This window comes from Pseudomonas sp. St290 (genome assembly GCF_018325805.1).
Classification (GTDB): domain Bacteria; phylum Pseudomonadota; class Gammaproteobacteria; order Pseudomonadales; family Pseudomonadaceae; genus Aquipseudomonas; species Aquipseudomonas bijieensis.
The window spans coordinates 287,291-517,976 of the sequence record NZ_AP014703.1; the positions used below are offsets into that span (position 1 = coordinate 287,291).

Below are 230,686 nucleotides of genomic sequence, written 5' to 3' on the forward strand. Positions count from 1 at the left end.
GCGCCCGCGGCGATGGTGATCGTCTTGCCGCTTTCCAACGTCACAGTCACCGGACCGTTTTGCGCCGTGACCGGTTTGCCGTCGGCACCGGTCAGGGTGGCGGTGTAAGTGATGGTGCCGTTTTCGTTCACGGTCGGATTGGCGGTCAATGTCACCGTGGTGGTGTCGTTGACGTCGCTGACGACGGTGCTGACTGGCGCAGTATTTGGAGCAATGGCTTCCAAGTTGCCGCCGGATGCATCTTTGATCGACTCAGTAACCGTCGTTGGGCCTTGGTAAACATCGTTGCCGACCGCGACATCCAACACGCCCGAACTTGCACCGGCGGCGATGGTGATGGTTTTGCCGCTTTCCAACGTCACAGTCACCGGACCGTTTTGCGCCGTGACCGGTTTGCCGTCGGCACCGGTCAGGGTGGCGGTGTAAGTGATGGTGCCGTTTTCATTTACGGTCGGATTGGCGGTCAATGTCACCGTGGTGGTGTCGTTGACATCGCTGACGACGGTGCTGACTGGCGCCGTGTTTGGTGCGATGGCTTCGAGGTTGCCGCCACTGGCGGTACTGATGCTTTCGGTGACGGTAGTCGGACCTTGGTAAACGTCGTTGCCGACAGCCACATCCAGCACACCCGAGCTCGCGCCCGCCGCGATGGTGATGGTTTTACCGCTGTCCAATGTCACGGTCACAGGACCATTTTGCGCCGTGACCGGGTTGCCATTGGCGTCGGTCAGCGTGGCGGTATAAGTGATCGTGCCGTTTTCATTCACGGTTGGCGTAGCAGTCAACGTCACGGTAGTGGTGTCTACCGAATCGGTAATCGTGGTGACCGCAGGCGCAGTGCTCGGCACCAGGTTTTCGAAATTACCGCCGGTGGCACCGGTGATGGTGGTACTGACTGTGCTGCCGTTGTTATAGACGTCATTGGCCGGTGTCTCGACGTTGACGGTCCCAGTCGTCTGGCCTGCAGCGATGTTGATCACCGCGCCATTGCTCAAGGTCACGGTCACCGGAGTCTGAGCCGGGTTGGTCAGTGTCGCGGTGTAGGTGATCTGACCGCCTTCGGTGATGGTGTTGCTGGCGGTCAGGGTCAGGCCGGTGGTGTCGGCCGAATCGGTAATCGTAGTAACGGCAGGTGCGGTGCTCGGCACCAGATTCTCAAAGTTGCCACCTGTCGCACCGGTAATGGTGGTGCTGACCGTACTGCCGTTGTTGTAGACGTCATTAGCCGGCGTCTCGACGTTGACGGACCCGGAAGTCTGGCCCGCAGCGATGGTGATGACCGAGCCATTGCTCAAGGTCACGGTGACCGGAGTTTGGGCCGGGTTGGTCAGCGTCGCGGTGTAAACAATCGAACCGCCTTCGGTGATGGTGTTGCTGGCGGTCAGGGTCAGGCCAGTGGTATCCGCCGAATCGGTAATCGTGGTGACAGCAGGCGCAGTGCTCGGTACCAGATTTTCAAAGTTGCCGCCGGTTGCGCCCGTAATGGTGGTGTTGACCGTGCTGCCATTGTTGTAGACGTCATTAGCCTGCGTCTCGACGTCGACGGACCCGGAAGTCTGGCCAGCAGCGATGGTGATGACTGAGCCGTTGCTCAAGGTCACGGTCACAGGAGTCTGAGCCGGATTAGTCAGCGTCGCGGTGTAAACGATCGAACCGCCTTCGGTGATGGTGTTGCTGGCGGTCAAGGTCAGGCCGGTGGTGTCAGCCGAATCGGTAATCGTGGTGACAGCAGGCGCAGTGCTCGGTACCAGATTCTCAAAGTTGCCACCCGTTGCGCCGGTGATGGTGGTGCTGACCGTACTGCCGTTGTTGTAGACATCATTGGTCGGAGTATCGACCGCAACGCTGCCGGTGGTCTGGCCAGCAGCAATGGTGATGACCGAGCCGTTGCTCAAGGTCACGGTCACCGGAGTCTGGGCCGGGTTGGTCAAGGTGGCGGTGTAGGTGATCTGGCCGCCTTCGGTCACGGTGTTGCCCGCCGTCAGGGTGACGGTGGTGGTGTCGATGGTGTCGGTTATCTGAGTCACGGCCGGGGTGGTCGGTACGGTCACGGCGATGCCGGTACCGCCGGTGGTGCCAGTGACGGTCACGCTGATTTGGTTGGCGTCGTTATAAACGGTGTCGTTCGGTGCCAGCGGCACGTTGACGCTGCCGGTGGTTTGTCCGGCAGCAATCACGATCACAGAGCCGTTGGACAGGGTCACGGTCAGATCGGTCTGGGGCGCCTGGGTGACGGTCGCGGTATACACCAGCACGCCACCGGCCTCGGTCAAGGTCGGGGTGGCGCTCAGGGTCATCGTTGCATTGAGCACGGCGTTGGCGGTCGTATCCGTGGTGTCGCCACCCAGAATGTTGTTGTCGGTGGCGGCAGCCGCAGTGAGGCCTTCGGTTGGGAAGCCAACGGTAGGGTCGACGCTGCCAGCGGTGGCATCCAGCACCACAAAGCTGTGGCCGCCACCGGCGGCACCACCAGTCCCCGCGGCGGTGGCGCCGGCGGCGGTGGCTTCCAGGGCGGTCGTCGGGTCGACGCCAGCGGCGATGGCTTGCTGCAGTTCTTCTACCGACGGTGCGGCCTGGGCAGTGGCTTGTGCCAGGTCAGTGGAAGAGTCCGGAGCATTGGCGCTCCACTGAGTGTCGCGACCCAGGTCCAGGGTGCGGCCATCGGCCAATTCCAGTGTGACGGCGCCAGCAGGCCCGGTGTCCAATTGGTCGCCTACGTTCAGGCGATCACCTTCAATGAGTACGCGCCGGATGCCCTCGGGGGATACGACGAAAACCTGACCAACAATGCTTTTGACAACGGCAATAACACTGCTCATTGAAGACTCTCCGGGTGCCACGCTCAGTAGACTTCCATGGACCCGGCAGCTTGTAGGCGGCAGCGGTCTGGACGTTCATGTTCACAAAGTAAGGTTATTTGACGCTTTCAAATGTCAATATTTTGGCTCTTATTTTTCAATTATTTTGTTTGTGCCAAACTATTGACCTTATGCCAGCCATCCTAAACAATCATTGGCGTAATGTCACATTGATATTTAAGCGGCGACCTGTTCTTTCGGTGCGTGTTCCAGCTCCTGTTTTGAACTTTCCGACATACGGTCATTCCGGTTGCCATCATCCGATGCAGCGCCACGTTTCGCTGTGATTCAAGACAAGAGTTTCGGGAATAATCCAACCATGCGTTCGCACCTGCTCAAGGCTTTACCCTTCGCCCTCGCCGCCAGTTTCGTACAAGCACAAACCTTGCCGCAGGCCATGCAACAGGCGCTGGACGTCCATCCTGAAATCCAGGCCGGTGTGAACAGTCGCCTCGCGGCCGATTACCAACTCAAGGCCGCCAAGGGCGGCTACCTGCCTAGAGTGGACCTTGCAGCCGGATACGGCCGTGAAGGCACCGACAGCGTCACCACCCGTTCAGGCGGTAACAATCATTGGGAAACCCTGAACCGCAGCGAGTCGAGCCTGCGTCTGTCGCAAATGGTTTTTGACGGTTTTGCGACGTCCAGCGAAGTGGGGCGTCAACAAGCCACCGTCAATGCCCGTGCCTACTCGCTGCTGGACGCATCCGAGCGCACCGGGTTGACGGTGGCCCAGGTCTACCTGGACGTGCTGACCCGTCGCGAGTTCGTGCGCTTGGCCGAGGAAAACCTCAAGAGCCACGAGCGTATCTTCGACCAGATCAAGTTGCGCACTTCCCGTGGCGTGGGCAGCGGCGCCGACCTGGACCAGGCCGAAGCGCGCATGGCCCAGGCCCGCAACAACCTGATCACCGAACAGACCAACCTGGCCGATGCCGAGACCAACTACCTCAGCGCCGTCGGCCAACTGCCCGATCAACTGGAACGTCCTGCCGACTTTATGGCGCTGTTGCCGGCCAACCTGACCGAAGCCCGCGCCCAGATGCTGGAAAACAGCCCGGTATTGCGTTCGGCCGAAGCTGACATCGCCGCTGCCGAGCAACAGTACGAAGCCGCCAAGTCGAGCTTCTACCCACGCTTCGACGCCGAGTTGGGTCGCACGGCCGACAACGACCTGGACGGCCAGAACGGCCACAACAATGAATGGCAGGCCATGCTGCGCATGCGTTTCAACCTGTATGCCGGCGGCAGCAACAAGGCGGACCTGGAGTCCAAGTCGTACCTGTCCAACCAGGCCCTGGACATCCGCAACAACGCGCTGCGCCAGTTGAACGAAGAGCTGGGCCTGGCCTGGAACGCCTTGAACAACGCCAACGCTCAGGTGCCGGTCGCCCAGCAATATGTGGATCGCAGCGCCAACGTGCGCACCGCCTACCAGAAGCAGTTCAGCCTCGGCGAGCGGACCCTGCTCGACTTGCTCGACAGCGAAAACGAGCTGTTCAGCGCATCCCGGCGCCTGGCGGAAATCAAAAACGTGCAGCTGTTCACCCAGTACCGGATCAAGGCAACCATGGGGCAGTTGTTGAAAAGCCAGGGTGTGGTCGCACCGTTGGCATCGGTTGTGCAGAACGACATGAAACCCAAGGTTCAGTTGCCTGGGATGAATTGAGTCTACAACCCGTTTTAATCAGTCAGAGTGCAGAGCGTGGAATCAGAAGTCAGTCCAGTCGAACTCGTTCATGACCCGCGCACGCTGCACGACGACCCGTTGCTGGACGGTCTGTTGGCGCTCTGCATGCTGCATCAGAAGCCGGCCAGCGCGGCGATGCTCACCACCGGCCTGCCGCTGCCCAAGCAACGGCTGAGCGTCGAATTATTGTCGCGTGCCGCCGCCCGTGCCGGTCTGCAGGGCCGGGTGCTGCAACGCAAGCTCGAGCAAATTCCACCCATCGCCATGCCAGCGCTGTTGCTGCTCAAAGACGGTCGCAGCGCCGTGCTGCTGGGCTGGGTCGGTGACGACCAGGCACGACTGCTGCTCAGCGAAAGCGACGGCGGTGAGGTGACCATCAGCCGCGAACTGCTGGCCGATGACTACAGCGGCAAGGTGTTCTTCGCCCAACCGCAGCATAAATTTGACGTCAACCACGGCACGCTCATTCCCCGGGCGCGTTCGTGGTTTCGTGACACCCTCAAACGGTCCCGCTGGCTGTACGCCGATGCCATCGCAGCCAGCTTGCTGATCAACATCATCGCCATGGCCGCGCCACTGTTCGTGATGAACGTCTACGACCGCGTGGTGCCGAACCAGGCTGAATCGACCCTGTGGGTACTGGCCGTTGGTATCACTGGCGCCTATGTGTTCGACCTGATCCTCAAGATGCTGCGCAGCCTGTGTCTGGACCTGGCGGGCAAGAAAACCGACCTGATCATCTCGGCGACGCTGTTCGAGCGCATCGTCGGCATGTCCATGAAGTACCGCCCGGCGCGGGTCGGCAGTTTTGCCCAGAACATCCATGAGTTCCAGAGCCTGCGGGACTTCCTCGCCTCGCTGACCCTCACCAGCCTGATCGACCTGCCGTTCACCCTGCTGATTTTCATGGTCATCGCGATTATCGGCGGGCACCTGGTGTGGATTCCGGTGCTGGCGTTCCCGATTGCCCTGCTGATTGGCTATGCCTTGCAGAAGCCTCTGGTAGCGACTATGGAGCGCACCATGGCCCTGGGTGCCGAACGCCAATCCAGCCTGATCGAGACCCTGGCCGGCCTGGACGCAGTGAAGGTCAACAACGCCGAGAGCGAGCGTCAGTACCAGTGGGAACAGACCATCGGTACCCTCAGTCGCCTCGAACTGCGGGTGAAGATGCTCTCCGGCCTGGCGATGAACATCACCTTGCTGATCCAGCAACTGGCCGGCGTGATCATGATCGTCTTTGGCGTTTACCTGATCATCGCTGGCAACCTGAGCATGGGTGGGCTGGTTGCCTGCTACATGCTCAGCGGCCGCGCCCTCAGCCCGTTGGCCTCGTTGTCGGGCCTGCTGACCCGCTACCAGCAGGCGCGGGTGACCATGACCTCGGTCGACCAGATGATGGAGCTGCCCCAGGAACGCAATTTCGACGAGCGTCCGCTGAGCCGCAAGGTATTGCAGGGTGCTGTCGAATGCCGTCAGTTGAATTTCACTTACCCGGGCCAGCAGAACGCCGCGCTGAAGAACATCAACCTGGTGATCAAGCCGGGCGAGAAAATCGGCATCATTGGCCGCAGCGGTTCGGGCAAGAGCTCCCTGGCCAAGTTGCTGGTGGGCCTGTACCAGCCGGACGACGGCGCGTTGCTGGTGGACGGCGTGGACATCCGCCAGATCGACGTCAGCGAGCTGCGCTACAACATTGGCTATGTGCCCCAGGACATCCAGTTGCTGGCCGGCACCCTGCGAGACAACCTGACCTCCGGCGCCCGTTACGTCGAAGACGAGTTGGTGCTCCAGGCCGCCGAGCTGGCGGGCGTGCATGAGTTCGCGCGGCTGCATCCGCAAGGCTATGAACTGCAGGTCGGTGAGCGCGGGCAGAACCTGTCCGGTGGCCAGCGCCAGAACGTCGCCCTGGCCCGCGCGCTGCTGCTCAACCCGCCCATCCTGTTGCTGGACGAACCCACCAGCGCCATGGACAACACCGGTGAAGAACGCTTGAAGCAGCGCCTGGCCGCCGTGGTGGAAAACAAGACCGTGCTGCTGGTGACGCACCGGGCCTCCTTGCTGTCGCTGGTGGATCGCCTGCTGGTGATCGACCGTGGACAGATTCTCGCCGACGGCCCGAAAGCCGCTGTCATGGAAGCGTTGAAGAAGGGGCAGATCAGTGTTGCTTAAATCCGGTTTGAAGGGTGCCGTGGGCCGCTATTTCAAAGGCTCCGACTCGCTGCACGGGCAACCGCTGCCCGAGGTCAACAAAGCCCTGATCGAGGATGCTCCGCGGGTGGTGCGGTTGACGATCTGGGGCATCATCGGCTTCTTTGTGTTCCTGGTGCTGTGGGCCAATTTCGCCGAGATCGACGAAGTGACCAAGGGCGACGGCAAGGCGATCCCATCGTCCAAGATCCAGAAGATCCAGAACCTGGAAGGCGGCATCGTCGCTGAGCTGTTCGTCAAGGAAGGGCAGATTGTCGACGCCGGCGCGTCGCTGATTCGCCTGGATGACACGCGGTTTGTTTCCAACGTCGGCGAAACCGAGGCTGATCGTCTGTCCATGCTGTTGCGGGTCGAACGCCTGAGTGCCGAGGTCGATGACCGGCCGCTGAACTTCCCGGCCGATGTGCTCAAGGCCGTGCCGGGCCAGGCTGCCAGCGAAGAGTCGCTGTACATCAGCCGTCGCCAGCAGTTGCACGATGAAATCGGCGGCTTGCAGGAGCAGTTGATCCAGCGCCAGCAGGAACTGCGCGAGTTCGTCTCCAAGCAGGCGCAGTATCGCTCCGGCCTGGCGCTGCAGCGCCAGGAAATCAACATGTCCGAGCCGTTGGTGGCCCAGGGCGCGGTGTCGCCGGTGGAAGTGCTGCGGCTCAAGCGCGCCGAAGTCGAGACCCGTGGGCAACTGGACGCTACCACGCTGGCGATCCCCCGCGCCGAATCGGCGATCAAGGAAGTGCAGCGCAAGATCGACGAGACTCGCGGCAAATTCCGCAGCGAAGCCCTGACCCAGCTCAACGAAGCCCGCACTGATCTGAATAAGGCCCAGGCCACCGGCAAGGCCCTGGAAGACCGGGTGAGCCGGACCCTGGTGACATCGCCGGTGCGGGGTATCGTCAACAAGTTGCTCGTGAATACCATCGGCGGGGTGATCCAGCCCGGCAGTGACCTGGTGGAAATCGTGCCGCTGGACGACACCATCCTGGTGGAAGCGAAAATCCGTCCCCAGGACATCGCCTTCCTGCACCCCGGCCAGGACGCCACGGTGAAATTCACCGCCTACGACTACACCATCTACGGCGGGATGAAAGCCAAGCTGGAACAGATCGGCGCCGACACCATCACCGATGAAGACAAGAAAACCACCTACTACATCATCAAGCTGCGCACCGAACGCAGCCACCTGGGCACGCCTGAAAAGCCCTTGCTGATCATCCCAGGGATGGTGGCCTCGGTGGACATCATCACCGGCAAGAAAACCGTGCTCAGCTACCTGCTCAAGCCCATCATCAAGGCCCGGTCCGAGGCGTTGCACGAGCGCTAGCACCCAGGTCTGATTCCCCAAACTGCTGATCCATGGTTTGGGGAGTTTGGCTTGCTTGGAAGCCTTTGTGGCGAGGGGATTTATCCCCGCTGGGCTGCGCAGCAGCCCCCAAACCAGGCAACGCGGTGTGCCAGGAAGATTGAGTTAACTGCTTTAGGGCTGCTGCGCAGCCCAGCGGGGATAAATCCCCTCGCCACAGGATCAGAGTTGCTCCCACAGGTTCTGCCATATGGTTATGCATTTTTAATATTTAAATTAACTTTCTTATACCTTTAAAGTCATCCTCCTGCGTACCTGCCGACCAATCGGCGCGCCGCACGACACAAATCGACACGGGACCTCCGTGAGTTTTTGATCGACACGCGCCTGTAAAGCGCGCTGTGCGTGGGAGTGATGTATGCCAGCCGTCTCTTTTTCTCCAGATTCAAATGCCGCGAACATTGCGCCGCAGTCGTTCGAAATCCGTCCGTTCCCCGATGCCGTCGGCGCCGAGATCGTCGGGCTGGACCTGTCCCGGCCGATCAATGACCAGGATTTCGCCCGCATCCATCGTGCGCACCTGGACTATCACGTTGTGGTGTTCCGCGACCAGCGCATCACTCCTGAACAACAGATCGCCTTCAGCCGCCGTTTCGGCGTGCTGCAAATCCATGTGCTCAAGCAGTTCCTGCTGGCCGGGCATCCGGAAATCCTCATCGTCTCCAACATCATCGAAAACGGCCAATCCATCGGCCTGGGGGATGCGGGCAAGTTCTGGCATTCGGACCTTTCCTACAAAGAGCTGCCCAGCCTCGGCTCAATGCTCCACGCCCAGGAGCTGCCGAGCGAAGGTGGTGACACGCTGTTCGCCGACATGCACAAGGCCTGGGAGGGCTTGCCCGAAGCCTTGCGTAAAGCGGTTGAAGGCCGTTCGGCGGCGCATTCCTACACGGCGCGCTACAGCGAAACCAAATTCGAAGGCAACTGGCGCCCGACGCTTACCCCAGAGCAATTGGCCCAGGTCGCGGAAGTGGTGCATCCGATCGTGCGCACCCACCCGGAAACCGGGCGCAAGGCGTTGTTCGTCAGCGAAGGCTTCACCACCCGCATCGTCGGCCTGCCGGAGGACGAGAGCAACGCACTGCTGGCCGAGCTGTATGCCCACAGCGTGCTGCCGCAGAACATCTATCGCCATCAATGGCAGCCCCATGACCTGGTGTTCTGGGACAACCGTTCGCTGATCCATCTGGCCGCCGGTTGCCCGAGTCATCTGCGCCGCAAGCTGTATCGCACCACCATCCAGGGCGACGCCCCTTTCTGATCGGCTGCGCAGCGCGCAAAGAGCCCGGAGACTCACCATGTCCAAACGCATTGCTTTTGCACCGCTGGCCGCCGCCGTCGGCCTGGGGTTCAGTTTACTGGCCGGCAGCCTGGTCGCGCCCGCCAGTGCCCACGCCGAGGGCGAGATTCGTATCGCCGAGCAGTTCGGCATCGTTTACCTGTTACTCAACGTGGTTCGCGATCAACAACTGATCGAGAAGCATGGCAAGCAGGAAGGTATCGACATCAAGGTCGACTGGACCCAGTTGTCCGGCGGCGCGGCAGTCAACGATGCGTTGCTGTCGGGCTCCATCGACATTGCCGGGGCCGGCGTCGGGCCGTTGTTGACGGTCTGGGACCGCACCCGTGGCAAGCAGAACGTCAAGGCCGTGGCCTCCCTGGGCAACTTTCCCTATTACCTGTTGAGCAACAACCCCAAGGTCAAGACCATCGCCGACTTCACCGAGCAGGACCGCATCGCGGTGCCGGCGGTGGGTGTTTCGGTGCAGTCACGGTTCCTGCAATACGCCGCCGCGAAGCAGTGGGGCGACAAGGACTTCAATCGCCTCGACAAGTACACCCTGGCGGTTCCGCACCCGGACGCCACGGCGGCGTTGATTGCCGGTGGCACCGAGTTGACCGGGCATTTCTCCAACCCGCCGTTCCAGGACCAGGCGCTGCAAAACCCCAACGTCCACGTGGTGCTCAACTCCTATGACGTGCTGGGGCCGAACTCGCCCACGGTGCTGTTCGCCACCGAGAAATTCCGCGATGAAAACCCGAAGACCTACAAGGCGTTCGTCGAGGCGTTGACCGAAGCGGCCGAGTTCGCCCAGAACGACAAGGGCGCGGCGGCGGACACCTACCTGCGGGTGACCAAGGCCAAGATCGACCGGGCGACCTTGCTGAAGATCATCGATAACCCGCAGATCGAATTCACTGTCACGCCGAAAAACACCTACCCGCTGGCCGAATTCCTCTACCGCGTCGGCGCGATCAAGAACAAACCCGCGTCATGGGAAGACTATTTCTTCCAGGACGCCAAACCGTTGCAGGGGAGCTGATCGTCATGAACGCGCGTTTGCAAGGCCACGCGGCCAGCAACCCCACTTCCACCGGCACCGCGTTGTTGTCGGTGGATAACGTCAGCCTGGAGTACCGCACGCCGCAGCGGGTGGTGCGGGCCACCCATCAAGTGAGTTTCGAAGTCGACCCGGCGGATCGTTTTGTGCTGCTCGGCCCGTCCGGTTGCGGCAAGTCCACCTTGCTCAAGGCCATTGGAGGTTTCATCGCTCCTTGTGAAGGCGAGATTCGTTTGCAAGGCCAAACCGTCAGTGCGCCGGGGCCGGACCGGATCGTGGTGTTCCAGGAATTCGATCAACTGCCGCCGTGGAAAACCGTGAAGCAGAACGTGATGTTCGCGCTGTTGGCGTCCCACACCCTCAAACGCCGCGAGGCCGAGGAACGGGCACTGCATTATCTGGACAAGGTCGGCCTGGCGGCGTTTGCCGATGCCTATCCCCACACCTTGTCCGGTGGCATGAAGGCCCGCGTCGCGATTGCCCGGGCATTGGCGATGCAGCCGAAAATCCTCTTGATGGACGAACCCTTCGCCGCTCTCGATGCCCTGACCCGGCGCAAGATGCAGGAAGAATTGCTGCTGCTCTGGGAGGAGGTGCGCTTTACCTTGCTGTTCGTCACTCACTCCATCGAAGAGGCGTTGGTGGTGGGCAATCGCATCCTGCTGCTGTCTCCGCACCCGGGGCGGGTACGCGCGGAAATCCACAGCCATCAATACGATTTGCACAGCCTTGGTGGCGTGGGGTTCCAGCATACGGCGCGGCGGATCCATGGATTGCTGTTCAATGAAGGTCAGCCGCCTGAAACCGAGCGTGAGCTGGATTTCACTGATATTCGTATCGCGTACTAAGGGGAACCTCCATGAGCCATTTATCGCCCGTGCGCGAAGAATACGAAGTCGATCTGCAACCCCTGACCCACGTGCCGCTGGAGCGCGAGTTGCCCCTGGGTCAGCGCCTCTGGCAACAGGGCTGGCTGCGCAAAAGCCTGATCCTGTTGCTGCTGGCGCTGCTTTGGGAGGGTGTGGCGCGCTATCAGAACAATGACCTGTTGCTGCCCGGTTTCCTGCAAACCGCCAGCGCCTTGTACGACGGCTTACTCAGCGGCGAGCTGCTGGGCAAGGTGTGGATTTCCCTGGTGGTGCTGATCAAGGGCTACCTGCTGGGCATCGTTTTGGCGTTTGGCCTGACCACGCTGGCCGTGTCGACCCAGTTCGGTCGCGATGTGCTCAGTACCCTGACGTCGATGTTCAACCCGTTGCCGGCCATCGCCCTGTTGCCGCTGGCGCTGCTGTGGTTCGGCCTGGGGCAGAACAGCCTGATTTTCGTGCTGGTGCATTCGGTGCTGTGGGCGCTGGCGTTGAACATGTATGCGGGTTTTCTCGGTGTGTCCGAAACCCTGCGCATGGCTGGGCGCAACTATGGGCTCAAGGGGCTGCGCTTTGTGCTGTTCATCCTGATCCCGGCGGCGCTGCCGTCGATCCTCGCCGGGTTGAAAATCGGCTGGGCGTTTGCCTGGCGCACGCTGATCGCCGCTGAGCTGGTGTTCGGTGCCACCAGCGGCAAGGGCGGCCTGGGCTGGTACATCTTTCAGAATCGTAATGAGCTGTACACCGACAAAGTCTTTGCCGGGTTGGCGGTGGTGATTTTGATTGGGTTGTTGGTGGAGAACCTGGTGTTTGATTCGCTGGAGCGGGTGACGGTGAAGCGTTGGGGGATGCAGCGTTGAGCATTCCCGGTTGTCTGGGCTGACGCCTTCGCGAGCAAGCCCGCTCCCACAGTTGATCGGTGTTGATCTCGATATTTCGGTTCTACATAGATCCAGTGTGGGAGCGGGCTTGCTCGCGAAGGCGGTCTTCAATCCACCACAGGCACATCAGCCCGCCGCTTGCACTCGAATGCACCATAAATGGCCGGAGGCATTATAGGTTGGGTTTCTACCCGGACTTGCACGTCCGTGTCACCGTTTTTTCAGTGACAAACCCAGACTAGCGGTGGGCCCGAAGCTGGACAAGTTCACCAACATCGCCGCAGCTCGAAGGAAATCTCCTAGGACTCTGCTGAAGCGGTACACAGAACCTGTGGCGAGGGGATTTATCCCCGCTGGGCTGCGCAGCAGCCCCCCAGATGGCTGAAGACCAACAACCTGACACACCGAGGCGGCTGGTTTTAGGGCTGCTACGCAGCCCAGCGGGGATAAATCCCCTCGCCACAACTGTGTTCGGCTTGGGTGCGGGGCGCAGGTTTCAAGCGCTCCAGGCGGCGGATTTTATTTATCGCTGCCCAGCCCATTAGCCAAGTAAAGCCCCGTCCATTTCCTTTAGACTGGCCGCCCTCAAGCAAGCCTTCAGGACATGGAATGCCAACCCCTCCCAGCACCCTTCGCAAAGCCCTGGTCGTTTGGTTATATGCCGCCGCCCTGATGCATCTGCTCGCCGGCGTTACGCTGACTTGGGCCGGCCATTCGGGCTTGCTCGACGGTTATCTGCAGAACATCGAGCAGGCTTTCTGGGGCGCCGACGCGGTGGTGCCCGCGACGGCCCGCACGCAGCAAGTCTGGTGGCTGGCCTTGTTCGGCGCCACGTTGCAAAGCTATGGGCTGTACATGCTTGCCCTCGTGCACATAGGCAGTCGTCTGAAGTGCGCCATGCCTTGGGGCTGGTTGATCGCTGGCATCATGCTCTGGGCGCCCCAGGACATGTTGATCTCTGCCCAGGCCCGGGTCTGGTCGCACCTGTGGCTAGACAGCATCGCATTGCTCGTATTATTGCCGCCGCTGTTGTGGCTCTATCGCCACGACCGCCGCATATCCCTGACTGACAACGCGTCGAGTGATTCAAACCATGCCTGACTTTTCACTGCTGGACTGGGCCATCACGCTGTTGATTGCCCAGGCGATCCTCGGTGCGCTGGACACCCTGTATCACCACGAACTCACCGTCGCCTTGCCCTATCGCCACAGTGCCCGGTTGGAATTGTCCATCCATGCCTTGCGTTCGTGCTTCTACGGGATCCTGTTCCTGGGCATTGCGCATTTGGCCTTCGAAGGCACGTGGGCGATTGTCATCGCCTTGCTGTTCGCCTTGGAGATCGGCCTGACGCTCTGGGACTTCGTGGTCGAAGACCGGAGCCGCAAGCTGCCGCCCATCGAACGCATCATGCACACGGTGCTGGCGGTCAACGGCGGTGCCTTCTTCGCGTTGTACGGTGTGCAACTGGCGCAGTGGGCGAGTTTGCCCACCGGCCTGAGCGGGATCGACCTGGGCTGGCGCGGTTGGTTGCTGACCTTGTTCGCCATCGGCGTCACGGCCTCGGGGATTCGCGACGGCTTGGCGGCCTTGCGCATGCAACGCGCGGGCAAGCCCGCCAACCCGTTTGCCGGTGGCGGCTACAAGCGCGTGTTGGTCACCGGTGGCACCGGGTTTATCGGCGAAACCCTGGTCAACCAACTGCTCGACGCCGGGCACACGGTCAGCGTATTGGCTCGCGATCCATTGAAGGCGGCCTACCTGTTCGATGGCCGCGCCCGTTGCCTGCGTTCGCTGGGCAAGCTGGGCCATGACGAAACCTTCGATGTGGTGATCAACCTGGCGGGCGCACCGGTTGCCGGCCCACGCTGGAGCCCCAAGCGTCAGGCGCAACTCATCGCCAGCCGGGTCAATACCACCGAGGCATTGATGGCTTGGCTGAACAACGCCCGGCACAAGCCAGCGCTGTGGATTCAAGCTTCTGCCATCGGCTTCTACGGCGTGCGTGATGCCAGTGAGAGCCTCGATGAAAGCGCTGCCCGGGGCGATGGTTTCATGGCCGAACTCTGTGCGCGCTGGGAAGCCTCGGCGTTGCCCGCCACCGAGCTGGGCGTGCGCCAGGTGGTGATGCGCCTGGGTGTGGTGTTCGGTCCGGGCGGTGCGTTGCTGCCGTTGCTGATTCCGTTTCGCCTGGGGTTCGGCGGGCGGATGGGCGATGGTCGGCAAATCATGAGTTGGGTGCACCGCGACGACGTGATTGCCGTCATCGCCCGCGCCTTCGATGACGAAAACCTGAGCGGCACCTACAACCTGGTGGCACCAGAAACAGTCAGTCAGGCGCTGTTCGCCGAAAGCGTCGGCAAGGTGCTCAAGCGCCCGGTGTGGTTCCACATTCCCGCCGCGCCGGTGCGCGCCCTGGCCGGCGAAATGGCGCAGTTGTTTTTCGACGGCCAGCGTGTGCTGCCGAGCCGTCTCGTCGAGGCGGGTTATACGTTCCGTTACCCGACGCTCGACGCTGCCCTGCGCGACCTGGCCTGAGGAGCATCCATGAGCAAGCCGTGGATGTACCTGCTGGCCGGCAACGGTAGCGCCGCCGATTGGTGGGACGATGCGTTGCCGCACTTTCAACACTACGACGTGGTGCCGCTGGAACTGCCCGGCTTCGGCAGCAACCCTCAGGCTCCCTGCGAAGACCTGACGGCCTACGCCCAAGCGTTGCTGGCGGCAACGGACAAGGGCTGCGCGATCATGGCGGTCGGGGTCAACGCTTTGCTGGTGCTCCACGCGCTGCAACGCGAGCCGGGGCACTTTTGCCGCAGTGTGTTGCTGGCGCCGGTGGGCGCGTTTTTGTGGCAGCGGCGGTTGCCGGCGTTGATGTCACCGCTGCCAATCCGCAAGACCATTCACTGGCTGCTGGCGAACAAGCCGACGCTGTTCGCCCACAAGTTCTCCCGCCAGACCTGGACGTCCGCGCAGTACCAACGCATGGGCGCCGGGTACGCCCGCTGCCGAGCCTTTGTGCCGCACTGGGATCTGGTGCGCGCGGACACCGCGTTGCCGTTATTGGAGTGGATCACCGACCCGGTCGAACTGGTGTGGGGCGATCAGGACAAGGTACTGGGCGTAGCCCAAGCGGCGGCATGGTCGGCCATTCTTGCCCGTGCCGATTTGACCATCAGCCTGAAACCCGGTTGGGGCCACTACCCGTGGATCGACTCACCCGCTGAGTTCGCGGCGTGGCTGGAATCGGGCGAACGTGGCTTCGTCGCGCATACCAAGGGCGGTCGCTTGCGGCTGGCGGCACTGGCTGGGCAGCCGGTGCCTGCGGCGCTGTCACTCAACGATTGCCACGACCCGCGCTTGCCGAGCTTGCTGGACAGCCTGCCGGACGCGATCTGGGCCGTGCGCTCCTCCAGTTATGGAGAGGATCAGGCCGATGCGGCGAATGCCGGCTTGAGCACCACGTTCCTGCGGGAACCGACATCCAACGTGCCGGCGCGTATCGACGAACTAACGGCGGCGGGAGTCGAAGAGGTTGTGGTGCAGCGCTTCATCGCGCCGCGACTGTCCGGGATCGCGTTCGTGCGTCACTTGTCAGTCGAACTGGAATGGGTCGAAGGTCACCTGGAGTCCTTGGCAGACGGTCACGTGAGCCCCGAGCGGGCGATCATTTCCCGTCTCGGCGAGTCATGGAGCAGCGGTGCATTCAAGCCAGCCCATGGCCTCACCGCCGAAGCGTTATGGCGGTTTCTCCAAGGCGTATTGCGGGTCTTTCACTACGTGCCCGGCGACGTCGAATGGGCCTGGGACGGCACGCAACTCTGGCTGCTGCAGTACCGGCCGATCAGCGACTACGGCTGGCGCCGCCACCTGACTGCCGCCAACATCGCCGAGATCCTGCCGCCGCAGCCCAGCGTGTTGGTGGAGTACGCCCAGCGCCGCGCGGCGGCGAGCATCCCGGCGATCATGGCCCGTTGGGACTCAAGGGTGTTGCAGGACAACGAGCCCTTCACGGCGGTGTTTGGCGGCGCTTCCTATATCAACAACGACCTGTTTCTCGCCCGACTGGCCGACTGGGGCATCAGTGCCAGCAACTACGCCGGTGAGGTCGGTGGCGCCACCCCGCATTTACCTTGGCGGCCCCTACGCCTGCTCCGTTCGCTGCCATTGTTTCTGCGTATGCAGCGCATTGCGCGTGGCCATTTGCTGACGCTGGAAAACGGCTTGCAACGCTTCGACCGAGAGCTGCATGAACTGACCGTCCAAGGCGCTGGCGGCCAACAACTGGCTGACTGGTTCACCCGGTTCTATGTGTTCGTGGTGCAGGGCAATCTATGCATCGCGACCGCGTTGGCCAGCAGCGGCGGCGATCTGCTGGGACGACCGCCGACCGCCTATGACAACCTTGAACACAGCCCCCATCGACTGCCGTGGGAAACCGACCCGGCGACGCCACGCCCGACCCCGACCGAGCTGCCACTGCAGGTATTCCCCCAATGGCCCCTGGCGATTCGCCTGGCTCACGGCGCTGGTCTGCCGGGTTTGCGCGGTTACTACCTGCAAGTGCGCGAATGGTATCGCGACAACCTGATGCGGATTTTCTTTCGCCTGCACCACGCTATGCCGACGATGGACCGGGCGCATTGGTTCGCGCCGCACCCGGACATCCGCAGCCGCGACGGCAGCTTCTGGCAGGACGGTCGTGAAGGCACCGAGCAGGCGAGTGGCTTCCTGATCTACCCGGGTCAAGCCCAAGGCATTTTGGGCGAGGACATTCTGCTGGAAGACACCCTCGACCCCGGCCGCCACGCCCACTATCAAAGCGCCCGGGCGGTGATTGCACGCATGGGTGGGCGTTTGTCCCACGGCTCGACGCTACTGCGTGAACTGCGCAAACCCTCGGCGGTATTGCCTCAGGTCGATGTGGCTTGGTTGGGGCGTGAGGTGGTGTATTGCGATGGTGAGTTGAGGTTGGTGGAGTAGGCCTGCGCGATGCCTGTCGATCACAGAACCTGTGGCGAGGGAGCTTGCTCCCGCTGGACTGCGCAGCAGTCCCAAACCCTAGCGCCTCGGTGTGTCAGGCTGATCGCATTTAAATTGCTTGGGGTCGCTGCGCAACCCAGCGGGAGCAAGCTCCCTCGCCACAGGGAGTGCGTTCAGCTCAGGGGCTGTTCTCAATCCTCAGAAACGAAAAAACCGGCCGAGGCCGGTTTTTTCACCCCAACGGCCAGAGAACTTAATCTCTGCGTACGGGGTTGAGTGGGGTCATCCTAAGTGGAAGAGGCCGTGGGGTCAACGCTATAAGTGCTGATGTTAATCGACCTGTGGCGAGGGGATTTATCCCCGCTGGACTGCGCAGCAGTCCCGAAACCTGACACCTCTTTGAACCAGGGAAATTGAATAAATCGCTTTGGGTCTGCTGCGCAGCCCAGCGGGGATAAATCCCCTCGCCACAGAGCGTGTATGACCATCAGATTTCTCACCTCTCACAGCTCCTCCCTTGACGCCTCTCACCGCTGTCGTAGACTCCGCCCATCCGTCAGGGAGTAACGGTCATGCGGCGTTTGAGTAGTTGGGTTGTGGGATTGGCCTTTGTAACGTGCGGTGTCCAGGCGCAAACACCTGTAGCAGACGATCCATTGCTTGAGAGCAACGTCTCGGCCAGTGCGTCTGGCAACGAGGCGCGAGGGGTGCTTCGGGCACGGGATCAGGCGGTGCTGGCCAGCGAGTTGGCCGGGCGTATCGTCGAGTTGCCGTTCAGTGAGGGCGAGTCGTTCAAGAAGGGCGACACCCTGGCGCGTTTCGACTGCTCGGCGTATCAGGCCCAGCTCAACGCGGCCCAGGCGGCCAGCCGTGGTGCCGGTGAAGAACTGGCGCATAACCGGCAGTTGGCGGCCTTGAAATCAGTCGGGCGGTTTGAAGTGTCGCGGGCCGAGGCCCGGCTCAGCGAGACTCAGGCGCAGTCCCAGGTGTATCAGGTCCAGGTCAAGCGCTGCAGCGTGATCGCACCGTTCGACGGGCAAGTGGTGGCGCGCAAGGTCCAGCGTTATGAAAGCGTGGCGGCCGGTGCGCCGTTGCTGGATGTGGTCGACAACCGCACCCTGGAGATCCATCTGCTGGTGCCTTCGCGTTGGATGGACCGGCTCAAGCCCGGTCAACCTTTCACCTTTGTCCCCGATGAAACCGGCAAGCCGTTGCAGGCGACGGTCAAGCGCCTGGGTGCGCGCATCGATGAGGGCAGCCAAACCTTGCTGCTGGTGGCGAGCGTGCCGGATGCCAGCGGCTTGCTGTCCGGCATGAGTGGTACCGCGCGTTTCGCGGAGCCCAAGTGAACGCGCCGATAACGGGCAGCGCCGAACAGGTGTTCGCCCGCTTCCTCGACCTGGAACGCCAGACGCGGGCTGCGCGTACGCCGGCGCAGTTGAGCTACAGCCTGGTCAACGACGGCCAGGCCCTGTTCGGCTTTCGCCACGCCGCGTTATTGATCGCTGGCAAGGTTCAGGCCGTGACCGGTGTCAGTGCCGTGGAGCCGAACGCGCCATTTGTGGCGTTCGTCGAGCAGGCGGTGGCGCAGTTGTTCAAACAGGGAGTGTTGAACCAGGCTCGGGTGATTAGCGCCGATCTGGTCAGCGAATCCATCCGGGCAGACTGGCGAAGCCTGTCGGCCGGCCAAGTCTTCTGGCTGCCATTGATCGATCATCAGGGCCAGGTGTTTGGCGGTTTGTGGCTGGCCCGCGACCTGCCATGGACCCCGCCCGAGCAAGTGCTGCTGTCGCAACTGGGCGACACCTACAGCCACGCCTGGCTGGCGCTGCAACCGCGCAAGCCGTGGCGCCTGCGCTGGACACGCAAGCGCCAGGTCGCCCTGGTGGCAGTGCTGTTATTGGGTTTGTTGATTCCGGTGCGTCAGTCCGTGTTGGCCCCGGCCGAAGTGGTGCCGTTGGGCGGGCAGGTGGTGGCGGCGCCTTTGGACGGGGTGATCGCCGAGTTCCTGGTCAAGCCTAACCAGACCGTCAAGAACGGTGACCTGCTGCTGCGTTTCGAAAGCACCAGCCTCAAGGCCCAGGCCGATGTCGCCGAGCGTGCGTTGGGCGTGGCCGAGGCGGAACTCAAGGCCAATTCCCAGCGCTCGTTTGCCGACGCAGAGTCGAGTTCGAAAATTGATTTGCTGGCCGCCCGTGTCGAACAGAAACGCGCCGAACGCAACTACGCGCTTGAACTGCTCAAGCGCAGCGAAGTCCGCGCCGAACGCGATGGTATTGCAGTGTTCGCCGATGCCGAACGCTGGCTCGGCAAACCGGTGCAGACTGGCGAGCGATTGATGGAAATCGCCGATCCGAACCAGGCCGAGTTGCGCATTGAATTGGCGGTAGGCGACGCGATTGCCTTGGAGCCCGGTGCGCAAGTGGCGTTGTTTCTCGACAGTGATCCGTTGCAGCGACACCTGGCCTGGCTGGAGCGTTCAGCCTATGAAGCGCAGCCTACCGCCGCCGGGCAACTGGCGTATCGGTTGGATGCGCGTTTCGATGCGGCCGCGCCGCGCATCGGCCTGCGGGGCACAGCGAAGGTCTTCGGCGACCGTGCGCCGCTGGCGTTATACCTGTTGCGTCGGCCACTGGCCGGCCTGCGCCAGAGCGTAGGCCTGTAGCATGGACCTGCCGAGCCTGCGGCCGGACCTGCAATTGTCCCCGGCAGCCCCGGACCCGGATGGTTCGCCCCAATGGACCCTGGCCGATCCGGTGCGCGGGCGTTATTTCAAGCTTGGCGCAGCGGCGATGCGCATGCTGCGGCACTGGTCCCTGGGTGATCCGGAGCAAGTGCTGCAAGCCGCAAACCGCGAGCCGGGCCTGCCGCTCAATGGTGAATCCCTGGAGCAACTGCTGGGCTTTTTGCGCGGCCACGATCTGATCAGCGCGATGGACCCGCAACAGCGCGACAGCTATCAATTCAAGACCGCCGCCCAGCGCCAGACCCTGTGGCAGATCCTGCTGCATCAATACCTGTTTTTTCGCATTCCGCTGTGGCGCCCGGACGCCTTTCTCAATCGTGCCTGGCCCTGGTTGGCGCGGTTCGGCCCCGGGATCCTGCGCTATGGCCTGCCGCTGACCCTGGGCCTGGGTATCTTCCTGGTTTCACGGGATTGGCAGCGCTTCGTCGCGACCTTTCCGCACCTGTTCAGCCTGGGCGGTGCGTTGGCCTTCGGGACGGCGTTGCTCTTCGCCAAGCTGTGTCACGAATTCGGTCATGCCTTCATGGCCAAGCGCGCCGGTTGTCGTGTGCAAAGCATGGGCGTGGCGTTCATGGTGCTGTTGCCGATGTTCTACACCGACGTCAGCGACGCCTGGCGGATCAATGATCGTCGCGCGCGGTTGCTGATTGGTGCCGGCGGGGTCCTGGCCGAGCTGCTGCTGGCGTGCATTGCGTTGCTGGCCTGGTCGCTGTTGCCCGACGGGCCGGCGCGCACGGCGGCGTTCATGCTGGCCAGTGCCACGTGGATCACCACGTTGATTATCAACCTGAACCCCTTCATGCGTTTTGACGGGTATTTCCTGCTCAGTGATTTCTGGGCGGTGGATAACCTTCAGGGGCGAGCGTTCGCCCTGTGCCGCTGGCGCCTGCGCGAAGCCTTGTTCGGTTATGGCGCGGCGGCCCCGGAACCCTGGTCGCCGAAGATGCGTCGCCGTTTGCTGGTGTGGGGCTATGGTTCCTGGTTATGGCGGGCGTTGTTGTTTTTCGGGATTGCCCTGGCGGTCTATCACCTGTTCTTCAAGGTGCTGGGCATTTTTCTGATGATGGTGGAATTGGTGTGGTTCATTTTTATGCCCATCGTGAATGAGTGGCGGCAATGGTGGAGTCACCGCGAGCAGGCCCATGGTGCTCGGGTGTTCCTGAGCGCCCTGGTACTGCTGGTGTTGGTCTTGGCGTTGTTGCTGCCCTGGCGCAGCGCTGTGGAAGTGCCGGCCATGCTCGAGGCCGGGCGTGCCAGTGCCTTGCACGCGCCGGTGGCGGCGCGGGTCAAGCAGGTGAATGTGCGCGACGGCCAGACCGTGGCCCAGGGCGATGTGCTGATCGAGCTGGAATCGCCGGACATGGCCTCGCGCCTGACCATCGTGCGTCGGGAAATCGAGATCCAGCAGTTGCAGATGCGTCGCCAGGCCGGGCGCAGCGAAACCGCCGCCGATGCCGGCATCATCGAACAGCAACTGGCCGAAGCGGTGGCCGAGTACCGGGGCCTGGTCGCCCAGCGTGAACGCCTGTTGTTGCGTGCGCCCCATGCCGGCCAGGTGCGCGACTTGTTGCCACAACTCCCGGTCGGGCGCTGGTTGTCGCCCACGCAGGTGCTGGCGCGGGTGGTGCAGACCGATTCGCGGTTACGCGGATACCTGACCGAAGCCGAGCTTTGGCGGGTCGGACCGGGTGCCACGGGACGCTTCATCGCTGACGATCCGATGCACGCCTCGATTGCCGTGCAGTTGAATGAAATCGACACCAACGGCGTGGCCTGGGTCGAACAGCAAGCGTTGACGTCCGACCATCACGGGCCGATTGCCGTGCGTCGCGATTCGCAGCAACGGGCCGAGCCCGTGCAGGCGCAATATGGCGTGCGCCTGAGTGCGATCGATGACGCGTCGGCTCCGCTGCAACCGTTGCGCGGCGTGGCGGTGTTGCAGGGCAAGGGCGAGTCGGTATTGGGCGCGGCCTGGCGTCGGTTGGCGGCGTTGGGGGTCAGGGAAAGCGGGTTTTAAGGAGCGGGCATGGATTCAGTGGCGGCAGAGGGATTGGTGGTGCGTCCATCGCGGGTCAGCGACGGGCCGTTCTTGCAGAGCCTGTACCAGGCGGCGCGGCCGGACCTGCAATGGATCGACGGTGAGCATGAGCAGGTGCGACAGGTGATTGCCCAGCAGTTCCAGGTGCAGGAGCAAGGGTTGGGCGAGCATTTCCCCAACGCCATGCATTACGTCGTGGAAAAACTCGGCACCGCTATCGGCGCGTTGAGTACGGATTTTGGCCCCAATGAAATCCGTGTGTTGTACCTGGCGTTCATTCCCCAGGCGCGTGGGCAGGGGTATGGCCGGACGGTGTTGCAAGGGGTGCAGAAAGCCGCGCAACAGATCCGCTGCCCGGTGGCGACGGTGGTCTGGGCCAGCAACCTCCACGCGCGCCAGCACTATCTGGCTCTGGGTTTCGAGGTGCAGGAGCGCAGCCCGGCGGCGGAGCGGCTGGTCTGGTATCCGAAAGGCAACTGACCCAATCTTGCAGACGCCATAAATCCCTGTGGGAGCGGGCTTGCTCGCGAAGGCGGTGGGTCAGTAATAAATTTGCCAACTGATACACCGCCTTCGCGAGCAAGCCCGCTCCCAAAATAGGTTTGTTGTGAACTCAAGTTTTGTGCGATCAGTTAAATGCGATGTAGAAATACCCCAGCGTCGGATCCCGTCCCATGGGCGGGATCCGCGATACGAACACCCCTTCGAGCCTGCCCAGTTCAGGCACTTCCAGGGCGCATAACCCATCCACGAAATCGGTGCTTTCCAGGCTGTTGAATTCCACACTGAACGGCATGCGTTCGCTGTTGGGCAACTTCGACCGGGGTGTTTGCGCGAGGCTCTCGATCCGCACCGGCAAAGAGCTGCCGTCGGGCAGGGTCAGGCTGCTGGTCTGGCCCAGCAGTGGTTGGAAATGGTGGCTGTGAACCTGTTGCAGCATATCGACTCTCCAACAGTCGGAGGGCCGAAGCCCTCCGACGATTGATCAGTTGCGGGACGGGAAGAGACCGTTCAAGGCGATGCTGAAGTTGATCGCCAGGAACGGGTTCATGATCGCCAGCGGCAAGCCGTTGCCCGTCGGGGAGATCGTGCCGTCGATGGTGGTGCTCACGCCCTTGACCGGTATCGGCGAGGCACCTAGCTGGTCGGAATAGATATTGGCCGCGCCCGGGCCGGTGCCCGAGGTGCCGATGAACGAATTGGTGGACGTTGGTGTGTTCACCGGGTTGCTGGCCGGGTTCGCCAGTTGCAGAGTGGTGGAGGCGGTGAGTCCCGCCATGGTGTGAGAGTGGGTGGGCAGGTTGTTGATCGTCGGGGTGACGTTTTCAGTGCCGGCGACTTCGCCGATGACACGCGGAGTCAGGCCCAGGCCGTTGCCTTGTCCCAAGAGCGTGCGGCCTTGCAGATTGGGGAGCATGAAGTTGGTGGTGCCGTTGCCTCCGTAGTACGTGCCGAGCAGGGAGAACAACGCCTGGTATTGGGAAATGCCGAGTGTCTGCCCGCTGCACAGCGCCCACCCATTGGGGGCGAAGTTAAAGGCAAACGGCTGGATGGTGCCCATAAATACTTCCATAGATTCCTCATCCCTTCAGATTGTTTATTTGGCAATGCCGACAGGGTCCGAGGGAGAGGATTGCGATCAGCCCGACTTCTTCACTCCCTGGCCTGGTCACGCACGGCTGAGCGTAGACCGGGATGTTTGATTCTGCAGGCTGCAAGGGCGGAAAAATGCTGTCGATTGGCTTAAACGATTCAGGTTCGTATTGCGCCTATACCGTCCATCTTTTTTACGGACCTGGATGAATTTGATATCAAAGTACTACTAGGCGGCGATTATTTCCTCGGCTACGCTTGCGTACAAAAGGACTACAAACAAGGTGAAGGGATTGCCGCAGTTTCACTTTATCTCCGGTCTACCGCGCTCGGGCTCGACCCTGCTTTCTGCCATTTTGCTGCAGAACCCGCGCTTCCATGCCGGCATGACCAGCCCCGTCGGTTCGCTGTTCAGCAGCGTCCTGCAGCAATGCAGTGCCGGCAGTGAGTTCGGCTCGGTGATCGACACCGACCTGCGTCGCCGCCTATTGCGCGGACTCTTCGATTCCTACTACGCCGACAAAGCCGATAAACCTGTCATCTTCGATACAAACCGCCAATGGTGCGCGCGCCTGCCGGCCCTGCAGGATCTGTTCCCCCAAGCCAAGACCATCGGCTGTGTGCGCAACGTCGCCTGGGTACTCGACAGCCTGGAGCGGCTCTACCGCGCCAACCCGTTCGAGAACACCAAGCTGTTCAACGACGATGACGAGCGCAATACCGTCTACAGCCGCTGCGAAACCCTGGCCCAGCGCAATCGCCTGGTAGGGTTTGCCTGGACGGCGCTCAAAGAGGCCTATTACGGCGAAAACGCCGAGTCGCTGCTGATTGTCGATTACGACCTGCTGAGCCAGGCCCCGGAGCGGGTCATGCGGCTGGTGTACGAGTTCATCGGCGAGCCCTGGTTCGAACACGATTTCAATCACTTGACCTACGACGCACCGGCCTTTGACCAGGCCCTGGGTGTTGCCGGCCTGCACAAGGTCAAGCCCAAGGTCGCGCCGCAAGCCCGGCGGACCTTGCTGCCGCCGGATCTGTTTGAAAAGTATGCCGAGTTGTCGTTCTGGCGCGATGGTTCCGCCAGCGCTGCCAATGTCATTCGTATGAAAACCGACGCCGCGACCAGCTGATCGCGGTTTTTTTCATTTGCGTGTTCAAGAAGTTCGAGTCCAGGTGATCGTCATGTGGTGGAGCAAAGCTAAGTCGCGGGTAACCGAGGGGGCACAGGCCCTGGCATCGCCAATGATCATGTCCCTGGAGCCGCGAATGCTGTTCGACGGCGCGGTGGCCGCTACCGTGGCCGATGCCGCGCAACCGGACGCCCAGCCCACCGCCGAGGCGGCCAAGACACCCACGGCCGACCAGGCTTCAGACACCCATGCACCGCAGGGGCAGGTCGATGCCACCCAGGCCGCCGTGCCGGGCAAGTCCGTGGTGTTCGTCGATTCACGGGTCAAGGATTCCGCCAGCCTGCTCGAAGGCGTGGCGCCCGGTACCCAGGTGGTGCAACTGGACGCCACCAAGGACGGCTTGCAGCAGATCGCCGATTACCTGGACACCCACCAGGGCATCAGCTCGGTGCAGATCATCGCCCACGGTAACGCCGGTGATCTGTGGCTGGGCAACAGCTACCTCTCGGCGGATAACGTCCAGGCCCGCAGCGAAGTGCTGGCGCAGATCGGCCAGGACATGAACGTCGGTGGCGATATCCTGATCTACGGCTGCTACACCGCCGAAGGCGATCGCGGCCTGAGCCTGGTCGATTCATTGGCGCAGTTGACCGGCCGCGATGTAGCGGCGTCCAACGACCGTACCGGCCTTGGCGGTGACTGGGACCTGGAAATCGCCACCGGCAACATCGAAAGCGCCAATGTGCTCTCGGCCAGCGCCATGAGCGACTACCAATGGGGCCTGGCCACCTGGACCGCCACCAACAACCTCAATTCGGGTGTCGGGTCTTTGCGCGCAGCCCTGGCCTCGGCGCAGAACGGCGACATTGTCACCTTCAATACCGGCATGACCGTCGCGCTGACCCAGGTGTTGGACGTCAATAGAAACGTCACCATCGATGGTGATCTCAACAACGATAACGTGGCCGACGTCACCCTCGACGGACAATACCGTACCCAGATCATCAACGTGACAGCCGGGACGACGGCGACCCTCGATGGGCTGGTGATCACTCGGGGCATGACGGCGGGCAACGGCGGCAACGGTGGCGACGATGCGCTCGTCGCCAAGGGTGGTGGTATCTACAACGCCGGCACCTTGACCCTGCGCAACGTGACGGTGACCGCGAACGCCGCTTCGGGTGGTGGTGGCGGTGGTGGTGTGACGCCGCAATACGCCGGCGGTGGCGGTGGCGGCGGCGGCGCGATCACCGGCGGTACTGGCGGCAAGGGCGGCGACACCCTCAATGCCACGGGTTCCAACGGCTCGGCTGGGCAGGGCGGTGCCGGTGGTGGCTTCTTCAACATGGGCGGGCGTGGCGGTTCCTCCACCGGTGGGGCTGGCGGCTCCGCCTATCCGGGCTATAGCACCGGCTCCGCGGGCGGTACGGCCGTCAGCGGTGCGCTGTCCATCGGCGGCGGTGGCGGTGGCGATGGTTATAACGACATCGGTGGTGCTGGTGGCGGGGCGGTCGGCGGTATCTACAACGACACCGGCGCGACCCTGCGGATCATCGGCAACACGGTGATTTCCAACAACGTCGGCGCAGGCGGCGGTGGTGGTGGCGGTGGCGCCGGTGGCGGCTACAACCACACGGGCGGTGCCGGCGGCGTCGGTGTCGGCGCCATCTGGAACAAAGGTTCGATCCTGATCACCGCGGCCAACTTCGCGGCCCTGGCCGGCAACGTCGGTGGCAGTGGCGTGGGTGGCACGAGTGCGGGTACCGCGGGTGTTTCGCCGGCGTCGGTGGCCAACGTCTACGGCGATGGCGGCACCATCAATACCAACTATGTGCCGGACGAGACGCCGCCCACAGCGACTGTCGTGGTGGCCAACACCAGCCTGAACTCCGGTGGCACGTCGACGGTAACCATCACCTTCTCCGAGGCTGTGACGGGCCTTACCGCGGCGGACCTGACGGTGCAGAACGGCACCGTGGGCTCCTTCACCAGCGGCGATGGCGGCATCACCTGGACCGGCACGCTGACCGCGGCCAGCAACATCGCCGACACCACCAACGTCATCACCCTCAACAATGCCGGGGTCGCCGACCTGGCCGGCAACGCTGGCGTGGGTACCACCCTCTCGAACAATTACGTGGTCAACGACACCGTGGCGCCGACGGCATCCATCGTGGTCAGCGACACCGCCCTGAGAGTCAGTGAAACCTCGGTGGTGACCATCACCTTCAGCGAAGCGGTGAGTGGTTTCACGGCCGCCGACCTGACCGTGGCCAACGGCTCGATCAGCGGCCTGAGCAGCAGCGACGGCGGCATCACCTGGACGGCCACCCTGACGCCGGACGCGGCGATCACTGATACCTCCAATCTGATTGTCCTGGATAACACTGGCGTGGCGGACCTCAACGGCAACGCCGGCGTGGGAACGACGAACTCCAACAACTACGCTATCGACACTCTGCGCCCGACCGCCACGATTGTGGTCGCTGATACTGCGTTGAGTGTCGGCGAAACGTCGCTGGTGACCATCACCTTCAACGAGGCGGTGAGCGGTTTCACCACCGCCGATTTGACGGTGGCCAACGGTACGGTCACCGGGCTGAGCAGCAGCGATGGCGGCATCACCTGGACCGGGACACTGACCCCGAGCGCCAGCGTCAGCGACACCAGCAACCTGATCACGTTGGCCAATACCGGTATTGCTGACTTGTCCGGAAACACCGGCACCGGTACCACCGACTCGAACAACTACGCGATCGACACGCTACGCCCGACCGCCACCATCGTGGTGGCCGATACCGCGTTGAACATCGGCGAAACATCGCTGGTGACGATTACCTTCAGCGAGGCGGTGAGCGGTTTCACCCTGGCCGACCTGACGGTGGCCAACGGCAGCCTGAGCGGGCTGAGCAGCAGCGACGGTGGTATCACCTGGACCGCGACGCTCACTCCGAGCGCCAGCATCACCGACGCCACCAATCTGATCGTCCTGGCCAATACCGGTATTGTGGATGCGGCCGGTAATGCCGGCAGCGGCACCACCAGTTCCAACAACTATGCCGTCGACACGGTGCGCCCGACCGCCACCATCGTGGTCGCCGATAACGCTTTGAGGGTTGGCGAAACGTCCCTCGTGACCATTACCTTCAACGAAGCGGTGACGGGCTTCACCACCGCTGACCTGACGGTCGCCAACGGCACGATCACCGGGTTGAGCAGCGGCGACGGCGGCATCACCTGGACCGGCACGCTCACGCCAAGTGCCAGCGTCAGCGACACCACCAACCTGGTCACCCTGGATAACACCGGTGTGGCGGACGCGGCGGGCAACGCCGGCAGCGGCACTACCGATTCCAACAACTACGCCATCGACACCGTGCGTCCGACCGCCACCATCGTGGTCGCCGACTCGACCATCGGTATTGGCGAAACAACGGTGGTGACCATTACCTTCAGCGAGCCTGTGACGGGTTTCACCCTGGCCGACCTGACGGTGGCCAACGGCAGCCTGAGCGGCCTGAGCACCAGCGACAACATCACCTACACCGCCACCTTCACGCCGAGCGTGGGCGTCAACGATGCCACCAACCTGGTCACGCTGAACAACACGGGCGTGGCGGACGGAGCGGGCAATACCGGCAGCGGTACCACCGATTCCAACAACTACCTCGTCGACACCTTGCGCCCGACCGCCACCATCGTGGTCGCCGATACGGCCCTGAGCGTCGGCGAAACCTCGCTGGTGACCATTACCTTCTCCGAGGCGGTCAGCGGTTTCGACAATTCGGACCTGAGCGTCGTCAACGGCACGCTGAGTGCGGTCAGCAGCAGTGACGGCGGCCTCACCTGGACAGCCACCTTCACCCCGGCCCTCGGCGTCACCGACACGTCCAACGTCATCACCCTGAACAACACCGGGGTCAGCGATGCGGCGGGCAACAGCGGTTCCGGCACCACCAACTCCAACAACTACCAGGTCGACACCAACGTCCCGACGGCGACCATCGTGATTGCCGATACCACCCTGAGCATCGGCGAGACGTCATTGGTCACCGTGACGTTCAACTCGGCGGTCAGCGGTTTCGACAATTCGGACCTGACCGTCAGCAACGGCACGCTCAGCACCATGAGCAGCACCGACGGCGGCGTGACCTGGACCGCCACGTTCACGCCGAGCGCGAGCATTTCCGATACCAGCAACGTGATCACCCTGGACAATACCGGCTTGATCAACGCTTCGGGTAACGCCGGCGTGGGTACCACCGATTCGAACAACTATGCCGTCGATACCGTGCGTCCAACGGCAACCATTGTCGTCGCCGATACGGCCATTGCCGCTGGCGAAACCTCGTTGGTGACCATCACCTTCAACGAGGCCGTGACGGCGTTCACCAGTGCCGACCTGACCGTCGCCAACGGTGTGATTTCGGGGCTGAGCAGCAGCGACGGCGGCATCACCTGGACCGCAACCTTCACGCCGACCGCAGGCATCAACGACTCCAGCAATGTCATCACGCTCAACAGTGGTGGCATCGTTGACTTGGCGGGCAACTTCAACATTGGCACCACCGATTCGAACAACTATGCCATCGACACCGTGCGCCCAACGGCGACCATCGTCATGGCCGATACCAGCCTGAGTGTCGGCGAAACCTCATTGGTGACCATCACCTTCAGCGAGGCGGTGAGCGGTTTCACCAACGCTGACCTGAGCGTTGCCAACGGCACCCTGAGTGCGGTCAGCAGCAGTGATGGTGGCCTGACCTGGACCGCGACTTTCACGCCGACCCTCGGCGTGCGGGATACGTCCAACCTGATCGTCCTGGACAACACCGGCGTCAGCGACGCGGCGGGCAATACCGGAACCGGCACGACCAACTCGGCCAACTACACGATCGACACGCAGGTGCCGACGGCGACCATCGTGGTGGCTGATACATCCCTGAACATCGGCGAAACCAGCCTGGTGACCATCACCTTCAACGAAGCGGTGAGCGGTTTCGACAATAGCGACCTGACCATCAGCAACGGCACGTTGAGCAACGTGTCGTCGTCCGATGGCGGCGTCACCTGGACGGCCACATTCACACCGAGCGCGAGCATTGCCGATACCAGCAACCTGATCACCCTGGACAATACCGGTGTCGTCAACGTCTCGGGCAACGCCGGCGTCGGCACCACCGATTCGAACAACTATGCCATCGATACCGTGCGTCCAACGGCGACCATTGTCGTGGCCGACACGGCCATTGCTGCGGGCGAGACCTCGCTGGTGACCATCACCTTCAACGAGGCCGTGACCGGTTTCACCGACGCCGACCTGACCGTTGCCAACGGTACGCTCAGTGGGTTGAGCAGCAGTGACGGCGGCATCACCTGGACCGCGACCTTTACGCCAACCGCTGGCATCACCGACACCAGCAATGTCATCACCCTTGCCAACGGCGGCGTCACCGACCTGGCGGGCAACGCTGGCAGCGGCACCACCGATTCGAACAACTACAGCGTCGACACTCAGCGTCCGACCGCCACCATCGTGCTGAGCGATTCGGTATTGAAACCGGGTGAAACCGCCCAGGTGACCATTACCTTCAGCGAGGCGGTGACCGGTTTCAGCAACGCTGACCTGAGCGTTGCCAACGGCACGTTAAGCGCGGTCAGCAGCAGCGATGGCGGCCTGACCTGGACCGCGACCTTCACCCCGACCCTGGGCGTGACCGACGCCAGCAACCTGATCACCCTGGACAATACCGGTGTGAGCGACGCGGCGGGCAATACCGGGACAGGCACGACCGACTCGGCCAACTATGCGGTCGAGACGCAGGTACCGACGGCTACGATCGTGGTGGCCGACAACGCGCTCAAGGTGGGGGAAACCTCACTGGTGACCATCACCTTCTCGGAAGCGGTCAGCGGTTTCGACAACACCGACCTGAGCGTGAGCAACGGCACGCTGAGCAACGTCTCTTCTTCCGACGGCGGCGTTACCTGGACGGCCACGTTCACTCCGAGCGCCAGCATCACCGACACCAGCAACCTGATCAGCCTGGACACCAGCGGTGTGGTCAACGCCTCGGGCAACAGCGGTGTCGGTGTAGTGGTCTCCAACAACTACGCGATCGATACGGTTCGCCCTGGTGCCACCATCACCGTGGGCGACACCACCCTGGGCATCGGCCAGAGTACGACGGTGACCATCAGCTTCAGCGAGGCGGTGTCTGGTTTCGACTTGTCGGATCTGAGTGTCGCCAATGGCGTGTTGTCCAACCTCGCCAGCAATGACGGCGGCCTGACCTGGACAGCGACCCTGACGCCTACCGCAGGCGTCAACGACGCCACCAACCTGATCCTGCTCGACGCCAGCACTGTGCAGGACCTGGCCGGCAACGCCGGCGTGGGCATTGCGATTTCCAGCAACTACGCGCTCGACGCCACCCGGCCGACGGCAACCATCGTGGTCGCCGACCCGAACCTGACGGTGGGCGAGACGACCCAGGTGACCTTCACCTTCAGCGAAGCAGTGACGGATTTTGACTTGTCGGACCTCAGCGTCACCAACGGTGAACTGACCAACCTGACCACCAGTGACGGCGGCAAGACCTGGACGGCCACCTTCACGCCGACAGTGAACCTCACCGACCCGAGCAACTTCATTGCCCTGGACACCAGCAACGTCAGCGACCTGTCGGGCAACGCCGGGGCCAGCGTGGCGGTGTCCAACAACTATGCGATCGACACCGTGGTGCCCAACGATGTGAAGCCGCCGCCGGAGTTCCTGACCTCCGACCCGGTCACGGTTACGCCACCGTCCGAGGTGCCGTTGCAACCGATCGTCTTTACCCCGCCGACCGGCAACCTGGGTACGCCGCTGGGCTTCCCGCCGCTGTTCGAGCAACGGGACCTGGGCAACGGGACTCAGCCGATAGGAAGTATTTTCATCAATCATGGCGCGCTGGCGCCGAGTTATATCGCCCAGGTGTTCGGCAATGACGCCGCCGGCGATGGCTCCGGCCAAGGGTTCCTGGGCTTTGGTGGTGGCGATGGCGGGGTGTTCGGCAGCAGCACGCTGTCGACCCTGTTCAACCAGGACGCCACTTCCGAGGGCGAATCGATGGACGCCTTCGGCAGCCAGTCGATGCAGGGTGGCGATGTGTCCCAAGGACTGCGCGGGATGTTCGGGGCGCCTACCCTGGGTCAGCAGTTGCAACATCTCAAGGACACTGAACAGCGTCAGGTCGATAGCCTGGCAACCGCGTTACGACAGGTCGGCATCAGCCAGGTGCAGGCCTGATTCTAAAAAAATATTGGGGCAGCCAGGGGCAATCCAGGGAATGAATAGAAGTCAGAAGTTATTCGGTATGAGTGTGCTGGCGTTGGTGGTCAGTGGATGTGCGGTCACCAGCGAGCCGATCGATCGCAGCGTCAGCGAACAGCGCGCCCGAACCGACCTGCAAAACATGTACAAGGACCAGGAGCCCCTCAGCGGCCCATTGACCCTGCACCAGGCCATGGCCCGGGCAGTGAAGTACAACCTCGAAGGTCGCTTGAAGATCATGGAGGAAGCCCTGGCCAAGCGTCAGTTGGACCTGGCCAGTTTCGACATGCTGCCGCGCATGGCCCTGGACGCCGGTTATGTGGGCCGTAACAACGTCAATGCCTCCAGCAGCCAGAGCGTGGAAACCGGTACCCAGTCCCTGGAACCGTCGACCTCCCAGGACCGCGACCGCGAGGTGGCCGACCTGACCATGGTCTGGAACGTGCTAGATTTCGGCGTCAGCTACATCAGCGCCAAACAGGCCGGGGACCAGCGACTGATCGTGCAGGAGCGCCGGCGCAAGGTGATCAACACCATCGTCCAGGACGTGCGTTCGGCCTACTGGCGAGCCATGGCCGCCGAGCGTTTGCTCAAGCAGATCGACAGCCTGATGGCCCGGGTCGAGACGGCACGCGGCAACAGCCAGAGCATGAGCGAACAGCGCATCGGTGACCCGGTGCAGGCCCTGGGCTACCAGCGCTCGCTGATCCAGGCCACCCGCCAGCTCGAAGAGCAACGCCGGGCGCTGTCCCTGGCCAAGACCGAATTGGCGACCCTGATCAACTTGCCCTTGGGTACCGAGCTGACCCTGGCGACCCAGGATGAATATGACATCCCGGAACTCAAGGTCGACCTGGCCCGTCTCGAACAGGAAGCCCTGGCCAGCCGTCCGGAACTGCGCGAGCAGGATTACCAGACCCGCATCACCGCCGCTGAAACCCGCAAGGCCATGCTGCGCCTGCTGCCGGGGCTGGAGTTCTCCGCTGGCGGGCATTACGACAGCAACTCGTTCCTGGTGGAGCAGGGCTGGGCCGATTATGGCGTGAAAGTCACCTGGAACCTGTTCAACGTGATTTCCGCCCCGGCGGCCATCGATGTGGCCAAGGCCGGTGAAGAAGTGGCGTCGGCGCGGCGCCAGGCGATGTCGATTGCCGTGCTGGCGCAGTTGTACGTGGCCAATGCCAACTATCGCGAAGCGCTGCGTCAGTTCAAGACCAGTCAGCAGCTGTCGGACATCGACGGGCAGATTGTCGGTCAGTTGCGCAGCCGTCACCAGGCTGCCGGCATCGGCGAGCTGGACCTGATCCAGGGAGAACTGAACACCCTGCAGGCCGATCTGCGCCGGGACCTGGCTTACGCCGATCTGCGCAACGCCTACGGGCAGATCTTCGCCAGCGCCGGCCTCGACCCGCTGCCAAACGAAGTGCAATCGACCGAAGTCCAGTCGATCGCCACGGCGCTGGCCAACCGCGAAGCGGCCTGGGCCCAGGGCGATATCACGCTGCCGAAGACGGCCACGGTGACCCAATAATCGGCCGCTGACATGATGCGCCCGGCGTTTTCCCGGCTGCCGGTGGCGGTGGATCTGCCGTTGCTGTTGCAGGCACTGGCGGCCATTGAAGACGAGCGCTGGCAGGGGCATTTCAACAGTGCCTATCACAGCGGCGACTGGAGCGGCGTGGCGCTGATTTCGGCGGCCGATGCCGTTACCGAGCTGTCTCCCGGACGCGGCCAGCCCCTGCATCGCGCGCCTTGGTCAAAGGATGGCCGTTGGCATGAAGCGTTGCGCGACTGGCCCCTGGAGATCGTCTCGGCCCGGCTGCTGCGGCTTGGGCCCGGTGGGTGCATTCACGAGCATCGTGACTATGACCTGGGTGGGCCGGACGCCGACTTGCGCCTGCACGTTCCGCTGCTCAGCCCGCCTGAGGTGGACTTCTTCCTGGATGGGCAAATCATTCCGATGAGGGCGGGCGAGTGCTGGTTCCTCGACTTGGCGCGGCCTCATCGCGTCGATAACCGCAGCGCCGCACCGAGAGTTCATCTGGTGCTCGATTGCCGCCCAGGACCATGGTTGGAACAGCAGATTGCCGATGGGCTGCCCACCACGCCCGCCGCTGGCGCCGGGCAAAGCGATCTTGTCCGCTTTCAGCGGCGCGTAGAAGCTGACCCTTACCTTGCCCGGGCTCTGCAGAGCCTGCATGACCCGGACGCTTTCATAGCGTCCGCGCTGGCGCTGGGGGCTGAGCAAGGGCTTTATTTCACTCGGGAAGAATTGCGGGCGGCGATGCGCAATGGTCGCCAGCGGTGGAGAGATCAGTGGAAGACCTGAATCTGCACGGTTGGCTGCCGATCCGCCTATGGCAAGAAGCCGCGCAATGGCAGGTCGATTGGTGCTGGTTTGGCGACACGCGACTGTTGCAGCCGTTTTTTGGCGATGCGGTGGATGACGCCCTGCGCTTGCCCTTCAACCAGGCGTTTCGCCGCCAGACGTCCTTGGACGCTCTCAGCCAGTGGCAGCGACAAAGCCCGGGCCTTGCGCCCAGTGCGTTCATTTTCCATGCCTCGCGTTGTGGTTCGACATTGATCAGCCAGATGCTCGCCCAATTGGACGATCACATCGTCATCTCTGAACCGCCGCCCCTGGATACGTTGCTGCGCAGCGATTTGCCGCCTGCCGAGCGGTGCTTGGCGCTCAAGGGCTTGATGTCGGCCTATGGGCAGCGTCGTCGAGGTATGGAGCAGCGCCTGGTGGTCAAGCTGGACGCCTGGAACATCGGTGAGCTGCCACTGCTGCGTGAGTGTTTTCCCGACACGCCTTGGTTGTTCGTGTACCGCGACCCCTTGGAAATCGCCGTCTCCCACCTGCGCCGCCCCGGTATGCACATGGTGCCGGGGATGATTGGCGCGAGTGTGCTGGACGATGGAGCGCCTTTCAGCGGTCAGGAGGATTTCATCGCCCGCCGGTTGGGGCGGCTGTTGCAGGTGGGGCTGGGGCACTGCCATGAATTTACCGGGCTGGCGGTTAACTACGCTGAGTTGCCTGATGCGATGGCAGGGCGGCTGGCGGTGTTTTTCGGGCTGAATGACGCACAGCGCAAGCAGGTGTTTGCGATGGCGGGGCAGCATGCCAAGCAGCCGGGGCAGGCATTTGTCAGGGACAGCGCGGGCAAGCGCCGGGAGGCTTCGGCGCTGTTGCGTGAGCAGGTCATGCGTTGGGCGCAGGGGCCCTATGAAGCGTTGAAGTCACTGACCACGTAACTGGACAAAACGCTTCTGTGGCGAGGGAGCTTGCTCCCGCTCGGTTGCGCAGCGACCGCCAGATTCTGGGGCTGCTTCGCAGCCCAGCGGGAGCAAGCTCCCTCGCCACAAGGATAGTGTCCGCTTCGCCCATCAAGACTTGTTGGGCGACAACTCCGCCATCCCCTTGAGCAACTCGATCGGCAACGGGAAGACGATGGTGGAGCTTTTGTCCCCGGCAATCGACCCCAGCGTCTGCATGTAGCGCAGTTGCATGGCACCCGGCTGGCGGCCGAGCATTTCGGCGGCCTGCATGAGTTTTTCCGAGGCTTGCAACTCGCCCTCGGCGTGGATCACCTTGGCCCGGCGTTCCCGTTCGGCTTCGGCTTGTCGGGCGATGGCGCGGATCATCGATTCATTGAGATCCACATGCTTGATCTCGACGTTTGCCACTTTGATGCCCCAGGCGTCGGTCTGGGCGTCCAGTACTTGCTGGATGTCGCTGTTCAATTGCTCGCGTTCGGCCAGCAACTGGTCCAGGTCATGCTTGCCCAGGACCGCACGCAAGGTGGTCTGGGCCAGTTGACTGGTGGCCATGAGGAAGTTTTCCACCTGGATGATGGCTTTCTGCGGATCGAGCACGCGGAAATACAGCACCGCGTTGACCTTCACCGAGACATTGTCCCGGGTGATCACGTCCTGGGGCGGCACGTCGAGGACAATCGTGCGCAGGTCGACGCGGATCATCTGCTGGACTACCGGAATCAGCAGGATCAACCCCGGCCCTTTGACCTGCCAGAACCGACCGAGCTGGAACACCACTGCCCGTTCGTATTCGCGCAGGATCCGGAACGTCGCCCCCGCCAGTGCGATCAACAGCAACAACAGCAGCGCAAAACCGATTTGCATGCCCATCTCAGACTCCTTGTGGATCAGCGGGGGCCACTTCCAGCAGCAAACCCTTGCGGGCGATGACCCGTACCGCTTGCCCAGGGCGCAGCGGCGTCGCGCTTGCCACCTGCCAGCGTTCGCCTTCCAATTGGACCCAGCCATGATGATTATTCCCGCCCTGCAACGCGGTCACCGTAGTGATGTTGCCCAGCAATGCGGCGTCGCCGCTGACGGGTTGGCGTGGTCGTGTTTTCAACGCACGGACCAGCAGGGCGATCAGCAGCAAGGCGCTGACCAGGCCCAGGCCGATCATCAGGGGAACCGGCACATCGGCGTTGGTCAGGATGACCGCGCCAATCACACACAGGACAATGCCGCCCAGCCCAGCGACGCCATAATTGGGCAGGGCCGCCTCGAAGACCAGCAAGGCCACGCCAACGGCGACCAGCCAGAAACCCAGGGGATCGGTGCCTGGCAGCACGAGGCTATCGGCGCCGAACGCAGGCCCGCTGATCGCCAGCAGCGCAAGCGTCAACCAGTGAATGTTCACAAGACCCTCCGCAACGTGTATTCGTCGGGATGTTATTCAAAGTCTAGTCGAGTCGAGGGTTGATTGAATTTTGATCAGTCTGGCGGTCAATGAGGGGCTAGACTGCGGGAAAGAACCCAACAATCGGTCTTATTGCCAGGAGCCCCCCCATGGAACCCCCGATCCACAGCCTGCCCGCGCTGTTCAAGCAATTGGGCCTGTCCGACGACGCCGTTGAGATCGATAAATTCATCGCGACCCATTCACCCCTCAAGCCTGAGCTGCACTTGGCTGACGCGTTTTTCTGGAGCGAAAGCCAGCAGCAATTGTTGCGTGAAGAAATCCTCGAGGATGCGGACTGGGCGGAAGTGGTGGACCAGTTGGACGTGTTGCTGCGCAAGGGGCGTAGCGAGTGAGGCGCATACGAAACCTGTGGGAGCGAGCTTGCTCGCGATAGCGGACTGTCAGTCGACATTGATGTAACGGACATATCGCCATCGCGAGCAGGCTCGCTCCCACGGTGTTGACTTGTTATTCGTTTTAAGTATTAACAAATAGCTTCTTATTCCTTAAAGAATATAGCTCTCCTCCCTATACTCGTCCGGGAACAGACACGCAGGAGAGCACCCATGCGCAACGAATCGATTCGCTACCTGATTGTGCCGGGCTGGCAAGGATCGCCAGAAAATCATTGGCAAACCCACTGGCAGAACAGCCTGCCCAACAGCGCCAGGGTCGAGCAGGCCGACTGGTTGACGCCTCGGCGCGAGGATTGGGTCGCGGCTTTGGCCGAAGCCATCGCCGCCGACAGCACGCCGGTCATCCTGATTGCCCATAGCCTGGGCTGCATCACGGTTGCCCATTGGGCCGCCACCGCGCCGGTGCAGTTTCTGCGACAGGTGCGTGGGGCATTGCTGGTGGCGCCGGCGGATGTCGAGCGGCCGGCCTGCGCCCCGGCGCTGCGCAATTTCGCGCCGATTCCCACTGATTTGTTGCCGTTCCCCAGCCAAGTGGTCAGCTCCGACAACGACGCCGCCGTGAGCGCCCCGCGCGCCCTGGAGCTGGCACGCAACTGGGGGGCCGAGGCCGGCATCCTGGCGGGGGCGGGGCATATCAACGTGAAGTCCGGCCACCAACGCTGGGAGCAGGGGTTCGCTTATCTCTATCGTCTGCAAAATCGCATGGAGCATCACGCCCTGCGTCGCGCCTGAATTTTTAGCGCCCCCCGTCTCCCGGCGGTCTGGGGCGGGAGCCTGCCATGAGTTTGCATGAAACCTTCGGTCAGCCATTGCTGACCTTTCCCGATGCGGAAAAAAGCCCCCTGAGCATTCGCGCCAAGGCGCTGGTGTTTGTCGACCCCCGTTCGCGGCAGTTGCGCCAGGAGTTGGAGCAATTGGCGCCGCGTGCGATCTCGGTGCTGATACGTGGCGAAACCGGGAGCGGCAAGGAGCTGCTTGCCCGGCATATCCATCGCGCAAGTGATCGCGGAGGGTTGTTCGTCTCGGTCAATTGCGGCGCCATCAGCCCGACCTACGCCGACGCCGAACTGTTCGGCTATGCCGCCGGCAGCTACAGCGGCTCGGCCAGCAGTCGGGCCGGTTGGTTTGGTTCGGCCAATGGTGGCACCCTTTACCTGGATGAGATCGGTGATCTGCCACTGCCAATCCAGATCAAGTTGCTGGCTGCCCTGGAAAACCACGAAGTCACCCGTGTTGGTGCACATCAGCCCAGTCCGGTGGATGTCCGTCTGGTGGCAGCCACCAGCATCGATCTGGCCCAAGCGGTGGCGGCCGGGAAATTCCACGAACGGCTCTACCACTACCTTGGCGAAGGCCAGCTCAAGCTGCCGGCCCTGCGCGAGCGGGTGGGCGATATCCTGTCCCTGGCCGAATATTTCCTGGGCATCTATAGCCAGCGGCTCGGCCTCAGCGTGCCGCTGATCAGCGAGGCGGCACAGCATGCCCTTGAACAGCACAGTTGGCCGGGCAATACCCGTGAGCTGGAAAACGTCATTCACTTCGCGTTGCTGGTGAGCACGGGGGATGAAATCTTGCCGGAGCACTTGAATTTGCCGTCCCAGTCATCGGCCCTGGAATCGATCGACCGCCAGGTGGCGCAGGTCGTTGCACAAGGCACGGCCGCCGAGCGCACGGCCCTCAAGGCGCTGCTCAATCAGTTGAGCCAAGCGCTATAGAGAACACCGGAATTGTGGCGAGGGGATAAATCCCCTTGCCACAAAGTGGTGTTTTTCTATATGAGTAAAATGAATATGAACTTGAATAAAAGATATTGTTAAGGAATAAAAAATATCGGTATTGTCCGCCTCACGCCAGCGATAGCACTTCACTGGCACTCCCACATTTGGCCGTCGTCCATGACGACAGTGATTTTCGATAAGGACACTGCATGAAAAAGGTTCTGTTGTTCACCGCATTGGCGGCAGCCCTGACCTCGGGCCTGGCCCAGGCCGCGGAAAAACTGGTAGTGGCGGCTACCCCGGTGCCTCACGCCGAGATCCTTGAACTGATCAAGCCAGCCCTGGCCAAAGAAGGTGTTGACTTGGAGATCAAGGTCTTCACCGACTACGTCCAGCCCAACGTCCAGGTTGACCAGAAGCGCCTGGATGCCAACTACTTCCAGACCCTGCCGTACCTGAAAAACTTCAACGAAGGTAAAGGCACCAACCTGGTGACCGTGATCGGCGTTCACGTCGAACCGTTCGGCGGCTACTCGAAGAAGTACAAGAAGCTGGCTGATCTGCCAAACGGCGCGACCATCGCGCTGCCCAACGAAGGCAGTAACAGCGGCCGTGCCCTGATCCTGCTGCAAAAGGCTGGCCTGATCGAGTTGAAAGACCCGAAAAACGCTTTGGCGACCCCGAAAGATATCGCCAAGAACCCGCACAACTTCAAGTTCAAGGAGCTGGAATCGGCCATGCTGCCGCGTGTGCTGGACCAGGTCGACCTGGACCTGATCAACACCAACTATGCCCTGGAAGCGGGTCTTAACCCGGCCAAGGATGCCTTGGTGATCGAAGGTGCGGATTCGCCTTACGTCAACTTCCTGGTAGCCCGTCCGGACAACAAGGACAGCCCGGCCATCCAGAAACTGGCCAAGGCCTTGACCAGCCCGGAAGTGAAGGCGTTCATCGAGAAGAAATACAGCGGCGCGGTACTGCCGGCGTTCTGATTGGTGCACTAAACCCTTTCACGGTTTCAAGCGCCGACGGCTGATACAGCGTCGGCGTTTTTTTGTGCTCGAGATCCCGTGGGGGAGGTTATTTATTTGAGACGAGTCGAACCTGTCCTGTGGCGAGGGGATTTATCCCCGCTGGGCTGCGCAGCAGACCCGTGGACTGGATGGGTTCGCTGGATCTGACGCACTGCGCCTTCAGGCTTTGGGGCTGCTGCGCAACCCAGCGGGGATAAATCCCCTCGCCACACTAGTTGTCAGGCCACCCTGGTCTTCAATGCCCTGCGCAACGCCACCAACAATTTCAGTATTTCCTGCGGTTCCAGTCGCTGCGGCACTTTTACGTCAGCCATGTCTTCTTCCTTGTAATGGTTCGGGGATTTCGGACAAAAGTCCTCCCTGCGACGCAAAGAAAAATAGTCGGCTTTGCCCATCGCGGCAAATCGGGGGAATAGTTTTTTGTGTGATATCAATATGCTTTAACGGTATTTAAATTGCGCTTCTTATACCTTTAAAGTCAGCTCCTGCCGAGCAGCTATCCGCTGCCCATGGACCGCACTACCGCCGCTTACCGAGCGGCGTCCAGGATGTTCAATGAACTTCGATTACGCTTTTATCCTCAGCACCCTCCCGGCGTTTCTCAAGGCCGTGGGCGTGACGCTGCAGGTCGGCCTTATCGCCATCGCCACATCGCTGCTGGTGGCGCTGGTCAACGCAACGATCCTGGTGTCGCGCACGCCTTACCTGCAACGCCTGGTGGGGCTGTATGTGGAACTGGCGCGCAACACGCCGCTGCTCATCCAGCTGTTCTTCGTCTACTTTGCCTTGCCGGCGCTGGGTATCAAGGTCTCGGGGTTTGCGGCGGCGATCATTACCATGACGTTCCTGGGCGGTGCCTACCTCACGGAAGTGCTGCGTGCGGGTGTGGACGCGGTGCCCCAGGCGCAATTGGAATCCGGTCGCTCCATCGGGCTGTCCCATGGGCAGTTGTTGCGCTACGTGATCCTGCCGCAGGCCGGGATCCTCAGCCTGCCGTCGCTGTTCGCCAATTTCATTTTCCTGCTGAAGGAGACCACCGTGGTCTCGGCCGTAGCGGTGCCGGAGATTCTCTACACCACCAAAAGCTACATCGCGCTCTATTACAAGACCTACGAAATGCTCGCCGTGCTGACGCTGATTTGCGTGCTGCTGTTTTTGCCGTTGTCGCTGCTGCTCAGCCGTCTGGAAAGGAGGCTCCAGCATGGCCAGTTCGGGTCTTGAATTGTTGTGGGTGTCGTTGCCGCAACTGGGCAAGGGCGCTGCGCAAACCCTGTCGATTTCCTTGCTGAGCATCGCCATCAGCACCGTTGGCGGCGTGCTTTACGGCGTGTTGCGTACGTTGGGCGTGAAGTGGCTGGACGTCGTCCTGCGGGTCTACCTGGAATTGTTCCGGGCGATCCCGGTGCTGGTCTGGTTGTATTTGCTGTTCTTCGGCCTGCCGATCTTTTTCGGCCTGAGCCTTCCAAGTTTTTGGTGCGCGGTGCTGGTGCTGTCGTTGTGGGGCGCCAGTGAAGTCGGGGAAGTGGTGCGCGGCGCCTTGCATTCGTTGCCGCGCGGCCAGCGCGAGGCGGGTTTGTCCATTGGCCTGAACGGTCCGCAACTCTACGGCCATGTACTGCTGCCGCAAGCGCTCAAACGCATGACGCCGCCAACCATCAACGTCTACACGCGCATCATCAAGACCAGCTCTCTGGCCGTGCTGATCGGCGTGGTGGATGTGATCAAGGTTGGCCAGCAGATCATCGAGCGTACCTATGAATCCGTGCTGATCTACGGCGCGCTATTCCTGTTTTTCTTTTTCATCTGCTACCCGCTCTCGGCCGCCTCGCGCGTGCTGGAGCGGCGCTGGACGCAAGCATGAGCGCATTGATCGAGTTCAAGGGTTTCAACAAGTTTTTCGGCGAGCAGCAGGTGCTGGACGGCATCGACCTGCAAGTGAAGGCCGGCGAAGTGATCGTCGTCCTCGGCCCCAGTGGGTGCGGCAAAAGTACCTTGCTGCGTTGCCTCAATGGGCTGGAAGCGGCCCACAGCGGCAGCCTGAGATTCGCCGGTCGCGAGTTGCTGGACAAAAGCACCGACTGGCGTGAAGTACGACAGCGGATCGGCATGGTGTTCCAGAGCTACCATCTGTTCCCGCACATGAGTGTGCTCGATAACCTGCTGCTCGGCCCGGTCAAAGTACAGAAACGCGACCGCCGCGAAGCGCGCGACCAGGCCGAAGCCCTGCTGGCCCGGGTGGGCCTGCTGGACAAGCGCGATGCCTTTCCACGCCAGCTCTCCGGCGGCCAGCAGCAACGCATCGCCATCGTTCGCTCGCTGTGCATGAACCCCAAGGTCATGTTGTTCGACGAGGTCACCGCCGCCCTCGACCCGGAAATGGTCAAGGAAGTGCTGGAGGTCATCCAGGGCCTGGCCCGCGAAGGCATGACGCTGTTGATCGTCACCCACGAAATGGCCTTCGCCCGGGCCGTGGCTGACCGCATTGTGTTCATGGATGCCGGGCGAATCCTTGAACAAAACCCTCCCGAGATTTTCTTTACGAACCCGCAAACCGCACGAGCGCAGCAGTTCCTGGAGAAGTTCTCCTACGTCGCCGCACTACCCAAAACGACTCAAACAAAGGAACTGCAACTGTCATGAAAACTGCCAAGTCTTCTCTGCTGCTACTGCCGCTGCTCGGTCTTGCACTGCTGGCCGGCTGCAATAAAACCGAAGAACCGCCAAAGCCGAAAACCGCAAGCCAAAGCACCGCGCCGGCCAGCTACCTGGACAAAATCAAGGCGCGGGATAAATTGATCGTCGGGGTCTTCACCGACAAGCCACCGTTTGGCTTCGTCGATGAGGCCGGGCGTTATGTCGGCTTCGATACCGACATTGGCCGTCGATTCGCCAAGGACCTGCTCGGCGATGAAAACAAGGTCGAGTTCGTCGCGGTCGAGCCGGCGAGCCGGATTCCGTTCCTGCAAAGTGACAAGGTCGACCTGATCCTGGCCAACATGACCGTGACCCCGGAGCGCAAGGAAGCGGTGGAGTTCACCAACCCGAATCTGAAAGTCGCCGTGCAGGCACTGGTGCCACAGGCCAGCGAAGTGAAAAGCCTCGATGACCTGGCGACCCGTACCACCATTGTCACCACCGGCACCACGGCGGATATCTGGCTGACCAAGAATCACCCGGATTGGAAACTGCTCAAGTTCGAGAAGAACTCCGAGTCCTTGCAAGCACTGGCCAACGGTCGTGGCGACGCCTATGCCCAGGACAACCTGGTGCTGTTCAGTTGGGCCAAGCAGAACCCGGGTTATCGCGTGCTGGCGCAGACACTGGGCGCCGAAGCGCCGATTGCGCCGGCGGTGAAGAAGGGCAATGTCGAGCTGCGTGATTGGGTCAATGCCGAGTTGGCGAAGCTGGGTGAAGAGAAATACCTGCTCAAGCTGTACGACCAGTACGTGCGCAAGGAATTGAGCGATGACACCAAGCCTGAGAGCGTGATTGTCGAGGGTGGCAAATGGCAGGGTTGATTTCCTGACAGTTGCAGCGCCTCAAGGACCGCATCGCGAGCAGGCTCGCTCCCACATTGGCCGGCGGAGGGCGGAAGATTTGCGGTCGAACACCATTCCTCCTGTGGGAGCGAGCTTGCTCGCGATTCGGTTTATCTGGCGCTGATTAATCCGGCCAATGCCAAGCCGGTTCATCCAGCGCCCGCTGCCCGACAATCCCGGTCTGTCCAAGCTCCTTTTCCAGCACGATGCAATTGCAGTCCTCATCCTGCTCCAGTGCGGCGATCAGGCGCGTGGCGTGGGACACCACCCAGACCTGGCAATTGGCTGAAGCGCGGATGATCAACCGCGCCAAGGCCGGCAACAGATCCGGGTGCAAGCTGGTTTCCGGTTCGTTGAGCACCATCAGCGAGGGTGGGCGCGGGGTGAGCAGGGCGGCCACCAGTAACAGATAGCGCAGGGTTCCGTCGGACAGTTCGGCGGCGGACAGCGGCCGCAGCAGGCCGTGCTGTTGGAACGCGATGGCGAAACGTCCGCCTTGCAGTTTCTCGATGTGCAGGTGGGCACCGGGGAACGCGTCGCCGATGGCGGCATGCAAGGCCTCGACGTCACCGATTTCAAGGATGGTCTGCAGCGCGGCGGCCAGGTCGCGTCCGTCGTGGTGCAGTACCGGCGTGCGGGTGCCCAGTTGCGGTTGGCGCACTGGCGCGTCGGCGTCGCTGCGGAAATGGTCGTAGAAGCGCCAGCGACGAATGAACTCGCGCATCTGCAGGACCTCCGGCGAAGTGCGCAGGCTGCCGACCTGGTCGAACAGGCTGTCGAAGGTCGGCGTGTGCTGGGCCAGCACATCCCATGAACGGCCTTCGCGGGCACGGATCATCGGCCCGTTGCGATCCACCAGCAGGCTGGCCGGCCGAAACACCGGACCGGCCCAGATGCATTCACGCTTGATCTCCGGATCCAGCGAAAACGCTGAAAGACTGGGTTCCGGCAGGCCCAAGGCAATCGAATAGCTGAAGTCTTCACCGGCGAATCCCAGGCGCAAGCGCTTGGTGCCCTGGCGCACAACTGCCTGGACCGGCACCTCGCCGTTGCGCATGCGGCGGCTGATTTCTTCCGGGCCGGCCCAGAAGGTCGAGTCCAGTCCGCCTTCGCGGGCCAGGGCGTTGACCACTCCACCCTGGGCCGTCTCGGCCAACAGGCGCAGGGCTCGGTACAGATTGGACTTGCCGCTGCCGTTGGGGCCGGTGATCAGGTTCAGCCGGCCCAGGGGGATGACCAGTTTGTTGATGGATCGATAATTGGCCACCGCCAGGGTCTTGAGCATGCGCAGGCTCCTACAGGGAGGCGATCAGTGTGCCTGATCTGCGGCACCTATTGTATTCGTTGAACCCTGTTCTAAGCTCACAGTCGTATCGTCACTGGTACGTCCGTACAGCGCATAGGAGTCTGCATGGCTGGTCCCCGAATCAAACTGGTAGTTGGCCTGGGCCTTTGCGCGCTACTGGCCGGATGCGGTGATGAAAAGCCTGCGGAAAAAGCCCTGCCACGGGTCTTTGTGCAGCAAGCCGTGCCCAGCGAATACGCCGCCTCGGTGACCCTGACTGGCGATGTCCAGGCGCGGGTACAGGCCGACCTGTCGTTTCGTGTGGGCGGTAAGATCATCGAGCGCAAGGTCGATGTCGGCGACCGAGTCTCGGCCCGGCAAATACTGGCCCGGCTCGATCCCCGTGACTTGCAGACCAATGTCGACTCCGCCGAGGCCCAGGTGGCCGCCGAGCAGGCGCGGGTCAAGCAGAGTGCGGCGGCCTTCGTGCGCCAGCAGAAACTCCTGCCCAAGGGCTATACCAGCCAGAGCGAATATGACGCGGCCCAGGCCCAACTGCGCAGCAGCCAGAGTGCGCTGACCGCCGCCCAGGCCCAACTGGCCAACGCTCGCGAACAACTGAGCTACACCGCACTGATTGCCGAGGCACCGGGCATCATCACCGCGCGCCAGGCTGAAGTCGGCCAGGTGGTGCAGGCCACGGAGCCGATCTTCAGCCTGGCCCGGGACGGCGAACGCGACGCGGTGTTCAACATCTACGAATCGCTGTTGAGCGAACCGCCGTCGGATCCTGCCATCACTATCAGTTTGCTGGATAACCCCGCCATCAAGACCACTGGTACGGTACGCGAGATCACCCCGGCGGTGTCTGCCCAGACCGGCACGGTGCAGGTCAAGGTCACCCTCAATGATTTACCCGAAGGCATGCGCCTGGGGTCGGTGGTCAGCGCCACGGCCAAGTCCGCCGGCAAGACTGCCTTCGAACTGCCTTGGTCGGCCCTGACCAAGAACCTCAGCGACCCGGCCGTGTGGCTGGTGGACGGTGAAGGCAAGGCGCAGTTGCATACGGTGACGGTCGGCCGCTACCTGACCGGCAAGGTCATCATCAGCGACGGCCTCAAGGGCGGCGAGAAAATCGTCACCGCCGGCGGGCAATTGCTGCACCCCGGCGTACGCGTCGAGATCGCTGAAAACACCCATGAAAAATCCACGCCGGGAGCCCAGCCATGAAGCGTTTGTGGATGATCTCGGCCGGACTCTTGCTGGCCGCCTGTTCCAAGGAGGAAGCACCGCCCGAACCGGTGCGTCCGGTGTTGTCCGTCGAGGTCCGGGCCCTCGACCAACAGGCGCTTGGACGGTTTGCCGGCAATATCCAGGCGCGTTACGAGAGCAACGTGGGCTTCCGTGTGCCGGGGCGGATCGCCAGCCGCAATGTCGATGTCGGCGCCGAAGTGAAGAAAGGCGACCTGCTCGCCACCCTCGATCCCACCGACCAGCAGAACCAGTTGCGCGCCGCCCAGGGCGACCTGGCGCGGATCGAGGCGCAGTACATCAATGCCCAGGCCAATGCCCGTCGCCAGCAACAATTGTTCGACCGTGGCGTCGGCGCCCAGGCGCAGTTGGACATCGCCCAGACCGACTTGAAAACCACTGGCGCGTCCCTCGAACAGGCCCGCGCCTCGGTGGAGCAGGCCCGCGACCAACTCAACTACAGCGAGCTGCGCACCGACCACGACGCGATCGTCACGGCCTGGAATGCCGAAGCCGGGCAGGTGGTCACCGCCGGCCAGCAAGTGGTGACCCTGGCCCGTCCGGACATCAAGGAAGCGGTGATCGACCTGCCGGCCGGGTTGGTCGAACGCCTGCCCGCGGACGTGGTGTTCGAGGTCGCCGCGCAATTGGACCCGAGCATTCATACCACCGCCACCGTGCGCGAGATCGAACCCCAGGCCCAGAGTGCCACCCGTACCCGTCGCGCGCGCCTGACGCTGGCCGATACACCACCCGGCTTTCGCCTGGGCACGGCGATCAGCGTGACCCTGAGTTCGACCATCGAGCCACGCATCGAGCTGCCACTCAGCGCGCTGCAAGAAGTCGACGGCAAGGCCCGCATCTGGTTGGTCGACCCGCAGAACCAGACAGTCTCGCCCCGTGACGTGCGGATTCTCGAACGTTCGGCCGACTCGGTGCTGGTGGCCAACGGCATCAAGGCTGGCGACCGCGTGGTCAGCGCTGGTGTGAACAGTCTCCAGCCGGGGCAGAAAGTGAAACTCGATGAGGACGCACGATGAAAGGGCCTTTCAACCTGTCCGAATGGGCCCTGCGGCATCAGTCGTTCGTCTGGTACCTGATGTTCGTTGCGCTGTTGATGGGCGTGTTTTCGTACATGAACCTGGGGCGCGAAGAAGACCCGTCGTTCACCATCAAGACCATGGTCATCCAGACCCGTTGGCCCGGCGCGACCCAGGAGGAAACCCTCAAGCAGGTCACTGATCGCATCGAGAAGAAACTCGAAGAACTCGACTCCCTCGACTACGTCAAGAGTTACACCCGTCCGGGAGAATCGACGGTGTTCGTGTACCTGCGCGATACCACCGGGGCCAAGGAAATTCCCGAGATCTGGTACCAGGTGCGCAAGAAGATCAACGACATTCGCGGCGATTTCCCTGACGGCTTGCAGGGGCCTGGTTTCAATGACGAATTCGGCGACGTGTACGGCTCGGTGTATGCCTTCACCGGCGATGGTTTGTCGATGCGCCAGTTGCGTGACTACGTGGAACAGGTGCGCGCCGAGATCCGTGGCGTACCGGGCCTGGGCAAGGTCGAGATGGTGGGCGAGCAGGACGAAGTGCTGTACCTGAACTTCTCCACGCGCAAACTCGCGGCCCTGGGCATCGATCAACGCCAGGTGGTGCAGAGCCTGCAATCGCAGAACGCGGTCACGCCTGCCGGGGTCATCGACGCCGGGCCCGAGCGGATTTCCGTGCGCACGTCCGGGCAATTCCAGTCGGAAAAGGACCTGGCCAACGTCAACCTGCGGCTCAATGACCGCTTCTATCGACTGGCCGACATCGCCGACATCCGTCGCGGCTACGTCGACCCCGCCACACCGATGTTCCGTTTCAATGGCACGCCAGCCATCGGCCTGGCTATCGCGATGAAGAAGGGCGGCAACATCCAGGATTTCGGCAAGGCGTTGCATGCGCGCATGAGCGAGCTGACCGCTGACCTGCCGGTGGGCGTTGGCGTGCATACCGTGTCGGACCAGGCCGAAGTGGTGGAGGAGGCGGTCGGTGGCTTCACCAGCGCCTTGTTCGAGGCGGTGATCATCGTCCTGCTCGTCAGCTTCGTCAGTCTCGGCATACGGGCCGGGCTGGTGGTGGCCTGCTCGATTCCGCTGGTGCTGGCGATGGTCTTCCTGTTCATGGAGTACAGCGGCATCACCATGCAGCGGATTTCCCTCGGCGCCTTGATCATCGCCCTCGGCCTGCTGGTGGATGACGCGATGATCACCGTGGAGATGATGGTCACGCGCCTGGAAAAAGGCGACAGCAAGGACCAGGCCGCGACGTTCGCCTATACCTCGACCGCGTTCCCGATGCTCACCGGGACCCTGGTGACCGTGGCCGGTTTCGTGCCCATTGGCCTGAACGCCAGTTCCGCCGGTGAGTACACCTTTACCCTGTTCGCGGTGATCGCCGTGGCAATGCTGGTTTCGTGGATCGTCGCGGTGCTCTTCGCCCCGGTGATTGGCGTGCACATCCTCAGCACCAACGTGAAACCCCACAGCGCTGAGCCGGGTCGGATCGGCCGGGCCTTCAACGGTGGCCTGCTGTGGGCGATGCGCAATCGCTGGTGGGCCATTGGCATCACCGTGCTGCTGTTCGTGCTGGCGGTGTTTTGCATGCGCTTTGTGCAGAACCAGTTCTTCCCGTCCTCGGACCGGCCGGAAATCCTGGTGGACCTCAACCTGCCGCAAAACGCTTCGATGGACGAGACCCGCAAGGTCGTCGATCGCCTGGAGGCGAGCCTCAAGGGCGACCCGGACATCGAGCGCTGGAGCACTTACATCGGCGAAGGCGCCATTCGTTTCTACCTGCCGCTGGACCAGCAATTGCAGAACCCGTACTACGCGCAACTGGTGATCGTCAGTAAAGGCCTGGAGTCGCGCACCGCCCTCACCGAACGCCTGCAAAAGCGCCTGCGTGAAGACTTCGTCGGCATCGGCAGCTACGTGCAGGCCCTGGAAATGGGCCCGCCGGTGGGTCGGCCGATCCAGTACCGGGTCAGCGGCAAGGACATCGACCAGGTGCGCAAGCATGCGATCGAGCTGGCCACCGAACTGGACAAGAACTCGCACATCGGCGAAATCATTTACGACTGGAACGAGCCGGGCAAGGTGCTGCGCATCGACATCGCCCAGGACAAGGCGCGGCAACTGGGCTTGTCTTCCGATGACGTGGCCAGGCTGATGAACAGCATCGTCAGCGGGTCTCCAGTGACCCAGGTCGATGACGATATCTACTTGATCAATGTGGTGGGCCGGGCCGAAGACGCCGAGCGCGGCTCACCGGAAACCCTGCAAAATCTGCAGATCGTCACCCCGAGCGGCACCTCGATCCCGCTGCTGGCGTTCGCCACGGTGGGCTATGAACTGGAGCAGCCGCTGGTGTGGCGTCGCGACCGCAAACCGACCATCACCATCAAGGCGGCGGTGCGCGATGAAATCCAGCCCACCGACCTGGTCAAGCAGCTGCAACCGGCCATCGACAAGTTCGCCGCTGGCCTGCCGGTGGGCTACAAAGTCGCCACCGGTGGTACGGTGGAAGAGAGCAGCAAGGCCCAGGGGCCGATCGCCAGTGTCGTGCCGCTGATGCTGTTCTTGATGGCGACCTTCCTGATGATCCAGCTGCACAGCGTGCAGAAACTGTTCCTGGTGGCCAGCGTCGCGCCCCTGGGCTTGATCGGCGTGGTGCTGGCGCTGGTGCCGACGGGCACGCCTATGGGTTTCGTGGCGATCCTCGGGATCCTCGCGTTGATCGGCATCATCATCCGTAACTCGGTGATCCTGGTGACCCAGATCGACGAGTATGAACGTGACGGCTACGAGCCCTGGGATGCGGTGGTGGAGGCCACCGAACACCGGCGCCGGCCGATCCTGCTGACGGCGGCCGCGGCGAGCCTGGGGATGATCCCGATTGCCCGGGAAGTGTTCTGGGGGCCGATGGCCTACGCGATGATTGGCGGGATCATCATCGCCACCCTGCTGACATTGCTGTTCCTGCCGGCGCTGTATGTGGCCTGGTACAAGATCCGCGAGCCCAAGCGCGAGTGACCTTGTTTTTTGGGGCTGCTGTGCAGCCCATCGCGAGCAAGCTTTGCTCCCACAGCAGATCTGCTGTGAGTTCAAAACGCTGTATTCACAAAGCGCCAACTGTGGGAGCAAAGCTTGCTCGCGATAGGGCCCGTCCAGCCACCTAAGACTTCTTATTTACGCAACAACCGCAACCCATTGAACACCACCAGCAAACTCACCCCCATGTCGGCAAACACCGCCATCCACATGGTGGCGAAGCCGGCGAAGGTCACCCCAAGGAAGATCGCCTTGATGACCAACGCCAGGGCAATGTTCTGTTTCAGGATGCTTGAAGTCTGCCGCGACAGGCGAATGAAGGCTGGGATCTTGCGCAGATCATCGTCCATCAACGCCACATCAGCGGTTTCGATGGCCGTGTCGGTGCCGGCCGCCGCCATGGCGAAGCCGATTTCCGCGCGGGCCAGGGCCGGTGCGTCGTTGATGCCGTCGCCGACCATGCCGACACGGTGACCCAGGGTGTACAAGTCTTCGATGGCTTGCAGCTTGTCCTCCGGCAACAAATCGCCGCGGGCCTGATCCATGCCCACCTGGGCGGCGATCGCTTCAGCGGTGTGGACGTTATCGCCAGTGAGCATCAGGGTCTTGATGCCCAGGTCATGCAGCTCCCGAATGGCTTCGCGGCTGGAATCCTTAACGGTGTCCGCCACGGCAAACAGCGCCAAGGGGCCTGTACTGTCGAGCAGCAGCACCACGGACTTGCCTTGTTTTTCCAGGGCGAAGAGTTTTTCTTCCAGCTCGGGAGAGCACAGGCCCAGGTCCTCCACCAGGCGATGATTGCCCAGGTGGTAGGTCTGGCCACCGATGTCGCCGCGAACGCCGCGCCCGCCGAGCGCCTCGAAGTTATCCACAACCTGCGGGGCCAATTGCTTATCCACAGCCGCGTTGGCGACTGCCCGGGACACCGGATGGTCGGAGCGCGCGGCGAGGCTGGCGGCGAGGGCCGGGGCGGTGCTTTCCACGGTGGGGTCCAGCGCCACATAGTCGGTTTGCACCGGCTTGCCGTGGGTGAGCGTGCCGGTCTTGTCCAAGGCCAGGTAGTCGAGCTTGTAGCCGCCCTCCAGGTACACGCCGCCTTTGACCAGGATGCCTTTGCGCGCCGCGGCGGCGAGGCCGCTGACGATGGTCACGGGTGTGGAAATCACCAGTGCGCACGGGCAGGCCACCACCAGCAGCACCAGCGCCCGGTAGATCCAGTCGAACCATGCCGCGCCCATGAACAGCGGTGGGATGACGGCCACGGCCAAGGCCAGTATGAACACCGCCGGGGTGTAGATTTTCGAGAACTGATCGACGAAGCGCTGGGTCGGCGCGCGGGAGCCCTGGGCCTGTTCCACGGCGTGGATGATTCGCGCCAGAGTGGAGTGATCGGCCGCCGCGGTCACGGTGTACTCCAGTTCGCCGGCCTGGTTGATGGTGCCGGCGAATACTTTGTCGCCAACGGTTTTTTCCACCGGCAGGCTTTCGCCGGTGATCGGTGCCTGATCGATGGTGGAGCGTCCGGCGACCACGTCACCGTCCAGGCCCACGCGCTCGCCGGGGCGCACTCGCACGCGCGCGCCGAGGGCGATAGCCTTGACCGCTTGTACCTGCCAACTGCCATCGGCCTGTTGCACGGTGGCTTGCTCCGGGGCCATTTGCATCAGGCCGCCGATAGCATTGCGCGCCCGGTCCAGGGATTTGGCTTCGATCAGTTCGGCCACGGTGAACAGGAACATCACCATCGCCGCTTCCGGCCATTGGCCGATCAACACCGCACCGGTCACGGCGATGCTCATCAGCGCATTGATGTTCAGGTTGCGGTTCTTCAGGGCGATCCAACCCTTCTTGTACGTACCCAGGCCGCCGCTGAGGATCGACACCAACGCCACCAGCGCGACCACCCAGTTTGGCGCGGCGTTGGTGAAGTGAATCACCTCGGCGCCCAGGGCTGTCACGCCGGACAACGCCAGCGGCCACCAGGGCTTGGCTGGGGCGGGCAGGTCGTTGGTTTCTGGTTTCTGGCCTGGGGTCAGTGGGTCGGCCTGCATCCCCAGGGACTCGATGGCCTTGATGATTGGCGCGTCGCTGGGCAAATCGTGGGTCACGCCCAGCACGCGGTTGATCAGGTTGAATTCCAGTTGCTGCACGCCTTCGAGCTTGCCGAGCTTGTTCTGGATCAGCGTCTGTTCGGTGGGGCAGTCCATGGCTTCGATGCGAAAACTGCTCAGCCGCGCACCGTCCGTCGGCGTCTTGCCGAGGTTGACCACCGCCGGTGCCGCTTTCGACGCGCAGCAGGAATGCCCGTGGTCATGGTCGTGGGCGGGTTTGTGGATATGGAGGGAGTCGCTCATCGGGTACGTCCGTGAAAAGTGCCTGTTGCGCAGTAAAGACCCTGTAGCCACTATAGGGTCAAGCACCTATTTGGGAGGCCGCACCATGAAGATCGGAGAACTGGCGAAAATCACCGACTGCCAGGTCGAGACCATCCGCTATTACGAGCGCGAAGGCCTGCTGCCGGAACCGGCCCGCAGCGATGGCAATTACCGCGTCTATACCCAGGCCCATGCCGAGCGGCTGACATTCATCCGCAACTGCCGCACCCTGGACATGACCCTGGAAGAAATCCGCAGCCTCCTGGCCCTGCGCGACAGCCCCCAGGACCAGTGCGAAAGCGTCAATGCACTGATCGACGAACACATCCAGCACGTGAAGGCTCGCATCGATGGTCTGTTGGCCTTGCAGACACAACTGATCGACCTGCGCCATCGCTGTGGCGAAGGGCCGGACCTGGATCAATGCGGGATCTTGCAGCGCCTGGAGGTGAGCGGGGCGGTGGCGCCGGAGGTGGAGCATTCACATGTGGGCAGGAGTCATGGGCATTGAGCCCTTGCTGCCAATCCGAATACACAGAACGGCCTATGGGTGAGCCTGTGGGAGCAAAGCTTGCTCGCGATGGAAACACCTCGATCCGTCAGTAGATCGCGTTATCGTTCGTCGCGAGCAAGCTTTGCTCCCACGGGGCCCGCACACAAGGGGATGGTGGGATTCTTTTAGACCGCCATCGGCGCGGTCATCGGCGCGTGGTGCTGGTAGCCTTCGAGGGAGAAGTCGCTCGGCTCCACGAGTTCCAGCCATTCAGGCTGGTACACACCGGTCTTGGCGAACTCCGGCACGCGCTCGGAAATCACCAGTTTCGGCATCGGGAACGGCTCGCGCTTGAGTTGTTCGTTGAGCATGTCCAGGTGGTTTTCGTAGACGTGGGCATCACCAATGAAATAGGTGAACCAGCGCGGCGTGTAGCCGGTCAGGCGGCCGATCAGGCTCAGCAGCGCGGCGCCTTCGGTGAGGTTGAACGGCGTGCCCAGGCCCAGGTCGTTGGAGCGGATGTAGAGGGTCAGGGAAATTTCCCCGGTCTCGACATTCGGGTGGAACTGGTAGAGCAGATGACATGGCGGCAGGGCCATTTCATCGAGTTGGGCGCAGTTCCAGCCATGGAACAGGATACGGCGGCTGCCCGGGTCCTTGATGATGGTGTCGACGCACTGGCGAACCTGGTCGATGGCCTTGTACAGCACCACGTAGGTCTGGCCGTTTTCTTCGCCTTCGGCAATCTGCCGGTAGCCTTGGGCCAGGGTTTGCTCGATGGCCGCCGGGTTGCTCGAAGGGATCTGTTTGTAGGCCGGCCATTTGCGCCATTGCACGCCGTAGATCTCGCCCAGGTCGTCTTCGCCCTGGCGGAACGGGTTGGCCAGCCACTGGGCGTTTTCGTTGGCGTTCTGGTCCCAGACCTTGCAGCCCAGGGCACGGAATTCGGCGGCGTTGTTGACCCCACGCAGAAAACCGCACATCTCGCCGATGGCCGATTTGAAGGCCATTTTGCGGGTGGTGATGGCCGGGAAACCGTCCTTCAGGTCATAGCGCAGCATGGCGCCGGGAAAGCTGATGGTGTTCACGCCGGTGCGGTTGGCTTGCTTGGTGCCGTTCTTGATGACGTGGGCCACCAGATCGAGATATTGCTTCATGGGTTACCTGTGTCCTTGAACCCGGGGCCAGCGCCCCGGGGTGCGAATTTTAAACCTTGGCCGCCGCAGCTGGCGCGCGATGATAGGCCAGCCAGATCAGCGCCAGGCCGCCGACGATCATCGGCAGGCACAACACCTGGCCCATGGTCAGCCAGTTCCACGCCAGGTAGCCGAGCTGTGCGTCCGGTACGCGGACGAATTCGACGATGAAGCGGAAGATCCCGTAGAACAGCGCGAACATGCCCGATACCGCCATGGTTGGCCGCGGCTTGCGCGAGAACAGCCAGAGGATCAGGAACAATGCCACGCCTTCGAGGGCGAACTGGTACAGCTGCGACGGATGGCGCGGCAACTGTGCCGGGTCACTGAACGGCGGGAAGATCATCGCCCACGGCACGTCGGTCGGCTTGCCCCACAACTCGGCGTTGATGAAGTTGCCGATGCGCCCGGCGCCCAGGCCAATCGGCACCATCGGCGCGACGAAGTCCATCAGCTCGAAAAACGACTTGTTGTTGCGCTTGCCGAACCACAACGCCGCCAGCATCACGCCGATGAACCCGCCGTGGAACGACATGCCGCCCTTCCAGACCTCGAAGATCAGCGTCGGGTTGGCCAGGTAGGCGCTCAGGTCATAGAACAGCACGTAGCCCAGGCGCCCGCCGACGATCACGCCCATGGACAGCCAGAACACCAGGTCGGAGAGCTTTTCCTTGTTCCAGGTCGGGTCGAAACGGTTGAGCCGGCGCGACGCCAGCAGCCAGGCGCCGCCGATGCCGACCAGGTACATCAGGCCGTACCAGTGGATTTTCAGCGGGCCGATGGCCAGGGCTACCGGATCGATCTGCGGGTAAGGCAGCATTGATATTCCTCGTAAACGTCAAAAATACCCGGGCGACGCTGCCACCTCGGGATTAAGCCAGGATTGCGTCAGAACAGGAAACTCAAGCCGACGCAGAACAGCAAGGCGGCGAACAGCCGTTTGAGCAAGCGCGGCGACAGACGATGGGCCAGCCGCGCACCGAAACGGGCGAAGACCATGCTGGTCAAGGCGATGCCCAGCAGCGCCGGCAAATATACAAAACCGAGACTATGGGCCGGCAACAACGGATCGTGCCAGCCCAGAATCATGAAACTTAATGCGCTGACCACGGCGATGGGCAGCCCGCAAGCCGATGACGTCGCGACCGCTTGCTGCATCGGCACGCTGCGCCAGGTCAGGAACGGCACGGTCAGCGAACCGCCGCCAATGCCGAAGATCGCCGAGGCCCAGCCGATCACCGTGCCGGCCAAGGTCAGGCCGCCCTTGCCTGGCACCGTACGGCTGGCCTTGGGCTTGAGGTCCAGGGCCAATTGCGCGGCGACGACCAGGGCGAACACGCCGATGATCCTCTGCAGGTGCGGGCCGGAAATCGCTTCGGCGGTGATCGCGCCAAAACCGGCACCGATCAGGATGCCGACGGTCATCCAGGCGAACACTGGCCAGCGCACCGCGCCCTTGCGCTGATGCTCGCGTACGGCGTTGACCGAAGTGAAGATGATCGACGCCAGCGAGGTGCCGACGGCCAGGTGCGTCAATACCTGCGGGTCGAAGCCTTGCAAGGTGAAACTGAACACCAGCACCGGGACGATGATGATCCCGCCCCCCACGCCGAACAACCCGGCCAGCACGCCGGCGCAGGCGCCGAGCAGCAGATAGAGCAAAAATTCCACCAGCGTCTCCCCGCCCATCCCGAAATAAGAGCGGCATGGTAACGGATCCAGGGCCTTGGGCTCTACTGAAGGCGATGGATGTGGCGGCGATGTCTGGGTAGAGTGATCACAGCATTTGGCACGAAACCTTGTGGCGAGGGGATTTAGCGAAACGTCGCCCCGCCCCGCTTTGTGGGAGCAAGGCTTGCCCGCGATGGCGGCGCTACGGTCTTTCAGAAATCGAGGCGCCTGTTTCGCGAGCAAGCTTTGCTCCCACACAGTGCCCCCCACAAAAACTGTGTCTGGCTTTATTCTTTCAACCGATTGGCATTGTTAACGGGATTACCTGATGTGCCTGATCGTATTTGCCTGGCGCCCCGGCCACGCCCAGCCATTGATCGTGGCGGCCAACCGCGACGAGTTCTACGCCCGGCCGACCTTGCCCCTGGCCCAGTGGCCTGACGCGCCCCAGGTCCACGCTGGTCGCGACCTGGAGGCCGGCGGCACCTGGCTTGGCGTTGGCGCCGAGGGTCGCTTTGCCGCCCTGACCAACATCCGTGACCCGGGCCAGTTGCCGGCATTCAAGTCTCGCGGTGAGCTGGTGGCGCGGTTTCTGACCGGAAATCTCTCGATTGCCGAGTACTTGAGCGAAGTCGTGCCCCGCGCCAGCGAGTATGGCGGGTTCAACCTGCTGCTCGGCGATGGCTCCGAGCTCTGGCACCACAACGCCCGTGATGTTCGGCCACAGCGACTGGCCGAAGGCGTCTATGGTTTGTCGAACGCCGGGCTGAACACGCCATGGCCCAAGCTGCTCAAGGCCCGGGCGGCGCTGGCCGAGGTGCTGGACGATCCGCAGCCCCAGGCGCTATTGGCGCTGCTGAACGACCCGCAACCCGCCCCGGTGGCTGAGCTGCCGGATACGGGCGTTGGACTGGCGACCGAGATGCTGTTGTCGAGCGTGTTCATCGCCAGCCCGGCTTATGGGACGCGGGCGAGCACGGCGTTGATTGTCCATGCCGATGGGACACGGCATATGGTCGAGCGCAGTTTCGGGCCGCATGGGGGGCATTTGGGGGAGGTCGAGGTCAGGGTCTAGCTTTGTGGTGTCAGGTCTGGCCCTATCGCGAGCAGGCTCGCTCCCACTGTGGATCGGCGGTGAACACATATTGTGTGAACAACCGAGATCCCCTGTGGGAGCGAGCCTGCTCGCGATAGGGGCGCTACAGGTTCAGAGGGTTTTGTTCGACGCCGGATTGATCATCCGCGCCAACCCAAGGTTCTTCAGTGCCAATTGCAAGGAGCTGTGGATCACCTGCGGGTTGTCGATGGTCATCACCTCGGCCAGCAACTCCTGGGCCTTGCTGAGGTTGATCTGGCGCAGCATCCACTTCACTTTCGGCAGGTTGGTGGCGTTCATCGACAGGCTGTCGAAACCCATCGCCATCAGCAGCACCGCCGCTGCCGGGTCACCGGCCATTTCGCCGCAGATGCTCACCGGCTTGCCTTCGGCATGGGCGTCACGCACCACGTTCTGCAAGGCTTGCAGCACCGCCGGGTGCAGGTAATCGTACAGATCGGCGACCCGTGGGTTGTTGCGGTCCACGGCCAGCAGGTACTGGGTCAGGTCGTTGGAACCCACCGACAGGAAGTCCACCTGCCGCGCCAGTTCCTTGGTCTGGTACACCGCTGCCGGAATCTCGATCATCACGCCTACCGGCGGCATCGGCACGTCGGTGCCTTCGTCGCGCACTTCGCCCCAGGCCCGGTGGATCAGGTGCAGGGCTTCTTCCAGTTCATGGGTGCCGGAGATCATCGGCAACAGGATGCGCAGGTTGTTCAGGCCTTCGCTGGCCTTGAGCATGGCGCGGGCCTGGACCAGGAAGATTTCCGGGTGATCGAGGGTCACGCGAATGCCGCGCCAACCGAGGAACGGGTTGTCTTCCTTGATCGGGAAGTAGGACAGCGACTTGTCGCCGCCGATGTCCAGGCTGCGCATGGTCACCGGTTGCGGGTGGAACGCGGCCAGTTGTTCGCGGTAGATCGCCAGCTGTTCCTTTTCACTCGGGAAGCGCTGGTTGATCATGAACGGCACTTCGGTGCGGTACAGGCCCACACCCTCGGCGCCACGTTTCTGTGCCCGGGCCACGTCGGCCAGCAGGCCGGTGTTGACCCACAGCGGCATACGGTGGCCGTCGAGGGTCACGCAAGGCAGGTCCCGCAGCGCGTCCAGGCCCAGGGACAGTTGTTTCTCTTCCTCCACCACATCGGCGAACTGCTTGCGCAGCACGTCGCTGGGGTTGGTGTAGACCTCGCCGTGGTAGCCATCGACGATCATCTGGATGCCGTCGACCTTGGAGTACGGCAGGTCCACCAGGCCCATCACCGTCGGGATGCCCATGGCCCGGGCCAGGATCGCCACGTGGGAGTTGCCCGAGCCCAATACCGAGACCAGCCCCGCCAGCTTGCCTTCCGGCACTTCGCCGAGCATGGCCGGGGTCAGCTCTTCGCTGACGAGGATGGTGTTATCGGGGTAGACCAGGGTCTGCTGGCGTTCCTGCTGCAAATAGGCCAACAACCGGCGGCCAAGGTCCTTGACGTCGGAGGCACGCTCGCGCAGGTAGGCGTCGTCCATCAGTTCGAAACGGTTGACGTGGTCGGTCACCACCTGGCGCAGCGCGCCCTGGGCCCACTGGCCGGTCTTGATGACGGTGGTCACTTCGCTGCCCAGGGAGGCGTCGTCGAGCATCATCAGGTAGACGTCGAACAGCGCGCGCTCTTCAGGCCGCAGCTGCGTCGCCAGCTTGGCCGACAGGGCGCGCATGTCGGCCCGTACGCCTTCGATGGCGGTCTTGAACAAGCCCAGCTCGGCATCGATGTCGGTGATGGCCTTGTCCGGCACCACGTCGAGGTCGGCGGGCGGCAGCATGACCACCGCCGTGCCCACCGCCGCGCCCGGTGAGCCCGGTACGCCGACGAACTTGGCTTCCTGGATACCCTTGCCCTGGCGACCCAGGCCGCTGATCGAGCCGGTGGCCTCGGCGTGGGCGATAACCCCGGCCAGTTGCGCGCTCATGGTCACGAGGAAAGCTTCTTCCCCCTCGTCGAACTGGCGGCGCTCTTTTTGCTGGATGACCAATACGCCGACAACGCGGCGGTGGTGGATGATCGGTGCGCCGAGGAACGAGGCGTAGCGTTCTTCCCCGGTTTCGGCAAAGTAACGATAGCGCGGGTGATCCGCGGCGTTTTCGAGGTTCAGGGGTTCTTCGCGCGTGCCGACCAGGCCGACCAGACCTTCATTGGGCGCCATGCTGACCTTGCCGATCGAGCGCTTGTTCAAGCCCTCGGTGGCCATCAGCACAAAACGGTTGGTCTCGGGGTCCAGCAGGTAGACCGAGCAGACCTGGCTGCCCATGGCCTCTTTGACGCGCAATACAATAATCCCCAACGCCGCCTTGAGATCCTTGGCGGAGTTAACTTCCTGGACGATCTTGCGCAGCGTATTGAGCATGGCTCGGGGTCGAACTCCGTCGTCAGTCGCGCGTCAGCAGGCGCGGGGCAAGCTCTTTGAGAGCGCGTCGATACACTTCGCGCTTGAATGTCACCACCTGGCCCAACGGATACCAATAGCTGACCCAGCGCCAGCCATCGAACTCCGGTTTACCGGTCAAATCCATCCGCACCCGTTGCTCGTTGGAGATCAGGCGCAGGAGAAACCATTTCTGCTTCTGGCCGATACACAGCGGTTGGCTGTGCGTGCGGACCAGGCGTTGCGGCAAACGATAGCGCAACCAGCCTCGGGTGCAGGCGAGTATTTCGACATCTTCTCGCTCAAGCCCCACTTCTTCGTTCAACTCGCGGTACAAGGCCTCTTCCGGCGTCTCCTGGGGGTTGATCCCGCCCTGGGGAAACTGCCAGGCGTCTTGATTGATACGGCGAGCCCATAGCACCTGCCCTGCATCATTCGTAAGAATGATCCCCACATTGGGGCGGAAACCATCGGGGTCGATCACGGCAACAACCTCGCAAACGCATGTCGCCGCATTGTTCCACAAAGGTTGTGAAAGCAGCAACGAGCCCGCCTAGCTTATGTGCACTCTTGTGAAAAGTACGTATTCTGGACGCCTTTCTTCAGATTTTTCAGCGAGTAACTGCAATGCGGCTGGCTTTATTCGACTTGGACAACACATTGCTGGGCGGCGACAGCGATCACGCGTGGGGCGATTACCTGTGCGAGCGCGGTTTCCTGGATGCTGTCACTTACAAGGCACGCAACGACGAGTTCTACCAGGATTACCTGGCCGGCAAGCTCGACAACGCCGAGTACCTGAACTTTTGCCTGGAAATCCTCGGTCGGACCGAAATGCACGTGCTGGCCCAGTGGCACCTGGACTACATGCGCGACTGCATCGAGCCAATCGTGTTGCCCCAGGCCGTCGAATTGCTGGAAAAGCACCGCGCCGCTGGCGATAAGCTGGTGATCATCACTGCCACCAACCGCTTTGTCACCGGGCCGATTGCCGAACGCCTGGGTGTGGAAACCCTGATCGCCACCGAGTGCGAGATGATTGATGGGCGCTACAGCGGGCGCAGCGCCGACATCCCGTGTTTTCGCGAGGGCAAGGTGACCCGGTTGAACCGTTGGCTGGAAGAGACCGGGCATTCGCTCGACGGCAGCTATTTCTACAGTGATTCGATGAACGACTTGCCGTTGCTGGAGGTGGTGACGCATCCGGTGGCGGTGGATCCGGATCCGAATCTGCGGGCCGAGGCCGAAAGACGTGGTTGGCCGGTGATTTCGTTGCGCGGCTGATAGGGCTATCGCGAGCAGGCTCGCTCCCACAGGGATTTTGTGAACAACGCAAATCCAATGTGGGAGCGAGCCTGCTCGCGATGGGGCCGGCGCGGTCTAAAACCTTAAACCGGCTTGGCCCCCATCAACCCCGCAATGGCGATAAAGCAGACAACGCTGAACAACGCCAAGGCAAAGGTAAACCTACCGCTACCTCCCGGCGCCTTGCGCAATTTGTTCAGCCGCACCACCAGCCAGAACCCCGCCAGCGCGGCCAAGGTGTAGAGCACGCTGGAAGCCAGCAACCAGGTCTGCCCCAGTGGCCAGCCGACCTGGTGCACCATCCACCAGCCCGTGAATGGAAGGCTCGCCAGTGCAAGGATCATCACCAACCAGATGAACAGCCGCGGGCGTTGCAGCGTACGAGCCGCCGCCGTGGCATCGCCGTTGCGGCGCGTGCGCCAGACCCAGATGGCCAGCCCCAGGGCGCCCGCCAACAGCAATACCGTGGCGACGATGTGAGCGATCTTCAGCGTGGTCAGTGTTTCCATTGTTCGATTTCCTTAAGTCCTGCTCACAGCCTAGCCCGGCTTTATCAACCCAGGAACAACTGATAGGCCGGGTTATCGCTTTCATCCCAGTACGGGTAGCCGATTTCTTCCAGGGCGGCTGGCACCAGGTGGCGCTCATCGTGGGGCACTTGCAGTCCGGCGACCACTCGGCCATCCGCTGCGCCATGGTTGCGGTAGTGGAACATCGAGATATTCCAGCGCCCGCCCAGCTTGTTGAGGAAGTTGAACAGTGCGCCTGGGCGTTCCGGGAATTCGAAGCGCAACACCACTTCGTCGATGACGTGTGCCGCGTGCCCGCCCACCATGTGGCGGATGTGCAACTTGGCCAGTTCGTTGTCGGTCAGGTCCAGCACCGGGAAGCCTTGTTCGGTCAGGCTGGCGATCAGCGCGCTGCGTGGGTCGTTTTCCGGGTGGGTCTGCACGCCGACGAAGATGTGCGCTTCACTGCCGGTGTTATAGCGGTAGTTGAATTCGGTGATCTGGCGTTTGCCGACGGCTTCGCAGAACGCCTTGAAGCTACCTGGCTTCTCAGGGATGGTCACGGCGATGATCGCTTCGCGGCCCTCGCCCAGTTCGGCGCGTTCGGCCACGTGGCGCAAGCGGTCGAAGTTGACGTTGGCCCCGGAGTCGATGGCCACCAGGGTCTGGCCGCTGACGCCCCGTGACTCGACGTATTTCTTGATCCCGGCCACGCCCAGGGCGCCGGCAGGTTCGGTGATCGAGCGGGTATCGTCGTAGATGTCCTTGATGGCGGCGCAGATCTCGTCGGTGCTGACGGTGATGACTTCGTCCACGTAGTGTTTGCAGATATCGAAGGTGTGCTGGCCGATCTGTGCCACGGCGACGCCATCGGCGAACAGCCCCACGGTCGGCAGCACCACGCGCTCACCAGCGGCCATGGCCGCTTGCAGGCAATTGGAGTCGTCCGGCTCGACGCCGATGACCTTGATGTCCGGGCGCAGGTATTTCACGTAGGCTGCGATCCCTGCGATCAGCCCGCCACCGCCCACCGGGACGAAGATCGCATCCAGGCGCCCGGGGTGCTGGCGCAGGATTTCCATCGCCACCGTGCCCTGCCCGGCAATGGTGTGGGGGTCGTCATAGGGGTGGATGTAGACGTAGCCTTTTTCGTCGACCAGTTTCAGCGAATAGGCCAGGGCTTCGGGGAACGAATCGCCATGCAGCACCACTTTGCCGCCCCGCGAGCGCACGCCTTCGACCTTGATTTCCGGGGTGGTCTTGGGCATCACGATGGTGGCCTTGACGCCCAGCACCTTGGCCGCCAGGGCCAGGCCCTGGGCGTGGTTGCCCGCCGACGCCGTGACCACGCCGCGTGCGCGTTCTTCGTCGCTGAGCTGGGTCAGCTTGTTGTAGGCCCCGCGAATCTTGAACGAGAACACCGGCTGCAAGTCTTCACGCTTGAGCAAAATGCTGTTGCCCAGCCGCTCGGAGAGCTGGCGAGCGGTCTGCAACGGGGTTTCTACGGCAACGTCATAAACGCGCGAGGTGAGGATCTTTTTGACGTACTGTTCAAGCATCGGAAAGCATCACTGAGCGAGTTGGGCAGGGCCAAGGAGTCTAACCCGGCTTTTGGCTGGGCGACCACACGAATCCCAAGGTTTTGTTGGGTTATACTCGCGCCCCTCTTTACTTCCTGCCCGCTTTCGGAGCCCGCATGACCCAGGATCAACTCAAACAGGCCGTGGCCCAGGCCGCCGTCGACCTCATCCTCCCGAAACTGGATGACAAGAGCATCGTCGGGGTCGGTACCGGCTCCACGGCCAACTGCTTCATCGACGCGCTGGCTCGCCACAAGGGCGCGTTCGACGGCGCGGTCGCCAGTTCCGAAGCCACCGCCGCGCGCCTCAAGGGGCACGGGATCCCGGTGTATGAGCTCAACACCGTGAGCGACCTGGAGTTCTACGTCGATGGCGCCGACGAAAGCGACGCGCACCTGAACCTGATCAAGGGCGGTGGCGCGGCCCTGACGCGCGAGAAGATCGTCGCGGCCGTGGCCAAGACCTTCATCTGCATTGCCGACGCCAGCAAACTGGTGCCTGTGCTCGGCGCATTCCCGTTGCCGGTGGAAGTCATCCCGATGGCCCGCAGTCATGTGGCCCGCGAACTGGTGACGCTGGGCGGCGACCCGGTGTATCGCGAAGGCGTGCTGACCGATAACGGCAATATCATCCTGGACGTGCACAACTTGCAGATCACCAACCCGGTGGAACTGGAAAGCCAGATCAACGCCATCGTCGGCGTGGTCACCAACGGTTTGTTCGCGGCTCGTCCGGCGGATGTGCTGTTGCTGGGAACCGCTGAAGGGGTGAAGACCCTGCGGGCTGAGTAAGTCGACGAAATAACCTGCTCTTTTGAGTGAAGTATTCCCTGTGGGAGCGAGCCTGCTCGCGATAGCGGTTTATCCGACACATCAATGTCGGCTGACACACCGTTATCGCGAGCAGGCTCGCTCCCACATTGGGTTGTTGTGGTGTTTCAGGGCGAGTGCATCAAGGCTGCGGCTTCTTGAACACATAGAACAGGTTCGGCTCGCTCACCACATACAGGTTGCCGTCGTCGTCCATGGCCAGGCCTTCGGCCTGCGGCACGGTTTTCTGCAGGCCCTGGCGGCCTTTGCTCAACGACAGCGTGCTCAACGGCCGGCCGTCTATGTCCAGCTCGATAATCAACCGCGACTCATCGGACAGCGCCAGCAAATGGCCGCTGCGCTCATCGTATTGCAGGCTTGAAAGGTCGCGCACGAACAGCCCGGCATCGCGCTTGGGGTTGTTGATCACGTGGACCGCGTAGGATTTTTCCGGATTGTGGTGGGGAAACCCATGCACTTCATAAATCAGCATCGGGTCGCGTTCCTTGGCCACGAACAGCCGTTTGCCCACCGAATCGTAGGCCAGCCCTTCGAAGCCTTTGTTGCCGCTCATGTGCACGCCGAGGGTCATCTGCTCGGCATCGGCGGCGTCGAGGAATTGGGTGTCGTCATCCAGGTGAATCTTGATCAGGCGCTGCTGGCGCTCGTCAGTGATGACGTAAGTGTCTTCGCTGATGAACTCCACCGCCTCTGGATCGCCAAAGCCGATCAGCGCGATGCGCCGCAAAATCTTGCCGTCCAGGGACAATTCGATCAGCTCGGCATTCTTGTTGGTGACGGTGAACAGGCTCTTGCGTACGGGATCGAACGTCAGCGCTGAAACGTCATCGTCCAGGCCTTCGATCACCTGCGCCTCGACCGTGACCCGGTACTGGTCCAAGGCGATGGCCTGTTCGCTGGTGGTTTTCCAGAGGGTGTTGAGGTTGAACCAGGCGCGTTCGAACAGGCGCAGGTGCTGACCGGCTGCGATCAGGAAGATCAGCACCAGGGTCAGCAGTATCAGGATCAGGGGTTTGGGGCGGGCGAGTCGACGCATGTTGGGGTGGGCTCGGATAAGAACAGGTGGGTGGAAATACCACGGCTGCCTGAACTGAAGCTTAATGGCTGTGTGCCACACCCTACAACGAATGAGGATTTATCCTACAGAGTTAGTGCTATCAGCGCTGTTTCTCGAAACGATAGAACAGATTCGGTTCGCTGACCATGTACAGATTGCCGGCCTCATCGATGGTGACGCCTTCGGCGCGAGGGATGGTGTTTTTCAAGCCGTTGAAGCTGCCCAGCAAGGTCATGAAGCTGACTTGCTCGCCTTTTTCGTCCAGTTCCAGCAGCAGATGGGAGTCGGCCGAAAGCACCAGCATGTGACCGGTGCGCGGGTCGATCGCCAGTGCCGAGAGGTTGCGCAAGTCCAGTTCATTGCTGACGTGGATCTGCTTGTCGCCCTTGAGCAATTGGCTGCCATCGCTTTTCCAGGTGAACAGTGCTGGCGGGCGTTCCTCCCCGAGCACCAGTTGCTGGTTACGCGGATCCCAGACAATCGCTTCGAACCCTTTGTTCTGGTTCGCTGATGCACCCAGGTCGTATTGAGGGAAGTCAGTGCTGTTCAGCTCGCGGGTGCTGGCATCCACCTGGACGATTGACAGCGTGTGATTGCGCTCGTCGGTAATCGCCAGCAGACCATTGGTCATATAGGTCACGCCTTCGGGGTTGTTCCAGCCCACCAAAGGCATCTTGCGCAGCACATCGCCTTGCAGGGTCAGCTCCACCAGGAACGGATTCTTGCCCATGACGGCGAACAGAGTCTTGGTCTGCGGGTTGTAGGTCACATCGGACGCCTCGTCCTTCTCCATGCCCGGCAGTGGCTTGGCGTCGATCACGGCGCGGTAGTCCGGCAGCCAGATGCTCTCCTGGCGCTGGGCCGGGCTCTGGAAGTGTTCCGATAGCCAAAGCAGCCCGCGGTCGTCCCAATGCATCGCAAACGCCAGGCCATAGGCGGCGGCCAGCGCCAGCAGCGACCAGGCATACCAGGGCAGGGCGAAGCGGGAGCGGCGGGTAGGTTTGGCGGCAGACAGTGTTTGGGTTTTGGCCATCGGGGAATGCGTTCCAGAAAATTCGGCTAGGGGAATGGCTGGCTCAGATGCCGCATTCCCCGGAATTATCCGGATGGCATGTGAAAAAAACGGTAAATGGCGGGTATACAGCCATGTATACCCTGTGGGAGCGAGCCTGCTCGCGATAGCGGCGTGTCGGCCAGCATTTATGTGTCGGATAGACCGCTATCGCGAGCAGGCTCGCTCCCACAGTTAAGGCATTGCGGTTAGCGAACGCTGCTTTCGAAGCGGCTCGCCCCCGGCAGTTCCAGTACCAATTCATCCCCTGCATTCAGCGGCCCGACGCCCGCCGGGGTGCCGGTGAGGATCACGTCGCCGGCCTGGAGCGAGAAGCACCCGGCCATGTGCTGGATCATTGGCACGATAGGGTTGAGCATCAGGCTGCTGTTGCCATCCTGGCGCACTTCACCGTTGATGGTCAGGCGAACGGGGATGTCGGTCAGGTCGGCAAAGGTGCCGCTCGACACGAACGGTGCGATCACCGCCGCGCCGTCGAAGGATTTCGCGATTTCCCACGGCAGGCCCTTGGCCTTGAGCTCGGCCTGTTTGTCCCGCAGGGTCAGGTCCAGGGCCGGGGCGAAGCCGGAGATGGCGTCCAGCACTTCCTCAGCGCTCGGGCGGGGCGACAGCGGCTTGCCGATCAGCACGGCAATTTCCGCTTCGTAGTGCACCGAGCCACGGTCGGCAGGAATGCTGAAACCGCCCTCCAGTGGCACCACACAACTGCCCGGCTTGATGAACAGCAAGGGTTCGGTGGGCACCGGGTTGTCCAATTCCTTGGCATGTTCGGCGTAGTTGCGGCCAATGCACACCACTTTCCCTACCGGGAAATGGATACGTGTACCGTCGACATACTGGTGCTGATAGCTCATTACCGACTCCTGGTTCGTTGATTCAAACAGCGAAAATCTTGCCCGGGTTCATGATGCCGTTCGGGTCGAATACAGCCTTCACGGCTTTCATGTACTCGATTTCCACTGGCGAACGACTATAAGTCAGGTAGTCGCGCTTGGTCATGCCCACGCCATGTTCGGCGGAAATCGAACCGTTGTACTTCTCGACGGTTTCAAAGACCCATTTGTTCACGGTCGCGCACTTGGCGAAGAACTCATCCTTGCTCAGGTTTTCCGGCTTGAGGATGTTCAGGTGCAGGTTGCCGTCGCCGATGTGGCCGAACCAGACGATTTCGAAATCCGGGTAGTGTTCGCCGACGATCGCGTCGATTTCCTGCAAGAATGCCGGGACTTTCGAGACAGTCACCGAGATATCGTTCTTGTATGGCGTCCAGTGCGAGATGGTCTCGGAGATGTACTCGCGCAGCTTCCACAGGTTCTGCAGTTGGGTTTCGCTCTGGCTCATCACGCCGTCCAGCACCCAGCCTTGTTCCACGCAGTGTTCGAAGGTCTCCAGGGCGTGGTTGGCGACTTCCTCGGTGGTGGCTTCGAATTCCAGCAGGGCGTAGAACGGGCACTCGGTTTCGAACGGTGTTGGCACGTCGCCGCGACCCAGGACCTTGGCCAGGGCCTTGTCGGAGAAAAACTCGAAGGCGGTCAGGTCCAGCTTGCCCTGGAAAGCGTGCAGCACCGGCATGATCGAGTCGAAGTCCGGCGTGCCGAGCACCATGGCGGTTAGGTTTTTCGGCGCGCGGTCCAGGCGCATGGTGGCCTCGACCACGAAGCCCAGGGTGCCCTCGGCACCGATGAACAGCTGCCGCAAGTCGTAGCCGGTGGCGTTCTTGATCAGGTCCTTGTTCAGTTCCAGCAGGTCACCCTTGCCAGTGACGACCTTCATGCCCGCCACCCAGTTACGGGTCATGCCGTAGCGAATAACCTTGATCCCGCCGGCATTGGTGCCGATGTTGCCGCCAATCTGGCTGGAACCTGCCGAAGCGAAGTCTACCGGGTAGTACAGGCCATGTTCTTCAGCCTTGTTCTGCAATTGTTCGGTGACCACGCCTGGCTGGCAGACGGCGGTACGGTCGGTGAGGTTCACATCGAGAATCTGGTTCATGTAGTCGAATGACACGACCACTTCGCCGTTGGCCGCCACGGCTGCGGCGGAAAGCCCGGTACGTCCGCCCGATGGCACCAGCGCGACCTTGTGCGCATTGGCCCAGCGCACGATGGCCTGGACCTGCTCGGTGGTCTTGGGGAAGACGATGGCGCTCGGCGCCGGGGCGAAATGCTTGGTCCAGTCCTTGCCGTAAGCGTTCAGGGAGTCGGCATCGGTCAGGACCTTGCCAGGCTCAACCAGGGTCTTCAGCTCATCTATCAGGGCAGGATTGGTCATCGACAGAACTCTCGAACAATTCATGGTCATCCTGAGAACGCTTCACGTCGCAGGAATGAGTGTTTAGCGGGGTGCATATGCTAGCATACCGACCCCGCAGCGTAGTGCCCAACGGCTGTTCTGCGGCGACGGCTGTCACGCCGGTCGGGTCAGCATGCGCTGTCCGATTCCCTGCCATTTTTCTCCGGGACACAGGTTTACGCAGATGAGCAAGACTTCTCTCGATAAGAGCAAGATCAAGTTCCTTCTTCTCGAAGGCGTCCACCAATCGGCTGTCGACGTCCTCAAGTCGGCGGGCTACACCAGCATCGAGTACATCACCAGTTCTCTGCCGGAAGCCCAGCTCAAGGAAAAGATCGCCGATGCTCACTTCATCGGCATTCGCTCCCGTACGCAATTGACCGAAGAGATCTTCGACCACGCCAAGAAACTGGTCGCGGTCGGCTGCTTCTGCATCGGCACCAACCAGGTTGACCTCAACGCGGCGCGTGAGCGCGGTATCGCAGTGTTCAACGCGCCGTACTCCAACACCCGTTCCGTTGCCGAACTGGTGCTGGCCGAAGCGATCCTGCTGCTGCGCGGCATCCCTGAGAAGAACGCTTCCTGCCACCGTGGCGGCTGGATCAAGAGCGCGGCCAACTCCTTCGAAATTCGCGGCAAGAAGCTGGGTATCGTCGGCTACGGCTCGATCGGCACCCAGTTGTCGGTACTGGCTGAAGGCCTGGGCATGCAGGTGTTCTTCTACGACACCGTGACCAAGCTGCCGCTGGGCAATGCTACCCAGGTCAACAACCTGCACGAGCTGCTGGGCATGTCCGACATCGTGACCCTGCACGTGCCGGAGACCGCTGCCACCCAGTGGATGATCGGTGAGAAGGAAATCCGCGCCATCAAGAAGGGCGGCATCCTGATCAACGCCGCGCGCGGCACCGTGGTCAAGCTCGACGCCCTGGCCGACGCGATCAAGGACAAGCACCTGATCGGCGCCGCCATCGACGTGTTCCCGGTGGAGCCACGCTCCAACGACGACATCTTTGAAAGCCCGCTGCGTGGCCTGGACAACGTGATCCTGACCCCGCACATCGGCGGTTCCACCGCTGAAGCCCAGGCCAACATCGGCCTGGAAGTGGCGGAAAAACTGGTCAAGTACAGCGACAACGGTACTTCGGTATCGTCCGTGAACTTCCCGGAAGTGGCCCTGCCGGCTCACCCTGGCAAGCACCGCCTGTTGCACATCCACGAGAACATCCCGGGTGTGATGAGCGAGATCAACAAGGTCTTCGCCGAAAACGGCATCAACATTTCCGGTCAGTTCTTGCAGACCAACGAGAAAGTCGGCTACGTCGTGATCGACGTCGACGCCGAATACTCGGACCTGGCGCAAGAGAAGCTGCAGCACATCAACGGCACCATTCGTTGCCGCGTGTTGTTCTAACAGAGCGGTCGCTGAAAAAAACGGGAGCCTCGAAAGGGCTCCCGTTTTTTTATATGACCTGTGGGAGCGAGCCTGCTCGCGATAGCGGCGTGTCAGCCAACATTAATGTGTCGGATAGACCGCTATCGCGAGCAGGCTCGCTCCCACAGGGGGGACGCATTTTTTCAGTGAGTGCTGTTACTTCACGTTCACCGTGATTTTCTTGGACACGATCGACGGATCGAACGGCATGTGGCCGCTGTCGCCCAGGATCAGTTGCAAGGTGTGTTTGCCTGGGGTCAGTTTGATGTCGGCCTCGGTTTGTGCCTTGCCGAAGTGCATGTGGTTGGCATCGGTGGGAATCGGCGCGCCCGCGGCAGGCAGTTTGTCGACATCGATCAGCAAATGATGGTGTCCGGTATTTTTGGTCACATCACCCGCCGGAGCCAGGGCGATGTCCTTGACGCCGAACTTGACCTTGAATTCTTTGGAGACGGTGGCGCCGTCTTCCGGGGAAACGATGAAGACTTCTGCGCCTTTGGGCGCCGGGGTCGCGGCGCTTGCCAGCACCGAAGCACCCAGCAACAGACCGGCCAACGCAGCACGAGACATAAAGCTTTTCATTTTTTTCTCCAGTTTTTCCATGAAATCCGCCTGGCCATGACAACTTCATGACCAATCGTTGTCGAAGCCTGCAACAACCATAGCAAAGCGAGCCTGAAACGAGCGTCGCTTGTATAAATACATAGGAGTGACCATGCGTTTTCTGCCTGGCCTGATTTGCCTGCTACCCCTTTTGAGTCCCCTGGCTCATGCCGAACTGATCGATGACATCAATGACCGTGGCGAACTGCGCATTGCCCTGGAGGCCAACACCGCACCCTTCAACTTCAAGGAAGACGGCAAACTCACCGGTTTCGAAGTGGAACTGGGCGAAATGCTTGCCAGTGAGCTCGATGTACGCCCTGACTTCGTGGTCACCGATGCCGGGGATCTGCTGACTGGCGTGGAGAGCGGCAAGTACGATGTTGCCATCAACCACATAGCAATGACCCCGGAACTGGCGGAACGTTTCGACCTCAGTGCCGCTTACAGCCATCCCGATGCACAACTGCTGGCGAGCAAGGATGAGACGCAACGTCCGTTGGTCATGGCGCCGTCGTTCCAGCCGGAAGAAAAGAGCGTCCCAGCGCCGAGCCTGGTGATTCCGTTCCAGAAGGGTAATCCGGCGTTCAAGGCCAGCCTGGATAACGCCCTGGCGCGCATCAAGGATGACGGGAGGTTGGAGCAGTTGTCGCAGAAGTGGTTGAAAAAACAGGAGTGAAGCTTCCAGGCGATGAGGCCAAACCATCGAGTTTCATTGATTGTTGCACCGCTATCGCGAGCAGGCTCGCTCCCACACTTGATCAGCTGTGAACTCATGATCGGTGAGCAAACACAGATCCAATGTGAGAGCGAGCTTGCTCGCGATGGCGTCCTCAAATCCTAAGCAGGTTTACGCCAGACACTCGCCAACCAAGGCTGCTGCTCCCGTGGCAGCCCCGCCGGTCGGTAGTAATGCTCCAGTTCCACGAAACCTGCGTCGCCAAGCAGAGTGCGCCAGGCCGCGAGGTCGTGGTAGGCGCCGAAGCGCTGGCCGCTCCAGCCCTCCTGGTTTTCGCCCCGAGGGTTTGAGCTGAACAGCACGCCGCCGGGCTTGAGCGTGGCGTGCAATTGCCTGAGCACCCGAGGCAGCTCCTGGACCGGCACATGAAACAGCACCGCGTTGGCGAAAATCCCGTCAAAGCGGTCGGCTGGCAGGTCGAGCGCCAGGAAGTCCTGTTGCCATACTTCACAGCCGCTGTCCTGGCGCGCCATCCGGGCAAATTCCGCCGAGCCGTCGAGACCGACCGCGACGTGGCCCATGGCCGTGAACGTGCGCAAATCGCGCCCCGGACCGCAGCCGAAGTCCAGGATGTGCAACGGTGCCTGGCCCTGGATGTGGCGCAACAAGGCGTCGATGTTCTGGCTGACGTCGTGGTCGCGGGTGCCTTCGCGAAAGCTTTCTGCCACGGCGTTGTAATGGCCCAGGGTCGTGGCGGTGATGGCGTGCAGGTCGTCGGCGGTGTGTTTCATGGGTGTGGGCTTGGTGAGGAGTGTCAGGCGACTATACCGCAAGGCCGCTGATCTGCCTGTGGGAGCAAAGCTTGCTCGCGACTGCAGTCGTCCAGTTGGTATCCATGTTGGATGGAATACTGCTATCGCGAGCAAGCTTTGCTCCCACAGGTCAACTGCTCCCATAGGTCAGCGTTTGTTCAGACCCCGCGCCAGGCGGTCTCCGCCCAGTTGAATCACCGCCACCAACGCCACCAGCAACACGATCACCGTGAGCATGATCTGGCTGTCGAAGCGTTGGTAGCCATAGCGGTAGGCGATGTCGCCCAGGCCGCCGGCACCGATGGCTCCGGCCATGGCCGAAGAGTTGATCATGGTCACCAGGGTGATGGTGAAGCCGCCGACGATGCCCGGCAGGGCTTCGGGCAGCAGCACATGCCAGACGATGTGCCAACGGCGGCAACCCATGGCCTGGGCGGCTTCGATCAAGCCATGATCGACCTCCCGCAGGCTGACTTCGGCGATGCGGGCAAAGAACGGCGTGGCGGCGATGGTCAGCGGCACGACTGCTGCCCAGACACCGTAGGTGGTGCCGACGATCAGCCGGGTGAACGGGATCAACGCCACCATCAGAATCAGGAACGGTATCGAGCGGAACAGGTTCACGAACGCGCCCAAGGCGCGGTTCAAGGCTGGCGCTTCATAGATCCCGCCCTTGCCGCTGGTGACCAGGATCACCGCCAGCGGTATGCCCGCCAGCAGCGCGATCAGCGACGACACGCCAACCATCAGGAACGTGTCGATGAAACCCTGCAACAACCGATCAAACCACATAGCCCAGCACCTCCACCCGTTGCGCCCAATTGCCCGCACGTTGACGCAATTCCTCGGCGCCCCACGACGAACCGCTCACGGCCAGCAGCAATTGCCCCAGCCCATGGCCCTGAATGCGCTCGATGCCGCCGTGCAGCAGCCGCACCCGGCCACCAAGGGCGCTGAACAGAGCGGCGAGATCCGCTTCATCGCGACCCGCGCCGGTGAATTGCAGGCGCAGCACGGTAGCGGCATCCGCCGACGCCGGCTGCGCTTGCAGGCGGCTTTGCAGTTCCTCCGGTATGGCGTGTTGCAAGGGCGCCAGCAGCGTTCGACTGACCTCGTGCTGCGGGTTGCCAAACACTTCCCAGACCGGCCCCTGCTCGACGATCCGCCCCTGCTCGAGCACCACCACCCGGTCGCAGACTTCGCGAATCACCGCCATTTCATGGGTGATCAAGACGATGGTCAGGCCCAAGCGCTGGTTGATCTCGCGCAGCAGGCCGAGGATCGATTGGGTGGTCTCCGGGTCCAGGGCCGAAGTGGCTTCGTCGCACAACAGGATCTGCGGGTCATGCACCAGCGCCCGGGCAATGCCGACCCGCTGCTTCTGCCCGCCGGAGAGTTGCGCCGGGTAGGCCTTGTGCTTGCCTTGCAGGCCGACCAGTTCCAGCAACTCGCGGACTTTGCGCTGGCGCTGCTCCTTGGGTACACCTGCGACTTTCAGGGGCAATTCGACGTTCTGCCACACGGTCTTGGCCGACATCAGGTTGAAGTGCTGGAAGATCATGCCGATGCGTCGACGCAGTTCCACCAAGCGGTCTTCATCGAACTCGCCGATGTCCACCTGATCGATCAATACCCGGCCGCTGGTGGGTTGTTCGAGCCGGTTGATGGTGCGGATCAACGAGGACTTGCCGGCACCGCTACGACCGATGATGCCGAATACTTCGCCGCGCTGGATCGCCAGGTCGATGCCTTGCAGTGCGGCCACCGGACCCTGGGCGCCGTTGTAGGTCTTGCCCAGACCGATGAAGCGCACGTGGGCACGGTTCAGCTCTGGATGCAGTTCAGTCTGTTCGGCACTGTGGGGCGTGGGGGCTTCCTGTCGAAGTCGCGCGTTGACGGCGTTCATGGTCAGCCTTCCCAACCGGCTTGGTAGAGCTTGCCGTGGGCCTTGTCCAGGGCGGCGCGCACGACAGGCGAGTGCTGATAGATATCGACGAACTTGGCCAGCCGCGGGTCGTTCTTGCTCTTGGGTTGGATCACGAACTGGATCACGTATTCCTTGTGATCGAGGCCGTCGAACAGCAAGGCTGACGTGGCATCGAAGGTTTTCGCCAAACGGATGTAGGCCGGGTAGCCCTGTACCAGGTCGGCATCTTCATAGGCGCGCACCAGTTGCACGGCTTCGACCTGGAGGATCTTGAGCTTCTTCGGGTTGGCCACGATGTCGTCTTCGGTGGCCTTGTAACCGACACCGGGCTTGAGAGTGATCAGCCCGGCCTTGGCCAGCAGTTGCAGGCCGCGCCCGCTGTTGATCGGATCGTTGGCAATGGCCACGCTCGCGCCTTCGGGCAACTCATCAAAGCTTTTGTATTTTTTCGAATAGAGGCCGACGTTGTTGATGATCCCCGGGGCAAAGGGCACCAGGTCGAACCCGGCGGCGGCCTTGGCGTTTTCCAGGAACGGGATGTGCTGGAAGTAATTCACGTCGATATCGCCGGACGCCAGGCTGACGTTGGGCGCGATCCAGTCGCTGAACTCCACCAACTCGACCTTCAGGCCTTGCTTGCCGGCTTCTTCCACGGCGGCTTCCAGGGGAATGGCGAACGCAGCGGTGGTGCCGATTTTCAACGGTGCATCGGCGGCAAACAGCGCCGAGCTGAACAGGCCGAGGGCCAGGGCCAGTGCTTTGACTGGCAGGGTCAGGAGTTGCTTGGTCATGTCGGATATTCCAGTCATTTTAGAAGAGCTCTTCAGGGGCTCAGTGCCGGTAGGTCGAGCCGGTATGTTGCTTGGGTAAATAGGCCTCTGCCTGAAACAGCTTTTCACGCAAGGTGCCGTTGTCGTATTCGGTCTTGTACGAACCGCGTCGCTGCAGCTCGGGAATCACCAGGTCGATGAAGTCCACATAGCTTTGCGGCGTGACGATGCGGGTCAGGTTGAAACCATCGAGGCCGGTTTCGGCGATCCACGACTCCAGTTCGTCGGCCACCTGCTCGGGCGAGCCCACCACAGTGATGTAGCGACCACCGAGGGCGTGTTGCTCCAGCAATTTGCGTCGGGTCCAATCGTTGTTTTGCAGAGTCTTGGTGGCAGACTGGATGGCATTGCTCTTCACGTACTGGATCGGCTCGTCCAGTTCGTACTGGGAAAAATCGATCCCCGTCGACGCGGAAAAATGCGCCACCCCGGCCTCGGCGCTGGCGTAGCCCAGGTACTCGGCATGCTTGGCCCAGGCGGCCGCTTCGGTCTGGCCGACAATCACGTTAAGACCCATGAACACCTTGATGTCCTCGGGGTTGCGCCCGGCTTCGACGGCGCTGGCGCGGACCTTGTCCACCTGGACCTTGGTCGCCGGTTTGTTCTGACCGCTGATGAACACGCACTCGGCATGCCGCCCGGCGAATAGCAGGCCGCGCTCGGAACTGCCGGCCTGGAACAATACCGGCGTGCGCTGGGGCGACGGTTCGCACAGGTGATAACCCTCGACCTGATAGAACTCACCCTGGTGCCGGACCTTGTGCACTTTTTCCGGCCGGGCATAAATCCGCTGCTCACGGTCGTTGAGCACGGCGTCGTTTTCCCAACTGCCCTCCCACAGTTTGTAGAGCACTTGCAGGTATTCGTCGGCCTGGTCGTAGCGGCGATCATGCTCGACCTGGGCAGTCAGGCCCATGGCTTTGGCGGCGCTGTCCAGGTAACCGGTGACAATGTTCCAGCCGACCCGGCCGCGACTCAGGTGATCGAGGGTGCTCATGCGGCGGGCAAACAGGTAGGGCGGTTCGTAGGTCAGGTTGGCGGTCAGGCCGAAACCGAGGTTCTTCGTCACGGCGGCCATCGCCGACACCAGTAGCAACGGGTCATTGACCGGCAGCTGGATCGACTCTTTCAGGGTGACGTCCACCGACTGTTGGTACACGTCGTAGACCCCGACGATATCGGCGATAAACAGCCCGTCGAACAATCCGCGTTCGAGTAACTGCGCCAGGGCGGTCCAGTATTCGATCGTGTTGAACTGGGTCGAGGTGTCCTGGGGATGGGTCCACAGGCCGTGATTGATGTGCCCGATGCAGTTCATGTTGAACGCGTTGAGCAGGATTTTTTTCTTGCCGTGGGCCATCAAATGGTCCCCCGCAGCGGCGGTTTTTCATCGTTGAGATAAAAATTGCCCACCGCGTGGTATTTCCAGCGCACCGGGTCATGCAGGGTGTGCACCCGGGCGTTGCGCCAGTGGCGATCCAGGCCATGTTCGGCCAGGGTCGCCTGGCTGCCGGCCAGTTCGAACAGCGTGCTGCCAGCGGCGAGGGAGATCTCGGTGCTGATGGCCCGGGCTTCGGCCACGGCAATCGAGGCGGCGGCGACTGTGTCGGCCTGGGTGTCGGCCTGGGCCCGGTCGAGAAACTCACCGGCTCGCTCCAGCAGGGCTTCGGCGGCGTGCAGGCGGATGCTCAGTTGGCCGAAGCTCTTGAGCGTGTGCGGGTCTTCGGTGGCGATGTCGCTGGTAGCGTCGATCCATGGGCGGGTTTTGTTGCGGACGAAGTACAAGGCGTCTTCATAGGCGGCGCGGGCGATGCCGGTGTCGATGGCAGCGTGAAGAATCTGCGCCAGGGGGCCCACCGGTGTCGGGCGCTCGAAGGCGCTCTGGAATGGCACGATGTCTTCGGCGGCGACGGGGACGTCTTCGAACACCACCGAGCCGCTGCCCGTGGTGCGCTGGCCGAACCCCGTCCAGTCGTCGATTACCGTCAGGCCTTTGCTGTCGCGAGGGACAAACGCCAGTTGTTGCACGCCGTTTTCATCCACCACCGACGTGGGGATGCGCTGGGCGTAGATCGCCCCCGTGGCGTAGAACTTGCGGCCGTTGATGCGATAACCCTCGCCGTCGCGGCGCAGTTGAGTGATGCGGTCGTGGGCGGTCTTGGTACCGAGCTCCGCCAACGCATTGCCAAAGCGTTGGCCGGCCAGTACTTCGGCATACAGGCGTTGTTTTTGCGCTTCGCTGCCGTTTACCCGTAGCACTTCCAGGGCGTAGAAATGATTTTGTGGAATCTGCCCGAGAGAGCCGTCAGCCTGAGAGATCAAGGCAATCACTTTGGCCAGGGTGACGTTGGACACACCGGCGCCGCCGTAGGCCTTGGGCACACTGATGCCCCACAGGCCGGAGCGGGAGAACGCCTCCAGTTCCGGGTGCGGCAAGCGACGCTCGCGGTCGCGCAGGGCGCTGTCGCGCTTGAAGTCATCGGCCAGGTCGCTGGCCACGATCAGGGCTTGTTCATCGCTGGTGATCACCGCGACGTGTTGAGAAAACGTCATGTACTGCTCCAGAGGTCGGGTCGTCAGATCCAGGAATGCCGGGCCGGCAAGGTGCCGTTCAGGTGGTAGGCGCCTACGGCGTGATACTTCCAGCGCACTGGGTCGTGCAGGGTGTGCACTCGGGCGTTACGCCAGTGGCGGTCGAGATTGAATTCGGCGAGGGTGGCGCGACTGCCGGCCAGCTCGAAGAGTTTTTCGCTGGCTTGCAGGGCGATCTCGGTGGTGAGCACCTTGGCCTCGGCCACGGCAATCGAGGCGCGGGCAGCCGATTGCGCGGTGATGGGCGCGGCGCTGACCTGGTCCAGCACTTGTCCGGCCTTGCGCAGTAGCGCTTCGGCGGCGTGCAATTCGATTTTCAGCTTGCCGATGTCGGCGATCACGTAAAGGTCGTCACTGGCGCGGTCGACCTTGGCGTCGATCCATGGCCGGGCGCGTTCACGCACGAAGGCGATGGCATCGTCGATGGCGCCACGGGCGATGCCTGCATCGATGGCGGCCTGGATCAGTTGGGAAATCGCGCCTTGCACGCCAGGCGTTTCGTTGATCCGCCAGTTGTCCAGGACCAACTCGGCATCTACCCGCACATTGTTCAGCAGCACGGTGCCGCTGGCGGTGGTCCGCTGGCCGAACCCCGACCAATCGTCGACGATCCGCAGGCCCGGGGTGCCGCGCCGCACGAACGCCAATACTTGGCGACCCTCGTCATTCAGCGCCTTGACGGCCACCCAATGGGCAAACAGTGCACCGGTGGAATAGAACTTCTGGCCATTGATGACGAAGCTGTCACCGTCGGCGGTGATCCGTGCCTTCAGCTCAAGGGTATTGCGAACACCTCGTTCCGGCCCGGCGTTGCCGATGCGCCAGCCTTCGAGGACGCTCTGCAGAAGAATTTTTTTCTGCCGTTCGGTGCCCGTGCCGAGAATCAGCTGGAGCACGCCGAACTGGTTCTGTGGAATCTGTCCGAGGGCCGGATCGGCAGCGGAGATGATTGCGAATACATCGGCCAGGGTGACGAACGAGACCTGGGGACCGCCGTACGCCCGGGGAACGGCGATGCTACCCAGTCCGCTGCGGGTGAATTGCTCGATTTCTGCCCAGGGCAGCTTGCGTTGCTGGTCACGTCGCGCGGCTTGCTGGCGGGCGACCTGGGCCAGCTCATGAGCGGCCTTGATGGCCTCGGCATCGTTGCGCAGTACTTGGGCAGGCAACAACAGCGGTGCGATGTCCTGGTCGCTCTGGACCTTTGCTTGGGCCAAATCCGACATTACAGCCACTCCGTGGCTGCGGGCAGTGCCGGGGCGTACTGCACTGGGGTGATTGTGTTCCGTACCATTACCCACCTCACATCTTTAGAAACGCCGCGATGAATGCGGCGAGCGAAAATCAAGAATGTCCGGTGGTCCGGTATATATACCCTAAGCGTGTATAAATTATTTTTGAACTAACTTTTAGGAATATCAATAGAGGGCTTTTGCCGTGTGATGTTGTGGCGAGGGGATTTATCCCCGTTGGGCTGCGGAGCGGCCCCAAAGCAGGCAACCCAGCAACCTGATGCACCGGGATTGCAGATTTGGGGGCCGCTTCGCAGCCCCGCGGGGATGAATCCCCTCGCCACAAAAGCTTCCTCAGAGTGTTCACGTTCTGCGGCGCGGCTCGGCAGCCATGAGGGTCTCTTTCGCCGGGCTTTTCAGATAAGGATTGGCGCAACCGATCTTCAACGTTCGCGGTGGTGCCCACAGGGAGTTGTTGCCTACGCGGTCGAGGATGCAATAGGTCACTTCCAGCCGCAGGTCTTCGCCGGCCTCGAGAATGATCTGCGGCGGCACCCAGATATGGATGGGCAGGCCGACCTCGTCCGGTGTGACCGGGGGCAGGTCCATGCGCACATCGCCCCAGCGCAGGGTGACCGCATCGCCGGCGGCCATGTTCAGGTAGGGTTCGATCGTCAGCGGTACGCCGCGCTTGATCTGGTTGGGGTTGACCCCTTGGCGGCGGATGGCGCCGGGAATATGCACCGGCGCCAGTCCCTGGTTTTCATCGCCGCTAAGGGTTGATGGTTGGCCGCCGGGGCAGTCGAGCTTCGCCTGCACTTGTTGCCTGGCGGACAGTGCCGGCCCGCGCCCGACCTGCATCACGCGATAGTGGATGTGCGAGGTGCCGTTGACGACGAAGCTCTCCGGTACCCGCAGCGTGATACTGCCTTGCAGGTCTGCTTGGGACAGTTGGCGAGAGCCGACGTAGCAGTTGTCCCAGAACAGCTCGATCAGGTCGCCGACGTCCATGCCGGGATAGGGGGCTATGGCGACTTCCAGGTGAGCGGCGCTGGCGATGTTGATGCCGGTGGGATGGGCATTGGCCAGGGTCGGCGCGGACAGTTCAGCAAGATTCGACATACTTGTCATGGTGTTCTCCTTGATACTTGAAAACGAAGTCCGTTTGGGAAAATCAAAGGCAATGGATAATCGAGACATATTTTATTTTGCGCAGTCGTGGAGGCTGACTGCAGTTAGTCACTGCGCAGAAATAAATAATGTGCATCGCCTGTGGTTTCCTAGATAAGGGTTCAAAAGTTTCAGTGTCAATAGAGGCGCTTGCTTAATAATTAATTGTGCGAGGCTTCAGAAGTTTCCTACGGGCTGGCGTTAATAATGCCGCGCATCAAACACCCTTTTCCTCGGCTTGGCCCTTGTAATGGAAACCTGGTAATAGCCGGGTGGATAAGGCGGAGGTGTAGGCTTGGGGGAGGGAAGTGTAACGAGGGGTTATAGCGCGCATGAAACAAACAGTGTGTTAAATGGGCGAGAAATTTCCGGTTGTTTTGTCGTGAATAAAGTTCAGGTGTTTTGCTGGCTACATTGCAGTTACATCACGTCCTTCCCTGGAAGTGATGTCGTTTTATAACTTACTGCGAGTGCTGACTGGACGAGAGGAATTTGCTGAGGAACTGTCGAGTGCGTTCTTCCTTGGGCGCTGCAAACAAGGCCTTGGCTTCGCCTTGTTCGACGATCACGCCTTTATCGAAAAACACCACGCGGTTGGCGACATCCCGGGCGAAGCCCATTTCGTGGGTCACGATGACCATGGTGCGTTTTTCTTCGGCCAGGCCGCGAATGGTTGCCAGGACTTCGCCCACCAATTCCGGATCGAGGGCTGAGGTTGGCTCGTCGAACAGGATCACCTCCGGTTCCATCGCCAACGCCCGGGCAATCGCCACGCGCTGTTGCTGACCGCCGGAAAGGCGCCGAGGGTAGGCGTCTTCCTTGCCAGACAGGCCGACCTTGGCCAACAGTTTACGGCCCAGTGCTTCGGCTTCTGCGCGCGGGGTCTTTTTCACTACCAGCGGACCCTCGATCACGTTCTCCAGCGCGGTGCGATGGGGGAACAGATTGAAGTTCTGGAACACAAAACCCACCTGCTGGCGCAAACGACGCACCAGATTCTGCTGCTGGTTCAACGGACGGCTGCCATCGATCTCGATGTCGCCGACCTTGATCCGGCCACTGCTGGGTTCTTCGAGGAAGTTCAGGCAGCGCAGGAAAGTGGTCTTGCCCGAACCACTGGGGCCAATGATCGCCACCACTTCACCCTCTTCGACTTGCAGGTCGATGCCGTTGAGCACCACCTGACCCTTGAACTGCTTTGTCAGTTTTTCCACGACAATCATGGGTCAGGACTCCTGGTCATGCCGATTGACCCGGGCTTCCAGGACGTTCTGCAGGTGCGAGAGCACGCTCGCCAGAATCCAATAGATCAGCGCGGCGGCGAGGTACATGGTGAAGATTTCGAAGGTTCGCGCGGTGATCAACTGCGCCTGGCGGAACAGCTCCGGAACCTGGATGGTCGCCGCCAACGCGGTGTCCTTGACCAGGGAAATGAAGCTGTTGCCCAGCGGCGGCAGGGCCGTGCGTGCGGCTTGTGGCAGGATGGCCCGGCGCAGGGTCTGGGCGCGGGTCATGCCGATACTCGCCGCCGCTTCCCACTGGCCGCGCTCGATGGAGCTGATGGCGGCCCGCAGGATTTCACAGGCATAGGCGGCCATGTTCAGCGAGAAGCCGATCAGGGCCGCCGGCAGCGGATCCAGTTCGACACCCAGTTGCGGTAACCCGTAATAGATCACGAACAACTGCACCAGCAGCGGCGTGCCGCGAAAGAACGACACGTAGATGCGGGCGATCCAGCTCACCAGTTTGAAGCGCGACAGGCGCATCAACGCCAGGCCGAACCCCAGCAGCAGGCCGAAAAACATCCCGCCCAGGCTGAGGATGATCGTGTAATACGCGCCCTTGAGCAGGAAGGGCGCGGAGTCCAGCGCGAGTTGAAAAGCCTCTTCCATTATTGAGTGACGTCAGCGCTGAAGTATTTTTCCGAGAGCTTTTTCAGCGTGCCATCGGCGCGGAGTTTGTCGATGGCCTTGTTCACTGCATCCAGCAGTTCAGGCTCGCCTTTGCGCAGGGCAATACCGGCTTCCTGGCGGGAGAACGCTTCGCCGGCGGCGGCAGTGTCCTTGGCTTTCTTGGCATATTCGAGCGCGGCGAGGCGGTCGATCAGGATGGCGTCGATACGGCCAACGCGCAGGTCCTGGAATTTGGTCGGGTCATCTTCGTAGGTACGTACGTCAGCGCCGGGGACGTTGGCTTTCACCCATTGTTCGTAGTTGGTGCCCAGGCCTACGCCGACTTTCTTGCCTGCCAGGTCGGCGGCGGTCTTGATGGTGTCTTTGTTCTTGGTCAGGGTCAGCGCCTGAATCCCGGAAACGGTATACGGCGTGGAGAAGTCATACTTTTTCTTGCGTTCTTCGGAGATGGTCACCTGGTTGATCACCGCGTCCAGGCGCTTGGATTCCAGTGCCGCGAGGATGCCGTCCCATTTGGTCGGCTGCAGCTTGACCTTCACCCCCAGTTCCTTGGCCAGGGCTTCGGAAAACTCCACCTCGAAACCGGCCAGCTTGCCGTCGGCGTCGACGAAACTGAACGGTGGGTAAGTGCCTTCCAGGCCGACGTTGATTACGCCTGCGTCCTTGATTTTTTGCAGTTGCTCACCGGCAACCGCTTGCCCCAACAGGCCGGCGCTCAATGCCAGGCCCAGCGAACCTACCAACAGGTTGCGACGTAATGCGGAAAAATTCATGACAAGCCCCTGTGTTTTCTTATGAAGAGGTTATTTTGGCTGAGATAAGGCGTAGCCGCGATCCGAAAAGATTGCCACATCCTGCCTTAAAGCAGCCTGGGCGTCTCGCGGCAAATGCGCCTGTGGCGAGACTATAGGGTGGCCGTTATAGATTCTAAAATAATATTAAATCAAGCATATATGCTTATTTGGAATGAGTGCCTGTGGGAACGAGCTTGCTCGCGATGGCGGTGGATTAGTCGAAATTTATTCCGCTGAAACACTGCCATCGCGAGCAGGCTCGCTCCCACATTGGGAACTTCACTAAGCCTGGAACGCCGCGTTATAGGCAAACAACGCGGGCGCACCGCCGGTATGCAGGAAGATGATCGGGCCGTCGTCGAAGCGGTCGCGGCCAATGCCGTCGAGCAGGCCGGCCATGGCCTTGCCGGTGTAGACCGGATCCAGCAACAGGCCTTCCTGGCTGGCCAGCAGCTTGACCGCCGCCAGGGTCCCGGCGTTTGGCTCACCGTAGCGGGGCGCGAAGTACTCATCCCACAGGTTCACTTTGAAAGCCTCGGGAAGGGCCACGTCCAGCAACTGGGCGGTGCGTTCGGCCAAACCCTGGACCTTTGGAAACTGGTCCTCCTCGCTACGTGAAACCGTGACGCCAATGACCGGAAGCGTCGGCAGGCTTTCACTCAACCCCAGCGCCAGGCCGCTGTGGGTGCCGGCACTGCCCGAGGCCAGTACCACGGCGGCGAACTCGATCCCGGTGTCCTTGATCTGCTCGGCCAGTTCCAGGCCGGCGCGCACGTACCCCAACGCGCCCAAGGCGTTCGAACCACCAATCGGCACCAGGTAGGGTTTTTTCCCGTTGCTGCGCAGGCGACCGGCCAGGGCCTGGAGCTGCTCATCGGCGTTGTCCAGGTTTTCCACCAGCTCGACCTTGGTGTCGAACAGCTCCAGCAGCAATCGGTTGCCGTTGCCCAGGTAATTGCTGTCCTCGGTGCCGATGGGGTTTTCCAGCAGGGCCACGCAACCCAGGCCCAGCTTCGCGGCCAGGGCGGCGGTCTGGCGTACATGGTTGGACTGGATCGCGCCGGCGGTAATAAGGGTGTCGGCGCCCTGGGCGATTGCATCGGCGGCCAGGTATTCGAGCTTGCGCAGTTTGTTGCCGCCCAAGGCCAGGGGCGTCAGGTCGTCGCGCTTGATATAGATGTCCCGGCCGAGCCAGGTGGAGAGGCGCTCGAGTTTTTCCAGCGGTGTCGGATGGCCGAGCAGGTCGAGACGGTTAAAGCGAGACAACTGTTGTTTGATCATGGGGTCCGTACTGGTTGTAGGCGATGTCTGGACTATAGGCACGCCGATATTCATGGGCAACCGGCAATCGTTTGTCGGGGCTTAAACGGGGGAGGGGACGCAAATGGACGAACACCAAAAAACCCACAGGGTCTGTATTTGCAAGGGCATCTGTGAACGAATGCTCTCCAGGCAACGTCATACCCTTCCGTAGGCTAGCGTAGGAAACGTGCCGTCGAGCCTTGCGATTAGTCCTTAGCTACCTATTCATGTTTAACTTGAACGTTCATTCAAGTTAAACCGTCGGTTTGCTGCCCGCTCACAACAGGAGGCTTGCCTTTGCCGAGTCCGTTTTCGACCGCCATCCTTTCGCTTTCCGGAGTGCACTGCCCATGAGTGCCTCGTCCCTCCCACCCAGCGGCCTGGTCCGCATGAACCCGCCGGTGTTTTATTTCGCGGCGACTTTCATCCTGTTGTTCGGCCTGGTGGTGATTGCCGTGCCGGAGCAGGCCGGTGCCTGGCTGCTGGCGGCGCAGAACTGGGCGGCCAATACGGTCGGCTGGTATTACATGCTGGCGATGACGCTGTATCTGGTCTTCGTGGTGGTCACCGCCTTGTCCGGCTACGGCAAGATCAAGCTCGGTGCCGACCACGACGAACCCGAATTCAGTTACCTGTCCTGGGCTGGCATGCTGTTCGCCGCCGGCATCAGCATCACGCTATTTTTCTTCTGCGTCTCCGAGCCGTTGACCCACTTGGTGCAGCCGCCCCAGGGCGAGGCCGGTACCGCTGACGCGGCGCGCCAGGCCATGCAGATTCTGTTTCTGCACTGGGGCCTGCACGGTTGGGGCGTGTTCGCCTTCGTCGGCATGGCCCTGGCGTACTTCGCCTATCGGCACAATTTGCCGCTAGCCCTGCGTTCGGCGTTGTACCCGCTGATCGGCAAGCGCATCAACGGCCCCATCGGCTATGCGGTGGACGGTTTCGGCATCATCGCCACGGTGTTCGGTCTCGGCGCGGACATGGGCTTCGGGGTATTGCACCTGAATTCAGGGCTCGATTACCTGTTCGGTGTCGCCCACACCCAATGGATTCAAGTCGGCCTGATCGTGCTGATGATGGGCGCGGCGATCATCGTCGCGGTGGCCGGTGTCGACAAAGGCGTGCGGGTCATGTCCGACATCAACATGTTGTTGGCCTGTGCGTTGCTGTTGTTTGTACTGTTTGCCGGGCCCACCCAGCATTTGCTCAACACCTTGATCCAGAACATCGGCGATTACCTCGGTGCCTTGCCGATGAAGAGCTTCGACCTGTACGCCTATGACAAACCCAGCGACTGGCTGGGCGGTTGGACGGTGTTCTACTGGGCCTGGTGGATCGCCTGGTCGCCGTTCGTGGGGCTGTTCATCGCGCGGATTTCCCGTGGTCGCACCATCCGCGAATTCGTGTTTGGCGTGCTGCTGATTCCCCTGGGGTTCACCCTGGCGTGGATGTCGATCTTTGGCAACAGCGCCATCGACCAAGTGCTGAACCACGGCATGAGCGCCCTGGGCATGTCGGCCCTGGAAAATCCATCGATGAGCCTTTACCTGCTGCTGGAAACCTACCCGTGGAGCAAGACTGTCATCGCGGTCACGGTGTTCATCAGCTTCGTGTTCTTTGTCACGTCCGCCGACTCCGGTACCGTGGTGCTGTCGACGTTGTCGGCCAAGGGCGGCAACCCTGATGAGGACGGGCCGAAATGGCTGCGAGTATTCTGGGGCGCGATGACCGCCCTGGTGACCAGTGCGTTGTTGTTCTCCGGCAGTATCGATGCCTTGAAGTCGGCGGTGGTGCTGACGTCCTTGCCGTTCTCGCTGATTCTGCTGCTGATGATGTGGGGCCTGCACAAGGCGTTTTACCTGGAATCCCAGAAGCAGATCGCGCAATTGCATTCCCTGGCGCCGGTATCTGGATCGCGCCGGGGCACGGGCGGCTGGCGCCAGCGGTTGAGCCAGGCGGTACATTTCCCGTCTCGGGATGAGGTGTACCGTTTCCTCGACACCACGGTACGTCCGGCCATTGAAGAAGTGACCGCGGTGTTCGTCGAGAAGGGCCTGACGGTGGTGACCCAGCCAGACCCGGCCAATGACAGCGTCAGCCTGGAGATCGGTCACGGCGAGCAACATCCGTTCATTTACCAGGTGCAGATGCGCGGCTACTTCACGCCATCCTTCGCTCGCGGTGGCATGGGCTCGAAGGAACTCAACAACCGTCGTTACTACCGTGCCGAAGTACACCTGAGCGAAGGCAGCCAGGATTACGACCTGGTGGGCTACACCAAGGAGCAGGTGATCAACGACATTCTCGACCAGTACGAGCGGCACCTGCAGTTCCTGCATCTGGTGCGCTGATCGAAGCCCAAGGATAAAGGTAGCCGAGCAGATCTTCATCTGCACCGCTCTGGCCCCATCGCGAGCAGGCTCGCTCCCACAGGTTTAAGTGATTGCCTTGTGGGAGCGAGCCTGCTCGCGATGGCGGTGTGGCTGGCGACGGAGAATAAAGCCTCAGACCAGGCCGCCGTTGGCCCGCAAGATTTGCCCGTTCACCCAGCCAGCGGCGGGGCTGACCAGGAACGCGATGATGCTGGCGATGTCTTCCGGCTGGCCGAGGCGTTCCAAGGGCGGCATCTTGGCGTAGTTCTGGATCTGCTCCTCGCTCTTGCCATGCATGAACAGTTCAGTGGCGACCGGGCCGGGGGCCACGGCATTGACCGTGATCTGGCGGCCGCGCAATTCCTTGGCGAACACCTGGGTCAGCGACTCCACCGCCGCCTTGCTGGCGATGTACACCGAGTAGCCGGGCAGGTTCAGGCCAACGGTGCTGCTGGAAAAATTCACGATCCGGCCACCGTCGTTCAGGCGGGTCGCGGCTTCGCGCAGGGTATTGAAGGTGCCACGGGTGTTGATGGCGAACGTCTGCTCGAACAGCTCGTCGCTGTGCTGCGCCAGGGGCATCACCTGGAGGATGCCGGCGTTGTTGATCAACACATCGACCTTGCCCAGTTGCGCTTCGGTTTCATCGAACATCCGGCGGACATCCGCGGCAGAAGACACGTCTGCCTTGATCGCTATGGCCTGGTGGCCGGCCTGGCGCAATTGCACCACCAATTTGGACGCCTCGCTGGCGCTGTTGGCGTAATTGATGACGACGGCAAAACCTTCGCTGGCCAGTTGCTTGGCGATTTCGGCGCCGATGCCGCGGGAGGCGCCGGTCACGATGGCAACTTTCGAGTTTTGAACAGTCATGTGAGGGTTCCTTTGAGAGTGAGGGGTTGTGATTCGTTGAAGCCAGATTCACATGTTTACTCTTGGCGATAAATGCACGAGAGTTGCCTTGACTGTTCAATTTTTTCCAACAATCAGCGCGCGGGATTCAAATGGACCAGGTCAAGGCGATGAGGGTATTTGTCCGCATATACGAACGCAGCAGCTTCACCCTGGCCGCTGAAGACTTGAACATGCCCCGGGCCACGCTGACCCACACGCTCAATCAATTCGAAGCCTGGCTGGGCGTGCGTTTGCTGGAGCGCAGCACTCGCAAGGTGCGCTCGACCCTCGACGGCGAAGCCTACTACCCGCGCTGCGTGCAATTGCTGGCGGAACTCGAAGAAGCCGAGCTGGCGTTTCGCGGCGTGGCGCCCAAGGGCAAACTCAGAGTAGACCTGCATGGCACTCAGGCCAGGTATTTCGTGATCCCGGCGTTGCCGCAATTCATGGCCCGCTACCCCGAAATAGAACTGTTTATCAGCGAGGCGGATCGTTTCGTCGACCTGATTGCCGAGGGCGTCGATTGCGTGTTGCGCTCCGGTGCGCTGACGGACTCGTCATTGATTGGCCGACGTGTCGCCAACCTTCGGCAGATCACCTGTGCCAGCCCCGGTTACCTGCGCCAGTACGGCGAACCGAAAAGCCTCGATGACTTGAAACATCACCGGGCGGTGAATTACGTCTCGCGGACCACCGGCAAGCTCTATCCGTTCGAGTTCATGGTCGATGGCGAACTCAAGGAGGTGCCGATTGGGGGGACGTTGTCGGTGTCCGGTGCCGAAATCTACGCCGCCTCGGCCATTGCCGGCCTGGGCTTGATCCAATGCCCGTATTACCGAATGCAAGAGCCGATCCGGCAGGGCCTGATGCAGGAAGTCCTCCCCGCCACCCCACCACCGTCCATGCCGGTCTCGGTGCTTTATCCGCACAACCGACTCATGTCGCCACGGGTGCGGGTGTTCGTGGATTGGGTGGCGGAGGTGTTTGCGCAGGCGCGTTAGTGTGCCCTCCGATTTCCTGGCACTGCAAAACCCTGTGGGAGCGGGCTTGCTCGCGAATGCGTCGGCAAATTCGAAATTTGTGCTGACTGACACACCGCTTTCGCGAGCAAGCCCGCTCCCACACCTGATATGCGAACTTTCAGCCTGACCGAGGCGTCTGTGAAATGTTAGCTTGTGCCACAAGCGTGCGAACAGAGAGCCTTTCGATGACCTACACCGCTGCCGAAAACCGTTACGAGTCCATTCCTTACCGCCGCGTCGGTCGCAGTGGGCTGGTGCTGCCAGCGCTGTCGCTGGGGTTGTGGCACAACTTTGGTGACAGTACGCCCATCGACACCCAGCGCGCCCTGCTGCGCACGGCGTTCGACCTGGGTATCAACCACTTCGACCTGGCGAACAACTACGGCCCGCCCTACGGCAGCGCCGAGATCAATTTCGGTCGACTGCTGCGCGAAGACTTCAAGCAGTACCGCGATGAATTGATCATCTCCAGCAAGGCCGGTTGGGACATGTGGCCGGGGCCTTACGGCCAGGGCGGTGGCTCGCGCAAATACGTGCTCGCCAGCCTGGACCAGAGCCTGCAACGCCTGGGGCTCGACTACGTGGATATCTTCTATTCCCACCGCTTTGACCCCGATACGCCACTGGAAGAAACCGCCAGTGCGCTGGCCACCGCAGTGCAGCAGGGCAAGGCGTTGTACATTGGCATCTCCTCGTATTCCGGGGTGAAGACCCGGGAAATGGCGGCGCTGCTCAAGGAGTGGAAAGTCCCGCTGCTGATCCACCAGCCGGCCTACAACCTGCTCAACCGCTGGGTGGAGAAAGACCTGCTGGACGCCACCGACGAACTGGGTACCGGTGTGATCGCCTTCACGCCACTGGCCCAGGGCCTGCTGACCGACAAGTACCTCAAGGGCGTTCCGGCCGATGCGCGGGTGAACCGTCCGGGCGGCGGCTCGTTGCAGGCTTCGCACCTGTCGGAGGAGAACATCGCCCACGTGCGCGCGCTCAATGAGATCGCCCAGCGGCGCGGGCAGAGCCTGGCGCAAATGGCCCTGGCCTGGACCCTGCGTGATCCCCGGGTCACCTCCGCCCTGATCGGCGCCAGCCGGCCGGAGCAAATCATCGAGAACGTCGGGGCACTGAAGAACCTGAGCTTTAGCGCTGAAGAACTGGCCGAGATCGACCGGTTTGCCCAGGAGGGCGGAATCAATCTTTGGGAGAAACCTTCGTCGGCGGAGTAACCACCTCTGCAAGTACGGTGAACACAAAACCCTGTGGCGAGGGGATTTATCCCCGTTGGGCTGCGAAGCAACCCCAAACCTGAGCACGCGGTGTATCAGGTGGAATCGAGTTATCTGTTTTGGGGCTGCTGTGCAGCCCAGCGGGGATAAATCCCCTCGCCACAAGAGCAATTCAGATTCAGTGCCTCACCTGAAAAACGGCACATCCCCCAACACCGTCGCCCGGTGCATCACCCGCCGGGCCGGGCGATAGTCGTCCACGGCGAAATGCTGGGTGACGCGGTTGTCCCAGAACGCCACATCGTTGACCTGCCAACGCCAGCGCAGGGTGAATTCCGGGCGGGTGGCGTGGGCGAACAGCAGTTTCAGGATCACCTCGCTTTCGCTTTCCGATAGCTCGTTGATCCTTGTCGTGAAGCCTTCATTGACGAACAGCGACCGACGCCCACTCACCGGGTGGGTGCGGATCACCGGATGGGACAGCGGCGGGTTTTTCCGCCGTGCTTCTTCCCAGCGCGCCAGGTCTTCGGCGCTGTTGCCAAAACGCTCCAAGGGAAACGAGCGGGTGAAGTCGTGGGTCGCCGTCAGGCCTTCCAGTAAGCGCTTCAACGGCGCCGACAAGGCTTCGTAAGCCGCGATGCCACTGGCCCACAACGTATCGCCGCCAAACGCCGGCAGCAGTTTGGCGCTGAGCACCGCGCCCATCGCGGGCGTCGGGAGAAAGGTTACGTCGGTGTGCCACACGGCGTTGTCGCGAACATCGGTGACGGCAGTGTCGAGCACCAGGACTTGCGGCTGCTCCGGTACGTTGGGGTAGATCGGATGAATGTGCAGATCGCCAAAATATCCGGCGAATCGCGCTTGCTGCGTCGGCTCGATGGGCTGGTCGCGAAAGAACAGCACCTGATGCTCAAGCAGGGCCTGCTCGATGACGTCGCGATGTTCCGGGCTCAAGGGCTGGCTGATGTCGATCCCGCTGATCTGCGCGCCGAGGGCGATGCTCAAAGGAGTAATGGTCGGGCGGCTCATTGTCGTGTTCTCGCAGTGGGGGCGCCGAATGGTCGGCGTGGTCATTGGCTATCAATGGGTCTGGCCGTGCCACGGCACCAGTTTGCGTTGCAGGGCGCGCAAGCCCATTTCCATGGCGAAGGCGATCAGTGCGATCACCAGGATCCCCAGCACCACCACATCGGTGACCAGGAACTGCGCCGCTGACTGAACCATGAACCCCAGGCCACTGGTGGCGGCAATCAGCTCGGCGGCCACCAGGGTCGACCAACCCACGCCCAGGCCAATGCGAATGCCGGTGAGAATGTCCGGCAAGGCACTGGGCACGATCACATGGCGAATCAACTGGGCCCGCGTGGCGCCCAACGATTGTGCCGCGCGCAACTTGGCCCGGTCGACGGTGCGCACACCCGTGGCGGTGGCGATGGCTATCGGGGCGAAGATCGCCAGGTAGATCAACAGCACTTTCGACAACTCACCGATGCCGCACCAGATCACGATCAACGGCAGATATGCCAACGGTGGAATCGGCCGGTAGAACTCGATCAACGGATCGAGCACGCCGCGAGCGATGCGGTTGGCACCAATGGCGATGCCCACTGGCACCGCTGTCAGTACCGCGAACAACAGGCCCAGGCCGATGCGTTCAAGGCTGGCGGCCAAGTGTTGCCAGAGGGTGGAGTCCATGTAGCCGCTGGTCGCCAGCAGCCAGCCCTTTTGCAGCACGGCAGACGGCGAGGGCAGGAACAGCGGTTCGATCAGGCCACTGGCCGTGACGGCCCACCAGACCGCCAGCAGTGCGATCAGGGTCAAGCCGCTGATCCAACGTGTGCTCAGGTTGGGGCTCGGGCCGATGGCCGAGCGCTGGGGCGCCGCGTCACTGACCACGGCTGGAATTTCGTAGCTGCTCATCATGCGCTCTCCTGTGGTCGAGTGGCGCTGCGTTGGGCGAACACCTTGGCGAGTACATGCTCGCGGGTTTCGATAAAGCGCGGGTCGGACTTGATCGATCGCGCCGACTCCCCGGCCCCGTAGCGCTGGCCGAAATCCAGGCTCAGGCGCTCGACGACTTGCCCCGGGTTTGGCGCCAACAGGATCAAGTCGGTAGCGAGGAACACGGCCTCTTCAATGTCATGGGTAATCAGGAACACCGGCTTGGCGGTGCGCTGCCAGACTTGTAGTAACAGTTCCTGCATCTGCTCGCGGGTGAAAGCGTCCAGCGCGCCGAAAGGCTCGTCCATCAACAGCACGCGCGGGTCGGCCGCCAATGCCCGGGCCAGGCCAACACGCTGCTTCTGGCCGCCGGAGAGCTGCCAGACGCGGCGTTGCTCGAAACCGGCCAGGTCCACCAGGGCAAGCATTTCCCGGGCCCGGGCTTCGCGCTTTTGCTTGGCAACCCCGGCCAGTTCCAGGCCGAACCCAACGTTGGCCAGCACGTCCTGCCAAGGCAGCAGCGCATCGTCCTGGAACACCACGCCGCGTTCGGCACTCGGCCCCTTGACCGGTACGCCGTCCAGGGTGATCTGCCCGGCGCTGGGTTCGACGAACCCGGCAATCAGGTTCAACAGCGAAGTCTTGCCACTGCCGGACGGGCCGAGGGCAACCAGCAGTTGCCGGGGCCCCAGGGTCAGGGAAATATCCGCCAGCACAGGTTCCGCCGCGCCGGGGTACTGTGCGCTGATGCGCTCCAGCTGTAGCAAGGCCATCGTGTGTCTCCCTTTTTCCAATCAGCGAGTGATGTATTTGGCGCTGACGTAAGGCGCGTAGTCCGGCAGCACGGCTTCGACCTTGCCTTGTTCTTTCAGGAACGCCGCGGTGTCGGTGATGGCTTGGGTGGTTGGTGCGCCGAGGCTCACGACCTGATCGGCCGCCAGGGGAAAGACGTTGCCTTGCAGCAATAGCGGAATGTCGCTGGCCTTGGCGCCGGAGAGCTTCACCAGTTTGTCGACGTTGGACGCATCGGCCAGCCAGGCTTGTGGATCCTTGCGGTACTGGGCGTAGGCATCCAGGGTGACTTTGGCGAAAGCGGTGACGATTTCAGGATGCTTCTGGGCGAAGTCCTTGCGCACGATCCAGGCGTCGAAGGTCGGTGCGCCGAACTTGGCCAGTTCCGCGGATGTGATCAATACCTTGCCGTTCTCCTTGGCCACGCCCAAGGCTGGATCCCAGACGTAGGTGGCGTCGATGTCGCCGCGCTTCCAGGCGGCGATGATGGCCGGTGGCGCGAGGTTGAGGACGGTGACTTTCGACGGGTCGATGTTCCAGTGCTTCAACGCGGCGAGCAGGCTGTAATGGCCGGTGGAGACGAACGGCACGGCGATCTTCTTGCCGATCAGGTCTTGTGGGGTTTTGATCCCGGAACCGTCGCGAACCACCAAGGCCTCGGCGGCGCCGATCTGGGTGGCGATGAGGAAGGTTTCCACCGGGACCTTGCGGGTGATGGCCGCGGTCAACGGGCTGGAGCCGAGGTAGCCGATCTGCACGTCGCCCGAGGCGATGGCGGTGATGACATCGGCACCGTTGTCGAACTTGCGCCAGTCGATCTTGGCTTGGGTGGCTTTTTCATAGGCGCCATCGGCCTGGGCGACTTTGGCCGGGTCGACGGTGGTCTGGTAGGCAACGGTCAGGTCGGCTGCCTGGGCAAAAAAACTGGTGACGGCCAGGGAGGCGGCCGCGAGAAGGCGAAGGGGGAAACGCAAAGTCATGGGAAAGCTCCTCAACAGGCCGCCGGATGTTCGGCGTTGGAGGAGACTAAATGATCTAAGAATTCAAAAATAAATAACTTTTTCGAATGAGCTTATTTTCGAAAAAATCTATAAGCCACACTGGAAACCCTTGTGGCGAGGGAGCTTGCTCCCGCTCGGCTGCGCAGCAGCCGTAAAAGGGGCCTGCTTCGCAGTCCAGCGGGAGCAAGCTCCCTCGCCACAAAAAGCGTCCTGATCAAAGAGGGATCAGTTACTGATCGCCAGAATGCTCGCTTGATACGAACCCACGAACACATCGAAATCCCCCACTTCGTTCTGCTCCAGTTCAGTTTGTTGAACCAGGGATTCCCGGGCGGCATCTTCGAACGCTGTCTGCTCCTGGGCTGGTAACGGCTCGGCGCGGAAGAATTCGGCGTGGACCTTGCTTTGGCGCAGGGAGAACTGGGCAAAGCTTTCCTGATGCTCGGCCATGGCGGCCAGCACTTGGGCGGAAGGTGTCAGGGACGGATCACGGACCTTCGCCAGTTGCGCGTCCAAGGCCTGGCGGTGGGCGTCGCCACCGTGGCTCTGGTCGAGCAGCGAGGCCAGCGGGGCGATTTTTTCCAGCAGTTCGACGGCCCAGGCCTGCATGTCTACTGCTTGGCCTTGTCGCTGCAATTGCAGGCCTGGCTTGCGACCTTCCTTGACTACCGTGAGGAAGTTGCTCGTGGCGTTGCCGCATTCGTTGTTTTCCAGCTGCGGGCTGTCATTGAGGCCGCAATACAGCAGGAACGCATCGAGGAAGCGCGATTCGGTGAGGTCGATGCCCATCGGCAGGAACGGGTTGATGTCCAGGCAGCGCACTTCGACGTACTGGATACCCCGGGCCATCAAGGCCTGGATCGGCCGCTCGCCGGTGTAGGTCACGCGTTTGGGGCGGATGTTGGAGTAGTACTCGTTTTCGATCTGCAGGATGTTGGTATTGAGCTGCACCCACTCGCCGTTCTGGTGAGTGCCGACTTCGACGTAGGGCGCGTAGGGTGTCGCCACCGCTTTGCGCAGGCTGTCGGTGTAGCTCGTCAGGTCGTTGTAGCAAGGCGTGAGGCCGGCCTGGGCGTTGCTCTGGTAACCCAGGTCGCTCATGCGCAGGCTGGTGGCATAGGGCAGGTACAAGGTGTCCGGGTCCAATTGCTCCAATTGGTGCGGGCGACCTCGCAGGAAACCAGCGTCCAGGGCCGGCGAGGCACCGAACAGGTACATCAGCAACCAGCTGTAGCGGCGGAAATTACGGATCAGCGCGATGTAGGACGAAGACTGGAAATCACGGTCGCTCACGTCGGCGGCTTCGTTCTGCCGAAGCAGCGGCCAGAGCTTTTCCGGCAGGGAAAAGTTGTAGTGGATTCCGGCAATGCATTGCATGGTCTTGCCATAGCGCAGGGCCAGGCCCTTGCGGTAGACGTACTTGAGCCGACCGATATTCGAGGTGCCGTAGTAGGCGATCGGGATGTCTTTCTCTTCCGGCAGCGGGCACGGCATCGAAGGACTCCACAGGTACTCGTCACCGAGTTTGCTGTAGGCAAACCGGTGGATCTTGTCGAGGCTGCGCAGGGTATCGGCCGGGTCGGCCAGGGCCGGGGTGATGAACTCCAGCAGCGACTCGGAATAGTCGGTGGTGATCTGTTCGTTGGTCAGTGCCGAACCCAGGGCCTTGGGATGCGGGGTCTGTGCCAGGTGGCCATCGTCCGTGACGCGCAGGCATTCACGCTCGATGCCGTGCAGGCATTGTTCGAGCAGGGAGAGGTTGGCGCGCTCGCCGAGCAGGGCCAGGCGGCGGTTTAAAAGGTCGCTCAAGTTGAATTCCTTCACGCGTCAGTCGCCCCAATATGGGGGTGGGCAAGACGGTCTACAAGGGTGAAGTTAAAACTGGCGTTTTCGCCTGGTTTTCATGCGGCCAAGGACAAGTCACCTCAACCCTCTGTGGGAACGAGCCTGCTCGCGATAGCGGTGGAGCAGTCAATATCGGGCTGACTGACATACCGCTATCGCGAGCAGGCTCGCTCCCACAAGGGGTATCGATACCGCATTCGTGGCGTCGAAATTAACTCAAATCGATGACGGTGAGCTATAGGACAGCGAACGTGCCTTGCGCTTTTGCGACCAGCTTGTCGCCTTGCATCACCTCGGCCTCGACCACCAGTGTGCGCCGGCCGGGGTGGATGACCCGGGCGGTGCACAACACTTCGCCGTCGGACACGGCGCGAATGTAATTGATCTTGCATTCGATGGTGGCGCTCTGCTGGTCAAAGCCGTGGACGCTGGAGCAGGCCAGGCCCATGGCGATGTCCACCAGGCTGAACAGCGCGCCGCCATGCAGCTTGTTGCCACGGTTGCGCAACGGCGGCTCGAGGCCCAGGGCGACTTGCGCCACCCCGTCCCCCAGGCTGTGCAGACGGCAGCCGAGCAGCTTGAAAAACGCGCTTTCCACCAACCCGGCCGGCACGTCCATCAGCGTTTCTTCAACTGCTTGGCGTTGGCGAACAACGAAGCCATGGCGTTGTTCGTCGGGGCCGCGGTGGCGGTTTCCTTGCGCGGCGCGGTGTTTTGCGACTGACGAGGTGTCGAGCCAGGGCGTGCACCGCGGGCACCGTCGACTTTCTCGCCGGGCGTGTCGCTCATGCGCATCGACAGGCCGACGCGTTTGCGCGGGATGTCGACTTCCATGACCTTCACTTTCACTACATCACCGGCCTTCACGGCTTCGCGCGGGTCCTTGATGAACTTCTCCGACAGGGCCGAGATGTGCACCAGACCGTCCTGGTGCACGCCGATGTCGACGAAGGCACCGAAGTTGGTGACGTTGGTCACCACGCCTTCGAGGATCATGCCTGGTTGCAGGTCCTTGAGGTCTTCGACACCGTCCTGGAACTCGGCGGTCTTGAACTCGGGACGTGGGTCACGGCCGGGTTTCTCCAGTTCCTGAAGGATGTCGGTCACGGTGGGCAGGCCGAAGGTTTCGTCGGTGAATTTCTTCGGATCCAGGCGCTTGAGGAACGCGGCGTCGCCGATCAGCGAACGAATGTCGCGGTCGGTCTGGGCGGCGATGCGTTGCACCAGCGGGTAGGCTTCAGGGTGAACGGCCGAAGAGTCCAGCGGGTTGTCACCGTTCATGACACGTAGGAAACCGGCAGCCTGCTCGAAGGTTTTTTCTCCCAGACGCGGGACTTTCTTCAACGCCGCGCGGGTCTTGAACGCGCCATGTTCGTCACGGTGGGTGACGATGTTCTGCGCCAGTGTGGCATTGAGGCCCGAAATACGCGCCAACAGCGCCACCGAAGCGGTGTTCACGTCCACGCCCACGGCGTTCACGCAATCCTCCACCACGGCGTCCAGGCCACGAGCCAGTTTCAACTGGGAAACGTCGTGCTGGTACTGGCCGACACCGATGGATTTCGGATCGATCTTCACCAACTCCGCCAGCGGATCCTGCAGGCGTCGGGCGATGGACACCGCGCCACGGATCGAGACGTCCAGGTCCGGGAATTCCTTGGAGGCCAGTTCCGACGCCGAATAAACCGAAGCGCCGGCCTCGGAGACCATGACTTTGGTCATCTTCATGGCTGGGTATTTCTTGATCAGCTCGGCGGCCAGTTTGTCGGTCTCGCGGCTGGCGGTGCCGTTGCCGATGGCGATCAGGTCCACCGAATGCTTGGCGCACAGGGCGGCGAGCACGGCGAGGGTCTGGTCCCATTTGTTGTGTGGCACGTGCGGGTAAACCGTCGCGTGGTCCAGCAGTTTGCCGGTGGAGTCCACCACCGCCACCTTGCAACCGGTACGCAGGCCCGGGTCCAGGCCGAGGGTGGCACGTGGGCCGGCCGGAGCGGCTAGCAGCAGGTCGTGCAGGTTGTGGGCGAAGACGTTGATCGCCTCGGTCTCGGCGTTGTCGCGCAACTCGCCCAGCAGGTCGGTTTCCAGGTGGGTGTAAAGCTTGACCTTCCAGGTCCAGCGCACCACCTCGGCCAGCCATTTGTCGGCGGCGCGGTTCTGGTTCTGGATGCCGAATTGCTGGCCGATCATGCCTTCACATGGGTGCATGGTGCCGGGCAGTTCTTCTCCGACCTTCAGTGCGGAACTGAGAATGCCTTCGTTGCGGCCCCGGAAAATCGCCAGTGCACGGTGTGATGGCATGCTCTTGAGCGGTTCGTCGTGTTCGAAGTAGTCGCGGAACTTCGCGCCTTCCTCTTCCTTGCCGGCGATCACCCGGGCGCTGAGGATAGCTTCCTGTTTGAGGAAATTGCGCAGTTTTTCCAACAGGTTGGCGTCTTCGGCGAAACGCTCCATGAGGATGTACTTGGCGCCTTCCAGCGCCGCTTTTACGTCCGCCACGCCTTTTTCGGCATCGACGAAGCGCGCAGCTTCGGTTTCCGGGGTCAGGCTCGGGTCGTTGAACAGGCCGTCGGCCAACTCGCCGAGTCCGGCCTCCAGGGCGATCTGGCCCTTGGTGCGGCGTTTTTGCTTGTAGGGCAGGTACAAGTCTTCGAGGCGGGTCTTGGTGTCGGCCAGCTTGATGTCGCGCTCAAGTTGCGGAGTCAGCTTGCCCTGCTCCTGGATGCTGGCCAGGATGCTGATACGCCGTTCGTCGAGTTCTCGCAGGTAGCGCAAGCGCTCTTCCAGATGCCGCAATTGGGTGTCATCGAGGCTGCCGGTCACTTCTTTCCGGTAACGGGCGATGAAAGGCACCGTGGAGCCTTCATCGAGTAGCGCGACGGCCGCTTCGACCTGTTGTGGGCGTACACCGAGTTCCTCGGCGATGCGGCTGTTGATGCTGTCCATAAAACCACCTGACAAATTGTGAAATCAGGCTCGCCACCGCAGAAGCCGGGCTCGGCGAGACTGGTTGAGCGGCCTGGCATGCGCCGCTGCCTGGGTCAAAAGGCTGCCTGTTGACCCGCGAAATTCAAAAAGTGCTGCCTGGCCAAGGAGAAAAGATGGCACTCCGGGGGTCACGATCCGACATTCCCAGGCACAAAAGGCCGCGCATTATAACCAGCGTTGCGCCTTGAGGGGGGGACATGGTCTGTAGGCTCGATACCCGGATTGGTGGAGATAGAGGAAAAATCTGCTAACAATGCACACGGTGCGTATAACGGCAGCTAGGCCATAATGCGCGCCGAGATCAAAGGAGCTTCCTATGAGCAGCACTGCACAAACTGCTGAAGGCGAAAAAATTCTTATCGTTGACGACGATCCGGGGCTGAGCAGCCTGCTGGAACGTTTTTTCGTCAGCAAGGGCTACCGCGCCCGCACCGTACCGAACACCGAGCAGATGGATCGACTGCTGGCCCGTGAAGTTTTCAACCTGGTGGTGCTCGACCTGATGCTGCCCGGTGAAGACGGCCTGACAGCCTGCCGCCGCCTGCGTGGCGCCAACAACCAGATCCCGATCATCATGCTCACCGCCAAGGGCGACGAGCTGAGCCGTATCAAGGGCCTTGAACTGGGCGCCGACGATTACCTGGCCAAGCCGTTCAACCCCGACGAGCTGATGGCCCGCGTCAAGGCGGTGCTGCGTCGCCAGTCGGCGCCGGTACCTGGCGCGCCGGGCAGCGAAGACGAAAGCGTGACCTTCGGCGACTATGAGTTGTCCCTGGCCACTCGTGAGCTCAAGCGCGGCGATGAGGTGCACATGCTCACCACGGGTGAGTTCGCCGTGCTCAAGGCCCTTGTGATGAACGCCCGCCAGCCGCTGACCCGCGACAAGCTGATGAACCTGGCCCGTGGTCGTGAATGGGATGCGCTGGAGCGCTCCATCGACGTGCAGATTTCCCGCCTGCGCCGGATGATCGAGCCAGATCCTTCCAAGCCGCGGTATATCCAGACGGTCTGGGGCGTGGGCTACGTGTTCGTGCCGGATGGCGCCGCCAGCAAGTGATCGGCGATTTGTAGGAGCGGGTGGCCTGGAGGGTTGAAATGTCTTCTTCCAGGCGACTCGCGGTCTGTCATGTGCGAGCATCGCTCGCTCCTGCAAGTGTGTAGCGGTTATTCATGAAAACCCCCGTTTGGTTCCCCCAGAGCTTCTTCTCCCGCACCCTCTGGCTGGTGCTGATCGTCGTGCTCTTCTCCAAGGCACTGACGCTGGTGTACCTGCTGATGAACGAAGACGTGCTCGTGGACCGGCAGTACAGCCACGGCGTGGCCCTGACCCTGCGGGCTTATTGGGCGGCGGATGAAACCAACCGAGCGAAAATAGCCGAGGCGGCGACGCTGATCCGCGTCGTCGGCGCCGGTGTGCCGGAGGGTGAGCAGCACTGGCCCTACAGCGAAATCTATCAACGCCAGATGCAGGCCGAACTGGGCGCCGATACCGAGGTGCGATTGCGCATGCACTCGCCGCCGGCGCTTTGGGTGCGGGCTCCGAGCCTGGGGGATGGCTGGCTGAAAGTGCCGCTGTACCCGCATCCGCTGCGCGGCCAGAAAATCTGGAATGTGCTTGGCTGGTTCCTGGCCATCGGCCTGTTGTCGACGGCATCGGCCTGGATCTTCGTCAGCCAGCTCAACCAACCGTTGAAACGCCTGGTCTACGCGGCCCGCCAACTGGGCCAGGGCCGCAGCGTACGGCTGCCCATCAGCGATACACCCAGCGAGATGACCGAGGTCTATCGCGCCTTCAACCAGATGGCCGAGGACGTCGAGCAAGCCGGGCGGGAACGTGAACTGATGCTCGCTGGCGTATCCCATGACCTGCGCACTCCGCTGACCCGGCTACGGTTGTCGCTGGAGTTGATGGGCGAGCACACCGACCTGACCGACGAGATGGTTCGCGACATCGAGGACATGGACGCGATTCTCGACCAGTTCCTGGCCTTCATTCGCGACGGTCGTGACGAGTCGGTGGAAGAGGTGGATCTCAGTGAGTTGGTGCGGGAAGTGGCCGCGCCCTATAACCAGAACGATGAGAAAGTGCACCTGCGCCTGGAACCGATCCAGCCGTTCCCGTTGCGCCGTGTGTCGATGAAGCGTTTGCTGAACAACCTGATCGGCAACGCCCTGAACCATGCTGGCACCGGCGTTGAAGTGGCGGCCTATGTCTCCGGTGACACCAGCGCGCCTTACGTGGTGTTGAGTGTCATGGACCGTGGTGCTGGTATCGATCCCTCGGAGCTGGAAGCCATCTTCAACCCCTTCACTCGCGGCGACCGCGCCCGGGGCGGCAAGGGCACGGGGTTGGGCCTGGCCATCGTCAAGCGCATCGCCTCGATGCACGGCGGCAATGTCGAACTGCGCAACCGCGTTGGCGGCGGGCTGGAAGCGCGGGTGCGCTTGCCGTTGGGGTTGATGCTGCCGCGGGATGCGGTGTAGCCATCCCAGTCTGGCTGAGACCCGTGGAAGAGCCTGTGGGAGCGAGCCTGCTCGCGATGGCGGTATATCAGTCACATCGATGCTGACGGACCCACCGCTATCGCGAGCAGGCTCGCTCCCACAGTTGTTGTTCTGACTTAGCCTTTACCCTTGGTCCGGGTCATGTTCGGCCCGCCATTCTTTTCCAGGTGCTCGATGATGATCCCCGCCACGTTCTTGCTCGTGGTGGTCTCGATGCCTTCCAGGCCCGGCGAGGAGTTGACCTCCATCACCAGCGGTCCGTGGTTGGAACGCAGGATATCCACGCCTGCCACCGCCAGGCCCATGACTTTTGCCGCGCGCAGGGCGGTCATGCGCTCTTCCGGGGTGATCTTGATCAAGCTGGCACTGCCACCGCGATGCAGGTTGGAGCGGAACTCACCGGGCTTGGCCTGGCGTTTCATCGAGGCAATGACTTTGTCGCCGACCACGAAACAGCGGATGTCCGCGCCACCGGCTTCCTTGATGTACTCCTGGACCATGATGTTTTGCTTCAGGCCCATGAACGCTTCGATCACCGACTCCGCCGCCGTTGCGGTTTCACACAGGACCACGCCAATGCCCTGGGTGCCTTCCAGCACCTTGATCACCAGCGGTGCGCCGTTGACCATCGCAATCAGGTCGGGGATGTCGTCGGGAGAGTGGGCAAAACCGGTGACCGGCAGGCCGATCCCGCGCCGTGACAGCAACTGCAGCGAGCGCAGCTTGTCCCGGGAGCGGGCGATGGCCACCGACTCGTTGAGGGGAAACACGCCCATCATTTCGAACTGGCGCAACACCGCGCAGCCATAGAACGTTACCGATGCGCCGATGCGCGGGATCACCGCATCGAACCCTTCCAGCGGCTTGCCACGGTAATGGATCTGCGGCTTGTGGCTGGCAATGTTCATGTAGGCGCGCAGGGTATCGATCACCACCATTTCATGGCCTCGTTCGGTTCCGGCTTCAACCAGTCGACGAGTGGAATACAGACGCGGATTACGCGACAGCACAGCGATCTTCATGCAACACCTGTGGCAGAGGTAGTGGACACCGGGAATGCCGGCTTGTCTTGAACGTATTTGGTACCCGGATTGACCACCAGTTGGCCGTCGATCAAGGCTTTGGAACCCAGTAACAGGCGATATCGCATGGATTTTCGGCAGGCAAGGGTGAATTCGACTCGCCAGATCCGGTCACCCAGCGCCAACGTGGTGCTGATCACGTAGCGGACCTGAGCGTGGCCGTTGGAACTCTTTATGGTCTTGCGGGCCACCAGCGGAGCTTCGCAGCGACGATGGCGCAACTGCACCACGGTGCCGAGGTGCGCAGTGAAGCGAACCCACTTTTCGCCATCGCGCTCGAACGGCTCGATGTCGGTGGCATGCAGGCTGGAAGTGCTGGCACCGGTGTCGATTTTTGCCCGCAGGCCCACGACTCCCAGATCCGGGAGCGCCACCCACTCGCGCAGACCGACAACGGTCAAATGGTCAAAAGTCTTCAATAAAAAAACCTGCGATCAGTACATCGGATCGTGGACTCCGCGAATCGCGGTATTCACGCAGAATAATCACAAAATGGCGACAGTTATCTACGCACTTGTTTGTGCTTGTAACCGATTCCGCCCCGAGGGATGCGTATGGCGTCGGTTTTGGCGGGCATTCTATCTGTCGCGTCGGATTCGTGCGCCCGACAAAAACGGTAGTACAGTTCGGGCTATTGGCAGAAAGAGGAATGGCAGTGGCACAAAAAAACGCAGAGGACGACAAGGTCCGTCTCGATAAATGGTTGTGGGCGGCGCGCTTCTACAAGACGCGGGCCCTGGCCAAGACCGCCATCGAAAGCGGCAAGGTTCATCACCGGGGAGAGCGTTGCAAGCCGGGCAAGGAACCACGTATCGGCGACGAATTTGTCATCCGCACCGGGTTCGATGAAAAGACCGTGGTGGTCGAGGCCCTGTCGATCGTGCGTCGCGGCGCACCTGAGGCACAGGCCCTGTATCGCGAAACCGAAGCCAGCATCGCCAAGCGCGAAGCCGCCGCCGCGCAACGCAAGGCCGGCGCCCTGGGCGTCAGCACCGATGGCAAACCGAGCAAGAAGCAGCGCCGGGACCTGTTCAAGTTTCATGGCAGCAATAGCGAATAAAGCACTGGCCATTTGAGGTCAGAGTACCCGTGGCGAGGGAGCTTGCTCCCGCTCGGTTGCGCAGCGACCGTAAGATTTTGGGGCCGCTGCGCAGCCCAGCGGGAGCAAGCTCCCTCGCCACAGTGTGTCAGGCCCACACTTCAGATGAGTTGGCAGCGCCTTCCCGTCAGGCCAGCCCAAGCCTTGCTTGGAACCCACCCCGAATGCCCATAAAATGCCCGCTATCATTTGTCATCACCGCAGATACCAGACCCTATGACTGATTTACCGGATACCGACTACACCCAACGTTTCATCTTCGATGACAGCGACGCCCGTGGCGAGCTGGTGGCGTTGGAGCGTAGCTACGCCGAAGTCCTCGCAAAGCACCCCTATCCGGAGCCGGTCGCGCAACTGCTCGGCGAGCTGATGGCGGCTGCGGCGCTGCTGGTGGGCACCTTGAAGTTCGATGGCTTGCTGATTCTCCAGGCACGTTCCGAAGGGCCGGTCCCGCTGCTGATGATCGAATGTTCCAGCGAACGTGAGATCCGTGGCCTGGCCCGTTACCACGCCGAGCAGATCGCGCCCGACGCGACCCTGGCCGACATGATGCCCAATGGCGTACTGGCCCTGACGGTCGACCCGACCCATGGCAAGCGTTACCAGGGCATCGTCGATCTCGACGGCGCGACCCTGGCTGAATGTTTCACCAACTACTTCGTCATGTCCCAGCAGACCAATACCCGCTTCTGGCTCTACGCCGACGGGCGGCGCGCTCGCGGTTTGCTGCTGCAACAACTACCCGCCGATCGCCTGCGCGACCCGGAAGAACGTGACGCCAGTTGGCAGCACATTACCGCTCTGGCCAGCACCCTGAGCGCCGATGAGCTGCTGGGCCTGGACAACGAAACCGTGCTGCATCGCCTCTATCACGAGGAGCAGGTACGCCTGTTCGACGGCCAGCCGTTGCGCTTCGAATGCAGCTGCTCCCGTGAACGTTCCGGCAATGCGCTGGTCAGTCTGGGTCTGGAAGATGCGCAGCAACTGGTGATCGAGCATGGCGGCGCCATCGAGATCGATTGCCAGTTTTGCAACGAGCGCTACCTGTTCGACGCGGCGGACATCGCTCAATTGTTCGCCGGTGCGGGTGTCGACACACCGTCAGATACTCGTCACTAAAACGGTTCAGCGCAGGTAAATCTCCTGGCAAACGCCGGATTTACGCCGTACTGACCGGAGGGCCCTACTTTTTTTGGGCTTTTCTGGCATAATCCGGCCCACTTTTTTCGGGTAGTAGTGCGCGACTTCCTACTACAAAACGTTTGGAGCACTCGGCCACGGGCCGACGGGGAATCTCATGACGCAAGCCAATAACGCCGTGTACACCGATCTGAGTGTCGATGATCTGGTCAAAGAAGCCCTGAATCGCGGTGAAGGCGAGCTTGCCGATACTGGCGCTCTGGTTGTTCGTACCGGTCATCGTACCGGTCGCTCGCCAGTCGACCGTTTCATCGTAGAAGAGCCAACCACCCAGGACGCCATCGCCTGGGGCCCGATCAACCGCAAGTTCCCGGCCGACAAGTTCGATGCCCTGTGGAACCGCGTCGAAGCCTACCTGGGCGAGCGCGAGCGTTTCGTCTCCCACGTGCATGTAGGTTCCGATCCTGCGCACTACCTGCCGGTCAAGATGACCACCGAAACCGCCTGGCACAACCTGTTCGGCCGTTGCCTGTTCATCAACCCCGAGCAGTACAACGCCGGTGGCAAGGACGAGTGGCAGATCCTCAACGCACCGAACTTCGTTTGCGAGCCTGAGCGCGACGGCACCAACTCCGACGGCACCGTGATCATCAACTTCGCGGCCAAGAAAGTGCTGATCGCCGGCATGCGCTACGCCGGTGAAATGAAAAAAGCCCTGTTCTCCGTGCAGAACTTCCTGCTGCCGGCTGTTGACGTGCTGCCGATGCACTGCGCCGCCAACATGGGCGAAGAGGGTGATGTGACCCTGTTCTTCGGCCTGTCGGGCACTGGCAAGACCACTCTGTCCGCCGATGAAAGCCGTTACCTGATCGGTGACGATGAACACGGTTGGGGCGTGGGCGTGGTCTTCAACATCGAAGGCGGCTGCTATGCCAAGTGCATCGACCTGTCCGAGAAAAACGAGCCGGTGATCTGGAAGGCCATCCAGCACGGCGCCGTACTGGAAAACGTCGTCCTGGACCCGGTCACCAAGAAAGCCGACTACGCCGACGACAGCCTGACCCAGAACAGCCGCGCTGCTTACCCACGTGAGCTGATCGAAAAACGTGCGCCGAAAAACCTCGGTGGCGAGCCAAACGCCGTGATCTTCCTGACCTGCGACCTGACCGGCGTACTGCCGCCTGTGTCGATCCTCAGCGAAGAACAAGCCGCCTACCACTTCCTGTCCGGCTACACCGCACTGGTGGGCTCGACCGAAATGGGCTCGGGCAGCGGCATCAAGTCGACTTTCTCCACCTGCTTCGGCGCTCCGTTCTTCCCGCGTCCAGCGGGTGAGTACGCTGAGCTGCTGATCAAGCGCATCCGTGGTTTCGGCTCCAAGGTCTACCTGGTCAACACTGGCTGGACCGGCGGCGGCTACGGTGTCGGCAAGCGCTTCAACATCCCGACCACCCGTGCGGTGATCGCGGCGATCCAGAGCGGCGCGCTGATCGGTGTTGAAACCGAACACCTGGACATCATCAACCTGGACGTGCCGCTGGCTGTACCGGGCGTCGAGACTGGCCTGTTGAACCCGCGCAACACCTGGGCCGACAAAGCTGCCTACGACGAAGCGGCCAAGGCATTGGCCGGCCTGTTCATCGAGAACTTCAAGAAGTTCGACGTGAGCGACGCGATCAAGGCGGCAGGTCCGCAGTTGTAAGGTTTGGTTGGTGAATGAAAAACCGCCCTTCATGGGCGGTTTTTTTATGGCCGGCTATTTACTCGTACATGGTATGGAAGCTGCCATTATTCCTGCTGAAATCGGGCCAAGCAGTGCCACTTGAGACCGCCCGGTTAGCTAGGCTGCTTCCACTTCCCGCGTATCCCATCGTTGTGCCTTGATCGCCTTGTAAAGCATGCCGATGGTTAACGGTATCTTGTTGCCACGGCCCTTGGCCCTGCGCTTTTGAAACACATCAAACCCTTCAGGCTGAAAATAGCGGTACGCGTCGTAATCGATCAGCTCGAGGGCGAACCGCTCCTCCAGCGCCTCCATCAAATGACGGGCGTCCGCGCCATCGCAACCCAAGTCGAGATTGATCGCAGTTTCCAGGCGAATCGTCTTGCGTTCAGGCAGGCCGATTTCTTCGTGAAGCAACTCCATGAGCTGGCGCATGGTGTGATCGTCGGGGAAGTCTGGGGCGAGGTGCATGGCGAAGTTTCCGGAGGGGTTGGCGCGCGTCTGTACAGAGGGAAAGTTTAGGGGGAAATCGCTGCGCATTGGAAAAGAAGAAAGATCTCACAGCAGTCTCGGAACCGTCTGCTGAGTAATCCTTTGGTCGCCCGGTAAGGTTCGCCACGCCCTTTCAATGGGGTAATGGCTACCGAGCAAGGACGAAGCATGACGAAAGGAAAGGGCAGTGTTCCGCAGGTCTGGGAGCATTACGGTGGCGATCGGGGCTACAGGATCCTGCGGGACATGACGCCCAGCGAACTGGCGAAAAGAGGCGCCGATCAGCAGGCCTATGAGGACATGCTCGCCAGGCAAGCGGCGTACATGAGCAAGCGTCTGGCCCAGGTGCGCGAAGAGCAACCCTTCGACATGAAGGGCTGCGTATTTGCAAAGTCCTGCAAGCTGCCTGATTCCGTTATCGACTACCACAACCCGACCGGTTACATCCCGACTGAAGCCCTGAGGGACTACGGCCAGTTTACCTTGTTGGGTGGACGTCAAGCCGATGAGTCAGGGCGCATTCAGCTTAAGAGCATCAGCGGGTCGTTACCGGCAAGCTTTGGCACGTTTGCCTTGGGTCGGACGCCGCCGGTTTCCCTTGGTATGGCGGCCGGGGCTGCTGGCGCGGTCACCGCTCCTGTGGCGGCGGGTGTGCTGATCGGCCTGGTGGGGTTGCTGATGCCCACGAACCTGGGTGACGGTTCGTTGTACACCGAAGAGCAACTGCGCTCCCTGGAGCAGGCACGTACGCGGGTGCGGTTGCATATCGAAACCCAGACCGATGGCACGCTCAAGGGGTACGGCTACAACACCCAGGCGCGACGTGACTGGGAAATGATTCCGGTGGTGACGTTCCAGGTTCGCGGCGAGCAGCAAGTGGCGGACTTTGGCGATGGGGTCGAGTTGATCTGGACGCCGGCGGTCGATGCATCCGCGACGTTGGGCATCCCGGCGCTGGAGGCCGCGCCACAGGCGCCGCACATCTGGATTTTTCCGCCAACGCCTGCGGCGGACAGCATCATCGTCAACCCGATCTATCCACCGGAGTACAAGGATTTCATTCTTGTGTTTCCGGCGGATTCTGGGGTTTCGCCGTTGTATGTTGTTTTCAACATTCGGCGCAAAGGCCTGCCCGAGGCGGGGCATGATTATCATAGGGCACCGAAGACAGAGGAAATTACTGGCTTTTCTGACTTAAAGATCGCCAAACAAAAGACGCCGCGCCAGGGCGGCGGTGGCTTTCGAGAGCGCTGGATCGATAAAAAAGGGAGAACTATTTACGAGTGGGATTTCATGCACGGCGAGCTAGAGGCATACCGTGCAAGCGATGGGAGCCATCTAGGTTCTTATGATCATTTAACGGGCGAGCAAATTGATCCCCCTAAACGAAATCGTAATATAAAAAAATATTTGTGAGGAGCGTATGGGATTAAAACTGAAGTTGAGTTGGTATGACAAAAAAACTGAGCTCGGAGAGGGGCGTGAGTACTCGAAAGATTTTGGCGACGACCCTTGGGTGCTTGATGCTCTTGGGGTTCCTGTAGAGGACAATATTAATGTGGGTGGTTTTAACGTAAATGATGAGTGGGCTGGGATACTACAGCCACATTTCGAACATGCTTTGGATTTGTCGATGTATGACTACCAAGTATCTTTTGATTATCGGGATGTCTGGTGACCACCAGACTCTCCTCTCTCAACGCAACGATGAATGCTCTCCCGTTGCTTCTGCAACTTCTTCCGACCACGTTGCAAAGACTCAGTCAACCATTGGCCCAGGAACGCGCCGCGAAGCCGCCTCAAGGTCCATCAGCCCTCTGCCATAGGCTTCGCTATTGGCGTAGATACCCGTGCGATTGGTTGTCGCCAGCAGGTGTTCGCGCACTTGTTGTGGGCCGAGTTGTGGATAAAGGCTTTGCAGGGCGGCCAGTGCGCCACTGACCAGGGCGGCGGCAGGGGAGGTGCCGGCGGTTTGCATGTAGCGCCCATCTTTGCCTACCGTCAGCAGACCTGCCTGTGCGCCCGCATCGCCACCGGGTACCGCGATGCACCAGGCTGCCGCGACGCCGCAATAGTTGGATTTTGCGTTAATGGCGCTGCCGTCGTTTTTCAACGCCACCACCGCGATCCAGCCTTTTTCCAGTTCCGGCAAGGCGACCGGCAGTCCTGGCTCGGCCAGGGGCTCGCGTTTGAGCTCGTTACCGGTGGGAAAGACAAACACGGCGCCGTCCGCGACCAGCTTTCGAGCAACGGCCAGGGCGTCGGGCATTACCTGGTTGTAGCGCGCTTCGTTTATTTCGGTGGCGGGAATCGCGTTGGCCCATGAGTTGTTGAACAGCCGGGCACCCTTGTCGAAGCCGCTTTGCCAGGATTGGGCAATTTCGCTGTCGAAGAAGAACGGCTCGTTGTCATCGCCAAAGCGAAAGGGGATCAGTCGGGCATTGAACGCGATGCCATGCATGCCCTGGTGGTCCTTGTTGGCGGCGAGTATGCCGGCCATTTGCGTACCATGGCCGACACGGTCAATCGTACCTGGACGGTTTTCGACGTAATCGAACCCGGGATCACTCAGCCTGCCTTCGAATTCCTCCAGGCTGGCGTCGAGCCCCGAGTCGATCAGCGCCACGGTTACGTCCTGGCCCGTGCCGCCGCGTGCATACAAGGCCGAAGCCTTGACCACCGCCAAGCCTCTCTGTGCGTGATATTCCGGAGTTTCAAACACGGCCGGTTCCACGCCAGGTTGCCCTGGAGTTGCCAGGCAACCGGACAGAAGGAAGGCTGACGTTATCGCCAGGGCGCATAGCGCGAGAAATGGGTAGGGCATCGTTCATTCCTTGAACAAGTTTTGCACACCAGGCCTCCTGGCCTCGATGTAACGCCTGAATTGGACGCGTACCTTAACCCGCAAACTGAATGGGAACGAGATAGCAGAGAGCCCGGGGTTGTATCGCTTTGTGGCAAAGCCAAAGAACGCCGAGGCTGTATCATCCAGTATCGTTTTTGACCCCGACCTTTTCTCGACTCGCTGCGTTGGCCCGCTAGGCTTTGGGCATCGCAGCAGTCAAAGGAGCGACCGCGCATGCACAGCACCCTGGAACAGGTTTTCGGTTATCCACAGTTTCGTCCCGGCCAGGAGGCGGCCATCGGTGCCGTGCTTGCCGGTCGGTCGGCGGCGGCCATTTTCCCTACGGGCTCGGGCAAGTCCCTGTGCTATCAATTGCCGGCCCTGTTATTGCCGCACCTGACCGTGGTGGTCTCGCCGTTGCTGGCGCTGATGCAGGACCAACTGGCGTTCCTCAAGCGCCACGGTATCGCGGCGGCGAGTATCGATTCGGCCCAGGGCCGTGACGAAACCAGCGACGCCATGGCGCGGGCCCGTTCGGGTGGGTTGAAGATCCTGATGATTTCCGTGGAACGCCTGAAGAACGAGCGTTTTCGCAATTTCCTGCAGCAGGTGCCGATCTCGTTGCTGGTGGTGGACGAGGCTCACTGTATTTCGGAATGGGGGCATAACTTTCGACCTGACTACCTCAAGCTTCCCGATTACCAGCATCAGTTCAACATTCCCCAGGTATTGCTACTGACGGCCACCGCTACACCCAAGGTCATCGCCGACATGCAGGCGAAATTCGCCATTGCCGCCACTGATGTGGTGACGACCGGTTTCTACCGACCAAACCTCAATCTGTTGGTCGAGCCCGTGCGGGGTGCCGACAAGCGCGCGCGGCTGGTGCAATGGCTGGGCGAGCGTGCCGGGCAACCGAGCATTGTCTACGTCACCTTGCAGCGAACCGCCGAACAGATTGCCGAGCATCTGGGCCGGCACGGTATCGAGGCCGAGGCCTATCACGCCGGTTTGCCCCATGAACAACGCGAAGCCATCCAGCAGCGCTTCATGGGCGGGCGATCCAATTGTATCGTCGCGACCATCGCGTTTGGCATGGGCATCGACAAGAGCGATATCCGCAACGTCGTGCATTTCGACCTGCCCAAGTCCATCGAAAACTACAGCCAGGAGATCGGCCGTGCCGGGCGGGATGGGCAGCCTTCCGATTGCCTGGTGCTGGCCAATCGCGACAGTCTCAACGTGCTGGAGAATTTTGTGTATGGCGATACGCCGGAGCTCGCCGGCATTCGTTGCGTGCTCGACGAACTGAAGGTCGCCGCCCCCGATGGGCAATGGGAATTTTTGCTGGGACCACTGGCGGACCAGAGCAACATCCGGCAACTGCCGCTCAAGACGTTGTTGGTCCAGCTGGAGCTACGCCGGCTGATCGCGCCGCGCTATGCCTATTTCGCCGAGTACCGCTTCAAGTTCCTGGTTGAGCCGCATGAACTGCTGGAGCGCTTCGAAGGCGAGCGAAGGGACTTCGTCTCGGCCATCATCCAGACTTCCAGTCGCGCCCGGACCTGGGCCACGGTGAATTTCGACGGGATGTACCAGCAGTATCACGCTGAGCGTAATCGCGTGGTCAAGGCGCTGGATTATTTCCAGGAAAAGGGCTGGATCGAGCTGGAAAGCAAACAGATGACCGAGGTGTACAGCGTGCTGGAAGCGGACTTGGATGCGCAGGTCTTGAGCGCCGAGCTACATGCCTATTTCACCCGGCACGAGCACAGTGAAATCGCGCGGATCCACGCCATGCTCGAATTGTTCGCCACCGACCATTGCTTGGGTTATCGCCTGGCGCAGTATTTCGGCGACGACAATGCGCCACGCCAGTGCGGTCACTGTTCTGTGTGCCATGGTCATGTCGCGCGCCTGCCAGAGCCGCCTGCGTTGCCGGCGCTTGTGGATAAAAACTTCGAGGCGCTGTGTGGTGACTTTATCCACAAGCATGAGCAGCACAGCGGCAGTGTGCCGTCTGCCGAACGCCTCACCCGCTTCCTGTGTGGGATCAGTGTGCCGTTGTTCACTCGCTTGAAGGCGCGGACGATCCGCGGATATGCCGCACTGCAAGAGTATCCGTACGCGCAGGTTCGCCAATGGACTCAAGCGCACCTGTGAGCTGCATCCATCCGCTGAATGCCCTTCATCACACGAATAAATTTCAAAAATATTCGGCGGCTGACTAAGGTGAAGGCTGTCTTCGGATCGCCAATAAGAGAGCAAACATGAGCCAGACACCTTTCGATATTCAGCGTGCGGCGGTGGTCGGTGCAGGTACCATGGGCCGGGGCATCGTGATGTGCCTGGCCAACGCTGGCGTGGCAGTGCAGTGGGTCGACAACAATCCGCAGATGCTCGAGCAGGCACTGGTCGCCGTGGCCGAGACCTATGCCCATGGCGTGCGCCAGGGCCGTATCGACCAGGGCGAGGCCGACGCGCGGATCGCCCGGGTGACACGGGCGGATGATTACGCGGCGATCCGCAATGTGGACCTGGTGATCGAAGCCGTCTACGAAAACCTGGAACTCAAGCAGACCATCTTTCGCGAGCTGGACGGCTTGCTCAAGCCCGAGGCTATCCTGGCGAGCAACACGTCGGCGCTGGACATCGATGCCATCGCCGCTGTCACTCGCCGGCCAACCCAGGTCCTGGGCCTGCATTTCTTCAGCCCGGCGCACATCATGAAGTTGCTGGAAATCGTTCGCGGCGAAAAAACCTCCATCGCGGTACTGGATGCGGCGCTGGTGCTGGGCAAGCGCATGGGCAAGGTCAGCGTCGTCTCGGGCAATTGCCATGGGTTCATCGGCAACCGAATGCTTCATCCTTATGTGCTGGAGGCGCGCAAGATGCTGCTGGAGGGGGCGTTTCCCCATCAGGTGGATGCTGCGTTGCAAGGCTTTGGCTTCGCCATGGGGCCGTTCCGTATGTACGACGTCGTTGGCATCGATCTGGAATGGCGTGCCCGTGAACTGGCGGGCAAGGGCCAGGACGCACCCGAGGTGCAGGTGGACAACCGGTTGTGCGAGCTGGGACGGTTCGGCCAGAAAAGCGGCAATGGGTACTATCACTACGAGCCGGGAAGTCGACAGGCCGAGCATGATGTCGAGGTTGATGCGCTGGTGCTACGGGTCAGTGACGCGCTGGGTTTCCAGCGTCGCGTGATCGGCCCGGAGGAAATCCTTGAGCGTTGCTTGCTGGCGTTGGTCAACGAAGGGGCGAAGATCCTCCAGGAAGGCATTGCCGAGTCAGCCCACGATATCGACCTGGTCTACCTCAATGGCTACGGCTTCCCTGTGGACAAGGGCGGACCGATGGCCTGGGCCGACGGGCAGGGGCTGGAGGATATCCACGCACGCCTGCTGGAGCTCGAAACGAAGCAGGGTGACCAATGGAAGCCCGCGCGCCTGATCGGCGAGCTGGCAGCGCAGGGCAAGGGTTTCGCGCAGGCCTGAGGCCATGTCACGTCAAGATCATTGAACAATCGTAAAGGACACCTGATGCCGCAACGCAACGAATACCCCCACTTGCAACCCATCACCACGCGCTGGCACGACAACGATGTGTACGGTCACGTCAATAACGTCACCTACTACAGCTTCTTCGATAGCGCAGTGAATACTTACCTGATCGAAGTCGGCGGCCTGGATATCCATGACGGAGAGGTAGTGGGGTTCGTGGTGAGTTCGGCCTGTGACTACTTTGCTTCGATCGCCTTTCCAGACCGGATTGAAATCGGCCTGCGGGTCGGGAAACTGGGCAGCAGTTCGGTGCAGTACGAACTGGCGGTGTTCAAGCTGGGCGAGGAGGAGGCCTGTGCGGCGGGGCGTTTTGTTCACGTATTCGTGGATCGGGCGTCGAATCGACCGGTGGCGATTCCGGATCGGCTACGTGGGGCTTTGGAACGGTTGGTGGTCTGAAACAAAAAATCGCAGCTTCCGGTCAGGCTCTTGGAAGAGTTGCCGAAGGCTGCGATCTTTTACCAACTGGGTTTAAAGCCAGCGGTCAGTCATCGTGATAGCGATGCTTATGCTTGTGCTTGCGATGCCCATAGGCATGGCCGCGACCCGGATGGCCGTCGCGATAGTAGCGACGATCACCACGGCGACCTTCATAACGATCATCGTCGTCGTCCTTGCCCATGTAGTTACCCAGCGCGCCACCGGCACCGCCGCCCGCTGCTGCACCGATCAGGCTGCCGGTGCTGCCGCCGACACTACGGCCAACCACGTTGCCGCCGGCTGCGCCCAGCGCGCCGCCGATGGCCGCTTCGCCGCGGCTATGTTTGTCTGCACCGACCGCACTGCCGCCCGCGCCGCCCAGCGCCGCGCCGATAGTGGAACCGGTGTTGCCGCCCAGGGACTGGCCGACGACCGAACCCAAAACCCCGCCCAATGCGCCGCCCACACCTGCTTCGGCAGTACCACCGGCAGAAGCGACGCCACTGGCCAGGCTAAGGGACAACAAGAGAATGGAGGAGAACTTCATAGAGGAGCCTCAAAGGGATGACGGCGCGATCCTGAGGCTCGCTTCGCTTGCTTACAATAGAAATCCGACGAGTAGCACGACTTGTGCACAATTCTCTAAGTTATTGTTTTTAGGTGGGAACTTAAGGCGAATTGGTCGGTCTGTAGCTACTTCGGACAGGCCGTTTTCTATGGAAAACGGCCTTTTTTGTGGGCGCTGGAAAGTACTTTGTGGCGAGGGGATTTATCCCCGTTGGGCGTGATGCGGGGATAAATCCCCTCGCCACAGGTCCGCATGATCCAAGCAGGGTCGTGTCAGGCCGACTTGGCCAGGATCAACCCATTCTCGCTCGCCGCTTCCAGGCGAATCGCGACGAATTTCGACGTTGGGGTGTGGCTGCCGTCGCCGGTGCTTTCCAGTGGCACCAGCGGGTTCACTTCCGGGTAATAGGCCGCAGCCTGCCCGGCAGGAATGTCGAACGCCAGCAGGGTAAAGCCCTTGACCCGACGCTCGCGGCCATCATCCCAGAGCGAGACGATGTCGGCTTTCTGTCCCGGCTTGAAGCCCAGGCGAATGATGTCCGCTTCGTTGGCGAACAATACGTCACGCTGGCCCTTTACGCCGCGATAGCGGTCATCCAGGCCATAGATGGTGGTGTTGTACTGATCGTGGGAGCGCATGGACTGCATGATCAGGTCGGGCAACTGGCCGGTGGCGCGGGTGCGTTCATGCACAAGGTCGGTCGGCAACAGGTTGGGCTTGAAGTTGGCGCGGCCCGACGGGGTGTTCCAGCGCCGCGAACCGGCGCTGTTGCCCAGATAGAATCCACCGGGGTTCTTCAGTTTTTCGTTGAAGTCCTTGAAGCCGGGCACAGTGTCGGCGATCAGGTCGCGGATGCGACTGTAGTCGGCCACCAGCCAGTTCCAGTCCACCGGGCGGCTGCCCAGCGTGGCGGCGGCGATGCCGGCGATGATCCACGGTTCGGAGCGCATCTGGCTCGACAGCGGCTGCAACTGGCCATTGGAGGCATGCACCATGCTGAAGGAGTCTTCCACGGTCACCGCTTGCGCGCCTTCAGCTTGCAGGTCGATGTCGGTGCGGCCCAGGCACGGCAGGATCAGCGCTTCCTTGCCGTGGGCCAGATGACTGCGATTGAGCTTGGTGCTGATCTGCACTGTCAGGTCGCAATTGGCCAAGGCCTGGAACGTTCGATGGCTGTCTGGCGTGGCTTGGGCGAAGTTGCCGCCCAGGGCGATGAACACCTTCGCCTGGCCGTCGGCCATGGCATGGATTGCCTCGACCACGTTATGACCGTTCTCGCGTGGCACCTTGAACTGGAAGCGTCGCTCCAGCGCATCGAGGAACACCGCTGGCGGGCGCTCGTTGATGCCCATGGTCCGGTCGCCCTGAACGTTGCTGTGGCCGCGTACCGGACACAGGCCTGCGCCTGGTCGGCCGATGTTGCCGCGCAGCATCATCACGTTGGCGATTTCCTGGATGGTCGCCACCGAATGGCGATGCTGGGTGATGCCCATCGCCCAGCACATGATCACGTTCTCGCTTTTGGCGTACATGCGCGCCGCTTGCTCGATTTCGATCAGGGGCAGCCCCGATTGCTCAACGATTTGCTCCCAGGAGGTGTCGTCGACAACGGCCAGGTAATCCAGCACGTTGGTGCTGTGTTCGTTAAGGAATGCGTGGTCGAACACCGCCGCAGCGCCGGTGTTCTGCGCCTCACGTTCCCATTGCAGCAGGAACTTCGCCATGCCGCGCAATATCGCCATGTCGCCGCCCAGTGCGGGGCGGAAGTACGCGGTGTTGGTGGGTTTATCGCCGTTGGTGAGCATCTCGAGCGGGTGCTGCGGGTGCTGGAAGCGCTCCAGGCCACGCTCCTTGAGCGGGTTGATGCACACCACCTGGGCACCGCGCTTGACCGCCTCGCGCAGCGGTTCGAGCATCCGGGGGTGATTGGTGCCGGGGTTCTGGCCCCAGACGAAAATCGCGTCGGCGTGCTCGAAGTCGTCGAAGGTTACCGTGCCCTTGCCCACGCCGACACTCTGGGCCAGCGCTACGCCGCTGGCCTCATGGCACATGTTCGAGCAGTCGGGGAAGTTGTTGGTGCCATAGGCCCGCACGAACAATTGATACAGGTAGGCCGCTTCGTTGCTGGCCCGGCCCGAAGTGTAGAACTCGGCCTGGTTAGGGCTGGAGAGCCCTTGCAGGTGCTTGCCGACCAGGGCGAACGCCGCTTCCCAACTGATGGGCTTGTAGCGGTCGGTTTCGGCGTCGTAACGCATTGGCTCGGTCAGGCGACCCTGGTACTCGAGCCAGTAGTCGCTCTGCTCCAGCAGCGAGGTCACGCTGTGCTTGGCGAAAAACGCACCATCGACGCGGCGCTTGGTGGCTTCCCAGTTCACCGCCTTGGCGCCGTTCTCGCAGAACTTGACCATGCCGCTTTCCGGTGAGTCGCCCCAGGCACAGCCTGGGCAGTCAAAACCGCCATTCTGGTTGGTCTTGAGCATCATGCGGATGTTTTTCAGCGCATTGTCGCTGGTCAACCAGGCCTGAGCGACACTGATCAGCGCACCCCAACCACCGGCGGGACCCTTATAGGGCTTGTAGCGCGGTACGGGTTTCTGGTCGGCTTGTTGATGATTGCTCACGCTTGTTTCTCCATCGCAGGGCTGTAGACCCGCGGCGCACTTTTTTGCGGCAGGTGGATGAGGTTGAGGTTGTGTTGGCGGGCCCACTGCACCGCGAGGCCCGTGGGCGACGACAGGCTGACCAGGGTCTGGATGCCGGCACGCAGTACTTTCTGGATCAATTCGAGGCTGCAACGGCTGGTGACGATCGCCACGCCACCTGACACCGGGATCCGTTGCCGGACCAATGCCCCAATCAGCTTGTCGAGGGCGTTGTGCCGGCCAATGTCTTCGCGGCCCAGCAGCAATTCGCCCTGGGCATTCATGAACAACGCGGCGTGGACCGCGCCGCAGTACTGGCCCAGGGGCTGGAACTGGCCGATACGGTCACGCAGGCCTTCGAGCCATTGCGCCGGCGGCAGCGGCGCGCCGGGCAGCACCTTGAGGTTTGGCAATGCCTGCTCCACCGCTTCCACGCCGCACAGCCCGCAGCCACTGGTGCCCGCCAACTGCCGGCGTTGCTGCTTGAGGTTCCAGAAGGCGCGGTTGGCGATGGTCACCTGGGCATGGTGCGCGGCACCCGCGCCACTCAGTTGCAGGTCATAGATGTCCGATGCGTCTTCGATGATGCCGCTGCCGAGGCTGAAGCCGACGATGAAGTCTTCAAGGTCGGTGGGGGTGACCAGCATGACCGCCTGGCTGATGCCGTTATAGGCAATCGCCAGCGCCACTTCCTCGGCCAGCGCGGTGCTGTCCGATTGGGAGCGGTCCAGAGTGCAGTAGCGATAGCTCTGGCTGGCGACCGGCGCGGATGTTTCCATCGCAGGCGCTGGACTGACCGGAGGCTTGTCGTTCATAGGCATCACTGAGAGTAGGAATAGTGTTAAGACTAAATGCGGCAATCTGCCACGTCTAATCGCTATTACTGATCTCTCAATAGATGACGTCGATCAAGAAGTCGTTACTGATTTCTGATAGAGGGCAAAACACGCTTCGGCCAAGGCCGAGCGTGGGGCGGCGCGGCGCATGATCAGACCCAGCGGGACCAACGTCTGCGCGCTTTCGATGGGCTGGATGCGCAAGTCTTCGGTCAGGACGTTCAGGCCGCTGTCCAAGGGCATCACCGCACAACACAACCCGCCGTGCACAGCTTGTAACAATTGATGCACCGCGTCGGTTTGCAACAGCGGTTGTGGCATGAGGCCCCGGCTGTGGAAGTTATGGTCGATGGATTGGCGAAAATGCATGCCGCTGGTGAGCATGCCCAGGGGGAGTTCGATCAGCGCTTCCCAGCTAAGCGGTTGTTCGCCGAAAAAGAAAAAGCGCTGGTCATAGAGCAGGCCCATGCGGGTGTGGCTGAAGGGCAGGGCCTCGAAGCGTTCGTTGTCCAGGCGTTCCAGGTAGGAAATACCCAGGTCGATACGGTTGTTCGCCAGCTGTTCAAGGATGCGTTCGGAGCTCAGGGACGACAATTCGAAACGCAGGTTGGGGTGCTCGGCGTGCAAGCGCTGCATCATTGCCAGCGGGTCGAAGTCCGACAACGGCACCACGCCCAGGCGCAGCGTACCCACCAGGTTGCCACGGCAGGCCGCCGCTTCGGCCTGCAGCCCGTCATAGGCTGCCAGTACCGTGCGCGCCCAGGCCAGCACCCGTTCTCCCGGCGCGGTAAAGCCTTCAAAGCGTTGGCCGCGGTTGACCAGCGGCAGGTCGAGTTCCTCTTCAAGGCTGCGCAGGCGCATCGACAGGGTCGGCTGGGTGATGTGGCAGCGAGCGGCGGCCTGGCCGAAATGGCGGGTTTCGTCCAGCGCAATAAGAAATTTCAGCTGCTTGATGTCCATCTTCGCTCCAAGGCGCAGGAAGAGTCGGATTCTAGCGCTTGTGGGGGGTGGGGTCATTGGTCGGCTGGGAACCGGGTTCGGCTCGCCTGGTCTAGTCTTTGGCGTCTGGACACTTAAACCCAAGGAGCGTGTGCCATGAGTATCTTTAGCTTCGTGAAAGAAGCAGGTGAAAAGCTGATCGATCTGCTGACCCCTGGCAATGCCAATGCCAGCGAACAACTGAAACAGCACATTGAAAAGGTCGGCCTGGGCAATCCGAACGTTCAGGCGACGATCGAGGGCGACAAGGTCATCGTCACCGGTGAAGTCGCGAGCCAGGAAGAGAAAGAAAAGATCCTGCTAGCGGTGGGCAACATCGCCGGTGTCGGCAGTGTTGACGACCAGATCACGGTGACCGGTCCGGTGGCAAAAGCCGCGCGTTTCGTGACCGTGAAGAAGGGCGACACACTCAGTGCCATCTCCAAGGCCGAGTACGGCGACGCGAACAAGTACAACAAGATCTTCGAGGCCAACAAGCCGATGCTGTCGCACCCGGACAGGATCTATCCGGGGCAGGTGTTGCGTATCCCTGAATAACCGGGCCCCTGTGGCGAGGGAGCTTGCTCCCGCTGGGTTGCGAAGCGACCCCAATGCGTCTGCTGCGCAGCCGAGCGGGAGCAAGCTCCCTCGCCACACTGGTCCTGTCAGAGGCCGGCGATCAAATCCCGGTAATCCCCCAGCGCTTCGAACTCCCCCGTATCCTTCGGCCCCTTGCGGCTATCCGGCTCGCTGACGGCCAGCAAGTGCGCCACGCCGAAGTCCCGGGCGCTGCGCAATACTGGCAGGGTATCGTCGATGAACAGGCTGCGGGCCGGGTCGAAATTCAGGTCGGCTTGCAGCGCGTCCCAGAATTGCGGGTTTTCCTTGGGGAAGCCGTAGTCGTGGGAACTGATCAAGCGCTCGAAGTAGGGAGCCAGTTCGATGCGCTCCAGCTTCAGGGACAACGAATCGCGGTGGGCGTTGGTGATCATCACCACGCGCTTGCCGGCGCGCTGGATCGCCGCCAGGAAGGTATCGGCGTCCGGGCGCAAGGCAATCAGGTGCGCGGTTTCCAACTTCAGTTCGCGCACCGGCAGTTTCAGTTCGCTGCTCCAGAAGTCCAGGCAATACCATTGCAACTGGCCGGCATTGCGCTCGAACAATGGCTGCAGCTCCATCTCGGCCATCGCCCGGCTCACGCCATGCAACTCGGCGTAGCGCTGGGGCAGGTGTTCGAGCCAGAAATGGTTGTCGTAATGCAGGTCCAGCAGGGTGCCGTCCATGTCCAGCAGAACCGTATCGATCTCATGCCAGGGCAGCAAAGCCATAAAACTTCTCCAGCGGTAATCGGATATCCGACACAAACAATCAGAATAGGCCGGGTATAGTAGCCCGCTATCGCCCAGGGAGCCGTTTATGCGCCAGAAACCCACCATACTCGATCGCCGGATCGTCGCCACCAGCCGCCTGTTTTGCGTGGAGGAACTGAAATTGCGGTTTTCCAACGGTGTGGAGCGCACCTATGAACGTCTGGCGAGCAAGGGCGCGGGTTACGGCGCGGTGATGATCGTGGCGATGCTCGACGCCGACCACGCGGTGTTGGTGGAGGAGTATTGCGGGGGGACCGACGCCTATGAACTGTCCCTGCCCAAGGGCTTGATCGAGCCGGGTGAAGACGTATTGGCGGCGGCTGAGCGGGAACTCAAGGAAGAGGCCGGTTTCGGTGCGCGACAGTTGGAACACCTGACCGAGTTGTCGCTGTCTCCTGGTTACATGAGCCAGAAAATCCAGGTGGTGTTGGCAACTGACCTGTATGAAGAGCGGCTGGAGGGCGATGAGCCCGAGCCGATGCGTGTGGACAAGGTCAACCTGCATGAACTGTCGGCCCTGGCACAGAACCCGCAGTTCACGGAGGGCCGGGCCTTGGCGGCTTTGTACCTGGCCCGTGACCTGCTGGCCCAGCGTGGAGTGTTCCTGTCATGACTTACCCTCATCCGTTGATGGCGCCTGTGGTCGAGCTGGCACTCAAGGCCGGTGAGGCGATCCTGCCGTTCTGGCGCGCCAACGTGCAGGTCAACCACAAGGCCGATGAGTCGCCGGTGACCGCCGCAGACATGGCCGCTCATGATGTGATCGTGGCCGGGTTGTTGGCGCTGTCCCCGGATATTCCGATCCTCTCCGAAGAAGACGCCGATATTGCCCAAAGCGTGCGTGCCAGCTGGCAACGCTGGTGGCTGGTGGACCCGCTGGATGGAACCAAGGAATTCATTTCCGGCAGCGAGGAGTTCACCGTCAACATTGCGTTGGTGGAACAGGGGCGCGTGGTGTTCGGCGTGGTGTCGATGCCCACCAATGGGCGCTTTTACGTTGGCGGCGCAGGGCTGGGTGCATGGCGTGGCGATCGTGGCGGCGAGCCTTCGCCTATCGCGGTGCGTAATGTCCTGGCGCCGGGCGAGGCTTTCACTGTGGTCGCCAGTCGGCGACACACCAGCCCCGAGCAGGAGCGCCTGTTGGATGGCTTGAGTGGGAGCCTGGGTGAATTGCAACTGACCAGCATCGGCAGCTCATTGAAGTTCTGCCTGGTGGCCGAAGGCGCGGCGGATTGCTATCCACGGCTGGCGCCGACGTCCCAGTGGGACACTGCCGCGGCCCAGGGGGTATTGGAAGGAGCGGGTGGCGAGGTGTTGGACTTGAACGGCGAACCGTTCTGTTACCCACCGCGTGAGTCGCTGCTGAATGCGTCGTTCCTGGCATTGCCGGCGAAAGCGGCGTGGCGTGGGAAGTTGTTGGAGCTTGCTCGCTCCTGAGCCCGGCTCAATCCCTTGTGGCAGAGAGGATTGTGGGAGTAAAGCTTGCTCCCACACAGAAGTGCCACGCCACAGGGTCATGCGCCTGTTTCAGCGGTGCAACACGTACTGCCCCTCAAACTGCACCGCCACGTCCTCGCTGCCGCTGTTCATCACCTGCGTCTGCAAGGCCAGTCGCGCCCGTCCGTAACGCCGGTAGGTGGCGAGGAAGCGTTTCCAGAGCTTTTCCTCAGGCGCTTCGCAGACCACGGTCGCGTCGCGGGTCACTGGCAGTGGATAGCTGATCTGCCCTTCCTGGATCACGATATGCCCGTCTTCGATGCCTTCCTCGCGCAAGGCCAGGTGCAACCAACCCCAGCCGCCCAGCACCGCGCCGCAATACAGGCTGCCACCGAACATGGTGCTCTTGTGGTTGACGTTGGCCGCCAGCGGCAAGGACAGGCGCAGTTGCCGGGCCTGCCAATCAAGCACCTTGAGGCCCATGTCCCGGGTCAAGGGGATGTCGTGGTGCAGGATCGATTCCAGGTAACGGCTGTCGCGGTTCATTGCGGGGCCTCTTGCTTGAAAGGATGACGAGGAAAATTCAATCGGATTCATCGGGCGAGCCGTGGCTGCTGTCGCCAAAGGTCAGGCCGTGTTTGCGCAACTTGTCGTGCAGGGTCTTGCGTGGGATGCCGAGGGCTTCGGCCAGGCTGCGCACCGAGCTGTGGGGGCGGGCCAGTTCGGCGGCGATGAGGGTTTTCTCGAAATTTTCCACCTGCTCGCTCAGGCCGCCGCTGACCACCTCCACCGGTGCGCCGGGGCTGCCGTCCGGCGCGTTGTTGTCCAAGGCCAGTTCCAGACCCAGGGCAAAGCGCTCGGCGGCGTTTTGCAGTTCGCGCACATTGCCCGGCCAGCTGTGGCGCAACAGCAGTGCCCGTTGCGCCGGCAGCAATTCGTGGGGCGGCAGGCCATGGCGAGCACTGGCTTCGTCGGCGAAGTGCTGGAACAGCATCAGCGCATCCTCCCCTCGTTCGCGCAACGGCGGTATGCGTAGCGGCGCGACGTTCAGGCGGTAATACAGGTCGGCGCGAAAACGCCCCTGATCGGCGGCCTGGCGCAGGTCTTCCTTGGTCGCGGCGATGACGCGGATATCCAGCGGGATCTGTTGATTACCCCCCAGTCGCTCCACCATGCGTTCTTGCAGCAGACGCAGCAACTTGACCTGGACATCCAGGCTCATGCTTTCGATTTCATCGAGAAACAGCGTGCCACCGTTGGCGAACTCGAACTTGCCGATACGGCGTTTCTGCGCGCCGGTAAAGGCGCCGGGTTCGTGGCCGAACAGCTCGCTTTCCACCACCGACTCGGCCAGGGCTCCGGCGTTGATCGCGACGAAGGGGCCGTTGCGGCGGGATGAAAGGTCGTGCAACGCACGGGCGACCACTTCCTTGCCGGCGCCGGTTTCACCGAGGATCAGCACGTCGGCGCGGGTGGCGGCCAGTGCGCCGATCTGCTCGCGCAGGCGCAGCATCGGTGTCGACTGGCCGACCAGGCGAGCGCTGAGTTCATGGCGATCGCTCAGGGCCAGGCGCAGGCTGCGGTTGTCCAGCACCAATCGGCGCAGGGCCAGGGCCCGGCGAACGCTGTCGAGCAGATGATCGCTGGCGAACGGTTTTTCCAAAAAGTCATAGGCCCCGGCGCGCATCGCCTGTACTGCCAGTGGTACGTCACCGTGGCCGGTGATCAGCAGCACCGGCAGCTCAGGATCCTGGGCATGGAGTTCGTGCAGTAGTTCGAGGCCGTCCATGCCCGGCATGCGAATATCACTGACTACCACACCCGGCCAGTCACGGGGCAGTTGCCCGGCCACGCCCTTGGCTTCGGCCAGGGGCAGGATTTTCAGGCCGGCCAGGTCGAGGGTCTGGCTCAAGGCCTGACGCAAATGGGGATCGTCGTCGATCAGCACCACCTCAATCCGGTTATCGATGGTCATACACTTCGGTCCTCGGACGGTTGCAGGCTCACCCCGGGGGCGCCGGCGCGCAGTTTCAGGGTAATCAGGGCGCCGCCTTCCTTGTGATTGGCGAACGACAGTTCGCCGCCGAAGGCGCGCATCAGGGTGTCGCAGATCGCCAACCCCAGGCCAAGGCCCTGGGTGCGGGTCTTGGTGGTATAGAAGGGTTCGCCGGCGCGACCCAGGGCTTCCATGCAAAACCCTGGGCCGTTATCGCGGATGTACAGGTTGACGCCGGTTTCGGTGGCTTGGGCGCTGAGCCAGAGTTTGCGTGGCGGGCCTTTTTCGGTAAGCGCATCGAGGGCGTTGGCCAGCAGATTGCCGAGTACCTGGCGCAGGCGGGTTTCGCCGGCTTCGACCCACAGCGTGGCGGCCGGCAGGTCACGGATCAGTTCCACTTCCATGCTGCGCCGGCGTTTGGCGAGCAGTGCCAGGGCATCGTCCAGCGCCGGTTGCAGGGCGACGCTTTCCGGGGCATGGCGGTCGCGGCGGGCAAAGGCGCGCAGGTGGGCGATGATCGAGGCCATGCGCCCGGTCAGTTCGCTGATCAGCTTGAGGTTGCCCCGGGCGTCTTCGGTGCGTTGGTGGTCGAGCAGAATCTCGGCGTTTTCCGCGTAGCTGCGAATCGCTGCCAGCGGTTGATTGAGTTCGTGGCTGATGCTCGCCGACATGGTGCCCAGGGCCGACAGCTTGCCGGCTTGCACCAGGTCATCCTGGGCACGGACCAATTCCTGCTGGGCCTGCTCGCGCTCCAGTACTTCCTGCTTCAATCGCCGGTTCAGTCCTTCCAGGTCACTGGTACGCTCGGCCACCCGGCCCTCCAGTTCGTGGCGGGCCTTGGCTTCGAAGGCGATCCGATCCAGATAATGGCGCCTGCGCTGCATCATCAACCCGAGCAACAACATCAAGACCAGCAACGCCGCGCCTCCGATGGCGACTACGGTGCGCACCGGCCGATCGATCAGCGTGCGCGGGGCGAGAATGCTTACGCTCCAGCCGGTTTCCTCGATGGATTGGGTCTGGGGCAGCCAGGCATTGGCGTCCAGGTTCAGCGGCTTGGGATCGCGGGTCGGATAAGGTTGTACCGCGCTGATGGCCTTGCGCTCGTCGTCATTGAGGGGCCGGGTCGCGCGAAATCGCCATTCCTGTCGCGACGTGAGGATGACCACGCCGTTGTGATCGGTCACCAGCAATTGTTCGGGGGTCTTGCCCCATAGGCTTTCGGTGTGATCCAGGTCGACCTTGACCACTAGCACACCGATGACTTTTTCGCGCTCGCGCACGGCAGCGGCAAAGAAGTAACCGCGTTTGCCCGAGGTGGTGCCCAAACCGAAGAAGCGGCCCAGGCGCCCGGCCATGGCTTCGATGAAGTATGGCCGGAAGGAGAAATTGCGTCCGACGAAACTGTCGTGTTTGTCCCAGTTCGATGCGGCCAGGGTCTTGCCGGAAGGGTCCATCAGGTACATGACTTCGGCACCGGTCTGGACGCTGATGTTTTTCAGCAGCTGGTTGGCATTGCCTTGGGTCACGCCATCGTCCGGTGCCGACAAGGCGGCGCGCAAGGCCGGCAGGTCGCCGAGAATCTGTGGCAGCATCTCATAACGGTGCAGGGTGCCCAACAGGTTGGCGACATAGAGGTCCAGGGTCTGGCGGTTCTGCCCGGCCAGTTCGCTGCGGTAATAACGTTCGGCCAAGTGCTCCAATGGCCACAGCAGCGGCGCCAGGCACATCGCGAGCAAGGCCAGGCTGCGCCAACGGGGTCTGCGGGGAAGGGTGGAATTCATGAGCATCGGGCGCCTGTGGTGACAGGCGTATTATGCCTAGTTGCCTCGCAAATACTATTTGTAAGGCAGCACTAGGCTTGTCCGGCAAGGCACCGTTGCAACGCGCTTCGCCAGTCCGGCTGGCTCACTCCCCATTCCCTGAACAGTCGCGTGCAATCCAGCCGCGAGTTCAGTGGCCGAGGGGCTGGAGTCGGATAGGCGCTCGACGCAATGGGCTCAAGCAGTGCGCACGGTTTGTGTCGTTCGAGCAGGTTTTCGCCGATGGCCTGGGCGAAACCGAACCAGGACGTCTCGCCCTGGGCTGTCAGGTGGTAGGTGCCCCACGCGCCGGGTCGGCCGGCTTGCCAGCGCTCGATCAGTTGGGCGGTGCTGTCGGCGATGGTGCCCGCCCAGGTCGGTGCGCCAATCTGATCGGCCACCACCCGCAGCTGCGGTTTTTCCTGCAACAGGCGCTGCATGGTCAACAGGAAATTGCGGCCTTCGGTGGAGTACACCCAACTGGTGCGCAGAATCAGGTGCAGGCCGCCGGCCTGGCGGATGGCATTTTCGCCGGCCAGTTTGCTGCATCCGTAGACACTCAGCGGATTGGGCGTGTCGTCCTCGGTGTAGGGGGCGGGCTTGAGACCATCGAAGACGTAGTCGGTGGAGTAATGAATCAACGGGATGCCCAGCCCGACCGCCGCCTGGGCCAGGATACCCGGGGCCATGGCATTGATGGCGAACGCCCGTTCCGGTTCGCTCTCGGCCTGATCGACGGCCGTGTGGGCGGCGGCGTTGATGATCAGGCCGGGCCGCAGGGCCTCGATGGGCGTACGCAGGGAATCCGGTTGCGCCAGATCGAACTGGTCGCTGCCGCGTACGAGCAACTCGCCCATGCCGGACAGGCGCGATTGCAGTGCCCGGGAAACCTGGCCATGCTGGCCGATGATCAAGATGCGCAAGGAAGCACTCATGGAAACAGGTCTGCCTCGTGCAAGGTCTTGCCGTTCTGGTCCTTGGCCGAGAGGACCGGTGCACCTTCGAGCTCCCAGTCGATGGCCAGTTGCGGGTCGTCCCAGCGAATGCAACGTTCGGCGGAGGGCGCGTAGTAATCAGTGGTCTTGTAGAGGAAGTCCGCCGACTCGCTCAGCACGACGAAGCCGTGGGCGAACCCTGGCGGGACCCACATCTGCCGATGGTTCTGTGCCGACAGGCGTACGCTGACCCACTGACCGAAGGTCGGCGAGCTGCGGCGAATGTCCACCGCGATATCCAACACCTCCCCGGCAGTGACGCGCACGAGTTTTCCCTGGGCCTGTTCGATCTGGTAGTGCAGGCCCCGCAGCACGCCCCGGGTGGAGCGTGAATGGTTGTCCTGGACGAATTGCAGGGTAGAGCCAGTCGCCTCGGCAAACGCCCGGGCGTTGAAGCTTTCGTAGAAAAAACCCCGATCGTCACCGAAGACTTTCGGCTCGATGATCAGGACATCCGGCAAACGGGTAGCGATGACGTTCAACGTGTTTCTCCTGCGATCTTGAACAGGTACTGGCCGTAGCCGGTCTTGCCAAAATACTGGGCGCGCTCAAGGATGTGCTCGCGGCTGACCCAACCTTGCTGGTAGGCAATTTCTTCCAGGCACGCCACTTTCAGGCCTTGGCGATGTTCGATGGTTTGCACGTACTGCGAGGCTTCCAGCAGGCTGTCGTGGGTGCCGGTATCCAGCCAGGCGAAGCCACGGCCGAAGCGCTCGACATGCAGGTCGCCGCGTTGCAGGTAGGCATTGTTGACGTCGGTGATTTCCAGTTCGCCGCGTTTGGATGGCTTGATGGCCTTGGCGATCTCGATCACGTCGTTGTCGTAGAAATACAGGCCGGTCACCGCGTAGCTGGATTTAGGCGCGGTGGGTTTTTCCTCGATGGACATCGCCCGCCCTTGCGAGTCGAAGTCGATCACGCCAAAACGCTCAGGGTCCTTGACCCAGTAGCCGAACACCGTCGCGCCACTTGGCCGGTTGATGGCCGTCTGCAATTGCTCGCCGAAATACTGACCGTGGAAAATGTTGTCGCCCAGGATCAGGCACACCGAGTCGCCGCCAATGAACTGCTCGCCAATCAGGAATGCCTGGGCCAAGCCATCGGGCGACGGCTGCTCGGCATAGCTGAATTGCACGCCAAACTGATGGCCGTCACCCAACAGGTTGCGGTATTGCGGCAGATCCTGAGGGGTGGAAATGATCAGGATGTCCTTGATGCCCGCGAGCATCAACACCGAGATCGGGTAATAGATCATCGGCTTGTCATAAATCGGCAGTAGCTGTTTGGAAACCCCGAGGGTAATCGGGTGCAAGCGTGTGCCGGAACCGCCGGCCAGAACAATGCCTTTCATCATGCAATTGCATCCTTGTTGTCGAGCGAGCCCAGGCGCTCGCCCTGATAGCTGCCGTCCTGGACACGCTGGCACCACAGCAGGTTTTCGAGGTACCACTGCACGGTCTTGCGCAGACCGGTCTCGAAGGTTTCCCGAGGTGTCCAGCCCAGTTCCCGTTCGATCTTGCTCGCGTCGATGGCGTAGCGCAGGTCGTGGCCGGGGCGATCCTGGACGAAGCTGATCAGGTCGGCGTAGTGCTCGACGCCTTCGGGTTTGCGTGGCGCCAGTTCTTCGAGCAGCGCGCAGATGCTGCGTACCACGTCGATGTTTTTCTGCTCGTTGTGCCCACCAATGTTGTACGTCTCGCCGACCGCGCCTTGGGTGACGACCTTGAGCAGCGCGCGGGCATGGTCTTCGACGAACAGCCAGTCGCGTACTTGCTGGCCGTTGCCGTAGACCGGCAACGGCTTACCGGCCAGTGCGTTGAGAATTACCAGTGGGATCAGCTTCTCGGGGAAGTGAAACGGACCATAGTTGTTCGAACAGTTGGTCAGCAGCACGGGCAAGCCGTAGGTACGTTGCCAGGCGCGGACCAGGTGGTCGGACGCCGCCTTGCTCGCCGAATACGGTGAGCTGGGGGCATAGGCGGTGGTTTCGGTAAACAGGTCATCCACACCGTGCAAGTCGCCATACACTTCGTCGGTGGAGATGTGGTGGAAGCGAAACGCGCGCTTCTGCGGCTCGGCCAGGGCCTGCCAATAAGCGCGAGTGGCTTCCAGCAGGCTGTAGGTGCCCACGATATTGGTCTGGATGAAGTCCGCCGGGCCATCGATGGAGCGGTCTACATGGGACTCGGCCGCCAGGTGCATGATGGCGTCAGGCTTGAATCGCGCGAGCACCGCACTGACAGTCGCTTGATCGACAATGTCGGCCTGGACGAATTCGTAACGGCTGTCGTGATCGATGCTGCTCAGCGATTCGAGATTGCCAGCGTAGGTCAGCTTGTCGAAGTTCAGGACCTGGTGCTCGGTATCGAGAATCAAGTGCCGTATGAGCGCCGAGCCGATGAAGCCAGCACCGCCAGTGATGAAAATGCGCATCCGGTTAAGCCTTTTTCCGTTGGACGACAAAGCACAAGAGCATAGCTTGTCGGCATGGCGGGAGCGGTGCAAGCGAATATCCCATGGACACGCCCTCCCAACACGGCGTTTCAGGAAGACTGTGCATATTTTTGAACAGGAGGGGTTGCTTATCCCCCGACTCAGTGGCGAGATAGGCATCCGAACAAAACCACTTCAGGGGTCCTTGTATGCCATTCGCTACGTTGGTTCACCGTGCCAGTTTGCCAAGCCCACAGATCAGCGCCGAGCAAGCGCTGGTGCTGTTGCGCTCGAATTACGGACTCAGCGGCGACCTGCGACCCCTTGGCAGCAACCAGGACCTCAACTACCGCGTCGACAGCGACCGCGGGCGCTTTGTGTTGAAAATTTGCCACGGCGACTACGCTGTCCCGGAAATCCAGGCCCAGCACGCCGCCCTCAAGCAGTTGGCCGGACACGCCGCGGTGAAAGTGCCGCGAGTGATTACCGCCAGCAACGGGCAGGACCTGCTGACCTTGGACGTCGACGGCCAAGCGGTTCACATGCGACTGCTGGAGTACATCGATGGCCAGTCCCTCACGCAGCTCAAGCACTTGACGCCCGAACTGGTGACCGGCCTGGGCCGCCTGTGCGCGGAAATGGACCTGGCCCTGGCGACATTCGACCACCCTGGCCTGGAGCGCACCCTGCAATGGGACGCGCGCCACGCCCCGGCTCTGGTCGAGTACCTGTTGCCTGTCATTGAGGATGAACAACGGCGCCATCTGGTCGCCGAGGTTGCACAACAGGCCGAGCGACGCTTGCAGCCGCTCAAGGCCAGCCTGCCGGTGCAGGCGATCCACATGGACATCACCGATGACAACGTGGTCTGGCAGCGCGATGCCCAGCGCCAGTGGCAATTGCAGGGCGTCATTGATTTTGGCGACCTGGTCCGTACCTGGCGCATCACTGACTTGTCGGTGACATGCGCGGCCCTGCTGCATCACGCCGACGGCGATCCGTTGTTCATCTTGCCGGCGATCAAGGCCTACCACGCGGCCAACCCCCTGCAACACCAGGAGCTGTTGGCGCTGTGGCCGCTGATCGTGGCGCGCGCCGCGGTGCTGGTGCTCAGTGGTGAACAGCAGGTTTCCATCGACCCAAATAACCAATACAGCCGCGACAACCTGGCCCATGAGTGGGAGATTTTCCAGGTCGCCCACTCGGTGCCCCTCGAATTGATGGAAGCGGCGATTCTCACCGCCGTCGGCCACAGCCTCCCGGCCATTGCCAGCGAGGGCTTTGCGCCGCTGTTGCCGACCCTGGTAGGGCGTGAGTTCGCCTTGATAGACCTGGGTGTGCTGAGCCCGCATTTCGAGGCCGGCAATTGGGAACAACCGGGGATCGACCAGCGTCTGTTGAGCGAAGCCGCTGGCGTCCACGGTCTGGCCGCCAGCCGCTACGGACAGTACCGGTTATCCCGCACCCGACCGGACAGCGCCGTCGAGCCCGATACTTATCCACTGCACGTGGAGTTGAGTGTGCCTCGGGGTACACCGCTCGAATCGCCGTTCGCCGGGGTCGTGCACAAGAGCGCCGAGGGCTTGTTGCAACTGGACAGTGCCCAGCTGAGCGTGCGGCTATGGGGTGTGACGTCGCCGCTGCATTCCGGCGCGGCGCTGGTCAAGGGGCAGGTGCTGGGCGAAGTGACGGGGCCGTTGCGGGTCCAGTTGTGCAGAGGGGGGCAGGTGAATCCGCCGCTGTTCTGCACGCCCTCCCGTGCCCTGGCCTGGCAAGCGCTTTGCCCTTCGCCGGCGGTGCTGCTGGGGCTGGCTTGCGATGCTGAGCCGGAGATCGACCCCGAGGCGCTGCTGGCCCGTCGCGATGCGAGCTTTGCCCGTTCGCAGAAGCACTACTACGTCGACCCGCCGCGTATCGAGCGTGGCTGGCGCAACCACCTGATCGACATGCAGGGCCGCTCGTACCTGGACATGCTCAACAACGTCGCCGTGCTGGGCCACGGCCATCCACGCATGGCGGCAGTGGCTGCCCGGCAGTGGTCGCTGCTCAATACCAACTCGCGTTTCCACTATGCGGCGATCGCCGATTTTTCCGAGCGCCTGCTGGCGTTGTCACCGTCCAACATGGACCGGGTGTTCCTGGTCAACAGCGGCACCGAGGCCAACGACCTGGCGATCCGCCTGGCCTGGGCCTACAGCGGCGGACGGGACATGCTCAGCGTGTTGGAGGCCTACCACGGCTGGTCGGTGGCGGCCGATGCGGTCTCGACCTCCATCGCCGACAACCCCCAGGCCCTGAGCAGCCGCCCGGACTGGGTGCACCCGGTGACCGCACCGAACACCTATCGCGGCCAATTCCGTGGCCCCGACAGTGCGCCGGACTACGTGCGCAGCGTCGAACACAACCTGGCGAAAATCGCCGAGAGCAAGCGCCAGCTCGCCGGTTTCATCTGCGAACCGGTGTACGGCAATGCCGGCGGGATCGCACTGCCGGCCGGTTACCTGAAGCAGGTCTACGCGATGGTGCGCGAGCGCGGTGGGGTCTGCATCGCCGACGAGGTACAGGTCGGTTATGGGCGCATGGGTGAGTTTTTCTGGGGCTTCGAAGAGCAAGGCGTGGTCCCGGACATCATCACCATGGCCAAGGGCATGGGCAACGGCCAGCCGCTGGGCGCGGTCATCACCCGCCGGGAAATCGCCGAGGCGCTGGAGGCCGAGGGGTATTTCTTTTCGTCGGCCGGTGGCAGCCCGGTCAGCTGCCAGATCGGCATGGCGGTGCTGGATGTCATGGAAGAGGAAAACCTCTGGGAAAACGCCCGCGTGGTTGGCGGGCATTTCAAGGCTCGGCTGGAGGCCTTGATCGACCGCTATCCGTTGGTTGGCGCGGTGCATGGCTCCGGGTTCTACCTGGGCGTGGAACTGATCCGCGATCGCGCCACATTGGAGCCGGCCACTGAAGAAACCACGGCGTTGTGCAACCGCCTGCGAGCGTTGGGGATCTTCATGCAACCGACCGGCGATTACCTGAACATCCTCAAGATCAAGCCACCGATGGTCACCACGCGCCAGAGCGTGGATTTCTTCGTCGATATGCTGGCGAAGGTATTGAACGAGGGGCTGTAATCGATCTGGAACGCCAAGCTGCGAAGCTGTGTTCCCCTGTGGGAGCGAGCTTGCTCGCGATGACGGTGTCCAAGCCAACATTAATGGCTGGCTTCCCGCTATCGCGAGCAAGCTCGCTCGCACAGGGGTTTAGCGTTTTTAAATCGATTTTTGTCGATGTTTTTAGCTTTTATCTGGTGGTTATTAGATTTTTAGACTTTATTAGTCGATATTTATCGTCTATAAAGTCGCATTGCCCATCGCCCAGGAGATGACCCATGACAACGTTGCACAGCACTCCCCGCGCGGATGGTTTTCACATGCCTGCCGAATGGGCGGCTCAGACCCAGGTCTGGATGGTCTGGCCCGAGCGCCCGGACAACTGGCGCCTGGGTGGCAAGCCCGCGCAGGCTGCCCACGTGGCGGTCGCCAAGGCCATCGCCCGTTTTGAACCGGTGACCGTCGCGGTGTCCGCGGCCCAATACGAAAATGCCCGGGCGCGTCTCGACGTGCCGAATATCCGCCTGGTGGAAATGTCCAGCGACGACGCCTGGGTCCGTGACACGGGCCCTACGTTCGTGATCAATGACAGCGGCGAGGTGCGTGGCGTCGACTGGGACTTCAATGCCTGGGGCGGTTTCGACGGTGGCCTGTACGCGCCATGGAACCGTGATTCGCAAGTGGCTGGCAAGATTCTCGAGATCGAACGCAGCCCGCGCTACCGCACCGAAGGTTTTGTGCTCGAGGGCGGATCGATCCACGTGGATGGCGAAGGTACCCTGATCACCACCGAGGAATGCCTGCTCAACCGCAATCGCAACCCGCACTTGAGCCGTGAAGCGATCGAGGCGGTGCTCAGTGCGCAGTTGGCGGTGGACAAGGTCATCTGGCTGCCGGATGGTCTGTTCAACGACGAAACCGACGGCCATGTGGATAACTTTTGCTGTTACGTGCGGCCTGGTGAAGTGCTGCTTGCCTGGACCGACGACCCGCAAGACCCGAACTACACTCGCTGCCACGCGGCGATAAACGTGCTGCAAAACAGCACTGACGCCAAGGGACGCCCGTTCACAGTGCACAAAATGCCGATTCCGGGGCCGTTGTATGCCACCGAAGAGGAATGTGCAGGCGTGGACGCAGTGGAAGGTTCCCAGGAGCGCAACCCAACTGTGCGGCTGGCCGGCTCCTATGTGAACTTCCTGATCGTCAACGGCGGCATCATTGCGCCAAGTTTTGACGATCCGCTCGATGGCCCGGCCAAAGACATCCTGCAGAGCCTGTTCCCGGAGCACGAAGTGGTCATGGTGCCTGGGCGTGAACTGTTACTGGGGGGCGGCAATATCCATTGCCTTACCCAACAGCAACCCGCGCCGCGCACAAAATGAGTGGCGATGTAACAGCTTGGTGATATCAATGGCGCCCGCTCTAGGTCGGCGTTTTTGGATCCATCCTGGCAAGCCCGCGGCCCGATTGGGTCGCGGTTTTTTTTGTGTCTGTTTTATGGTTGTCGGGGATACATTGGCATAGCTCTTGTATCAGCATCTCGGCAGTTTCGGGGAGCGGGACTGCGTTGTTTTGTCATAAACCTTGGATAAATTGGCCGCTCATCAACCAGGAGGGCGCTGGAATGAATATGATAAGCGAGCGCACATGCCATCCCTTGGCCGTTAATGGTGAGTCGCTTCAAGCCTTGGCGCAGTGGTTGAAGTCCAACGGAACGCGTCAGATCAGAGAACCTGATCCGCGCCGGGTGATCGTTGAACGCTACCCCGCTGGCTTGTTCAGCGAGGCGGAGCTGGAAGCGTTGTGGGATGTGATGCAAGGATAGAATTCGACGGATTGATAAAAAGCGCTGGCCGGGATGGCAGCGCTTTTTTTGTGTCCGCTGGTTTTCGAGCTCACACAAAATCCCACAGGATCAGAGTTCATTCAGGCGGGGGATTCGACCGATCCACGAAACACACTGAAAGCCATTCCGGCGTTTTTCTGCAACGCCCACGGGATTAACCTGCCGCCAACCAATCTACATGGCTAGCGGAGTTCCCATGACCACCCTTCATTACATCTACGACCCGCTGTGTGGCTGGTGCTACGGCGCCAAACCGCTGGTGCAGGCCGCCCGGGCGGTGCTGCCGGTGATCGTCCATGGTGGCGGCATGATGACCGGTGCCAATCGCCAACAGGTCTCGCCGCAGCTGCGCAATTACGTGATGCCCCACGACCGGCGCATCGCCGAATATTCCGGGCAGCCATTTGGCGAGGCCTATTTCGAAGGTTTGCTGCGAGACCACAGCGCCGTGTTCGATTCGACGCCACCGACCGCCGCCATCCTCGCCGCCGAACAAATCGGCGGCCATGGCCTGGAATTGCTCGGGCGCCTGCAAACCGCACACTACGTCGAAGGTCGGCGCATCGCTGACGAAGCCGTTCTGCTGGAGCTCGCTCAATCCGTTGGCCTGCCGGCCCAGGCGTTCCTGGCCGCGTTCAGCACGGTTGATGTGCAAGGGCACATCAAGGCCAGTCGCACCTTGCTGGCCCAGGTCGGTGGCCAGGGTTTCCCAACCTTGGCCTTGGAGCAGGACGGTCAGTTCACGCTGATCGACATCGGCCCCTGGCTCGGCAAGCCCGAGGCATTCGCCCAATGGCTGGCGCAAACCCTACCGGCGCAGCCCTCCACACCGTCCGCGGCGTGCGGTCTGGACGGCTGTTCGTTCTGATCGTTCTTAGACGTTTTTCGCCTAATTACAGACGATTCACGAAATTGACACACCGTTGAGCGCGCGACTAGGATTCGCCCACGCCTGTGGCTAACAGCCATGACTCTTAAATAATAAAAAGGCCCGACACGATCGCTCGTGGGCGGGCCTTTTCATTATTTCAGGAGCAAGAGTCCGAAAAAGAGCGCAAAAAGCGCCATTTCGGCTGCCCGCCGCAGTGCGTATCAACCCGTACAAGGAAAATAATCATGTTGAACAAGCGCATTAGTTTGATCGCACTGGGGATCTTGAGCACGACACACGCCATGGCCAATGACCAGGCTGAGTCCAAGGGGTTCGTTGAAGACAGCAGCTTGAAAGTGCTGTTGCGCAACGCTTATATCAATCGCGACTACAAAGATGGCAACGAGGACAAGGCCGAGTGGGGCCAGGCGGCCATCGGTACCTTCTCGTCCGGTTTCACCCAGGGCACGGTGGGCGTGGGTGTAGATGCCTTCGGCCTGTACGCGTTGCGTCTGGACGGCGGCAAGGGGCGTAGCGGTGCCCAAGGCATCGACTTCTTCAAGCAAGGCGACAGCGGCAACGCCGCCGATGACCTCTCCAAGTTCGGTGCAGCGGTCAAGTTCCGCGTCTCCAATACCGTGCTGGCCTACGGTGACCAGATGCCGGCCCTGCCGGTGCTGAGCTATGACAATTCGCGCCTGCTGCCGGAAAGCTACACCGGCACGCTGATCACTTCCAAGGAGATCAAAGGCCTGGAACTGAATGCCGGCCGTTTTACCGCCGAATCGCGCAAGAGCGCCGAAGGCCGTGACAGCGGTGGCCTGAAGTCGATCAACGTATTGGGCGGCAGCTATCAGTTCACCGAGCAGTTCAAGGCTTCGCTCTACGCCTCGGATGTCGAGGACGTATTGAAGAAGCAATACGTGAACGCCAACTATGTGTTCCCGCTGGCCAAGGATCAGTCCCTGACCCTGGACTTCAACGGTTATCGCACCAAGCTGGACAACAGCTACGTTCGCGAAAACAACGTCACCGGCGACGACAACAAGATCTGGAGCCTGGCTGCCACCTTTGCCACGGGCCCGCACAGCTTCACCCTCGCCCACCAGCGCAGCACCGGCGACAGCAACCTGGGTTACGCCTACGGCGGTTATCAGCGCGGGCAGAATCGCGTGGGTGATGGTGGTAACACGATCTACCTGGCCAACTCCTACTGGTCCGACTTCAACGCTGAAGACGAGCGCAGCTGGCAGTTGGGCTATGGCCTGGATTTCACCACCTTCGGCGTACCGGGCCTGACCTATAACGTCGCTTACGTGCGTGGCGATAACATCACCACCTCCACCAGCGAAGGCGGCACCGAGCGCGAGATCTTCAACCAGTTCAAGTACGTGGTCCAAGGTGGTCCGGCCAAGGACTTGAGCGTCAGGTTGCGCAGTTCCGTGCTGCGTGTGTCGCAGAAGTCGAGCGAGTACAACGTCAGCGGCAACGAGCTGCGAGTGTTCGTGGATTACCCGATCAATGTCTTCTGATGCCTGATTGCGTGACAAGCGCCTGATAGAAACCCCCGACGTCAACTCGGGGGTTTTTACCTTTTGACGCCAGAAAAGTCGCAAAAAACGCGCGTTTCCCCGAGGAAAAGTCGTACTAATGAAACTTCAACCGCCGTTTCAAGCACGGCTTGAAGTGCCTCAAATACTTTCTCATGGACGTAAATCCTGCACCTACTAGATTAGGCCGCTCAATGCAGTGGAGACCTATGAAAAATGATCGTTCTGAACAGGGAAGTGGGCGAAGCGCTAAGACGTGACAAATACGTCAACGTTCGCGGTGGGGACTTCAACCTCTACGGTCATTTCGGCGATTTTGTCCGGCTGACCAAAAGCTGGGAAAACATGGAACCCGACAGCTACTACGGCCAGGCCGAGTCAGGCATGCGTTTTCGCCGCTACAGCGACTTCGAATACAACCCGACGACTCGTGAGCTCACGCAGCTCGAACACCGGGCCTACATCCAGTCCAAGGCTAACAACAGCTATGTCGGCGGCCTGGAGCGGCACTTCCAGGACTTTTCCAACGAAGTGATCAACTCGCCGGTGATGCGCAGCCTGATCGACACGGACTTCGAGGTCTACAAGAACGTCCTGCCGCAGGAACTGCACGATGAAATCTGGCAGTGCCAGATCCACCAGATCCGCATCGAGATCAAGCCAGGTAAACAGCTGGAAATCACACCCGAAGGAATCCACTGCGACGGGTATCCATTCAGCGGCGTGCACTTCTGGGGCCGCCATAATGTGGCGGGCGCCGAAAGCCGTTTGTACACCGCCCAGGAAGAACAACTGGCGGCGATTACCTACGAGGACATCCTCGACACCACGTTCTTCCTCGATCGCGATATGCGCCATTACGTGACGCCGGCCCGCAATGTTCACGCCCATGAAATGGCGTTCCGGCAAATCCTGGCCATTTCCTTCTCGCGGCCCGGGACCGCTTTCGACATTGTTCGCTGAACGGCTCGAACCCATGGACGATTCGGTGCAGCAGGTCCTGTTGCGCCGGGCCCAGGTCAGGGACGCGGAACGACTGGAGCAGTTTTTTCGCGGATTCAACGAAGTGTCGTTCTGCGAATGGCAGGATGCTCGATTTTTGCGGGGGGTGTTGTTGCAGGACACCACCACCGCCTACCTGGCGGTCGATGCCAGTGGTGAAGTGGTCGGTGCTGTGATTGGGGGCATGCTCGGCACCCGCGGCACGATCAATCACCTGGCCGTCAGTCCGGCACATCGTACCCGAGGCCTGGGCCAGCGCCTGGTGGAGGCGGCCTCGGCCGACATGAAACGGGTCGGCGTGCTGCGCATGTTCCTTTTCGTCGACGATGCTAATCTGGCCGGCAAGCGCTTCTGGGCTGCCCAGGGGTTCTGTGAGCCTCGGGGTGAAATCACCTTCGAGAGGGATTTATGAACAAGACTTCCAGCCAGCCGCTGGCGGTCGAACCACAAGCCTCGCGTACCTTCGCTGAAGCCAGTCCGGTGGTAGCGGGTTATTTCACGGTTTCGTTTGTGTTCGGTCTGATGGCGGTCAACGCCGGGCTGCCCCTGTGGTTGCCAGTAGCGATGTGCCTGTTCGTTTACGCGGGCGCTTCGCAATTCGCCGCGCTGGCGTTGATTTCCAGCGGTGCGTCGCTGACCACCATCGTGCTTACCACGTTCCTGATCAATGCCCGGCACATGTTGATGTCGGTCTACATGGCCAAGGCCCTGCGTGCATTGGGGCTCAGCCGTTTCGAGCGCTGGTGTTACGCGGCTGGGCTGACGGACGAGTCGTTCGCGTTCCATAGCGTCAAGCTTGGCAGTGGGGCACCGGTCAGCGTGCGCTACCTGGTCGGCTTCAACCTGTTCTGCCACACCTCCTGGGTGCTCGGCGGCTTGCTGGGGGCCGTTTGCGCGCAGTACGCGGCGCACCTCATCAAGTACAAGCTCGACTATGCCCTGACCGCGATGATGCTCTACGTGCTGGTTTCGTTGTGTAACACCCGCAACAAACTAATCGCTGCCCTGGCGGCTGTCGTCTGCATGGGGGGGCTGAGCCTGCTGGGCAGCTCGCCGTTCAACGTCTTCATCGCCACGTTCGTTGGCTGCGGGGTGGGCGTATGCCTGACCAAACGTTCCTGATCCTGGTCGTGGCCCTGATGATGGCCGTGACTTTCCTGCCACGCGCCTTGCCATTGCAGGTCAATACCGAGCACTGGCCGCCCTTCGTTGCCCGAGCCTTGGAATACCTGCCAGTGGCGATCGTCGCTGCCATCAGCCTGACCCCCTTGTTGATCAAGGATCAGCAGATACAACTCGACCGCCCTGAGTTTTATGCAGCGATTCCGACGTTGTTATGTGCGTATTTCAGCCGCAACCTGTTTCTCAGCGTGGCGGTGGGCACGGCGGCGTACATCGCGCTCGGTTCGTTCCTGTAGCGTCAGGTCCACCACATCGTGCAGCGCCTGGCCCGACAACTCCGGATTGTTCACCGCCAGGCGGACTTCAAGGAAATCCTCGAAGTCCGGGAAAATCGCCAAGCCATTGCGCAGCGCCGCTTCCCGGGACACCAGCCCCAGGCCGTCGAGCTGGGTGATCAACGACAACGTCAGTGTTTCACTGCAGGAGTACACCATTCGCTGGCTCGACCCGTACTCACCCAGGCCTGCGTCGAGAAAACGCAGGAAGCTTTGGGAATACGGGCATTCTTCTGCCGGACGCACCTGAAACTTGTCACCGAGCAAGCCAAGGGAGTCGTCTTCGTCGCCGCAATGGGCGCCGACCACCTGCACCTGCACATCCGGCATGGTGATGCTGGAAAAACCGCCCTGTTGCTGCCCGATCAGGATCGCCAGGTCAAAATCTTCATTCCTGAGCTTGCTCAGGTTCTCCATCGACTCGGCATAGCTGAATTCCAGCTGATACTGGGGAAACACAGCGATCAACCGGTCGATCATCCGCCGGTTGAATTCCGCTGGCAGGGTGGTATTGAGTGCCACTCTGAGCGTGCGCTGTCGCGGTGTCTTGAGCGCCGCGACTTTCTCCTCCAACTGTCGGGTGGCAACCAGCACCTGATCCATGAAGGGGGTCAGTTCCGAGCCCTGGCTCGTCAAGGTCAGGCCTTTGTTCGAGCGCCGGAACAACCGGAAACCGAACTGTTCCTCGACCTTGTTCAACTGCGCCGCCAACGCCTGCACCGTGAGGCACGAATGTTCGGCCGCTGCCGACAAGGAGCCGGTCTGCACGATGCGCATGAGGTTGCGTAGGGTTCTGCTATCCATGAGGTAATGCCCTCTGCTTAAGTGGGCTCGCTATTGTTGTGCACCTGGTCCGGGCCAGGCAGTGCATGCTGGCTATCATCAAGCACCTTGCCACGCTTGTCGCGATTTTGTGCCGAAAAGCGCCGGCAAGCGATGGTTGGAGCTTATGCGGGATTTAGGGATTTTGCCCAGTCGATGCTGGCAGGATCGGTCGGCGGGGAACGCTTTAATTCACTTGCGAATAAAAACTTAAAAATAATCCATATCTGTACTATCCTCTAAGCACCACCCCGCGACAAAGGAGCCTAGACCCATGGCGACTCCCTCCATCAACCTCAATGCACAGCAACAACTGGACTCCCCGGGCGCGGGTCGAGTCGCGTTGAAGTTTTTCTTCAACCTCATGGAGCTCTGGGGCTGCAGTGTCGAGCAGCAGCGCATATTGCTGGGCAAGGTGGGAAACACGACCTTCTACAAATACAAACAGTTGCCGGAAAACGTGAAGCTGCCTCGCGATACGCTGGAGCGTATCTCTTACCTCATGGGTATTCACAAGGCGCTGAGCATCATCTTCAGCAATAGCCGGGACCGTGCCTATCAGTGGGTCAGCAGCCCGAATACCGCGGCACCGTTCAACGGCCAGTCGGCGCTGTCCTACATGCTGACCGGGCGGGTGGTGGACATCGCCGATGTGCGGCGATATCTCGACGGAGTGCGCGGTTGATGATGCCACCCTTGGCGGACCCGCAATGGAAACGGGCCTATCGGATCGTCAACAGCAGCTTCCCACCGATTTCGCTGTTTGAAGACGTACTCGACCCTGAAGACCTGCCCACGGCCTACGCTCTGGAGGCGCTGACCAATGACCGGCTGATGGAACAGGCTGGCGTGCTGTCCCGGGTCCGCCCCGAGGACCGCGTTTCGGGGCCCGGTTCCTCGCCGGTGATGGCGGCGTTTACCCACATCGGCAAAAGCAGCCGCTTCAGCGACGGCACCTTCGGTGTCTACTACGCCGCCAGCAGCCAGGAAGCCGCCATCGCTGAAACCTGCTACCACCAGGCACGATTCCTCGGCGCGACCAACGAGCCAGACCTGGAGTTGACCATGCGTACCTACGTCAACAAGGTCGTCAAACCCTTGCACGACATCCGCCACGACTACCCCCACCTTCACGACCCGGACCCTACTGCCTACGGCCCGTCCCAAGTGTTCGCCCGGCAACTGCGGGAAACCTTGTCGTGGGGGCTGCTGTACAACAGCGTGCGCCTGCCCGGCCACGAATGCGTGGCGGCGTTTCGCCCACCGGCGGTATCGATTCCGGTGCAGGGCAAGCATATTCGGTACGTCTGGAGTGCCCAGAAGCGGGAGATTTCGTTTGTGTTTGAGGTGAGTCAGGTGTGAGCCAGGGGTTTTGCAGTGTTTATGGCTGGGCAATCATTATTGCCCAGCCATAATTTTCAATAATTCGCGATTATTGAAAGCAGAGGATGTTGTGCCGCCCGCGGGAGCAAGCACTCTCGCCACAACAGTGTCGATTGATCAGATCTTGAACTGCTGCACCGAAGCCTGCATCGATCCCGCCGCATGGTTCAATTGATCCGCCGTTTGCGTCAGGGTGTGAATCGAGCGGGTGTTCTCGCGGGACTGCTCGGCAATCGACTCTACCCGCTGGGCCATCTCGTCACTGGCCTTGGATTGCTCGGCAATGGTCTGGGAAATTTCCTCCACCACTTCGGCGGCATGCCGGGCGCCAGTGCGGATTTCGCTGATGGACACCCCGGCCTGCTGGGCCAGGTTGACGCCTTCGTCCACGCGGCTGACGCAAGCCTGCATGTTCGCCACCGCATCCCGGGCGCTGGACTGGATGCGCTCGATCATCGCGGTGATTTCCTGGGTCGACTGGGTCGTGCGCGCCGCCAGGTTACGTACTTCATCGGCCACCACCGCGAAACCACGGCCCGCCTCACCGGCGCGGGCGGCTTCGATGGCGGCGTTGAGGGCCAGCAAGTTGGTCTGCTCGGCGATGCTCTTGATCACTTGGATGATGGAGTGAATGTCCTCGGACGATGCATCCAGCGCCGTGATCTTGCTGGATGACTGGTTGACCACCTCGGCGATCCGGTTCATGCCTTCCACCACCCCGAGAATCACCTGGCCACCGCTGCTCGCCAGTTGTTCGGACTGCGCCGAAATCGTCCGGGCGCTGTCGGCGTGCTGATGGATCTGACTGATGTTCGCCATCATCTGCTCCATGCTGGCCGCCATGCTGGTCGCGCTCTGGGCCTGTTGATCGGCACTGGACACGATCTGCCGTGCCGTATCGCCCAGATTGCGGGAGGTGCCGTGTAACTCATCGCTCTGGCCGCGAATCGTGGCGATCATCTGCCGCAGATTGGTCTGCATCTGCTCGATCACACCTTGCAACTGGCCCAGCTCATCCTTGCTTTGCGCGCCCATCGAGCGCTGCAAATCCCCCTGGGAAATTGCCTGGGTGTTGAGGATGATCTTGTTCAGCGGCGTGAGCACGGCCTTGAGCAGGCTCCACGACAACAGCGCCAGCGCCACGCAAGTGGCCAGCAAGGTCGCGATCAGCCAGCGCTCCGAGCTTTGAATGCTGCCGTCCTGATGCTCGCGGGATGTCTGCGCCTGGTTTTCGATCAGCTCGCTCACCGCCTCGTTGCGCTCTTCCAGAGCCGAAAACGCCCCGTCGAACTCCGCCCGCAGCGCATGGCCGTCCTGGGCACCACTGAGTGCCTTGCCAATGATTTGCTTGGCTTTGTCGATGTAGGTTTCGACTTGTGGCTTGAGCTCGGCAATCGCCTTGGCGACATCCGCCGGCAACTTGGCCTCGGCGTTTTCGGCGATGACCTTGCGCATGCGCTGCGTATGCTCATCGAATGCCTCCGTCACCTCCTTGGCCGCCTGGGCATCCCCCTGTGTCACCAGCAAAGCGGCCAACACATCGGCCCGAATGGCGTCATGCATCATGTCCGCCTCCATGTGCTTGCGCATGGCCGAAATACTGGTCTCGTTCTGCACCAGGGCCTCGGTCATGGAGTGATAACCCCACAGCCCGATACCGCCAAGCAACAGCGCAAAAGAAAGACTGACCAACCCCGAGCCTATGACCTTGGTGCGGATCTTCATCGCTTACTGCTCCTGGAGCGGAGGAATTCTGGGAAAGTGTAGTCGAGTGCCGGCCGAGCCTTGGGTCAGGCGATGCTCTTATCTGAGGCTATCGGCGGGGGGAATGATTTGATGAATATGCTTCAAATTGTTTGGGCCAGGGACAGTGAACCTGTGACGAGAGAATTATCCCCGATGGCTGCGAAGCCGCCCTCCTTGTAACCTGCGCCCCGTTCTCGCGGCGCTGCGACAGATCAAAACCCAATGCTGCCCACCTCCGTGAGCAGCATGGCGCCAACGACGGTTAAGCCGGATTACTCCCCGGCGCCTCCAGCACCTTCACCACATCATCGATGACGGCTTTGCTCATATCCTGCAAATAACACGACGCCCAGGCATACCGATCCGTGCCGCGAATCATCGCCGCGTCCTCGGCCAGAACCTTGGCGACGTGGAGCAGGTCGGAGGCATGGGACAGGGCTTCGCCGATGGGGATGCCGCTGTTGACGCGGAATAGCGGGCGGTCGGAGTGGTAGGCGAAGGGGGTTAGGCCTGGGGTTTTGAGGTCTTTGGGATGGGTCATTGCGCACCTCCTCTTGCCAATTGGCGGCGGACGGCGACTAGCAAAGCGATAAAGCGAGACAGCAGCAGATCCATGGCGTGCATCGATAAACTCCCATATCAAATGAGAGCTGCCACGTTCGTTCTCAGGCGAATGGGTGGCAGTTGTGCGCAGGCTGAGAAACCGGAGATACAGGAACCCGGCAGACCCGAAGGTCTCCCACGCACAGCCGCCATTGTACGGAATGCGGACATAAAAAAACGCCGCAAACGTGGTTCGGGCGCTGTGGCGCCTGCATCTTACTCGGGTTCTCAGGCCCGGTCGCTGAATTGGCAGCGACAGTTGGAGAGTAGCGGGCGATTGGGGGGGCGCAATCGTGGCGCGATGCTGGCGGGGTTAGAAATTGTGTGTGCGGGATTAACGCACCTGTGACCACCGGTACGAAGTAGGTCGGACAGAGGGCTTTTCTGGAATGGACATCGAGAGGCCAAAGGTCGGTGGTGCTGGTGCCGTTGCGCCTACGGATCTTCCATTCAACTCGCCGGCCCCTGATTTGGTGTGGGGTGGTCGGATGTTTGTGTTTACGGGTGTCATGGCCTTTGGGCCGCGCAAAGATTGTCAGGCATTGGTCGAGGAGCGGGGTGGTTTAATTGGGGGCGGTGTGAGTAAGAAGGTGCATTACTTGGTGGTCGGCAGCGTGGGTAATGAGCAGTGGCGCCACAGCACGTACGGAACGAAGATCATGAAGGCAGTGGAGCTGCGGGAGGCGGGCGCTTCGATTGCCATTGTGGGTGAGGACCACTGGCAAAAGATGCTGTTTGGTTGAGGTCGCTTCGTTCGTTGTGTTCTAAGAAAGGCAACCCTTCGTCCGGCCGGTGGATTGTCGGTGGGTTTGACGGCCTCATCGCGAGCAGGCTCGCTCCCACAGGTTTCAGCGTGTGGATGAAAAGTGGACGTTCCAGAAACAACAAAGCCCTCGCATTTCTGCGAGGGCTTCGTTTTGTATGGTGCGGCACCAGACGAACGGTATGTTTCGGCGAGAGTAGGTTTTTCGGGCATCTGGAGTTCGCTGGAAAATTCGGTATACCCCAACTAGTAACTATAAACAAATCAGCTAGTTATGGCGTTCGGTGGAATCGAACTCGGTATTTTTTAGATGTCAGCACGTTGTCGGTCCGCAAGTAATTCAGAGCCGCATACGGAATGGTAAACCTCCCGAATTCGAACGTTGTTGATCATCCCCTCCGTCGAGAATAGGTAGGAATCCGCCAAAAGCTGCCGTGGCGACAGGCAGCAGACGAGCCGCTCGGATGTGTCTACAAAACTAGGGGCGATTCAGATTAGTGCCTGCGGTGAATCAGAGCACTTGAGATACAAACGTTACGTCCCATGACTGTTCAGACCCGCCGATTGCAACTGTGGTAAGCGTGCATCCGGTCTCACTACAAGGGGCCTTCGTGGTTCTGGTTACCTTAGGCGTTCTTGGAATGCAGAGCTTTTTGCAAACACATCCGCCATGAAGTCCATGAAAACGATGGCTCGCTTGGGCAGCAGCCGATTCGCTAGGTAAACGACCTGGATCGGCACCTGTGGTGCTACGTAGTCGCTAAGCAGCAGCTGAAGATTGCCACTTCTTAGCCCTTCCTCATAAAGCCATTGAGGGCCTTGCGCGATTCCTAATCCTGCATTGACGTACTCACGTATCGCCTCGGGTGAATTGACCCGCAGGCGACCGGAGACCTGGACATCAATGTCTTTAAACCGCCAGTTAGTACCGGTAGATAGCAGAGTGTAAATAAGGCAGTCGTGTTTCTTCAGGTCATCAGGCGAAGAGGGAGAACCACGTTTCTCCAAGTACTCGCGGCTGGCCACACACACACGCTCGAACCACGCTAGTGGCCGGGCACGCATTGCGCTGTCCTCCAGGTGGCCAATGCGAATCGCGAGCTCGGCTCCCTCGTCGACCAGATTGACGTAGCGATCATTGATCTGGAGATCGAGCGACACTTCTGGATAGAGCTCCAGAAAGCTAGCCACCTGGGGCACGATAAAGGTGTGCGCCAATGCAGTCGGGCATGCGACGCGTAGTAACCCAGACGGTGCCACGTTCCCTCTCAGAGAGGACTCTGACTCTTCTACTGAGTCCAAAATACGCCGCGCATCTGCGTAGTACCGCTCGCCTTCCGGTGTGAGCGTCAGCTTTCTTGTCGATCGGTGAAGCAGCCTGGCTTGCAGATGATCTTCGAGTGCGGCGACGTAACGGCTGACGTTCGGTTGTCCGAGTCCAAGATCACGTCCCGCAGCTGAAAAACTGCCGGTCTCGACGGCGCGTACGAAACAGCTCATCAGTAACAACCGATCCATCACACGTCCTCTTTCATGCGTATTTTGCATGAGATGTATTCTCTTTAGCTATCTTATCAGCGCTCCAGCATGAATACATAGTTGCTCTCAGAAGGTCAGTCGTCCGACTGGTCGTCACAAATGAGAGGAAGTTTACATGTCCCGTTTACAAGGCAAGCGTACGCTCATCACTGGCGGCACAAGTGGCATTGGTCTGGAGACCGCAAAGCAATTCCTCGCAGAAGGCGCTCGGGTGATCGTCACTGGTGTTAATCCTGAGTCAATTGCAAACGCCCAAGCTGTCTTAGGTAGCGAGGTTCTGGTGTTACGAGCCGACTCCGCCAGTGTCACAGCCCAGAAGGAGCTGGCGCAGGCTGTTCAGTCTCATTACGGGCAGCTCGACGTTGCCTTCCTTAATGCTGGCGTATCCGTCTGGAAGCCAATCGAAGACTGGAACGAGGAGATGTTTGACCGCTCCTTTGACATCAATGTCAAAGGCCCTTACTTCCTCCTGCAAGCACTGCTGCCGGTCTTCTCAAACCCTGCATCGGTGGTTCTTAACACCTCGATCAGTGCGCACCTGGGCGCCGCGCGTTCATCCATTTATGCCGCAACAAAGGCGGCCTTTCTAAACATGTCGAAAACGCTCTCTAGCGAGCTTCTACCGCGTGGTGTTCGAGTAAATGCGGTCAGCCCTGGGCCGATCGACACGCCGCTGTACGACAAGGCGGGTATTCCCGATGCCTACCGCGAGCAGGTCAACAAAGATATTGCTGCGACTATCCCATTTGGCCGTTTTGGCACGCCTGAAGAAGTAGCTAAGGCGGTGGTGTACCTCGCGTCGGACGAGTCTCGTTGGACGTTGGGAACAGAAATTATTGTTGATGGTGGTCGCTCGCTTTAACGAGATAGGCACGCCTTCGAGTCTGTACATCCCGCTTCCTGCCCGGATGCGGGAGTTGTCGAAATAACAGTGGGTATTCAAATGTCGCAATCACAGTTCACGCTCGTTAGCCACGAGCTTTGTCCGTTTGTTCAGCGAGTGGCAATTTTACTTCACGAAAAGCAGGTTCCATTTCAGCGCATTGATGTGGATCTGAAGGTCAGGCCCGACTGGTTTCGGGTCATGTCGCCAACGGGCAAAGTCCCGCTTCTAAAGGTGCAAAAAGGCGACGAGGGTGCGAACGTACTCTTCGAGAGCGTGGCAATCTGTGAATTCATCGAAGAGGTGTATCCGGAGCCCGCTTTGCACCCGGAAGATGCAATCACCCGTGCTCAACACCGTGCCTGGATCGAATTCGCCACTGCCATGCTCGCGGATGCGTGGGGATATTTGAATGCAGCGGATCAGCAGACAGCGCTTAGTAAATCAGCAGTGTTGAGAGGCAAACTAGAGCGATTCGAACTTGAAAAATCGGACGGCGATTACTTCGCTGGTACGAAGCTCAGCATGGTGGATATAGCCGTTGCTCCAGTTTTTCGCTACTTCGACATACTAGGATTCGAACCAAGTCATCCATTGTTCGATGGACTTGTTCGCATTGCAGAGTGGCGCCATGCGCTAGCAAACCGAGCGAGTGTTCAAGCTGCAGTTGCCGAAGATTATGCGTCCCGGTTCCGCACGCATCTTCAGCAAGCCAAGGCCATTTTGGTTAGCTGAATCGGGCGTTTCGGTTCAGCCCGCGCTCGACTGCGGTCTCATCGAAAAGTCCTGCACCCAACTCCTGCTCCTCTAAAGCTCATCGCCCTCGCTGAACTCTCAGAGAGGCTGCTTATTGGTCGAGGCGCGGTCTACTGATGCTCAGATGGTTTTGCTGGCGACAGATCTCCACACGTATCGGCGGCGCATCGACCGTCATCCTGGCCGCTCTCCTGCTCGTTTTTTTCCACTGAGAAGAAGTATTTAGAGACTAGACGCAGCCTGGCCCCGGCCGCTTCTTACAGGCTGCGGCTAGTGATTTTTGCCAAGGTTAGATCACCGGCCCCCACGTCGACATTCAGCGTATTCTCAGTCCGCTTGCTCCGAGAATTCGTTAGCGAATGGCCTCCCCTTGAAGACAACCGACAGCCCGCCCCATGGTGGGCTTTTTTCGTATGGCTCCAAATGGCCGTTTTCTGACCTTCGCCTAGCGGTTGAGCTGCCAGGACTTTCCTAAGCGATGTACAAGCAAGTGCACGGTCAGCAGATAGTAATAGCGCGTCGATTCAGCGTGCTGGTTCACGTGGTGATGTAGAAACCATGCGAGATGCTTTTGCTGCCAAGTCCATGGATTGTCGCGTTGCCAGCGATCAGCGATTGCTGTTTGGATAGCCTTCGCCTGACGAAGGTGGCGTTGGCGCGTGGTGTGAGACCCAGTCAGGACGCCCGCCAGGAACAGCTCCATATCGAATGGCTTGCTCATGTTCGACCACCGATATAAGCCGATACCACGTCGATACGGCCGTGCCCCAGCTCATAGCTGACTTGTACTCGGGCCTCCTGATCTAGGCGTCGGTCGAGTTGATAGCAATGGCCACCGTTGATGGGTGCGGGGTAGTGGGTGATTTTTTCATAGCGTTCGCACGCATAGGCTGCCCGCAATTCGTGGAAGCCTTTGAGGTTGTACTGATGGAGGATGTCCCGTGCGGGACGGACGATTCCCTGCACAAAATCGAGGTAGCTTTCGTTCGGTGCAAGCAGGTTGCAACTACCGTCGAGCGAGACCTGTTCGGCAAACTTCAGTGCGTCAACAATATGATTATCTACCGTAATCCAGCGAGGTGCTGACGCGCCTGAACGGCCACCTTTGGTGCCGTCCTGGATGTTGATTCTGCCAAGTTGCTCTGCTTCACGTTGCAACCGGGGCAGGTTGGCCAAAATGGCCTCGCGCATGCGCATGCCGGTGGTTCGCGCCAACTGCACGATGGCCGCGGCGCGCGGCTGCTGGTGTTCGCAAAGCACCTCTACGATCCGCTTCACCTGTTCGCGATCTTGGCCTTGCGGCGCTGAACGACGAACACTGGTGCGCCGCATTCCCAGCGCCTTACTCGGGCTCGGCACTTTCACATACTGATCACCGCGAAGCGCGGCCACGGTCCGATTCACACTGGACAACCGGTTTTGCGCAGTGGAGATGGCCAGCTCACCTTGTTCAACTTGTTGGCGCAGATGTCCGGCATAGTCCAGCAAAGTCTGCCGATCAATCTGCCGCGCATCGTTAAACCCCGGCCCATCTTCCGAGTGACACCAGCGTACAAATGCCTGCCAGCGATCACTGTGCGCCTTGACCGTGCCGTAATGCCCGCCGCCAAACATGTCCCGCAACGCCTGTGGCCCGGCATAACTCAATTGCCGGCCATAGCCAAAATTCCGCCCGTCCCGTCTACCTACCAATGCCATGATCAAACTCCTCTCGAAGCCAAACCTTTAAAACCTTCCCCACGTCATCCCGCCAAGAATGTTGAGTGTTATCAGGGATCAAGGCCCCTGCGACCTGTGAGGGTTGTCCACTAACGCGGGACTGACGGCTCTTTACGACCGGGAGCCTGGGCATCTCATGATCTGACCTCCTGAACACCGTTACCGGTGGGCGGGTGGAGGCTGCATTGGTTGACGAAACCAACACCGAGAGATCTGAGTCGGGATAAGGCCGCGGAGCGATGACCGGGGCGTGCCTGACTGTCAGTCAGGTGCAGTCCATTCCCTGGGCTGCGGCACCATCATCTGCATCGCTGTTGCTGGTGACTTCGGTATTTGTCACGCCGATTGTCACGAGGGGAAATGCCGCTAAGCCTTGTACGAGTTCGGCTGCAGCAGCGGTAGGAGCGCCCGTCTCTTTCCAGAAGAAAGAGACGGGCGCAGGTTGGCGCAATGAAATGGCCAAGCGGATAGGTTGCTGCAGGGCAGCTATGAAAGGGGAAAGTTGCCGCAGTGGGCACACTGGTAAAAGTAGGCATCCATCACATCGCTGTGACCGTGCGAGCCGCCGGACGCTAATCGCACTTTGGGAGAACCACCACGGTGTGGCGTAGCCTTAAAGGTTCTGGCTACCTGGGTTGCTGTCAAAGACAGCGCTTTGCCCGATCTCTTCTACGCCTGTGGATAATTTGGGTCAAGGCTCGAATTTTCGGGAATTCTGCGGCTGTGGATGAAATTATCCACCGGTGGAAATCTATGGTTTTCCACAGACAATTTGCGTGGGCTTTAGATTTTTTAAATGAGGTCCATCCAAGCAGGGCGGCTTTGCAGCCCCGCTTGGATGGACCCGCGTGGAAGGGCGGACAACGGTGATCTCACAGGCTTACCCACGTTTGGATGCGCCACGGCTATTTTCTAGGGCTGTGATGTTGTCGCCGACTGGGTGAGCGAATTCGTGGGGTGTCACATGCCCATGGCGGTTGGCGTCGATGTAATTACTCCACCACGCCATGATCAGCCTGCGCTGTTCGAGGAATTCGGCCTTGTGGATATACGCGGCACGCACACGGTTGCGTTCCTTGTGGCTCATTTGCCTTTCGATGGCTGCGTCGGTCCATAACCCGGACTCCAGCAGAGCGCTACAGGCCATGGTCCTGAAGCCGTGGCCGCACACGTCCTTGCTGGTGTCATAGCCGACGTTGCGGAGCATGGTGTTCACCGTGTTCTCAGACATAGGCTTCCAGTACTTGTGGTCGCCCGGTAGCACCAACTCTGAAAAGCGACTGAGGCTGCGCAGGCGCTCCAGTATTTCGATGACCTGCGGCGATAACGGAACCATTTGAATGTCGCCGTTCATCTTGGTCCCACGTGTGGAGTTGCGTACCCCTTCAATCGGTGTGCGGGTATCGGGGATTTCCCACATGGCGCGTTGGAGGTCGAACTCACTCCATCGCGCGAAGCGCAGTTCGCTGGAGCGGACGAATACATGCAGCGTGAGCAGGACGGCAAGGCGCGTCAGTTCGCGGCCGTTGTAGTTGTCGATACGGTGCAGCAGTTCGGGTAGGCGGTTGAGTGAGAGGGCCGGGCGATGGACTGTGCGCGGCGCGTGAAGCGAGCCTGCCAGATCCAGTGCAGGATTCATGGTGATCTGCCGGGCTCTTTTGGCCCCGCGCATGATGGTGGATAAGTAATTCTGTACCCTTAACGCCACATCCATGGTGCCGCGTTCCTTGATGCGCTGGGTGATTTCTAGCAGGTCGTGGGTATCGAGTTCAGCGATGGGGCGTTGGCCGATCAGTGGGAAGACGTGGGTACGCAATCGGCTCATCACGGTTTTTGCGTGTCCTTCGGTCCAGCGACGGGACATGTCGGCGTGCCACTCCAGAGCAACGGTTTCGAAAAGCAGTGCCGCCCGCTGGGCTACGATTTTGGCCTTCTTCTTTTCTTCCATTGGGTCGAGGTTGTCGAGCAGCAACGCCTTGGCTTCGTCTCGCTTACGTCGTGCGACGGAAAGGGTAACGATGGGGTAATTGCCGATGATGAGCGTACCTTCCTTGCCGCTGGGCTTGGTGTACTTCAAGCGCCAGGTCTTCACGCCATTGGGTTTGACGAAAAGGTACATGCCTCCGCCGTCGAACAGTTTGTAGGCGCGTTCGCGGGGTTTGGCCGTGCGGCATTGCAGGTCGCTGAGGGGGATCGCTAGACGTGGCATAGGGGTACGCGCTCCTGACCGGAAAATCGCAGTACCCCTAACATACCCTCGGGGAAGGGGGATTTTGTTGGATCCCGACAGAGGGTCCTGGAACGAAAAAACCCGCCAAAGGGCGGGTTTTCGGGGCTTCCAGAGCATTCAGTGGAATGCAATGGAGCCTAATGTGGTGCCGGCACCAGGAGTCGAACCCGGGACCTACTGATTACAAGTCAGTTGCTCTACCAACTGAGCTATACCGGCGTGTGGGCGACGATTATAGCGATTGGGTGCGTTCTGTAAACCCCTGAATTCTGACTATTTTTGCGCAGGTCCGGCTTGGGCGCGGTGCAGCAGCGTGCGCAGTTTGTTCAGGGCTCGCCAGGTGCGGCTGTTTTGGATGGCGTGGAGTTGGGCTTCGGCCTGTTCGGCGCGTTGCAGGGCGGCGCTGAGTTGTTGGTCGGTGTCGCTCAGGGGGTGGCTGAATTTGTGGCCTTTGCAGAGCTGGAAGCCGTCGAGGTTGCACGGTGGGATGTCGAAGGCGGGTTTGAGGGCCAGGTGTTCCTCGGCGAGGTAGTAGGTGTTGATGCCGTCGAACAGGATGGACTGGTAGGCGGCGTCGGTCACCAGGGTTTCCCAGGTCTGGTCGCGGGCCCATGGGGTTTCGATGAGGATGATCCAGGGGCGCCAGCGGCTGAAGTCCATGCCGCGCAGCACGGTTTCTTCGTGGCCTTCGACGTCGATTTTCAGAAAGTGGATGGGGCGGTCCTGGGCGTATTGCTCGCAGATGGAGGCCAGGGTGCGGGACTGGACGGTCTGGTTGCGCACGTCCATGCCGGCGTCGCGGTGTTGTTGGGCGACGCTGGCTTCCACTGTGGATAAGCCGGTGTCGGCGATGGTGTAGAAGGTCAGGCTTTCGGCGTTTTCGCCGGCCACGCATTGCAGGTTGATGTCGTGGGGGCGTTGTTGGCAGAGGGCATCATAGTAGGCCGGCACCGGTTCGATATTGATGCCGCGCCAGCCGCGGTCGTAAAACGCTCGGGTGACCGAATCATCTGTCGGATGGTTGGCGCCGACGTCGAGGTAAAAGCCGTTTTCCACCGATTGAAGGGCGCGCCACAGGCGTATGTCTTCGAAGTTTTGTGCGTAGGAAATGAACGTCACGGCCAGTCCTTGAGTGTGTCGGCATTGTGTCAATCACGATACGTTGGGCTGTTGTATAGCACGGGCGCGGTGGACGCAATTACTGGCGCGGGGCAGCACTGAATTCGGCGGTTATGTCGTTTTGCTTGGGCGCTTATGCACAACGGGCAGGTGGAGGCGAAGGGCATCTTGCGATTTTGTGACCGCTTTCGCGTTTCGTCGCAAATGCCTGTTTTCATGGTTTTTTATCCATGTGAACAAAAAATGACCAGCCTTGATTCGGTCAGGAAATCGCGGATTTCTTGGATCCAGGTTTATTTCATCAACAGAGTTATCCACAGGCTGTTTCGGCGTCGTAACGTTCTGCCAACAACATCAGATTGCGTGGCGTCAGCGGCGTATCGCAGAAGGTGCCGAGGCGCACGTCGTAGCCTTCTTGGGTAAGGAAAAGCGCTCGGTCCAGGACCAGCCAAAGCTCCAGTGGTCGCCGGAACAGGCCTCGCAGCAACTCCAGATTGCGCACTTCGGCCAAGCGCTGATGGCCCGCTGCTTCCAAGGCGGCCCAATCAGGCGTGCCGACTGTGGATAAGTCTTTCAGAGATGCCAGATCGATGCAGTATTGGGCGAAGGACTTTTCCAACCAAACGGTGGGCAGTGACGGCGTGGGCAGATAGTCGTCGCACCCTCTGATTTGCCGTTGCAGCAAATCGAAGCCCAGGCGCCAGGCCATGGAGTGGTCCCGTTGTCTTCTGACGCGCGCGCCAGCGGTGACGGTTTCGCTCAGGGGCAGGCTGAGATCGTCGAGCGACAGCTGTAGGGCAGAGGCCTTGGCGGCGTCGGATAGCGCTTGATAGCGTTCGGTGTTGATGCGGTTGTAACAGCACGGCGCGATAGCCAGTTGTGCACAGCCAACGGCGCTGGCCAGGTGCATCAAGCGAACATGCAGGTCTCCGCAGGCGTGCAGGGCCACGGGGGTGTGTTCGGGGTGGAGCGCCTGGGTGGCGTCCGCCGCTAGCACGTCTTGTTGCAGGTGCGTGGCGGGCAGGCGATGGCGCAGGCTCAGTTGTTGGCCGCTGGAGACCAGTGCAGGGTCGTATTCCAGGCAGGTCAGTTGCTGTTTGTCGTGCAGCAGGCGTCGACCGAGATGGCCTTTGCCGGCGCACCAATCCAGCCAGTGGGTCGGCTGGGTGGTGAAGTGCAGACGGCTGGCGAAGGCTTCGATCTGCTGCCATTTGCGCCCGGGCACGTCGACGTTCAGGCGATGGCTTGGCGCTTCGAGCGTGCTGGCGGGCAATTCTGCGACAGCGCTCAATGCGCGGGAGATTGCGGCCAATTCCGGGAAGGGCGCTGGTGCGCCTTCCATCAACCACGGCTGATGATGGTCGTTTTCCGCAGCTTCCAGCGAACGCTGGCGTAGCCATCGGGCCAATTCCGGGTGGGACGTTTCCCAAGGCAGTTGCAGATAGGTGAACGGACGCGGCTTCCACAGCACTTGGTGCGCCGTGAGAAAAGCGTCCAGCGCCGTGAAGCGGGCGAGCAATGCCTCGCCCGTCAGCACGCCGCTGCTGTCAGCGCCCCTGGCAGGCATCGACGCGCAACCAGCGCTCCAGCTGCTTGAAGCCTTGCACCAGGAAAAAGGACATCAGCAGATAGAACATGCCGGCGGCGAAAAAAATCTCCACCGGCAGGTAGGTCCGGGCAATGATGGTGCGGGCCATGCCGGTGAGTTCCAGCAGGGTCACGGTACTCGCCAGGGCGCTGGCCTTGAGCATCAGGATCACTTCGTTGCTGTAGGCCGGCAGGCCGATGCGCGCAGCACGGGGCAGCATGATGTAGAACAACGCCTTGGGTCGGGACATGCCCAGGGCCCGCGCGGCTTCGATCTCGCCCTTTGGGATGGCCTGGATGGCGCCGCGCAGGATTTCGGCGATGTAGGCGGCGGTGTGCAGGGTCATGGTGACCGTGGCGCACCAGAACGGATCCCGCAGGTACGGCCACAGCGCGCTGCTACGCACGGCATCGAACTGTGCCAGGCCGTAGTAGACCAAAAACAGCTGGACCAACAGCGGCGTGCCACGGAAAAAGAAGATGTAGGCGTAGGGCAACGCCCGTACGTACCACAGGCGCGAAGAGCGGGCGATGCCCAGTGGAATCGCCAGCAGCAGCCCGGCGATCACGGCGATGGCTACCAGCTCCAGGGTCAACGTGGCGCCCTGGGCCAGCTTCGGCAGCCACTTGATGATGACGTCCCAGTTCATTGGGTGCTCCTGGTAAAGCCACGGGCGGCGCGTCGTTCCAGCAAGTGCATGCCGATCATGGCGAACACCGTGAGGCCCAGGTACATGAAGGCTGCGACCATATAGAAGGTGAACGGTTGCTTGGACACGGTCACGCCGATTTGCGCATGACGCATGATTTCTTCCAGGCCGATCACCGAGACCAGCGCGGTGTCCTTCATCAGGATCATGAACAGGTTGCCCAGGCCGGGCAGGGCGATGCGCCACATCTGCGGCATGATCAACCGGGTGAAGATCCGCCACTTCGACAGGCCCAGGGCGACGCCGGCCTCGCGGTGGCCCTTGGGAATCGCCAGGATCGCGCCGCGAAACACTTCCGTGGCGTAGGCGCCAAAGCACAGGCCCAGGGCAATGACCCCGGCGGCGAAGGCGTTGAGGGCAAGGTCGGGATTGCCGAAGTACTCACCCAAGGCACGCATCAGGTTAACGGTGCCGAAATAGATCAATAGCACCCAGAGTAATTCCGGGATGCCGCGAACCAGTGTTGAATAAGTGCCACCAAGCCATTGCAGCGGCTTGTATGGCGAGGTCTTGGCCAGGGCACCGAGCAGGCCGAGCACCAGCCCCAGGCAGAGGGCCGTGAGCGCCAACTTGACGGTCATCAGCGCGCCGGCAGCGAGCGCCGGGCCGAATCCGTAGAGATCGATCATCATGGGTAAGAATTCATATCGCGGCAGGCTTTGCTAAGGGCCGGCGCTGCCAGGAGCAGCGTCGGCCAGGCGCGTCGGCATCAATAGATGCTGAACGGGAAGTACTTGTCGTTGATCTTTTTATAGGTGCCGTCAGCAACAATTTCTTTCAGTGCTGCGTTCAGTCGGTCACGCAGTGGATCGCCCTTGCGCACGGCAATGGCGATCTTGTCGCCCTCTACCACCGGGTCACCTTTGAATTCGTAAGCACGGCCAGCGTCGGTTTTCAGCCAGTCGTAGTTCACGTATTTGTCTGCCAGGATCCCGTCGAGACGGCCGGAGGTCAGGTCCAGGTAGGCGTTTTCCTGGGTGTCGTAGAGTTTCAGCTCGACGCCTTCCATGTTGTCTTCCATCCAGGTGCCGGCGAGCGTGGAGCGCTGTGCCCCGATGACCTTACCTTGGAGAGACGCTTTATCGATTTTGAAATCGACGTTTTTCGGTGCGATGAATTGCAGTTTGTTGGAGTAGTACGGGTCGGTGAAGTCCACGGCCTGCTTGCGTTCTTCGTTGACCGACAGCGAGGAAATCAGGAAGTCGAACTTCTTGGCGTTCAGGGCCGGGATGATGCCGTCCCAGTCGGAAGTGATTACTTCGCACTCAACTTTCATCTTGGCGCACAGGGCGTCGCCGATGTCTTTATCGAACCCCACGACCTGGCCGCTGGCGTCCTTGTTGTTGAACGGCGGATAGGCCGCCTCGATGCCCATCTTCAGTTTGTCGGCCGCCATGGCGCTGGCCGAGAAAACCAGGCTGGCCGCTGCGGCCAGGAGGAATTTCTTGTAGGTCTGCATGTGTACTGCTCCGTTAGCGGTTGCTGGACATGAATTGTTTGCAGCGCGCCGAAAGCGGGTTCTCGAAGACCTGCTGTGGCGATCCTTGCTCTTCGACCAGGCCTTGATGAAGGAACACGACTTCGCTGGAAACCTGACGGGCGAACCCCATTTCGTGGGTCACCAACAGCATGGTGCGGCCCTCTTCGGCCAAGGCGCGGATCACACTAAGTACTTCCTGGACCATTTCCGGGTCAAGGGCGGAAGTGGGTTCGTCGAACAGAATCACCTTGGGCTGCATGGCCAAGGTGCGGGCGATGGCCGCTCGTTGTTGCTGGCCGCCGGACAGTTCGGCCGGGTAGGCATGGCGCTTGTCGGCGATGCCAACCTTGGCCAGCAGGGCTTCGGCGACTTCGACGGCTTCGGCCTTGCTTTGGCCAAGCACTCGGCGCGGGGCTTCGATTATGTTATCGAGCACGCTCATGTGCGGCCAAAGGTTAAAGTTTTGAAACACAAACCCGATCTCGCTACGCATGCGGTTGATCTGCTTGCCGTCGGCGGCCATCAGTTCACCGTTTTTCGCGGCCTTGAGCTTGAGCTCTTCGCCGGCCACCAGAATCTGGCCCTGGTTGGGGTTTTCCAGCAGATTGATGCAGCGCAGGAACGTGGACTTGCCGGATCCGGAGGAACCCAGGATCGAGATCACGTCGCCGTCGCGGGCGGTCAGCGAGACACCCTTGAGCACCTCCAGCTGTCCGTAGCGTTTGTGCAGGTTGCGGATTTCAAGCGCGGGCGTGGCCTGGGCCATGTGCGGTCCTCATGATGTGTGCTCCCTTGCTGTTGGTGGCCTTCCTTGGCGAGGCGGCCAAGCTAGCATGCGTCCGAATGGCAGCCAACAGCGCTACGGGCGGTAAACCGGTGATGTGCGGCAGGTTGTCGCATCGGCACAGCAGTCTGTCGCGCCATCAACAACCGAACGGCCGTTTGAACCTTGTTTACCGGTGAAAAGTCCGGGGAGTCGCGTAAAAAAAGGCGCGATGGTGCCAGCTTTGGGCGGGGGTTGGAAGGGTTAACCGGATGAGCGTGCTATTCCAATCCGCAGTCGGCCCAACTTCCAATCGATCTAAACCGGAATGGTCCTGAATCCATCAAATGAGATGGCTTTCCCAGAACCAGGAGTTGCCGCCATGAAGTTCCTTTACTGTCTTATCGCCATCGGTGCATTGCTATTTCCCATCACGCCCAACGCCACCAACCTGGCTCCAATAGACAGCGCAGGCGTGCAAGTCCAACCGTTACAGCAGAACGGCATCACCTATCTATCCGGCGGTATCGGCGAGGATGAAGCCCACGCCATCGGCCAGGCCCAGGGCTATAACCTGCACATGACATTCGCGATTGGCGTGGAAAACAAATACATCCCGGATGTGGATGTCACCGTCCAGAACGCGTCGGGGCAAACGCTGCTGACGCTGGATGACGCGGGACCGCTGGTTTACGTGCAGTTGCCGCCGGGCAAGTACACGGTGGTGGCGACGCGCAACGGCGAGGCGCGGCACGACACCGCCCAGGTAGGCAGTGGCGCCCCACGCAGCCTGGTGTTCCATTGGAACGGTGACGAATAGCCAGCCGGCTTACTCGCTGGCGGGCTCTTCCATGGACTGGCGATAACGGTCCAGCGCTTGGCTGAAATCCTCGATGAACTCCGGGGTGCTGAGCCAGCGCTGGGCCGTCTCGCGATCCATGTCATCGACCCACATGCGGTAGTCCACCAGCATGTCGGCGGCCAGGTTGGTGGCTGCCATGCTTTCGTTTTCGGCGTTTTTCAGGTCGAGCAGGCCTGGGCGTTCGATGATCATTACGCTCAGGGACGTGAGCAGCGTATCGAGCATTTCACTGCGGCTGACGGCCTCGGCTTCGCGCAGCTTGGCGAACAGTTCCAGCACGTAGACCGGTGGTTGGGCGGTGGCGTGTGCCGGGTCGCCATACATCGGGATCGATTTGCGCCCGGTCATGCGGATCTGCTTGGCTTTGTCTTTGGCGCGCTTGGCGCGTTTCTGCTGTTTGTTCAGTGAGGCCATTGGGCTTCGGTTTCCAATTCATTAGGGGGCGGCGCCCGGTTCAGTCGATTTTTGGCACGGTAAAGCGAAATTCGCTGCCCTGGCCTGGCTGGCTTTCGGCGTGCAGTTTACCGCCATGGGCCAGGACAATCCCCTTGGAAATGTACAACCCCAATCCGGTGCCGTTGGGGTTGCCTTCCTTGGTCGTCCAGTAGCGCTCGAAAACATGAGGCAGCTGTTCTGGCGCAATACCTTCACCGGTGTCGCGCACGCTGAATACAATCTCGTTGCCAACGGACATCGCGCTGATGCCCACGGAGCCCTGTTGTGGTGTGAACTTGATGGCATTGCCAATCAGGTTGGACAGCACCTGGAACAACCGCTCGGGATCGGCGCTGATCCTCAGGTTGGGTTCGGCATGGAAGGACATGTCGATGGCCTTGGCAGTGGCCAGCGGCGTCAGCAGCGAGCAGGCGTCGTCGAAGATCTGACTGACATCCATCGGCTGGGGATTGATGGTGTAGCGTCCGGCGTCGATGCGCGAGGTGTCGAGCAGGTCTTCCAGCAGCGTGTTCATGCGGCTGGTGGCCTGTTGCATGGTGTCGATGGCGGAAGAAATTCGCTTGGAACTGTGGGAGCCGTCGGAGCTGAAGGCCTTTTGCATCATGCCGCAGAGCATGGAAATGACCGTCATCGGGCTGCGCAGGTCATGGGACACCACGGCCACCAGTTCGTCGCGCGCCTGCACGGCTTGGCGCTCCTTGCGTACCTGGCGGGCCAGGTCGTTTTCCAGGGCCGAGCGTCGCAGGTCGTTGGCGGCGAACAGCTCGCCATGGGTCCATTTGGTGCTGATGCCGGCCATTTCGACTTTCCAGATCTCGAAAGACGTCCGGGGTCGCAGGCGCAGGCCGGTCTCGCTGTTTTCCAGGTCCAGGGGCTTTTGCGGGTCACCGCTCCATTGCAGGGTTTGCTTCACCTCGGGACGGAACCACAGCACACCGTTTTCCACCGGCTTGGGCAGGTGGATCGCCAGCACCCCGCTCGCTACGTCCTGATAAGCCTGGGCAGGCGCGAAGACGCTGCTCAGGTTGTGGTGGGAGAACACCGGCTTGTCGGTTTCCAGAATCCATTTGTGCAGCTCGCGGATCTGCTCCGGTTCCGGGCATTGGCCGTGGCGGTGCAGCTTGTTGTCTTCGAAAATCGCGACGCCGCTGGCGCCGGTCAGGTCCATGAGGCGTTGTGGCTCATTGGACAGGCCATCGAAGACGTTGTCGCTGGACTCGGCCATGACCGCGGCGAGGACCTTGAGGTCTTCCAGCTTGGCGTCCCTCTGCCGGGTCAGCTCCAGGGCCTGCATGGCGCTGATCTGCAACGACAGCACCTGGCCGATGGTCTGGCAGGCCATGCGCATTTCATGGGGAACAAGCAGCGGTTGGCGATTGCCGCAACTGATCAGCCCCCACAGGCGCTCGCCTTCCATCAGCGAGATGCTCATGGAGGACAGCACGCCCATGTTTTTCATGTATTGGCGGTGGATCGGCGAGACGCTGCGCAACGTGGCAAAACTCAGGTCCAGCGGCGCCTGGGTGTCGGGCCGCAGTTCCGGGACCAGCGGTACCGGCGCGTAGTCGGCATTGGGAATGATCCGCAGCCAGTTGGTGCGATACAGCTCGCGGGCCTGTTCGGGAATATCCGACGCCGGGAAAAACAGGCCTTTGTAGAGTTCCATCGACGGCGCGCTGGCCTCGGCAATCACCTGGCCGTGGCCTTCTTCCTCAAAGCGGTAGATCAGCACCCGGTCGTAACCGGTCATGGCCTGGATTTCCCGCACGCTGATTTCGTACAGTGCCTGAAGGGTTTTCGCACTTTGCAGACGTTGCAGCATACGCCCCATGTTCGCCTCGCCGCTGACGCCTTCGGGGCGATAGTCGCTCAGGTGCTGTTCCAGTTCGACGATCAGGGCGCCCTGGTGGCGATGTACCAGGGCATCAAAACGCTGCTGGTTCACGACAATGGCCACGGGCACGCTGTCGCTTTCCGGGGCGGCGCGACAGGCGATGAGGATCGCCTCGGCCTGTTCCAGCCCCAGCAGTGCGTCGAGTGTCTGGCCCAACAGCCTGTGGGGATCTTGCCCCATCAACTGCAACGCGTTGGCGCTGACCTGACGGATCACGAAATCGGGCTCGGACAGCATCAACAACACGCCGTGAGGCTGGATGGCCCCAGGAAAGCGAATCGGTTCGTCTGCGCAATTGGCCAGCAGTTCGTCGAAGGCTTCCTGGTTTTCCGGGGTCATAACAGTACCTTTTGGCTGTCCAGCCAGTGTTCAAAATGAGAGAACGTCGCCTTGGCGGCGCGTGTGACTTCGAACACCTGGGCCTCGCCAAGGTTCCTGTCGTCCAGGTATTGAAGGAAATCCTTCCAGCGTCGACCGGTGAGTTCGCCATACACATTGAGAAAGGCCGCGCCGCTGGAGGCATCAAGGTCGAGCTGCTCGGCAACCCTGCGCCGCAGGATCTGCCCGCCGAGGGTCGCACCTTCCAGCACGTAGGAAACGCCGAGGGCGGCGGCTCGGGAGTCGATTCGTGGCAGCGCCTGGCAGGTGGGCAATGCCTCGATAGCGGCTTCATCCAGGCCCAGTGCCTTGAGGTCGGCTCGCAATACCGGCAGTTTGATGCGCAGGGATTGGTCCAGCCCGGTTGGAATCAGCGCCAGCACATGAAGCTGTTGCTCCAGCGGCTGATAAAAACCGTAGTAAGCCGCCATCAGGCGTCGGTACAGATCCAGGTCCAGCTGTTGCGAGAAAAACGGCAGGCGTTTTTCCAGGGCGACGTGCAGTTCAGCGGTTTCGGTCCGCAATGCCTGAATCAGAGAAGGGTGGGGCGGGGCCGATGACATGCAGGATGACGCTCTTTGATTGAAGCGTTGCTGGAAAAAAAGCGCACCAATCTTACATGGGTTTTTTGAGTGCGCGTCCATCAGATCGGCTCTCATTTCTTCAAGCCGTTGTGCCCGATTGCCCCTCCTCGAGTCGCGCTCGCTCGCGATCCAGCTCTTTGCGCAGCTCTTCTTCCGTGGGGAGCACCAGCTGGTATTGGCTGGCGAACAGTTGTTCATTGCCTTGCAATACGGAGTAACGCACCACTGATTCGTCTTTCCGGGAACAGAGAATGATGCCGACGGTGGGTTTGTCATCAGGACCGCGTTTCAGCTCGTCGTAGAGGCGCACGTACATGTCCATCTGCCCAATGTCCTGATGGCTCAGTTCGCCACGCTTGAGGTCGACGATCACGAAGCACTTGAGCAGGTAGTTATAGAAGACCAGGTCGAGGTAGAAGTCTTTGCTTTCGGTGCTGATGCGTTGCTGACGGGCGATGAAGGCGAAGCCCTTGCCCAGTTCGAGAAGGAAACCCTGTAGCTGGTCGATCAAGGCCTGCTCCAGTTCCGTTTCCAGTAGCGCGCCGGCATTGGGCAGGCCGAGGAATTCCAGGACCACCGGATCCCTGACGATATCCCGGGGGCCGAGGTTCATCTCCTTGATATGGGTGGTGGCTTCCTGCTCCACCGCCGGCCTGTCGCGGCTTGCCAGCAGGCGTTCGTAATAGAAACTGCCGATCTGGCGTTCCAGGGCGCGGGTGGACCAGTTTTGCGTTGCGGCTTCGTTCATATACCAATGGCGTGCAGGAGTATTTTCGACACGCAGCAATACTCGATAGTGGGTCCAACTCAATTCGTGACGCAGTGCGTCACACATTGGAAATGCTTGATAAAAAAGTCGCATGTAGCGCAGATTCGAGGCATCGAATCCCTTCCCGAACCGTGCCGTCAGCACTTTAGCCAGCGATGGCAACAACCGTGCCCCGTAAGCCGCCCGTTCGGCGCCACCCTGTTCGAACTCGATGATATGCCGGCCGATCTGCCAGCAGGTTTGTACCTGGAGCGTATCGACGGCTCGCAGGACCTTCTGGCGTGCCTGGCGAATCAACTCGCCGAGTTCGTTGATCAAGGGGGCGAGCTGTGGGTCATCTTGGGGCAGCAGTGGCGTCATCGCAGTGTCCAGCCATTGAGAAGGGGCGGACCGCAAGGATGCTCCGGGCGGCGTTTCGATGATGCCGGACGGGGCTGATTGCTTGGGAGGAAAAATAGCGGATTGATGCAGGACGGGGATGACGCCGCCCCGTCTTGGTTGACCCCGGTTTGTAGGAACTATCCCCGCAGGGCGTCATCCACCGCGGCCCCGGCCAGACAGTCAGTCCTGGCCTTGCGTCAGCGCCTGGGATGCAGCCACATAATCGGCCTGGAATTGCTTGCTTTCCACCCAATCCAGCGCGGTCTGCTCATCCACGCCCGTGGTCAGACGGCGGTATTCGATCAGTGCGGTAAAGATGAAGTCGGTCGCTTCTTCCTCACCTTCCTGCTCCAGCACCAGCGCCAGCAGGGGATGGGCCAGGAACGCTTCGCACATCGCCTTCTGGCTGATCTTTTCGGCGGCACTCATGAGTTGGAACAGCTCCGTCAGGTCCACGGTTTCCAGATCGATGCGCTCGTCGTTCGGGTCCAGGAAATCGTTTGGCGCAGCAGCACGCTGAGTGCGGTTCTGCTTGGCTTTCGCCTTGGCGCGCTGGCTGCGCTTGTGCTGTTTGTTCGCCGATGACATGGTCGGATTCCTGATGGATAAGGCCATCTATCCTACAGCTTCAACGCGCACGCTTCGAATCTCAATCCACTATGAAGAGCGTCGCCCCCGATGAAGTGGAGGATCGATGAGGCTCGGCCTGGTCGGCGACTTGATAGCTCATGCCGGGCTTGAGCAAAAATTGCCGACCGTCTTCTAGCTCAGTATGGAGCTCGCCCTTGAGGCAAAACAGGATGTGACCCTTGGTGCACCAATGGTCGGCCAGATACCCGGCGGTGTACTCCACCATACGTACCCGAATATCCCCGAATTGCCGCGTGCGCCAATAGGCAGTTCCGGTGACGCCTTTGTGCTCGGTGGGTTCGATGGTGGACCAATCGGTGGTGCCGAAGGGGATACCGGTGATGTCCATGTCGACTCGCTTGCTAGAGAGGAGCGGACGAATGTAGCTGAGTCGACAATGCACAGGAAGAAAATCCCAGGCAATAAAAAACCCCGATCAATTTCTTGATCGGGGTTTTCGGTATTTGGTGCCCAGAGACGGAATCGAACCGCCGACACGGGGATTTTCAATCCCCTGCTCTACCGACTGAGCTATCTGGGCAACGGGGCGCATTAAACGGGTTTTTCGGGGGGGCGTCAAGCACGTTATCAAAAAATATTTAATTATTACCGTCGCTTACGATCCACCCCCGCGCTGAACAGCTTATTCGGACGGCGGCACGTAGCCTTCGGCCTTGGCGTAATCTTCACCGGAAAAGTACTTGTCCATCTCGCCTTGAAGGTATTTGCGATCTTCAGCGTTCATCATGTTCAGGCGTTTTTCATTGATCAGCAGGGTCTGGTGTTTCTGCCAGTCGGCCCAGGCCTTGGCCGAGACGTGGTCAAAGATGTCCTGGCCCTTGGCTCCCGGGAACGGCGCGCGCTCCAGGCCTTCGAGTTCTTCTTTGTACTTGCGGCACATGATGGTGCGGGTCATTGCAACTCTCCTGCGTTCATTACGGCGGCCGCGCGTTCGAGCAAGGTTTTGACCGGGGCGGCAAGGCCCAGGCGCGGCGGGGTGGCGAGGTTATACCAGAGCCAGTCGGCCTCGGCCACGTGATGGCCGGTTTCCCGGACCCGGACCAGCCAGGGATCGATCGCCAACTGGAAGTGGCTGAAGGTGTGCACCAGGCCTGGCATTTGCTGTTGGCTACCCAATTCCAGCGAGTGTTGCAGGGCCAGGTGTTGCAGGTCGTCGAGATCGTCGAGTTCCGGCAGGCTCCACAGCCCGCCCCACAGCCCTGTGGAAGGGCGGCGGTAAAGCAGGATCGCGCCCTCGTGGTTGGCCAACATTGGCATCAAGGTACGCTTCTTGGGCACTTCCTTGCGTGGCTTGGGAATGGGGTAGCGGGTTTCCAGGCCCAGCATGTGGGCTTCGCAGCCTTGCTTCAGCGGGCAGAGCAGGCAACTGGGCTTGCTGCGGGTACAAAGGGTGGCGCCCAGGTCCATCATCGCCTGGGTGTAGGCGTTGACGCGGTCCTGTGGCGTGAAGCGCTCGGCGGTGGCCCACAGCTGTTTCGCTACCTTGGGCTCGCCCGGATAGCCTTCCTGGGCGGTGAAACGCGCCAGCACCCGTTTGACGTTGCCATCGAGGATCGGTGCCCGCAGGCCCATGCTGATACTGGCGATGGCGCCAGCGGTGGACAGGCCGATGCCCGGCAACTCGGTGAGTTTTTCCACGTCCCGGGGAAACTCCCCACCGTATTGGTCGACAACGATTTTCGCGGTTTTCTGCAAATTGCGCGCGCGGGTGTAATAGCCCAGCCCGGTCCACAGGTGCAGCACTTCGTCCTCCGGCGCGGCGGCCAGGGCTTGGACGGTGGGCAGCGCGGCCATGAACCGGTCGAAGTAGTTGAGCACGGTACTGACCTGGGTCTGCTGCAACATGATTTCCGAGACCCACACCCGATAGGGCGTGATGTCCTGCTGCCAGGGCAGATCATGGCGCCCGTGGCGGTCGAACCAGTCCAGGACGGCGGTGGAAAACTGCTCGGCTCTCATCGCTTGAACAGCCCCTTGAGTGCGTCTTTCAGCTCCGGACTGACCTTGTCGCCGAGCTTCTCATCGATCTTGTCGCCGAGCCGGTCGCCGGCCAGTTTCGCCGCGACCTTGCCCAGCCCGTCGTTGTCCAGGCGGCAGGCCTTCGCCCCGAGCTCCAGTGGGCCACGGCAGCGCAATGGCCATTCAACGTCGACGTAGCGTTCGTTGACCTGGCAGGCCGGGTCGGGCATGTCGCTCTTGTCGCCCTCGACGATGACGCCGACGCGGTAATCCATGCCCAACACCCGCAGGTCGATATCGCCGTTGCCATTGACGGTCATGCCGGGGATGCGGACTTTCAGGTCCGGGTTGTTGGCAACGCCATTATTGAAGGTGAGATTGCCGTTGAGTTGCTGGAACGGCGTGTCCTTGCCCCGCGGTTCGCCGCTGAGGGTCTTGCGATTGAGGGTGGCGATGCCTTTGCACAATTGCTGTTCGAGGTTGGCATTGAGCAGTACGCCATCGTTGATGACGAACCCGGCGTTGCCGTTGAGACTGTCGATCAGGGCCTTCTGGCTATTACCGCTGGCGGTGATCGCACTGTTGACGGTGACCAGGCCTTTGACCGGCGGATTCTTGCCTTGGCTTTCGATGATCTTCTCGGCAGGGACCCGGTTGATGCGTGTTTGCAGGCTCAACTGTGGCGTAGGCTGGCGCACGTCCAGGGTGCCCTTGGTTTCGAAGTTGCCGCTGTACAGATCGCCGCGCAGGTTCTCCAGGGTCAGCAGGCCGCCCAGGCCGGTAGCCTTGAGTGCAGCGTTCTGGATCGGCAGTTTATCGAGGGTCAGTTGCCCGAAGGTCAGGTCGGCATCGAGGTCCAGCTTGCTCAGGCGTTCCACCGGGAACAGCCGATCATTACTCCAGGCCCCCTGAGTCGGAGAGCTCGGCAGCGGTGTGCTGCCGGCACCGGCCATGGCGCTGACCTCGGTGTTGCTGACTTCGGCCTCGCGGGCGGCCTTGGAACTGTCGGCTTCGGCGGACTTTGGCGGCAGGTAACGGTCGACGTTGAACGTGTCGGCCTTGAGCTGCACGCGCAAGGCCTGTTTGGCAAAGTCTTCCACGGCGATGCGACCGTTGAAGCTGCTGTCATCGATCTTCAGGTTGATGTTGTTGAGTTCGACGCTGGTCGGCGTGCCGGCAATGCGGCTGACCAGTTCGACCTTGCTCAGGCTGCCTTCGGCCATGGCCGGGAGTGTCTGGCCGATGCTGTCGACGAACTTCGCCAGATCGAACTGGGCGATCGACACACCGCCATTCAATTGCGGGGTCTTGTCGAGGTCGTTGACTTTCAGTTCACCCAGGGCGCGCAGTTGATTGAGCGACAGTTTGATACCGGTCCACTCGGCGACGTTTGCCGCCTTGTCCAGGAACAGTTGGCCTTGGGCGGCGAAGTTCAGGGTTTTGCCCTGCAAGGGATCGCCCGTGGCTTCGCCGGACAGTTTCAGGTCCTCGAACTTGTAGCGTTGCAGGGCGCGTTCGAAGCGCAGTTCACCCGTCACTTCGGTGCGTACACGTACGGCTGGCTGATTGCTGGACAGGAAGGCGGTCAGGGTGACCGGGATATTGGTGGAGTCGTGGACCGGGCCGGTGCTCAGTTGGATGCTCTCGGCCGTGAACAGCTTGCCGGTCCGCTCGTCGGTGTATTCGACGCGGGCGTTGTTCACGGTCAGGCTGTCGATGTCCAGGCGGGTTGGCTGGGCAGGTTTTTCCGCCGGGGTGCTGGCGGGCGAAGTCGGTTGCTCGGTCGGCACCGGTGCCGGGGCGTTCGCCGTCGTCGTGGAGGCTGGCACCTTGCCGATGTCCTCCCAGTTGCCGTGACCGTTCTTGTCACTGTTGAGCCGCAGGTTCAGGCCTTCGACCCGCACATCGCTCATTTGTACTTCCCGGCGCAGCAGCGGTATCACCCGAACCGAAAGACCGAGCATCTGCAGGTCGGCGAAAGGTTGGGTAGGACTGGCCAAGGTCGCGACGCTGGCGTCGTGCAACTCAAGGCCCAGCCATGGAAACAGGCTCCAGCCGATGTCGCCATTGAGGGTCAGCTCGATGTGGGCCTTGTCGCGGGCTATCTGGCGGATCTCTTCTTTGTAGTCGTTGGGATCGAACAGGTGGGTCAGGGCAAAGCCCAGGGCCACAATGATCAGCAACAGCCCGAGAAGTACCAGACCCAGGATTTTGCCGAACGCTTTCATGGGCGAATCCTTGTAGGTTGAGTTCAAAATTTAGCCGGGAGTATAACGCTCTGAGTTGGTGGCGCGTTGGAGGATCGTTCTCCTGCCAGGCTGCCGAACATAGACCTGTGGCGAGGGGATTTATCCCCGCAGGGTTGCGAAGCAACACTGATATCAGCAAAGACAATCACAACCTGATGGATCGAAGCGTTTGGTTTCGAGGCCACTTCGTGCACCCAAGCGGGCTGGTGCGACGTTTCGCTAAATCCCTTCGCCACAGAGAGGGGGCTCAACTCCTGAAAAAATAAATCGTTAGTCCCCTACAGAAAGCGAGCAAGTGTGCGATAAGACAGATGGCACGAAAAAGGTGATATCACTTTGGTTTTTCTGCCGCGAGCAAATGGTAACCTTTGCCCGTTCGTCCGCCCTTCTGCGACTTGATGTCGCACACTATGGAGCTTCACCAGAAAATACAGCCATGCCTGCGTGCAATGAAGGCTGAGGGTGATGCGTGGCTGGCGAACCATTCCAATAACTGGGGGATACACAATGAGCACGAGCATCACGGCGGGCGGCATCGCCGACCAGCCAGCGTTCCTCTCCAAGGAACGCATCATCGCCAAGCCCGGTTTCAACCGGTGGCTGGTTCCACCGGCCGCACTGGCCATTCACCTGTGCATCGGCATGGCCTACGGCTTTTCGGTGTTCTGGTTGCCACTGTCCAAAGCCTTGGGTATCTCCAAGCCTGTGGCCTGTGCACCGGACATGAGCTTCATCTCGCAAGTCTTTTCGTCCCAATGTGACTGGCCGATCTCGATGCTCGGCTGGATCTACACCCTGTTCTTCATCTTCCTGGGTTGCTCGGCAGCCATCTGGGGCGGCTGGCTGGAACACGCCGGGCCGCGCAAGGCCGGTGTTGTCTCGGCATTGTGCTGGTGCGGTGGCCTGCTGATTTCCGCGTTGGGCATCTATACCCACCAGATCTGGCTGATGTGGGTCGGTTCCGGGGTGATCGGTGGTATCGGTCTGGGCCTGGGCTACATCTCCCCGGTATCGACCCTGATCAAGTGGTTCCCGGACAAGCGTGGCATGGCCACCGGCATGGCGATCATGGGCTTCGGCGGTGGTGCGATGGTCGGTGCACCGCTGGCCGCAGCGCTGATGAGCCATTTCGCCTCGCCGACTGGCGTGGGCGTATGGCAGAGCTTCCTGGTCATGGCCGCGATCTACTTCGTGTTCATGATCGGTGGCGCCTTGTCGTACCGCGTTCCGCCGACTGGCTGGAAGCCTGAAGGCTGGACCCCGGCACCGAAGAAAGCCGCGAACGCGATGATCACCCATCGCCACGTTCACGTGAACGTTGCCTGGAAAACCCCGCAGTTCCGCCTGGTCTGGCTGGTGCTGTGCCTGAACGTATCCGCCGGTATCGGCATCCTCGGCATGGCTTCGCCACTGCTGCAGGAAGTGTTCGGTGGCAAGTTGCTCGGCAATGACCTGCCGTTCGGCCAGCTGGACGCTACGCAACTGGGTCAGATCGCGGCTATCGCCGCCGGTTTCACCGGTCTGTTGAGCCTGTTCAACATTGGTGGTCGGTTCTTCTGGGCATCCTTCTCGGATTACCTGGGTCGTAAAAACACCTATTTCGTGTTCTTCGCCCTGGGCTTTGCCCTGTACGCGCTGATCCCGAACCTGGGGCACCTGGGCAGCGTCGCGCTGTTCGTGGCGGCGTTCTGCATCATCCTGTCGATGTACGGCGGCGGTTTCGCCACCGTGCCGGCCTACCTGGCGGACCTGTTCGGTACGCAAATGGTCGGCGCGATCCACGGTCGCCTGTTGACCGCATGGGCTGCGGCGGGCGTGCTGGGTCCGGTGCTGGTGAACTACCTGCGTGAATATCAACTGAGCATCGGCGTTGAACGCGCCGCGGCCTATGACATCACCCTGTACATCCTCTCCGGTCTGTTGGTGCTGGGCTTCCTGTGCAACCTGCTGGTCCGTCCGGTCGCCGACAAGTACTTCATGACCGACGCCGAACTGGCCGCCGAACAGGCGCTGGGCCATGACAAGGGCGCAGACAGCACCACTTCGCTGGAGTGGAAAGCCGCGCCAGGCACCAAGCCCCTGGCGGTCGCTGCCTGGCTGGTGGTGGGCATTCCGTTGGCGTGGGGTGTGTGGGTGACCCTGCAGAAGACGGCGGTGTTGTTCCGCTAAGACCGTTGCCCTGACCCATTGGGTAAGGGCAACCCATGTGGGAGCAAGCCTGCTCGCGATGAGGGCGTGTCAGTCGACATCATTGTCTTCCGATGCACCGCTATCGCGAGCAGGCTCGCTCCCACATTTGTTTTGTGTGTAGGCGAAAGCTTGTATGGACATGTCTATCGCCGACAACCCGTCAGGGATATCACCTCCCGTGTTTCTGTTTGCCGCTCGCGCCCCTATAATGGCTGCCTTTTTCGCCCAATGATTTTGCGGAGCTGGTGATGGCCGAACGTAAGGCGTCTGTCGAGCGCGACACTCTGGAAACCCAGATCAAAGCCTCGATCAACCTGGATGGCACCGGAAAGGCCCGGTTTGATATCGGCGTGCCTTTTCTTGAGCACATGCTGGACCAGATCGCCCGTCACGGGCTGATCGACCTGGACATCGTCAGCAAGGGCGACCTGCATATCGACGACCACCATACGGTGGAAGACGTCGGTATCACCCTGGGCCAGGCCTTTACCAAGGCCATCGGCGACAAGAAGGGCATCCGTCGCTACGGCCATGCCTACGTGCCGCTCGATGAAGCGCTGTCGCGCGTGGTCATCGACTTTTCCGGCCGCCCGGGTCTGCAGATGCATGTGCCGTATACCCGTGCCACCGTCGGCGGCTTCGACGTTGACCTGTTCCAGGAATTCTTCCAGGGCTTCGTCAACCACGCCAACGTGACCCTGCACATCGACAACCTGCGCGGGCACAACACCCACCACCAGATCGAAACCGTGTTCAAGGCTTTCGGCCGCGCGCTGCGCATGGCCGTGGAGCTCGATGACCGCATGGCCGGCCAGATGCCTTCCACCAAGGGCGTGCTGTAATGCAGACGGTCGCGGTTATCGACTATGGCATGGGCAACCTGCACTCGGTGGCCAAGGCCCTCGAGCACGTGGGGGCCGGCAAGGTGCTGATCACCAGCGATGCCGATGTGATTCGCGAAGCCGACCGGGTGGTCTTCCCCGGCGTCGGTGCGATTCGCGATTGCATGGCCGAGATTCGTCGCCTGGGCTTCGACAAGCTGGTGCACGAAGTCAGCCAGGACCGTCCGTTCCTCGGCATTTGCGTGGGCATGCAAGCCCTGCTCGAACGCAGCGAAGAGAACGACGGTGTCGATTGCATCAACATGTTCCCAGGCCAGGTGAAGTTTTTTGGCAAGGGCCTGCATGAAGACGGCGAACACCTGAAAGTCCCGCACATGGGCTGGAACGAAGTGAAGCAGACAGTGGATCACCCGCTGTGGCACAACATTCCGGACCTGGCGCGCTTCTACTTCGTGCACAGCTACTACATCGCGGCCGGCAATGCACGGCAGGTAGTGGGCAGCGGTCACTATGGAGTCGATTTCGCCGCGGCCCTGGCCGATGGTTCGCGCTTCGCCGTGCAGTTCCACCCGGAGAAGAGCCATACCCACGGCCTGCAACTGCTGCAGAACTTCGCCGCGTGGGACGGGCGCTGGTAATGGCCCGCAAGAAACCGCCGATCCTCACCCTCACGCCCGAGCAGGAGGGTGAAGCGAACCGCAAGATCCAACGGTTCATGGAGGAGCGTTTCGAACTGGACCTGGGTTCGTTCGAAGCGGCGGAAATTCTTGACCTGTTTACCCGCGAAATTGCGCCGCACTATTACAACAGGGCGATTTTCGATGTGCAGACGCACCTTAAAGAAAGGTTCGAAAGCATTGAAAGCGACTTGTGGGCGCTCGAGAAGAATTGATTTTCGAGCCAAGCTGAATATTCGTATTTGAAGGTTTGCCAGATGCTGATTATCCCCGCTATCGATCTCAAGGACGGCGCATGCGTACGTCTGCGTCAGGGCCGCATGGAAGACTCCACGGTGTTCTCCGATGACCCGGTGAGCATGGCCGCCAAGTGGGTGGAGGGCGGCTGCCGTCGCCTGCATCTGGTTGACCTGAACGGCGCTTTCGAAGGGCAGCCGGTGAACGGTGAAGTGGTCACGGCCATCGCCAAGCGCTACCCGAACCTGCCGATCCAGATCGGCGGCGGCATTCGTTCGCTGGAAACCATCGAACACTACGTCAAGGCTGGCGTGAGCTACGTGATCATCGGCACCAAGGCCGTCAAGGAGCCTGAGTTTGTCGCCGAAGCCTGCCGCGCCTTCCCGGGCAAGGTGATCGTTGGCCTGGACGCAAAAGACGGCTTCGTCGCCACCGACGGTTGGGCTGAAGTCAGCAGCGTGCAGGTGATCGACCTGGCCAAGCGTTTCGAGGCTGACGGCGTGTCTGCCATTGTCTACACCGACATCGCCAAAGACGGCATGATGCAGGGCTGCAACGTCCCGTTCACTGCCGCCCTGGCCGCCGCCACGAAGATCCCGGTGATCGCCTCCGGCGGTATCCATAACCTGGGCGACATCAAGGCGCTGCTCGACGCCAAGGCGCCGGGCATCATCGGCGCGATCACCGGTCGCGCGATCTACGAAGGCACCCTGGACGTCGCCGAGGCCCAGGCCTTCTGCGATTCCTACAAAGGCTGAGGACTCACCATGGCGCTGGCCAAACGCATCATCCCTTGCCTGGACGTGGACAACGGTCGGGTGGTCAAGGGCGTGAAGTTCGAGAACATCCGTGACGCCGGCGACCCGGTGGAAATCGCCCGTCGCTACGACGAACAGGGTGCGGACGAGATTACCTTCCTCGACATCACGGCCAGCGTCGATGGCCGCGATACCACCTTGCACACTGTCGAGCGCATGGCCAGCCAGGTGTTCATCCCGCTGACCGTGGGCGGTGGCGTGCGCACCGTGCAGGACATCCGCAACCTGCTCAACGCCGGTGCGGACAAGGTGTCCATCAACACCGCGGCGGTGTTCAACCCGGAATTCGTTGGCGAAGCGGCCCAGCACTTCGGTTCGCAATGCATCGTCGTGGCCATCGATGCCAAGAAGGTCTCCGGCCCGGACGAAACCCCGCGCTGGGAAATCTTCACCCACGGCGGTCGTAAACCCACGGGCCTCGACGCCGTTGAATGGGCGAAGAAGATGGAAGGCCTGGGTGCTGGTGAAATCCTGCTGACCAGCATGGACCAGGACGGCATGAAAAACGGCTTCGACCTCGGAGTCACCCGCGCCATCAGCGATGCCCTGGGCATCCCGGTCATCGCCTCCGGCGGCGTCGGCAACCTGCAACACCTGGCTGACGGCATCCTCGAAGGCCACGCCAGTGCAGTACTGGCGGCGAGCATCTTCCACTTCGGCGAATACACCGTGCCGGAAGCCAAGGCCTATATGGCGCATCGCGGTATCTGCATTCGCTGATCGCTGGACACCATGGCGGGCCCAAGGCACTCTTGGGCACACCATGGATTGCGGTAGCCCGACATGCTCAAACGTCTCGTTCTTGCCTTTGCCGGCGTCACGTTGCTACTTGCAGGTACCGCCCGCGCCGCCGATACGTCATTGGTATTGCTGACGGAAAACTTCCCGCCGTACAACATGGCCAAGAACGGCAAAAACTTCGCCCAGGACGAGAACATCAACGGCATTGCCGTGGACATCGTCCGCGAAATATTCAAGCGCGCCGACATCTCCTATAGCCTGACGCTACGTTTCCCTTGGGAGCGAATCTACAAACTCGCCTTGGAAAACCCTGGCTATGGCGTGTTTGTCATGGCGCGATTGCCGGAGCGCGAAAAGCTTTTCAAATGGGTCGGCCCCATCGGCCCGGATGATTGGATCATGCTCGCCAAGGCTGACAGCAAGATCGCCCTCGACTCGCTGGAACAGGCGCGCCAATACAGGATTGGCGCCTACAAGGGCGACGCGATTGCCGAGACATTGGCCAAGCAGGGCCTGAAGCCGATTGTGGTATTGCGCGATCAGGACAACGCCAGAAAACTGCTGAGCGGCCAGATCGACCTGTGGGCCACCGGAGATCCTGCCGGGCGTTACCTGGCGCGCCAGGAAGGGGTGAACGACCTCAAGACCGTACTGCGATTCAACAGTGCCGAGCTGTACCTGGCGTTGAATAAAAACGTGCCTGACGACGTGGTTGCCCGGCTGCAAGCGGCCCTGGACCAGCTGCGTAAGGAAGGTGCGGTGGATGCGATCCTGGCGCGGTATCTCTGAGCGCTGTACCCGACCGTACCACCGCATCGCGGGCAGGTTCGCTCCCACAGGCTTGGCGGTGGAACTGACTTCTGTAGGCGCCCGGAAATCTGTGGGAGCGAGCCTGCTCGCGATGGCGGTGTCGCGGTTTGAGATGGCGCTCAGCCGCTACCGATAAACCCCATCTTTCCCATGCCCGACCATCGCGCGATTACTGCGCAGGCTGATCATCGACTTGATGTCGATCCATTCGATGCCCTCGGCCTTGAGCCGAGGTAGTTCGCGTTCGAGCACTGCGAGGGTCTGCGGGTAGGGATGCCCAATCATTACTGCCGAACCCTGCCGACGGGCGAGTTCAATGGCCACCTGAAGCTGGTGGGCAATGGCGGCTTCGGTACGCTCGTCATCCAGGAACACATCCCGCGAGACACTGGCGAGGCCAATCTTCTGCGCCTCGGCGGCGGCGACAGTCTGGGCGCTGGTGCGGCTGTCGACGAAAAACTTGTGGCGCTGTTGCAAATTCGCCATCAACCACGCCATGGCCTGGGGTTGGGCAGTCATGCGGCTGCCCATGTGGTTGTTGATCCCGCTGGTGTAGGGCACGGCGGCGAATGCGGCGTCCAGGCGTTTGCCGAGTTCTTCGATGGGCAGTTCCGGATGCCAGGCGAACGGCCCTGTGGCCGGATCCATGGGCATGTGCAGCATGACCAGTTTGCCGGCCCGATGGGCCTCGCGGGCGAATTCGGCTGCGTGGGGCGTGTCCGGCATGATCGCGGCGGTGACGGGGCCGGGGAGGGCCAGTACCCGGCGATCCCGAGGCAGGTTTTGCCCCAGGTCGTCGATGATCAGGCTCAGGTACGCCTTGTGCGGCGAGGAGGATGTGGCGGGAGCCGCATTAACGGCTCCTGCCAGCAGGCACAGCAGGACGAAGGTGAAACGCAGGCCCATCTCAGCGGCCGGACGTGATGTTCAATCCTTTGAGCAGGCTCAGGGCCTGGGCCAACTGATAGTCGTCATCCTGAGGCATTGGCTTGGCCTTGGCGCCGGAGCCGGTCGGCTTGTCGGCGCCACCGTTGCCATTGCCCAGGTGACCTTGCAGGTCGGCTTCCTTGAAGTATTCGCTGTCCTGCTCGTTGGTGATCTTGGCCTTGCGCACCTCGATGTCCGGGACGATGCCCTGGGCCTGGATGGAGCGGCCGTTGGGCGTGAAGTACAGCGCGGTGGTGATCTTCAGGGCGCGGTCGTTGTTCAGTGGCAACACGGTCTGCACCGAGCCCTTGCCGAAACTGGTGGTGCCCATGACCACGCCACGCTTCTGGTCCTGCAGGGCGCCGGCGACGATTTCCGAGGCCGAGGCGCTGCCGCCGTTGATCAGCACTACCAGTGGCACGGCTTCGCTCAAGTCGTTGCCGGTGGCCGAGAAGCGCAGCTCGGAATTGGCGATACGGCCCTTGGTGTAGACGATCAGGCCCTTGGTGATGAAGTGATCGACCACTTCCACCGCCGATTGCAGTACGCCGCCGGGGTTGTTGCGCAGGTCCAGGACCAGGCCGTTGAGTTTCTTGCCGTTGTCCTTGCGCATCTTGGCCAGGGCCTTGGCGACTTCTTCGCCGGTCTTGACCTGGAACTGGGTGATGCGGATGTAACCGTAGCCCGACTCCAGCAACTGGCTCTTCACGCTCTTGACCTGGATGACCGCGCGGGTCAGGGTCACGTCGAACGGCGTGCCGCCATCGCGCACCAGGGTCAGGGTGATCTTCTGGCCGATCTTGCCGCGCATCTTGTCCACGGCTTCGGTCATGCTCTGGCCGCGGGTCGGCTGGCCATTGATCTTGACGATGAAGTCTCCGGCCTGGATGCCGGCCTTGGATGCAGGGGTGTCGTCGATCGGCGAGACCACCTTGACGAAGCCGTCTTCGCTGCCGACCTCGATACCCAGGCCACCAAACTCGCCGCTGGTGCTTTCCTGCAGCTCGGCAAAGTCTTCTGGCCCCAGGTAGGCCGAATGCGGGTCAAGGTTGCTGAGCATGCCTTTGATGGCGTTCTCCAGCAGTACCTTGTCATCCACCGGTTCCACATAGGCGGCCTTGATCCGGTCCATGACCTCGGCAAAGGTGCGCAGTTCGTCCAGCGGCAGTGGGGCCTTGGTGGTCGCGGCCGTGCTGGCTGGCGCCAACGGGGCCGGGTCGGCGGCAAAAGCCAGGGGCGCACCGATCACGAGGGCGATCGCCAGGGCCAGCGAGGTAAGGCGGGACAAATGCAGCATGTCGAACGAACTCCTTAATAGGATGGGCGCGCTTATCCTTGCGCACGACACCATTGGGCCGGGTCACTGGGGCGACCCTGCTGACGAATAGCGAAATACAGTGCTGGCGTATCCTGCCCGCCACTGTTACCGACCGTGGAGATGGACTCACCGGCCTTGACCACATCCCCCGCCGACTTGAGTAGCGTCTGGTTGTGGCCGTACAGGCTCAAATAACCGTTGCCGTGATCCAGGATCACCAGCAGGCCGGCACCGCGCAGCCAGTCGGCGAATACCACGCGCCCGCCATGAACAGCATGCACCTGGCTGCCCGCCGAAGCGCTGATCATCACGCCATCCCACTTGGTGCGAGTATCGTCGCCACGGGTTTCACCGAAGCGTGCAAGCAATCGACCATTGACCGGCCATGGAAGTTTGCCTCGGGCTGAAGCAAAAGCGCCGCCGAAGGTTTCGCCATCACTGGAAACCAGCGCGCCAGGACTGGATTTGACCGGTTTGCGCGGAGCGTCGCCGGAGTCCGCTTCGGCCTGGGCCTCACGCAAACGCTTTTTTTCGGCTTCCTGCTGGGCGATCAGCGCTTTCTGGCGCGCCTCTTCCGCCTCTCGGGCCTGGCGGGCCAGGGTTTCCTCGATGGTTTTCAATACGTTGGCCAGTTCGGCCTGGTCCTGCTCGCGGGCTTTGAGCTTGCTGTCGCGAGCCTTCACGTCGTCATTGAGCTTGGCCAGGGCCACCTGGCGCTCCTTGCGAACTTTCTCGAGTTCTTCGCGCTGGGTGTCGAGGCTGCTCTTTTGCACCAGCAATTGGGCCTGCTGCAGCTCGATGTCTTTTTCGACATTGGCCAGCTGGCGCAGGGTTTCGTTGAAGCTCTTGAGCTGTTCCAGGCGGGCCTGGCTCAGGTAATCGTAATAAGTGAGGGTGCGAGCGAATTTCTCGGGGTTCTGCTGGTTGAGCAGCAGCTTGAGATATTCCTGGCGACCGTTCTGGTAGGCCGCCCGGGCCTGGATGGCGATCAGCTTTTGCTGTTCAGTGCGCGCGCTCTGGAGTTTTTTTTTCTCTCCATCGAGCCGCTGCAGCTCGGATTCGCTTTTCTTCAGCTCTTTTTGCAGGGCGTCGACCTGCTTCTCCAGCTTGCCCATCTCGGTCTCGGTGCCGCGCAGGTCTTTCTGCACGCTGGATTTCTCTTCCTGCAACTTGCCCAACAGCTTTTTCAGCTCGGCAATGTCCTGGCGCGTGGCTTCCAACTGCTGTTGGGTTTGCGCGCGCTCGTCGGCAAAGGCCGGTTGGAGCAGGCAGGTCAGAACGAGGGCTATCAGGACGCGAAGCATAGAGGCGGGCGACACCAGGGAAAGGGACGGCCTAGTATGCCCGCCCCACGCTGCAAAAAAAACGCCCATTTGGGACTGTGTGATAACTGGCCCAAAAAACACCAAAAACCAATGTGGGAGCGGGCTTGCTCGCGAATGCGGTAGACCAGACACATAAATGTCGACTGGCAGACCGCATTCGCGAGCAAGCCCGCTCCCACAGGGGGATTTGTGTTGAATCAGACCAGGATCGACGTCCCGGTCATCTCCGCCGGCTTCTCCATGCCCAACAACATCAGCATGGTCGGTGCCACGTCAGCCAGTACGCCGCCATCGCGAACCTTGAAGTCGCGCTTGCCGACATAGATGAACGGCACCGGCTCGGTGGTGTGGGCGGTGTGGGCCTGGCCGGTGGATTCGTCGGACATCTGCTCGACGTTGCCGTGGTCAGCCGTGATCAACGCTTCGCCGCCGACCTTTTCCAGGGCCTCGACGATACGGCCAACGCAGGTGTCCAGGCATTCCACAGCCTTGACCGCAGCGTCGAATACGCCGCTGTGGCCGACCATGTCGCCGTTGGCGTAGTTGACCACGATCACGTCGTAACGCTGGTTTTCAATGGCGTCGACGATGCGGTCGGTCACTTCCGGCGCGCTCATCTCCGGCTGCAGGTCGTAGGTCGCGACTTTCGGCGAAGGGATCAGGATGCGTTCTTCGCCCGGGAAGGGTTCTTCACGGCCGCCGGAGAAAAAGAACGTCACGTGGGCGTACTTTTCGGTCTCGGCGATGCGCAGCTGGGTCTTGCCGTTCTTCGCCAGGTAGTCGCCCAGCACGTTTTCCAGGCTGCCAGCGGCGAAGGCCGACGGCGCGGGGATGCTGGCAGCGTATTGAGTCAGCATGACGAAACCGGCCAGTTTCGGCTGTCGAGCGCGCTCGAACTCCTTGAAGTCGTCTTCGACAAACACGCGGGTCAGCTCGCGGGCGCGGTCGGCACGGAAGTTCATGAACACCACGGCGTCGCCGTCTTCAACCTTCACCGGCTCGCCGATGGTGGTGGCTTTGACGAATTCGTCGCTTTCGCCGCGCTCGTAGGCCGCTTGCAGGCCTTCCTGGGCGGTGGCGGCGTTGAATTCGGCACTGCCGTCGACGATCAGGTTATAGGCCTGGGCCACGCGGTCCCAACGGTTGTCACGGTCCATGGCGTAGTAGCGGCCGATGAGGCTGGCGATGCGCCCCTTGCCGAGGGCCTGGAACGTCGTATCCAGCAGCTCGATGGACGAGGCGGCGCTTTTCGGCGGGGTGTCACGGCCATCGAGAAAGGCGTGCAGGTAGATTTTCTCGGCACCGCGCTTGAAGGCCAGTTCGGCCATGGCGATCAGGTGGTCCTGGTGGCTGTGCACGCCACCGTCGGACAGCAGGCCCATGAAGTGCACGGCCTTGCCGGCGGCCACGGCTTTGTCCACGGCGGCGCAGATGGTCGGGTTTTCGAAGAACTCGCCGTCGCGGATCGATTTGGTCACGCGGGTGAAGTCCTGGTACACCACGCGGCCTGCGCCGAGGTTCATGTGGCCGACTTCGGAGTTGCCCATCTGCCCGTCGGGCAGGCCGACGTCCATGCCGCTGCCGGAGATCAGGCCGTTGGGCACGGTAGCCCACAGGCGGTCCAGCACAGGCTTCCTGGCCGAATACACGGCGTTGGATTCGTGGCTGTCACTGTGACCGAAGCCGTCGAGAATCATCAGGACCAAAGGTTTAGGCGTGGTAGTCATGGAATCCACTCGTGGCTGGTTAAAAGAAGACGATGGAAAAGGGACGGGCAGTTTAAAGGTAAGTTCCGACGGCGTCACCGCCGGGCGGGGTTTGGCCGGCCTTGCGTGCTGTGTATACTGGCCGACATTTTAACGCCCTGGAACCTCCTTCGATGGTTGCTCACCTGATTCAATTTGCCACTAACCACTACATTCTCGTCGGTATCTTCGTCGTGCTGCTGGCGCTGCTGGTTGCCCACACGATGCAGGGCGGCGGTCGCAGCCTGAGCACCGGCGAGCTGACCGCGCTGGTCAACAAGGATGCCGGCGTGGTGGTGGACATCCGTCCGAGCAAGGATTACGCCGCAGGCCACATTGTCGGGGCGGTGAACATTCCCCAGGACAAACTGATCGCCCGTATCGGCGAACTGGAAAAACACAAGGCCAAGACGCTGATCCTGGTGGATGCCCAAGGCCAGCACGCCGGTACCCATGCTCGCGAGCTGATGAAGTCCGGTTTCACCGCCGCCAAGCTGTCCGGTGGTGTGGCGAGCTGGAAAGCCGACAATCTGCCGCTGGTGAAGTGAGATGACCCACGTCGTTGTCTATTCCAGCGATTACTGCCCCTATTGCTCCCGAGCCAAGTTCCTGCTCCAGAACAAAGGCGTGGCTTTCGAAGAGATCAAGGTCGACGGCAAGCCGCAACTGCGCGCCGAAATGACCCAGAAAGCCGGGCGCACCTCCGTGCCGCAGATCTGGATCGGCAGCACCCACGTGGGCGGTTGTGATGACCTGTATGCCCTGGAGCGCGCCGGCAAGCTCGATGCGATGCTCAAGGCCTGATTTTCCATTAATAGAACCTGAAAGTAAGAAGGATCTGCGATGACTGACCAACAGAACACAGCTGCCAGCGAAGAAGAAGCCGCACCGCAATTCTCCTTGCAGCGCATTTATGTCCGTGACCTGTCCTTCGAAGCCCCGAAAAGCCCGGCGATTTTTCGCCAGCAGTGGGAACCGAGCGTAGGCCTGGACCTGAACACCCGCCAGAAAGCCCTGGAAGAAGACTTCCACGAAGTGGTGCTGACCCTGTCGGTGACCGTGAAGAACGGCGACGAAGTGGCGTTCATCGCCGAAGTGCAGCAGGCCGGGATCTTCCTGATCAAGAACCTGGATGCCGCTTCGATGAGCCACACCCTGGGCGCGTTCTGTCCGAACATCCTGTTCCCGTACGCTCGCGAAACCCTGGACAGCCTGGTGACCCGTGGTTCGTTCCCGGCCCTGATGCTGGCTCCGGTGAACTTCGACGCCCTGTACGCCCAAGAGCTGCAACGCATGCAGCAAGAAGGCGGCGCGACCGTTCAGTAAGCGGCAGGGCGGGCTAGCGTCCGTCAGCCGAGCATAAAACCTGTGGGAGCGAGCCCTGTGGGAGCTGAGCTTGCTCGCGATGAACGATGACGCGGTTTTGCAGTTGAACCGTGTCGACCTCATCGCGAGCAAGCTCAGCTCCCACAGGCTCGCTCCCACAGGTGTTTCTGGCTGACAGCAAGGGCTCAGGCGAAACCGTTCTGTCGCCAAGCCTCATAAACCGCCACCGCCACGGTGTTGGACAGGTTCAGGCTGCGGCAGCCTTCGCGCATCGGCAGGCGCAAGCGTTGGTCGGCGGGCAGGGCGTCCAGCACCTCGGCTGGCAAGCCACGGCTTTCCGGGCCGAACAGGAACGCATCACCGGCGACGAAGCTGGCGTCATGGAATGGCCGCGAACCCTTGGTGGTAAAGGCGAACAGGCGTGGATGCCCGAGGCTTTCCAGACAACTGGCAAGGTCGGCGTGACGCTGCAAAGTGGCATACTCGTGGTAGTCGAGGCCGGCTCGGCGCAGGCGCTTGTCGTCCATCTCGAAGCCCAGCGGTTCGATCAAATGCAGGTGGCAGCCGCTGTTGGCGCACAGCCTGATGACGTTGCCGGTATTCGGCGGAATTTCCGGTTGAAAAAGGATGACGTGAAACATGCACGGCTCCGCAGACAAAGATGAGCGGCATTCTACGCCGCAAACCGATGAACGTTCGAAGCTAATGCCTCGGGTGATGGGCTCGTTGGCGATTTTCGGCATGATGGTCGGACTGATGATCGGACGCCTGACCACGCCCGAACCGAGCGTATTGCAGCAGGTCGAGATGGCTGATGGTGGGGTGGTGGTCTGGTTCAACAACGAACCCAAGCTACACGGGGAAGTCATCGACGGCTCAGTAGCGCTGTTGTTCGAAGCAGAAGGTCGACCGCAGAGCGGTCAGTTGAAGCTCAATGGCAAGGACGTGAACTGGCGAGTGCGATTGAGTGACAAGGGATTGTTGCTGACACTGGTGGCGGCGCGTCCATTGCGGGGAGAGTGGACCGGCAGCGAGGTGGATGACCGCTGGCGGTTGGAGGTCCGTCTCCAGGAGCAATAAAAGAGGGAATCCCCGGCCTGCCTGTACCAAGGTCCCCAAAACGGGAGGGCTGGCGCTCGGCGCATAGCCCTGGGTGTAAAGAAGGGAAACCTTGACCTGCCTGTATCAAGGCCCCCAAAACAGTGGGCTCGATGAGCCCGGTATAAAAGTGGGGAATCCCCGGCCTGCCTGTACCAAGGTCCCCGAAACTGGGTAGTGATTGAGTTATTGCAGGGGGCGTGCCAGTTTTTAATGGCTTGTCACAAAAAAACTGCTGATGGTGCTCAAAGCCCCGTATTACGGGGCTTTGGCTTTTATTTGAGCTGGTTTTTCCGAGGCGGATCGAGTGGCTCCTGCTCATAAGGCATGCGCAATTGCGGTTCATGGTGCATTGGTGCGGTGCATGGCACCCTTAAAAAGCATCGCGAGCAGGCTCGCTCCCACAGGGTTTGGTGGTGCTCACAAATATCGCGAACACCGAAAATCCATTGTGGGAGCGAGCCTGCTCGCGATTGGGCCTTCAAATTCAGCGAAGGGTTACAGGCCGATCAGCCCTCATCCCCGTCATCATCATCCCCACCATCGACCTTCATCCCCAATTCCTTGATCTTGCGGGTCAAGGTATTGCGGCCCCAGCCCAGCAGCACGGCGGCATCGCGACGGCGACCGGCGGTGTGCTTGAGGGCGGTTTCGATCATGATCCGCTCGAAACTCGGCACGGCGCTGTCCAGCAGGCTCGACTGGCCGCGGGACAGGGCCTGGTCGGCCCACTGGCGCAAGGCTTGTTCCCAGTTGGTCACTGGGGCCGAGTCCTGTGGCAGGCTCAACAGCTCCGGCGGCAGGTCGCTGATGTGCACTTCGCGACCCGAAGCCATCACCGTGATCCAGCGGCAGGTATTCTCTAGCTGGCGCACGTTACCGGGCCACGGCAGGTTCTTGAGGTATTCCTCGGTTTCGCCCTTGAGCAGCTTGGGCTCCACCGCCAGCTCCTGGGCCGCGCGGCTGAGGAAGTGCCGGGCCAGGGTCGGGATGTCTTCGCGACGATCCGCCAGGCGCGGGATATGAATGCGGATCACGTTCAGGCGGTGGAACAAGTCTTCGCGGAACTTGCCGGCGTGAACCAGGGTTTCCAGGTTCTGGTGGGTCGCGGCGATGATGCGCACATCGACCTTGACCGGCGTATGCCCGCCCACCCGATAGAACTCGCCGTCCGCCAGTACACGCAGCAAGCGCGTCTGGGTGTCGGCCGGCATGTCGCCGATCTCATCGAGGAACAATGTGCCGCCGTCGGCTTGCTCGAAGCGCCCGCGCCGCAGGTTGGCCGCGCCAGTGAACGCACCTTTTTCGTGGCCGAACAGCTCGGACTCCATCAGGTCCTTGGGAATCGCCGCCATGTTCAACGCGATGAACGGCGACGCCGCCCGTGGGCTGTGGCGGTGCAGGGCGTGAGCCACCAGTTCTTTACCGGTGCCGGATTCGCCGTTGATCAGCACGGTGATGTTGGAATGGCTCAAGCGCCCGATCGCGCGAAACACTTCCTGCATCGCCGGCGCTTCGCCGATGATTTCCGGGGTGCGGGCCAGGGCCGGCACCTCTTCCATGCCTTGTTGTTCCTGGGCGTGTTGATTGGCGCGCTTGACCAGCGACACCGCTTCATCGACGTCGAATGGCTTGGGCAAGTACTCGAAGGCCCCGCCCTGGTAGGACGCCACGGCGCTGTCCAGGTCGGAATGGGCGGTCATGATGATCACCGGTAGCCGCGGATGCTGCTCGCGAATCCGCGCCAACAGATCCAGGCCGCTGGCGCCAGGCATGCGGATGTCGGAGATGATGACGTCCGGTTGCTGACGCGCCAGGCGACTCATCACCCCATCGGCGCTGTCGAAGCTCTGGGTGGTCATGCCTTCCTGTTGCAAGGCTTTTTCCAGGACCCAACGGATAGAACGGTCGTCATCGACGATCCACACGGTTTCACTACGGCTCATGTCGATGTGGCTCCTTGTTCCAGTGGCAGGAAGATCGAGAAGGTGGTGTGGCCGGGGTGGCTTTCACACTCGATCAAGCCCTGATGCTGACTGATGATGTTCTGGGTGATGGCCAGGCCCAGCCCGGTACCGTCCGGGCGGCCGCTGACCATGGGGAAGAAAATGGTTTCCTGCAGCTCGGCAGGGATGCCCGGGCCGTTGTCGATGATCTCGATCTTGGTCACCAGGCGATGGCGCACGTGGCCGATGGTGAACTGGCGCATGGCCCTGGTGCGCAGGCTGATACGGCCCAGGCGCAGTTCGTTCTGGCTGCTGATGGCTTGCATCGCGTTGCGCACGATATTCAGTACGGCCTGGATCATCTGCTCGCGGTCGATCAGGACATCGGGAATGCTCGGGTCATAGTCGCGCACCAAGGTGATGCAACCCTGGCTTTCCGCTTCTACCAGGCTGCTGACCCGCTCCAGTACTTCATGGACGTTGCACATCGCCAACGATGGCAGCTTGTTCGAGCCGAGCATGCGGTCCACCAGGTTTCGCAGGCGGTCGGCTTCCTCGATGATGACGTTGGTGTAGTCCTTGAGGCTTTCTTCCGGCAGTTCACGGGCGAGCAACTGCGCCGCGCCACGAATCCCGCCGAGGGGGTTCTTGATCTCATGGGCCAGGCCACGCACCAGCATCTTGCTGGTTTCCTGCTTGGATAGCTGGGCCTCTTCCTTGGTGATGCGCAGCAGGCGATCACGGGGGTGGACTTCCAGCAGCAGCAAGGTGGCGCCGTTGTTCAGGATCGGCGTGACCGCATAATCCACTGTAAGGGTCTGGCCGGTCAGTGCGGTGAGCATCGCCTCGCGCTTGGTGAACGGATGGGCCTGTTCCACTGCCTGGCGCAGGGAGTTGAGCGCCTCGGCGGATTCGGTGAATAACTCGCTGATGAACTGCCCGTGGCTGCGCTGGCCGCTGACGGCCAGGAGCATCTCCGCCGCCGGGTTCATGTACTCGAGGCGCAATTCGGCGTCGAGCAGAATGGTTGCGGTGGTGAGGTTGTCGAGCAGCAAGCGGTGTAGTGCGTCGCTAATGGTCATCAGGACCTCTTTTGGAGCGTAGCAACTCGGGGCCGGTCCCAAATTGCGCGCGCGATTAATGCGCTGTTACAAGGAAAATGCAAAAACCAAACCAAGGCTCCGAAAAGAAGCGTTTAGAGCCTCAAAAGGGTGTTTTTCGCCCGGTTGCGTGGCGTTCTGCCAGCTTTTTCGGGTACTTTCGAACCAAAATGGGTTTGGAATCTGGGTAGCGTGCAATGTATTGCACCAAGATAGTGCGCCAACCTGAGCAGCGTTAAAAGAACGGCAGGATGCTGCTTTTTTCTTCTTCGGGCTTTTCGGCCAGGGGGCACTCGGGACGTTGACCGTAATCGGTCGTGGCGCAGGGTTTGATGCGACGCTTCTGCGCCAGGGACATGCGTTGCATATGGAAGGGCTGATTGGCGGTGCGTTCGACGATACGGTCTTGCTCATCGAGGATCTCTACCGCCAGATGATGGGTGCCTCGGTCGATGTTACTCAAGGCAAACACCGGGCTCGGCCCTGGTGCGCCCGTGGGCTGGCCGTCGAGCAGCAGGCGGTAGCGGTGGCCTTTTTGCAGGCCGGGTTCGCTGGTGACGCTGACGATCAGTTCGCCTGCGGTGCTACGTATCGTCGCGTCCGGCTCGGGTATCAGCAGGCGGAGCATTTCGTAATGGAACAGCGGTTCGGGCCGCGCTTCGGCCGTAGGCGCCGCGGACGTTCCTGAAGGCGGCGCCGGCATCCGATTGCTGGGTGGCAGTTGGACTTTCTTCGCATTGCCGGGGCGCGGTTGATCGGTGAACACGCGATTGCCCTGGGCATCGATGTAGGTGTAGACCTGGGCCGCGCCTGACTGAGCGATCAGCAACAGGCCCAGCGCCAGCAACCGGCGGATCATGGCCGGTGCACCCGCTGCACGGTGAAGGTGACGGTTTCGCTTTGTTGCACGAGGGTTTCCCCATCAATCACCTGGACCGCCAGGCTGTGCTCGCCCCGGTCGATATTCACCAATTGCAGGCGTGGCACGTTGGTCGGCTGGCCGTAGGGGTGCCCGTCCAGTAGCAGCCGGAACAGATGCGGGCTGCGCAGTCGCGGTTGAGCCTGTACGCCAACAGTGAAGGTGCCGTTGTTGGCGCGCAGGGCCTCGTCGGTGGGAATGTCCGTCAGTTCCAGTATCTCGTAGGCATTGCGTGGCTCGTCGCTGTTCGCGGAGGCTGGTGGTGCGCCCGGGCTGGCCGGGGATTGGCGTTCGATGCTGTTGAGCGGCGGTAATTCCACCGTCTGAGCCGGTACGCCTTGGGGCGGCTGGTTGCTGTAGGCGGTGTTGCCCTCGGCATCGGTGTACTTGTAGATCTGCGCGGCGGCTGGCAGAGCCAGCAACAACAGGATGATTGAAAAACCACGACCCATGAAAATCGACCGAAAACGAAAAGTGATGGGTGCAGCATAGGCCAGGCGACGCGGATGGCCCAAGTTGTTGTATCGCACCCCTTGTGGGAGCGGGCTTGCTCGCGAAAGCGGTGTGTCAGTCGCTGAGATGTTGGATGTGGCGGCCCCTTCGCGAGCAAGCCCGCTCCCACATTGGGTCTGTGGTGTTCACAGCCTTTATGGCCGACGCTGGATCCCTGTGGGAGCGAGCCTGCTCGCGATGGCGGCGTGTCAGGCGCTGAGTTGGATGTGCAGGCCTCATCGCGAGCAGGCTCGCTCCCACAGGGGAAGGGGGGGCTCAGGATTTTGGGGAGAGGCACAGTTCTCCGGTTGCCCGGATCAGGGCCAGCCGGTGTATCGGGTGCTGCTTGTTGTGGTGGGTAGCTCGGGCCAGCCATTGCGGGCACTGCGGGTCGGTGCGGTAGGGGGCGAAGTCGGCCAGTTGTTGCAGCAGCCGCTTTTGCAGTCGGTCGAGTTGCGGGCGGATCTGTCCCACCAGGTCCGGGCGCGGAAGGTCCGGGGCCTTGCCTTCCAGGGCCCAGTCGGACAAATCGATGTACTGCACCATTTTGTTGGCTTCTATCTGGGCTGCGAAAAACGCTTCCACGGTTTCGCCACTCAGCTTGTAGGCCGGCGCCTGGGCGACGGCAGCGGCAATCACTTCCCGCTCGCGCTGACGGTCTTCTACCGGTTTATGGCTGTCCCATTTGCTCAACGCCACATCATCGGCGAGGGCCAGGCGTTCGCCAATGGCGTTAAGCAGCGGGGTAAGGGCGTCAGGAGCGGGAGTGGAGGCGGCTTCGGCGGTGCCGGCCAACAGCGCGGCAGACAGGGCAAGGCAGAGCTTGAAGCGCAAAGTCATGGGCAGTCTCGTCTTCTATGGAGGGGGCGGGGAGGCATCATGCACGCAACCTGCGCCCATAAAAAAGGCCTCCCGAAGGAGGCCTCTCTTTATTCACGCCGTGCGTGGCGGCGCTTACTGGATCAGCAGCTGTAGTACAGCTCATATTCCAGTGGGTGTACGAAGGTGCGAACCTTGATTTCTTCTTCGCTTTTCAGTGCGATGTAAGCGTCGATGAAGTCATCGCTGAATACGCCGCCCTTGGTCAGGAACGCACGGCCCTTGTCCAGCTCTTCCAGGGCTTCTTTCAGGCTACCGCAAACCTGTGGGATTTCCTTGGCCTCTTCAGGCGGCAGGTCATACAGGTTTTTGTCAGCGGCATCGCCAGGGTGGATCTTGTTCTGGATACCGTCCAGGCCGGCCATCATCAGTGCAGCGAAGGCCAGGTATGGGTTGGCAGCCGGATCCGGGAAGCGAGCTTCGATACGGCGGGCTTTCGGGCTGTTCACGTAAGGAATACGGATCGAGGCGGAACGGTTGCGAGCCGAGTAGGCCAGCATGACCGGGGCTTCGAAGCCTGGTACCAGACGCTTGTAGGAGTTGGTCGACGGGTTGGTGAAGCCGTTCAGGGCCTTACCGTGCTTGATGATACCGCCGATGAAGTACAGGGCGGTGTCCGACAGGCCGGCATAGCCTTCGCCTGCGAAGGTGTTCTTGCCGTCCTTGGAGATCGACATGTGAACGTGCATGCCCGAACCGTTGTCGCCGTACAGAGGCTTCGGCATGAAGGTCGCGGTGCGGCCATAGGCATCGGCAACGTTGTGCACGCAGTACTTCAGGGTCTGGACTTCGTCAGCCTTCTTGACCAGCGTGTTGAACTTCACGCCGATTTCGTTCTGGCCGGCAGTCGCCACTTCGTGGTGGTGAACTTCGACGGTCTGGCCCATCTCTTCCAGTGCGTTGCACATGGAGGTACGGATCTCGTGGTCGTGGTCGAACGGTGGAACCGGGAAGTAGCCGCCCTTGATACCTGGACGGTGGCCTTTGTTACCGCCTTCCACGTCCTGGTCGGACATCCACGAACCTTGTTCGGAGAAGATCTTGAACATGGAGCCGGAGATGTCGGACTTGAACTTGACCGAGTCGAAGATGAAGAACTCAGGCTCAGGACCGAAGAAAGCGGTGTCGCCGATACCGGTGGACTTCAGGTATTCCTCGGCGCGGTGGGCGATGGCGCGTGGGTCGCGGTCATAGCCTTGCATGGTCGAAGGTTCGATGATGTCGCAGACCAGGATCAGGGTCGGCTCTTCGGTGAACGGGTCCAGGACGGCGGTTTCGTCGTCCGGCATCAGGATCATGTCGGAGGCTTCGATACCTTTCCAGCCGGAGATGGAGGAGCCGTCGAACATTTTCCCGATTTCAAAGAATTCGTCGTCCAGCGCATCACGGGCCGGCATGGTCACGTGATGTTGAGTACCTTTGGTGTCAGTGAAGCGCAGATCAATCCACTTGACGTCATGATCTTTGATGAGTTGAACCGACTTCGACATATGTCCTCCGGGTGGCTTCGGGCGGGTAGTGGAGTGCCCTTAGATATGGGTGATGCCGGCGCGAATACTCTGCCAAGGCAACCTGCCTCACAAGGGAGCAAATTGCATGCCAGTGCCCCAGCATGGGTTTTTTGCACCAAATCCACGCTTTTGAGGGCCTTAATCGCGGATTGTCAGACAATAACGCACTGCAATGTGGCGTCGTCAATCGATAATGACCTGTTTTGGTGCATGCAAAACGATCTGCACATTAACTGGTTAAACCTTGAGCAATTTCCGCTATAATCCGCGCCCCCCTTTTTCGGCTGGCCGTTCGCGCGCTGTTTTCATGAAACTAATCGTAAAAGTCTTCCCCGAGATCACCATCAAGAGCCGCCCGGTACGGATGCGTTTCATCCGCCAGTTGGCCAAGAACATCCGCGCCGTGCTCCGAGACCTGGACCCGGCCGTGGTGGTGAACGGCGTGTGGGACAACCTCGAGCTGGAAACCCGTGTCAGCGAACCCAAGGTCCTGAAGGAAATGACCGAGCGCCTGAGCTGCATGCCGGGCATCGCGCATTTCCTGCAAGTCGATGAGTACCCGCTGGGGGATTTCGACGACATCCTTGCCAAGTGCATGCTTCATTATGGTGATGCCCTGGCCGGCAAGATCTTTTCGGTGCGTTGCAAGCGTGCCGGCAAGCACCCATTCAGTTCGATGGATGTGGAAAAGTACGTCGGCAGCCAGTTGCGCCGACAGTGCGGTGCGGCCGGTATTTCGTTGAAAGACCCACAGATCGAAGTGCGCATTGAAATTCGCGACCAGCGGCTGTTCGTGATCCACAGCCAGCACAACAGCATCGGCGGTTATCCGCTGGGCTCGCTGGAGCAGACCCTGGTGCTGATGTCCGGCGGTTTCGATTCCACGGTGGCCGCCTACCAGATCATGCGTCGCGGCCTGATGAGCCATTTCTGCTTCTTCAACCTCGGCGGGCGCGCCCATGAACTGGGCGTGATGGAAGTGGCGCACTTCATCTGGAAGAAGTACGGCAGCTCCCAGCGCGTGTTATTTGTGAGTGTGCCGTTCGAGGAAGTCCTGGGCGAGATTCTCGGCAAAGTCGATAACAGTCATATGGGCGTCATTTTGAAGCGTATGATGTTGCGCGCCGCTTCACGAATTGCCGACCGCCTGCAAATCGACGCGCTGGTGACCGGCGAGGCGATCTCCCAGGTGTCGAGCCAGACGTTGCCGAACCTGTCGGTGATCGACTGCGTGACCGAGAAGCTGGTCCTGCGGCCGCTGATTGCCAGCCACAAGCAGGACATCATCGACCAGGCCAATGCCATTGGCACCGCCGAGTTTGCCCGACACATGCCGGAGTACTGCGGCGTCATCTCGGTCAACCCGAAGACGGCGGCCAAGCGCGGGCGGGTCGAGCACGAAGAGAAAGAATTCGACATGGCGATACTCGAGCGGGCGCTCGAAAACGCCAGGCTGGTACCGATCGATCGCGTCATCGACGAATTGGGCCAGGACATACAGATTGAAGAAGTCGGCGAAGCGCTGGCCGGTCAGATCATCATCGACATCCGTCATCCGGATGACGCTGAAGACGACCCGCTGAGTGTCGCCGGCATCGAGGTAAAAACGATGCCGTTCTATGCAGTGAACGCGCGTTTCAAGGAACTGGACCCTACTCGCCAGTACCTGTTGTATTGCGACAAAGGCGTGATGAGTCGCCTGCATGCCCACCATTTGCTCAGTGAGGGGCATGCCAATGTGCGCGTTTATCGACCGAGCTAAGTGCCCGGGGCTGTTTGCCTGTGGCCTGCGTCACCGGCCCCCCGACGCCGCCGACAGGCTGTAACGGCTTTGTCGGACTCAACGTAAATCGCTGCCACGACCTGTCAGCACACCGAATCCTCTGATCGAGATACACAAGTGATCGAAAATCTACGCAACATCGCCATCATTGCTCACGTTGACCATGGTAAGACCACCCTGGTAGACAAACTCTTGCGTCAATCCGGCACCCTGGAGCGCAACGAGCTCAACGACGAGCGCGTGATGGACTCCAACGACCAGGAAAAAGAGCGCGGTATTACCATCCTGGCGAAAAACACCGCCATCAACTGGAATGGCTACCACATCAACATCGTGGACACCCCGGGCCACGCCGACTTCGGTGGTGAAGTAGAGCGCGTGATGTCGATGGTCGACTCCGTGCTGCTGCTGGTCGACGCCCAGGACGGCCCTATGCCGCAAACCCGTTTCGTGACCAAGAAGGCTTTCGAAGCCGGCCTGCGTCCGATCGTGTGCATCAACAAGGTTGACCGCCCAGGCGCGCGTCCGGACTGGGTCCTGGACCAGATCTTCGACCTGTTCGACAACCTGGGTGCCACCGAAGAACAGCTGGACTTCAAAGTCGTCTACGCCTCGGCCCTGAACGGTATTGCCGGTCTGGACCATACCGAAATGGCTGAAGACATGACCCCGCTGTACCAGTCGATCGTCGACAACGTACCCGCACCGAAAGTCGACCGTGACGGTCCGTTCCAGATGCAAATCTCGGCACTGGACTACAACAGCTTCCTGGGTGTTATCGGTGTTGGCCGTATCGCTCGTGGTCGCGTCAAGCCGAACACCCCGGTCGTGGCTATCGGTGCCGACGGCAAGCGCCGCAATGGTCGTATCCTGAAGCTGATGGGTCACCACGGTCTGCACCGTGTAGACGTTGAAGAAGCTGCTGCCGGCGACATCGTCTGCATCAGCGGCATGGACTCGCTGTTCATCTCCGACACCCTGTGCCACCCGGACACCGTTGAAGCGATGAAGCCGTTGACCGTCGACGAGCCGACCGTTTCCATGACCTTCCAGGTCAACGACTCGCCATTCTGCGGTAAAGAAGGCAAGTTCGTGACGTCCCGTAACATCAAGGAACGCCTGGACAAAGAACTGCTCTACAACGTTGCACTGCGCGTTGAAGAAGGCGACTCGGCCGATAAGTTCAAGGTCTCCGGCCGTGGCGAACTGCACCTCTCGGTTCTGATCGAAACCATGCGTCGCGAAGGCTTCGAAATGGCTGTAGGCCGTCCGGAAGTGATCATCCGTCTGGTTGACGGCGTGAAGCACGAACCGTTCGAAAACGTCACCATCGACCTGCCGGAAGAATCCCAGGGCAAGGTGATGGAAGAGATGGGCCTGCGTAAGGGCGACCTGACCAACATGGTGCCGGATGGCAAAGGCCGTGTACGTCTGGAATACAACATCCCTGCTCGCGGTCTGATCGGTTTCCGTAACCAATTCCTGACCCTGACCAACGGTGCTGGCATCCTGACCTCGATCTTCGACCGTTACGACGTGATGAAGTCTGGCGACATGTCTGGCCGTCAGAACGGCGTTCTGGTTTCGGTTGAAACCGGCAAGGCGCTGACCTACTCCCTGGAAACCCTCCAGGCGCGTGGCAAGCTGTTCGTCGAGCACGGCCAGGAAATCTACGGCGGCCAGATCGTTGGTCTGAACAGCCGTGACAACGACCTGGGCGTTAACCCTACCAAGGGCAAGAAGCTCGACAACATGCGTGCTTCGGGCAAAGACGAAACCATCGCCCTGGTTCCACCTGTTCGCTTCACCCTGGAGCAGGCCCTGGAATTCATCCAGGACGATGAATTGTGTGAAGTGACGCCGAAGTCGATCCGCCTGCGTAAGAAGATCCTGGATGAAAGCGAGCGTACCCGCGCTGCCAAGAAAGCCAAGAACTGATTTAGCCCAGGCTGAATGAAAAACGCCCCCGGTCGCGAGATCGGGGGCTTTTTTTTGCCTGGTTTTTATGCTGGAAGTTATGTGGCGTCTGTAAGGGCCTCATCGCGAGCAGGCTCGCTCCCACAGTTGATCTGCAGCGACCACCGCTTTTTTGTGTCCGATACAAATCCAGTGTGGGAGCGAGCCTGCTCGCGATGACAGTGGTCCAGGCACCGCTGAACCTTCTATGGATCAGAACTTGTCCAGCGTCCGCGGATTACGCTCGCGCTCCACTTCCTTGGGCTTGTAGGCACAATAGCCCGGCCGTGGCCCGACCCGCGGATGGTTGCGGCAAGTGTCCGGGCGCTTTTCATAAATGGTGCACAAGCGGCTCTTGCGGTCCAGATAAAGGCAATCGTTGTTGCTCATGCGCTGGAGCGTGAAGATTTCCGACTTCTGGTTGTAGCGCTCGACGATCCCTTCCTTTTGCAGGCGCTTGGCGATGTTTTTCGGCGGGTCGCCCAGTTCGAACTCATCGACGATGCCGATGCGGATCAGGTCCTTGATCTTGACCTCCACCGGCAGCGTGCAGCAGCTCGACACGCAGGAACCGCACATCGGGGCGGAGTACTTGGCCCAGGTATCGAGTCGGTCGATCTCCGCGGCGGCGATCAGGTTGGGCTTCATCATCACGGTTTACCAGCATGCATCAGGGCGCGCGATCATACCGGGACTGGTGAAATTTTGAACGACCATCCGCCAGTTTTTTTTCATCCCGGCCAAACCGCTCCCGGACCGGCACGGCCCCTGCATTCATTCGCTCATCCGGCAATTCCCTGGCGACGATTCTCCGTCACAGGGAAAAACCACCGAACCAGAGCCTGTGCCGTCTGTCAGACCGACTAGGCTCAGACAATTCCATGCTCGTTCGAGGTCTCATCAATGACTCAAGAACCACTTGTTCGCGAAGCTGAAGTCGCTGCATTTCGCGACGCCGTTTTGACCAAGCTCACTTATGCCGTCGGCAAGGACCCGGATCATGCGTTTGATCACGACTGGTTCGAAGCCATTGCCCTTGCCGCCCGCGACCATATGGTCGAACACTGGATGGACCACACGCGGCAGATCTATCGCAAGGGCCAGAAGCGTGTCTATTACCTCTCCCTGGAATTCCTCATCGGTCGCTTGCTCTACGACAGCCTGAGCAACCTCGGCCTGCTGGACACTGCGCGTGAGGCCCTGACTGAGCTGGGCGTGGACCTGGAGCGCATTCGCCTGCTCGAACCGGATGCGGCGCTGGGCAACGGCGGCCTCGGCCGTCTGGCGGCGTGTTTCATGGAAAGCATGTCGACCCTGGGCATCGCCGGCCACGGCTACGGCATTCGCTATGAGCACGGCTTGTTCCGCCAGGCGATCGTCGATGGCTGGCAGCAGGAGCAGACCGAGCATTGGCTGGATTTCGGTAACCCGTGGGAGTTCGAGCGGCCAGAGGTGGTCTACCCGATCGGCTTTGGCGGCAGTGTCGAGACCGTCACCGACGATGCCGGCAAGACCCGGCAAGTCTGGTCCCCGGCGGAAACCGTGCGGGCCATTGCCTATGACACGCCAGTGGTGGGCTGGCGCGGTGCCAGCGTCAATACCTTGCGCCTGTGGCGCGCCCGGGCGGTGGAAGACCTGCACCTGGAGCGCTTCAACGCCGGCGACCACCTGGGCGCGGTAGCGGAGGTGGCCCGGGCGGAAAGTATTTCCCGTGTGCTGTACCCGGCTGACAGCACCGAGGCCGGCCAGGAACTGCGCCTGCGCCAGGAGTACTTCTTCGTTGCCGCCTCGCTGCAGGACTTGCTGCGCCGCCATCGCAACATGCACACCTCGGTGCTGACCCTGGGCGATCACGCGGCGATCCAGCTCAACGACACCCACCCGTCGATCGCCGTGGCCGAACTGATGCGGCAACTGGTGGACGTCTACGACGTGGCCTGGGACGCTGCCTGGCAGATCACCCAGGACACGCTGTCCTACACCAACCACACGCTGCTGCCCGAAGCCCTGGAAACCTGGCCGGTAGGGCTGATGGAGCGCATGCTGCCCCGGCACATGCAAATCATTTACCTGATCAATGCCCAGCACATCGATTCGCTGCGGGCCAAGGGCGTGCACGATTTCGATGTGCTGCGCTCGGTGTCGCTGATCGAAGAAGACAACGGTCGCCGGGTGCGCATGGGCAACCTGGCGTTCCTCGGTTCCCACAGCGTCAACGGCGTGTCCGGCCTGCATACCCAACTGATGCGCAGCACGGTGTTCTCCGAGCTGCACAAGCTCTATCCGGATCGGATCAACAACAAGACCAACGGCATCACCTTCCGCCGCTGGTTGTTCCAGGCCAACGCCGAACTGACCTCGATGATGGTCGATGCCCTCGGCCCGAGCGTGCTGGACAACCCCGAGCAGCGTCTGATCGAACTGGAGCCGTTTGCCGATAAACCGGCGTTTCGTAAACAGTTCGCCGAGCAGCGTCTGCATAGCAAGAAAGCCCTGGCTTACCTGATCCACGAGCGGTTGGGGATTGCCGTGAACCCGGCGGCGATGTTCGACGTGCAGGTCAAGCGGATCCACGAGTACAAACGCCAGTTGCTCAACCTGATGCACACCGTGGCGCTGTACCAGGCGATCCGCGCCGAACCGGAAGTGGACTGGGTGCCGCGAGTGAAAATCTTCGCCGGCAAGGCCGCCGCCAGTTACCACCAGGCCAAGCTGATCATCAAGCTGACCAACGACATCGCCCGAGTGGTCAACAATGACCCAACCGTGCGTGGCTTGCTCAAAGTGGTGTTCCTGCCCAACTACAACGTCAGCCTGGCCGAGAGCATCATTCCTGCGGCGGATTTGTCGGAGCAGATCTCCACCGCCGGTTTCGAAGCGTCGGGCACCAGCAACATGAAGTTCGGTCTCAACGGTGCGTTGACTATCGGCACCATGGACGGCGCCAACGTGGAAATGCATGAGCGCGTCGGGGGTGAGCACATGTTCATCTTCGGCTTGACGGCTGAGCAGGTGGAAGCCCGCAAGCGCAATGGTGAATTCAGCGCCGAGCCGGACATCGCCGCCTCCCATCGGCTCAATGATGTGTTGCAGGCGATTCGCGGCGGGGTGTTCTCGCCGGATGATCCGATGCGCTACGCCGGGCTGGTGGACTCATTGATCAATTACGACCGTTTCCTGGTCTGCGCCGATTTCGACGCCTACTGGGACGCCCAGGCCAAGGTCGAAGAACGTTGGCATGATTCCAAGCAATGGTGGCGTTCGGCGGTGCTCAACACTGCGCGCATGGGCTGGTTCTCCTCGGATCGGACCATCCGTGAGTACGCCACCGACATCTGGAAAGCCCTGGAATAGCATTTGCTGTAAGAAATGTGAGCGAAGCCCAACGGCGGTTGGGCTTCGTCGATATACTAAGCGCCAGTTTCGCCGGGCTGCGGTGTTGTCGCTCAGTCAAAAGTGTCCAATGTGGGAGCGAGCCTGCTCGCGATAGCGGTCTGTCAACCAACATCAATGTTGGATGTGAAGACCGCTATCGCGAGCAGGCTCGCTCCCACAGGGTTTGGGGCTTTCCACTAGACTGATCCAGGCACCGCATCACCCCGGTTACGCCCGCAACGGGCCGCTTAGGGATATCGACCATGCAATGGATCTTGACGCTGTTGGGCCTGGCACTCGGCTGGGTGGTGGACGAGTCGTTCGCCGATGCGCTGATAGGCGCGCTGGTGGGGCTTGGCATTGCCCAATCGTTTCGACTGGGCCGCCTGGGTCTCCAGGCGACCAAGCAACAGGTCTTGTTGCAAGAGGCCCAGCAGAGCTTGCTCACGCTGCAAGCCCGTCTGGCGGTTCTCGAACGCGGCAAGGTGGCCGAATCGAGTGATCCGGCCCCAGCACCCGAGGTTGTCGTACCCCAGACCGCGAAACCCGAGACGCGCACCGAGCCAGAGCTCATCTGGGAATTGCCGCCAGACCTCGAGCCCGTTCCCTCGATGGCCACCCAGGCCAGCCAGCCGTTGCCCGATGACGTTTGGAAGCCCGCGCCAGAGACCTCCAGTCGGCGTGCCCAGCGCGACTTTGCCCCTCTGCCTCTGGAACCGATGGTTGCGCAACCGACGGCGCCGCGTGGTCCTAACTTGTTCGACCGCGCCATTATCGGCGCGCGCAACTGGCTGTTCGGCGGCAACACGGTGCTGCGGGTCGGCGTGGTGCTGCTGTTCCTCGGCCTGGCGTTCCTGTTGCGCTACGCCACCGAAGGCATGGTGGTGCCGATCGAACTGCGTTACGCCGGCGTCGCGGCCAGCGCGTTGGGCCTGCTGGGCCTGGGCTGGTGGTTGCGTCAACGCAACAGTAGTTATGCGTTGATGCTCCAGGGCACCGGGATCGCCGTGCTGTACCTGACGGTGTTCGCCGCCATGCGCCTGCATCCGTTGCTCGATTCCAAGGCGGCCTTGGGGTTGCTGGTGGCAGTCACCGTGTTCTCGGCGATCCTGGCAATTACCCAGAACGCCCTGGGCCTGGCTGCGGCTGCGGCGCTGGGCGGGTTTGCCGCACCGATCCTGACGTCTACCGGCAGCGGTAACCACGTTGCCCTGTTCAGCTATTTCATCCTGCTTAATGCCGGCATCCTCGCGATAGCCTGGTTCAAGGCCTGGCGCCTGCTGAACCTGATCGGCTTCGTCGGCACCTTCGGCATTGGATTCGCCTGGGGCCTGCGTTCTTACACGCCGGAACTGCTCTGGAGCACCGAGCCGTTCCTGATTCTGTTCTTCCTCATTTACCTGGCGATCGGCTTGCTGTTCACCCGTCGCAAACTGTTGGAAATGAGCGATGCCCCAGAGGACGGCAGCCGCGACGCATTGCTGCGCTGGTCGGCGCGCAAGGGTGATTACGTCGACGGCACGATGTTGTTCGCACCGCCGCTGGTGGGTTTCGGTTTGCAGTTCGCCTTGGTGCAGCATCTGGAATTCGCCGCCGCGTTCAGCGCTCTGGCCCTGGGCATGATCTACATGGGCCTGGCCCGCGTGCTGATGGGCGGGCGCGCCTTGCTGCTGGCCGAAACCTGCCTGGCCCTGGGAGTGATTTTTGCCAGCCTGGCGATTCCCTTGGGGCTTGACGCGCGTTGGACCTCGGCGGCCTGGGCCGTGGAGGGCGCGGGGATCTTCTGGCTGGGCCTGCGCCAGCAACGACCCTTGGCCCGAGCGTTTGCCTTGTTGCTGCAATTGGGCTCGGCACTGGCGTTTGTCAGCGAGTTGCGCAACGGCGACGGCAGCCTGCTCGATGGTTCACCGCTGGGGGCATTGATGCTCGGCGGCGCCTTGCTGTTCACGTTCTACCAACTGCTCAAGGCTGCGCCTGAACACTGTGCAGCCTGGGAGCGCCGGGGCCTGCCAGTGCTGGCGGTGCTGGGGCTGAGTTTCCTCTATCTGCTGGCACCGCTGTTCTTCCTCACTCACGGCACCGCCATCGCTTGGGCCCTGGCCGGATTGGCGACGCTGTTTGTCGGCCTGCGCCTGCAATCGCGCAGCTTCCTGTTCACTGCATTTGCGGTGCAATTGCTCGGTGGCGCGTTGTTCCTGGTGCGCTTGCAAGGCGCCGAAGGTGATTCGGCGGCGGTGTTCAGCGCGGGCTGGAGCGGTTTGCTCAGCGCCTCGCTGATCGGCCTGGCGTTGATTGGCGGCATGTTGCTGGCGGCACGCGACGATATGGTGCGCAACGATGTCCGGTTGCTGCGCGGCCTCTCAGTGGTGTTGCTGGCAGGACTGGTGCTGATCAATCTAGCGGTGCTGTTCGTGCTGCCATGGCAAACGGCGAGTGGCGTGTGGGCGGCCAGCGGCCTGTTGATCATCTGGCTGAGCCTGTACCTGAAACAACGCGTGAGCTTTGTCTTCGGCCTGCTGCTGCAACTGCTGGGCGGTGCGGCGTTTCTGACGGCAGGGCCGACGCTGTTGGGGCCGCTCAGCGCCGAGGATCTGCGGCCCTTGGCCCACAGCGGCTTCTGGACGCCGCTGGTGTTGGGGCTGGCAGCGCTGGTGGGGGCGTGGCGACTGCAACGGGCCCACGCGGCGCAGGAGTTGCAAGCCTTGGGCTTGCAGCGTATGTCCGAGTTGCTGCTGATCTGGGGTGCCGGTTGGTGGGCGCTGGCGTGGGTCAGCGAAGTGCTGCGCTTCGCCCCGGCGAACCTGCAAGGTAGCTTGTTGCTGCTGGTCGCGGCGATCAGTGTGGCGGTGTGGACCGTCTTGGCGCTGCGTTTGAAATGGCCGGCGCTGGGGCTGCTGTGCACCTTGTTGATTCCGGCGGCGGGTTGCGTGCTGGTGGCGACGGGGCACGGCTACTATCACCCTGCCGCGGATTTCGGCTGGTTGGCCTGGCTGGCGGTATTTGCCGTGCACTTTTTCTCTCTCAAGCGCCTGGCGGCGATGCTGCCGGCCCGGGCGCGCAGCACGGCCCATGTGCTCGGTTGCTGGTTGCTGATGGCGGTGTTGATGCTGGAGTTGCGTTACGGCCTGCTGTTGCTGTCCGAGCAGTACAACGCTTGGCGCTGGCTGGGTTGGGCGATCCTGCCGAGCCTGTACCTGGTGTTGATGGCCGCGCCGCGTGCCTGGCCATGGCCGATCTCGGCCCAGTCGCGCGAATACCGGGTCTATGCGGCGGCGCCCATGGCGCTGTTGATGCTCGGTTGGTTCTGGCTGACCAACACCTTCAGCGATGGAACCGCAGAGCCACTGCCTTACGTGCCGTTGCTCAATCCCTTGGAGCTGGGCCTGCTGTTCGCCTTGTTCGGTGTCTATGTGTGGGCCCGCAACGCCGTGGCGCAATCGACGAATCGTTGGAACCGCGTCGGACACATCGCCCAGTTGATCGCTGGTGTGTCGCTGTTCGCGTTCTTCACTGCCTTGGTGATGCGCAGTGCCCACCAGTGGATGGGCGTGCCGTTCGAGCTCGATGCGCTGCTTGAATCCATGTTCGTGCAAGCCGGGCTGTCCATCGTCTGGACCTTGATCGCCCTGGGCCTGATGATCGGTGGGCACCTGCGTCACCGTCGAGAGGTGTGGCTGATCGGCGCGGCGTTGATCGCCGTGGTCGTGGCCAAGTTGTTCTTTGTCGAGTTGAGTAACCGTGGCGGTCTGGCGCGGATCGTGTCGTTTATCGGCGTGGGCGTGTTGTTGCTGGTGGTGGGCTATTTCGCGCCGCTGCCGCCCAAGCGCCCGGAAACGGCCTCGCCGGCCGAGCCGCCGATGCCTGTCAGTGAGGGAGTGTCGTCTTGAGTCGCAAGTTGAGTCGCATCGGACTGGGTGTGGTTGGGTTGTGGGTGGCATTGTCGGCTACGGCCCAGGAGCAACCGGCGGATTTCGCCCATCAGGTGCCCTTGGCCTTGAGCGGCGAAGGGCCGTGGTATCGCCTGCCGTTGCCACTGGACGTTCAGTTGCAAGCGCGGCAGACCGACCTGAGCGACCTGCGGGTCTTCAATGCGGCCGGCCAGGCCCAGGCCTACGCGTTGCTGCGCGAGTCGGCCCAGAGCCGGGAAAACCGTACCCTCACCGACGTGAAATGGTTCCCGCTGTACAACGCCGCCGATGACAACGAGCGTGCGCCCAGTGTGCGGGTGCAATCGAACGCCAACGGCACCCTGGTGGAAGTCCAACCCTCCAGCCGCCTCGAAGCGGGGGAGGAGGAACTGCGTGGTTGGCTGTTGGATGCCAGCGCGATCAAGGCGCCATTGCAGCAACTGATCCTCGACTGGACCAGTGAGCGGGACGGTTTCCAGCGGTTCACCATCGAAGCCAGTGACGACTTGCAGCATTGGCAGTCGTGGGGCGAAGGCCAGGTGGCGCGCCTGACCTTTGCCGATGAGCGGGTCGAACAACATGAAGTGAGCTTGCCGGGGCAGCCGGCGCGTTACCTGCGGTTGCTGTGGGATTCGCCATCCTCCGCGCCGGTGCTGACCTCGGCCCAACTGCAAAGCGCCAGCCGCGAAAGTTTGCCGTTGCCACTGGTCTGGTCGCAGCCGTTGGCCGGCAGCACCGCGAAGGCCGGTGAGTACACCTGGCAGTTGCCCATGGGGCTGAACATCGAGCAGGTGCAGGTCGAGCTGAGCCAGGCCAACAGCCTGGCGCCGGTGACCCTGGCCGGGCGTCGAGAAAGCAGCCATCCGTGGCAATCGCTGGGCAGTGGCTTGCTCTATCGCCTGACCCAGAATGGCCAGGATGTGCTGCAAAACCAATTGCAACTGTCTGGTCAGACCGTGCAGCAATTGAAACTGACCGTGGACGAGCGCGGCGGCGGCCTGGGAACCGAAGCTCCGGCCCTGCGCTTTGCCGTACGCCCGACCCAGGTGGTGTTTCTGGCGCGCGGCGAAGGGCCCTACAGCCTGGCGCTGGGCAGCGCGACGGTGAAAGCCGCCAGCTTGCCATTGACCACCCTGGTGCCCGACTACAAGCCATCGCGCCTGGCGACGCTGGGTACGGCGACGGTGAACGGGGTGGCCACGTCGATCCCGGCTGCGGCCACGGCAACCTCGCCTGCGACGGTCGAGACCAACTGGAAGAAAATCGGCTTGTGGGCAGTGCTGTTGATCAGCGTGCTGTTCTTGGCGGCGATGGCGTTCAGCCTGCTGCGCAAGCCGCCGGTCAAAAACTGAGGTGCTGCGCACCCATCGCGAGCAGGCTCGCTCCCACACTGGATTCATGTCGTATACAAAATTGTGTCCGCAGAAGATCAAATGTGGGAGCGAGCCTGCTCGCGATAGCGTCCTCTCAATCAACAGAAATACCCAAGCGAGGCGCCAGCCCGTGAACTCAATCCTCCATATCCCGTCTCATAGGAGGAATTAAGTCCCGACTCGCGCTAAACTGCGCTGGTTTTTCCGCCCCCTATTCTTCGGAGCCGTCCATGTCCCGCGTTACCTTGAGTCGCTATTTGATTGAGCAGACCCGCAGCAACAACACCCCTGCCGATCTGCGCTTTTTGATCGAAGTGGTGGCGCGTGCGTGCAAGGAGATCAGCCATGCCGTCTCCAAAGGCGCGCTGGGTGGTGTCCTGGGCAGCATGGGCACTGAAAACGTACAGGGCGAAGTGCAGAAGAAGCTCGACGTGCTGTCCAACGAAATCCTGCTCGAAGCCAACGAATGGGGCGGTCACCTGGCCGGCATGGCGTCCGAGGAAATGGACAATGCCTACCAGATCCCGGGCAAATACCCCAAGGGTGCCTACCTGCTGGTGTTCGACCCACTGGACGGTTCGTCGAACATCGACATCAACGCCCCGGTCGGCACCATCTTCTCGGTACTGCGTTGCCCGAACGAATACCTGAGCCAGAACGAAGCCCTGAATGAAAAGGCCTTCCTGCAACCAGGCACCCAGCAGGTCGCCGCCGGTTATGCCATCTACGGCCCGCAGACCATGCTGGTGCTGACCCTGGGCGACGGCGTCAAGGGCTTCACCCTGGACCGCGAGATGGGCAGCTTCGTCCTGACCCACGAAGACATCACCATTCCTGAAACCACCCAGGAATTCGCCATCAACATGTCCAACCAGCGTCACTGGGAAGCTCCGGTAAAACGCTACGTTGAAGAGTTGCTGGCAGGCGAGGAAGGCCCGCTGAAGAAGAACTACAACATGCGTTGGGTTGCCGCGATGGTTGCCGATGTGCACCGGATCCTGACCCGTGGCGGTCTGTTCATGTACCCGCGCGACAGCCGTGAGCCGTCCAAGCCGGGCAAGCTGCGCCTGATGTACGAAGCCAACCCGATGTCGTTCCTGGTGGAGCAGGCGGGTGGCGCTTCTACCAACGGTCACCAGCGTATCCTCGACATCCAGCCTGAAGGCCTGCACGAGCGTGTGGCGGTGTTCCTCGGTTCGAAGGAAGAAGTCGCCCGCGTCACGGCCTACCACAAGGAATAAGGCATGGCCGAGCCCTGGCAGTCGTTGCTCGATTGGTGGTTTGGCTCAGCCGACACGCTAGACGAAATATCGGCTGACAAGGGCAAGCTGTGGTTTGGCAAAGGTCATGATCGCCAGGCGCGTGAGCGCTTCGGCGATCTGGTCGAGCAGGCACTGGCCGGTGGATTGACCGACTGGGCGCAACGCCCGGAAGGTTGGCTGGCCCTGGTGCTGCTACTCGATCAGCTCCCGCGAATGATCTTTCGCGACACTCCCAAGGCTTTTTCCGGTGACCTGCGTGCCCAAGCGCTGGTGGCCCAGGGCCTGGCGGCGGGTTTTGACCGGCAACTCAAGCCGATCCAGCGCGTGTTCATCTACCTGGTACTGGAACACTGCGAAAACCTCGCAGTGCAGAACGAAGCCGTGTCACGGTTTATCGATCTGGTGCGGGAGCAGCCTGAGGCGCAGCGGGCGGTGTTTGAAGACAACCTGGATTATGCCGAACGGCATCAGAAGATCATTGCCCGGTTTGGACGCTTTCCTCATCGCAATGCGGTGTTGGGGCGCGAGTCTACGGCTGAGGAAGTCGAGTTCTTGAACAGGCCTGGGTCCAGGTTCTGATTTTTGCTGTGGGGCTGATGCCGCTTTCGCGAGCAAGCCCGCTCCCACAGTCGATCGTGTTTCCCTGAAGGAACTCGGTCAACTGTGGGAGCGGGCTTGCTCGCGAAAGGGCGCTTGAAAGGGCTAGATCCGGAAACTTCCCACCAACTGCTTCAACCGCGCCGCCTGCTGTTCAAGGTCGGCACAGGCGCGCAAGGTAGCCTGCAGGTTTTCCACGCCTTCCTGGTTCAAGGTGTTGATCTCGGTGATGTCGACATTGATCGACTCCACCACGGCGGTCTGTTCTTCGGTGGCGGTGGCCACGGACTGGTTCATGCCGTCGATTTCACCGATGCGCTGGGTCACGCTGCCCAGGCGTTCGCCGGCCTGGTTGGCGATGCCGACGCTGCTTTCGCTCTGGCGCTGGCTGTCGGTCATGGTCAGCACCGCTTCCCGGGCGCCGACTTGCAGTTCCTCGATCATCTTCTGCACTTGCTGCGCCGAGTCCTGGGTCCGGTGGGCCAGGTTGCGCACTTCATCGGCGACCACCGCGAAGCCGCGTCCGGCTTCACCAGCCCGGGCGGCTTCGATGGCGGCGTTCAGGGCGAGCAGGTTGGTCTGCTGGGAAATGCTGGTGATCACCTCCAGGATCTGGCCGATGTTCACCGTGTTGCTGTTCAGGGTTTCGATGTTGCCGCACGAATCGCTGATCTTGGCTGACAACTGCTGCATGGCGGCGATGGTTTTATCCACCACTTGCTGGCCGTCTTCGGCCAGGCTGCGGGCATCGCTGGAGTGCTGCGAGGCGAGGGCGGCGTTCTGGGCGATCTCCTGGGCGGCGGCACCGAGTTGGTTGATGGCCGCGGCGACGCTGCTGGTGCGCGAAGCCTGCTGGTCGGAGTTGAACATCGACGAGTTGGACGCACTGACCACACGCAGGGCGACTTCGTTGACTTGGCCGGTGGCCGAGGCCACTTCGCGGATCGAGGTATGGATACGCTCGACAAAGCGGTTGAACGAAGTCCCCAGGGCGCCGAATTCATCGTGGCCGTGGATGATCAGGCGTCGGGTCAGGTCGCCTTCGCCCTCGGCGATGTCATGCATCGCGCGGCCCATGGTCAGCAGCGGTTGCATCAGCACGCGGATCAACATGCCAAGCAGGGCGATGATGAACACCACGGCAATGACCATGGCGATCAGTGCCGAAGTACGGAACTCGCTGAGCATCGCCAGCGCGGTGTCCTTGTCGAGCACCAGCGCCACGTACCAGTCGGCGCCCGGCACACCGTTGACGTGGGTGAAGGAGATGAACTGGGTCTTGCCGTCGAGGTCGACTTCTTTCACGCCGGGGCTGATTTGCGGCGCGCCGTTGGGGTAGGCCTCGGCCAGGGTCTTGAGCACGCGCTTGCTGTCGGGGTGGATCAGGATCTTGCCGTCGGCGCTGACGATGAACGCGTGGCCGTGGCCGCCGAAGTTCAGCGAGTTGATGATGGCGCTGATGCTGGACAGGTCGATGTCCGCACCGGCCACGCCGATCATCTGGTTCTGGTGCTGCACCGGAGTGGCGACGGTGATCACCAGCTTGCCCGACGAAGCGGCGATATAGGGTTCGGTGACGATGGTTTGTTGTGCGCTGTTGGCGGCCTTGTACCAGCCACGGGCGCGGGGGTCGTAATCGGCGGCACGATTGCCGGCCGGTACCGAGAACATCACACCGTCGGTGCCGCCAAAATAGCTGAGCTGGAAGTTGCTGGTGTAGGCCGGCAAGCCCACGGCGCGCTTGAGGCTGTCGGCGCCGCTGCCATCCACGGCGATCTGCTGGGCCAGCGATTGCAGCAACTGGATGCGACCTTCGACCCACGTCTGGATGTTACGGCTGGTCAGGCTGCCGAGTTCCTGCATGGAAGTCTCGGTGCTGGCGTGCAGGCTCTGGCGTTGACGATAGTCGTTGAACAGGATGAAACAGGCGAAAGCAATGGCCACCACAAGGGCGGCAGCCAACAGGATTTTATGGCTGAATTTCATGTTTCTGGTCATTAATAACACTACCGCGGGGGGATGAGTCAGGACGGACTGTCAATTTGCCATAACGCAGGATTTTGCGCCGTTACTTTTTATCGGCGCAAAAGCCCGGCCCATCAGGCGTCAAGGGCCCAATCCCGACGAAAGGTACGACGCTGTCACAAATCGATTGATTCACCGATGAAACACCTCTGTACAGCCAATAAATACTGGGGGCGTCAGGGAACCAGATAGGGGTTTTCTCTTCTAAGGATCAGGTTGGCACCCTGCCACCTCCCTTCCGCTTCAGGAGTTACACCATGTCGCTGCGATCTATCGCCCTGCTGTTTATGTGCGTCGTGTTGACCGCATGCAGCAAGGTCAACCAGGAAAACTACTCGAAACTGTCGGCTGGCATGCCCAAGTCCGAAGTCGAAACGTTGCTGGGGAAACCGACCGATTGTTCAGGCGCGCTCGGCATGTCCAGCTGCACCTGGGGCGACCAGAAAAGCTTTATCAGCGTGCAGTACGCCGGTGACAAAGTGTTGATGTTTTCCGGCCAAGGCCTGAAGTAAACCGGGGCCATGGGCCCACGGGAGAAAAATAATGATGCGGTTAGTTTTTGTGCTTTTGGCTGGCCTGGTTTTGGCTGGCTGTGCCACTTCTGGCGAAGATCCGTTGGCACCCAAGACGGTCAACAGCGTCAATCTCAAGCGTTACCAAGGGACCTGGTATGAGTTGGCCCGCCTGCCCATGTATTTCCAGCGCAATTGCGCGCAATCGGAAGCTCACTACACCCTCAAGCCAGACGGCAACATGGGTGTGCTCAATCGCTGCCTGACCTCGGACTGGCAGTGGGAAGAAGCCAGGGGCACTGCCACGCCCCAGGTGCCGGGCAAGACCGACAAGCTCTGGGTCGAATTCGACAACTGGTTTTCGCGGATCGTGCCGGGCGTGGCGAAAGGGCAATACTGGGTGTTGTACGTCAGCGATGACTATAAGACCGCTATCGTTGGCGACCCGAGCCGTCGCTACATGTGGCTGCTGTCCCGTACGCCGACCGTCAATAGCGTCGTGCGCGAGGAACTGCTGAGCATCGCGCGCCAGCAGGGCTACGACACGACACGGTTGATCTGGCGAGCGTCGGATCGGCAGATGGCCAAGACTTCGGATTGATCGACGCCTGGGACCACAATGTGGGAGCGGGCTTGCTCGCGAATACGGTGTATCAGACACATAGATGTCGGCTGTCACACCGCATTCGCGAGCAAGCCCGCTCCCACATTTTTATCCGCGTTAGCCCAGCAGTTCGCGCAGCACCTGGGTAAACGCCCGGGCGCTTTCCTCTTCGCCGGCATGACGCCCATCGCGCACGACCCATTGGCCGCCGACCATCACATCGCGCACCTGACGATCCCCGCCGGCAAACAGCCAGCGATTGAGGATCCCGTCGCCCTGGGTCGTGGCCAGGTACGGGTCGTTGCCATCGAGCACCAGCCAGTCGGCGCGCTTGCCGATTGCCAGGGCGCCCACCGGTTGCCCCAGGGCCTGGGCACCGCCTTCCAGCGCCGCGTCAAACAGCGTGCGGCCGACCATCGGCTGATCCGCGCGATACAAACGGTTACGCCGTTGGTCCCGCAGGCGCTGGCCGTATTCCAGCCAGCGCAGTTCTTCCACCACGCTCAACGACACATGACTGTCGGAACCGATACCCAGGCGCCCACCCTGGGCGAGGAAATCCACGGCGGGGAAAATCCCGTCCCCCAGGTTGGCTTCGGTGGTCAGGCACAGGCCGGCAATCGCCCGACTCTTGGCCATGAGGCTGACTTCCTCGGCGTTGGCATGGGTGGCGTGGACCAGGCACCAGCGTTGGTCGACTTCGGTGTTTTCGTACAGCCATTGCAGCGGGCGGGCGCCGCTCCAGCTCAGGCAGTCGTCGACTTCCTTCTGCTGCTCGGCGATGTGGATATGCACCGGGCACTCACGGTCGCTGGCGGCCAGCACATCCTGGATCTGCCCGGGTGTCACGGCGCGCAACGAGTGGAAGCACAAACCCAGGGTCTGGGACGGTTGTCCGGCCAGGACCGGCTGCAAGCGTGACTGAAGCTTCAGGTAGTTTTCGCTGCTGTTGATGAACCGACGCTGCCCATCATTGGGCGCCTGGCCGCCAAAACCGGAATGACTGTAGAGCACCGGCAGCAGCGTCAGGCCTATGCCGGCGGCGCTGGCGGCGTGGCTGACGCGCAAGGCCAGCTCCGCCGGGTCGGCGTAGGGCGTGCCGTCGGTGTCGTGGTGCACATAGTGGAATTCGGCGACCGAGGTGTAGCCGGCCTTGAGCATTTCGATGTACAGCTGGCGGGCGATGATGCCGAGTTGATCGGGGCTGATTTTTCCGACGAGGCGATACATCAAGTCGCGCCAGGTCCAGAAACTGTCGTTGGGATTGCCGGCCACTTCCGCCAGCCCGGCCATGGCCCGTTGGAAGGCGTGGGAGTGCAGGTTCGGCATGCCCGGCAACAGCGGACCACCCAGCCGTTCGGCACCGTCTGCATGGGAGCCGGCCCGGATATGGGTCAGCACGCCCTCGGCGTCGACCTCAAGACGTACATCATTGGCCCATCCATTAGGCAGCAGCGCGCGTTCGGCAAAGAAGGCGGACATGGTTCAACCTCATTGTGCATAATTTGTATATACATATACAGACGTTTGCCTGGCCGGTAAACTCCGGCAAGCTAGCAACCTTATCCGCAGAACAGGGAACCGCCGTGCCGACTCCGCCTGCCAAACCGCCGCTGGCCGCAAACATGGGTGACAGTCCGGCGCCCTTGTACGCCCGCGTCAAACAGATGATCACCCAGCAGATCGACAGTGGAAACTGGCCGCCGCACTACCGTGTGCCGTCGGAAAGCGAACTGGTCAGCCAGTTGGGTTTCAGCCGCATGACCATCAACCGTGCCCTGCGGGAAATGACCGCTGATGGCCTGTTGGTGCGCATGCAGGGCGTCGGCACGTTCGTGGCCGAGCCCAAGAGCCAGTCCGCGCTGTTCGAAGTGCATAACATCGCCGACGAAATCGCCTCCCGTGGTCATCGCCACACCTGCAAGGTCATCACCCTCGAAGAAGAGGCGGCCGGTTCCGAGCGTGCGCTGGCCCTGGACATGCGTGAAGGCCAGAAGGTCTTCCATTCGCTGATCGTGCATTTCGAGAACGACATTCCCGTGCAAATCGAGGACCGTTTCGTCAACGCATTGGTGGCGCCGGACTACCTCAAGCAGGATTTCACCGTACAAACGCCCTACGCCTATCTGAACCAGGTCGCACCGCTGACCGAGGGCGAGCATGTGGTCGAGGCGATCCTGGCCGAGCCGAGCGAATGCAAGCTGCTGCAGATCGAAAGGGGCGAGCCGTGCCTGTTGATCCGCCGTCGTACCTGGTCCGGACGCCAGCCGGTGACCGCCGCACGCCTGATCCATCCAGGCTCGCGTCATAGTCTGGAAGGACGGTTTCATAAATGAGTGACTTGAAGGTTTTACGCGCTGCGGATTATCCACGCATGCCATGGAAAAACGGCGGCGGCAGCACCGAGGAAATCACTCGCGATGCCGGAACCGGCCTGGAGGGTTTTGGCTGGCGTCTGTCGATTGCCGATATCGCTGAGTCGGGCGGTTTTTCTACATTCACCGGTTACGAGCGGATCATCAGCGTCTTGCAGGGTGACGGCATGACACTGAACGTCGATGGCCAGGTTACGCGGCCATTGCATCCGCTGGACCCCTTTGCGTTCAGCGGCGAAAGTCATGTCTTTTGCACGTTGCTGGGTGGACCGATCCGTGACTTCAACCTGATCTATGCACCGCAGCGTTACCGCGCGCGGTTGCAGTGGATGGGGGGCCAACAGCGGTTTTTCAGCGAGGCAGGGACGGTGCTGGTATTCAGCGCGGCCCCGGGATTGGCGATCAAGATTGGCGAGTCCGCCATCAACCTGGGCCTCTACGACTGCCTGCAATTGAGCGGTAACACCGGGCTGCTGGACATCTCCAGTCACGGCCAGTGCTGCGTGATCGAGTTGACGGCCCACTAATTTCAGCTTCTTGAGTACCCTGTGGGAGCAAGGCTTGCCCGCGATGCAGGCGATGCGGTCTGCCAGAAAATCGAGTCGCCTGCGTCGCGGGCAAGCCTTGCTCCCACAGATAAATCCCCTCGCCACAAGGTACCAGCCTGCTGTTTCTGTACGCACCAACTTGTTACCGAATGCCCCAGCGTGGCGCAATACCACGCTTTTGTGCCTCGCCGATTTTCCCCTCGAAAACCCTCTTAAAAAATTTCATGCAGCTCAGCAGCCCTTAAGTCACAAGGCTTTCAGCCAATTCCCCGACCGTTCCTGAACACCGCCTCCAACAAGTTGGCCGCTTGATTGCATATGCTTGTACATACAAGTAAAGACGTATGCGTATGAGTCACCGATATTCAACGCAACGTTCGTAGAAATCGCTGCCCACTGCCCGGGCTGGTCTGGATTGATCGCTGAGGAGTTTTTGCTGTGACCGACGCTACCCGCAAACCCGAAAAATACCGTGACGTTGAAATCCGCGCGCCTCGCGGTAACACGCTGACCGCCAAGAGCTGGCTGACTGAAGCGCCGCTGCGTATGTTGATGAACAACCTCGACCCGGAAGTGGCCGAGAACCCCAAGGAACTGGTGGTCTACGGTGGCATCGGCCGCGCGGCGCGCAACTGGGAGTGCTACGACAAGATCGTCGAAAGCCTGACCAACCTGAACGACGACGAAACCCTGCTGGTGCAATCCGGCAAGCCGGTGGGCGTGTTCAAGACCCACAGCAATGCGCCTCGCGTCCTGATCGCCAACTCCAACCTGGTGCCGCACTGGGCCAGTTGGGAACACTTCAACGAACTCGACGCCAAGGGCCTGGCCATGTACGGCCAGATGACTGCCGGCAGCTGGATCTACATCGGCAGCCAGGGCATCGTCCAGGGCACCTACGAAACCTTCGTCGAGGCCGGTCGCCAGCACTACGACTCCAACCTCAAGGGCCGTTGGGTTCTCACCGCCGGCCTGGGCGGCATGGGCGGCGCACAACCATTGGCCGCGACCCTGGCCGGTGCGTGCTCGCTGAACATCGAATGCCAGCAGGTCAGCATCGATTTCCGCCTCAAGACCCGTTACGTCGACGAGCAGGCCAAAGACCTCGACGACGCCCTGGCCCGTATCGAGAAATACACCGCCGAAGGCAAGGCGATTTCCATCGCGCTGTGTGGGAACGCCGCTGAAATCCTGCCGGAAATGGTCCGTCGTGGCGTGCGCCCGGACATGGTCACCGACCAGACCAGCGCCCACGACCCACTCAACGGCTACCTGCCTGCCGGCTGGACCTGGGACGAATACCGCGCCCGCGCCAAGACCGAACCCGCCGCCGTGGTGAAGGCCGCCAAGCAATCGATGGCCGTCCACGTCAAAGCCATGCTGGCCTTCCAGAAAATGGGCGTGCCGACCTTCGACTACGGCAACAACATCCGCCAGATGGCCCAGGAAGAGGGCGTTGAAAATGCCTTCGACTTCCCAGGCTTCGTCCCGGCGTATATCCGTCCGCTGTTCTGCCGGGGCATTGGTCCGTTCCGCTGGGCCGCGCTGTCGGGTGACCCGCAGGACATCTACAAGACCGACGCCAAGGTCAAGGAACTGATCCCCGACGACGCTCATTTGCACAACTGGCTGGACATGGCCCGCGAGCGCATCAGCTTCCAGGGCTTGCCGGCACGTATCTGCTGGGTTGGCCTGGGCCAGCGCGCCAAGTTGGGCTTGGCCTTCAACGAAATGGTGCGCAGCGGCGAATTGTCGGCCCCTATCGTGATTGGTCGCGACCACCTGGACTCCGGTTCCGTGGCCAGCCCCAACCGTGAAACCGAATCCATGCAGGACGGTTCCGACGCGGTCTCCGACTGGCCGCTGCTCAACGCCTTGCTCAACACCGCCAGCGGCGCGACCTGGGTTTCGCTGCACCACGGTGGCGGCGTCGGCATGGGCTTCTCCCAGCATTCGGGCATGGTGATCGTCTGCGACGGTACCGACGAAGCGGCCGAGCGCATTGCTCGTGTGCTGCATAACGACCCGGGTACCGGGGTGATGCGCCATGCCGATGCCGGTTACCAGATCGCTATCGACTGCGCGAAAGAACAGGGGCTGAACCTGCCGATGATCACCGGCAAATAATGCAAATTCCCCTGTAGGAGCGAGCCTGCTCGCGATGACGTCAGCACATTCAATTCAGGTGTCGGCTGATAGATCGCAATCGCGAGCAGGCTCGCTCCCACATGGAAATTGCAGCGCCAATGAATTCCAGAACAATCCACCAGAGGTTGAACCATGGCTGTCAGTAGCACACGCGCAAGCAGCAAGCCGTTGATCGAGAAACGTTCGATCGACTACATCCCGGAAGCGGAGCGGCACGGTCGGTTGTTGAGCCAGTTCACTCTCTGGATGGGGGCTAACCTGCAAATCACTGCCATTGTCACCGGCGCATTGGCGGTGGTGCTGGGCGGTGACGTGTTCTGGTCGTTGATCGGTTTGCTGATCGGCCAACTGCTCGGCGGTGGCGTGATGGCGTTGCATGCCGCACAAGGACCCAAGCTTGGCCTGCCGCAGATGATCTCCAGCCGGGTGCAGTTCGGTGTCTACGGCGCGGCCATCCCGATCGTGCTGGTGTGCCTGATGTACCTGGGTTTCACCGCAACCGGAACCGTGCTTTCCGGCCAGGCGCTGGGCCAGTTGTTCGGCGTCAGCGACAGTGTCGGCATCCTCATTTTCGCCAGTGTCATCGTGCTGGTCACGGTGCTCGGTTATCGGGTGATTCACTTCATTGGCCGTGTCGCCAGCATCCTTGGCGTGATTGCCTTTGTTTACCTGTTCGCTCGCCTGATGAGCCAGACAGACGTTGGCGCACTCCTGCAAATCCGCCATTTCAGCTGGAGCAGCTTCCTGCTGGCGGTGTCGCTTGCGGCATCCTGGCAGATCGCCTTCGGCCCCTACGTGGCGGACTATTCGCGTTACCTGCCGAGCAAGACGTCCTCGGTGAAAACCTTTTTTGCCGCAGGCGCCGGTTCAGTCATCGGCGCACAGGTGGCGATGATCCTCGGCGTATTTGCCGCCGCCTCGGCCAACGGGCAGTTCGCAGGTCACGAAGTGGCCTACATCGTTGGCCTGGGCGGGACCGGCGCCACCGCTGCGCTGCTGTACTTCAGCATCGCGTTCGGCAAGGTCACCATCTCCACGCTGAACTCCTACGGCAGCTTCATGTGCATTGCCACCATCATCAGCGGTTTTCGTGGCCACCTGCACGTCACACGCTTGCAACGCCTGGTCTTCGTGCTGGTCATCGTCGGCGCCGCGACCCTGATCGCGCTGCTCGGCCAGCACTCGTTCCTCGGTGCGTTCAAGTCCTTCATCCTGTTCTTGCTGGCGTTCTTTACGCCGTGGAGCGCGATCAACCTGGTGGACTACTACTGCATCACTCGCGAGCGCTATGACGTGCCGGCACTGGCTGACCCGAACGGTCGCTACGGTCGCTGGAACGCCCTCGGTATCAGCATCTATGCGGTAGGTGTACTGATTCAATTGCCGTTCATTGCCACCAAGTTCTATACCGGTCCGCTGGTGGGAGCGATGGGGGGTGTGGATATTTCCTGGATCATCGGTCTGGTGGTCCCGGCGGTGCTGTATTACCTCGCCGCCAAGAAGTGGCACAGCGCTGTACCCGATCAATTGATCCTGCCGGTCGAGCAGGACACGGTTGACGCACAACCGAGCAGGGCGGGCCGCGTTCAAGCGGTCTGATGGGACGTTGACAGGGCTGGATGCCTCTTGACTGCCGTAAGCCAATTCACTGATTAGGAGCGTCACACAATGAAATCGAACAAGACCCTGCTGACCACATTGCTTTCCATGGGCCTGCTGGCCAGTGCCGGCGCCACGCAAGCGGCGGGTTGGTGCGAGTCGGGCAAACCGGTGAAGTTCGCCGGCCTGAACTGGGAAAGTGGCATGCTGCTGACCGACGTCCTGCAAGTGGTGCTGGAAAAAGGCTACGACTGCAAGACCGACAGCCTGCCAGGCAACTCCATCACCATGGAAAACGCCCTGAGCAGCAACGACATCCAGGTGTTTGCCGAAGAGTGGGTCGGCCGCAGCGAAGTCTGGAACAAGGCCGAGAAGGCCGGCAAAGTGGTCGGTGTCGGTGCCCCGGTCGTAGGCGCCATCGAAGGTTGGTACGTGCCGCGCTACGTGGTGGAAGGCGATGCCAAGCGCAAGCTCGAAGCCAAGGCGCCAGGCCTGAAGAACATCGCCGACCTGGGGCAGTACGCCGCCGTGTTCAAGGATCCGGAAGAACCGTCCAAGGGCCGTTTCTACAACTGCCCGGCCGGCTGGACCTGTGAGCTGGACAACAGCGAAATGCTGAAAAGCTATGGCCTGGAAAAAACCTACACCAACTTCCGCCCCGGCACTGGCCCGGCGCTGGATGCGGCCGTGCTGTCGAGCTACAAGCGTGGCGAACCGATCCTGTTCTACTACTGGTCGCCAACGCCGCTGATGGGCCAGGTGGATCTGGTGAAACTGGAAGAAAAACCGGGCGTGGATAAGAGCGTGAGCATCAAGGTCGGCCTGTCCAAGACCTTCCATGACGAAGCACCGGAACTGGTGGCCGTGCTGGAAAAGGTCAACCTGCCCATCGACATCCTGAACCAGAACCTCGGACGCATGGCCAAGGAGCGGATCGAGTCGCCAAAACTGGCGAAGATCTTCCTGAAGGAACATCCTGAAGTCTGGCACGCCTGGGTAAGCGAAGACGCTGCCAAGAAAATCGACGCGGCTCTGTAGGTCGAATACCCCCGGCCAGTCGTAGGGCTGGCCGGGACGTTCACCGCATCCACTTGATCGAGAGTCTCTTATGTTTCCCGAAAGCTTTACCTTCTCCATCGCCGACTGGGTCAACGGTTGGGTTGACTCCCTGGTGACCAACTATGGCGATGTGTTCCGGCACATCTCCGACACCCTGCTGTGGGCCATCGTCAACCTCGAAGGCCTGCTGCGCATGGCGCCCTGGTGGCTGATGCTGGCCATCGTCGGCGGCGTTGCCTGGCACGCCACCCGCAAGGTCGTGGCCACGGCGGTCATCGTCGGCCTGTTGTTCCTGGTGGGGGCGGTGGGCCTGTGGGACAAACTGATGCAGACCCTCGCCCTGATGCTGGTGGCGACGCTGATCTCGGTGTTGATCGGCATCCCGCTGGGCATCCTCTCGGCGCGCAGCAATCGCCTGCGTTCGGTGCTGATGCCGCTGCTGGACATCATGCAGACCATGCCGAGCTTCGTGTACCTGATTCCGGTGTTGATGCTGTTCGGCCTGGGCAAGGTCCCGGCGATTTTCGCCACGGTGATCTATGCCGCGCCGCCATTGATTCGCCTGACCGACCTGGGCATTCGCCAAGTGGACGGCGAAGTGATGGAAGCCATCAACGCGTTTGGCGCCAATCGCTGGCAACAGCTGTTCGGCGTGCAACTGCCCCTGGCCCTGCCGAGCATCATGGCCGGGATCAACCAGACCACCATGATGGCCCTGTCGATGGTCGTCATCGCTTCGATGATCGGCGCCCGAGGCCTGGGTGAAGACGTGCTGGTGGGCATCCAGACCCTCAACGTCGGACGCGGCCTCGAAGCGGGGCTGGCCATCGTGATTCTCGCCGTGGTCATCGACCGCATTACCCAGGCCTATGGTCGTCCTCGGCACGAGGTGAGCAAATGAGCAACGCAGCCATCAGCAAGATCGAAGTCAAGAACGTCTTCAAGATTTTCGGCAATCGCTCCAAGGAAGCCCTGGAGCTGATCCGCCAGAACAAGACCAAGGACCAGGTACTGGCCGAAACCGGTTGCGTGGTCGGCGTGAACGACTTATCGCTGAGTATCGGCACCGGTGAGATCTTCGTGATCATGGGCCTGTCCGGCTCCGGCAAGTCCACGTTGGTGCGGCACTTCAACCGGCTGATCGATCCTACCAGTGGGGCGATCCTGGTAGACGGTGAAGACATCCTGCAACTGGACATGGACGCCCTGCGCGAGTTTCGCCGGCACAAGATCAGTATGGTGTTCCAGAGCTTCGGCCTGCTGCCCCACAAGAGCGTGCTGGACAACGTCGCCTACGGCTTGAAAGTGCGCGGCGAGAGCAAGCAGGTGTGCGCTGAGCGAGCGCTGCACTGGATCAACACCGTGGGCCTGAAGGGCTATGAGAACAAGTACCCGCACCAGCTCTCAGGCGGCATGCGCCAGCGCGTGGGCCTGGCCCGTGCCTTGGCGGCGGACACCGACATCATCCTGATGGACGAAGCCTTCAGCGCCCTCGACCCGCTGATCCGCGCGGAAATGCAGGACCAGTTGCTGGAGCTGCAAAAGACCCTGCACAAGACCATCGTGTTCATCACCCACGACCTCGACGAGGCCGTGCGCATCGGCAACCGCATCGCGATCCTCAAGGACGGCAAGCTGATTCAGGTCGGCACGCCCCGCGAGATCCTGCACTCGCCGGCGGATGAGTATGTCGATCGGTTCGTGCAGCGGCGTGCGGCGGTGGTTTGAGGTAGGACGCAGTTGTGGCGAGGGGATTTATCTGTGGGAGCAAAGCTTGCTCGCGATACAGGCGCCTCGGTTCCAGAGAGACCGCGTTGTTTTTATCGCGGGCAAGCCTTGCTCCCACAGATATCCGCCCCTCGCCACAAATTTTTTGGCAACTTATATGCGCACGAGGTTGAAGATGTCCCAGGCTGAAAAAATCGTAATCACCGGCGCTCCGTTGCGCTGGCAGGACGTGGTCGCCGTCGCCCGCTTCGGCGCTGTGCTCGAGCTGTCGGCCCAGGCCTGGGCACGGATCGACAATGCCCAGGCCATTGTCCAGCGCATCGTCGAAAGCGGTGAGCGTGCCTACGGCGTCAACACCGGCCTGGGAGCCTTGTGCAATGTCTCGCTCAAGGACGAACAACTCAGCCAACTGTCACGCAACACCCTGCTCAGCCATGCCTGTGGTGTCGGCGCGCCGCTTTCCGATGAGCAGACCCGGGCGATTCTCTGCGCCGCCATCCTCAACTACAGCCAGGGCAAGTCCGGCATTCATCGTCGGGTGGTCGAAGCGCTGCTGGCGTTGCTCAATCGTGGCATCACACCGCAAGTGCCCTCCCAAGGTTCGGTGGGCTACCTGACCCACATGGCCCACATCAGCATCGCGCTGCTGGGCGTGGGCAATGTCAGCTATCGCGGGCAAACAGTCCCGGCGCAACAGGCCCTGGCTGCCGAAGGCCTGCAACCGGTGCAACTGGGGGCCAAGGACGGTTTGTGCCTGGTCAACGGCACACCGTGCATGACCGGTCTGAGCTGCCTGGCTCTCGCCGATGCGACGCGCCTGCTGCAATGGGCCGATGTGATCGGTGCCATGAGCTTCGAGGCCCAGCGCGGGCAGATCGCAGCGTTCGATGCCGAGATCATCGCCCTCAAGCCGCACCCGGGCATGCAGCAAGTCGGGGGCAACTTGCGGGCCTTGCTCGACGGCAGCGAAGTCATCGCCGCGAGCCTGGGCATTCGCACCCAGGACGCCTTGAGTATCCGCTCGATTCCCCAAGTGCACGGAGCCGCTCGCGATCAGTTGGAGCATGCCCGTAAACAGATCGAAACCGAACTCAACGCCACCACCGATAACCCGCTGCTGCTGGGCACGCCGGAAAACTTCCGCGTCATGTCCCAGGCCAACCCCCACGGCCAGTCGGTGGCGTTGGCGGCGGATCTGCTGGCGATTGCCATGGCCGAAATCGGCTCCATCGCCGAGCGCCGCCTCGACCGTTTGATCAACCCCCATGTCAGCGGTCTGCCGGCATTCCTGGTGGCCAACCCCGGGGTGAATTCGGGGATGATGATCGTGCAATACGTCGCCGCGTCGCTGTGCGCCGAGAACAAGCAACTGGCGCAACCGGCGGTGCTCGACAACTTCGTCACTTCAGGGCTGCAAGAGGACCACTTGAGCATGGGGACCAACGCCGCCCTGAAGCTGCATCGGGCGTTGGAAAACTGCACGCAGATCCTCGCCATCGAATACCTGCTGGCGGCCCAGGCCTTTGAATTTCTCAAGACGCAACGCTTCGGTGCCGGCACCGACGTTGCGTGGAAACTGCTGCGCGAGCATGTCCCGGCCTACGACCAGGACCGCTGGCTGGCGCCGGACATCGCCAGCGCCGCCGCGCTGCTTAAAGATCCAGCCGTGCTGCACAACGCTTTACCGAATTTGAACTGATCAAAAACCGCCAGCGTGCCAAGGCACCCATCGCCCAAAAGGCGAGGGTGACGGATAACGGAACATTCCGGAGCGACTGGCGGGTGAAAACAAAACTCTCAAAAGGAGCAATACATGACTGCCTTAAACCTGATTCCCGGCCAATTGAGCCTGGCTCAATTGCGTGACATCTATCAGCAACCCGTGACCCTGAGCCTCGACGCCAGCGCGTCGGCGCAGATCGAAGCCAGTGTCGCCTGCGTTGAACAGATCCTGGCCGAGAACCGCACCGCCTACGGCATCAACACCGGTTTCGGCTTGCTGGCCTCGACCCGCATCGCCAGCGAAGACCTGGAAAACCTGCAGCGCTCCCTGGTGCTGTCCCATGCCGCCGGGGTGGGCGAGCCGATCAGCGATGCGTTGGTTCGGCTGGTCATGGTGCTCAAGGTCAACAGCCTCAGCCGGGGCTTTTCCGGGATCCGCCGGCAGGTGATCGATGCGCTGATTGCGCTGATCAATGCCGAGGTCTATCCGCACATTCCGCTGAAAGGCTCGGTCGGCGCTTCCGGCGACCTGGCACCGCTGGCCCACATGTCCCTGGTGTTGCTGGGCGAGGGTAAGGCCCGCTACAAGGGCGAATGGCTGCCGGCTGTCGAAGCGCTGAAAGTGGCCGGCCTTGCGCCGCTGACCCTGGCGGCGAAAGAAGGCCTGGCGCTGCTCAACGGCACTCAGGTATCCACCGCGTTTGCCCTGCGTGGCCTGTTCGAAGGCGAAGACCTGTTCGCCGGTGCCCTGGCCCTGGGTAGCTTGACGGTGGAAGCGGTGCTCGGCTCGCGTTCGCCATTCGACGCGCGCATCCATGCCGCCCGCGGCCAGAAAGGCCAGATCGATGCCGCCGCTGCCTACCGCGACCTGTTGGGCGAACGTAGCGAAGTCTCCGATTCGCACCAGAACTGCGACAAGGTCCAGGACCCCTACTCCCTGCGCTGTCAGCCGCAAGTGATGGGCGCCTGCCTGACCCAGTTCCGCCAGGCCGCCGAAGTGCTGGTGATCGAGGCCAACGCGGTGTCGGACAACCCGCTGGTGTTCGCCGCCGAGGGTGACGTGATTTCCGGTGGCAACTTCCACGCCGAACCGGTGGCGATGGCTGCCGACAACATGGCCTTGGCGATCGCCGAAATCGGCTCCCTGAGCGAGCGGCGTATTTCGTTGATGATGGACAAGCACATGTCGCAACTGCCGCCGTTCCTGGTGGCCAATGGTGGGGTGAACTCGGGCTTCATGATCGCCCAGGTCACCGCTGCCGCCCTGGCCAGTGAAAACAAGGCGCTGTCCCATCCTCATTCGGTAGACAGCCTGCCGACCTCGGCCAACCAGGAAGACCACGTCTCCATGGCCCCGGCCGCTGGCAAGCGCTTGTGGGAAATGGCCGAGAACACCCGTGGGATTCTGGCGGTGGAATGGCTGGCGGCTTGCCAGGGGCTGGACCTGCGCGGTGGTTTGAAGACCTCGGCGAAGCTGGAACAGGCTCGCAGCCTGTTGCGCGCGCAAGTGCCGTTTTATGAGAAGGACCGGTTCTTTGCGCCGGACATCAACGCGGCGAGCGAGTTGTTGGCCAGTCGTTGCCTGAATGAACTGGTCACGGCGCAATTGCTGCCGAGCCTGTAAGGGCCTCATCGCGAGCAGGCTCGCTCCCACAAGGTTCAGCGCAATCCTTGTGGGAGCGAGCCTGCTCGCGAATCGATTTTGAATGAGACGAGGAAACTCGGGATGAAAACCCTCTGGCAAAACTGCCACGCCGCGACCATGGCCCAGGGCGTCTACTCGATCATCGAAGACGCCGCCATCGTCACCCAGGGCGGGCACATCCAATGGATCGGCCCGCGTGCCGAATTGCCGACGGGTGACTACCCGGCGGTCAACGATCTCAAGGGCGCCTGGGTCACCCCGGGGCTGATCGACTGCCACACCCACACAGTGTTTGGTGGTAACCGCAGTGGTGAATTCGAACAGCGCCTGCAAGGTGTCAGCTACGCCGAAATCGCGGCGGCCGGCGGTGGCATCGCCAGCACCGTGCGCGCCACTCGCGCCGCCGGCGAAGAAGAGTTGTTCGCCAGTGCCGCCAAGCGCCTGCAAAGCTTGATGCGCGACGGCGTGACCACGGTGGAAATCAAATCCGGCTACGGCCTGGACCTGGCCAGCGAACGCAAGATCCTGCGGGTCATCCGCCGTCTCGGTGCCGAACTGCCGGTCAGCGTGCGCAGCACCTGTCTGGCGGCCCACGCCTTGCCACCGGAATACAAAGATCGCGCCGATGACTACATCGAGCACATCTGCACCGAGATGCTGCCGGCCCTGGCAGCCGAAGGCTTGGTGGATGCGGTGGATGCCTTCTGCGAATACCTGGCGTTTTCCCCAGCGCAAGTCGAGCGGGTGTTTATCGCAGCGCAGCAACTGGGGCTGCCCGTGAAGCTGCACGCCGAGCAATTGTCGTCCCTGCACGGTTCAAGCCTGGCGGCGCGTTACCAGGCGCTGTCGGCCGATCACCTGGAGTTCATGACCGAAGACGATGCCAAGGCCATGGCCGAGGCCGGCACGGTGGCGGTGCTGCTGCCGGGGGCGTTTTATTTCCTGCGCGAAACCCAGCTGCCGCCCATGGACGCCCTGCGCAAGCACGGCGTGAAGATCGCCGTGGCCAGCGACCTCAACCCCGGCACCTCGCCGGCGCTGTCGCTGCGCTTGATGTTGAACATGGCCTGCACCTGTTTTCGCATGACCCCGGAAGAAGCCCTGGCCGGGGTGACCATTCATGCCGCCCAGGCCTTGGGCATGGCGGACACCCATGGTTCGCTGGAAGCCGGCAAGGCGGCGGATTTTGTCGCCTGGCACATCGACCGCCCGGCCGACCTGGCGTACTGGCTTGGTGGCGATCTGGAAAAGCGCGTCGTGCGTCACGGCGTTGAAATCGATTGAGGAGAACGGTTGTGGAGAAGGTCCTGAATTTCAAGCAAGGGCGCGTGCCGCTGTTGATCAGCATGCCCCACGCCGGCCTGCGCCTGACCCCGGCGGTACAGGCCGGGTTGATCCCCGAGGCGCAAAGCCTGCCGGATACCGACTGGCACATCCCAAGGCTCTACGAATTTGCCGCCGAGCTGGGCGCCAGCACCCTGGCCGCGGAGTACTCGCGGTTCGTCATCGACCTGAACCGACCCTCCGATGACAAGCCGATGTACGTTGGCGCCACCACCGGTTTGTACCCGGCGACGTTGTTCGATGGCGTGCCATTGTTTCGCGAAGGCTTGGAGCCGTCGGCCGAGGAGCGGGCGACTTATCTGCAACAGGTCTGGATGCCTTATCACCAGGCGCTGCAGCAGGAACTGGCGCGGCTCAAGGCCGAATTCGGCTATGCCTTGCTGTTCGATGCCCATTCGATCCGCTCGGTGATCCCGCATCTGTTCGACGGCAAGCTGCCGGACTTCAACCTCGGCACGTTCAACGGTGCCAGTTGCGACCCGACCCTGGCCAGCCAGCTCGAAGCCATCTGTGCCCGCCACGATCAATTCACTCATGTGCTCAACGGGCGATTCAAGGGCGGACACATCACCCGGCACTATGGCAACCCGACCGAAGACATCCACGCGGTGCAACTGGAGCTGTGCCAGAGCACCTACATGGAAGAGTTCGAACCGTTCAACTACCGCGCGGACTTGGCGGAACCGACCCAGGTGGTGCTCAAGCAATTGCTGGAAGGTTTGCTGGCGTGGGGGCAGCAGGCTTACAAAAAATAAACACCTGCGCGATTCCTCTGTGGCGAGGGGAGTCATCTGTGGGAGCAAAGCTTGCTCGCGATACAGGCGCCTCGGTTTCAGGGGAACCGCGGTGTCTTCATCGCGGGCAAGCCTTGCTCCCACAGATCCCCTCGCCACAGGGTTGTGTTGTCCTTGAACCTCGGAGGGGAACGGTCGCCACCGTGCAAAACCGCGTCGCCACAGTTCATCTTCAGCCCCTCGACGCTGCGTAATGTTCCGGTCACGGTGCACCAAGATACCGACCTACAATAATCGCTGCCGCACGAGACCTTCCCGATGAAAAGACTGTTCAAACGCTGTCTGTCGATCCTCTGCGGTACCGCCATCCTGAGCGGCGGGGCCATGGCCGCCGAGCCGGCGTCGTGCCAGGCCGTGCGCATGGGCGTGGTCAACTGGACCGACGTGATCGCCACCAGCGGCATGGCCGATGTACTGCTCACGGGCCTGGGCTACGAAAGCAAGCAGACCAGCGCCGTGCAACAGATCATCTTCGCCGGCATCCGCGACAAGCGCCTCGATATCTTCCTGGGCTACTGGAAACCGGCGATGGACAAGAACATCGCCCCGTTCCTGGCGGCCAACCAGGTGAAGGTGTTGGACAAACCGAGCCTGGCCGATGCCCAAGCCACCCTGGCGGTACCCGACTATGTGGCGGCGGCGGGGCTCAAGACCTTTGCCGACATCGCCCGGTTCAAGGATCAGTTGGGTGGCAAGATCTACGGCATCGAGCCGGGCAGTGGAGCCAACACCACTATCAAGACCATGATCGAAACCAACCACTTCGGCCTCAAGGACTTCAAGCTGATCGAATCCGGCGAGGCGGGCATGCTGGCCGCGGTGCAACGGGCGGTGAATCGCAAGGAGTTCGTGGTCTTCGTCGGCTGGACCCCGCACCCGATGAACATCAACATGAACATCACCTACCTGACCGGCAGTGAGGACGTCTACGGCCCGAACGAGGGCGCGGCGACCGTCTCCACCGTGACTGCGCCGGACTACGCCCAACGCTGCCCGAATGTGAATCGCCTGCTGGAGAACCTGACCTTCACCGCCGCCCAGGAAAGCCAGTTGATGGTGCCGATCATGGAGCGCAAGACACCCCAGGACGTCGCCCGGCAATGGCTGCGCGATCATCCCGAGGATCTTCAGCGCTGGCTGGCCGGTGTCACCAGCTTCGACGGCAAGGATGGCGTGGCGGCGGTGCAGGCCAGTCTCAAGAATTGACCTACCTGGCTGTGGCGGGGTGATTCATCTGTGGTGGAGTGACTTATCTGTGGGAGCAAGGCTTGCCCGCGATAGCGATGTATCAGTCGACATAACTATTGGATGTACCGCTGCCATCGCGGGCAAGCCTTGCTCCCACATTTCAATAGGTGGTGTTCTTCATGGCCTCATATCCACTCTCTGAACAGATGTCCGCCTTCATCGACAAAACCCTGAGCTTCACCAGCCCGGACGACAGCCTCGCCGGTTTGCGCCAGGCCTACAGTCAGATGTGCCGGGCGTTCACCCCTCCATATCCGCCAACGCTGGCCATCGAGGATTTCGAGTGGGCCGGTGTGGGCGTACGTGCTTATCACCCACGGCGTGCAGCGCCGCCCGCAGGCTGGCCGTGCATCCTCTATTTGCACGGCGGTGGTTGGGTGGTGGGAGACCTGGACTCCCATGACTTCATCTGTATGGAACTGGCTGCCGCCCTGGGCGCGTTGGTGGTGGTCGTGGATTATCGGCTGGCGCCAGAGCATCCGTTTCCGGCAGGCTTGGACGATTGCCTCGCCGTGTGGCGCCATCTGGCAGCCGCCCCCTTTGCCATCGACCCGCGTCGCCGGCTGGTGGCCGGTGACAGTGCTGGAGGCAATCTCGCCGCTGCGTTATGCCTGGCCTTGCGCGATGCCGGGCAACCGTTGCCCCGTTCCCAGGTGTTGATCTACCCGGCTCTCGCTGGCCCGGCGCCTCTGCCGTCGCGCCGCGAACATGCCAATGCGCCGCTGTTGAGCAGCCGCGACCTGGACAGCTATCACGCGCTTTACCTGGGCGGCCTCGCACCGTCGCCCGGCGCCATGCCATTGCTCGCCGATGACCTGAGCGGGCTGCCGCCGGCGTTGATCGTCGTGGCGCAGTGGGACCCGCTGCGTGACGATGGCGTCCTTTACAGCGAGCGGCTGAACGCCGCAGGGGTGGATGCCGTGTTGTATGTCTGCGAAGGGTTGGTCCATGGTTGCCTGCGCGGTCGGAGTCTGGTGCCGGAGGTCGATCAGATGTATCGCACGCTGCTGGCGTACCTGGCTGACACGCTTTGACTGCGCAGGGGGCATGCTCATTAAGGTAATTCGGGTTTATGATGCCGGACGGCAGACTAAATAGAAGTCCCCACAGGGATGACTCGACCCCTTACGGAGCGCTCAATGCAGACTTTGTACCCGCAGATCAAACCCCATGCCCGGCACGATCTGGCTGTCGATGACACCCACACGCTCTACGTCGATGAAAGCGGTTCCCCGGAAGGCCTGCCCGTGGTGTTCATTCACGGCGGCCCGGGTGCTGGCTGCGATGCACAGAGCCGCCGCTACTTCGATCCGAACCTGTACCGCATCGTCACCTTCGACCAGCGCGGCTGCGGTCGGTCCACCCCCCACGCGAGCCTGGAGAACAACACCACCTGGGATCTGGTCGAAGACCTGGAGCGTATCCGCAAGCACCTGGGCATCGAAAAATGGGTGCTGTTTGGCGGCTCCTGGGGCTCGACCCTGGCCCTGGCCTATGCCCAGACCCACCCGGAGCGGGTGCATGGCCTGATCCTGCGTGGGATCTTTCTCTGCCGTCCGCAGGAAATCGAGTGGTTCTATCAGGCTGGCGCCAGTCGCCTGTTTCCCGACTACTGGCAGGATTACATTGCACCGATCCCATTGGACGAGCGCGACGACCTGCTCAGCGCCTTCCACAAGCGCCTGACCGGCAACGACCAGATCGCCCAGATGCACGCGGCCAAGGCCTGGTCCACCTGGGAGGGCCGCACCGCGACCCTGCGTCCGAATCCGCTGGTGGTCGATCGCTTCTCCGAGCCGCAGCGGGCTCTGTCGATCGCCCGGATCGAATGCCACTACTTCACCAACAATGCCTTCCTCGAGCCTAACCAGTTGATTCGCGACATGGGCAAGATCGCCCATTTGCCGGGCGTCATCGTGCATGGCCGCTACGACGTCATCTGCCCGTTGGACAATGCCTGGGAGCTGCACCAGAACTGGCCCAACAGCGAACTGCAGGTGATTCGCGACGCTGGCCACGCCGCTTCGGAGCCAGGGATCACCGACGCCCTGGTGCGCGCCGCGGCGCAAATGGCCCGGCGCTTGCTTGACCTGCCGCCTGAAGAAGCATGAAGGGGCTGTTGCAACGAGTTCGCGGCGCACGGGTCGAAGTATCAGGCGAGATCGTCGGGGCGGTGGACCAGGGTTTGCTGGTGTTGGTGGCCGTCGAGCCCGGGGATACCCGGGCCAGCGCCGACAAGCTCCTGCATAAGCTGCTTAACTACCGAGTGTTCAGCGACGCCGACGGCAAGATGAACCTGTCCCTGGCGGATGTCGGTGGCGGGTTGCTGCTGGTGTCGCAGTTCACCTTGGCGGCAGACACCAAAAGCGGTTTGCGCCCGAGTTTTTCGACCGCCGCGCCTCCGGCCCTGGGAGAAGAGTTGTTCAACTATTTGCTAACCCGGGCGAAACAGGTGCATGGCACTGTGGCATCAGGTAGATTCGGCGCCGACATGCAAGTGCATTTGGTCAATGATGGCCCGGTAACCTTCCTGTTACAGGCCTGAAAGCGTTTGAAACATCTTTTCGGATCTGTTTCGAGGCTAAACGGGGAGTTTTCTCGATAAATACTTTGCTATCCCTGATGCGTTGTCACGCGGGCTACTAGATAATCGCGCGCTACGGGGGACCAGCGTTCGCTGGTCCATTTGACTTAGGTAGAGACTTGTCCTGGTCCGTTTGGGGAATCATTTTCTCCCACCGGAGTCGGAACAATGCTCGCCAACTTGGCAAGAGTGGTCTGCAGGATCGGTTTTTCAATGCCGATACCGTGTGGATACTTTATCTGGCCGTTGGTTTTTTGATCTGTTTTCGGCGAGGGTTGCTCGTGATTGTTAGTCCCTGTAATGCACCAAAAATGACTGCCAAACGGTTTAGAAACGCTCTGGTAGCGGGCTCGGCCCTGTTGTGCCTGTTTGGCGCGGGCCAACTGTGGGCATTCAGCCTGGATGATGTATCGGCGAAGGCTCAAGAACTGGCCGGGCAAAAATTCGAAGCCCCGCGCAGCAATCTGCCGAACGAATTCCGCGAGATGAAATTCGCTGACTATCAAAAAATCCGTTTCCGCACCGAAAAAGCCGAATGGGCCGACCAGAAGACGCCGTTCAGGCTTTCCTTCTATCACCAGGGCATGCATTTCGACACGCCGGTGAAGATCAACGAAATCACCGCGACGACTGTCGAGGAGATCAAGTACGACCCGTCGCGCTTCGACTTCGCCGATGTGACATTCGATCCGAAGGCCACTGAGCAGCTGGGTTACGCGGGTTTCCGCGTGTTGTACCCGATCAACAAGGCTGACAAGCAGGACGAGATCATGACCATGCTGGGCGCGAGTTATTTCCGCGTCATCGGCAAAGGCCAGACCTACGGTCTGTCCGCACGTGGCATGGCCATCGACACCGCGCTGCCATCGGGCGAGGAGTTCCCGCGCTTTCGCGAATTCTGGATCCAACGTCCGAAACCGACCGACAAGCACTTGGTGATTTTCGCCCTGCTGGATTCGCCACGGGCTACCGGTGCCTATCGCCTGACCGTGCGTCCGGGCACTGACACCGTGGTCGATGTGAAATCGCGCATGTTCCTGCGTGACCGCGTGACCAAGCTGGGTGTGGCCCCGTTGACCAGCATGTATCTGTTCGGCGCCAACCAGCCGTCCAAAGTGCTGAACTATCGTCGCGAGCTGCATGATTCCAGCGGCCTGTCGATCCATGCCGGCAATGGCGAGTGGATCTGGCGCCCGCTGAACAATCCCAAGCACTTGGCCGTGAGCAACTTCTCGGTGGAAAACCCGCGCGGTTTCGGTCTGCTGCAACGGGGTCGTGACTTCAGCCACTACGAAGACCTGGACGACCGCTACGACAAGCGCCCAAGTGCCTGGATCGAACCGAAAGGCGATTGGGGCAAGGGCACCGTCGACCTGGTAGAGATTCCGACCGCCGACGAAACCAACGACAATATCGTTGCCTTCTGGAGCCCGGAAAAACTGCCTGAGCCAGGCCAGCCGCTGGACTTCAGCTACCGCCTGCACTGGACCCTCGACGAAGCCAGCCTGCACTCGCCGGACAGTGCCTGGGTCAAGCAGACCCTGCGTTCCACCGGTGACGTGAAGCAATCCAACCTGATCCGTCAGCCGGATGGTAGCGTGGCCTACCTGGTGGATTTCGAAGGCCCGTCCCTGCAAGCCCTGCCGGAAGACGCCGATGTGCGTAGCCAGGTGAGCGTCGGCGAAAACGGCGAGATCGTCGAGAATAGCGTGCGCTACAACCCGGAAACCAAGGGCTGGCGCCTGACCTTGCGGTTGAAGATCAAGGACTCGAAACAGGCCACCGAAATGCGTGCGGCGCTGGTGCGTCCATTGACGCCTGTCGAAGCCCCGGCCGCCTCGCACTCCGTGACCACGACCCTGGCCAAGGCCGACAAAGTCGCCCGCCAGCAGACCGAAAAAGAACTCGCGAAAGAAAAAGCGAAAGACGAAGCCAAGGCCGTCAAGGCGGCGGACGCCGCTGTTGAACCGACCCCAACCCCGCAGGAACCGGAACCGACTGAACAAGTCCTGACCGAGACCTGGAGCTATCAGTTGCCAGCCGATGAGTAATACTCCAGTACAGCCAGAGACACTCAGCGAGTACCTGGCCCATTTGCCCATGACCGACGAGCAGCGCGCCGAACTGGCGGGCTGCAAGTCCTTCAGCGAATTGCACGAACGCCTGTCGTCTTCGACCTTCGACGCGCCCGCCGAGGCGGCGCAAGCCTCGGTGGGCCGCCGGTTGACCCTGAGCACCGCCGAAGAGCTCGAAGAAGCCGAAATGCTCGGGCTCGACGCCAGTGGTCGGGTGTGCCTCAAGGCGACGCCGCCGATCCGTCGGACCAAGGTCGTGCCGGAGCCGTGGCGCACCAATATCCTGGTGCGCGCCTGGCGGCGCCTGACCGGTCGTACCAACCCGCCGAAGCCGCCCAAGGATGAGCGCGTGCTGCCTCATGCACGCTGGCGCACCGTGGGTTCGACCCGTCGCTACATCCTGCTGATATTGATGCTCGGCCAGACCATCGTCGCCGGCTGGTACATGAAAGGCATCATGCCGTACCAGGGCTGGTCGCTGGTGGACCTGGACGAAGTCCTGCACCAGCCGCTATCGCAGACCGCCACGCAAGTGCTGCCTTATGCGCTGCAAACCAGCATCCTGATTCTGTTCGGGATCCTGTTCTGCTGGGTGTCGGCAGGTTTCTGGACGGCGCTGATGGGCTTCCTCGAATTGCTCACCGGCCACGACAAGTACCGGATCTCTGGTGCCAGCGCCGGCAATGAGCCGATTCCCAAGGACGCCCGCACCGCGCTGGTAATGCCGATCTGCAACGAAGACGTGCCACGGGTATTTGCCGGTTTGCGCGCGACGTTCGAGTCGGTGGCCGCTACCGGTGACCTGGATCGCTTCGACTTCTTCGTCCTCAGCGACAGTAACGAAACCGACATCTGCGTCGCCGAACAACAGGCCTGGCTGGACGTCTGCCGTGAAGCCGGCGGCTTCGGCAAGATCTTCTATCGCCGCCGTCGCCGTCGCGTGAAGCGCAAGAGTGGCAACCTCGACGACTTCTGCCGTCGTTGGGGCAGCGACTACAAGTACATGGTCGTACTCGACGCCGACAGCGTCATGAGCGGCACGTGCCTGACCAGCCTGGTGCGCCTGATGGAAGCCACGCCGGACGCTGGCATCATCCAGACAGCGCCACGTGCCTCGGGCATGGACACGCTGTATGCGCGCATGCAGCAGTTCGCCACCCGGGTGTACGGTCCGCTGTTCACCGCCGGCCTGCACTTCTGGCAGTTGGGCGAATCCCACTACTGGGGCCACAACGCGATCATCCGCATGAAACCGTTCATCGAGCACTGCGCCCTGGCGCCGTTGCCCGGTAAAGGCGCGTTCGCCGGTGCGATCCTGTCCCACGACTTCGTCGAAGCCGCGCTGATGCGCCGTGCCGGCTGGGGCGTGTGGATTGCCTATGACCTGCCGGGTAGCTACGAAGAGCTGCCGCCGAACCTGCTGGACGAACTCAAGCGTGACCGTCGCTGGTGCCACGGCAACCTGATGAACTTCAGGCTGTTCCTGGTCAAGGGCATGCACCCGGTGCACCGTGCGGTGTTCCTGACGGGCGTGATGTCCTACCTGTCGGCGCCGCTGTGGTTCTTCTTCCTGGTGCTCTCCACTGCGCTGCTGGCGGTGAACACCCTGATGGAACCGCAATACTTCCTCGAACCACGCCAGCTTTATCCGCTGTGGCCGCAATGGCATCCGGACAAGGCCATCGCCTTGTTCTCGACGACCATCGTGCTGCTGTTCCTGCCCAAGCTGCTGAGCATCGTGCTGATCTGGGCCAAGGGTGCGAAGGAGTTCGGTGGCAAGTTCAAGGTGACGCTGTCGATGCTGCTGGAGATGTTGTTCTCCATGTTGCTGGCGCCGGTGCGGATGATTTTCCACACCCGCTTCGTGCTCGCCGCGTTCCTGGGCTGGGCCGCGACCTGGAACTCGCCACAACGTGACGACGACTCCACGCCCTGGAGCGAAGCGGTCAAGCGCCACGGCCCGCAAACCTTGCTGGGTTTCTTCTGGGCCTTGCTGGTGATCTGGCTGAACCCGAGCTTCCTGTGGTGGCTGGTGCCGATCGTCGGTTCGCTGATGCTGTCGATCCCGGTATCGGTGATCTCCAGTCGCGTGGGCCTGGGCTTGAAGTCCCGTGATGAGAGCCTGTTCCTGATCCCTGAGGAATACGCACCGCCGCAGGAACTGCTGTCGACGGACCAGTACACCCATGAAAACCGTTGGCACGCGCTGAACGACGGCTTCATCCGGGCAGTGGTCGATCCACAACAGAATGCCTTGGCGTATGCGCTGGCGACCTCGCGGCATGGTCAGGCCGAGCCGATTGAATGGCTGCGGGTCGAACGTGTTCGTCACGCCTTGAAGGCCGGTCCTGCCGGTCTCAGCAACGCTGAGCGACTGGCACTGCTGAGCGACCCGGTGGCCTTGTCCCGCCTGCACGAGCAGGTTTGGAGCGAGGCGCATCCCGAGTGGCTGGCGGCCTGGCGTGAATCGGTCAAGGCCGATCCCCATGCACCGCTGCTGCCGCTACAGCCGGTGAACGTACAATCGCAAGTGGCTTGATACGCAAAAAGCCCCGCTTCTGGAAGGAAGCGGGGCTTTTTGTTGGGTGCATTTTTTTACCGATGGCCCCGGACTTTGTGGCGAGGGAGCTATGGTCTAGGGTTGACGCTGTCCAACAGCCGATTCGCCAACAATCCACTCAGTTCGATCAGTTGCAGGATGCCAAGGGCAACATGGCGTCGCGTGCCTTTCAGGTCGAACGCAAGGTCGCTGACCATGGCATCGGCTGAGGCCAGGGTTTCGCTGAGGTTGGCCAGCAGGCTTTCGGTGTCGATGCCGTCGACGACGGTGAAGAGTTGGCCTGGCGAGGGTTTATTCTCGGATTTGGCCTGTTTGGGGTTCAGGTAGTAATCGAGCGTGCGATCAGCGGCTTCCTGGAGTTTCTTGGGGTCGGTTTCTGGTTCTGGTGGGTTGGGTGTGACCTTGTACATAGTTGACGCTCCTAGGGTAATGGAGCCGCCAGATATCGCTGCTAAACGAGAAGGGTGGCGACTGTACGCGGGTTAGCAGACCGGGACCCTAGAACCCGGCAGACCCGAAGGTCTCCCACGCACAACCGCCATGACATAGATGTGCAGGCGCTGAAGCCTGCTCACGCATGTGGAGAGCGTACGTCTAGGATTGTTCAGGCTGCTAAACCCGATCGCTGAACTGACAGCGACCTGCAAACGTTAAAGCCCAGGCCTAAGGCGTACAAGCCGGCGGATTCTGGCGTAGTTGTAGGCAATGGCGCAAGGCGCCGTAGCCTTGGGATGACGGATTGTGGGAGGGGGATTTTTGTGTGTATATCCGTTATTTAGGTAACGGCTGCTGACGGTTCCGCTCTTACAGCGGCTCACTTTTGAGAAGCCCGGAAGCCGGCCCAGTCAAAAGTAAGCAAAACGCTCCTGCCCCACCACTCGGTGCCTCGCTTAGGCTCGGCATGCCCTCACTCCGGCATTGCTCCGTGGGCCCGCCGCGAAGGGCCATCCATGGCCCAGCGCGGCTATCCCGGCATCCATGCCGGGATGCCCACTCCACAATGCCTGCGTTCGGCCATCGTGGTTAACGGGGCGCCGAGATCAACGTCCACCGCGAGGCGGCCTGAGAGCCGACCTGGTTCTGGGTGACCGCACTCCCCTGTGGGAGCGAGCCTGCTCGCGATGAGGCCACCACATCCGACATCTTCATCCACTGTAGCACCGCCTTCGCGAGCAGGCTCGCTCCCACAATGGCTTTGCGGTGTACATGAATGTTGTGCCCGCTGAAGATCAACGGTGAGAGGCCAACACATTCGATATCTTCATTGGCTGTGACATGGTCTTTGCGAACAAGCCCGCTCCCACAGGAGGAACGCGGTTTTACCAAGAGCTAGGTCGGCTATCAGGCCGCCTCGCGGTGGACGTTGATCTCGGGCGCCCCGTTAACCACGCTGGCCGAACGCAGGCATTGCGCAGTGGGCAACCCGGCATGGATGCCGGGTTAGCCGCGCTGGGCCATGGATGGCCCTTCGCGGCGGCCCACGGAGCAATGCCGGAGTGAGGGCACACCGAGCCTAGGCGAGGTGCCGAGTGGTGGGGCAGGAGCGTTTTGCTTACTTTTGACTGGGCCGGCTTCCGGGCTTTTCAAAAGTGAGCCGCCGTAAGGGCGGAACCCTAAGTAGCCGTTACCTAAATAACGGATATACACCCAAGAATACCTATACCCACAGACCACCAACTCAAGATGGCGCAGCCGCTGCTCCCTGCAATATTGTGAGCGCTGCGCACTCAAGCGGGAGCAAGCTCCCTCGCCACAGGTTTTGCGTAGGCCTGCTAGACCCTGAACCGCCCCACCAACGTCTGCAAATGAACCCCCAAGCGCGCCAGCTCAGCACTCGAAGCGGCAGTCTTCTCACTGGACGACGCTGTCTGCTCCGACACATCACGCACATTCAGCACGCTACGGTTGATCTCCTCAGCCACCGCACTCTGCTGCTCCGCCGCCGCCGCGATCTGCTGGTTCATCGATTGGATCGCCGAAACCGTACGAGTAATGTTCTCCAACGAACCCCCGGCGCGGCGGGTCAGTTCGACGCTGCTGTCGGTCAGGCTGCGGCTGTTGTCCATGATGGTCGCGACTTGTTCGGTGCCGCTTTGCAAGCCGACAATCAGTTCTGCGATTTCTTCGGTGGACTTCTGGGTACGCTGGGCCAGGCTGCGGACTTCATCGGCCACCACCGCGAAACCACGTCCCGCTTCACCGGCGCGGGCGGCTTCGATGGCGGCGTTGAGGGCTAGCAGGTTGGTCTGCTGAGCCACGGACTTGATCACGTCCAGGACGCTGCCGATCTTGTCGCTTTCACGCTTCAAGTCGCCCATGGCGGCGGTGGAGTTGCCGACTTCCTTAGCCAGGCGTTCGATCTGGGCAATGGCCTCGCCAACCACTTTGTCACCCTCGCGGGCCTGCTGGTCGGCAGCGACGGCGGCTTCGGAAGCTTCCTCGGCGTTGCGTGCGACTTCTTGCACGGTGGCGGTCATTTCGTGCATGGCGGTGGCGACCTGGTCGGTTTCCACTTTCTGGCTGTTGACCCCGGCGCTGGTCTGTTCGGTCACGGCCGAGAGTTGTTCGGCGGCGCTGGCGATCTGGGTCACACCTTCGCTGATGCCGCCGATCAATTGCCGCAGGCCCACGGTCATGCTTTGCATGGCGCGTTGCAGCTGGCCGAGTTCGTCGCGACGCTCGGAGGTGAGGTTGTGGGTCAGGTCACCGGCGGCCACGCGTTCGGCAACCTTCAAGGTCTGGCCGAGCGGGCCGACGATCTGCCGGGTGATGAACAGGGCGGCGATCACGCCAAACAGCAGCGCCAGGGCGGCCGCTACGATCAGGACCGTCTTGGCTTGGGCGGCGTCGTGGTCACGCACGGCGGTCTGGGATACGGTCAGCTTCTGGCTGGCGTCGATCAGTATTTGACCTTGCTCGGTCATGCGCTGGAGGGCCGCAGCGTTGTCGATTTGCGAGTCGCGGAATTGGGCGACCGCCGCGCGATAGAGATTGAACGAGTCGCTGGCCTGCTGCAGGTCGGCGGCGTGTTCCTGGGGCAATTGGTCTGGCAGGCGCGCGAGCAGTTTGAGGACGGTGTCGATGGCATCGAGGGCCGGTTGCTGGGCTTCGCTCTTGCCGCTGTAGGTGTAGCCACGAACCTGGTAGCGGGCTTGCTGGATGGCCTTGCTCAGGGTGACCACGCTGTTGAACGGGGTGATGTCGCCGGCTTGCAGCAACAACTTTTCAACTTCAGCGACGCGGGCCACGGCGTTGTCGGCGCTGGCGCCGAGTTTGCTACGGGCATCTTCGCGGTTGACGGTGGCGCGGGTCATCTGGGCGAAGGCGCCCTTGTATTCGGCGACGGCGGCCAGTTGCGCATCGATCAGCGCGACGTCGGCCGGTTGTTCGATCAACTGGCGAGCAGTCTTCAGGCCCTCTTCGAGCTTGCCCAGCAGGTCGTTGACCGCTTGCGGTCCTTTCTCGCCCCGCGTGGTGTTGTAGTCGATGCTGGCCAGGTTCAAGTCTTTGCTCAAGTCGTTGAGACTGGCAATGAAGCCCAGTTTGTCGCCCCGACTGATGACATTGCCCAGGCCGGACCAGCCGGTGAATGCAATC

The 230,686-nt window shown here is 61.3% G+C and carries 196 protein-coding genes, 2 tRNA genes and 1 pseudogene (2 of these 199 cut by a window edge); 104 read left to right on the plus strand and 95 right to left on the minus strand.

What is annotated here, in order from left to right:
• Positions 1-2,819, minus strand: the start of a protein-coding gene (locus PBDP_RS01200) for an immunoglobulin-like domain-containing protein (RefSeq protein ID WP_212801713.1). It extends 10,867 nt beyond the left edge of the window; 2,819 of the gene's 13,686 nt are visible here — the first part of the coding sequence; its start codon is at positions 2,817-2,819; its stop codon lies off the left edge, out of view.
• A gap of 358 nt (positions 2,820-3,177) precedes the next feature.
• Here PBDP_RS01200 and PBDP_RS01205 point away from each other — a divergent pair, with 358 nt between their 5' ends.
• From PBDP_RS01205 to PBDP_RS01270, 14 genes are all read left to right on the plus strand, one after another.
• On the plus strand, positions 3,178-4,527 hold the full coding sequence (locus PBDP_RS01205) for a TolC family outer membrane protein (RefSeq protein ID WP_109751852.1): 1,350 nt from the start codon (positions 3,178-3,180) through the stop codon (positions 4,525-4,527).
• A 36-nt stretch (positions 4,528-4,563) separates the two neighbouring features.
• Entirely contained in the window at positions 4,564-6,720 is a 2,157-nt protein-coding gene (locus tag PBDP_RS01210; RefSeq protein ID WP_109752337.1) for a type I secretion system permease/ATPase, read from the plus strand.
• A complete protein-coding gene (locus tag PBDP_RS01215) occupies positions 6,710-8,077 on the plus strand; it encodes an HlyD family type I secretion periplasmic adaptor subunit (protein ID WP_109751853.1) in 1,368 nt (455 codons plus the stop codon). Before PBDP_RS01210 ends, PBDP_RS01215 begins: the two co-directional genes overlap by 11 nt.
• Positions 8,078-8,474: 397 nt before the next feature.
• Entirely contained in the window at positions 8,475-9,377 is a 903-nt protein-coding gene (locus PBDP_RS01220) for a TauD/TfdA dioxygenase family protein (RefSeq protein ID WP_163855814.1), read from the plus strand.
• A gap of 37 nt (positions 9,378-9,414) precedes the next feature.
• Positions 9,415-10,440: an ABC transporter substrate-binding protein gene (locus PBDP_RS01225; protein WP_109751855.1), complete on the plus strand. Its 1,026-nt coding sequence runs from the start codon at positions 9,415-9,417 to the stop codon at positions 10,438-10,440.
• A gap of 5 nt (positions 10,441-10,445) precedes the next feature.
• Positions 10,446-11,306: an ABC transporter ATP-binding protein gene (locus PBDP_RS01230; RefSeq protein WP_212801714.1), complete on the plus strand. Its 861-nt coding sequence runs from the start codon at positions 10,446-10,448 to the stop codon at positions 11,304-11,306.
• 11 nt (positions 11,307-11,317) lie between these two features.
• Positions 11,318-12,184 carry an ABC transporter permease gene (locus PBDP_RS01235; RefSeq protein WP_109751857.1) on the plus strand — a complete coding sequence of 289 codons (867 nt, stop codon included), beginning with the start codon at positions 11,318-11,320 and terminating at the stop codon, positions 12,182-12,184.
• Between the two features lie 630 nt (positions 12,185-12,814).
• Complete coding sequence (locus PBDP_RS01240; RefSeq protein WP_178082459.1) at positions 12,815-13,306, plus strand: cell division protein; 492 nt, start codon at positions 12,815-12,817, stop codon at positions 13,304-13,306.
• On the plus strand, positions 13,299-14,741 hold the full coding sequence (locus PBDP_RS01245) for a TIGR01777 family oxidoreductase (protein ID WP_109751859.1): 1,443 nt from the start codon (positions 13,299-13,301) through the stop codon (positions 14,739-14,741). Before PBDP_RS01240 ends, PBDP_RS01245 begins: the two co-directional genes overlap by 8 nt.
• 9 nt (positions 14,742-14,750) lie before the next feature.
• Complete coding sequence (locus PBDP_RS01250) at positions 14,751-17,186, plus strand: alpha/beta fold hydrolase (protein WP_212801715.1); 2,436 nt, start codon at positions 14,751-14,753, stop codon at positions 17,184-17,186.
• A gap of 572 nt (positions 17,187-17,758) precedes the next feature.
• Positions 17,759-18,535: an efflux RND transporter periplasmic adaptor subunit gene (locus tag PBDP_RS01255; protein ID WP_109751861.1), complete on the plus strand. Its 777-nt coding sequence runs from the start codon at positions 17,759-17,761 to the stop codon at positions 18,533-18,535.
• A complete protein-coding gene (locus PBDP_RS01260; protein WP_116833912.1) occupies positions 18,532-19,851 on the plus strand; it encodes an efflux RND transporter periplasmic adaptor subunit in 1,320 nt (439 codons plus the stop codon). The genes PBDP_RS01255 and PBDP_RS01260 overlap by 4 nt, the downstream gene beginning before the upstream one ends.
• Before the next feature lies 1 nt (position 19,852).
• Entirely contained in the window at positions 19,853-21,949 is a 2,097-nt protein-coding gene (locus PBDP_RS01265; RefSeq protein WP_212801716.1) for a site-2 protease family protein, read from the plus strand.
• 9 nt (positions 21,950-21,958) lie between these two features.
• Positions 21,959-22,450, plus strand: coding sequence for a GNAT family N-acetyltransferase (locus PBDP_RS01270; protein ID WP_212801717.1), 492 nt, complete (start codon positions 21,959-21,961; stop codon positions 22,448-22,450).
• A gap of 148 nt (positions 22,451-22,598) precedes the next feature.
• On the opposite strand, the gene PBDP_RS01275 is transcribed toward PBDP_RS01270, so the two are convergent.
• Both PBDP_RS01275 and PBDP_RS01280 read right to left on the minus strand, forming a co-directional pair.
• A complete protein-coding gene (locus PBDP_RS01275; protein ID WP_109751865.1) occupies positions 22,599-22,910 on the minus strand; it encodes a DUF6916 family protein in 312 nt (103 codons plus the stop codon).
• Positions 22,911-22,955: 45 nt separating this feature from the next.
• Positions 22,956-23,543: a phage tail protein gene (locus PBDP_RS01280; RefSeq protein ID WP_109751866.1), complete on the minus strand. Its 588-nt coding sequence runs from the start codon at positions 23,541-23,543 to the stop codon at positions 22,956-22,958.
• Between the two features lie 304 nt (positions 23,544-23,847).
• On the opposite strand from PBDP_RS01280, the gene PBDP_RS01285 reads away from it, so the two are divergent.
• Genes PBDP_RS01285 through PBDP_RS01305 form a run of 5 tightly spaced genes read left to right on the plus strand, consistent with a single transcriptional unit; the run spans position 23,848 to position 35,266 of the window.
• Positions 23,848-24,693 (plus strand): sulfotransferase family protein, encoded by an 846-nt coding sequence (locus PBDP_RS01285; protein ID WP_212801718.1) that lies wholly within the window; start codon positions 23,848-23,850, stop codon positions 24,691-24,693.
• Positions 24,694-24,745: 52 nt separating this feature from the next.
• Positions 24,746-31,984, plus strand: a complete 7,239-nt coding sequence (locus tag PBDP_RS01290) for an Ig-like domain-containing protein (RefSeq protein WP_212801719.1) — start codon at positions 24,746-24,748, stop codon at positions 31,982-31,984.
• Positions 31,985-32,024: 40 nt separating this feature from the next.
• Positions 32,025-33,539, plus strand: a complete 1,515-nt coding sequence (locus tag PBDP_RS01295; RefSeq protein WP_116833916.1) for a TolC family protein — start codon at positions 32,025-32,027, stop codon at positions 33,537-33,539.
• 12 nt (positions 33,540-33,551) lie between these two features.
• A complete protein-coding gene (locus tag PBDP_RS01300) occupies positions 33,552-34,337 on the plus strand; it encodes an aspartyl/asparaginyl beta-hydroxylase domain-containing protein (RefSeq protein WP_212801720.1) in 786 nt (261 codons plus the stop codon).
• On the plus strand, positions 34,325-35,266 hold the full coding sequence (locus tag PBDP_RS01305) for a sulfotransferase family protein (RefSeq protein ID WP_212801721.1): 942 nt from the start codon (positions 34,325-34,327) through the stop codon (positions 35,264-35,266). The genes PBDP_RS01300 and PBDP_RS01305 overlap by 13 nt, the downstream gene beginning before the upstream one ends.
• 132 nt (positions 35,267-35,398) lie before the next feature.
• On the opposite strand, the gene PBDP_RS01310 is transcribed toward PBDP_RS01305, so the two are convergent.
• On the minus strand, positions 35,399-36,160 hold the full coding sequence (locus PBDP_RS01310) for a slipin family protein (RefSeq protein ID WP_109751872.1): 762 nt from the start codon (positions 36,158-36,160) through the stop codon (positions 35,399-35,401).
• A gap of 1 nt (position 36,161) precedes the next feature.
• Entirely contained in the window at positions 36,162-36,686 is a 525-nt protein-coding gene (locus PBDP_RS01315; RefSeq protein ID WP_109751873.1) for an NfeD family protein, read from the minus strand.
• Positions 36,687-36,835: 149 nt separating this feature from the next.
• On the opposite strand from PBDP_RS01315, the gene PBDP_RS01320 reads away from it, so the two are divergent.
• The 8 genes from PBDP_RS01320 (at position 36,836) to PBDP_RS01355 (ending at position 43,414) form a co-directional block, all read left to right on the plus strand.
• On the plus strand, positions 36,836-37,081 hold the full coding sequence (locus PBDP_RS01320; RefSeq protein WP_109751874.1) for a DUF2789 domain-containing protein: 246 nt from the start codon (positions 36,836-36,838) through the stop codon (positions 37,079-37,081).
• Positions 37,082-37,294: 213 nt separating this feature from the next.
• The gene (locus PBDP_RS01325) at positions 37,295-37,876 is read left to right on the plus strand and encodes an alpha/beta hydrolase (RefSeq protein WP_109751875.1); all 582 of its coding nucleotides are present in this window, start codon (positions 37,295-37,297) and stop codon (positions 37,874-37,876) included.
• 47 nt (positions 37,877-37,923) lie between these two features.
• On the plus strand, positions 37,924-38,859 hold the full coding sequence (locus PBDP_RS01330) for a sigma 54-interacting transcriptional regulator (protein WP_212801722.1): 936 nt from the start codon (positions 37,924-37,926) through the stop codon (positions 38,857-38,859).
• A gap of 212 nt (positions 38,860-39,071) precedes the next feature.
• Positions 39,072-39,854 carry a MetQ/NlpA family ABC transporter substrate-binding protein gene (locus PBDP_RS01335; protein WP_109751877.1) on the plus strand — a complete coding sequence of 261 codons (783 nt, stop codon included), beginning with the start codon at positions 39,072-39,074 and terminating at the stop codon, positions 39,852-39,854.
• A 597-nt stretch (positions 39,855-40,451) separates the two neighbouring features.
• The gene (locus PBDP_RS01340; protein ID WP_092446076.1) at positions 40,452-41,117 is read left to right on the plus strand and encodes an amino acid ABC transporter permease; all 666 of its coding nucleotides are present in this window, start codon (positions 40,452-40,454) and stop codon (positions 41,115-41,117) included.
• The gene (locus PBDP_RS01345) at positions 41,098-41,757 is read left to right on the plus strand and encodes an amino acid ABC transporter permease (RefSeq protein ID WP_109751878.1); all 660 of its coding nucleotides are present in this window, start codon (positions 41,098-41,100) and stop codon (positions 41,755-41,757) included. The genes PBDP_RS01340 and PBDP_RS01345 overlap by 20 nt, the downstream gene beginning before the upstream one ends.
• Positions 41,754-42,536 (plus strand): amino acid ABC transporter ATP-binding protein, encoded by a 783-nt coding sequence (locus PBDP_RS01350; protein WP_212801723.1) that lies wholly within the window; start codon positions 41,754-41,756, stop codon positions 42,534-42,536. The genes PBDP_RS01345 and PBDP_RS01350 overlap by 4 nt, the downstream gene beginning before the upstream one ends.
• Complete coding sequence (locus PBDP_RS01355; protein WP_109751880.1) at positions 42,533-43,414, plus strand: transporter substrate-binding domain-containing protein; 882 nt, start codon at positions 42,533-42,535, stop codon at positions 43,412-43,414. The genes PBDP_RS01350 and PBDP_RS01355 overlap by 4 nt, the downstream gene beginning before the upstream one ends.
• A 145-nt stretch (positions 43,415-43,559) precedes the next feature.
• On the opposite strand, the gene PBDP_RS01360 is transcribed toward PBDP_RS01355, so the two are convergent.
• Positions 43,560-44,720, minus strand: a complete 1,161-nt coding sequence (locus PBDP_RS01360; RefSeq protein WP_116833921.1) for an AAA family ATPase — start codon at positions 44,718-44,720, stop codon at positions 43,560-43,562.
• Between the two features lie 126 nt (positions 44,721-44,846).
• On the opposite strand from PBDP_RS01360, the gene PBDP_RS01365 reads away from it, so the two are divergent.
• Genes PBDP_RS01365 through PBDP_RS01375 form a run of 3 tightly spaced genes read left to right on the plus strand, consistent with a single transcriptional unit; the run spans position 44,847 to position 50,055 of the window.
• A complete protein-coding gene (locus tag PBDP_RS01365; RefSeq protein WP_109751882.1) occupies positions 44,847-45,950 on the plus strand; it encodes an efflux RND transporter periplasmic adaptor subunit in 1,104 nt (367 codons plus the stop codon).
• On the plus strand, positions 45,947-47,011 hold the full coding sequence (locus PBDP_RS01370; protein WP_109751883.1) for an efflux RND transporter periplasmic adaptor subunit: 1,065 nt from the start codon (positions 45,947-45,949) through the stop codon (positions 47,009-47,011). Before PBDP_RS01365 ends, PBDP_RS01370 begins: the two co-directional genes overlap by 4 nt.
• Entirely contained in the window at positions 47,008-50,055 is a 3,048-nt protein-coding gene (locus PBDP_RS01375; protein ID WP_212801724.1) for an efflux RND transporter permease subunit, read from the plus strand. The genes PBDP_RS01370 and PBDP_RS01375 overlap by 4 nt, the downstream gene beginning before the upstream one ends.
• Before the next feature lie 152 nt (positions 50,056-50,207).
• Here PBDP_RS01375 and PBDP_RS01380 read toward each other — a convergent pair whose 3' ends face one another.
• Positions 50,208-52,427, minus strand: coding sequence for a heavy metal translocating P-type ATPase (locus PBDP_RS01380; protein ID WP_212801725.1), 2,220 nt, complete (start codon positions 52,425-52,427; stop codon positions 50,208-50,210).
• Between the two features lie 85 nt (positions 52,428-52,512).
• Between PBDP_RS01380 and cadR the strand changes: the two genes are divergently transcribed.
• Positions 52,513-52,959 (plus strand): Cd(II)/Pb(II)-responsive transcriptional regulator, encoded by a 447-nt coding sequence (cadR, locus tag PBDP_RS01385; RefSeq protein ID WP_003196623.1) that lies wholly within the window; start codon positions 52,513-52,515, stop codon positions 52,957-52,959.
• 167 nt (positions 52,960-53,126) lie between these two features.
• Here the strand turns inward: cadR and PBDP_RS01390 are convergent, their stop codons facing one another.
• From PBDP_RS01390 to PBDP_RS01400, 3 genes are all read right to left on the minus strand, one after another.
• Entirely contained in the window at positions 53,127-54,098 is a 972-nt protein-coding gene (locus PBDP_RS01390; RefSeq protein WP_109751886.1) for a thymidylate synthase, read from the minus strand.
• Between the two features lie 49 nt (positions 54,099-54,147).
• Positions 54,148-54,957, minus strand: coding sequence for a prolipoprotein diacylglyceryl transferase (gene lgt / locus PBDP_RS01395; RefSeq protein WP_003196626.1), 810 nt, complete (start codon positions 54,955-54,957; stop codon positions 54,148-54,150).
• A gap of 68 nt (positions 54,958-55,025) precedes the next feature.
• Positions 55,026-55,808, minus strand: coding sequence for a sulfite exporter TauE/SafE family protein (locus PBDP_RS01400; protein WP_109752344.1), 783 nt, complete (start codon positions 55,806-55,808; stop codon positions 55,026-55,028).
• Between the two features lie 328 nt (positions 55,809-56,136).
• Here PBDP_RS01400 and PBDP_RS01405 point away from each other — a divergent pair, with 328 nt between their 5' ends.
• Positions 56,137-56,883 (plus strand): NRDE family protein, encoded by a 747-nt coding sequence (locus PBDP_RS01405; RefSeq protein WP_116833925.1) that lies wholly within the window; start codon positions 56,137-56,139, stop codon positions 56,881-56,883.
• A 132-nt stretch (positions 56,884-57,015) separates the two neighbouring features.
• On the opposite strand, the gene ptsP is transcribed toward PBDP_RS01405, so the two are convergent.
• Both ptsP and PBDP_RS01415 read right to left on the minus strand, forming a co-directional pair.
• Complete coding sequence (ptsP, locus tag PBDP_RS01410) at positions 57,016-59,295, minus strand: phosphoenolpyruvate--protein phosphotransferase (protein WP_116833926.1); 2,280 nt, start codon at positions 59,293-59,295, stop codon at positions 57,016-57,018.
• A gap of 22 nt (positions 59,296-59,317) precedes the next feature.
• Positions 59,318-59,797 carry an RNA pyrophosphohydrolase gene (locus PBDP_RS01415; RefSeq protein WP_003186867.1) on the minus strand — a complete coding sequence of 160 codons (480 nt, stop codon included), beginning with the start codon at positions 59,795-59,797 and terminating at the stop codon, positions 59,318-59,320.
• A gap of 143 nt (positions 59,798-59,940) precedes the next feature.
• On the opposite strand from PBDP_RS01415, the gene PBDP_RS01420 reads away from it, so the two are divergent.
• Positions 59,941-60,597, plus strand: a complete 657-nt coding sequence (locus PBDP_RS01420) for a histidinol-phosphatase (protein WP_109751889.1) — start codon at positions 59,941-59,943, stop codon at positions 60,595-60,597.
• Positions 60,598-60,701: 104 nt separating this feature from the next.
• Here the strand turns inward: PBDP_RS01420 and PBDP_RS01425 are convergent, their stop codons facing one another.
• Both PBDP_RS01425 and ilvA read right to left on the minus strand, forming a co-directional pair.
• Positions 60,702-61,127: a DUF2269 family protein gene (locus PBDP_RS01425; RefSeq protein ID WP_212801726.1), complete on the minus strand. Its 426-nt coding sequence runs from the start codon at positions 61,125-61,127 to the stop codon at positions 60,702-60,704.
• Positions 61,128-61,171: 44 nt separating this feature from the next.
• Complete coding sequence (ilvA, locus tag PBDP_RS01430) at positions 61,172-62,686, minus strand: threonine ammonia-lyase, biosynthetic (protein WP_109751891.1); 1,515 nt, start codon at positions 62,684-62,686, stop codon at positions 61,172-61,174.
• A 137-nt stretch (positions 62,687-62,823) separates the two neighbouring features.
• Here ilvA and rpiA point away from each other — a divergent pair, with 137 nt between their 5' ends.
• The gene (rpiA, locus tag PBDP_RS01435) at positions 62,824-63,498 is read left to right on the plus strand and encodes a ribose-5-phosphate isomerase RpiA (protein ID WP_212801727.1); all 675 of its coding nucleotides are present in this window, start codon (positions 62,824-62,826) and stop codon (positions 63,496-63,498) included.
• A 160-nt stretch (positions 63,499-63,658) separates the two neighbouring features.
• Here the strand turns inward: rpiA and PBDP_RS01440 are convergent, their stop codons facing one another.
• The 4 genes from PBDP_RS01440 to PBDP_RS01455 all read right to left on the minus strand — a co-directional run bounded on the left by PBDP_RS01440 (position 63,659) and on the right by PBDP_RS01455 (position 67,937).
• On the minus strand, positions 63,659-64,573 hold the full coding sequence (locus tag PBDP_RS01440; protein ID WP_212801728.1) for an SdiA-regulated domain-containing protein: 915 nt from the start codon (positions 64,571-64,573) through the stop codon (positions 63,659-63,661).
• A gap of 121 nt (positions 64,574-64,694) precedes the next feature.
• Entirely contained in the window at positions 64,695-65,627 is a 933-nt protein-coding gene (locus PBDP_RS01445) for an SdiA-regulated domain-containing protein (RefSeq protein ID WP_212801729.1), read from the minus strand.
• A gap of 227 nt (positions 65,628-65,854) precedes the next feature.
• Positions 65,855-66,520: a fumarylacetoacetate hydrolase family protein gene (locus PBDP_RS01450; RefSeq protein ID WP_109751895.1), complete on the minus strand. Its 666-nt coding sequence runs from the start codon at positions 66,518-66,520 to the stop codon at positions 65,855-65,857.
• Positions 66,521-66,542: 22 nt separating this feature from the next.
• The gene (locus tag PBDP_RS01455) at positions 66,543-67,937 is read right to left on the minus strand and encodes a D-2-hydroxyglutarate dehydrogenase (protein ID WP_212801730.1); all 1,395 of its coding nucleotides are present in this window, start codon (positions 67,935-67,937) and stop codon (positions 66,543-66,545) included.
• A 205-nt stretch (positions 67,938-68,142) separates the two neighbouring features.
• On the opposite strand from PBDP_RS01455, the gene serA reads away from it, so the two are divergent.
• Positions 68,143-69,372, plus strand: coding sequence for a phosphoglycerate dehydrogenase (serA, locus tag PBDP_RS01460; protein ID WP_003186856.1), 1,230 nt, complete (start codon positions 68,143-68,145; stop codon positions 69,370-69,372).
• Positions 69,373-69,549: 177 nt separating this feature from the next.
• Here the strand turns inward: serA and PBDP_RS01465 are convergent, their stop codons facing one another.
• Positions 69,550-69,975, minus strand: a complete 426-nt coding sequence (locus PBDP_RS01465; RefSeq protein WP_109752346.1) for a DUF4399 domain-containing protein — start codon at positions 69,973-69,975, stop codon at positions 69,550-69,552.
• A gap of 133 nt (positions 69,976-70,108) precedes the next feature.
• Here PBDP_RS01465 and PBDP_RS01470 point away from each other — a divergent pair, with 133 nt between their 5' ends.
• Positions 70,109-70,675 (plus strand): transporter substrate-binding domain-containing protein, encoded by a 567-nt coding sequence (locus PBDP_RS01470; RefSeq protein ID WP_212801731.1) that lies wholly within the window; start codon positions 70,109-70,111, stop codon positions 70,673-70,675.
• Between the two features lie 161 nt (positions 70,676-70,836).
• On the opposite strand, the gene PBDP_RS01475 is transcribed toward PBDP_RS01470, so the two are convergent.
• The 12 genes from PBDP_RS01475 to PBDP_RS01530 form a co-directional block, all read right to left on the minus strand.
• On the minus strand, positions 70,837-71,466 hold the full coding sequence (locus tag PBDP_RS01475; protein WP_176688804.1) for a class I SAM-dependent methyltransferase: 630 nt from the start codon (positions 71,464-71,466) through the stop codon (positions 70,837-70,839).
• Positions 71,467-71,634: 168 nt separating this feature from the next.
• Entirely contained in the window at positions 71,635-72,279 is a 645-nt protein-coding gene (locus PBDP_RS01480) for a methionine ABC transporter permease (protein ID WP_025211262.1), read from the minus strand.
• Positions 72,269-73,393 (minus strand): methionine ABC transporter ATP-binding protein, encoded by a 1,125-nt coding sequence (locus tag PBDP_RS01485; protein ID WP_116833930.1) that lies wholly within the window; start codon positions 73,391-73,393, stop codon positions 72,269-72,271. The genes PBDP_RS01480 and PBDP_RS01485 overlap by 11 nt, the downstream gene beginning before the upstream one ends.
• A 2-nt stretch (positions 73,394-73,395) precedes the next feature.
• A complete protein-coding gene (locus PBDP_RS01490) occupies positions 73,396-74,205 on the minus strand; it encodes a MetQ/NlpA family ABC transporter substrate-binding protein (RefSeq protein ID WP_109751901.1) in 810 nt (269 codons plus the stop codon).
• A 40-nt stretch (positions 74,206-74,245) separates the two neighbouring features.
• Positions 74,246-75,604 carry an LLM class flavin-dependent oxidoreductase gene (locus PBDP_RS01495; RefSeq protein WP_109751902.1) on the minus strand — a complete coding sequence of 453 codons (1,359 nt, stop codon included), beginning with the start codon at positions 75,602-75,604 and terminating at the stop codon, positions 74,246-74,248.
• Positions 75,604-76,797, minus strand: a complete 1,194-nt coding sequence (locus PBDP_RS01500; protein ID WP_109751903.1) for an SfnB family sulfur acquisition oxidoreductase — start codon at positions 76,795-76,797, stop codon at positions 75,604-75,606. Before PBDP_RS01500 ends, PBDP_RS01495 begins: the two co-directional genes overlap by 1 nt.
• 23 nt (positions 76,798-76,820) lie before the next feature.
• Positions 76,821-78,062, minus strand: a complete 1,242-nt coding sequence (locus tag PBDP_RS01505; RefSeq protein ID WP_109751904.1) for an SfnB family sulfur acquisition oxidoreductase — start codon at positions 78,060-78,062, stop codon at positions 76,821-76,823.
• A gap of 369 nt (positions 78,063-78,431) precedes the next feature.
• Entirely contained in the window at positions 78,432-79,199 is a 768-nt protein-coding gene (locus PBDP_RS01510; protein ID WP_109751905.1) for a hypothetical protein, read from the minus strand.
• A 500-nt stretch (positions 79,200-79,699) separates the two neighbouring features.
• Positions 79,700-80,461, minus strand: coding sequence for an L-cystine ABC transporter ATP-binding protein TcyN (tcyN, locus tag PBDP_RS01515; protein WP_109751906.1), 762 nt, complete (start codon positions 80,459-80,461; stop codon positions 79,700-79,702).
• Positions 80,462-80,464: 3 nt separating this feature from the next.
• On the minus strand, positions 80,465-81,130 hold the full coding sequence (tcyL, locus tag PBDP_RS01520) for a cystine ABC transporter permease (protein WP_109751907.1): 666 nt from the start codon (positions 81,128-81,130) through the stop codon (positions 80,465-80,467).
• Positions 81,130-81,924 carry a cystine ABC transporter substrate-binding protein gene (gene tcyJ, locus PBDP_RS01525; protein WP_109751908.1) on the minus strand — a complete coding sequence of 265 codons (795 nt, stop codon included), beginning with the start codon at positions 81,922-81,924 and terminating at the stop codon, positions 81,130-81,132. The genes tcyL and tcyJ overlap by 1 nt, the downstream gene beginning before the upstream one ends.
• Positions 81,925-82,227: 303 nt before the next feature.
• Positions 82,228-83,226: a D-cysteine desulfhydrase gene (locus tag PBDP_RS01530; protein WP_109751909.1), complete on the minus strand. Its 999-nt coding sequence runs from the start codon at positions 83,224-83,226 to the stop codon at positions 82,228-82,230.
• Positions 83,227-83,636: 410 nt separating this feature from the next.
• On the opposite strand from PBDP_RS01530, the gene betT reads away from it, so the two are divergent.
• The gene (gene betT, locus PBDP_RS01535; RefSeq protein WP_162893935.1) at positions 83,637-85,598 is read left to right on the plus strand and encodes a choline transporter BetT; all 1,962 of its coding nucleotides are present in this window, start codon (positions 83,637-83,639) and stop codon (positions 85,596-85,598) included.
• 153 nt (positions 85,599-85,751) lie between these two features.
• On the opposite strand, the gene PBDP_RS01540 is transcribed toward betT, so the two are convergent.
• Positions 85,752-86,492 carry an SDR family oxidoreductase gene (locus PBDP_RS01540; protein ID WP_116833935.1) on the minus strand — a complete coding sequence of 247 codons (741 nt, stop codon included), beginning with the start codon at positions 86,490-86,492 and terminating at the stop codon, positions 85,752-85,754.
• Positions 86,493-86,623: 131 nt separating this feature from the next.
• On the opposite strand from PBDP_RS01540, the gene PBDP_RS01545 reads away from it, so the two are divergent.
• Both PBDP_RS01545 and mgrA read left to right on the plus strand, forming a co-directional pair.
• Positions 86,624-87,514 (plus strand): LysR family transcriptional regulator, encoded by an 891-nt coding sequence (locus tag PBDP_RS01545; RefSeq protein WP_109751912.1) that lies wholly within the window; start codon positions 86,624-86,626, stop codon positions 87,512-87,514.
• Between the two features lie 206 nt (positions 87,515-87,720).
• Positions 87,721-88,758, plus strand: a complete 1,038-nt coding sequence (gene mgrA / locus PBDP_RS01550) for an L-glyceraldehyde 3-phosphate reductase (protein ID WP_109751913.1) — start codon at positions 87,721-87,723, stop codon at positions 88,756-88,758.
• Positions 88,759-88,944: 186 nt separating this feature from the next.
• Here mgrA and tauD read toward each other — a convergent pair whose 3' ends face one another.
• The 7 genes from tauD to PBDP_RS01585 form a co-directional block, all read right to left on the minus strand.
• Positions 88,945-89,787, minus strand: a complete 843-nt coding sequence (tauD, locus tag PBDP_RS01555; RefSeq protein WP_212801732.1) for a taurine dioxygenase — start codon at positions 89,785-89,787, stop codon at positions 88,945-88,947.
• Between the two features lie 51 nt (positions 89,788-89,838).
• Positions 89,839-90,678, minus strand: a complete 840-nt coding sequence (tauC, locus tag PBDP_RS01560) for a taurine ABC transporter permease TauC (protein ID WP_109751915.1) — start codon at positions 90,676-90,678, stop codon at positions 89,839-89,841.
• Positions 90,678-91,472, minus strand: coding sequence for a taurine ABC transporter ATP-binding subunit (gene tauB / locus PBDP_RS01565; protein ID WP_109751916.1), 795 nt, complete (start codon positions 91,470-91,472; stop codon positions 90,678-90,680). The genes tauC and tauB overlap by 1 nt, the downstream gene beginning before the upstream one ends.
• Positions 91,473-91,493: 21 nt before the next feature.
• On the minus strand, positions 91,494-92,471 hold the full coding sequence (gene tauA / locus PBDP_RS01570) for a taurine ABC transporter substrate-binding protein (protein ID WP_116833939.1): 978 nt from the start codon (positions 92,469-92,471) through the stop codon (positions 91,494-91,496).
• Between the two features lie 246 nt (positions 92,472-92,717).
• Positions 92,718-94,301: a glutamate--cysteine ligase gene (gshA, locus tag PBDP_RS01575; RefSeq protein WP_109751918.1), complete on the minus strand. Its 1,584-nt coding sequence runs from the start codon at positions 94,299-94,301 to the stop codon at positions 92,718-92,720.
• Between the two features lie 271 nt (positions 94,302-94,572).
• A complete protein-coding gene (locus PBDP_RS01580) occupies positions 94,573-94,956 on the minus strand; it encodes a PaaI family thioesterase (RefSeq protein WP_109751919.1) in 384 nt (127 codons plus the stop codon).
• The gene (locus PBDP_RS01585; protein ID WP_116833940.1) at positions 94,956-97,280 is read right to left on the minus strand and encodes a Tex family protein; all 2,325 of its coding nucleotides are present in this window, start codon (positions 97,278-97,280) and stop codon (positions 94,956-94,958) included. Before PBDP_RS01585 ends, PBDP_RS01580 begins: the two co-directional genes overlap by 1 nt.
• Positions 97,281-97,638: 358 nt before the next feature.
• Here PBDP_RS01585 and ompR point away from each other — a divergent pair, with 358 nt between their 5' ends.
• Both ompR and PBDP_RS01595 read left to right on the plus strand, forming a co-directional pair.
• Positions 97,639-98,379, plus strand: a complete 741-nt coding sequence (gene ompR / locus PBDP_RS01590; RefSeq protein WP_003196691.1) for an osmolarity response regulator transcription factor OmpR — start codon at positions 97,639-97,641, stop codon at positions 98,377-98,379.
• Between the two features lie 113 nt (positions 98,380-98,492).
• Complete coding sequence (locus PBDP_RS01595; RefSeq protein ID WP_003196694.1) at positions 98,493-99,806, plus strand: ATP-binding protein; 1,314 nt, start codon at positions 98,493-98,495, stop codon at positions 99,804-99,806.
• A gap of 137 nt (positions 99,807-99,943) precedes the next feature.
• On the opposite strand, the gene rimK is transcribed toward PBDP_RS01595, so the two are convergent.
• Complete coding sequence (gene rimK / locus PBDP_RS01600) at positions 99,944-100,849, minus strand: 30S ribosomal protein S6--L-glutamate ligase (protein ID WP_003196697.1); 906 nt, start codon at positions 100,847-100,849, stop codon at positions 99,944-99,946.
• The gene (rimB, locus tag PBDP_RS01605) at positions 100,846-101,328 is read right to left on the minus strand and encodes a retropepsin-like aspartic endopeptidase RimB (protein WP_109751921.1); all 483 of its coding nucleotides are present in this window, start codon (positions 101,326-101,328) and stop codon (positions 100,846-100,848) included. The genes rimK and rimB overlap by 4 nt, the downstream gene beginning before the upstream one ends.
• 236 nt (positions 101,329-101,564) lie before the next feature.
• On the opposite strand from rimB, the gene PBDP_RS01610 reads away from it, so the two are divergent.
• From PBDP_RS01610 to PBDP_RS01620, 3 genes are all read left to right on the plus strand, one after another.
• Entirely contained in the window at positions 101,565-101,969 is a 405-nt protein-coding gene (locus PBDP_RS01610) for an RNA-binding S4 domain-containing protein (RefSeq protein ID WP_109752348.1), read from the plus strand.
• Between the two features lie 255 nt (positions 101,970-102,224).
• Positions 102,225-103,127: an Hsp33 family molecular chaperone HslO gene (hslO, locus tag PBDP_RS01615; RefSeq protein WP_116833941.1), complete on the plus strand. Its 903-nt coding sequence runs from the start codon at positions 102,225-102,227 to the stop codon at positions 103,125-103,127.
• 178 nt (positions 103,128-103,305) lie between these two features.
• Positions 103,306-104,850, plus strand: a complete 1,545-nt coding sequence (locus PBDP_RS01620; RefSeq protein WP_109751923.1) for a phosphoenolpyruvate carboxykinase — start codon at positions 103,306-103,308, stop codon at positions 104,848-104,850.
• A gap of 138 nt (positions 104,851-104,988) precedes the next feature.
• On the opposite strand, the gene PBDP_RS01625 is transcribed toward PBDP_RS01620, so the two are convergent.
• Entirely contained in the window at positions 104,989-105,342 is a 354-nt protein-coding gene (locus PBDP_RS01625; protein WP_109751924.1) for a DUF1493 family protein, read from the minus strand.
• A 189-nt stretch (positions 105,343-105,531) separates the two neighbouring features.
• Here PBDP_RS01625 and PBDP_RS01630 point away from each other — a divergent pair, with 189 nt between their 5' ends.
• Together PBDP_RS01630 and PBDP_RS01635 are read left to right on the plus strand one after the other, a co-directional pair.
• Entirely contained in the window at positions 105,532-106,779 is a 1,248-nt protein-coding gene (locus PBDP_RS01630) for a colicin E3/pyocin S6 family cytotoxin (protein ID WP_212801733.1), read from the plus strand.
• Between the two features lie 7 nt (positions 106,780-106,786).
• Positions 106,787-107,041 carry a colicin E3-like toxin immunity protein gene (locus PBDP_RS01635; protein WP_116833943.1) on the plus strand — a complete coding sequence of 85 codons (255 nt, stop codon included), beginning with the start codon at positions 106,787-106,789 and terminating at the stop codon, positions 107,039-107,041.
• 81 nt (positions 107,042-107,122) lie between these two features.
• Here PBDP_RS01635 and PBDP_RS01640 read toward each other — a convergent pair whose 3' ends face one another.
• Positions 107,123-108,187, minus strand: a complete 1,065-nt coding sequence (locus PBDP_RS01640; protein WP_116833944.1) for a S8 family peptidase — start codon at positions 108,185-108,187, stop codon at positions 107,123-107,125.
• A gap of 255 nt (positions 108,188-108,442) precedes the next feature.
• Here PBDP_RS01640 and PBDP_RS01645 point away from each other — a divergent pair, with 255 nt between their 5' ends.
• The 3 genes from PBDP_RS01645 to PBDP_RS01655 all read left to right on the plus strand — a co-directional run bounded on the left by PBDP_RS01645 (position 108,443) and on the right by PBDP_RS01655 (position 112,170).
• A complete protein-coding gene (locus tag PBDP_RS01645) occupies positions 108,443-110,371 on the plus strand; it encodes a RecQ family ATP-dependent DNA helicase (RefSeq protein WP_212801734.1) in 1,929 nt (642 codons plus the stop codon).
• A 107-nt stretch (positions 110,372-110,478) separates the two neighbouring features.
• A complete protein-coding gene (locus PBDP_RS01650; RefSeq protein WP_212801735.1) occupies positions 110,479-111,705 on the plus strand; it encodes a 3-hydroxyacyl-CoA dehydrogenase in 1,227 nt (408 codons plus the stop codon).
• 45 nt (positions 111,706-111,750) lie between these two features.
• Positions 111,751-112,170, plus strand: a complete 420-nt coding sequence (locus PBDP_RS01655) for an acyl-CoA thioesterase (protein ID WP_109751931.1) — start codon at positions 111,751-111,753, stop codon at positions 112,168-112,170.
• Between the two features lie 85 nt (positions 112,171-112,255).
• Here the strand turns inward: PBDP_RS01655 and PBDP_RS01660 are convergent, their stop codons facing one another.
• The 4 genes from PBDP_RS01660 to PBDP_RS01675 all read right to left on the minus strand — a co-directional run bounded on the left by PBDP_RS01660 (position 112,256) and on the right by PBDP_RS01675 (position 117,197).
• Positions 112,256-112,738 (minus strand): glycine zipper domain-containing protein, encoded by a 483-nt coding sequence (locus tag PBDP_RS01660; protein WP_109751932.1) that lies wholly within the window; start codon positions 112,736-112,738, stop codon positions 112,256-112,258.
• Positions 112,739-113,031: 293 nt separating this feature from the next.
• Positions 113,032-115,380 carry an FdhF/YdeP family oxidoreductase gene (locus tag PBDP_RS01665; RefSeq protein ID WP_116833947.1) on the minus strand — a complete coding sequence of 783 codons (2,349 nt, stop codon included), beginning with the start codon at positions 115,378-115,380 and terminating at the stop codon, positions 113,032-113,034.
• Positions 115,377-116,216 carry a formate dehydrogenase accessory sulfurtransferase FdhD gene (gene fdhD, locus PBDP_RS01670; protein ID WP_109751934.1) on the minus strand — a complete coding sequence of 280 codons (840 nt, stop codon included), beginning with the start codon at positions 116,214-116,216 and terminating at the stop codon, positions 115,377-115,379. The genes PBDP_RS01665 and fdhD overlap by 4 nt, the downstream gene beginning before the upstream one ends.
• Before the next feature lie 93 nt (positions 116,217-116,309).
• Positions 116,310-117,197 (minus strand): LysR family transcriptional regulator, encoded by an 888-nt coding sequence (locus PBDP_RS01675; RefSeq protein ID WP_212801736.1) that lies wholly within the window; start codon positions 117,195-117,197, stop codon positions 116,310-116,312.
• Between the two features lie 135 nt (positions 117,198-117,332).
• Here PBDP_RS01675 and lysM point away from each other — a divergent pair, with 135 nt between their 5' ends.
• Positions 117,333-117,773: a peptidoglycan-binding protein LysM gene (lysM, locus tag PBDP_RS01680; protein ID WP_109751936.1), complete on the plus strand. Its 441-nt coding sequence runs from the start codon at positions 117,333-117,335 to the stop codon at positions 117,771-117,773.
• A 107-nt stretch (positions 117,774-117,880) separates the two neighbouring features.
• On the opposite strand, the gene yrfG is transcribed toward lysM, so the two are convergent.
• On the minus strand, positions 117,881-118,543 hold the full coding sequence (yrfG, locus tag PBDP_RS01685; RefSeq protein ID WP_109751938.1) for a GMP/IMP nucleotidase: 663 nt from the start codon (positions 118,541-118,543) through the stop codon (positions 117,881-117,883).
• An 88-nt stretch (positions 118,544-118,631) separates the two neighbouring features.
• On the opposite strand from yrfG, the gene nudE reads away from it, so the two are divergent.
• A complete protein-coding gene (gene nudE, locus PBDP_RS01690; protein WP_116833949.1) occupies positions 118,632-119,198 on the plus strand; it encodes an ADP compounds hydrolase NudE in 567 nt (188 codons plus the stop codon).
• Positions 119,195-120,022 carry a 3'(2'),5'-bisphosphate nucleotidase CysQ gene (gene cysQ, locus PBDP_RS01695; RefSeq protein ID WP_109751940.1) on the plus strand — a complete coding sequence of 276 codons (828 nt, stop codon included), beginning with the start codon at positions 119,195-119,197 and terminating at the stop codon, positions 120,020-120,022. The genes nudE and cysQ overlap by 4 nt, the downstream gene beginning before the upstream one ends.
• A gap of 90 nt (positions 120,023-120,112) precedes the next feature.
• Here cysQ and PBDP_RS01700 read toward each other — a convergent pair whose 3' ends face one another.
• From PBDP_RS01700 to rfbB, 7 genes are all read right to left on the minus strand, one after another.
• Complete coding sequence (locus PBDP_RS01700; protein ID WP_109751941.1) at positions 120,113-120,568, minus strand: YiiD C-terminal domain-containing protein; 456 nt, start codon at positions 120,566-120,568, stop codon at positions 120,113-120,115.
• A gap of 37 nt (positions 120,569-120,605) precedes the next feature.
• Positions 120,606-121,997, minus strand: coding sequence for a sigma-54-dependent transcriptional regulator (locus PBDP_RS01705; protein ID WP_212801737.1), 1,392 nt, complete (start codon positions 121,995-121,997; stop codon positions 120,606-120,608).
• Entirely contained in the window at positions 121,994-123,802 is a 1,809-nt protein-coding gene (locus PBDP_RS01710) for a sensor histidine kinase (RefSeq protein WP_109751943.1), read from the minus strand. Before PBDP_RS01710 ends, PBDP_RS01705 begins: the two co-directional genes overlap by 4 nt.
• Before the next feature lie 71 nt (positions 123,803-123,873).
• Positions 123,874-124,755: a dTDP-4-dehydrorhamnose reductase gene (gene rfbD, locus PBDP_RS01715; protein WP_212801738.1), complete on the minus strand. Its 882-nt coding sequence runs from the start codon at positions 124,753-124,755 to the stop codon at positions 123,874-123,876.
• Positions 124,752-125,297 carry a dTDP-4-dehydrorhamnose 3,5-epimerase gene (gene rfbC / locus PBDP_RS01720; protein ID WP_109751945.1) on the minus strand — a complete coding sequence of 182 codons (546 nt, stop codon included), beginning with the start codon at positions 125,295-125,297 and terminating at the stop codon, positions 124,752-124,754. The genes rfbD and rfbC overlap by 4 nt, the downstream gene beginning before the upstream one ends.
• On the minus strand, positions 125,294-126,169 hold the full coding sequence (rfbA, locus tag PBDP_RS01725; RefSeq protein ID WP_109751946.1) for a glucose-1-phosphate thymidylyltransferase RfbA: 876 nt from the start codon (positions 126,167-126,169) through the stop codon (positions 125,294-125,296). Before rfbA ends, rfbC begins: the two co-directional genes overlap by 4 nt.
• Positions 126,166-127,248, minus strand: coding sequence for a dTDP-glucose 4,6-dehydratase (rfbB, locus tag PBDP_RS01730; RefSeq protein ID WP_212801739.1), 1,083 nt, complete (start codon positions 127,246-127,248; stop codon positions 126,166-126,168). The genes rfbA and rfbB overlap by 4 nt, the downstream gene beginning before the upstream one ends.
• A 209-nt stretch (positions 127,249-127,457) precedes the next feature.
• On the opposite strand from rfbB, the gene PBDP_RS01735 reads away from it, so the two are divergent.
• The 9 genes from PBDP_RS01735 to PBDP_RS01775 all read left to right on the plus strand — a co-directional run bounded on the left by PBDP_RS01735 (position 127,458) and on the right by PBDP_RS01775 (position 137,039).
• Entirely contained in the window at positions 127,458-130,370 is a 2,913-nt protein-coding gene (locus tag PBDP_RS01735) for an aminotransferase (protein ID WP_109751948.1), read from the plus strand.
• 257 nt (positions 130,371-130,627) lie between these two features.
• A complete protein-coding gene (aguA, locus tag PBDP_RS01740; RefSeq protein WP_109751949.1) occupies positions 130,628-131,734 on the plus strand; it encodes an agmatine deiminase in 1,107 nt (368 codons plus the stop codon).
• 242 nt (positions 131,735-131,976) lie between these two features.
• The gene (locus PBDP_RS01745; protein ID WP_109751950.1) at positions 131,977-132,177 is read left to right on the plus strand and encodes a hypothetical protein; all 201 of its coding nucleotides are present in this window, start codon (positions 131,977-131,979) and stop codon (positions 132,175-132,177) included.
• Between the two features lie 217 nt (positions 132,178-132,394).
• On the plus strand, positions 132,395-133,066 hold the full coding sequence (locus PBDP_RS01750) for a DsbA family protein (protein WP_212801740.1): 672 nt from the start codon (positions 132,395-132,397) through the stop codon (positions 133,064-133,066).
• Positions 133,067-133,314: 248 nt separating this feature from the next.
• The gene (locus tag PBDP_RS01755) at positions 133,315-134,601 is read left to right on the plus strand and encodes an OprD family porin (protein WP_109751952.1); all 1,287 of its coding nucleotides are present in this window, start codon (positions 133,315-133,317) and stop codon (positions 134,599-134,601) included.
• Between the two features lie 234 nt (positions 134,602-134,835).
• Entirely contained in the window at positions 134,836-135,582 is a 747-nt protein-coding gene (locus PBDP_RS01760) for a 2OG-Fe dioxygenase family protein (RefSeq protein WP_109751953.1), read from the plus strand.
• 13 nt (positions 135,583-135,595) lie between these two features.
• A complete protein-coding gene (locus PBDP_RS01765) occupies positions 135,596-136,033 on the plus strand; it encodes a GNAT family N-acetyltransferase (RefSeq protein ID WP_176688789.1) in 438 nt (145 codons plus the stop codon).
• The gene (locus PBDP_RS01770) at positions 136,030-136,743 is read left to right on the plus strand and encodes an AzlC family ABC transporter permease (RefSeq protein WP_109751954.1); all 714 of its coding nucleotides are present in this window, start codon (positions 136,030-136,032) and stop codon (positions 136,741-136,743) included. The genes PBDP_RS01765 and PBDP_RS01770 overlap by 4 nt, the downstream gene beginning before the upstream one ends.
• The gene (locus tag PBDP_RS01775) at positions 136,722-137,039 is read left to right on the plus strand and encodes an AzlD domain-containing protein (RefSeq protein WP_109751955.1); all 318 of its coding nucleotides are present in this window, start codon (positions 136,722-136,724) and stop codon (positions 137,037-137,039) included. Before PBDP_RS01770 ends, PBDP_RS01775 begins: the two co-directional genes overlap by 22 nt.
• Here PBDP_RS01775 and PBDP_RS01780 read toward each other — a convergent pair.
• Positions 136,956-137,882, minus strand: coding sequence for a LysR family transcriptional regulator (locus tag PBDP_RS01780; protein ID WP_109751956.1), 927 nt, complete (start codon positions 137,880-137,882; stop codon positions 136,956-136,958). The genes PBDP_RS01775 and PBDP_RS01780 overlap by 84 nt on opposite strands.
• Before the next feature lie 292 nt (positions 137,883-138,174).
• Here PBDP_RS01780 and PBDP_RS01785 point away from each other — a divergent pair, with 292 nt between their 5' ends.
• Both PBDP_RS01785 and PBDP_RS01790 read left to right on the plus strand, forming a co-directional pair.
• Positions 138,175-138,585, plus strand: a complete 411-nt coding sequence (locus PBDP_RS01785; RefSeq protein WP_109751957.1) for an MbcA/ParS/Xre antitoxin family protein — start codon at positions 138,175-138,177, stop codon at positions 138,583-138,585.
• Entirely contained in the window at positions 138,585-139,262 is a 678-nt protein-coding gene (locus PBDP_RS01790; protein WP_109751958.1) for an RES family NAD+ phosphorylase, read from the plus strand. The genes PBDP_RS01785 and PBDP_RS01790 overlap by 1 nt, the downstream gene beginning before the upstream one ends.
• A gap of 138 nt (positions 139,263-139,400) precedes the next feature.
• Here PBDP_RS01790 and PBDP_RS01795 read toward each other — a convergent pair whose 3' ends face one another.
• Positions 139,401-141,008 (minus strand): methyl-accepting chemotaxis protein, encoded by a 1,608-nt coding sequence (locus PBDP_RS01795; RefSeq protein WP_116833954.1) that lies wholly within the window; start codon positions 141,006-141,008, stop codon positions 139,401-139,403.
• A gap of 283 nt (positions 141,009-141,291) precedes the next feature.
• Positions 141,292-141,570 (minus strand): DUF3077 domain-containing protein, encoded by a 279-nt coding sequence (locus PBDP_RS01800; protein ID WP_212801741.1) that lies wholly within the window; start codon positions 141,568-141,570, stop codon positions 141,292-141,294.
• Between the two features lie 478 nt (positions 141,571-142,048).
• Between PBDP_RS01800 and PBDP_RS01805 the strand changes: the two are divergent.
• Positions 142,049-142,375: pseudogene (locus tag PBDP_RS01805) on the plus strand (BRCT domain-containing protein); the annotation flags it as partial.
• A 641-nt stretch (positions 142,376-143,016) separates the two neighbouring features.
• Here the strand turns inward: PBDP_RS01805 and PBDP_RS01810 are convergent.
• Positions 143,017-143,913 (minus strand): LysR family transcriptional regulator, encoded by an 897-nt coding sequence (locus tag PBDP_RS01810; RefSeq protein ID WP_212802471.1) that lies wholly within the window; start codon positions 143,911-143,913, stop codon positions 143,017-143,019.
• Positions 143,914-144,049: 136 nt separating this feature from the next.
• On the opposite strand from PBDP_RS01810, the gene PBDP_RS01815 reads away from it, so the two are divergent.
• Positions 144,050-144,796 (plus strand): SDR family oxidoreductase, encoded by a 747-nt coding sequence (locus tag PBDP_RS01815; protein WP_212801742.1) that lies wholly within the window; start codon positions 144,050-144,052, stop codon positions 144,794-144,796.
• Between the two features lie 81 nt (positions 144,797-144,877).
• Positions 144,878-145,552, plus strand: a complete 675-nt coding sequence (locus PBDP_RS01820) for a glutathione S-transferase family protein (protein WP_212801743.1) — start codon at positions 144,878-144,880, stop codon at positions 145,550-145,552.
• A gap of 466 nt (positions 145,553-146,018) precedes the next feature.
• On the opposite strand, the gene PBDP_RS01825 is transcribed toward PBDP_RS01820, so the two are convergent.
• From PBDP_RS01825 to PBDP_RS01870, 10 genes are all read right to left on the minus strand, one after another.
• Positions 146,019-146,294: a hypothetical protein gene (locus PBDP_RS01825; protein WP_212801744.1), complete on the minus strand. Its 276-nt coding sequence runs from the start codon at positions 146,292-146,294 to the stop codon at positions 146,019-146,021.
• Entirely contained in the window at positions 146,291-147,271 is a 981-nt protein-coding gene (locus PBDP_RS01830) for an integrase domain-containing protein (protein WP_212801745.1), read from the minus strand. The genes PBDP_RS01825 and PBDP_RS01830 overlap by 4 nt, the downstream gene beginning before the upstream one ends.
• Before the next feature lie 901 nt (positions 147,272-148,172).
• A complete protein-coding gene (locus PBDP_RS01835) occupies positions 148,173-149,501 on the minus strand; it encodes a tyrosine-type recombinase/integrase (RefSeq protein WP_212801746.1) in 1,329 nt (442 codons plus the stop codon).
• 164 nt (positions 149,502-149,665) lie between these two features.
• Positions 149,666-149,741 (minus strand) — tRNA-Thr (locus tag PBDP_RS01840).
• 54 nt (positions 149,742-149,795) lie between these two features.
• Positions 149,796-150,641, minus strand: coding sequence for an FkbM family methyltransferase (locus PBDP_RS01845; RefSeq protein ID WP_212801747.1), 846 nt, complete (start codon positions 150,639-150,641; stop codon positions 149,796-149,798).
• A 310-nt stretch (positions 150,642-150,951) separates the two neighbouring features.
• On the minus strand, positions 150,952-152,208 hold the full coding sequence (locus PBDP_RS01850) for a methyltransferase (RefSeq protein ID WP_116833957.1): 1,257 nt from the start codon (positions 152,206-152,208) through the stop codon (positions 150,952-150,954).
• Positions 152,189-152,878 (minus strand): ABC transporter permease, encoded by a 690-nt coding sequence (locus PBDP_RS01855; protein ID WP_109751965.1) that lies wholly within the window; start codon positions 152,876-152,878, stop codon positions 152,189-152,191. The genes PBDP_RS01850 and PBDP_RS01855 overlap by 20 nt, the downstream gene beginning before the upstream one ends.
• Positions 152,875-153,570: an ABC transporter permease gene (locus tag PBDP_RS01860; protein ID WP_109751966.1), complete on the minus strand. Its 696-nt coding sequence runs from the start codon at positions 153,568-153,570 to the stop codon at positions 152,875-152,877. Before PBDP_RS01860 ends, PBDP_RS01855 begins: the two co-directional genes overlap by 4 nt.
• A 77-nt stretch (positions 153,571-153,647) precedes the next feature.
• The gene (locus tag PBDP_RS01865; protein ID WP_109751967.1) at positions 153,648-154,397 is read right to left on the minus strand and encodes an ABC transporter substrate-binding protein; all 750 of its coding nucleotides are present in this window, start codon (positions 154,395-154,397) and stop codon (positions 153,648-153,650) included.
• Between the two features lie 13 nt (positions 154,398-154,410).
• Complete coding sequence (locus PBDP_RS01870; protein ID WP_116833958.1) at positions 154,411-155,184, minus strand: ABC transporter ATP-binding protein; 774 nt, start codon at positions 155,182-155,184, stop codon at positions 154,411-154,413.
• A 379-nt stretch (positions 155,185-155,563) separates the two neighbouring features.
• On the opposite strand from PBDP_RS01870, the gene PBDP_RS01875 reads away from it, so the two are divergent.
• Positions 155,564-156,001: a carboxypeptidase regulatory-like domain-containing protein gene (locus PBDP_RS01875; RefSeq protein WP_109751968.1), complete on the plus strand. Its 438-nt coding sequence runs from the start codon at positions 155,564-155,566 to the stop codon at positions 155,999-156,001.
• 9 nt (positions 156,002-156,010) lie between these two features.
• On the opposite strand, the gene PBDP_RS01880 is transcribed toward PBDP_RS01875, so the two are convergent.
• The 10 genes from PBDP_RS01880 to PBDP_RS01925 form a co-directional block, all read right to left on the minus strand.
• Positions 156,011-156,457 (minus strand): hypothetical protein, encoded by a 447-nt coding sequence (locus tag PBDP_RS01880; protein ID WP_109751969.1) that lies wholly within the window; start codon positions 156,455-156,457, stop codon positions 156,011-156,013.
• Positions 156,458-156,497: 40 nt separating this feature from the next.
• Complete coding sequence (locus PBDP_RS01885; RefSeq protein WP_109751970.1) at positions 156,498-158,732, minus strand: ATP-binding protein; 2,235 nt, start codon at positions 158,730-158,732, stop codon at positions 156,498-156,500.
• Positions 158,729-159,334, minus strand: a complete 606-nt coding sequence (locus PBDP_RS01890; RefSeq protein ID WP_212801748.1) for a biliverdin-producing heme oxygenase — start codon at positions 159,332-159,334, stop codon at positions 158,729-158,731. The genes PBDP_RS01885 and PBDP_RS01890 overlap by 4 nt, the downstream gene beginning before the upstream one ends.
• Positions 159,335-159,434: 100 nt before the next feature.
• Positions 159,435-160,484, minus strand: a complete 1,050-nt coding sequence (locus PBDP_RS01895; RefSeq protein WP_109751972.1) for a PDDEXK nuclease domain-containing protein — start codon at positions 160,482-160,484, stop codon at positions 159,435-159,437.
• Positions 160,485-160,685: 201 nt separating this feature from the next.
• The gene (locus PBDP_RS01900; protein WP_109751973.1) at positions 160,686-161,093 is read right to left on the minus strand and encodes a hypothetical protein; all 408 of its coding nucleotides are present in this window, start codon (positions 161,091-161,093) and stop codon (positions 160,686-160,688) included.
• A 61-nt stretch (positions 161,094-161,154) separates the two neighbouring features.
• Positions 161,155-161,484, minus strand: coding sequence for a DHCW motif cupin fold protein (locus PBDP_RS01905; RefSeq protein ID WP_109751974.1), 330 nt, complete (start codon positions 161,482-161,484; stop codon positions 161,155-161,157).
• Positions 161,485-161,600: 116 nt separating this feature from the next.
• Positions 161,601-161,676 (minus strand) — tRNA-Phe (locus PBDP_RS01910).
• A gap of 102 nt (positions 161,677-161,778) precedes the next feature.
• Positions 161,779-162,051: an oxidative damage protection protein gene (locus tag PBDP_RS01915; protein WP_109751975.1), complete on the minus strand. Its 273-nt coding sequence runs from the start codon at positions 162,049-162,051 to the stop codon at positions 161,779-161,781.
• Positions 162,048-163,115 carry an A/G-specific adenine glycosylase gene (gene mutY, locus PBDP_RS01920; protein ID WP_109751976.1) on the minus strand — a complete coding sequence of 356 codons (1,068 nt, stop codon included), beginning with the start codon at positions 163,113-163,115 and terminating at the stop codon, positions 162,048-162,050. The genes PBDP_RS01915 and mutY overlap by 4 nt, the downstream gene beginning before the upstream one ends.
• Positions 163,112-165,343 carry an AsmA family protein gene (locus PBDP_RS01925; RefSeq protein WP_212801749.1) on the minus strand — a complete coding sequence of 744 codons (2,232 nt, stop codon included), beginning with the start codon at positions 165,341-165,343 and terminating at the stop codon, positions 163,112-163,114. The genes mutY and PBDP_RS01925 overlap by 4 nt, the downstream gene beginning before the upstream one ends.
• A 528-nt stretch (positions 165,344-165,871) precedes the next feature.
• Between PBDP_RS01925 and PBDP_RS01930 the strand changes: the two genes are divergently transcribed.
• From PBDP_RS01930 to PBDP_RS01960, 7 genes are all read left to right on the plus strand, one after another.
• Positions 165,872-167,533 carry an OFA family MFS transporter gene (locus PBDP_RS01930; RefSeq protein ID WP_109751978.1) on the plus strand — a complete coding sequence of 554 codons (1,662 nt, stop codon included), beginning with the start codon at positions 165,872-165,874 and terminating at the stop codon, positions 167,531-167,533.
• 269 nt (positions 167,534-167,802) lie between these two features.
• Positions 167,803-168,396, plus strand: a complete 594-nt coding sequence (gene hisB, locus PBDP_RS01935) for an imidazoleglycerol-phosphate dehydratase HisB (protein WP_003186751.1) — start codon at positions 167,803-167,805, stop codon at positions 168,394-168,396.
• Entirely contained in the window at positions 168,396-169,034 is a 639-nt protein-coding gene (hisH, locus tag PBDP_RS01940; protein WP_109751979.1) for an imidazole glycerol phosphate synthase subunit HisH, read from the plus strand. The genes hisB and hisH overlap by 1 nt, the downstream gene beginning before the upstream one ends.
• On the plus strand, positions 169,034-169,288 hold the full coding sequence (locus PBDP_RS01945; protein WP_109751980.1) for a DUF2164 domain-containing protein: 255 nt from the start codon (positions 169,034-169,036) through the stop codon (positions 169,286-169,288). The genes hisH and PBDP_RS01945 overlap by 1 nt, the downstream gene beginning before the upstream one ends.
• Positions 169,289-169,330: 42 nt before the next feature.
• Positions 169,331-170,068 (plus strand): 1-(5-phosphoribosyl)-5-[(5-phosphoribosylamino)methylideneamino]imidazole-4-carboxamide isomerase, encoded by a 738-nt coding sequence (gene hisA, locus PBDP_RS01950; protein ID WP_038605771.1) that lies wholly within the window; start codon positions 169,331-169,333, stop codon positions 170,066-170,068.
• Positions 170,069-170,077: 9 nt separating this feature from the next.
• On the plus strand, positions 170,078-170,848 hold the full coding sequence (gene hisF, locus PBDP_RS01955; protein ID WP_212801750.1) for an imidazole glycerol phosphate synthase subunit HisF: 771 nt from the start codon (positions 170,078-170,080) through the stop codon (positions 170,846-170,848).
• Between the two features lie 63 nt (positions 170,849-170,911).
• Positions 170,912-171,658, plus strand: coding sequence for a substrate-binding periplasmic protein (locus PBDP_RS01960; RefSeq protein WP_109751981.1), 747 nt, complete (start codon positions 170,912-170,914; stop codon positions 171,656-171,658).
• A 147-nt stretch (positions 171,659-171,805) separates the two neighbouring features.
• On the opposite strand, the gene PBDP_RS01965 is transcribed toward PBDP_RS01960, so the two are convergent.
• The 4 genes from PBDP_RS01965 to gpmI form a co-directional block, all read right to left on the minus strand.
• Positions 171,806-172,585 carry a divergent polysaccharide deacetylase family protein gene (locus PBDP_RS01965; protein WP_116833962.1) on the minus strand — a complete coding sequence of 260 codons (780 nt, stop codon included), beginning with the start codon at positions 172,583-172,585 and terminating at the stop codon, positions 171,806-171,808.
• 1 nt (position 172,586) lies between these two features.
• Positions 172,587-173,903 carry a S41 family peptidase gene (locus PBDP_RS01970; RefSeq protein WP_109751983.1) on the minus strand — a complete coding sequence of 439 codons (1,317 nt, stop codon included), beginning with the start codon at positions 173,901-173,903 and terminating at the stop codon, positions 172,587-172,589.
• A 32-nt stretch (positions 173,904-173,935) separates the two neighbouring features.
• Entirely contained in the window at positions 173,936-175,228 is a 1,293-nt protein-coding gene (locus PBDP_RS01975) for a murein hydrolase activator EnvC family protein (protein WP_109751984.1), read from the minus strand.
• Positions 175,229-175,446: 218 nt separating this feature from the next.
• On the minus strand, positions 175,447-176,976 hold the full coding sequence (gpmI, locus tag PBDP_RS01980) for a 2,3-bisphosphoglycerate-independent phosphoglycerate mutase (protein ID WP_212801751.1): 1,530 nt from the start codon (positions 176,974-176,976) through the stop codon (positions 175,447-175,449).
• A gap of 152 nt (positions 176,977-177,128) precedes the next feature.
• On the opposite strand from gpmI, the gene PBDP_RS01985 reads away from it, so the two are divergent.
• Genes PBDP_RS01985 through secB form a run of 3 tightly spaced genes read left to right on the plus strand, consistent with a single transcriptional unit; the run spans position 177,129 to position 178,320 of the window.
• Positions 177,129-177,542, plus strand: coding sequence for a rhodanese-like domain-containing protein (locus tag PBDP_RS01985; protein ID WP_109751986.1), 414 nt, complete (start codon positions 177,129-177,131; stop codon positions 177,540-177,542).
• A 1-nt stretch (position 177,543) separates the two neighbouring features.
• A complete protein-coding gene (grxC, locus tag PBDP_RS01990; protein WP_109751987.1) occupies positions 177,544-177,798 on the plus strand; it encodes a glutaredoxin 3 in 255 nt (84 codons plus the stop codon).
• 39 nt (positions 177,799-177,837) lie between these two features.
• Entirely contained in the window at positions 177,838-178,320 is a 483-nt protein-coding gene (secB, locus tag PBDP_RS01995) for a protein-export chaperone SecB (protein WP_109751988.1), read from the plus strand.
• Between the two features lie 185 nt (positions 178,321-178,505).
• Here the strand turns inward: secB and trmL are convergent, their stop codons facing one another.
• Entirely contained in the window at positions 178,506-178,961 is a 456-nt protein-coding gene (gene trmL / locus PBDP_RS02000) for a tRNA (uridine(34)/cytosine(34)/5-carboxymethylaminomethyluridine(34)-2'-O)-methyltransferase TrmL (RefSeq protein ID WP_058546236.1), read from the minus strand.
• Here trmL and PBDP_RS02005 point away from each other — a divergent pair.
• Complete coding sequence (locus PBDP_RS02005; RefSeq protein ID WP_163855699.1) at positions 178,960-179,400, plus strand: hypothetical protein; 441 nt, start codon at positions 178,960-178,962, stop codon at positions 179,398-179,400. The two genes, trmL and PBDP_RS02005, sit on opposite strands and share 2 nt — an antisense overlap.
• A 527-nt stretch (positions 179,401-179,927) precedes the next feature.
• On the opposite strand, the gene ntrC is transcribed toward PBDP_RS02005, so the two are convergent.
• The 6 genes from ntrC to glnA form a co-directional block, all read right to left on the minus strand.
• On the minus strand, positions 179,928-181,364 hold the full coding sequence (gene ntrC, locus PBDP_RS02010; protein WP_109751990.1) for a nitrogen regulation protein NR(I): 1,437 nt from the start codon (positions 181,362-181,364) through the stop codon (positions 179,928-179,930).
• Entirely contained in the window at positions 181,361-182,446 is a 1,086-nt protein-coding gene (gene glnL, locus PBDP_RS02015) for a nitrogen regulation protein NR(II) (RefSeq protein ID WP_053117539.1), read from the minus strand. Before glnL ends, ntrC begins: the two co-directional genes overlap by 4 nt.
• A 253-nt stretch (positions 182,447-182,699) precedes the next feature.
• Positions 182,700-183,323 carry a DUF4124 domain-containing protein gene (locus tag PBDP_RS02020; protein ID WP_116833964.1) on the minus strand — a complete coding sequence of 208 codons (624 nt, stop codon included), beginning with the start codon at positions 183,321-183,323 and terminating at the stop codon, positions 182,700-182,702.
• Entirely contained in the window at positions 183,320-183,835 is a 516-nt protein-coding gene (locus PBDP_RS02025) for a DUF4124 domain-containing protein (RefSeq protein ID WP_109752355.1), read from the minus strand. Before PBDP_RS02025 ends, PBDP_RS02020 begins: the two co-directional genes overlap by 4 nt.
• 316 nt (positions 183,836-184,151) lie before the next feature.
• Positions 184,152-184,715, minus strand: coding sequence for a chorismate mutase (locus PBDP_RS02030; RefSeq protein ID WP_109751992.1), 564 nt, complete (start codon positions 184,713-184,715; stop codon positions 184,152-184,154).
• A gap of 122 nt (positions 184,716-184,837) precedes the next feature.
• Positions 184,838-186,244: a type I glutamate--ammonia ligase gene (gene glnA, locus PBDP_RS02035; RefSeq protein WP_003196860.1), complete on the minus strand. Its 1,407-nt coding sequence runs from the start codon at positions 186,242-186,244 to the stop codon at positions 184,838-184,840.
• Between the two features lie 328 nt (positions 186,245-186,572).
• Here glnA and thiI point away from each other — a divergent pair, with 328 nt between their 5' ends.
• The gene (thiI, locus tag PBDP_RS02040; RefSeq protein ID WP_163855697.1) at positions 186,573-188,027 is read left to right on the plus strand and encodes a tRNA uracil 4-sulfurtransferase ThiI; all 1,455 of its coding nucleotides are present in this window, start codon (positions 186,573-186,575) and stop codon (positions 188,025-188,027) included.
• 138 nt (positions 188,028-188,165) lie between these two features.
• On the plus strand, positions 188,166-189,986 hold the full coding sequence (gene typA / locus PBDP_RS02045; RefSeq protein WP_053117555.1) for a translational GTPase TypA: 1,821 nt from the start codon (positions 188,166-188,168) through the stop codon (positions 189,984-189,986).
• Between the two features lie 231 nt (positions 189,987-190,217).
• On the opposite strand, the gene PBDP_RS02050 is transcribed toward typA, so the two are convergent.
• Positions 190,218-190,655 (minus strand): YkgJ family cysteine cluster protein, encoded by a 438-nt coding sequence (locus PBDP_RS02050; RefSeq protein ID WP_003196865.1) that lies wholly within the window; start codon positions 190,653-190,655, stop codon positions 190,218-190,220.
• A gap of 252 nt (positions 190,656-190,907) precedes the next feature.
• Between PBDP_RS02050 and PBDP_RS02055 the strand changes: the two genes are divergently transcribed.
• The 5 genes from PBDP_RS02055 (at position 190,908) to PBDP_RS02075 (ending at position 200,501) form a co-directional block, all read left to right on the plus strand.
• Positions 190,908-193,358, plus strand: coding sequence for a glycogen/starch/alpha-glucan phosphorylase (locus PBDP_RS02055; RefSeq protein ID WP_109751995.1), 2,451 nt, complete (start codon positions 190,908-190,910; stop codon positions 193,356-193,358).
• Positions 193,359-193,642: 284 nt separating this feature from the next.
• Positions 193,643-197,266 carry a DUF2339 domain-containing protein gene (locus PBDP_RS02060; protein WP_212801752.1) on the plus strand — a complete coding sequence of 1,208 codons (3,624 nt, stop codon included), beginning with the start codon at positions 193,643-193,645 and terminating at the stop codon, positions 197,264-197,266.
• Positions 197,263-198,639 carry a DUF3999 domain-containing protein gene (locus PBDP_RS02065; RefSeq protein ID WP_212801753.1) on the plus strand — a complete coding sequence of 459 codons (1,377 nt, stop codon included), beginning with the start codon at positions 197,263-197,265 and terminating at the stop codon, positions 198,637-198,639. The genes PBDP_RS02060 and PBDP_RS02065 overlap by 4 nt, the downstream gene beginning before the upstream one ends.
• 251 nt (positions 198,640-198,890) lie before the next feature.
• A complete protein-coding gene (locus PBDP_RS02070) occupies positions 198,891-199,901 on the plus strand; it encodes a class 1 fructose-bisphosphatase (RefSeq protein ID WP_116833968.1) in 1,011 nt (336 codons plus the stop codon).
• Between the two features lie 3 nt (positions 199,902-199,904).
• Positions 199,905-200,501: a DUF924 family protein gene (locus PBDP_RS02075; RefSeq protein ID WP_212801754.1), complete on the plus strand. Its 597-nt coding sequence runs from the start codon at positions 199,905-199,907 to the stop codon at positions 200,499-200,501.
• A gap of 123 nt (positions 200,502-200,624) precedes the next feature.
• On the opposite strand, the gene PBDP_RS02080 is transcribed toward PBDP_RS02075, so the two are convergent.
• Positions 200,625-202,517: a methyl-accepting chemotaxis protein gene (locus PBDP_RS02080; RefSeq protein WP_204334266.1), complete on the minus strand. Its 1,893-nt coding sequence runs from the start codon at positions 202,515-202,517 to the stop codon at positions 200,625-200,627.
• Between the two features lie 284 nt (positions 202,518-202,801).
• On the opposite strand from PBDP_RS02080, the gene PBDP_RS02085 reads away from it, so the two are divergent.
• Together PBDP_RS02085 and PBDP_RS02090 are read left to right on the plus strand one after the other, a co-directional pair.
• Complete coding sequence (locus PBDP_RS02085; protein WP_018608002.1) at positions 202,802-203,056, plus strand: lipoprotein; 255 nt, start codon at positions 202,802-202,804, stop codon at positions 203,054-203,056.
• Between the two features lie 31 nt (positions 203,057-203,087).
• Positions 203,088-203,657, plus strand: coding sequence for a lipocalin family protein (locus tag PBDP_RS02090; RefSeq protein ID WP_109752001.1), 570 nt, complete (start codon positions 203,088-203,090; stop codon positions 203,655-203,657).
• A 120-nt stretch (positions 203,658-203,777) separates the two neighbouring features.
• On the opposite strand, the gene PBDP_RS02095 is transcribed toward PBDP_RS02090, so the two are convergent.
• A complete protein-coding gene (locus PBDP_RS02095; RefSeq protein WP_212801755.1) occupies positions 203,778-205,142 on the minus strand; it encodes a formimidoylglutamate deiminase in 1,365 nt (454 codons plus the stop codon).
• Positions 205,143-205,285: 143 nt separating this feature from the next.
• Here PBDP_RS02095 and hutC point away from each other — a divergent pair, with 143 nt between their 5' ends.
• The 17 genes from hutC (at position 205,286) to mdoH (ending at position 227,068) form a co-directional block, all read left to right on the plus strand.
• Positions 205,286-205,996, plus strand: a complete 711-nt coding sequence (gene hutC / locus PBDP_RS02100; protein ID WP_170845945.1) for a histidine utilization transcriptional repressor HutC — start codon at positions 205,286-205,288, stop codon at positions 205,994-205,996.
• Positions 205,993-206,562, plus strand: a complete 570-nt coding sequence (locus PBDP_RS02105) for a HutD/Ves family protein (protein WP_109752003.1) — start codon at positions 205,993-205,995, stop codon at positions 206,560-206,562. The genes hutC and PBDP_RS02105 overlap by 4 nt, the downstream gene beginning before the upstream one ends.
• A 459-nt stretch (positions 206,563-207,021) precedes the next feature.
• Entirely contained in the window at positions 207,022-208,710 is a 1,689-nt protein-coding gene (gene hutU, locus PBDP_RS02110) for a urocanate hydratase (RefSeq protein WP_039592729.1), read from the plus strand.
• 153 nt (positions 208,711-208,863) lie between these two features.
• The gene (locus PBDP_RS02115) at positions 208,864-210,330 is read left to right on the plus strand and encodes a purine-cytosine permease family protein (protein ID WP_109752005.1); all 1,467 of its coding nucleotides are present in this window, start codon (positions 208,864-208,866) and stop codon (positions 210,328-210,330) included.
• 69 nt (positions 210,331-210,399) lie between these two features.
• A complete protein-coding gene (locus PBDP_RS02120) occupies positions 210,400-211,368 on the plus strand; it encodes an ABC transporter substrate-binding protein (RefSeq protein ID WP_014336129.1) in 969 nt (322 codons plus the stop codon).
• 70 nt (positions 211,369-211,438) lie between these two features.
• Complete coding sequence (locus PBDP_RS02125) at positions 211,439-212,290, plus strand: ABC transporter permease (protein ID WP_109752006.1); 852 nt, start codon at positions 211,439-211,441, stop codon at positions 212,288-212,290.
• Entirely contained in the window at positions 212,287-213,117 is an 831-nt protein-coding gene (locus PBDP_RS02130; RefSeq protein ID WP_050586211.1) for a quaternary amine ABC transporter ATP-binding protein, read from the plus strand. The genes PBDP_RS02125 and PBDP_RS02130 overlap by 4 nt, the downstream gene beginning before the upstream one ends.
• Positions 213,118-213,292: 175 nt before the next feature.
• Positions 213,293-214,816 (plus strand): histidine ammonia-lyase, encoded by a 1,524-nt coding sequence (gene hutH, locus PBDP_RS02135; protein ID WP_109752007.1) that lies wholly within the window; start codon positions 213,293-213,295, stop codon positions 214,814-214,816.
• A 114-nt stretch (positions 214,817-214,930) separates the two neighbouring features.
• Positions 214,931-216,463, plus strand: a complete 1,533-nt coding sequence (gene hutH / locus PBDP_RS02140; protein ID WP_163855687.1) for a histidine ammonia-lyase — start codon at positions 214,931-214,933, stop codon at positions 216,461-216,463.
• Between the two features lie 102 nt (positions 216,464-216,565).
• Positions 216,566-217,768, plus strand: a complete 1,203-nt coding sequence (hutI, locus tag PBDP_RS02145) for an imidazolonepropionase (RefSeq protein ID WP_212801756.1) — start codon at positions 216,566-216,568, stop codon at positions 217,766-217,768.
• An 11-nt stretch (positions 217,769-217,779) separates the two neighbouring features.
• Positions 217,780-218,583: an N-formylglutamate deformylase gene (gene hutG / locus PBDP_RS02150; RefSeq protein WP_212801757.1), complete on the plus strand. Its 804-nt coding sequence runs from the start codon at positions 217,780-217,782 to the stop codon at positions 218,581-218,583.
• Positions 218,584-218,880: 297 nt separating this feature from the next.
• Entirely contained in the window at positions 218,881-219,828 is a 948-nt protein-coding gene (locus PBDP_RS02155) for a choline ABC transporter substrate-binding protein (RefSeq protein ID WP_163855683.1), read from the plus strand.
• Positions 219,829-219,989: 161 nt separating this feature from the next.
• Positions 219,990-220,904 carry an alpha/beta hydrolase gene (locus PBDP_RS02160; RefSeq protein ID WP_212801758.1) on the plus strand — a complete coding sequence of 305 codons (915 nt, stop codon included), beginning with the start codon at positions 219,990-219,992 and terminating at the stop codon, positions 220,902-220,904.
• A 105-nt stretch (positions 220,905-221,009) separates the two neighbouring features.
• Entirely contained in the window at positions 221,010-221,981 is a 972-nt protein-coding gene (gene pip, locus PBDP_RS02165) for a prolyl aminopeptidase (RefSeq protein ID WP_003196909.1), read from the plus strand.
• Positions 221,978-222,415 carry a D-aminoacyl-tRNA deacylase gene (gene dtd / locus PBDP_RS02170; protein WP_109752013.1) on the plus strand — a complete coding sequence of 146 codons (438 nt, stop codon included), beginning with the start codon at positions 221,978-221,980 and terminating at the stop codon, positions 222,413-222,415. Before pip ends, dtd begins: the two co-directional genes overlap by 4 nt.
• Positions 222,416-222,735: 320 nt before the next feature.
• Positions 222,736-224,505: a glucan biosynthesis protein G gene (locus PBDP_RS02175; protein WP_116834303.1), complete on the plus strand. Its 1,770-nt coding sequence runs from the start codon at positions 222,736-222,738 to the stop codon at positions 224,503-224,505.
• On the plus strand, positions 224,498-227,068 hold the full coding sequence (gene mdoH, locus PBDP_RS02180; protein ID WP_212801759.1) for a glucans biosynthesis glucosyltransferase MdoH: 2,571 nt from the start codon (positions 224,498-224,500) through the stop codon (positions 227,066-227,068). The genes PBDP_RS02175 and mdoH overlap by 8 nt, the downstream gene beginning before the upstream one ends.
• Before the next feature lie 89 nt (positions 227,069-227,157).
• Here mdoH and PBDP_RS02185 read toward each other — a convergent pair whose 3' ends face one another.
• Together PBDP_RS02185 and PBDP_RS02190 are read right to left on the minus strand one after the other, a co-directional pair.
• A complete protein-coding gene (locus PBDP_RS02185; RefSeq protein ID WP_212801760.1) occupies positions 227,158-227,499 on the minus strand; it encodes a DUF6124 family protein in 342 nt (113 codons plus the stop codon).
• A 1,362-nt stretch (positions 227,500-228,861) separates the two neighbouring features.
• Positions 228,862-230,686: the 3' portion of a methyl-accepting chemotaxis protein gene (locus tag PBDP_RS02190; protein ID WP_163855679.1), read on the minus strand. 92 nt of this gene lie beyond the right edge of the window; only the last 1,825 of its 1,917 coding nucleotides appear in the window; its start codon lies off the right edge, out of view — the gene reads right to left on this strand; its stop codon occupies positions 228,862-228,864.

Excerpts from the sequence above, each read along its gene's own strand:
- thiI (WP_163855697.1), top strand. The coding sequence starts at position 186,573 with ATGAAACTAATCGTAAAAGTCTTCCCCGAGATCACCATCAAGAGCCGC.
- PBDP_RS01335 (WP_109751877.1), top strand. The coding sequence starts at position 39,072 with ATGAAAAAGGTTCTGTTGTTCACCGCATTGGCGGCAGCCCTGACCTCG.
- ompR (WP_003196691.1), top strand. The coding sequence starts at position 97,639 with ATGAGCAGCACTGCACAAACTGCTGAAGGCGAAAAAATTCTTATCGTT.
- serA (WP_003186856.1), top strand. The coding sequence starts at position 68,143 with ATGAGCAAGACTTCTCTCGATAAGAGCAAGATCAAGTTCCTTCTTCTC.
- PBDP_RS01985 (WP_109751986.1), top strand. The coding sequence starts at position 177,129 with ATGGTTGCTCACCTGATTCAATTTGCCACTAACCACTACATTCTCGTC.
- hutC (WP_170845945.1), top strand. The coding sequence starts at position 205,286 with ATGGGTGACAGTCCGGCGCCCTTGTACGCCCGCGTCAAACAGATGATC.
- PBDP_RS01905 (WP_109751974.1), bottom strand. The coding sequence starts at position 161,484 with ATGGACATCACCGGTATCCCCTTCGGCACCACCGATTGGTCCACCATC.
- PBDP_RS01220 (WP_163855814.1), top strand. The coding sequence starts at position 8,475 with ATGCCAGCCGTCTCTTTTTCTCCAGATTCAAATGCCGCGAACATTGCG.
- PBDP_RS01750 (WP_212801740.1), top strand. The coding sequence starts at position 132,395 with ATGACCACCCTTCATTACATCTACGACCCGCTGTGTGGCTGGTGCTAC.
- PBDP_RS01490 (WP_109751901.1), bottom strand. The coding sequence starts at position 74,205 with ATGACCAAGCAACTCCTGACCCTGCCAGTCAAAGCACTGGCCCTGGCC.
- PBDP_RS01855 (WP_109751965.1), bottom strand. The coding sequence starts at position 152,878 with ATGAACTGGGACGTCATCATCAAGTGGCTGCCGAAGCTGGCCCAGGGC.
- PBDP_RS01240 (WP_178082459.1), top strand. The coding sequence starts at position 12,815 with ATGCCAACCCCTCCCAGCACCCTTCGCAAAGCCCTGGTCGTTTGGTTA.
- PBDP_RS01630 (WP_212801733.1), top strand. The coding sequence starts at position 105,532 with ATGACGAAAGGAAAGGGCAGTGTTCCGCAGGTCTGGGAGCATTACGGT.
- nudE (WP_116833949.1), top strand. The coding sequence starts at position 118,632 with ATGCGCCAGAAACCCACCATACTCGATCGCCGGATCGTCGCCACCAGC.
- PBDP_RS01655 (WP_109751931.1), top strand. The coding sequence starts at position 111,751 with ATGCCGCAACGCAACGAATACCCCCACTTGCAACCCATCACCACGCGC.
- PBDP_RS01925 (WP_212801749.1), bottom strand. The coding sequence starts at position 165,343 with ATGAAAGCGTTCGGCAAAATCCTGGGTCTGGTACTTCTCGGGCTGTTG.
- rpiA (WP_212801727.1), top strand. The coding sequence starts at position 62,824 with ATGACCCAGGATCAACTCAAACAGGCCGTGGCCCAGGCCGCCGTCGAC.
- PBDP_RS01650 (WP_212801735.1), top strand. The coding sequence starts at position 110,479 with ATGAGCCAGACACCTTTCGATATTCAGCGTGCGGCGGTGGTCGGTGCA.
- hisA (WP_038605771.1), top strand. The coding sequence starts at position 169,331 with ATGCTGATTATCCCCGCTATCGATCTCAAGGACGGCGCATGCGTACGT.
- PBDP_RS01365 (WP_109751882.1), top strand. The coding sequence starts at position 44,847 with ATGGCTGGTCCCCGAATCAAACTGGTAGTTGGCCTGGGCCTTTGCGCG.
- PBDP_RS01815 (WP_212801742.1), top strand. The coding sequence starts at position 144,050 with ATGTCCCGTTTACAAGGCAAGCGTACGCTCATCACTGGCGGCACAAGT.
- PBDP_RS01810 (WP_212802471.1), bottom strand. The coding sequence starts at position 143,913 with ATGGATCGGTTGTTACTGATGAGCTGTTTCGTACGCGCCGTCGAGACC.
- PBDP_RS01225 (WP_109751855.1), top strand. The coding sequence starts at position 9,415 with ATGTCCAAACGCATTGCTTTTGCACCGCTGGCCGCCGCCGTCGGCCTG.
- PBDP_RS01465 (WP_109752346.1), bottom strand. The coding sequence starts at position 69,975 with ATGAAAAGCTTTATGTCTCGTGCTGCGTTGGCCGGTCTGTTGCTGGGT.
- PBDP_RS01375 (WP_212801724.1), top strand. The coding sequence starts at position 47,008 with ATGAAAGGGCCTTTCAACCTGTCCGAATGGGCCCTGCGGCATCAGTCG.
- PBDP_RS01480 (WP_025211262.1), bottom strand. The coding sequence starts at position 72,279 with ATGTGGTTTGATCGGTTGTTGCAGGGTTTCATCGACACGTTCCTGATG.
- PBDP_RS01930 (WP_109751978.1), top strand. The coding sequence starts at position 165,872 with ATGAGCACGAGCATCACGGCGGGCGGCATCGCCGACCAGCCAGCGTTC.
- pip (WP_003196909.1), top strand. The coding sequence starts at position 221,010 with ATGCAGACTTTGTACCCGCAGATCAAACCCCATGCCCGGCACGATCTG.
- PBDP_RS01745 (WP_109751950.1), top strand. The coding sequence starts at position 131,977 with ATGAATATGATAAGCGAGCGCACATGCCATCCCTTGGCCGTTAATGGT.
- rfbD (WP_212801738.1), bottom strand. The coding sequence starts at position 124,755 with ATGAGTGCTTCCTTGCGCATCTTGATCATCGGCCAGCATGGCCAGGTT.
- PBDP_RS01975 (WP_109751984.1), bottom strand. The coding sequence starts at position 175,228 with ATGCTTCGCGTCCTGATAGCCCTCGTTCTGACCTGCCTGCTCCAACCG.
- PBDP_RS01780 (WP_109751956.1), bottom strand. The coding sequence starts at position 137,882 with ATGGATAGCAGAACCCTACGCAACCTCATGCGCATCGTGCAGACCGGC.
- ntrC (WP_109751990.1), bottom strand. The coding sequence starts at position 181,364 with ATGAGCCGTAGTGAAACCGTGTGGATCGTCGATGACGACCGTTCTATC.
- PBDP_RS01620 (WP_109751923.1), top strand. The coding sequence starts at position 103,306 with ATGACGCAAGCCAATAACGCCGTGTACACCGATCTGAGTGTCGATGAT.
- hutH (WP_109752007.1), top strand. The coding sequence starts at position 213,293 with ATGTCCCAGGCTGAAAAAATCGTAATCACCGGCGCTCCGTTGCGCTGG.
- PBDP_RS02050 (WP_003196865.1), bottom strand. The coding sequence starts at position 190,655 with ATGATGAAGCCCAACCTGATCGCCGCCGCGGAGATCGACCGACTCGAT.
- cadR (WP_003196623.1), top strand. The coding sequence starts at position 52,513 with ATGAAGATCGGAGAACTGGCGAAAATCACCGACTGCCAGGTCGAGACC.
- PBDP_RS01965 (WP_116833962.1), bottom strand. The coding sequence starts at position 172,585 with ATGGGCCTGCGTTTCACCTTCGTCCTGCTGTGCCTGCTGGCAGGAGCC.
- PBDP_RS01800 (WP_212801741.1), bottom strand. The coding sequence starts at position 141,570 with ATGACCCATCCCAAAGACCTCAAAACCCCAGGCCTAACCCCCTTCGCC.
- PBDP_RS02160 (WP_212801758.1), top strand. The coding sequence starts at position 219,990 with ATGGCCTCATATCCACTCTCTGAACAGATGTCCGCCTTCATCGACAAA.
- mdoH (WP_212801759.1), top strand. The coding sequence starts at position 224,498 with ATGAGTAATACTCCAGTACAGCCAGAGACACTCAGCGAGTACCTGGCC.
- tauA (WP_116833939.1), bottom strand. The coding sequence starts at position 92,471 with ATGACTTTGCGTTTCCCCCTTCGCCTTCTCGCGGCCGCCTCCCTGGCC.
- trmL (WP_058546236.1), bottom strand. The coding sequence starts at position 178,961 with ATGTTTCACGTCATCCTTTTTCAACCGGAAATTCCGCCGAATACCGGC.
- PBDP_RS01270 (WP_212801717.1), top strand. The coding sequence starts at position 21,959 with ATGGATTCAGTGGCGGCAGAGGGATTGGTGGTGCGTCCATCGCGGGTC.
- rimK (WP_003196697.1), bottom strand. The coding sequence starts at position 100,849 with ATGAAGATCGCTGTGCTGTCGCGTAATCCGCGTCTGTATTCCACTCGT.
- gpmI (WP_212801751.1), bottom strand. The coding sequence starts at position 176,976 with ATGACTACCACGCCTAAACCTTTGGTCCTGATGATTCTCGACGGCTTC.
- PBDP_RS01540 (WP_116833935.1), bottom strand. The coding sequence starts at position 86,492 with ATGACTGTTCAAAACTCGAAAGTTGCCATCGTGACCGGCGCCTCCCGC.
- PBDP_RS01475 (WP_176688804.1), bottom strand. The coding sequence starts at position 71,466 with ATGAAACACACCGCCGACGACCTGCACGCCATCACCGCCACGACCCTG.
- PBDP_RS01880 (WP_109751969.1), bottom strand. The coding sequence starts at position 156,457 with ATGGCCTCACTGAACAAACAGCAGAAACGCGCCAAGCGCGCCAAAGAC.
- PBDP_RS01645 (WP_212801734.1), top strand. The coding sequence starts at position 108,443 with ATGCACAGCACCCTGGAACAGGTTTTCGGTTATCCACAGTTTCGTCCC.
- PBDP_RS02080 (WP_204334266.1), bottom strand. The coding sequence starts at position 202,517 with ATGACCAGAAACATGAAATTCAGCCATAAAATCCTGTTGGCTGCCGCC.
- tcyL (WP_109751907.1), bottom strand. The coding sequence starts at position 81,130 with ATGGAAGAGGCTTTTCAACTCGCGCTGGACTCCGCGCCCTTCCTGCTC.
- PBDP_RS02185 (WP_212801760.1), bottom strand. The coding sequence starts at position 227,499 with ATGTACAAGGTCACACCCAACCCACCAGAACCAGAAACCGACCCCAAG.
- PBDP_RS01635 (WP_116833943.1), top strand. The coding sequence starts at position 106,787 with ATGGGATTAAAACTGAAGTTGAGTTGGTATGACAAAAAAACTGAGCTC.
- PBDP_RS01470 (WP_212801731.1), top strand. The coding sequence starts at position 70,109 with ATGCGTTTTCTGCCTGGCCTGATTTGCCTGCTACCCCTTTTGAGTCCC.
- PBDP_RS02070 (WP_116833968.1), top strand. The coding sequence starts at position 198,891 with ATGTCCCGCGTTACCTTGAGTCGCTATTTGATTGAGCAGACCCGCAGC.
- PBDP_RS01775 (WP_109751955.1), top strand. The coding sequence starts at position 136,722 with ATGCCTGACCAAACGTTCCTGATCCTGGTCGTGGCCCTGATGATGGCC.
- PBDP_RS02060 (WP_212801752.1), top strand. The coding sequence starts at position 193,643 with ATGCAATGGATCTTGACGCTGTTGGGCCTGGCACTCGGCTGGGTGGTG.
- PBDP_RS01440 (WP_212801728.1), bottom strand. The coding sequence starts at position 64,573 with ATGCGTCGACTCGCCCGCCCCAAACCCCTGATCCTGATACTGCTGACC.
- PBDP_RS01960 (WP_109751981.1), top strand. The coding sequence starts at position 170,912 with ATGCTCAAACGTCTCGTTCTTGCCTTTGCCGGCGTCACGTTGCTACTT.
- PBDP_RS01405 (WP_116833925.1), top strand. The coding sequence starts at position 56,137 with ATGTGCCTGATCGTATTTGCCTGGCGCCCCGGCCACGCCCAGCCATTG.
- yrfG (WP_109751938.1), bottom strand. The coding sequence starts at position 118,543 with ATGGCTTTGCTGCCCTGGCATGAGATCGATACGGTTCTGCTGGACATG.
- PBDP_RS01860 (WP_109751966.1), bottom strand. The coding sequence starts at position 153,570 with ATGATGATCGATCTCTACGGATTCGGCCCGGCGCTCGCTGCCGGCGCG.
- PBDP_RS01530 (WP_109751909.1), bottom strand. The coding sequence starts at position 83,226 with ATGATCAAACAACAGTTGTCTCGCTTTAACCGTCTCGACCTGCTCGGC.
- PBDP_RS02030 (WP_109751992.1), bottom strand. The coding sequence starts at position 184,715 with ATGACTTTGCGCTTCAAGCTCTGCCTTGCCCTGTCTGCCGCGCTGTTG.
- PBDP_RS01425 (WP_212801726.1), bottom strand. The coding sequence starts at position 61,127 with ATGGAAACACTGACCACGCTGAAGATCGCTCACATCGTCGCCACGGTA.
- fdhD (WP_109751934.1), bottom strand. The coding sequence starts at position 116,216 with ATGAACGACAAGCCTCCGGTCAGTCCAGCGCCTGCGATGGAAACATCC.
- cysQ (WP_109751940.1), top strand. The coding sequence starts at position 119,195 with ATGACTTACCCTCATCCGTTGATGGCGCCTGTGGTCGAGCTGGCACTC.
- PBDP_RS01205 (WP_109751852.1), top strand. The coding sequence starts at position 3,178 with ATGCGTTCGCACCTGCTCAAGGCTTTACCCTTCGCCCTCGCCGCCAGT.
- tauC (WP_109751915.1), bottom strand. The coding sequence starts at position 90,678 with ATGAGCAGCTACGAAATTCCAGCCGTGGTCAGTGACGCGGCGCCCCAG.
- PBDP_RS02155 (WP_163855683.1), top strand. The coding sequence starts at position 218,881 with ATGAAAAGACTGTTCAAACGCTGTCTGTCGATCCTCTGCGGTACCGCC.
- PBDP_RS01790 (WP_109751958.1), top strand. The coding sequence starts at position 138,585 with ATGATGCCACCCTTGGCGGACCCGCAATGGAAACGGGCCTATCGGATC.
- PBDP_RS01380 (WP_212801725.1), bottom strand. The coding sequence starts at position 52,427 with ATGAGCGACTCCCTCCATATCCACAAACCCGCCCACGACCATGACCAC.
- mutY (WP_109751976.1), bottom strand. The coding sequence starts at position 163,115 with ATGAGAGCCGAGCAGTTTTCCACCGCCGTCCTGGACTGGTTCGACCGC.
- PBDP_RS01675 (WP_212801736.1), bottom strand. The coding sequence starts at position 117,197 with ATGGACATCAAGCAGCTGAAATTTCTTATTGCGCTGGACGAAACCCGC.
- tcyN (WP_109751906.1), bottom strand. The coding sequence starts at position 80,461 with ATGATTGTCGTGGAAAAACTGACAAAGCAGTTCAAGGGTCAGGTGGTG.
- PBDP_RS01760 (WP_109751953.1), top strand. The coding sequence starts at position 134,836 with ATGATCGTTCTGAACAGGGAAGTGGGCGAAGCGCTAAGACGTGACAAA.
- PBDP_RS02005 (WP_163855699.1), top strand. The coding sequence starts at position 178,960 with ATGCACGGCTCCGCAGACAAAGATGAGCGGCATTCTACGCCGCAAACC.
- PBDP_RS01510 (WP_109751905.1), bottom strand. The coding sequence starts at position 79,199 with ATGACAAGTATGTCGAATCTTGCTGAACTGTCCGCGCCGACCCTGGCC.
- PBDP_RS01250 (WP_212801715.1), top strand. The coding sequence starts at position 14,751 with ATGAGCAAGCCGTGGATGTACCTGCTGGCCGGCAACGGTAGCGCCGCC.
- PBDP_RS01345 (WP_109751878.1), top strand. The coding sequence starts at position 41,098 with ATGGCCAGTTCGGGTCTTGAATTGTTGTGGGTGTCGTTGCCGCAACTG.
- PBDP_RS01500 (WP_109751903.1), bottom strand. The coding sequence starts at position 76,797 with ATGACGTTTTCTCAACACGTCGCGGTGATCACCAGCGATGAACAAGCC.
- PBDP_RS01450 (WP_109751895.1), bottom strand. The coding sequence starts at position 66,520 with ATGAGCTATCAGCACCAGTATGTCGACGGTACACGTATCCATTTCCCG.
- PBDP_RS01330 (WP_212801722.1), top strand. The coding sequence starts at position 37,924 with ATGAGTTTGCATGAAACCTTCGGTCAGCCATTGCTGACCTTTCCCGAT.
- PBDP_RS01580 (WP_109751919.1), bottom strand. The coding sequence starts at position 94,956 with ATGGACGTGCCGGCCGGGTTGGTGGAAAGCGCGTTTTTCAAGCTGCTC.
- hutH (WP_163855687.1), top strand. The coding sequence starts at position 214,931 with ATGACTGCCTTAAACCTGATTCCCGGCCAATTGAGCCTGGCTCAATTG.
- hslO (WP_116833941.1), top strand. The coding sequence starts at position 102,225 with ATGACTGATTTACCGGATACCGACTACACCCAACGTTTCATCTTCGAT.
- PBDP_RS01850 (WP_116833957.1), bottom strand. The coding sequence starts at position 152,208 with ATGCCTGCCAGGGGCGCTGACAGCAGCGGCGTGCTGACGGGCGAGGCA.
- PBDP_RS01885 (WP_109751970.1), bottom strand. The coding sequence starts at position 158,732 with ATGACCCCGGAAAACCAGGAAGCCTTCGACGAACTGCTGGCCAATTGC.
- PBDP_RS01245 (WP_109751859.1), top strand. The coding sequence starts at position 13,299 with ATGCCTGACTTTTCACTGCTGGACTGGGCCATCACGCTGTTGATTGCC.
- PBDP_RS02125 (WP_109752006.1), top strand. The coding sequence starts at position 211,439 with ATGTTTCCCGAAAGCTTTACCTTCTCCATCGCCGACTGGGTCAACGGT.
- PBDP_RS01355 (WP_109751880.1), top strand. The coding sequence starts at position 42,533 with ATGAAAACTGCCAAGTCTTCTCTGCTGCTACTGCCGCTGCTCGGTCTT.
- tauD (WP_212801732.1), bottom strand. The coding sequence starts at position 89,787 with ATGAGCCGCCCGACCATTACTCCTTTGAGCATCGCCCTCGGCGCGCAG.
- PBDP_RS01835 (WP_212801746.1), bottom strand. The coding sequence starts at position 149,501 with ATGCCACGTCTAGCGATCCCCCTCAGCGACCTGCAATGCCGCACGGCC.
- PBDP_RS01280 (WP_109751866.1), bottom strand. The coding sequence starts at position 23,543 with ATGGAAGTATTTATGGGCACCATCCAGCCGTTTGCCTTTAACTTCGCC.
- PBDP_RS02105 (WP_109752003.1), top strand. The coding sequence starts at position 205,993 with ATGAGTGACTTGAAGGTTTTACGCGCTGCGGATTATCCACGCATGCCA.
- PBDP_RS01770 (WP_109751954.1), top strand. The coding sequence starts at position 136,030 with ATGAACAAGACTTCCAGCCAGCCGCTGGCGGTCGAACCACAAGCCTCG.
- PBDP_RS02120 (WP_014336129.1), top strand. The coding sequence starts at position 210,400 with ATGAAATCGAACAAGACCCTGCTGACCACATTGCTTTCCATGGGCCTG.
- PBDP_RS01255 (WP_109751861.1), top strand. The coding sequence starts at position 17,759 with ATGCGGCGTTTGAGTAGTTGGGTTGTGGGATTGGCCTTTGTAACGTGC.
- PBDP_RS01230 (WP_212801714.1), top strand. The coding sequence starts at position 10,446 with ATGAACGCGCGTTTGCAAGGCCACGCGGCCAGCAACCCCACTTCCACC.
- PBDP_RS01710 (WP_109751943.1), bottom strand. The coding sequence starts at position 123,802 with ATGAATTCCACCCTTCCCCGCAGACCCCGTTGGCGCAGCCTGGCCTTG.
- PBDP_RS01625 (WP_109751924.1), bottom strand. The coding sequence starts at position 105,342 with ATGCACCTCGCCCCAGACTTCCCCGACGATCACACCATGCGCCAGCTC.
- PBDP_RS01795 (WP_116833954.1), bottom strand. The coding sequence starts at position 141,008 with ATGAAGATCCGCACCAAGGTCATAGGCTCGGGGTTGGTCAGTCTTTCT.
- rfbA (WP_109751946.1), bottom strand. The coding sequence starts at position 126,169 with ATGATGAAAGGCATTGTTCTGGCCGGCGGTTCCGGCACACGCTTGCAC.
- PBDP_RS01970 (WP_109751983.1), bottom strand. The coding sequence starts at position 173,903 with ATGCTGCATTTGTCCCGCCTTACCTCGCTGGCCCTGGCGATCGCCCTC.
- PBDP_RS01870 (WP_116833958.1), bottom strand. The coding sequence starts at position 155,184 with ATGGCCCAGGCCACGCCCGCGCTTGAAATCCGCAACCTGCACAAACGC.
- tauB (WP_109751916.1), bottom strand. The coding sequence starts at position 91,472 with ATGGCCTTGCTACAGCTGGAGCGCATCAGCGCACAGTACCCCGGCGCG.
- PBDP_RS02075 (WP_212801754.1), top strand. The coding sequence starts at position 199,905 with ATGGCCGAGCCCTGGCAGTCGTTGCTCGATTGGTGGTTTGGCTCAGCC.
- PBDP_RS02095 (WP_212801755.1), bottom strand. The coding sequence starts at position 205,142 with ATGTCCGCCTTCTTTGCCGAACGCGCGCTGCTGCCTAATGGATGGGCC.
- betT (WP_162893935.1), top strand. The coding sequence starts at position 83,637 with ATGAACCCGCCGGTGTTTTATTTCGCGGCGACTTTCATCCTGTTGTTC.
- PBDP_RS01825 (WP_212801744.1), bottom strand. The coding sequence starts at position 146,294 with ATGAGCAAGCCATTCGATATGGAGCTGTTCCTGGCGGGCGTCCTGACT.
- PBDP_RS01865 (WP_109751967.1), bottom strand. The coding sequence starts at position 154,397 with ATGCAGACCTACAAGAAATTCCTCCTGGCCGCAGCGGCCAGCCTGGTT.
- lgt (WP_003196626.1), bottom strand. The coding sequence starts at position 54,957 with ATGCTGCCTTACCCGCAGATCGATCCGGTAGCCCTGGCCATCGGCCCG.
- PBDP_RS02115 (WP_109752005.1), top strand. The coding sequence starts at position 208,864 with ATGGCTGTCAGTAGCACACGCGCAAGCAGCAAGCCGTTGATCGAGAAA.
- PBDP_RS02085 (WP_018608002.1), top strand. The coding sequence starts at position 202,802 with ATGTCGCTGCGATCTATCGCCCTGCTGTTTATGTGCGTCGTGTTGACC.
- PBDP_RS01735 (WP_109751948.1), top strand. The coding sequence starts at position 127,458 with ATGCCATTCGCTACGTTGGTTCACCGTGCCAGTTTGCCAAGCCCACAG.
- grxC (WP_109751987.1), top strand. The coding sequence starts at position 177,544 with ATGACCCACGTCGTTGTCTATTCCAGCGATTACTGCCCCTATTGCTCC.
- PBDP_RS01785 (WP_109751957.1), top strand. The coding sequence starts at position 138,175 with ATGGCGACTCCCTCCATCAACCTCAATGCACAGCAACAACTGGACTCC.
- PBDP_RS01265 (WP_212801716.1), top strand. The coding sequence starts at position 19,853 with ATGGACCTGCCGAGCCTGCGGCCGGACCTGCAATTGTCCCCGGCAGCC.
- ptsP (WP_116833926.1), bottom strand. The coding sequence starts at position 59,295 with ATGCTCAATACGCTGCGCAAGATCGTCCAGGAAGTTAACTCCGCCAAG.
- rfbB (WP_212801739.1), bottom strand. The coding sequence starts at position 127,248 with ATGCGCATTTTCATCACTGGCGGTGCTGGCTTCATCGGCTCGGCGCTC.
- PBDP_RS01875 (WP_109751968.1), top strand. The coding sequence starts at position 155,564 with ATGAAGTTCCTTTACTGTCTTATCGCCATCGGTGCATTGCTATTTCCC.
- PBDP_RS01455 (WP_212801730.1), bottom strand. The coding sequence starts at position 67,937 with ATGACCAATCCTGCCCTGATAGATGAGCTGAAGACCCTGGTTGAGCCT.
- PBDP_RS01765 (WP_176688789.1), top strand. The coding sequence starts at position 135,596 with ATGGACGATTCGGTGCAGCAGGTCCTGTTGCGCCGGGCCCAGGTCAGG.
- PBDP_RS01660 (WP_109751932.1), bottom strand. The coding sequence starts at position 112,738 with ATGAAGTTCTCCTCCATTCTCTTGTTGTCCCTTAGCCTGGCCAGTGGC.
- PBDP_RS01595 (WP_003196694.1), top strand. The coding sequence starts at position 98,493 with ATGAAAACCCCCGTTTGGTTCCCCCAGAGCTTCTTCTCCCGCACCCTC.
- PBDP_RS01275 (WP_109751865.1), bottom strand. The coding sequence starts at position 22,910 with ATGCTGCAACAGGTTCACAGCCACCATTTCCAACCACTGCTGGGCCAG.
- dtd (WP_109752013.1), top strand. The coding sequence starts at position 221,978 with ATGAAGGGGCTGTTGCAACGAGTTCGCGGCGCACGGGTCGAAGTATCA.
- PBDP_RS01290 (WP_212801719.1), top strand. The coding sequence starts at position 24,746 with ATGTGGTGGAGCAAAGCTAAGTCGCGGGTAACCGAGGGGGCACAGGCC.
- secB (WP_109751988.1), top strand. The coding sequence starts at position 177,838 with ATGACTGACCAACAGAACACAGCTGCCAGCGAAGAAGAAGCCGCACCG.
- lysM (WP_109751936.1), top strand. The coding sequence starts at position 117,333 with ATGAGTATCTTTAGCTTCGTGAAAGAAGCAGGTGAAAAGCTGATCGAT.
- mgrA (WP_109751913.1), top strand. The coding sequence starts at position 87,721 with ATGACCTACACCGCTGCCGAAAACCGTTACGAGTCCATTCCTTACCGC.
- PBDP_RS01325 (WP_109751875.1), top strand. The coding sequence starts at position 37,295 with ATGCGCAACGAATCGATTCGCTACCTGATTGTGCCGGGCTGGCAAGGA.
- PBDP_RS01700 (WP_109751941.1), bottom strand. The coding sequence starts at position 120,568 with ATGAACCGCGACAGCCGTTACCTGGAATCGATCCTGCACCACGACATC.
- PBDP_RS01360 (WP_116833921.1), bottom strand. The coding sequence starts at position 44,720 with ATGCTCAAGACCCTGGCGGTGGCCAATTATCGATCCATCAACAAACTG.
- PBDP_RS01310 (WP_109751872.1), bottom strand. The coding sequence starts at position 36,160 with ATGGGCATGCAAATCGGTTTTGCGCTGCTGTTGTTGCTGTTGATCGCA.
- PBDP_RS01915 (WP_109751975.1), bottom strand. The coding sequence starts at position 162,051 with ATGACCCGCACCATCATGTGCCGCAAGTACAAAGAAGAACTCGAAGGC.
- PBDP_RS02130 (WP_050586211.1), top strand. The coding sequence starts at position 212,287 with ATGAGCAACGCAGCCATCAGCAAGATCGAAGTCAAGAACGTCTTCAAG.
- hisH (WP_109751979.1), top strand. The coding sequence starts at position 168,396 with ATGCAGACGGTCGCGGTTATCGACTATGGCATGGGCAACCTGCACTCG.
- PBDP_RS01705 (WP_212801737.1), bottom strand. The coding sequence starts at position 121,997 with ATGACCATCGATAACCGGATTGAGGTGGTGCTGATCGACGACGATCCC.
- PBDP_RS01505 (WP_109751904.1), bottom strand. The coding sequence starts at position 78,062 with ATGTCGGATTTGGCCCAAGCAAAGGTCCAGAGCGACCAGGACATCGCA.
- PBDP_RS01895 (WP_109751972.1), bottom strand. The coding sequence starts at position 160,484 with ATGACGCCACTGCTGCCCCAAGATGACCCACAGCTCGCCCCCTTGATC.
- PBDP_RS01495 (WP_109751902.1), bottom strand. The coding sequence starts at position 75,604 with ATGGCCCACGGCAAGAAAAAAATCCTGCTCAACGCGTTCAACATGAAC.
- PBDP_RS01370 (WP_109751883.1), top strand. The coding sequence starts at position 45,947 with ATGAAGCGTTTGTGGATGATCTCGGCCGGACTCTTGCTGGCCGCCTGT.
- PBDP_RS01300 (WP_212801720.1), top strand. The coding sequence starts at position 33,552 with ATGATGCGCCCGGCGTTTTCCCGGCTGCCGGTGGCGGTGGATCTGCCG.
- PBDP_RS01350 (WP_212801723.1), top strand. The coding sequence starts at position 41,754 with ATGAGCGCATTGATCGAGTTCAAGGGTTTCAACAAGTTTTTCGGCGAG.
- PBDP_RS01755 (WP_109751952.1), top strand. The coding sequence starts at position 133,315 with ATGTTGAACAAGCGCATTAGTTTGATCGCACTGGGGATCTTGAGCACG.
- hisB (WP_003186751.1), top strand. The coding sequence starts at position 167,803 with ATGGCCGAACGTAAGGCGTCTGTCGAGCGCGACACTCTGGAAACCCAG.
- PBDP_RS01890 (WP_212801748.1), bottom strand. The coding sequence starts at position 159,334 with ATGTCATCGGCCCCGCCCCACCCTTCTCTGATTCAGGCATTGCGGACC.
- PBDP_RS01585 (WP_116833940.1), bottom strand. The coding sequence starts at position 97,280 with ATGGACAGCATCAACAGCCGCATCGCCGAGGAACTCGGTGTACGCCCA.
- PBDP_RS01340 (WP_092446076.1), top strand. The coding sequence starts at position 40,452 with ATGAACTTCGATTACGCTTTTATCCTCAGCACCCTCCCGGCGTTTCTC.
- glnA (WP_003196860.1), bottom strand. The coding sequence starts at position 186,244 with ATGTCGAAGTCGGTTCAACTCATCAAAGATCATGACGTCAAGTGGATT.
- ilvA (WP_109751891.1), bottom strand. The coding sequence starts at position 62,686 with ATGCTTGAACAGTACGTCAAAAAGATCCTCACCTCGCGCGTTTATGAC.
- PBDP_RS01820 (WP_212801743.1), top strand. The coding sequence starts at position 144,878 with ATGTCGCAATCACAGTTCACGCTCGTTAGCCACGAGCTTTGTCCGTTT.
- PBDP_RS02025 (WP_109752355.1), bottom strand. The coding sequence starts at position 183,835 with ATGGGTCGTGGTTTTTCAATCATCCTGTTGTTGCTGGCTCTGCCAGCC.
- tcyJ (WP_109751908.1), bottom strand. The coding sequence starts at position 81,924 with ATGAATTTTTCCGCATTACGTCGCAACCTGTTGGTAGGTTCGCTGGGC.
- hisF (WP_212801750.1), top strand. The coding sequence starts at position 170,078 with ATGGCGCTGGCCAAACGCATCATCCCTTGCCTGGACGTGGACAACGGT.
- PBDP_RS01420 (WP_109751889.1), top strand. The coding sequence starts at position 59,941 with ATGCGGCTGGCTTTATTCGACTTGGACAACACATTGCTGGGCGGCGAC.
- PBDP_RS01295 (WP_116833916.1), top strand. The coding sequence starts at position 32,025 with ATGAATAGAAGTCAGAAGTTATTCGGTATGAGTGTGCTGGCGTTGGTG.
- PBDP_RS02055 (WP_109751995.1), top strand. The coding sequence starts at position 190,908 with ATGACTCAAGAACCACTTGTTCGCGAAGCTGAAGTCGCTGCATTTCGC.
- PBDP_RS01445 (WP_212801729.1), bottom strand. The coding sequence starts at position 65,627 with ATGGCCAAAACCCAAACACTGTCTGCCGCCAAACCTACCCGCCGCTCC.
- PBDP_RS02090 (WP_109752001.1), top strand. The coding sequence starts at position 203,088 with ATGATGCGGTTAGTTTTTGTGCTTTTGGCTGGCCTGGTTTTGGCTGGC.
- PBDP_RS01640 (WP_116833944.1), bottom strand. The coding sequence starts at position 108,187 with ATGCCCTACCCATTTCTCGCGCTATGCGCCCTGGCGATAACGTCAGCC.
- PBDP_RS01900 (WP_109751973.1), bottom strand. The coding sequence starts at position 161,093 with ATGTCATCGGCGAACAAACAGCACAAGCGCAGCCAGCGCGCCAAGGCG.
- PBDP_RS01545 (WP_109751912.1), top strand. The coding sequence starts at position 86,624 with ATGGACCAGGTCAAGGCGATGAGGGTATTTGTCCGCATATACGAACGC.
- hutI (WP_212801756.1), top strand. The coding sequence starts at position 216,566 with ATGAAAACCCTCTGGCAAAACTGCCACGCCGCGACCATGGCCCAGGGC.
- PBDP_RS01830 (WP_212801745.1), bottom strand. The coding sequence starts at position 147,271 with ATGGCATTGGTAGGTAGACGGGACGGGCGGAATTTTGGCTATGGCCGG.
- PBDP_RS02020 (WP_116833964.1), bottom strand. The coding sequence starts at position 183,323 with ATGATCCGCCGGTTGCTGGCGCTGGGCCTGTTGCTGATCGCTCAGTCA.
- PBDP_RS01235 (WP_109751857.1), top strand. The coding sequence starts at position 11,318 with ATGAGCCATTTATCGCCCGTGCGCGAAGAATACGAAGTCGATCTGCAA.
- PBDP_RS01320 (WP_109751874.1), top strand. The coding sequence starts at position 36,836 with ATGGAACCCCCGATCCACAGCCTGCCCGCGCTGTTCAAGCAATTGGGC.
- glnL (WP_053117539.1), bottom strand. The coding sequence starts at position 182,446 with ATGACCATTAGCGACGCACTACACCGCTTGCTGCTCGACAACCTCACC.
- PBDP_RS01945 (WP_109751980.1), top strand. The coding sequence starts at position 169,034 with ATGGCCCGCAAGAAACCGCCGATCCTCACCCTCACGCCCGAGCAGGAG.
- PBDP_RS01390 (WP_109751886.1), bottom strand. The coding sequence starts at position 54,098 with ATGAAGCAATATCTCGATCTGGTGGCCCACGTCATCAAGAACGGCACC.
- PBDP_RS01485 (WP_116833930.1), bottom strand. The coding sequence starts at position 73,393 with ATGAACGCCGTCAACGCGCGACTTCGACAGGAAGCCCCCACGCCCCAC.
- aguA (WP_109751949.1), top strand. The coding sequence starts at position 130,628 with ATGACAACGTTGCACAGCACTCCCCGCGCGGATGGTTTTCACATGCCT.